Below are 230686 nucleotides of genomic sequence, written 5' to 3' on the forward strand. Positions count from 1 at the left end.
TACGGTATAATATATTTAGACAATCGCATTTTTTACTAAAAAGTGAAAAATGTTAAAAAACTCAAGGAGAATTTACTCATGGCTAACAAGCGTGAATATCCTTTGCTACGTACTCGTAACATCGGAATCATGGCGCACATCGACGCTGGTAAGACAACGACGACAGAGCGTATTTTGTATTACACTGGTAAGATTCATAAGATTGGTGAAACTCATGATGGGGCTTCACAAATGGACTTCATGGATCAAGAGAAGGAACGTGGAATCACGATCCAATCTGCTGCAACGACTGCTGTTTGGCATGGCTTTTATGAGCAATATGCTAAAGAACCATACCGTGTTAACATCATTGACACCCCAGGACACGTGGACTTCACTATCGAAGTTGAGCGTTCATTGCGTGTGCTTGATGGTGCCGTAGCCGTATTGGATGGTGCTGCCGGTGTTGAGCCACAAACTGAAACTGTTTGGCATCAAGCAGAAACTTATCAAGTTCCACGTCTTGTCTTTGTTAACAAGATGGACAAGTTAGGTGCTGACTTTGCTATGTCTGTTGACTCATTGAAGGATCGTTTGGATGCTAATGCTAAGGCTATTCAATGGCCAATTGGTGCCGAAGATAACTTCGAAGGTGTCATTGACTTAATCAAGAAGCGTGCATTGTACCCAACTACTGAACTTGGTGAGGAATGGGAAGAACGTGATATCCCAGCCGACTATGTTGACTTAGTAGAAGAAAAGTATACTGAATTGGTTGAAGCTGTTGCTGATGTCGATGATGAAATCATGGAAAAGTACCTTGAAGGTGAAGAAATTAGTGAAGAAGAGTTGAAGGCTGGAATTCGTCGTGCAACGCTTTCACTACAATTCTACCCAGTACTTGCTGGATCAGCTTACAAGGATAAGGGTGTTCAAATGATGTTGGATGCCGTTGTTGAATACTTGCCATCTCCATTGGATGTTAAGCCATATGTTGCTAATGATCCTGAAACTGGTGAAGAAATCGACTTGGTTGCTAATGATGACGATCCATTCGCCGCTTTGGCATTCAAGGTTATGACTGACCCATTCGTTGGACGTTTGACATTCTTGCGTGTATACACTGGTACTTTGGAATCAGGTTCATACATCATGAATACAACTAAGGGTAAGCGTGAGCGTGTTGGACGTTTGCTACAAATGCACGCAACTGACCGTAAAGAAATCCCTGAGGTATTCTCAGGTGATATCGCTGCTGCCATTGGTTTGAAGGAAACAACTACTGGTGATTCATTGACTTCAGCAGATCGTCAATTGATTTTGGAGTCTATGGAATTCCCTGATCCCGTTATTCAATTGGCTGTTGAGCCTAAGACTAAGGCTGACCAAGCTAAGATGACTGAAGCTTTGCAAAAGCTAGCTGAAGAAGATCCATCATTCCGTGCCGAAACTAACCAAGAGACTGGTGATACACTTATCTCTGGTATGGGTGAGTTGCACTTGGATATCATTGTTGATCGTATGCGTCGTGAGTTCAACGTTGACGTTACTGTTGGTGCTCCTCAAGTTGCTTACCGTGAAGCATTTACGAAGACTGTTCAAGCTCGTGGATTCTTCAAGCGTCAATCAGGTGGTAAAGGACAATATGGTGATGTTTGGATTGAGTTCGCTCCTAACGAAGAGGGTGCTGGATTCGAATTCGAAGATGCCATCGTCGGTGGTGTTGTTCCTCGTGAATACATCCCTTCAGTTGAAGCTGGTTTGAAGGATTCATTGAATAATGGTCCTTTAGCTGGATTCCCATTGGTTGATTTGAAGGCTAAGTTGTATGATGGTTCATACCACGATGTCGACTCATCTGAAGCTGCCTTTAAGATTGCTGCTTCATTAGCTTTGCGTGAAGCTGCTAAGACTGCCGGAGCTGTTATTTTGGAGCCAATCATGAAGGTTGATATCATGGTTCCTGAGGAAAACTTGGGAGATGCTATGGGTCACGTTTCAGCTCGTCGTGGATTACTTGAAGGACAAGAACAACGTGGAAAGCAAATGCTAGTTCACGCTAAGGTTCCATTGTCAGAGATGTTCGGATATGCTACAACTTTGCGTTCATCAACGCAAGGTCGTGGAACATTCCAAATGGTCTTTGATCACTATGAAGCCGTTCCTAAGAACGTACAACAAGATATTATTGCTAAGTACGGTGAATCATCAGCTGAATAAGCTTGATATTTATTGAAATTAAAAAGGACATTGATAATTTTATTATCAATGTCCTTTTTTGTTTGTTATCGACTATTTTTTGAATAATTTGTATAATAAAGCTTATGTAAAGAAAGGTGGTACTAATAGTGGCACAACCAATTATTGAATTTAAACATGTTGCCAAGCAATATGATGATAATGTTGTTTTAAAATCAGTTGATTTAGAAATTGAGGCTGGTAAATTTTATACATTACTGGGTCCTTCTGGATCTGGTAAAACGACAATTTTACGTTTAATTGCCGGATTTTTAGAAGCAACTTCGGGTGATATTTTATTTGAAGGAAAACGAATTAACGATTTACCACCGGAGAAGCGACGCGTTAACACAGTTTTTCAAAATTATGCACTATTTCCAAATATGAACGTCTTTGATAATGTTGCCTTTGGTATGTCGATTAAGGGTAAAGATAAATCTGAGATTAAAACGAAGGTGGCAGAAATGCTCAGTTTGGTTAAACTATCAGGATTAGCTGATCGTGAAATTTTTGAACTATCTGGCGGACAGCAACAAAGAGTTGCGATTGCTCGTGCATTAGCTAATGATCCAGAAGTTTTATTATTAGATGAACCGCTATCAGCTTTGGATTATAAATTAAGAAAAGAAATGCAGTATGAATTACGTGAAATCCAAAAAAGATTGGGGATTACGTTTATTTTTGTGACGCATGACCAAGAAGAAGCTTTAGCTATGTCAGATTGGATTTTTGTGACAAATGATGGTGAAATTGTTCAAAATGGTACACCCGTAGATATTTATGACGCACCAATTAATCATTTCGTGGCTAATTTTATTGGCGAATCAAATATTTTACCAGGTGTTATGCGCCAAGATTATTTGGTGGCTTTTGCGGGTAAAGAATTTGAAAATGTTGACGGTGGTATGCGTCCTAATGAACAGGTTGAAGTTGTGCTCCGACCAGAAGATTTAGATTTGGTCAGTGTTGATGAGGGTAAGCTCGTTGTGACCATTGATCAGCAATCATTCCGTGGTGATTATTATGAAATTACAGCGCATGATGATGATCAAAACGACTGGCAAATTCAGGCAACGAATCCATCAATAATTGGCGAACGGCGCGGTCTATTTTTTGACCCCGAAGATATTCATATTATGCGTCTAAATGAGTCTGAAGAAGATTTTGATGCTCGTATGGAAGAATATGATGACAGTGAGGAGGATTCAATGGATGAATCATAAGCGTTCAATCAGCTATACAATTCCTTACATATTGTGGTTAGGTTTATTTGTGATTGCGCCAGTAATTTTATTGGTTATCCAATCATTTGGCGATTTGAATGGTCATTTTACCCTTGATAATTACACGACATATTTCAGCTCCGGTACATACTTAAGAATGACTTTTAATTCAATCTTTTTTGCTGTACTCGTTACTGCGGTGACGTTATTAATTAGTTATCCAATGGCTTATATTATGAGTCGTTTGAAGCATGCACAATTTTGGTTATTGTTAGTTATTTTACCAACATGGGTTAATTTACTATTGAAAGCCTATGCGTTTATTGGCCTATTTTCTAAGACGGGTAGTGTTAATAACTTTTTGTCGTTGCTGGGATTTGCACCACATCAAATTATGTTTACAAATGTTGCCTTCATCATTGTGGCTGCTTATATTGAAATACCATTTATGATTATGCCGATTTTCAATTCTTTGGTTGAATTAGATCAGAGTTATATCAATGCCGCTCGTGATTTAGGGGCGACACCTTGGCAAACACTAGTGAAAGTGATTTTTCCTAATTCAATTGGTGGTGTCAAAGCTGGTATTCAAGCGGTATTCATACCAACATTGTCATTATTCATGATTACAAGATTAATTGGTGGTAATCGTGTGATTACATTAGGAACGGCAATCGAAGAACATTTCTTGGTGACGCAAAATTGGGGCATGGGCACAACGATTGGTGTTGTTCTGATTATTGCGATGATTTTAACGATGCTGTTAACACGGGATCGGAAAAAGAAGGGAGGACGTCATGGAAAATAAAAATAAAAAATGGGCCAATGTTTATTTAATTTTTGTATTTATTTTAATGTATGCACCTATTTTTTATTTGATTTTTTATTCATTTAATAAGGGTGATTACATGGCTAATTTTTCTGGCTTCTCGTGGCGTCATTATGCTGATATGTTTGCTGATACTAGATTGATGCAAATGCTTGTTAACACGTTTATTGTGGCCTTATTATCGGCATTAATATCAACATTAATTGGTGCCTTTGGTGCGATTGGTATTTATAATACGAAGAAGTCTAGTGTAAAGAATCTTTTGTTGTCATTGAACAACGTCTTGATGGTGTCACCAGATGTTATTATTGGTGCTAGTTTTTTGATTTTCTTTACGATGGTAGGGCTAAAATTAGGTTTTGGTTCGGTCGTGTTAGCACATATTGCCTTTTCAATTCCAATTGTTGTTTTAATGGTGCTACCACGGTTGAATGAAATGAATCCAGCTTTAATCGATGCTGCTCGTGATTTAGGTGCGAATAATACACAAGTCTTATCACGTGTTGTTTTACCATATGCATGGCCAGGTATTTTATCGGGCTTTTTTATGGCAATTACTTATTCATTGGATGATTTTGCGGTCACTTTCTTCGTGACAGGTAATGGCTTTTCAACGCTATCAGTTGAAATTTATTCTCGTGCACGTCAAGGAATTGACTTGTCAATTAATGCCATGTCAGCACTAATGTTTTTGTTGTCATTAATATTGGTAGTTATTTATTATTTTATTTCTAACTATAGTACAACTGATAGTAAGAAGAAAAAAAGTTCTAGAATGGTGGTGCATTAATCATGAAAAGAATCATTTGGTTAACAACCATTATTTTAGCTGCTGTTTTAATGCTATTTGGTGTTAATGAGTTTTTGCAGCATGAAGAAAATAAAGGAACAAAAAATAATGGTCGCCAGGAGTTAACGATTTATAACTGGGGTGATTATATAGATCCTGCATTATTAAAAAAGTTCCAAAAGGAAACAGGTTATAAAGTTGATTATGAAACGTTTGATTCTAATGAAGCAATGTTTACTAAAATTCAACAGGGCGGTACAAATTATGATTTAGCAGTGCCTTCAGACTATATGATTCAAAAAATGAAGGCAGCCAATTTATTAGTGCCATTAGATCATAAGAAATTAACTGGGTTAAATAATTATGATAAACAGTTTATGAATCAAGATTTTGATAAGCATAATAAGTACTCAATTCCTTATTTTTGGGGTACACTAGGTATTGTTTATAACGATAAATATGTCAAGCCAGGGGAAATTAAGACTTGGAATGATTTATGGCGTCCTAAGTATAAGAAGAGTATTATGTTGATCGATTCAGCTCGTGATATTATGGGAATGGCTTTGGCATCAAGTGGTCAATCAGTTAATACAAAAAGTATTCCTGAATTAGCTGCTGCAAAAGGTAAGTTGGATACGTTGATGCCAAATGTTAAAGCAATTGTGGCTGATGAAATAAAAACCTATATGGCACAAGAAGAAGCCTCAGTGGCGGTTGACTATTCTGGGGATGCGGCTGAAATGATTGCCGAAAATAAGCATCTACATTATGTAGTGCCCAATGACGGTGGTAATTTATGGTTTGATAATATTGTCATGCCTAAAACCGTTAAAAATAAAAAAGCAGCATACGCTTTTTTGAATTTTATGAGTAGACCAGAAAATGCGAAGCAAAATGCTATCTATGTTGGTTACGCGACACCAAATAAGCAGGCAATTAAGCAATTACCTAAAGCCATTAAAGATGATCCATCATGGTACCCAGATGACAAAACTTTATCAAAACTCGAAGTCTATAAGGACTTAGGTTCGCAATGGGTTGGTAAATATAACGACTATTTCTTAGAATTTAAGATGACAAATCGCTAATTTGTGCGTTATTTTATCTTTGAGCTAAGTAAAGGGTTATACAATATACACAATTGGTTAAAGTTAATGAAAGATGGGAGTTTACAAGATGAAGAAGGGCAAATCAGAAAAAATTGTTGCAGCAGTTGCAATTGTTTTTGTTGTTGCAGTTCTTGGAATTGCATTCCAGTCGTCAAATTCAGAAAAAAGTGATGCTGGCCAAAAAAGTCAGCAACTTTCCAAGGCTAAATTAGATAAAGTATCTTTGCCACAATTGTCAGGGCAAAGTCAAAATAAAGCAACAGTGGCTGATGTTGAAACAACTGCTGGTAATATTAAAATCAAATTATTTAAAAAGTATGCACCATTAGCTGTAAAGAACTTTGTTAAGCATGCACAAGCAAATTATTATAATGGCACGACATTTCATCGTGTAATTAATGACTTTATGATTCAAGGTGGTGATCCAACTGGTACTGGAACTGGTGGTTCATCAATTTGGAAGAATAAAAATAAAGACATCGATGACGGATCAGGATTTAAAAATGAAATTTCTCCTAATCTATATAATATTCGTGGTGCGCTATCAATGGCTAATTCAGGTGAAGATACCAATGGTTCGCAATTCTTCATTAATCAAAATCATGAGGATGCAACCGCTCAGCTTGATAAAGACAAATATCCTGACAAAATTTTGAAAGCCTATAAGAAGGGTGGAAATCCATCTCTTGATGGTAACTATACCGTCTTTGGTCAAGTGATTAGTGGCATGGATGTTGTTGATAAAATCGCAAGTGGCGAAGTAAAAGACAATGCTGATGGTTCAGAGAAATCAACACCAGTTCATCCCGAAAAAATTGTAGATATTAAGATTGAGAAAAATTCTTAACTAGGTGAACGAAAAAATAGCGTTAGTTGCTTAAAATTGCAACTAACGCTATTTTTATTGTTGTGATTGTGAATAGGCAATAGCCGTATTTTCGACAATTAGTTGGAAATAATTATCGAATCCTGGTTTATCATAACTTCGAATTAAACCAGCTAAATCAGCGGGTGACCAAGCAGAAACACTAATAGCACCATCACGATATTGTAGTGAATGTGCAATTGCTGAAGTGCTTTCAACTAAATAAAAAGTATCATTAACATCTAAATATAGCAGTTGTAATTTAATATTACGATTATCACCAAGTGAAGCTGTCGATGTCAAAAATGGATCATTTAGCCAGTGTTTACTAACGTGGGCGTGTCTGAATTTGTGGATTGTTTCTAGTGTATTACCAATAATCTTCATATTATATCCCCTGTTTACTCATAATTAAAAATATAAAATTATTATAACTTAATTTTAATAAAAGTTCAGCAAATTATATTAAATCAATCTCAATGTTTCATATAAGTAAGCGCAATAAATATTATTTTAAGTCACGTTATATTGAGATAAGACAAAAAAAGACTGGGACACATCCGTCTCAATCTCTTCTCTTATTTTTATTGTACAATCAAAACGTCTGTTTTTGAATTTTGCACTACGAATGATGTTACTGATCCAACTAATAGTCGTTCTAACGTGTTAAGACCAGATTTACCTAGCATAATTAGGCCTGTTTCATGATCACGTGGGAAGTCACGTGCAATGACTGTCTTAGGTGATCCAAAACGAACGTGAATATTGACTTCTTCAGCACCTTTTTCACGAGCGATGTCGGCATATTTTGTTAGTTTTTCTTCTGCATCTTGTACTAATTGGTACACAACATCACCAGAAATTGACATACCAGCTAGGCCAGAGATTGAGTTTGTATCAATAACATACAACAAATCTAGCGCTGTCTTATTACGTAAAGCAACAGCAGCAGCCTTTTCAACTATTACGTTAGAAACTTTTGACCCATCAATAGGAGCCAATATGTTCTTGTATGCAACCTTATCTTCTGCCATGGAAGCCACCATCCTTATAAATAATGAAATTAATCGGAATTAATTTATACTTATATTATATACCTAATAATAGGTAATTGTAAGCGTAATCTTAACTACACGATTAGATTTAATGTGTATAGCATACAATCTTTTTAAATCAATAATGCGTTATTTTATTTATTTGCTTGCTCTTATGAAATGTCTGTGTTAACATTTAGGTTATGCGATGAGTCGAGAGAGATCAATTAAGATCTTTTGTAAGCGGTCCTTGTTAACAGTCGTATTTACTGGAGGATGTAAAGCAAGTTGTGGAACTTGCTTTGCTGCACATGACTACCTTTAGCTTTAGCTATTGGGTGTACGCTGACTGGTGGGTAACCATCACGTGAGCTAGGACGCGTCAATCCTAGCAATGCCAATCAAAACGCGCTATCCGTAATGGGTAGTGCGTTTTTTTATACCAATCTTTATACCAAAATGATTTGGAAATTTATGACGTGATAGCATATTTAATTAGAAATGGTATATAATAAATTATGGGTGAAATATACTTAATAAGATACGGGGGGAAGTGTATCAATGGAAAAATTGATTCAAATTCGTGTTGAAGAAGAGGTACGCAATGCGGCTGATGACGTATTTAAGGAAAATGGGTTAACAACGCAACAAGCAGTTAAAATGTTCTTAACACAGGTTGCACATAGTGGGGAGTCGCCTTTTGACAATCTATTTAGAGCAAAAGAACAATAATTAAAGAGTAAAAAATTTGCTAGGAATGACATTGTTGTTTCTGGTTTTTTTATACATATCATTAAATTACGTGACATTTAGCCAAATATAAGTGTAATTTTGATATACTATTTTTAAGAATAACTGGAGGAATTTTATGAAGACAGTTACTTTTAAGAATTTTTCTTTTTGGCAACGCATTATTATTAATACAATTATGTTATTAGCAATGGCCGGCTTATTTAGAAATGGTCTATATATTAGAAGTATTTGGACAGCAATTTTAGCAGCATTTATTTTGGGGATTTTAAATGCCTTAGTAAAACCGGTGTTACATTTATTAGCTTTACCTTTTACTATTTTGACATTTGGTTTATTTGGTTTAGTTATTAACGGTGTTGTGCTTTGGCTAACATCTTGGGTCATTGGTGATGGATTTAAGTTTGCCAGCTTTGGTTGGGCAGTCTTCATTGCTATTATAATGTCGTTAGTCAACCTGATAATTTCAAATTATTTCAATAAAGATAATCAGCAAGAATAAGATGGGGAATAGAAATGGCTAAAGAAATAACCGTAAAGGATTTATTAGACAATACACGTCTAAAAATTGTGACGGGTGAACAATATTTGGATCGTAAAATTACGACACCGGATATTTCTAGACCAGGTCTAGAAATGACTGGTTATTTCAATTATTATGCACCTGAGCGTATTCAGTTGATGGGAATCACTGAAACGTCATTTGCGCTTCGCATGAACCATGAAGAATTATTATTGATTGCTAGAAGAATGATGCAACCAAATACACCAACATTTGTGGTTTCAACTGGACGCAAATTACCAGATGAATTTATGCAGGCAGCTGAAGAAAAACATATTCCAGTTTTAGCAACAGAATTAACGTCTTCTAAGATACTAGCTAACATGACTTACTATTTAAGTGGTGGTTTAGCAGAACGTGAGTCTGTCCATGGTGTATTAGTTGATATTTTTGGACTAGGTGTATTAATTACTGGTGATTCTGGTGTTGGCAAATCAGAAACAGCGCTAGAATTGGTGCAACGTGGTCATCGCTTAATCGCTGATGATCGTGTTGATGTGTACGCACAAGATGAAGAACGTTTAGTCGGTGAACCACCAGCAATTTTGCGGAACTTAATGGAACTACGTGGTGTTGGTATTATCGATGTGATGAATTTGTTTGGTGCTGGTGCCGTACGTTCTCATGCAACGATTGCTTTTAATTTACATCTTGCAAAATGGCATGATGATCAGGAAGTTGATCGTTTAGGAAATGGCGAAGAAATTATGACTATTCAAGGCGTTGAACTACCACGGTTCGTTTTGCCTGTACAAGCAGGTCGTAACTTAGCCGTGCTAGTTGAAACAGCTACTAAGAATTATCGTGCTAAATTAATGGGATTTGATGCAACTGAAACATTTAATAACAATTTAAATAAGTTAATTGCTGAAAATTCAAAAGAATAATTTTAAGATACACAAATAAAGAATTACTGGGAATAACGTTGCTAAGATAGCAAAATGTGATATTATATATGGTATTCTCAGGGATACACAAGTAACAAGGAGGAATCTCGTGAGTCGCAAAATTATTGCAGTTTTAGGCGCTGGTTCGTGGGGAACCGCATTAGCCAATGTTGCCGCTGAAAATGGCCATGATGTTCGTTTATGGAGTCATCGCGCTGAACAAGTTGATGAAATTAACGAAACGCATCGTAATTCAAAATATCTTGGTGAACATTTAATTAACGAAGGTGTTGTTGCAATGGCTGATATGAAACAAGCTGTTGACAGAGCAAATATCGTTTTGAGTGTCGTACCAACAAATGCAACGCGTGAAGTTGCTCAACAATTGGTTAGCATTTTAAAAGATACTAATCATAAAGTTGTGTTAATGGCGGCTACCAAAGGTCTTGAACCAGGAACCTATAAGCGAATATCAGAAATGCTTGCTGAAGAGATTCCAAGCAAATACTTAGGTGGTTTGGGAATTATTGCTGGCCCTTCACATGCTGAAGGTGTCATTGAGCATGATCCAACATTGGTTACAGCCGTTAGTAGCGATTTAACAGTTGCTAAATATGTGCAAGAAGCATTGAGTAATCAGGTCTTCCGTGTTTATACAAATACGGACGTGGTCGGTTCCGAAATTGGTGCCGCTTTGAAAAATGTTATTGCCATTGGTGCAGGAGCATTAGATACATTAGGTTATGATGCCAATGCCAAAGCAGCCTTGTTTACGCGAGGATTAGCTGAAATCAGCCGACTTGGTCAAGCGTTTGGTGCCAATCCAATCACGTTTATGGGCTTAGCCGGTGTTGGTGATTTGTTTGGAACAGCAACTTCAGTATACTCACGTAATTATCGTGCAGGTATGCAATTAGGTGAGGGGAAAAAACTTGAAGATGTTGTTGCTGATATGGGGATGGTTATTGAAGGAATTTCAACAACCAAAGTTGCGCATGAATTAGCACAAAAGAAACATGTTGAAATGCCAATCACTTCGGCAATGTATCGTGTTATTTATGATAACGAAAATGTTGATAATGTTATGCAGTCATTAATGGGACGTCCAGTCTCACAAGAAGGGAAGTAATTTAATCATGAAACCAGTACGTAAAGCAGTTATTCCAGCAGCCGGATTAGGAACACGTTTTTTGCCAGCTACTAAGGCATTAGCAAAAGAAATGTTGCCAATTGTAGACAAGCCAACAATCCAATTCATCATTGAAGAGGCTTTGGCTTCAGGGATTGAAGATATTGTCATTGTTGATGGTAAGTCAAAGCGTTCAATCGAAGATCACTTTGATTCAAATCCTGAGTTGGAAAACAATTTACGCGAAAAAGGCAAGGATGAATTATTGAAGGTTGTTGAAGAGACAACTGACATTAACTTATACTTCATTCGTCAATCACACCCACGTGGATTAGGTGATGCTGTTTTGACAGCTAAGTCATTTATTGGTGACGAACCTTTCGTTGTTATGTTGGGTGATGACTTGATGCAAGATGAAGAACCTTTGACAAAGCAATTGATTGACCGTTATAACACAACTGGTGAATCAACACTTGCTGTTATGAAGGTTCCTCATGATCAAGTTTCTGAATACGGTGTGATTGCACCTGAAAAGGAAGTTGCTGAAGGTTTGCATCAAGTAAAGAGCTTTGTTGAGAAGCCAAAGCCAGAAGATGCACCATCAGATTTGGCTATTATTGGTCGTTACTTGTTGACACCTGAAATTTTCGAAGAATTAGAAAATACTAAGCCAGGTAAGGGTAATGAAATTCAATTGACTGATGCCATCGATTCATTGAACAAGCGTCAACATGTTTACGCTCATGAATTTACTGGTAACCGTTACGATATTGGTTCAAAGATTGGTTTCTTGACAACTAATATTGAGTTTGGTTTGAAGCACCCACAAACTGCTGATGATTTAAAGGCCTACATTAAAGACTTAGCTAAGAAGTTGGATTAATTTATGAAAAAACTGTAAGTATCGTGAAAATAGTACTTACAGTTTTTATTTACAAAAAGTAAGCAAATCTCTTGCTTTCTAATTAAAAGAATGTAAAATAAAATAGGACGTTAAAAAAGTAAGAAACATAATATTGACAGATGGAGGTGTTGTTATGGTGCAACATTATGACACAATAATTCTCGGGGCAGGACCTGGTGGAATGACCGCAGCAACATATGCATCACGTGCAAATCTTTCTGTATTAATGATTGATCGTGGTATATACGGTGGACAAATGAATAATACAGCTGAGATTGAAAATTATCCAGGTTATAGTAGTATTCTAGGTCCTGATCTTTCTGAAAAGATGTATCAATCTTCAACACAATTTGGTGCCGAATATGCTTTTGGTACTGTGATGCATGTTGAAGCCCAAGAAGATGGCTCATGGCATGTTGTGACTGATATGGATGAATACACTAGTACGTCAGTTATTGTGGCAACTGGTTCAGATTATAAGAAATTAGCGGTTCCTGGCGAAGATAAGTATTCAGGACGTGGTGTTTCTTACTGTGCCGTTTGTGATGGTGCCTTCTTCCGTGGTCAACACGTTGTTGTCGTTGGTGGTGGTGATTCGGCTGTTGAAGAAGCAACTTACTTAGCAGGTTTGGCTGACAAGGTAACTGTTATTCACCGTCGTGATAAGTTAAGAGCGCAACAAATTTTACAAGACCGTGCCTTTGCAAACGATAAAATTGAATTCGTTTGGAATAGTGAAGTTGAAGAAATTTTAGGTGATGACAAAAAGGTCAGTGGTGTCCGAGTACACAACAAGGAGACTGGTGAAACTTATACGATGGATGCAGCCGGTGTATTTATTTATGTTGGTGTATTACCAGTTTCAGATGTTGTGGCTGATTTGGGTGTTACGAATGATCAAGGATGGATTCAAACGAATGAGCGTATGGAGACAGCTCGCCCAGGTATGTATGCCCTTGGTGATGTACGTGAAAAAGAACTTCGCCAAATTACAACTGCAGTAGGTGATGCAGCGATTGCTGGTCAAAATGTATTCTCATATAATGAAGCATTTAAGATGAAACAACAAAAGGTGACGGAAGCATAAGTAATCCGTTTTAAGTGTAATAATGGAGGCTGAGGCATGTGTGTCTTAACCTCTTTTTTTGGCAAGAGGGGGCCAATAGAATGACCAATTTTTATTTCATAAGACATGGACAAACAATGGCAAACGCACAAGGATTAAAACAAGGACAAATTAATTCAGATAATACAGTGCTTAATGAAACGGGGATTAAGCAAGTTAGTCATTTAGCGCAACATTTAAAGATTGATTTTGCCCAACAATTAATTGCTAGCCCATTAAATCGAACCCAACAAACTGCAACAATATTAAATACAACGGCGCAATTACCCTTGCAAACAGATGAACGTTTGTTAGAAATTTCATATGGCCAGTGGGATGGTCAACTTAATCAACAATTAATGCGTGAATATCCATCTGTATTTGATGATATTTTGCATGATGTATTACCCGAATATATAAAATATGCAACCAATGGGGAATCATTTGAGGCAGTGGTTAAGCGAGTCCGATCATTTTTGAATGATATGACACAGCAATATCCATCAGACAATATTATTGTTGTGACCCATGGCTTTACGATTAAAGCAGCCATGATGGCAGTTTTTGGCATTACTGATACAACAGTTCGATTGCCAGAACCAATGAATGCGAGTGTGACGAAAATTACACAAACAGTTACTAGCCAAAAATATTTGTATTTTTTTAATCAACAATATTCATAAAAAGACATTTTTTATTCAAATATTAATGTTTTTTTTGGTTTGCACACGTATAATAACGTGTATCAGTATTTAGGAGGAAAGTAAGGCATGGCGCAGGGCGTAAAAATAGTTGCATCATCTCATTATGTACCTAAAGATATTGTAACCAATGATGATTTGGCAGCAATTATGGATACTAATGATGAATGGATTCAAACACATACAGGGATTAAAACTAGGCATGTATCACTGCAAGGTGAGAACACTTCAGATTTAGCAACTAAGGCAGCTCAGCAAGCGCTTGATCAGACATCACTTACACCAGATGATATTGATTTAATTATCGTGACCACTTTTACGGCAGATGGCTTTGCACCTTCAACGGCGGCATTGGTACAAAGGAATTTACAAGCAACTAATGCGTGGGCCTACGATATTTCAACGGCTTGTGCAGGTTTTATATTTGGGCTAAGTACCGCTGATAAATTTTTGAAATCAGGTGTCGCTAGACATGCTTTGGTTATTTCGGCTGAAGTTAATTCTAAAATGATGGATTTTCATGACCGCACGTCATCGGTGTTTTTTGGGGATGGTGCTGGCGCATTTATTTTAGAAGCATCAGAGGAAGCGTTAATCCTTGCTGAGGACATGCATACGATTGGTAACGCAGAAGTTGTGCATTCTGGTGTGATTCAACCGTTGCATGAATTATCAGCTGATAATTATCCGAAAACCACTGCTTTTCATCAAGAAGGACGACAAGTTTTTAGTGAGGTAGAACGACTAATTCCAGGCCACATTAGTACTTTGCTACAAAAGAATGATTTAACACCAGATGATATTGATTATTTCATTCCCCATCAAGCTAACTTACGAATTATTGAAATGATTGCCCAAAAGTTGGCTCAACCGATGGACAAATTTATTACAAATGTTATTAAATATGGTAATACATCTTCAGCTGGCATCGCGATGGGCTTAGATGAATTAAGGCAACAAGAATCATTGCAAGACAAGAAAGTCTTATTGACTGGTTTTGGCGCAGGATTTACTTACGGAAGTATCTTGTGCCAATTCTAGAAATAACGGTATAATATATCCAGGAGGTCAAATGGATTACAATCAAATGTTAGATCAACTTAGATTAGGTAATTTAGATAAATTCGTTGTCACTTCAAAAGATTTTTCAGATTTCTATAATGTTTGGCGTGATTATCCATATCAAAACGATATTAAAGGTACTGCTGAACGTGGAGGTATCATTACGTATACAGCAAAATCTGACGAAGCATCATAGAATTAAATTTATTGCTGAACATAACTCAATAAATTTTTATGAAAAAAATATGTAAGCGCTTGCGATTATACTTAATACCTGATAGAATGTTTGGTAGAGGTTAGTTGAGACAGATTGTTGAAAGCATGAAGTATCTAAACTCAATTATATTGACGATATTTAAATTTAGAGGAGATTATCACCATGGAATCACGCGAATTTCACATTGTAGCCGAAACAGGTATCCACGCTCGTCCAGCAACTTTGTTGGTACAAGCAGCTTCAAAGTTTTCATCAAACGTTACCTTGTCATACCAAGGTAAGGACGTAAACTTGAAGTCAATTATGGGTGTTATGTCATTGGGTGTTGGTCAAAATGCTGATGTTAAGATTTCAGCTGAAGGTGATGACGAGGCAGATGCCTTGGCAGCCATCGCTGAAACGATGTCAACTGAAGGTTTGACTGACTAATTTTATAACTAATTAATACAGATTCTAAGGGACAAAGTAATGACAAAAAAAATTACAGGTATTGCTGCATCTAACGGTGTTGCAATTGCAAAAGCATATAAGCTTGTTGACCCGGATCTGTCTTTTGAGACTCGCACAATCGACGATGCTCAAGGTGAGAAAGACCGCGTCAACGCGGCCTTTTTAGCATCCAAGGCAGATTTGGAAACAATTCGTACAAAAGCAGAAGAATCAATGGGAGCAGATGAAGCTGAAGTTTTCACTGCGCACATTATGGTATTGGAAGATCCAGAACTTCTAAGTGGTATTAACGATAAAATTGATAGTGATAAGACAAATGCTGAAGCAGCTCTAAAAGCTGTAACAGATATGTATATCAGTATGTTTGAGTCAATGGCAGACGATAATCCATATATGGCAGAGCGTGCTGCAGATATTCGTGATGTTACGAAGCGTGTTATGAGTCATTTACTTGGCAAAGATTTGCCAAACCCTGCTTTGATTAATGAAGAAGTTGTTATCGTTGCGCACGATATGACACCTTCAGATACAGCTCAACTTGACCGCCGTTTTGTAAAGGGATTTATTACTGATGTTGGTGGCCGTACCGCCCACGCAGCAATTATGGCACGTACGCTAGAAATTCCTGCAATTGTCGGTTCTGATGTTGCTACAAAGGATATTGACGAAAATGATATGGTAGTTTTGGACGGTTTAGATGGGGATGCATTGATTAATCCATCTGACAATGAAATTGCTGAATATCAACAAAAAGGTCGTGAATATGCTGATAAAAAGGTAGAATGGGCTAAGTTGAAGAACGAAAAGTCTGTTTCTGCTGATGGCAAGGAATTTGTTATTGGTGCTAATATCGGTACCCCTAAGGACCTTGATGGTGTGATTGATAACGGTGCTGAAGGTGTTGGCCTTTACCGTACTGAATTTTTGTACATGGATTCTTCAGAATTGCCAACTGAAGAAGAGCAATTTGAATCATACAAGAAAGTTATTGAAAGCATGGATGGTAAGCCTGTAACGGTTCGTACGATGGATATCGGTGGTGATAAGCACTTACCATACTTGCCATTACCAGAAGAAGATAATCCATTTATGGGTTACCGTGCTATTCGTATTTCCTTGGATCGTGACGATATTTTCCGTACACAATTACGTGCGCTATTACGTGCATCAGTTTACGGTCAATTGTGGATTATGTTCCCAATGGTGGCAACGTTACCTGAATTCCGTGCCGCTCGTGATATCTTTAATGAAGAAAAAGCTAAGTTAGTGGCTGAAGGTACCGAAGTTTCAGATGATATCAAGTTAGGTATCATGATTGAAATTCCAGCTGCAGCTGTTTTGGCTGATAAGTTTGCCCAAGAAGTTGATTTCTTCTCAATCGGAACTAATGACTTGATTGGTTATTCAATGGCCGCAGATCGTGGTAATGACCGTGTGTCATACTTGTATCAACCATACAATCCATCAATCTTACGCTTGGTAAAGAATGTTATTGATTCTGCACACAAGTATGGTAAATTTGCTGCAATGTGTGGTGAGATGGCTGGTGACCCAGTTGCTTTGCCTATTCTTGTTGGTATGGGATTGGATGAATTCTCAATGTCAGCCACATCAATTTTGCAAGCACGTTCTTTGATGAAGAAGTTAGATACTAAGGAAATGGCTGAATTAGCTGATAAAGCAGTTGATTCTGAAACTAATGATGAAGTCATTGAGTTAGTAAAGAAAAATGTATCAGCTGATTAGTTGCTGATAGAGGCCGGAACAGTTGTGTTCCGGCCTTTTTTTGTGTCGTTACGGTTTAGATTGTCAGTAATATATTTTGTTAAGCGTGGTATAATTAGTTTCAGTATAATGAGGGGTGGTATTAAAAAATGTTACGACGACCAATTGTCATTGCGAATTGGAAAATGAATAAATTACCAAGTGAAGTGGATCAATATATTCAGGAAGTAGCGCCTAAACTGTCAGAATACCCCAATGTTGATACTGTGTTAGCCGGCCAAGATGTACTGCTAAATACTATGGTAATGGCTGCCAAGGGAACATCAATTGAAATTGGTGCAGAAAATATGTATTGGCAAGATAAAGGTGCCTACACAGGTGAGACAAGTCCGCGTGCTTTGGCTGATTTAGGTATCACTAAAGTTATTATTGGACATTCTGAACGTCGTAATTATTTTCGTGAAACCGACGAGATGGTTAATTTAAAAACTTTAGCAGCCCTACGTAACGGTGTATCACCAATTATTGCGATTGATGAAGCAGTGCAACTGTCTTCTTTAAACGATCATGCGCATTGGATTGTTAATCAAGTTATCGAGTCACTTAAAGGTGTCCAAGAACAAGAAATGAATCGTATTCTGATAGCATATGAACCGACAGCTGCTATTGGTTCTGGACAAGCAATGAGTCCGGAAGACGCCCAAAAGAGTTTAAGAATTATTCGCGAAACGATTGCCGATATGTTTGATCAAGATATTGCTAATCGTGTTCGTATCTTATATGGTGGTTCAGTTAAACCAGCTAATGCCTACGATTTACTAAAGCAACCTGATATTGATGGCGTGCTGGTAGGGGATGCTGCTTTAGATGCCACGACATTTTTGGAGTTAGTTAGCTTGGCTGAGCAGGCTAAAAAGACACGTCTATAGAAAAATCGGTTGTAAACCTAATGGGAATTCCCATGTTAGGTTTACAACCGATTTTTAATTTATCTAATTGATGAAATAGCTGTATCAGGTACTGATGAAGATATCTCTGGTGGTACATCGCTTGATGTTACTTGTGACTCATCAGTATCACTAGTTGTTGATGAGTGACTAGAAGAATCATTAGCATGGCTGTCAGAAGTTGTGCTATCAGGTGCTGATTCACTAGAAGTTGATTCATTAGAAGAACTTACTGAACTACTATCAGAAGAGCTGATATCATGACTTGAACTAGAACTGGTTGTCGTCGTTGCACTATTTTGTGATGAACTTGCAGAACTGCTACTAGTTGTAGGAACGCTACTTGTTACAGCATGGCTAGAAGAAGCCGAAGTGGTTGTTGAACTTTCATGGCTACTTGAGCTAGCTGCTGGTTTGCTTTGCGCTTCAGTACTTTGTGAAGCACTAGCTTGTACTTTAGGTGAACTCGATTGTCGCGATGTTTCTGATTTTTGACTCGTTACACTTTCTGCCGTCCGTGATGAGGGCTTCAAACTAGTAACCACCTTGATATGATCATCAGATTTAACAGTTTGTTTTTCGGATTTTGCTAACGACACACCGCCATCAATTAATTCAGAACTAAATCTAGAAGAATCTGATTTTGAGGCAGCGCGTGACTGCTTTTGTGCTTGTAAATTTGAGGCTTCCTCTTTAGGATTAGTTAACCAACCGGAAAACGCTTGGGAAGTGCTTAAAAAAGCAATCGGAATAATAACTAGCAAGCTAATTAAGAATAGTATTTTAAACACTGCTTGTTTCATAAGTTTCCCCCCCAATCTAATTGATAAATATAGTTTAACGTGGTTAACAATTACATGACAGTCAGAAGTATGACAAATTGGCAACAAAATACTTGCAAATTAGTGTCTGGTGTAAAAGTGCACAAGAAATAGATATTATGCAGTTAGAGTACTTCAAAATGAGAAAATTATCAAACATAAAATACGTCATTATTAGCATATACTGTGAATTATGTTACAATAGTTTTCGAGGGATAATCCCATAATAACTATACTTTCAAGAATAAGTAAGGAGAAGACAACATGTCTGCAATTACTGATATTTACGCACGCGAAGTCTTAGACTCACGTGGAAATCCTACTGTTGAAGTTGAAGTTTACACTGAATTGGGTGGATTCGGTCGTGGAATCGTACCATCAGGTGCTTCAACTGGTGTTAACGAAGCTGTCGAACTACGCGATGGTGACAAGAGCCGTTTCCTAGGTAAGGGAACTTTGAAGGCTGTTGAAAATGTTAACAAGGTTATCAAGGATAAGTTGATTGGTATGGATGTTACTGATCAAGTATTGTTGGATCGTACAATGATCGCTTTGGATGGTACACCAAATAAGGGTAAGCTTGGTGCTAACGCTATTTTGGGTGTTTCAATCGCTGCTGCTCGTGCAGCTGCTGATGAATTAGGTACACCATTGTACAACTACCTTGGTGGATTTAACTCAAAGGTTTTGCCTACACCAATGATGAACGTTGTTAATGGTGGTGCTCACGCCGACAACTCTGTAGACTTCCAAGAGTTCATGATTATGCCTGTTGGTGCTAAGTCAGTCGCTGAAGCTGTTCGTATGGGTTCAGAAACTTTCCACGCATTGCAAGCTTTGTTGAAGGAATCAGGTCACTCAACTGCTGTTGGTGACGAAGGTGGATTTGCACCTAACTTCACTTCAAATGAGGAACCATTCCAATACTTGTTGCAAGCCATTGAACGTGCTGGTTACAAGCCTGGTAAGGATGTTGCAATTGCCTTTGATGTTGCTTCATCAGAATTCTATGATCATGATAAGAAGATTTACACATTAGCTGGTGAGCCTGATAAGAAGGAATACACAACTGATGAGTTCATCGATTACCTAGAAAACTTGATTGACAAGTACCCTGTTGTTTCTGTTGAGGATCCTTTGGCTGAAGCTGAAGACTTGAATGATGAAGAGCAATGGGATAACTGGGCTAAGTTAACTGATCGTTTGGGTAACAAAGTACAAATCGTTGGTGATGACTTCTTTGTTACAAACACTAACTACTTGGCAAAGGGTATTTCAAAGGGCGCAGCAAACGCTATTTTGATCAAGGTTAACCAAATTGGTACTTTGACTGAAACTGTTGAAGCTATTGAAATGGCTAAGGAAGCTGGTTATACAGCAATTGTTTCACACCGTTCAGGTGAAACTGAAGATACTACAATTGCTGACTTGGTTGTGGCAACAAATGCTGGCCAAATTAAGACTGGTTCAATGTCACGTACTGATCGTATTGCTAAGTACAACCAATTGATGCGTATCGAAGATTTGTTAACTGAAGATGTTGCTGAATACAAGGGTATCAACAGCTTCTACAACATTGACAAGTCTGCACGTGATGCAATTGTTAACTACGAAGCAAAATAATTAAAATTAATATTAGTGAGACTAACAGTTTATTGCTAGTCTCACTTTTTTTATTGAGACAAAGTTGCACCTATGTTATGCTATATAAGTATATATAGACTATAAAATAAAGAAGAAAGAGGAGGCACCAAAATATGTACGACATATTACTAACGGCAATGATTATCGATGGTGCGCTAATTATAATTGCAGTTATGATGCAACCATCAAAACAACAGGATGCTTTGTCAGCATTATCAGGTGGCGGTGGTGGTGACTTGTTTGCTACCCAAAAGGCACGTGGATTCGTTGCAGTTATGCAACGTATTACGGCTGTTCTTGCAGCAATCTGGTTTATTTTGGGATTGGCGCTAGTTTACCTTTCTTCACATTAATAATAACCAGTACCTAAGACCCTTCGTGACAATTATTGCGAGGGGTCTTTCATTTTAAGAATAGTGAGAAATCAATGGAATCACAAAACTTACAAGACCAATTATTTGGTTTTTTAAAAGGGAATCCAACCCAAGCTTATCCAGCTCAAACACTAACGGATGGCTTGCGATTAGATGATGCAAATGCATTTAAGTCGGTTGTTCAAGCTTTAGCTGCCTTAGAACGTAGTGGTAAAGTAAAAGTGAACGATGCCGGTGCATTTCAATATAATGCTGAACACGAAGGTGTTATTGGCACATTCAAAGCTAATGATAAAGGATTTGGTTTCGTTCATTACGATGAAACTGCACCGGATGTGTTTGTTAACCCAGATAATACGGCTTTTGCAACTCAAGGCGACGAAGTCCGGGTTAAATTGTTAAATAAAGGCGATGAAAAACGTGGTCCTGAAGGAAAAATTGTTGAAATTATCAAGCGTGGTCGCGAACAAGTTGTTGGTGAATTCACATTAGGCAGCCCTTATGCTGGCTATATTGGTAGTATTCGCTTAACAGATAAAAAGTTTGCGTCATTTGAATTCTTGGTCAAAGAAGGCGGTGTATCGGCAACGGATGGGGAAGTGGTTGTTGCTTCAATTGCCACATATCCATCAGCTGATATGCCTAAGCATTTTACGGGATTAATTATTGATAAAATCGGTTACAAAGATGAACCAGGGGTTGATATCCTGGGAATTGTTTATAACCACGATGTACCACATGTGTTCCCTAAGGATGCATTAAATCAAGCCGACAAAATACCTGATGAAGTCCAAGATAGTGAACGTGAAGGTCGCGAAGATATCACTGATCAACCATTAGTCACAATTGATGCTATCGAGTCAAAAGACTTGGATGATGCTGTCGTTGTATGGAAGTTACCAAATGGTAATTTCCATTTGGGTGTTCATATTGCCGACGTTTCACATTACGCTGTTGAAGGAACGCCACTAGATGAAGAAGCTTATAACCGTGGTACTTCAGTTTATTTGACTGACCGAGTTATTCCAATGTTGCCACGTAAAATTTCTAATGGAATTGCTTCTTTGAATCCAGGTGTTGACCGTTTAGCAATGTCTGCTGAAATGGAGTTTAATCCTAAGGGTGATTTGGTTAAGCATCGTTTGCATACATCGGTTATGCGTTCACATGCACGAATGACTTACAAAGCCGTTAATGCTATTTTAGATGGTGACGAGGAGACTCGTGATGAATATGCAGAGTTAGTCCCAATGTTTGAAGAAATGGCTGAATTGCATGAAATTCTAGCAGCTAAGCGTACGGCACGTGGAGCGATTGAATTTGATGCACCAGAAGCTAAAATTATTGTGGATGATCAAGGCAAGCCAACGGATATTGAATTACGTGAACGTGGTTTGTCTGAGCGCATCATTGAGTCATTTATGTTGGCAGCTAATGAAACGGTTGCCATGCATTTTGATTTAGCAAAAGTACCATTCTTATACCGTGTCCACGAATCTCCAGATGCTGATCGTGTTCAGAAATTTGTTGATTTTGTTAAAGCATTAGGGGCACCGGTTAAGATTGATTCTGAAAATGTTAAATCAACTGATCTACAAAGTATTCATAATTACTTTATTGACCGTCCTGAGGAACAAATGGTGTCAACGATGATGCTCCGGACAATGAAGCAAGCCAAGTATTCAAATGATCCATTGGGTCACTTTGGTATTGGTGCTGAATACTATACACACTTTACATCACCAATTCGTCGTTATCCTGACTTAACAGTTCATCGTTTGATTAAATGGTATGCTGAAAATGGGTTAGGTGAAGAAGCGCAAGCTAAGTATGCTGATAAGCTTGCGCAAATTGGTGAGGAAACGTCCGTTAAGGAACGCCGTGCCGTCGACACTGAACGTGATACTGATGCGATGAAGAAAGCTGAGTATATGCTTGATAAAGTCGGCCAGGAATTTGATGGTGTGGTTAATGGTGTTTTGAAGTTTGGTATGTTTATTTCACTAGAAAATACCGTTGAAGGGTTAATTCACGTTTCTAACTTTACCGATGATCAATATATTTATGATGAAGACCACATGGCTTTGATTGGTCGTCGCCTTCACCATATTTACCAAATTGGCCAGCCAGTTCGTGTGCGGGTAGTTCGAGTTGATAAAGAACAATCATCAATTGACTTCGTGCTGGTAAATCCAGATGAAGCCCCAATTACGGATATTAAGGTACCAGAAGATAATCGAGGTGCCTTTGGTAAGAACCGTCATGATCGTCGTCGTGATGATAAGCGTAATCGTTCTTCTAAGGGAAATAAAACCCATAACGATGGTAAGTCTTTTGGTGCTTATCATAACAAGCGTAAACCAGAGGCTAAACATCAAACAACTAACCGTAAAGGACGGCATTAATAATTATAGGGGGATGTTATGGCTAAAAAAAAGCGTAAAACCAATGATGCATTGGCAACAAATAATAAAGCGCGCTATAATTATGCCATCGCTGAAACGTATGAAGCCGGCATGGAACTAACGGGTACCGAAATTAAATCGGTACGTGCTAGTAAGATAACGATTGGAGATGGCTTCATCCAGATCCGCAATGGTGAAGCTTGGTTAGATAATGTACACATTAGTCCCTTTGAACAGGGAAACCAATTTAATCATGATCCTTTGCGTAGTCGTCGCTTATTGTTGCATAAAAAACAAATTAAAGCGTTGCAGGTTGCTGTTGCACAACAAGGGAAAACGATTGTCCCTTTGCGTGTCTATTTAAAGCATGGCTTTGCAAAAGTTTTAATTGGCGTTGCGACTGGAAAGCACAATTACGATAAACGTGAAACCATTAAAAAGCGTGATCAAGATCGTGATTTGCATCGGACAATGAAAAAAAGATATTGATGTTAAAAGTGCGGCACATGTTTCCACTCATAATGTAAAAATCAATAATAATCAAGTAATTGAGGTCAGGAATTTATGTCTTGACCTCTTTTTATGTTAGGAAAGGTGACATTCTTCATCAATTTATTTATAATATAGCGTACAATAAATTGGAATGAGAAAAATATTCTTGGAGGAATAAAAAATGCGCAAGTGGTTAGTTAGTTTAATAACGTTGGCTGCTGTAGCAGTTGGAATTGTCGTTAGTTCGCCAGCGGTTCATGCAGCAACGCCAGACTATACCATTACAACTGATACAACTTTCCCACCGTTTGAATTTCAAACAGATAAGGGAGATTATCGTGGTATCGATATGGATATGTTGAAAGAAATTTCAAAACGTGAGAATTTTACCTATAAATTAAAGCCGATGAGCTTTAATGCTGGTGTTCAGTCAGTTCAAGCTGGACAAGTTGATGCAATTATTGCGGGAATGTCAATTACAAATGAACGTAAAAAGACATTTGATTTTGGAACACCTTACTATAAGAGTGGTATTGTCATGGCTACCACTGATAAATCAGGTATTAAAGGATTATCTGATTTAAAAGGTAAGACGATTGCTGCCAAAACAGGTAGTGCCGGGGCAGATTATGCTCGTGAAATGGCTAAAAAATATGATTTTAAAATAACTTATTTTAACGATTCAAATACGATGTATAATGATGTTATGGTAGGTAACACGGTTGCGGCCTTTGAAGATCAACCCGTTATGGCTTATGCCATTAAACAAGGAACGAAATTAAAGATTGTGACTAATCCTGCTAAGGGTAATTGGTACGGATTTGGTGTCAAAAAGGGTGCCAATGCTGAATTGTTGGAGAAATTCAATGCTGGTTACAAGTCGATTGTTAAAGATGGTACCTACGATAAGATTGTTAACCGTTACTTAGGTAAGGGCGGCTTTAATTACAAGAAAAATGCAGCTGATAATAAATCAGAAAGTAAAGAGAATACAATTTGGAGCTTATTTAGCGAAAATAAGAGTGCTTTGTTCGATGGATTAGTTAAGACACTTGAGCTAACGTTGGTAGGTATTGTGTTAGCTGGTATCTGGGGAATCTTTTTGGGAATTCTTGGTGTAATGCCAAGTAAGCTTGCTCGTGGCTTCTCAACGACGATTATCTATATTTTCCGTGGATTACCAATGATTGTGTTAGCTTTCTTTATCTACATTGGAATTCCTAATTTGACAGGTTCAAAGATTCCAGCATTTACAGCTGGTGTGATAACGTTGATTTTGAACGAAGGAGCCTATATTGGAGCCTTTGTTCGTGGTGGTTTCAATTCTGTTGATTCCGGACAATTAGAAGCAGCGCGTTCACTGGGAATGCCATATGGTAAAGCTATGCGTAAGGTTGTGATGCCACAAGGAATTCGCTTGATAATTCCAAGTTTCGTCAACCAATTTATTATTACGTTAAAGGATACGTCAATTCTATCAGCTATTGGAATTATCGAATTAACACAAACGGGAACATTAATTATTGCACGTAACTTACAAGGATTCCGTGTTTGGTTAATGATTGCCGTACTATATCTAATTGTTATTACGTTGCTAACTTGGTTATCAAATTGGGTAGAAAAGAGGATCAAATAATGACGGCAATTATTGAAGCGCAGAATGTTCATAAAAGTTTTGGGAAAAATGAAGTACTAAAAGGCTTAAGCCTATCTGTTGAAGAAGGTGAAGTTGTTGTTATGATTGGTCCTTCTGGTTCCGGTAAGTCTACGTTTTTACGATCATTGAATAAGTTAGAAGAAATTAACGAAGGTGACATTAGTATTGATGGTGAAAACATCAATGGGCCCAAAGTTAACATTGATAAGATTCGTGAAAAGGTAGGGATGGTGTTCCAACACTTTAATCTTTTCCCACATTTAACAGTTATGGAAAACATGACTTTGGCGCCAATACAATTAGGCAAAATGTCAAAAGATGAAGCCATTAAAAATGCGCAGAAGTTACTAGAGAGAGTTGGTTTGTCTGAAAAAGCTGACGTGAAACCAGATACCCTTTCTGGTGGTCAAAAGCAACGTGTAGCAATTGCGCGTGCTTTAGCTATGAATCCTGAAATTATGCTGTTTGACGAGCCAACATCCGCACTTGATCCAGAGATGGTTGGGGATGTATTGGACGTTATGAAGGAGCTTGCTAAGGAAGGGATGACGATGATTGTCGTAACCCATGAAATGGGCTTTGCTAAGCAAGTGGCTGATCGTGTTGTATTTTTCGCAGACGGTTACATTAAAGAAGAAGGTAAACCAACCGAAATCTTTAATAACCCACAAAATGAACGAACACGTGATTTCTTGAATAAAGTTTTGAATGCTTAATTAACCAATAATGACCGATTGAAGATAAAGTTCTTCAACCGGTCATTTTTTAATTTGATTTGTTTGTAAACGGTGCCAGGACAGGATTAGGATTATTGAAAATACTTGGCCAACTGAGTGGGTGACCTTGTGAAATAAACGCCCAGCGGTCTAAGAACGCCATAATAAGTACGAGTAGTTCTTCTGATTGGTCGTTAATTATTTGAACGTGTAACCGATGATCAGCTAGTGGGGTAGCAGCGGCTAACTGTTTATTAACCTTTGTAATTTGGAAACGGCGTTTTTCCAGACTTCCCAGAACAACCCAGTTTAATGAATTAACAAATAATAATTCATGACGGCGCAATGATAAACCAATTGAACCAACTTGTTTGTTTTCACTGGTCAAAGTAAATCTTGGCAGTAAATTACCCGAAATTTGCATGATAACTGCTAATGGCTCATAGGATTGGTTAAAAATAGTTAGTTGATTATGGCGTTTTCCAATTTGTCCAGAGATATAATATTTAACAGTATTGTTATCATCAGTGACAGTTGTCACGCCAGCACGTTTAACATGCGTTTGTGATAAGAATAAATCATGCATGAAAAATACCCCCTTGTCGTGCTAAACGAAACCTATATTTAATTTATTCTACCATAATTTATGAAAGACTTCGTTATACCCGTTATAATGGACAATAGAAACAATTTGATGAGGAGCAATGAGGTGACAATGACAAAATTACTACCAGCAGATTGGCAAACAGCCTTAGAACCAATATTAGATGATAACTACTTAAAGCAAATCGCAATATTTTTAAATGATGTCTATAGCAAGGGAGAAGTATATCCTAAACGTGAAAATGTATTTGCAGCGTTGGAAGCAACACCCTTGAATCAAGTTAAAGTCGTTATTTTGGGGCAGGACCCGTATCCTAATCCTGGTCAGGCGCAAGGCATGAGTTTTTCGGTGCCAGCCACTATGGCATTACCTAAATCACTGATTAATATTTATAAAGAATTAGCTGATGATTTACAAACGACTGCGCCTCAAGATGGGGATTTACATCGTTGGTCAGTGCAAGGCGTTTTATTGTTGAATACGGTCTTAACAGTACCGGCGCATAATGCTGGCGGCCACGCTGGTCAAATTTGGGAACCGTTGACAGATGCCATTATTCATTTAGTCGCCCAGCAAGACCAACCAACGGTGTTCATATTATGGGGGAAACAAGCGCAAAAGAAGCGTCAATTAATTCAGGGCGAAAATAACTTTATTTTAGAAGCACCCCATCCAAGTCCATTATCGGCTTATCGCGGTTTCTTTGGGTCAAAACCATTTAGTCAAACCAATGCCTTTTTAGAAACGCATCACAGCACACCAATTAAGTGGGCGTAAGGTGGTTTAAGTCTTATAAATTGATTATGACAAAGTGATTTGTTGCATCTCAGAAACAGCCATGTATCAATGGTTAGGCCACTATTATGTTATAATAGATGATGTAATACGATAATAATTAATTTTTTATAGAGACGAGGTTTGTCCATCATGGAGTTGTTTGAACAATTAGCAAATAAGATTAAAGGGCAAAATAAAACCCTAGTATTTCCAGAAGGTGAAGATCAACGTATTCAGGGGGCAGCTGCACGTTTAGCAGCTGACGGATTAATCAAGCCTATTTTGTTAGGTGACAAAACAAGTATTGATGCAACGGCTGAGAAGAATGGCTTTGACTTATCACAAGTTACAGTAATTGATCTTGAATCATATCCAAAAGATAAGATGAATGAAATGGTTCAAGCATTGGTTGAGCGCCGTCATGGTAAAACAGATACGGCTACTGCTAAGAAGTGGTTAAAGGATCCAAATTACTTTGGAACGATGTTAGTTTATATGGAACTAGCTGATGCAATGGTTTCAGGTGCTACTCACCCAACTGGTGATACGGTACGTCCGGCATTGCAAATTATTAAGACAGAACCAGGTACGTCACGTATTTCAGGTGCCTTCGTAATGCAACGTGGTGATGAGCGGTATATTTTTGCTGATGCGGCCATCAATATTGATATTGATGCGCAAACAATGGCTGAAATTGCTGTTCAATCAGCTAAGACAGCTCATGTCTTTGGTATTGATCCACAAGTTGCCTTGCTAAGCTTTTCAACTAAGGGTTCAGCTAAGGCACCACAAGTTGATAAGGTCGCTGAGGCAACCGAGATTGCTAAGAAGTTAGCACCTGAGTTGCCACTAGATGGTGAAATGCAATTCGATGCCGCCTTTGTACCTGAAGTTGGTGAATCAAAGGCACCAGACTCACCAGTTGCAGGTCATGCAAATGTCTTTGTATTCCCTGATTTGCAATCTGGTAATATTGGTTACAAGATTGCACAACGTTTGGGTGGCTTTGAAGCTGTTGGTCCAATTCTACAAGGATTGGCTAAGCCGGTTTCTGATTTGTCACGTGGCGCTAATGAAGAAGATGTTTACAAGGTAGCAATTATTACAGCTGCTCAAGCATTGGATAACTAGACAAACATACTGAGTGTAGCGTAGCATGGTGTCAATAACACATGTTATAGTTACACTTTTTTTAATACGAAAATGAAGCTGAGGGGGGATTAAACGAGATGTGTACAAGTATTTTACAAATCGCTAAAGATGGCGTGCATGTTTTGTCGCGAACAATGGATTGGCCTCGTTTAGAAAATTCACCAATGTTTGTACCAAGAAAATATCACTGGCACTCTTCATTTAATAGACATTTGATTGAAAATAAGTATGCTTTTATTGGTGGTGGTGAGTTGAGTAATAAGCGCACTGATGTTGCGGATGGCGTTAATGAGCATGGCCTTTGTGCCCAAAAGTTAACATTTGGTAATGGTGCTCATTTTGTGGATGAAATTGACAACGATAAAGTGCAATTAGCACCATTTGAGTTTGTCTTTTGGTTATTAGGTAATTTTAAATCAGTCGCTGATATTACCGAGCACATTGATGACGTCCAGTTAATGACTGAAAAAAATAGTGTGATTAAGTATGGTAATCCAGAACTTCACTATGCAGTCACTGATCCAACAGGTGCAATTGTGGTTATTGAACCAACTACATGGCCAATGAAAATTGTGCCTAATCCTCTAGGAGTAGTGACAAACAGTCCTTATTTTGAACGTCAAATTCAACAATTAGAAAAGTATGTTGAATTTAAGCCTGAATTTAAAGATGGCACAATTCCAATCAATGAACCTAAAGTTACGACGGGAAAATTGTCAGGTAAGGCAACACCACCAGGTGCATATTCTCCCGGCGCACGTTTTTTGCGAGCAGCTTATTTGAAAGAACGTGCTGATCAACCAAATGATGAAGATGAAGCTATTATGACGAGTTGGCATTTATTGGATAGCGTGACAGTATCGCAAAACTTAACGCACCAGGATACTTTCTCGGTTTATCGTGCAGCAACAGTGGCAGAAACGCGGAGTTATTATTTTCAGTCATACCATCAAAGTAATATTACCAAATTACAATTAACTGATGATATGTTGGATTCAACAGAAGCAATCGTTTACGATGTACCAGATGAACCTGCCATTAATCAATTGAATTAATCATGATGTGTATCATGCAAAAAGCTCAGTAGATTGAATTTTATTGAGTTTTTTTGATTTGACCAGTTTTTTAATCATTAGGTGTTGCTATGTAATCAAAAAGCGAAAAATGGTATACTTTAAGTTATGAGAATATTAGTTAAAACAGTGGCAGAAACACAAAAATTAGCTACAAAATTAGCTCAAAATATTAAAGCCGGGGATACGATTCTATTATCAGGTGATTTAGGAGCTGGGAAAACGACTTTTACACAAGGCTTTGCAAGAGCGTTAGGAATTAAGCGTCCAGTAAAAAGTCCCACATTTACATTAGTTCGTGAATATAAGACAGACCAGTTTCCTTTGTATCATCTAGATGTTTATCGTCTTGGTGAAGAGGGTAATGCAGAAGATCTAGGATTATCAGAATATTTTGGTGGTGATGGTGTAGCACTAGTTGAATGGGCACAATATATTAAACCAGATTTACCAGCAGATGTTTTAAATATTACATTTGAACGTGTACCGGATCAGGAAACAGCACGTGTGATTATAATGACGGCAACGGGAGAGCGTTCTTCAACTTTGCTATCTGAAATGGAGATATGATGGAAGTTATTATCCGGCCAGCCGAGCGGCATGATGCAATTAATTTAATGCAGTTAATTTTTCAACTACAAGATGAATCAAATACATTTTTAGTAGAGCAAGACCCTAACCAAATTGAAACGCAGGAAGAAGCGGATAATATCGATATTTTGCAGACAACAACTAACAATATTATGTTAGTGGCTGAAAGTGATGAGGGCCAGCTAGTCGGGTTGGCATCAGCATCTGCTATGCCAGGCCAACCTAAAGTTGCCGAAATTGGTGTCGCTGTGTTGCAAGATTTTCAAAATAATGGTTTGGCACAAGAAATGTTAGCTGAATTAATAGATTGGGCACAAACGTTCAGTACTGTCGATAAATTAACATTAACTGTACAAGCAATTAATACTGCGGCAATTCATATTTATGAAAAATTAGGCTTTGAACATGTTTTGGGTTCAGAAACTGAAGTCTTAAATAGTGAACATAACAAAGTGCCAGCTTTTGATATGGCTTGGTTAGTTAAAAAGTAAGGGGAGGTGTCGAGATGAATTTTGTTGCAATGGATTTTGAAACAGCTAGCGCTAAACGTGATAGTGCCGTTTCCTTAGGATTAGCCATTGTACGTGATAATCAATTGGTTGATGAATTTTATACACTGATTAAGCCAGATACATATTTTGACAGACGTAATACACGAATTCATGGCATTACCGAAGCAGATGTTGTTGATGCGCCAGCATTCCCTGAAGTTTGGCAGCAAATTAATCAATTTTATACACCTAATCAATTAGTGATTGCGCATAATGCATCGTTTGATAATAGTGTGTTACGGGCAACCTTAGCACATTATGGTATTAGCCAGCCACATTATTTATCATTAGATACAGTAAAAACATCACGTAAACTTTATCCTGAGTTGGCAAATCATAAGCTGAATACGGTAGCGGCAGCTTTAGCGGTAGATTTGCATCATCATCATAATGCATTGGATGATACGGTAGCAGCTGCTGAAATATTAGTTAAACAGGCGAATGCTTTCGGTGTTGAACCATTAAAACAGTTGGTTAAAGTAATTTAATTAAGGAAGAAAAAATGAAGACGTTGATTGAAAAATTTCCAAATTATAATATACAAGCAAACGTTAGATTAGGGGATTATACAAATACTCGCGTTGGCGGACCAGCTGATTGGTGTTTTTGGCCAAAGAAACAATCCGAATTACAAGAAGTTGTGTATTATGCAAATGAACAAAACATGCCCATCACAGTTTTGGGTAACGCTTCTAATTTAGTCATTACAGATGATGGGTTAGCGGGCTTGGTTATTTTTTTGACAGAAATGAGTCAAATTAAGGTAACTGACAATCATGTTGTTGCCGAAGCAGGTGCTTGGATTATTCATACTTCGCAAATGGCGTATGAGTATGCGTTGACTGGTTTAGAATGGGCAGCCGGTATTCCGGGATCTGTTGGTGGTGCCGTGTTTATGAACGCGGGTGCATATGGTGGTCAGATTGATCAAGTTTTAGAAAGTGCCACTGTGATAACTAGAGAAGGTGTGTTGAAAAATTATTCAGCGCAAGAACTAGCATTTGGTTATCGTCATAGTTTGGTGCAAGATACTGGCGATGTGATTGTGAGTGCAACATTCGTGCTACAACCTGGTAAGCGTACAGCGATTGGGGCCGCAATGGCTGATTTTAATGAACGTCGGGCACAAAAGCAGCCACTAGAATTTCCATCTTGTGGTTCCGTCTTTAAACGACCTACTGGTTATTTTGCAGGTAAGTTAATTATGGATTCTGGCTTGCAGGGCTATCAGGTTGGGGATGCACAGGTATCAACGAAACATGCAGGTTTTATTGTTAATCGTGGTCAAGCAACGGGCAGTGACTATGTTAATTTGATTAAGCATGTGCAAGATGTTGTCTATCAAACATTTGCAGTTCACTTAGAAACAGAAGTACGTATATTAGGTAGAAAATAAAAAGGAGAGGTTTATATGGAGCTACTACAAACCGTTGTTGGCCTGACATTTTTAGTAGTGTTAGGTAATGTATTGGGCTATTTTTTCAAAAAAATACCGGTTAGTCTTTTTCAAATTGGTTTAGGATTATTAGTAGCAATTTTTCTAAATGTTAAAATTGAACTTGATACAGAATGGTTTTTACTATTATTTATTGCGCCATTGCTATATTCTGATGCATGGCGTTTTCCCAAGAAAGAGCTATGGGAATTAAGAGGGCCAATCTTTGGAAATGCCATTTTGTTAGTATTTATTACAACAATTGTTGGTGGATTCTTGATTTACTGGATGGTACCAGAGTTACCACTACCAGTCGCTTTGGCCATTGCAGCTATTTTGTCGCCAACCGATCCGGTGGCAGTTTCTGCGATTGCATCACAAGCTAAATTGCCACCTTCAATCATGCATTTGGTTGCTGGTGAAAGTTTGATTAACGATGCTAGTGGACTGGTTGGTTTTAAGTTTGCTGTTGCAGCTGCAACAGCTGGTACATTTTCATTATGGCAGGCAACTGGTGAATTCTTCTATGTATCGATTATGGGAACGCTAGTTGGTGCTTTGATGGGATTCGTGCTCAACGCCGTTGGTGATTGGTTGTCAGCACATGGTAATAATGATGTATCACTGCGTGTTGTATTACAGTTATTTACCCCATTTTTGGTTTATATTCTAGCTGAAGATATTGAAGCTTCAGGAGTTATTGCCGTTGTTGTTTCAGCGATTATTTTAAATATCCATACTAAGCATGACGTTGACTATACTGGTGAATTGCATGTTATTGGAATTAATACTTGGAATGTGTTTGGTTACTTATTAAATGGGTACATATTTGTTATTTTAGGAATTGAATTACCATTAGCCACACATCTAAGTGAAGCTGTTTCAATACCAATGGCCATTTTATATTCAATCATTACATGGGCAATCATTTTTGGTATTCGTGTCATTTGGACGTATGTCACACAATGGGTTCGTCTAAAAAACCACAAGAATGAAACGGCTTCATGGCGAGTTGCTGTGACATCAGGTTTGACAGGTGTTCGTGGTGCTGTTACTATGGCGGGTGTTTTATCTGTGCCATTGGTAACAGATAGTGGGGCACCATTCCCACAGCGTGCATTAATGTTGTTCATTGCTGCAATTACAATTATTTTGTCATTGCTTATGGCCATCATCTTTTTGCCAATTATTAGTAAAGAGAAGAAGACGCAAGTACCACCTGGTGCTAAGAAACCCCAGGCAAAAGTGGCACAGCATATGTCTGAACCAAGAGCACGTGTTTATGTGTTACAATCAGCTGTACGTGAGATTGAAGCGCGTCGTCGTGAATCTAATCAAACAATTGTCTATGACATTATTCGTCGTTATCAAAGTCAAATTCGCCAATTGCAATTGCAGTTTATGAAAGCTGATAAAATGAGTCCTATTTTAGATGCTGAAATGACATTACGTGAACTTGCTTTGGAAACAGAGCGTAGTACGATTCAAAGATTATTAGTTGAAGAACGAATTTCACCACTAGTATTTGCGAGTGAAGGACGCCGTATTGACCGTGCTGAATCTGAATTGGATGATTTAGTTACTCATGATCGTGGTAAGCGAACTTGGCGACAATTCCGTCGTTTTTACAGTGGGTTCGGTCGTATGATTCGTGTCTGGTTAAGTGATGATTCTTCTGATAAGTTGATGTCAGAATATGAATTAGCGCGTCATGAGGCTGCAAAGGAAGCCATTGCCGCTATTTCAAAATATATTAGTACTGATGAAGCGCAAAATTCGCATCTTGATCAAACAGCAGCGTATAATTTAATTATCATGTATCGTGCGCAAATTGAACGCGAACGACATGGACAAACAGGCACTCAAAAACCTGAAGAAACTAAAATGGCATTAGAACTAGTTGGTTTAAATGCACAACGAGATGCCGTGCAACACTTGACGGAAGCACACTTTATTTCTGGTGCAACGAGTTTGAGTATTCGCCAGAATATTAACTTTACTGAAGCAGGTATGTTAACTAGTTTGGAAGATTAGGAGTTAGTATGGATTTTGATATTGGTACACTGTTTAAAAGTATAAGCATCGTCCGAATTATTGATGTACTTATTGTTTGGTGGGTGTTATATCGATTAATGATGCTAATTCGTGGCACCAAAGCCGTGACCTTGTTACGTGGTGTTGCAATTGTTATCATTGTGAAAATTGTTAGTTGGTACTTTGACTTGACGACAATTTCATGGCTAACCGACCAAATTATTAATTGGGGAGTTATTGCGTTAGTTATCGTGTTCCAACCCGAGATTCGTCGAGGACTAGAACATCTTGGTCGATCTGGTTTGTTTAGACAAAAGCAAGCCTACCAATCAGAGATGCGTTTAGTAAATGAACTGGATGATGCGATTCAATATATGTCAAAGCGACGCATTGGTGCATTAATCTCAATTGAAATGGAAACAGGTTTAGAAGAATATATTGAAACTGGTATTCCAATTGATGCTGAGGTTTCTAGTCAATTGTTAATCAATACGTTTATTCCAAACACGCCACTACATGATGGGGCCGTTATATTAAAGGATAATCGTTTGGCAACCGCTGCAGCATACTTACCATTGTCTGACAGCGCAACGATTCCTAAAGAGTTAGGAACGCGTCACCGTGCTTCAGTTGGAATTTCAGAAGTAACAGATGCTTTAACAATCGTTGTTTCCGAAGAGACTGGGGCTGTTTCAATCACTAGAAATTCTGAATTGATGCAATCATTGTCACGTGAAGATTATCGTAAGTATCTAACACGTCAGTTAGTTACTTCAGATGATGAAACTGATAAATCATGGTGGTCACGGATGCAATCATTTTTCAAGCGAGGAGATAAGTAATATGAAATGGCATACTGATAAAATAGTCTATGGACTTTTGACGTTAGCTGTTGCTATCTTTATGTCCGCTTATGCTGATTCGCAAACATCATCTAATCGACGGGCAAATGATCAAACAGAAGGCATTTCAAAAATTGGTCGCTTTTCATCATCAAAATCAGAAAAAATTATGGTGCCAATTCAGTTTACTGGTATTAACACTGATGATTATTACATTAGTGGTGCGCCAGATAATGTGGAAGTGACAGTTAGTGGACCGGCTGCATTAGTCACGGCCGCAAAAAATACTAAGAATTTTGAAGTAGCTGCTAATTTGAAAAACCTATCTGATGGTTCACATACAGTAACGTTGAAGGTTAATGGCTTGAATAAGGACTTAACTTATAAGCTTAATAAGCCTAAGGTGGACTTGACGATTTATAAACGTACGTCTTCATATTATTCTGTTAAGACGGATTACAACGAAGATGCTATTGCTGATGGATATGATGTTGGTACGGTAACGAGCTCAGTTAATAATGTGCAAATTATGGGCCGACAAAACGCTATTGATTCGGTTGATAGTGTTGTCGCTAATGTTCAATTAAAGCGCGATACAAAGAAGACAACAAAGCAAAAAGTCACACTACAAGCTTTAGATGCTAATGGTAATCCTGTTGATGTGGCTGTTTCGCCACAAGAGACAACGGTCACTATCCCAGTTGAAAAGGGTGTTGGTACCAAAGAAGTACCATTAGATTTAAAAACAAAGAATGGTAATGATTCTGAATTTACGTTATCTGGTTCAGTTAATGAAGTGACAGTTAAGGGTAATGTGGATGTATTAAATAAACTAAAGAGTGTTTCGGCAGTTGTTGATTTGAAAAATATTACAGAAAAGACTGAACAAACGGTAACAATAAATACACCAGATGGGGCTGAAAGTGTAGACCCTAAGACAGTATCGGTGGTTGTTACACCTAAGGAGTAAAAAGATTTATGGTTGAATTACATTATTTTGGAACTGATGGCGTACGTGGAATTGCCAATAAAGAATTGACACCTGAATTAGCGTTCCGCTTGGGACGTATGGGTGGTGCAGTATTAACTCGTCATGCCGTGGATCATCGACCACGTGTACTAGTTGGTCGTGACACGCGAATGTCAGGTCCGATGTTGGAATCGGCGCTAATTGCAGGATTATTATCAGTTGGTATTGAAATCCAACGGTTGGATGTTATTTCAACACCTGGTGTAGCCTATCTTGTGCGTGCGCAAAAGGCAGATGCTGGTGCGCAAATTACAGCATCACATAATCCGGCTGAAGATAATGGTATTAAGTTTTTCGGATCTGATGGTATGAAGCTTTCAGATGAACTGGAAGCCGAAATTGAGGCGTTATTAGACGCACCAGAGGATACATTACCTCGCCCAGCTGCTGAAGGACTTGGTTCAGTATCAGATTTCAAAGAAGGAACTGCTAAGTACTTAGAGTTTTTGCAAACGACGATTCCAAGTAGCTTAGATGGCATGAAGTTGGCAATTGATGCGGCTAATGGGGCAACCTCTGGTTTGGTTGCTAATTTGTTCGCTGATATGGGAGCTGATTTTGATACTATGGGTACGATGCCAGATGGTGTCAACATTAACCAAAATGTTGGTTCAACACATCCTGAAGCTTTGGCTGAATTTGTGGTTGAACATGAAGCTCAAGTTGGATTAGCATTTGATGGTGACGGTGATCGTTTAATTGCAGTCGATGAAAAGGGTCAAATTGTTGATGGTGATCAAATTATGTTCATCGTTGGTAAGTATATGTCTCAACACGGTCGTCTAAAGCAAGATACGATTGTGACAACGGTTATGTCTAATATTGGTATGTATAAGGCAATGGAAGCTAATGACTTACACTCTGTTAAGACAGCAGTTGGTGATCGTTATGTTGTTGAAGAGATGCTTAAGTCTGGTTATAACCTTGGTGGTGAACAATCAGGACACGTTGTTTTCTTGGATTGGGCCACAACTGGGGATGGTATGTTGACGGCTTTGCAATTACTACATGTGATGCAAGAAACTGGCCAACCATTATCTGAATTAGCTGCTGAAATGACAGTTTATCCACAAAAGTTAGTGAACGTTAAAGTTCAAGATAAGAAAGAAGCTTTAGAGAATGAGGCAATCAAGCAAGTTATTGCCGATGTTGAAGCTGATATGAACGGAGATGGTCGTGTGTTGGTACGCCCTTCTGGTACACAAGACTTGTTACGTGTTATGGCAGAAGCACCAACGCAAGAATTAGTTGAAGAATATGTCGATCGTATGGTTGCGGTTGTACAACAAGAGGTTGGTGTTGAATAATGGCAGAAGCCTATCAAACACTGGATATAATTGAAGAAATCACACGTAATGATGGTTCAATGTATAAAGAAATTGGCAATTTACTTCATAATGGTCAAGCTGAATATGCAGTTGAAGAAGGCATGATTAAAAAAGTGCGCATTTTGAAGATTAATATTCCACATTCAGCTAATGTTGCAAAGTATGAAGCATATGTGAATGAAAACTTTGATATTCCAACTAATGTGGCCATTAGTGAGTATACTGAATGGCAACGGACACCTGAAATGGATAAAGTTGTTGAAAAGATTTTAGCTGAAAATAAAGTTAGTTAATTATAATTTGGGAGTTAGAAATAATTTTGATGTCTGGATTAAACAGATAATCATGATGATTTTTAGCTCCTTTTTTGTGGTTTTTATTGTTTAAATTTACCGTTCTAAATAGAATTTTGGTATCATATAAAGAATAAGCTATTTAGTGAAAGGCTGGTTGGTCATGAATATTGGGTTATTTACAGATACGTATGCACCACAAGTGTCAGGCGTGGTGACATCTATTCAGACATTGCGGCAGCAATTAATTGCACGGGGACATCGTGTATATATCTTTACATCAACTGATCCCAATGTGCCAAAAGATGTTTTAGAACCAGATGTTTATCGTTTTCCAAGCTTTGCTTTTATTGGTTTTAAAGATCGTCGCTTATCATATCGTGGTGGTATTCAGGCAGTCCAATTAGCAAAGAAATTAGAATTAGATATTGTCCACACACAAACTGAGTTTTCGCTTGGTTTAATTGGTAAATTAGTTGCTCGCCAGTTAAAAATTCCAGCTGTGCATACATTTCATACAAATTATGAAGATTATTTACATTACGTGGCAAACGGTAAAATCATTCGACCTGCTAACGTTGCAGTAATTGCCCGTGGTTTTATGGCGGGGATGACCGGTGTAATTGCACCGTCAAAACAAACGTATGATACATTGAATAAATATAAAGTTGCCGCACCAATTGAGATTATTCCTACGGGTGTCAATATCAAGCATGATGTGACCGAGGACAATAGTGCACAATTACGAGAGAAACTCGGTTTGGCTGCCGATACACCAGTTGTTTTATCTTTGGGTCGTGTTGCCTTTGAAAAAGATATCGACACTGCATTGTCAGTATTTGCTGAAGTGTTGGAGACAATCCCAGATGCAATCTTTTTGATTGTAGGGGGTGGACCTGCAATGCAGGCGCTAAAAGATCATGTTCGTTCATTAGAAATTCAAGATAATGTTATTTTCACAGGTGAAGTTAATCATAGTGACGTTTATGGTTATTATCGATTAGCAGATGTCTTTTTGTCTGCTTCAGTGTCAGAAACACAAGGATTAACATTTATTGAAGCAATGACAGCTGAAACGCCGGTTGTTGCAATGCGTAGTCCATATTTAGAAACCGTTGTTATTGATGAAAATATTGGTGCTTTAGCTGATGATAGTTACGAGTTATTAGAACCAGTGATTAAATACTTAATGGCTAAAAAAAATCATCAAGTGATTGGACAACCAGCTTTACGTAAAAAAGTATTGCATGATATTGATGCCGAAACATTTGGTCAACGTGTACTAGATTGTTATTCTGAGGCATTGGTTGTATACCATGAAGAGGAGGATATGGCAGAGGCTGATAGTAACGATTTGGAATATGCTAAGTCGTTTTTATCTAGAACCGCGTTCCATAAAGGGAAAAAATGATTCGAATTACAATGTTTTCAGCAGCAGAAACAGTGCCTGGTCAAGGTGTTGGCTCTGCGTATAGAGAGCTCGTTAATCTATTAACTGACAAGTTCCCTGATAAATTTGACTTGAAATATAATAGTCTGGCAAAAACAGATATAAGTCATTATCACACCATTAATTTTGGCTTTTTTCTAAATACATTTTTGCCTGGACGTGGTAAAAAAGTTGGCTACGTTCACTTTATTCCTGAGACTTTAGAAGACTCAATCAACTTGTGGTGGCCTTTTAAAAAAATCTTTTATTGGTATGTGATGACTTTTTATAAACGAATGGATGAAATTGTTGTTGTTAATCCAGTCTTTATCGATAAATTAGTGGCGTTAGGTGTTAAGCGAGATAAAATAACTTTTATTCCTAATTTCGTTTCTAAAAAAGAATTCTTTCCGAAACCAGTCGCACAAAAAAATAATATTTGTGAAAAATTATCATTACCGATAGATAAATTTATTGTGTTGGGGGTTGGTCAAGTCCAAGTACGTAAAGGTGTCTTAGATTTCATTGAATTGGCCAAAGCTAACCCAAACTGGACATTTGTGTGGGTAGGTGGCTTTTCATTTGGTGCTATTACAGCTGGCTATGATCAATTAAAAAAAGTGGTTGATAATCCACCTGAAAATTTAATTTTTCCAGGAATTGTTGCGCGCGATTTAATGAATGATTATTATAATGCAGCAGATGTCTTTTTGTTGCCTAGTTATACAGAGTTGTTCCCAATGTCTGCATTAGAAGCGTTCAGTACGGGTACACCAACAGTGTTGCGTGATTTAGACTTATATCGCGCAGTGATTGATGGCTACTACTTACCAGCTACTGATCGGCAAGCCATGCAATATCAATTGGATCGGTTAGCGTCAGATAATGTATTACGTGATAAGGTTGGTAAACAAGCCTTGGCAGCATCTGACTATTATTCTGCTGAACGCGTTGCAGATATATGGGAAAAGTATTATACCAGTCAGGTAAATCATAAAGATGATGAGGTAAAATAATGACGAGGCGTAATGGCATTGTATTCGTATTGATGATGATACTGGGCCTAGGTATTTTCTACTGGTCATTTCGTAGCATCAGTATGCATCAATTAATGCATGATCTTGGCAATGCTAATTGGTGGTGGTTATTGGTAGCCGTTCTAGCAATGGTTATTTATTTACTAATAGAAGCAGTTGTCGTTAAAATATTTGTAGATGATTCCCACGAAAAATTATCTTGGTTTGACGCTATTCGTGTGCCATTGGTTGAACAGTTTGGGAATGGGATAACACCATTTGCTGCTGGTGGTCAGCCAATGCAATTGATAACTTTAATTAAAGCAGGGGTTGATCCCGGCCGTGCAGGCTCAATTCTTTTAATGAAATTTGTGGTTTATCAAGCCATGATTGTCGTGAACTTTTTTCTAGCTATGGTGATTGGCTATCAATTTATCGCTGACAAGCTAAAGGCGTGGGCATGGTTTTTAGTCTTAGGCTTTTTAATTCATTTTATTGTAATTGTTGTGTTATTGTTAGTAATGTATTGGCCAGGGTTAACAAGAACTTTGGCCAACCTTGTCTTTAAGCCATTATCTTGGTTTAAACCACAAAAGGTAGCCGAATGGCAATCAATGGTTGATGATAAAATCAATAACTTTCACCAAGAAAGTATCCGTATGAGTCATGACTGGTCGACTTTGCTAAAAGCAATCTGTCTGACTTTAGTACAATTATTGGTTTATTATTTGATTCCATATTTCATTTTGCTAGCGTTAGGTGCGCAACATGTTAATGTTATTTTGGTAATGTCATTGCACGTCTTAATTGTTATGGTTATTTCTTTATTCCCTATACCAGGTGGTACTGGTGGGGCCGAAATTGGTTTTTCGATGATTTTTTCTGAGTTTTTACCAAGTGCAGCGTTGTTGGTTTGCGCGATGGCTTTATGGCGCCTTATCACATATTATCTAGGAATGTTTGCAGGAATCATTGCATTTAATATAGAATCAAAACAGTGAGGTAAAAATGCCAGTAGAAAATGATTTAAATAAAATAGTTCAACGAATCTATGCAATGATGAAAGATCAAAAGAATCCTTTGCAACAGCGTGATTTTAGCGTCTTTGGCGTGCCGGTTGTGACGGTGTTGTACGATTCTGTATCTGGGATGTTTGCATTAGAAACAAATCAAGAACGACATGAACGTTTTGCCTTTGATGATGTTGATTTATTGGCAATTGATGTTTATGAAGCACTATCAGACTTTAAAGCGGTTTTTTAAACTTAGAGTACTTTTATGGTGTTTTTAATATGACACCTGTTTAATAACTAAGTTAGATACTAATTATTCAATTAGAAAATCGATTTACAGTTAAAAAATATTTGGAGAGAATATAATGCAACGAGTTATGTTAGCCATTAAGAAAAAATGGCCAGATTTTAATGGAACCGTTGGCTTTTTCTTGTTATCTGTATTTTTAGTATGGATTAAAACGTATTGGGCCTATAAAACGAGTTTTTCTTTAGGTGTTAAAGGACCCCTACAAGAATTCATTTTGGTATTGAATCCATTACCAACAGCAATTATTTTATTGAGTATTGCTTTATACTTTAGAGGTAAAGTTGCTTATTGGTTAATGGTTTTAATCAATTTAATACAATCAATTTGGCTATTTGCCAATATGTTGTACTATCGTGAGTTTTCCGACTTTCTTTCTTTAAACATTATTAATTCTGGTGGGTCAGTAGATAATAATTTAGGAAAATCAATTGCACAAATCATTAGTCCATTTGATTTTCTAGTTTTCTTAGACATTATTATTCTGGTGTTACTACTACTATTTAAAAAGATTAAGTATGATAAGGCAGTTGTTCAAAAGCGATTCGCTGCCTTAACGACATTATTCGGTGTTGTTTTGATGTTGGTCGGTTATGGTATTTCAAGCAAGGACCGTTCAGGGCTACTAACGCGTACATTTGATAATAATTATATTGTTAAGTACTTAGGACTGAATGAATATGCTGCTTATAACGTCTTCAAGACTAAGCAAACTGCTGACGTTAAGAAGGATGCTAAGGCTAAAGACTTAAACAAGATTAAAAACTATGTCAAAAATAATCAAACTTTGAAGAATGCTACTTACTTCGGTAAGGAAAATGGTAAGAATGTTATCATGTTCCATTTGGAATCTTTCCAACAATTTTTGATTGATTATAAGGTTGATGGTGTTGAAGTCACACCTAATTTGAACAAGTTCTATCATGATCAGAGCACGCTTTCTTTTGATAATTTCTACAATGAAGTTGGACAAGGAAAAACTGCTGATGCCGAAATGATGTTAGAAAATGGTCTGTTCGGTACGGCTTCAGGTTCGGCTATGGTTAATTATGGTACGTCTAATACTTACCAAGCTGTGCCAGCTATTCTAGATCAAAAGGGTTATACAACTGCAGCAATGCACGGGGATGTTGCTTCTTTCTGGAATCGTGATAACACGTACAAGTCATGGGGCTATGATTATTTCTTTAGTAAACCTTATTTCAAGAATGCTAATAACGCAGATTACAATATTGGTTATGGTATGAAGGATAAAATCTTCTTGAAGGATTCAGCTAAGTACTTAGAGCAATTGCCACAGCCATTCTATTCAAAGGCTATTACGGTTACTAATCATTATCCTTATGACTTGGACAAGCAAAATACTTCAATTGCTAAGACCAAGACTAAGGACAAGACGGTTGATGGTTATGTGCAAACAGCACGTTATTTGGATCAATCATTTGCTGAGTTTTTGAATTGGATGAAAAAGTCTGGTTTGTATGATAACTCAATGATTGTTTTGTATGGTGATCATTATGGTATTTCTGAGAACCACAAAGCAGCGATCGCAAAATTGAATGGAAAGAAGAATACATCTAATTTTGATTTAGCTAATTGGCAAAAGGTACCATTCATGATTCATGCGCCTGGTTTGAAGGGTGGTATTAATCATACTTATGGTGGTGAAATCGATGTTATGCCAACAATTTTGCATTTGTTGGGCTCATCAACTGATAAAAACATTCAATTTGGTCAAGATTTACTAGCACCAAACCGACGTCAGGTAGTGCCTTTTAGAAATGGTGACTGGGTATCTTCTGAATATATCAAATATGGTGGCGATTATTATGTCACGACAACCGGGACAAAGATTAAGCCAAAGGAAGATCCACGTGCTAAGGAAATTATTGATCAAACCCAAAATTATGTTGATAAAATGTTAACTTACTCTGATGATGTGCAGACGGGAGATTTGCTTCGTTTCTATAAGTTAGATGGCTTTGATAAGGTTAAGCCTAAAGATTATTCTTACCAGAAGGCTAAGGGTATGAGTCTCTTAAAGAAGATGAACAAGGATAATGACACATCACTAAAGGCTAAGCATGATAATAAAACAACGGTTAAAGACTATATAACCGATGCACCAGAATTGGGTGGAAAGCCACAAACTATTCAAGAAGCATCTTCGTCATCTGACGATAATAATACGGCTGATAAGAATGCCGATGATGGTAATGGGACTGATACAAATACAACTGATGCAAATAATGATGGTCAATAATTCGTTTGTATTTTAAAACTTTATAATGCGAAAATGAAAAGCTCATTGGACGGTTACTTGAAAAATTAGTGACTGATCTAAGGAGCTTTTTTATTATGGAAATAAATTTGAATAGTAAAAAATGTTCGTTAAAAATAAAGCAAAACAAGTAGTTGACGAACGTTTATATCTACGGTATATTATATAAGCAGTCAAAATGGTATTGCATATTATATAAAATATTTATTTAAAGAAGTTGTTGACTTTTTAAATCAGTTCTGTATAATAGATTAAGTTGTCAGCGAGACAATAAATGTTGATCATTGAAAACTGAATATCGTTTCGATAGAACAAATGTGTAGGGTCATCAAGCAATTTGCTTGATACAAAAAACATTTGCGAAGTCAATTCGCTAATAAATTCGTTTAACTTCTGTTAAACAAATAACAAATATTGAGTTATACTCAAACTTTTAAAATGAGAGTTTGATCCTGGCTCAGGATGAACGCTGGCGGCGTGCCTAATACATGCAAGTCGAACGCTTTGTGCAAATTGATATGACGAGCTTGCTCTGATTTGATTTTTGATTTCAAAGAGTGGCGAACGGGTGAGTAACACGTGGGTAACCTACCTCTTAGCAGGGGATAACATTTGGAAACAAGTGCTAATACCGTATAATACCAACAACCGCATGGTTGTTGGTTGAAAGATGGTTCTGCTATCACTAAGAGATGGACCCGCGGTGCATTAGCTAGTTGGTAAGGTAATGGCTTACCAAGGCGATGATGCGTAGCCGAGTTGAGAGACTGATCGGCCACAATGGGACTGAGACACGGCCCATACTCCTACGGGAGGCAGCAGTAGGGAATCTTCCACAATGGGCGCAAGCCTGATGGAGCAACGCCGCGTGTGTGATGAAGGGTTTCGGCTCGTAAAACACTGTTATAAGAGAAGAACGGCACTGAGAGTAACTGTTCAGTGTGTGACGGTATCTTACCAGAAAGGAACGGCTAAATACGTGCCAGCAGCCGCGGTAATACGTATGTTCCAAGCGTTATCCGGATTTATTGGGCGTAAAGCGAGCGCAGACGGTTATTTAAGTCTGAAGTGAAAGCCCTCAGCTCAACTGAGGAGTTGCTTTGGAAACTGGATAACTTGAGTGCAGTAGAGGAAAGTGGAACTCCATGTGTAGCGGTGAAATGCGTAGATATATGGAAGAACACCAGTGGCGAAGGCGGCTTTCTGGACTGTAACTGACGTTGAGGCTCGAAAGTGTGGGTAGCAAACAGGATTAGATACCCTGGTAGTCCACACCGTAAACGATGAGTGCTAGATGTTCGAGGGTTTCCGCCCTTGAGTGTCGCAGCTAACGCATTAAGCACTCCGCCTGGGGAGTACGACCGCAAGGTTGAAACTCAAAGGAATTGACGGGGACCCGCACAAGCGGTGGAGCATGTGGTTTAATTCGAAGCAACGCGAAGAACCTTACCAGGTCTTGACATCCCTTGCAAACACTAGAAATAGTGTGTTCCCTTCGGGGACAAGGTGACAGGTGGTGCATGGTTGTCGTCAGCTCGTGTCGTGAGATGTTGGGTTAAGTCCCGCAACGAGCGCAACCCTTATTATTAGTTGCCAGCATTTAGTTGGGCACTCTAGTGAGACTGCCGGTGACAAACCGGAGGAAGGTGGGGATGACGCCAAATCATCATGCCCCTTATGACCTGGGCTACACACGTGCTACAATGGCATATACAACGAGCCGCTAACCCGCGAGGGTACGCTAATCTCTTAAAGTATGTCTCAGTTCGGATTGTAGGCTGCAACTCGCCTACATGAAGTCGGAATCGCTAGTAATCGCGGATCAGCACGCCGCGGTGAATACGTTCCCGGGTCTTGTACACACCGCCCGTCACACCATGAGAGTTTGTAACACCCAAAGCCGGTGGGGTAACCTTTTAGGAGCCAGCCGTCTAAGGTGGGACAGATGATTAGGGTGAAGTCGTAACAAGGTAGCCGTAAGAGAACCTGCGGCTGGATCACCTCCTTTCTAAGGAAAATCGGAACCTACACATTCTATACGAAACGATATTTAGTTTTGAGTGGTTAACACTCAACATTAGTTCTTTGAAAACTGAATCATAATTGTAAATTTTTAAATTCATTTATATTGATAGTATCAATAAAATTGAGCCGAAAAAATACACCGCGTAATTTTTTGAGTTTTTTAAATAAGTTTAAAATCGCTTGTGACCATTGAATCACAATACTCAAACGAAATCATCAACGAAAGTTGATCGGTTAAGTTATTAAGGGCGCATGGTGAATGCCTTGGCACTAGAAGCCGATGAAGGACGGGACTAACACCGATATGCCTCGGGGAGCTGTAAGTAAGCTTTGATCCGGGGATTTCCGAATGGGGGAACCCAGCTTGTTATGCAAGTTATCGTTTAGTCAATACATAGCTAAACGAAGGTAGACGTTGTGAACTGAAACATCTCATTAGCAATAGGAGCAGAAAGAAAAATCGATTCCGTCAGTAGCGGCGAGCGAACGCGGAGTAGCCCAAACCAGAGTGCTTGCACTCTGGGGTTGTAGGACTACCGTTGTGGAGTTACAAATTTGTTTATTAACAGAATCAGTTGGGAAACTGAGCGAGACAGGGTGATAGCCCCGTATGTGAAAGTAAGCAAACTCCCGTGTAGGATCCTGAGTACGGCCGGACACGTGAAATCCGGTCGGAAACTGCGAGGACCATCTCGTAAGGCTAAATACTCTCTAGTGACCGATAGTGAACCAGTACCGTGAGGGAAAGGTGAAAAGCACCCCGGAAGGGGAGTGAAAAAGTTCCTGAAACCATGTGCCTACAACAAGTTAGAGCCCGTTAATGGGTGATAGCGTGCCTTTTGTAGAATGAACCGGCGAGTTACGATACCATGCGAGGTTAAGGTGGAAAGACCGGAGCCGTAGCGAAAGCGAGTCTGAAATGGGCGCTTAAGTATGTTGTTGTAGACCCGAAACCAGGTGACCTACCCATGTCCAGGGTGAAGGTGTGGTAAAACGCACTGGAGGCCCGAACCCGTACATGTTGAAAAATGTTGGGATGAGGTGTGGGTAGCGGTGAAATTCCAATCGAACTTGGAGATAGCTGGTTCTCTCCGAAATAGCTTTAGGGCTAGCCTCGGAAGATAGCGTGTTGGAGGTAGAGCACTGTTTTGATGCGGGGCCCATCTCGGGTTACTAAATTAAGATAAACTCCGAATGCCAATCACGTATGTCCGGGAGTCAGACAGTGAGTGATAAGATCCATTGTCGAAAGGGGAACAGCCCAGATCGTCAGTTAAGGTCCCTAAGTGTGTGTTAAGTGGAAAAGGATGTGAAGTTGCATAGACAACTAGGATGTTGGCTCAGAAGCAGCCACCATTTAAAGAGTGCGTAATAGCTCACTAGTCGAGTGATTCTGCGCCGAAAATGTACCGGGGCTAAACACACCACCGAAACTACGGGTGCCACGTAAGTGGCGCGATAGGAGAGCGTTCTAAGGGCAGTGAAGTCAGACCGTGAGGACTGGTGGAGCGCTTAGAAGTGAGAATGCCGGTATGAGTAGCGAAAGACAGGTGAGAATCCTGTCCACCGTATGACTAAGGTTTCCTGGGGAAGGCTCGTCCTCCCAGGGTTAGTCGGGACCTAAGGCGAGGCCGAAAGGCGTAGTCGATGGCTAACAGGTTGAGATTCCTGTACCAGGTGAACATGTTTGAACAATGGAGGGACGCAGAAGGCTAACAGATCCCAGCGATTGGAAATGCTGGGTCAAGCAATAAGTCTTGAGGTGAGTTAAATGCTTGCTTCTTATAGGACAAGTTGTGATGAGGACCGAAATAAAGTAGGGAAGTCTGTGATGTCACGCTGCCGAGAAAAGCTTCTAGTTAGTGTTTACCTGCCCGTACCGCAAACCGACACAGGTAGTCGAGGAGAGCATCCTAAGGTGAGCGAGTGAACTCTCGTTAAGGAACTCGGCAAAATGACCCCGTAACTTCGGGAGAAGGGGTGCTCAGCGCAAGCTGAGCCGCAGTGAATAGGCCCAGGCGACTGTTTATCAAAAACACAGGTTTCTGCAAAATCGTAAGATGACGTATAGGGGCTGACGCCTGCCCGGTGCTGGAAGGTTAAAAGGAGTGCTTAGCTTCGGCGAAGGTACGAATTGAAGCCCCAGTAAACGGCGGCCGTAACTATAACGGTCCTAAGGTAGCGAAATTCCTTGTCGGGTAAGTTCCGACCCGCACGAAAGGCGTAACGATCTGGGCGCTGTCTCAACGAGAGACTCGGTGAAATTTAAAGACCCGTGAAGATGCGGGTTACCCGCGACAGGACGGAAAGACCCCATGGAGCTTTACTGTAGCTTGATATTGAGTGTTTGTGCAGCTTGTACAGCATAGGTAGGAGCCGTAGAAATCGGGACGCTAGTTTCGATGGAGGCACACGTGGGATACTACCCTCGTTGTATGAACACTCTAACTCACACCACTAAGCGTGGTGGAAGACAGTGTCTGGCAGGCAGTTTGACTGGGGCGGTCGCCTCCCAAAGAGTAACGGAGGCGCCCAAAGGTTCCCTCAGAATGGTTGGAAATCATTCGCAGAGTGTAAAGGCACAAGGGAGCTTGACTGTGAGACTTACCAGTCGAGCAGGTACGAAAGTAGGGCTTAGTGATCCGGTGGTTCCGCATGGAAGGGCCATCGCTCAACGGACAAAAGCTACCCTGGGGATAACAGGCTTATCTCCCCCAAGAGTCCACATCGACGGGGAGGTTTGGCACCTCGATGTCGGCTCATCGCATCCTGGGGCTGTAGTCGGTCCCAAGGGTTGGGCTGTTCGCCCATTAAAGCGGTACGCGAGCTGGGTTCAGAACGTCGTGAGACAGTTCGGTCCCTATCCGTCGCGGGCGTAGGAAATTTGAGAGGAGCTGCCCTTAGTACGAGAGGACCGGGGTGGACGTACCACTGGTGTATCAGTTGTTCCGCCAGGAGCATCGCTGAGTAGCTATGTACGGATGAGATAAACGCTGAAAGCATCTAAGTGTGAAACTCGCCTCGAGATGAGATTTCCCATTCAGTAATGAAGTAAGACCCCTTATAGATGATAAGGTAGATAGGCTAGAAGTGGCAGTACGGTGACGTATGGAGCGGACTAGTACTAATGGTTCGAGGACTTAACCAAGTAGCAAGTGGTGTAAGGCAAGAAAATTTAATTATGATTCAGTTTTGAGAGAACTAAGTTCACTCAATAAATACGTGTCGTGATGATGGCACTGAGGTCACACCTGTTCCCATACCGAACACAGCAGTTAAGCTCAGTAGCGCCAAAAGTAGTTGGAGGATCGCCTCCTGCGAGGATAGGACGTCGCGATGCAACATGGACGTTTAGCTCAGCTGGGAGAGCACCTGCCTTACAAGCAGGGGGTCACAGGTTCGATCCCTGTAACGTCCATTGGTCGCATGGTCTAGTTGGTTATGACGTTCGCCTGTCACGCGAAAGATCACGGGTTCGAATCCCGTTGTGACCGTACAATTAAGTATTACATTATTGTTATAGGGGTATAGTTTAGCGGTAGAACAACGGTCTCCAAAACCGTCGGCGGGGGTTCGATTCCCTCTACCCCTGCCATGGCGGTAGTGGTGAAGTGGTTAACACACCGGTTTGTGGTTCCGGCACGCGTGGGTTCGATCCCCATCTACCGCCCTTGTTAATGTAGTACTTAATATAATGCCGTTGTGGCGGAATTGGCAGACGCGCTGGACTCAAAATCCAGTTCCCGCAAGGGAGTATGGGTTCGACCCCCATCGACGGCATTTTTTAAAGTCTCAAGGCCTTTATTTAAGGTTTTGGGACTTTTTATTTTGTGTTTATAACGTGCTAAAATTATCGAAGTAAAATGTGTTGGTAGAACAATTAAGATTAATATAGGAGATATTATGGCGATTTATACTACAGTAGTAATTGTTTTACTATTAATGACCATTTTTTTGTATTGGTTTAGAAAATTATTTTGGAGTCTGATTATAGCTAATGTATTACTATATGTTTTAGCCTTTTCATTTATTGACTTAGTAAATAATGCAAATATTAGTAATGAAATTATTAGCTTTTCAATTTTAGTGGTCCTCTATGTGATTTTACCTATTATGTTTGTAACTGGTTGTATTTTCTTAGTTCGAAATACAAAGATTATGTATGATAAAGAGGGTAGAAGTTTAGTCGCAAAGCTTTCGGCTATGTTTGGGATAAATGCTTTAATAATCGTAATCGTCCTATTATGTATTATGATATTTGATTCACTATTAAAGAATGTTTACTTGATGATAATGCTTGAATCATTTGTTGTGAGTGATCTTTTCTTTATGACTTTGTTTATTTGTTATTTAATATATTCAATAATTAATCAAATGATGCCTTATCATAAAAAGGTTGATTATATTATTGTTTTAGGTGCAGGCATTCGTTCAGAAGAAGTGACGCCATTATTGAAGAGTCGTTTGGATAAAGGTATTATGTACTTTGAAAAGTATCCACAAGCTAAATTTGTGGTGAGTGGTGGGCAAGGACCTGATGAGCCAGTAAGTGAAGCATTTGCAATGGCAAAATATTTACGTTCACAAAATATTCCAGATAGTCAAATTATTATGGAGAATCAATCTACAAATACGTATGAAAATATGAAGTATTCTAAAGTTAAAATCATGGCTGATTGGTCCATTGCAGACGATAAGCCAAATGTATTGTTTACAACGAATAATTACCATGTTTTGCATTACCATGTTTTGCGTAGTATGATATATGCTAATAAAGCAAAATTAAAAGCACATGGGGTTGGGGCACCAACTTCTTATTATTTTCTACCTTCCGCAGTGTTACGTGAATACGTTGCCTTGTTGGTTCAAAATAAATTTAGTGTGCTTTTAATAATTTTACTTATTATAACGTTTATTGTAAGAACTTTTTGGCCCATCTTTTAGTATAAATAGAATTAGGAGATAAAATAATGGCAAAAGATCCAATTACTGGTGATAATCATCAACAGTTAATGCAAAATTTTAATGAAGAAGGACCACAAGTTGGTGAAAAAAATATTACTTTACCAGCTGGCTTTTTGGTTCGTGATGAATCAGACGATGAAAAGGCTTATGACCATTGGGAAGTATTGCGTCGCGCTGATGAAACTTATTGGTCACCATTAGATGGTGATCGTAAAACGTTATACGATATTACAAACTTTAAAATTAAAAACAATCAAAATGATGAATGGCTAACAATTGCCGAGTGGTTTAAATTAGATAAATTTTAAAACATACAAAAAAACTTCCTTGAATTGAAATTCAGGGAAGTTTTTTTGTTACAAGAGACTAACGATACACATTATTACTAGAATAACGATGGCTAACAAACAAATATATTTTGCTAACTTTATACCAGGTGTGCTGTAAGTTAATGTAATTTTGTTTTGTCCGGCCTCAAGTGGGATACCGATAAATCCATTATTTAATTTAATTAGCTGATGCTGTCCATCACCTTGCCAACCATGACTATAAGGAATAGTTGTAGCCATTATTTGTTTTTTATTAACTTTTATACGAGTTTTAATTTGGTTGTCTTTTAAAGTGTAGGCAGGAGCCCGTCGTTTAATATTTTTGGCAACTTTATCAAATCGTTTATCAGTTGGAATAGCTTTAATCTGAACATCAAAACTATAACTACCCGGTTTACTAAATGTAATCGGAATAAATGTTTCTTTTGTAACGTTGGTTGCTTGACCGAGGTTAAGCGTTACTTGTTTTTGTGGGTTATAAAATGACAAATTAGTTTTGCCAGTTTGGGTAAATGAGCTAGTGTAATCATTATAAGTTGCCGTTAAAGTATAACCGCTGATTTCTTTACCAGCAGAACTAATGTGCTTTTTATACCAGTTCCACGTATAAGCATTCTCATTGTATTGTCGATCAATTAAGTTCTGTGGATTTTGTTTGTCTTGCGCATAATTATACTTGTATTTATCTAAAGCAGCTTGTTGTTGTTGCTTTAGATTAAAAGGCTTGTAATGGATATTAGATAGTTCTAAATGTAATTCAGTGCCTTTCAATTGCTTAGATGGGCTTAGATATATACCATCAGGCAAAAACTCTGGATTAGTTGTATAAGTTATATGCTTTGATTGACGAGGTTCCTTTGTTAAATTAGTACGAATATCAGTTGTTTTCACTGATTTTGCAAATTTAGACTTTTGCTTTGATTGTCCTTTTCTAGTGACAATACTATCAGCCAAAGTTGCTTCTTTTTCTGTTGGTGATAGGTGCTGATAGGCACGTTTATTAATATTATTTTTTACCAAATATAACAATGGATAGGCGTCTTCAGAATGAGTAGGCGTTTGGCCGTTAATAATTTGATTATTATCAGCCAGGTAAGAATTTGGCGTAAGTGCATCTGGGTTTTCAAAACGATCAGCAACACCTAGAACATTACTGATAACATTACGTGAATCTAAATTACCAGTAATATCATTCGGATTTGAAGTACTAACATCTAAATCAGCAAGCCCACGGCCAACATCACCATTCTGTAGTGACCAGTAACTCTCAACATTATTCAGTGAACCAGTAATTGGCAAGTTTGTGGCAGGCGCAATACCAGTTGCGTCATTTAGTTGATTATCAACATAAGCTCTGGTGAGCGCTTTGTCCTTGTTTTTAGGATATTCCTTTTGTTGTTTAATTAATTGTTGAACAGTGTTATTTGGTAGTAAATCAGTTTTCGATGGATCCGTATTGCTGGTGTGATTTCTAACAGTAATAAAGAATATATTGATGATAACTACAATAATTAACCAGACGGGTTTGAAAGACGGCATCGTTTGTGTAAACCATAATACGGCTAGTGTCGCAAAATAGAGGGCAATTATCATACCATAACGACTATTCAGATTAAAATTACTGATAATGAATAGTGAAACTGAAGCGACAACACCGATAATAAAGAACCAAACATAATCACGTTTTGTTAACTCTAATAAATGATTAAGCATCTGGAAGAGCATGATACAAATAGGAAGTGACACCATAAATATCCAACGATTAGATGGTGAAGAGCCACCATTTAATAGTGCTGCAAAAACAGGTGTGCTGACGCCAATAATGGTGATTATCCATAGAATATTAAACGACAAGTATTGTTTCCAACGGCGCAAAGAAAAAATAATTGCCATAATGCTAATCGCACTAAACCCACCAGTTAACCAGAACGAGGGGGTGTTAAGATTGGCAATTAAATTACCAGGTAGTGCTAAATAGTAGTAAAGCGGATAAACAGTCAAGCCATTGGCGATGGTAGCATTAGAGCGTGCTGAATTCAAAACAGCATCAATACTAGGTAATAATATGGGAGCTGCTAACATTGCTCCAAGTAGCCCAGAACCTATTATATTTAGATGACTCTGCCAATGTGACCAAGTTTTATGGTAAAACTGGTAGCCTACCCAAAAGAGACCCACACCAATTATCATCATGAATGCAAAATAAAAATTATTCCAAATTGTCCAAAAGACCATGAAAATGAGTGGCAAAAATTTATGATGCGTTAGTGCATGATGCATTGCCAACAATAATAATGGGAAAATAATTAATGGATTAAGGAAAAATGGATGTTCAAATGCTGAAAAGGCTGTATAACCTGCAAAAATATAAGAAAAAATGGCGATTTGATAATGCCAATTAGGTGCTATTTGAAAATAATGTTTTAGTACTGCTAAACAAGCAATCCCTGCCAAATATAACCTGACAATAATCATGACATTATAATAAGTTAATAAATGACCCTTAGAGATAAATGCAGCACCATAAGTAAAGATATCGCCTAAAGTATAATATGAAAAAGTTTGATAGTAATCAGCACCAAGGCCAAGTTTCCAAGACCAATTTGTGGGTAAAGTGTGGTGAAAAATAATGTTTTTAAGATCAGATTGCCATTGTACTAATGCTGGGTAATGTTGTGCAATACCATCTGATTGCCAAACTAATGATGTGTTGGTTAAGTAATAGGGGGCAAAAATAAGAATTACTAAAACCAAAAATAAAAATGAATAAGTCAAAAAAATTTTAGATGACTGTTTAAACTGCCTAGGCATGATGCTTTCTACCTCCGAAAGAGTATCAAAATATTATATCATTTTCGGTGATAAGCGATACTTAAAAATTTTATCTTGTGAAAAAAGCAATAAATTTATAAGTATTGACGTAGAATGGGAAAATGTGATAATTGCAATCGTTTACAGCCTATAAAACATAGGCTATAATAAGTAAGTACAAACTTGTTTGCACAAGGGAGAGAACAATTATTATATAAGGAGCGTGGCAATCATGGTAAATTTCATTATTGCTAGTCATGGTGAATTTGCTGCTGGTATCCGACAGTCTGGTCAAATGATCTTTGGAGAACAGGAGAATGTTCAAGTTGTAACATTCATGCCTAATGAAGGACCTGAAGATTTGATGAAGAAGTTTGAGGACGCACTGGCAACTTTTGAACCTGAGGGACAAGTTTTGTTCCTCATTGATTTATGGGGAGGGTCACCATTTAACGCCGCATCTCGTATTCAGGCTTTGCATGAAGATCGTATGGCAATTATTACTGGGCTAAACTTACCAATGTTAGTAGAAGCTTACGGGGCTCGTTTCACAATGGAAACAGCTGCTGATATTGCAAGTTATCTAATGCCAGTCGCACGAGATGGTGTTAAAACATTACCCGAAACTGAAGAAGCAACAGTGGAAAATGGCGATAGTGATGACGAATCTGGTGAACCAGTTGTTGAAGCTGGGGATGTCAATAAAGTTATTCATACCGGTTCAGCAACAATGGATGTACGTCTAGCACGTATCGATTCACGTTTGTTGCACGGACAAGTTGCAACAGCTTGGACGAAGTCAGTTTCACCTAACCGTATCATCGTTGTTTCAGATGGTGTGTCAAAGGATGAATTGCGTAAGACTTTGCTAGTACAAGCTGCACCAGTAGGGGTTAAGGTTAATGTTGTCCCTATTCAAAAGTTGGTTGACGTTTGGGATGACCCTCGTTTTTCAACTGTTAAGGCTTTGCTTTTGTTTGAAACACCACAAGATGTTGCAAAGGCAGTTGAAGGTGGCGTTAAATTAGACGAAGTTAATATTGGATCAATGTCTCATTCAGAAGGTAAGCGTATGTTAACAAATGCGGTTGCTGTTGATGATGACGATGTTAAGACTTTAGAATACTTGCGTGATAACGGTGTTAAATTCGATGTTCGAAAAGTACCTGCTGATCAAAGTAAGGATGTTTTTGAATTATTGAAGAAGTCATAATTTTATTTATATAGAAAATATTCGGGAGGATAACGCATGATTTCAGCGTTTTTCGTAGTTCTATTTGCATTCCTAGCTGGAATGGATGGAATTTTAGATCAATTTCAGTTCCATCAACCACTAGTTGCGGCTACATTAATTGGGCTAGCTAATGGTCATTTAACTGAAGGAATTATTCTTGGTGGAACTTTGCAAATGCTTGCTCTAGGTTGGATGAATATCGGAGCCGCTGTCGCACCGGATGCTGCTTTAGCATCAGCTGTTTCGGCATATTTGGTAACAGGTCCAGCACAAGTTAGTGTTGATACTGGTATGGCGATTGCTATTCCTTTGGCCGTAGCCGGACAAGTTTTGACAATCGGTGTTCGTACAATTACAGTTGCTTTGGCTCACATGGTCGACAAGCAAGCCGAAAAAGGAAACTTACGTGGTGTTGAAGCATTACATTGGACAGCCCTAAGTTTGCAAGGTTTGCGTATTGCCATTCCAGTAGGTATTGTTATGGTTGTTGGTGCCGGCCCTGTTAACGATGCTTTGAATGCTATTCCTGATGTTATTACTAAGGGATTGGCTGTTGCCGGTGGATTTATTGTTGTTGTTGGATACGCAATGGTTATCAACATGATGGCTACTGCTGAACTTTGGCCATTCTTCTTCTTGGGATTTGCACTTTCTGCAGTTTCAGAGTTGAACTTGATTGCTATGGGTATGATTGGTCTTGTATTGGCCTTGATTTACCTACAACTATCACCACGCTTTAACGGTGGTTCAGGTAATGGCGGTTCAGGTAACGGTGGTTCAAATGGTGGCGATCCAATTGATACCATTCTAAATAATTATTAAGCTTGAAGGAGAGTACATCATGAGTGAAGAAACAAAAAATGAAGTTCACTTGACTAAAGGTGATCTTGTTAATACTTGGTGGCGTTCTACTTTCTTGCAAGCTGCATGGAACTACGAACGTATGCAAAACGTTGGTTGGGCATTCTCAATGATTCCTGGTATCCGACGTTTGTACAAATCAAAAGAAGATCGAGCTGCCGCATTAAAGCGTCACTTGGAATTCTTTAATACACATCCTTACGTCGCTTCACCTATTTTGGGTGTTCAGTTGGCTATGGAAGAGCAACGTGCTAATGGTGCACCAATTAATGACGAAGCAATTAACGGTGTTAAGGTTGGAATGATGGGACCTTTGGCCGGTGTTGGTGACCCAATTTTCTGGGGAACGATGCGACCAGTTCTAGGAGCTTTCGCTGCAGGTATGGCACAAACTGGTTCAATCATGGGACCAATTATTTTCTTCGTTGTATGGAATCTAATTCGTATGTTGTTTCTATGGTATACCCAAGCACTTGGATATAAAGAAGGAACTAATATCACTCAAGATTTGGGTGGTGGTGCGATGCAAAAGATTACCACTGGTGCTTCAATCTTAGGAATGTTCATCATGGGTGTTCTGGTACCACGTTGGACAACCATGAACTTCCCAATGGTAATGTCAAAGGTCAAGGTGCAAAGTGATGCAACGGCTGGTGTGCCAGGATTGGCTAAGGCAATCAACAATGGCGATGTTTCGGCTTCACAAATTGCTGATGTTGTCTCAAAGATTCAAGATGGTCAATCATTGACGGCCTACAAGGTTACGACATTGCAAGATACATTGGATGATTTGTTGCCAGGTTTGGCACCACTATTGTTGATGTTTGTTGTATTGTGGTTGCTACGTAAGCGTGTATCAGCGATTACAATTATCTTCGGATTGTTCATTGTCGGTATCTTGGCATACGCCTTTGGTATTATGGCATAGAACATTTTAGAACAAAATTTGTTAAAATACAGATGAAACGGTAAACATAACTGTTTCATCTTTTTTTATATCAGCTAGGAGAAACAAGATGGTACAAGCATTAAATACAAAAATAATATTAGCAGGTAGTGCTAACGCGATGATGTCACCAGTTAACATTCAACAAGGTCGAATGTTTTATGGTGATCGCGGCATGGAATTTCGCGCTAATACTGGTGGTGGCTATATTCAAATTCCTTGGCGAAATGTCGAGTCGGTTAGTATGGAAATTATTTTAAAGTTTTATTATCGTGGTTTCTTCGTAAAGACAACAGATGGCAAAACTTTTGAATTTGTTGGGGGCAAAGCCAGAAAAGCAGTTGCTGTTTTTCAAGAAAATTTGCAAGCAAATCAAATTTTGCGCCGTAAAGGTATTCTGGAACGTAAACGTAAATAGTTTAAATTAAGGAGTGGGGAGTCATGAAAACATTACATTTATATGTAGTCCGTCATGGGAAGACGTATTTTAACCGTTACAATAAATTGCAAGGTTGGGGAAATTCACCATTAATGGCATCTGGTATTCAAGATGCGCATACTGCAGCTCAAAAGTTATCGAATATAAAGTTCAAGGCGGCTTATAGTTCTGATACAACACGGGCAATGGATACGGCTAAAATTATCATTCGTGCTAATCGACAAAATCCCGAGTTGCAATTGATTACGGCACCAAACTTTCGTGAAGAATTTTATGGTAGTTTTGAAGGGTCAAATATGGACGTTGCCTGGACTAATGCGGGGGCACCAGTTGGTCTAAAAACGTATGCAGAAATTGTTGATGAATATGGTGTTGATAAGACGAAAGATTTATTGAAGGCTGCTGACCCATGGCATGATGCAGAAGATAGCCAAGAATATTGGGAACGCGTTGATGCAGGGCTACAACGTATTTTGGATAATCCGATTTTAGATGATGGTGATAATGTCTTGTTAATTAGTCACGGTAACACATTGATTTCTTTGGCTGATCGTTTTGGTGAAGGCAAAATTCAAGTGCATGAGCGTCCAGCCAATGGTTCAATTGCGCGTATGGAGTTATCTAAAGACGGCTTAACAATTTTGACTTATAACAATAAATCAGTACAAGATTAAAAGATTTTTATTATGAATAACAGAATAACTTTTTATGACGTGATATACTAATTCAAGTTATAAAAAGGAGATTCGTATGAAACGTAAAAAAAAGCAACGCACAAAGACAATATCTATTAGTACAATAATAGTCATTATTGGGATTGCTATTTTACAGCAAACGGGTGTTATTTCTGATGTTGATGATAAGGTCCAATCTTTGGGTAGTGAATCTTCTTCAAGTAGTAGTACTAAGATAAAGCAACCAACCGTTAATACACAAGATGGTGTTAACTATGGATCAGTTGATGATGATTTACCTAGTGAATCATTGACAAAAACAGTGTTAACTAAGGAAGTTTCTGATCAATTAAAAGCTAATAAAGTGACTTTTAATAACACTGGTTCGTATATTGTTAATGATAATAAAACGGATTTAAATGCAAATGTTAGGGTTGCACCTTATGTACAATTGGCCCAACAAGATGCGCAAGGAAGACCTCAAGTTGCGAATGCTTTTTTGAATAAAAGTAGCCGCCAATATCGTTCACGCTCTGAAACTGGTAATGCTAAGACAATTGATCCAGTTGGCTGGCAACAATCGACAATTGGTGGCCGTTACCAAACGCTATATAATCGTGGTCACTTAATTGGTTATGCGTTGGCTGGCAGCATAAAGTCATTTGATCCTTCAGAAGCCAATCCACAAAATATTGCGACGCAAACAGCGTGGGCTAATCAAGCTTCAAATGGTAATGATGATAACACTGGGCAAAACTATTATGAAACACAAGTGCGGCGTGCTTTAGATCAAAATGAAAGTGTGCGATATCGTGTAACACCGATTTATGTTGGTAATAATTTGGTGCCTTCTGGTAATCATATGGAAGCTAAATCTAATGACGGTCAATTAGAGTTTAATGTCTTTGTGCCAAACGTTCAGCCAGGTGTTAAGATTGATTATGCAAGTGGCGCAAGCACAGTTGTAAAATAGTTATTAATAAATTAACGAGATTGGTTTTTAAGGGATCAATCTCGTTTTTAGTCAGTTGGATGAGTTTATTTATGAAGGAGAAGTTATGACTAAGAAAGTTGGCATAATCGTTGGTAGTACCAGAAGCTCGCGCATTAGTATCGAAATTGCTAAGTGGGTAAATGAACAATTACATGGTACAAATTTTACAAGTGATTTAATTGATTTGGCAGAAATTAATTTACCAATGTTTGATGAACCAGAAGTACCAGCAAGAGGTACACATCATTATGAACACACGAAACAGTGGAGTCAGCTAGTTAAACAGTATGATGGTTTTATTGTCGTGTTTCCGCAATACAATTGGGGCTATCCGAGTGCTTTAAAAAATGCTTTTGATTACTTGTATGATGAGTGGCAAGGCAAACCAATTAGCCTAATGCCATACGGCTCACATGGTGGCTTGCAAGCAATGATAGCTTTTCAGTTAGTTGTCCAAGGATTAAAGATGAAACAACTAGCTGTTAATCCTATGATAACCATTAAAGCTGAAATGTTAGATGAGCATGAAAAATTTATAGATGTTGAAACTGCGTTAAAGGATCAAAATATTCAAATTAATTTATTGTCTCAAGAGTTAGATAATGAGTTTGCCAAATAGAAAGTTGTAAACTTATATTGTAAGAGGGGGTTATGGGATGAAGAAATTTATTTTAACCGTTAGTATGATAATAAGTGGTTTCGTGTTAATTGGCTTTAGCAATGATGCTATGGCAAAAGATGGGGAGCATCATAATGATTATGTTGCGGTTTATAATCAGCATGACAAAAAAGTCAGGACAATAACAAATAAAAAGTCTGTTAATTACATTGCGGATTTAACAGGGGATGTTGGTGGTAACGAAAAAGGTATTCATAAGAAAATACCTAAGCATAAAAAAGTAATGTATCGTTATGTGTTGCATAATGGTAAGAAACGCACTAAATCACATGCTAAAGTTAATTTATATGTGTATCAAGATATTAAAAAAGTGCGTATTACTGGTTTACCAGTTATTTCCAATGCAACAACACATGTTTCAAATAAGCAGTATCATAAGTTGATAAATCCAGATGATTTTTAATTCAATATTGAGATAACATTAGCGCTGATTAGTCTTTACGACTTATCAGCGTTTTTGTTTAGGCATTTGAGATTTTAAACATAGAAATATTATAATTAAATCTCTTTTAGCTTTTTATATTGTAAATTTATTTAGTACAATATCATCTGTAAAAAATCAGGTAAAAGAAACGAAAAGTAGTCATAGAATTAAAGAAACATCTGAGAATAGTTCAGTAGTTACACAATCAGATTCAAGTATAGATAACTCTGCACAAGATGAGACAACTGTGGCCGACCAAATAACTGATCATAAAAAAGATATGTATTTCAGACGTTTAATAGTAGTTATGGCAGTTGATAAGTTTATGTATAAAGTTGAAGGGAGACAATTACCTATGTTTGATTATCTAACTGAAATTCTCAAAGGGTTTACAGTGCATTACGATAATGGAGACACTTATAATGTACGTGATACTGGGTTTCAAAGTAATTTAGCGTCTGAATATAATTTTGGAGAAAACCATGGATGGGAGATTTACTATAATAATAAGCCTAGTGTTATGTTAGAAGTACCTCAAAATGTAGCTGGCGCTAATACAATTACTGTTGCAGATCTAAATCAGATGGCAATTAGATGAGACGCTTGCCTTGAATAGGTAATAAAAAGCAGTTTATATTTTTAACGTAGAAAAGAAGTGGAGTTTATTAATGTGGCTTAGTTTATTCATCATTTTAATGATAATCATAGTGTTGATTTTATTGCTATCAATTCCATATAAAGATGGTTATCAAAGAGCATACCAAGAACTTATTGATACAGGAATGCATAAAAAGAAAGCAAAAATTATTTCATCACTTATAGCTTTCTTGTATATTTTTTAAAGTAATAACGAATGATTTGGTTAAGCCTTTTTTTGCGTATAGTAATGAATAATTACGCTTTAATTTGTAAATATTGGTTATTTTTTTGCTTTAACTAGGAATAAACTGTGTTAATATATAAAAAATGGATTTATTTAAAAATGAGGATGAGATTATGGCGAAATATAAATTATTAAAACAATATATTTACACAGTTGATGATAAATCCTTACCTAAAAATATAATTGCAGAACAAGAGTATGAGCGTCGTATCAATGGATACTCTACAATAGTTACACAAATGAGGCCAAAGATAATGAATGGTGAAGAGGCCTTTGATACGTCATACCCGATATTTTTTGTTGAGACTGTACGAATCAACGAATTAATTTCAAAAATTTATCGTAACTCAAAACAAATTATTCTGTTAGAAGACATATTGCCAGGAGTTGCTAAAGATAGTTTTATAAACACGTTGCTAATTAATGAGATTCATTATACCAATGAAATTGAGGGGATTAATACAAGTCGTGAAGAAATAGGAATGATAATTGGAAATAGTAAAAAAAATATGAAAACAAAAAGATTAGCTTCTACCGTTAATCTTTATATTGATACTATAAATAAAAAATCAAAGAAAATTTTACAATTAAAAGACTTTAGGAATATATATGATGAACTTTTGAAAGGTGAAATAACTGATAAAGAAAAACCGGATGGGAAATATTTTAGAAATGGTTTTGTACGTATCGGTAATACGCTCGAAACAGTGCATATCCCGCCTATTAGAGAAGAAGACATATTTACGCCGCTAACTAGTTTAATTGATTTCATGAATTCACATGAAATAGATCCAATTTTAAAAGCAATGGTCACTCATTTTATGTTTGAAAATACGCATCCGTTTTATGATGGAAATGGTAGAATGGGACGTTATTTACTATCTTCATATATTTCTTCCAAAGTAGACATATTTTCAGGACTGTCTATTGCAACAGCTATAAGAAAGCATAATAACAAATATTATCGTACTTTTAAGCAAGCTGATGATATGTTTAATCGGGCAGATTTAACAATATTTTTAGAAGATATGCTTAGTATCTTAACTTCTGGTCAAGAGGACGTTATCCAAGATTTAAGAGGTAATAAAGAAAAATTAGATGTAATAAAGAAAAATATTTCTCAACATGAACAATTATCAGATTTAGACAAAGGTATATTATATATTATTGCTCAATCACAATTGTTCAATATCGTTGATTCAACATCAATCAAAGATAATGAGATAGTTAAAATTATGAATAAAGAAAAAGTGGCTGTAAATAAGATAAAAAGTGAAATTAAAGATTTAACTAATAATGGTATATTAATTGAAACTTTGAAAAATCCATTAAAGCATATTATTAATAAGAATATTTGGGATAAATTGCTCAATTAAATAAGTTAAACCCCACCGGTCGTAATAACCAGTGGGGCTTTTAATGTATTTGGCATTATCATTAATTAAAATGCAATTATATCAACAATTATAGCTATATATGGGCCTGGGGGGAATCGAACCCTCATCTCCGGAACCGGAATCCAACGTGATATCCATTACACTACAAGCCCGTAACAAATAATAATTATAAACTAATAGATTAGTATTAGCAATAGAATCACGTTGCTGACAGATTAGTTAGGTTAAACCTTGCGATTCATTAAGTTTACCTTTATAATAAACCTATAATTACTATAAAAAATAGAAAAGGTGAAAATAATGGCATCATCAGAAGGAAAGGCCACGATGGGCCGTAACATTAAACGATATATTAAACAAAATGAAATTACCGCAGCCCATTTAGCAGAAATTATTGGTGTATCAACAGCAACTATTTCAGATTGGTCTAATGGGAAGACTTATCCGCGTATTGATAAAATTGAGGCAATGGCGGACTATTTTAAAATTTCTAAATCAGATCTTGTCGAAGAACCAAATCAAGTTTCAAATACAGATGTCACCGATGAACCTGTACTAATGGCAGCACATTGGGGATTAGATATTTCAGGATTACCAGATGAAGAACGTTCACGAGTAATTGATCGTGCAAAATCGTACATCGAAGGTTTAATTGCTGATTATGAGGATCGGAATGGGAACAGATAAGTATGAAAACTTATTAATAAGGGTCGAAAACGATTTAAGTGCTTTGGGGATGGAACCAGTTATTTTGGATACGATGCCACTAAAGGAAAATTCAGGTTTAGATGGTGTTGCTTATTTAAAAGGCAATAAGGCATATATATTTATTGATAAAAATTTAACAATTTTTGAAAAGGCACGCACGTTAGTGGAAGAATATCATCATGCTATCTCTGATATTGGTAATCATTTAGATTATGATGCAAATTTAGCACATAATGATGAGGTTGTTGCGCGCGAAGCAGTGATTAAATATATGACAAGCGAGAATATGATGTTGCAAATCGCGCATGAATATGAGGGACAACCATTCGAAGCTTGGATGTTGTGTGAGTATTTAGGCTATCCGCTAGACTTTGCGCAAGAGACAGTGAATTTTTACCGAGATAACGGGTTTTTAAATTAAACCTAATTTCACTGTTGATTTAAACTTATTTACGATATATAATTAATTTTGTCCTAACATGTTCAGTGCTAGGACTTTAATTAACAATTTAGATTAAGTTTAAACTAACAGGAGGAGTAGTTATGAGTAATGCAATGATTGCGTTTTTAATTATGTTAGCAATTTTTTTAGTTTTGTGGTTTGCAACATTAGCAGTAGTAACAATGATTGAAAACCTGTTTATTGGAAAGACAAAACGATACATTAGGGGCATTATTTTATTGATTCGTTATGGATTAATGAGGCTAGGTGGTGCTAATGATAAGGAAGCACACCGGATTGTGCTTGAAAAGTAGCCATAATAAAATTAAGTGAAAGATTGAGCATGATATATAACAAATTTATTTGCTTGGCTTGAATAGTGTTTATGGTATCTTTTAGAATTCTTATTGAAGTGGTTTTGTATATACTAAGATGGCTTAAAACGACTACTTTGTTTGCGAAAATATAAACAAAGTCGTATAATAAATCATGTAGAAACGTAACAAAAAGAATTTTTTGGGAGGGATCTTAATAATATGACTGTTAAGATTGGTATCAATGGTTTTGGCCGTATTGGTCGTTTAGCATTCCGTCGCATCCTTGAATTAAAGGATACTGCAGATGACATCGAAGTTGTTGCAATTAATGATTTGACTAACCCTGCAATGTTGGCATACTTGTTGAAGTATGACTCAACTCATGGTACTTTGAACGCTGAAGTTTCAGCTGACGAAGATGGTATCATCGTTAATGGTAAGAAGATTCGTGTTTACGCAGAGCGTAACGCAGCTGACTTGAAGTGGGTTGCTAATGATGGTGTTGAAATTGTATTGGAGTCAACTGGATTCTATACTTCAGCAGAAAAGTCACAAGCTCACTTGGATGCTGGTGCTAAGAAGGTTTTGATCTCAGCACCTGCTGGAAATATTCCAACGGTTGTTTATGGTGTTAACCAAGATACATTGACTGCAGATGACAACATTGTTTCTGCTGGTTCATGTACTACACAATCACTTGCTCCATTGGCAAATGCTTTGGACAAGGAATTCGGTATTGAACTTGGTTTGATGACCACTGTTCACGCATTCACTGGTACACAAATGCTTTTGGATGGTCCTAAGGCTAAGAAGATGCGTTCAAACCGTGCTGCATCTGTAAACACTATTCCTCACTCAACTGGTGCTGCTAAGGCTATCGGTTTGGTAGTTCCTTCAGTTGCTGGTAAGTTGGATGGTCACGCACAACGTGTTGGTGTTGTTGATGGTTCAGTTACTGAGTTGACTGCAGAATTGTCAAAGACGGTTTCTGCTGAAGAAGTTAACGAAGCTGTTAAGAAGTACGAGAATGATTCATTTGGATACAATGATGATGAAATTGTTTCATCAGATATCATTGGCGACACACACGGTGCCGTATACGATCCAACTTTGACTAAGGTTATCACTGTTGGTGATAAGCAATTAGTTCAAACTGCTGCTTGGTATGATAACGAGTATGGTTTCACTTCAAACATGATCCGTACTTTGTTGCACTTGGCAACACTTTAATAGTTAGATAACTATTATTGAAAACGGGTGGTTTAGTAATAGTCTGAACCGCCCGTTTTTTCTATTAAACTCTTAACGAATTAAAATAAGGAAAGAGGGATTCCATGGCAAAATTAACTGTTGATGACCTAGAATTAAAAGGTAAGAAAGTATTGATGCGTGTTGACTTTAACGTGCCACTAAAAGAAGTGGACGGTCAACAAGAAGTTGCTAATGATAACCGTATTGTTGCAGCTTTGCCAACAATTAAGCATGTATTGAACGAGGGTGGACGTGCTATCTTGTTCTCACACTTGGGTCGTATTAAGAGTGAAGATGATAAGCCTGGACTATCAATGAAGCCAGTTGCACAACGTTTGGCTGATTTGTTAGGTCAACCTGTTACATTCGTTCCTGCAATTGAAGGCCCTGAACTTGAAGATGCTATTAACCATCTTGAAGATGGCCAAGTATTAATCTTTGAGAACACACGTTATGCTGACGTTGTAGATGGCGAGCAAGTAAAGCGCGAGTCAAAGAACGATCCTGAGTTAGGTGCTTACTGGGCATCATTGGGTGATGTATTTGTAAACGATGCCTTTGGAACTGCTCACCGTTCACACGCTTCAAATGCTGGAATTGCAGCTAACATTGCACAAACAGCTGCAGGTTACTTGATGGAAAAGGAAATCAAGTTCTTGGGTGGAGCTGTTGAAAACCCAGAGCGTCCATTCGTTGCAATCATCGGTGGTGCTAAGGTTTCAGATAAGATTACGATTATCCAAAACCTACTAGCAAAGGCTGATAAGGTTATTGTTGGTGGTGGAATGGCATATACATTTGCTGCTGCTAAGGGTCAAAAGATTGGTGATTCATTATACGAAGCTGACAAGGTTGAATTGGCTAAGCAATTAATTGCTGATGCTGGTGATAAGTTGGTATTGCCTGTTGATGCCGTTGCAGCTGACAAGTTTGCTAACGATGCAGAATCATATGTTGCTGAAGGTGACATCAAGGATGGCTACATGGGTCTAGATATTGGTCCTAAGTCTGTTGAACTATTTAAGTCAGTGCTTGCTGATGCAAAGACAGTTGTTTGGAATGGTCCTATGGGCGTATTCGAAATGGAAAACTTTGCTAAGGGAACTTTGGCTATTGGTCAAGAACTTGTTAAGGTTACTGAGAACGGTGCAACAACAATTGTTGGTGGTGGTGATTCAACTGCTGCCGTACAACAATTAGGTGTCGCTGACCAATTGAGTCATATTTCAACTGGTGGTGGTGCTTCATTGGAGTACCTAGAAGGAAAGACTTTGCCAGGAATTGCAGCAATTTCTGAAAAGTAATCCTAGATTGATGAAGGTCGAGTGTTATTGCTCGGCTTTTTTTGTTGCTTGAAATATTCTAATAAGGACTTATTTATGGTAAACTATTCCAAATGGTAATATTTAAGGAAGCTTATTATGGATATTAATAAATTTAATGTGTTTTTAGATTTAGCACAAACTGGTAATTATTCTGAAACGGCAGAGCATTTATATACAACGCAGGGTAATATTTCTAAACAAATTTTATCTTTAGAAAAAGAATTAAAGACAAAATTATTTATTCGTGAGCATCGGCGTATTACATTGACTGAATCTGGTCGCATTACCGAAATGTATGCTAAAAAGATTACTCATGAATATCGGGCTTTGCAGCAAACATTAACGCAACACGGTGTTGAATCTGATAATGTGTTAACGATCCATACGATGCCAACGTTTTCCAATTATCGGGGCTTTTCTTTAGTGAGTGCTTTCCATCAAAATTATCCAGAGATTACCTTACATTTCTCAGAAACACAGGATGATAAATTAGTTGATTCGTTACTAGAGAATCAAGCTGATATTATCTTTGGTCATTACACACCTAATTTAAACAGTAAACTTGAAACTTTGTTAACAGATCAGGATAATCTGGTTGCGATATTACCAGCAAACCATCCACTTTCAGCTAAAAAAATGCTGACTTTAAATGATATGATTCAAGAAGACATCTTGTTACTAGAAGGTGAAGAAACCATGATTTTTAATAAATTTGGAATTATGGCGGAAAAACAACAATTGAAGAAAGCCGTTACTTACCAGGGAGAGCGAATCGATATTATTTTAAATATGGTTTCAAATGGTATGGGAATGGCGCTCGTTATGGATAAGCGTGTGGATGTGTCTCATGATGAGCAGCTTATCAAACGGCGAATTGGTTTAAATACGACTAGTAATTTTGGCTTTATGCGGTTAAAGCAACTTCATGAATCTAATGCTAGTGAAGTTTTTTGGAAATATATGACTCAAATTACTAATCATGATCTTAATTAATCAGTTTTTTAATGATTAATATGATATGATAGTTTTTATAGAAGAATATTTATCACAAAGGGGAGCCATTATCGGCTGAGAAGGAGTTTTACTCTAGACCCTCCGTACCTGTTTTAGTTATTTAAGCGTAGGAATTGTGAAAGTACTATTATTAGCATTGTATATAATAGCCTCTTTGTGATTTTTAATTACAAAGAGGCTTTTTTATTTTAATTTATTGGAGTTTAGGAGAATGGGTATGAATTCAAGTACTAGAAAAATTACGTATTTGGCTATGATGATTGCATTGGATGTTGTTTTATCACCAATTTTACGTATTGAGGGTATGGCACCAATGTCTAGTGTCGTTAATGTATTAGCAGGCGTTCTGATGGGACCTTTGTATGCAACGATTATGGCAACTTGCTGTGGTATTATTCGTATGATGATGATGGGAATTCCGCCATTGGCATTAACTGGCGCAGTTTTTGGCGCTTTATTAGCAGGATTGGGCGCTCGCTTGATGCATAATGTTTATGGGTCAATTATTGGTGAAATTATTGGTACAGGAGTTATTGGATCATTATTATCATATCCAGTTATGGTATTATTTACCGGTACTAAAACAGACTTGTATTGGTTACTTTATACACCAAGATTCTTAGGAGCTGCAGTCATGGGCTCAGTCGCAGCTTGGGTAATTTGGCAACAGGCTAAGAAAATGTCATTGTTTAAAGATATGATGCGTGTATTTAATGGGAAATTGGAGATACACTGATGGAAAAAATCATGATGCCACTAACTCAAACACCATTGGTTCATTGCATTACGAACACGATTTCAGTTGAAACAGTGGCCAATGCTATATTATATGTTGGTGCTAAGCCAATTATGACTGAAGATACGCGTGCTTTTGAGGATTTAGCAAAGCAAACGGATAGTTTATTGTTGAATTTAGGTAGTTTGTCGGTCAAAAAAGAAGAAAGCTTATTAGCTGCAACCAAGTTAGCCCACGGTCATAAACCATTTGTGCTAGATGTTGTGGGCGTTGCCAGTGCACGTACCGCTATGGCAATTGCTAAAAAACTTATGACTTACGAACCAACTATCGTACGCGGTAATATTTCTGAGATGCGTGCGGTAGCTGGTTTAACGACAACAAATCGAGGCGTTGATAGTAGTGCTTTAGATCAGACAAAGGACGCTGTCAATGAGTTAATCGTTGCATTACAAGCATTGCCAACTGCCTCAATATATGTTGCCACGGGTGCGCAAGATGTTGTGGTGGCCGGCGATAACGTGTGGGTTTTAGAAAATGGTGTACCTGAATTAGATCGATTTACAGGTTCAGGAGATTTATTGGGCGGTTTGTTGGCAGCATTGTTGGGTGTGCAAGCAACACCTGAAGTTGCTGCAGTACATGCAATTAGTTACTTAAATATTGCCGGTGAACAAGCTAAACAAAGGGCTACAACAAAAGGACTGGCAGATTTTCGGCAACAGTTTTTAAATGAATTATCATTGTTAGGTACTGACAATCCTGATTGGTTAGCACAAATAAAGGGGACAAAAAATGGCAAAAGAATTATATTTAGTGACAGCACGTTATGGGGAAAGTGAAAAAGAATTTTTAGATAAGGTTGCGCTAGCATGTGCGAGTGGAGTTACTTTAGTACAATTACGCGAAAAAGATTTATCAACCCGTGCTTATTATGAGTTAGCCGTAAAAGTTAAGCAGATAACGGATCAATATGACTTATCTTTGATTATTGATGATCGCATTGATATTTGTTTAGCCGTTGACGCAGCGGGCGTTCATATTGGGGATGACGAGTTACCAGTGAACATTGCTCGTAAGCTATTAGGACCTAATAAAATGTTAGGTGTATCAGCCAAAACAGTTGAACGAGCTGTTGAAGCGGAAACGCAAGGGGCAGATTACTTAGGTACTGGTGCAATGTTCCCAACGACCACTAAGGTTATTACAAAACAGACAAGTAAAGCGACTTTGACAGATATTGTTAAGGCAGTTAATATTCCGGTCGTTGCAATCGGTGGTATCAAAGAAAATAATATTGCAACGTTAGCAGACACTGGTGTTGTTGGTGTTGCTGTTGTAAGTGAAATTATGAAGGCTGATGACATTGCTGATAAAGTTAAAAAATTAAACAAACAAATTGATTTATTATAAGTAAAATAAGACTGGGGGTTTAGCTCAACCAGTCTTTTTTATATACTTATATTATTGGAAAAGTAACAGGCCAATTTAAATTATATAAAAAGAAGGACGTGTTAATATGATTGCATTTGAAAATGTTGTTAAAACATATCAAAATAAGCAAGTTGTTAATAAATTAAATCTAACCATCGCTTCTGGTGAATTTTTTGTTTTGGTTGGTCCCAGTGGTAGTGGGAAAACCACGATTTTAAAAATGATTAATCGTTTAACTAACCAGAGTCAGGGTAAAATTATCATTGATGATCAAAATGTTGAGAATGTTAATAAGACGACGTTACGTCAGGATATTGGCTATGTTTTACAAAATATCGCCCTTTTCCCGAATTTAACAATTAGTCAAAATGCTGGCATCTTATTAGAAGCGCGAGGTATTAAACGCGAGCAAAGGCAAGAAATTGTCAAAACATTGTTGGATAAAGTTGGATTATCTTATGACCAATATGGTTCACGAATGCCTAATGAATTATCAGGTGGTGAACAACAACGGGTAGGGATTGTCCGTGCATTGACAACGCAACCTAAAATTATTTTAATGGATGAGCCATTTAGTGCCCTAGATCCGTTATCACGTAAACAATTACAAGACTTAATTTTGTCGTTGTATCAAGAACTAAAACCAACGATTGTGTTTGTTACCCATGATATGCAAGAGGCCTTACGGTTAGGAACGCAAATTGGTGTATTGGTGAATGGCGAACTACAACAAGTAGGGGCACCGCAAACGATTATTAATCAACCAGCTAATCAAGTTGTGTCATCACTATTTAACAATCAACGAATCACTTTGATTGCTAATCTTTTGGCAGCTAATCTTGGTGAAACCGTTGCTAATAAGCAAGTAATGGATACTGTCCATTTATCTAGTATTCAAACAATTCAGGAACTAGCTGCTGCGTTGTATCAGCATGATTATGTCATTGTTGATGAGCAATATATCATCAATCAGAATGATTTACTAATGTATATTAGTAAGAATTAAGGAGAACAATATGTTAAATGATTTGATACATTTAGTCACAACTCAATCAAGTGACATTATTGTTGCTCTGGAAGAACATGTTTTGCTTTCTTTAGCAGCAATTTTAATTGCTTCAATTATTGCCATCCCACTAGCGATTTCGCTGATGAATCATCGGCGTTTAGGTGAAGGGGTATTACAAGTTGCGGGAGTTATTCAAACAATTCCTAGTTTAGCAATTTTGGGTGTTTTAATTCCGTTTGTGGGAATTGGAACAGCGCCAGCTATTATTGCCTTGGTCCTATATGCCATTATGCCAATTTTTCAAAATACGTATGCTGGTTTAACTGAAATTAATCCCGACTTATTAGAAGCTGCTGAAGCATTTGGCTTTTCAAAATGGTTTAAATTATTTAAAATTCAATTACCATTAGCCATGCCGATGATTTTATCAGGATTGAGAATTGCGATGGTATTAGTTATTGGAACGGCGACATTAGCTGCCCTAATTGGTGGTGGTGGCCTTGGTACATTCATTATGATTGGTATCCAAACAAATGATAATGCGCAGTTATTGCTAGGTGCTATTTTATCAGCGGTGTTAGCATTGGTCTTTTCATGGATTATTAAAGTACTTGGTAAACTATCTTTGAAAAAATTGGGAATTGTTGTCACTGTGCTGATTATCTTGTTAGGTGGTTATTTTGGTGGTAGAGCCTTATTGCAACCTAGTGGCCGGATTATAGTGGCCGGCAAATTAGGTGGTGAACCTGAGATTTTAATTAATATGTATAAGGAACTAATTGAAGAAGATAATCCACGATTAGACGTACAGATTAAACCCAATTTTGGTGGCACAACGTTTATTTATAAGGCCCTTAAAAGTGGGGATGTTGATATTTATCCAGAGTTTACCGGAACGGTCTTGCAGAATTTGGTTAAGGGTAAAAAGGTTAGTCATCAACCAAAAGAAGCGTATCAAGATGCTAAACAAGCGCTTGATGAGCAAGATAATTTGGCTTACTTGCCACGTATGAAGTATCAAAATACGTATGCATTGGCAGTACGTCAAGCAGATGCGAAAAAATATCATTTGCAAACAACTAGCGATTTAGCAAAACTGTCACCACAATTATCGGCTGGTTTTGATCATGATTTCTATGAATTAAAAGATTCATATCCAGGAATGAAGAAGGCATACAACTTACAATTTAAAAATGTTAAGAGTATGTCATCAAGTTTGCGTTATAAAGCTTTAGCAAATAAGCAAATTGACGTAACTGATGCTTATACAACTGATCCACAGTTAAAGGCTGATAAGCTAGTAACATTGAAAGATGATAAGCATTATTTCCCAGCCTTTCAAGGTGCTCCTTTGGTAAGAAAAGAAATTATAACCAAGTATCCTAGTGTTAAGAAGAGTTTATTACGATTAAAGGATCAAATCACTAATCAAGATATGATTGACATGAATTATAAAGTGACGGTTGAGCATAAATCTGCTAAGAAAGTAGCGCACCAGTATTTAGTAAAGCATGATTTGTTAAAATAATCATTAATTAATATTAATTTGATATAATGCTGTGACATAAAACTGGTAAAATTAGAACTATTATTCAGAAGGAGAGTAGTTATGGCTGAACATTGGTTAGTAATACTAATTGAAGTAATCTTTATTATTAATACGTTGGCCGCAATTTTAACAGTTTTTAGAGATCGTTATCGGGATATTACCGCTATTTGGGCATGGATGTTGGTGCTATTATTGTTCCCAATAGTTGGCTTTCTAATTTATTTCTTATTCGGTAGAAAATTATCAGATAACCATATCTTTAACATGCAAACGCAACAAGTGTTAGGGATTGATAAAATTGCTGAAAATCAACAAAAAGAGGTTATTGAATTAGCTGACCCTGAGAGCTATGTAGAAGAACAGGCTTTTGTCCGTTTATTCTTGCAAAGTGAACAAGCAATTTTTACAAATCAGAATGAAGTTCAAATCTTTACAGATGGACATGAAAAGTTTAAAAAATTGTATGAGGATATTCGTGGTGCAAAGCATCATATTAATGTTGAATATTATACGATTTATGATGACAGGATAGGAAATGACTTTGTTGATTTGTTAACAGAAAAGGCTAAAGAAGGTGTTCGCGTCCGGGTTATCTATGATAGCTGGGGCTCAGGCGGTAAAAACAATAAATTGTATAAACGTTTACGTGAAGCTGGTGGCCATGTAGAAGCTTTCTTAATGCCAAAGTGGCAGTATATATCATTGCATGTTAATAACCATGATCACCGAAAGTTAGTGATTATTGATGGTGATATTGGCTATATTGGTGGTTTCAATGTTGGTGATCAATATTTAGGACGTTTGAAAAAATTTGGTTATTGGCGTGATACACATCTACGAGTTGTTGGGGATGCAGTATTAGCGATGCAAAGCCGTTTCTTTACTGATTGGAATGCGACAACGAAGCATGAAAAGTTAGAATTCGGCGAACAATATTTTCCATCACATGATACAGATGGGGATGTGCCAATGCAAATTGTTTCGTCAGGACCAGATACTGATGTTAAGCAGATTTATCAAGGTTATCTGCGCATGATTTCAATGGCACATGATAGTATTACGATTCAATCGCCTTATTTCATTCCAAACCAAGCGATTATGGACAGTCTTATAATTGCTTCTAAAGCCGGTGTTCATGTCCGAATTATGATTCCATCAAAGCCTGACCATATGTTTGTTTATCGTGCTACCGAGTATTATGCAAATGTTTTAGCGAATGAAGGTATTGAAATTTATGCCTATAATAAGGGCTTTTTACATTCGAAGACTTTAGTCATTGATAATCGTATCGTATCAGTTGGTAGTGCTAACATGGATATTCGCTCATTCTCACTTAACTTTGAAGTGAATGCTTTCTTATACAGTGAACACGTAGCACTTGAAATGGAAGCAATCTTTGAAAAAGATTTGGAAGACTCAACCCTTTTGACGCCGGAGTATTTTGAAGCACAGTCATCATGGAAGAGATTTAAGCAATTTTTCTCAAGACTATTAACACCAATTCTATAATTATTTGTTAATAGTAAAAAAGCAGCCTCATTTGAGACTGCTTTTTGTATATAATGATTTATTTTTTGCTTAAATCATTTGTGCGACTAAAGAAACTAACAAGTAAGAAGTATATTCCTAATAGGTCAGTGTAGATACCTAAGATAATTTGCATATCGTGGGTTGAGTAATCGGTAAATAGAACCAAGAACAAACCTAAGCAAAGGCCAACGGCACCAATTAGTAGACCGACTAAACGTTGCCAACCAATTAGTAATTCAGGTACCCAAGTTTGTGCTAAATTACTTGTAGCGTTAAATAGAATCCAAAAACCAAAGACGATACCAATGAAATCTTGCGTAAAGTCTTGGCGGAATAATAGAACGAGCCCCATGACAGCACTGAGTAAAGCACTCATCAAATGTGATCCACGCAGATAAACACTGTTTTTGAATAACATTAAGTCGATAAAAGCAACAAAAATTGAAAATAGCCCAAAAATGATTGAAACAGCTAGTAACCATTTAGGGTTGAAAACGAAAGCAAAGATACCTAAAATAATTGAAATAACACCAGCTGTTGCTAGTAACTTACGTGATAGGTATGAAATAACTGGTTTCTGTGGTTGTTGGTCTGTGCGTCGTGGTGTCACGACTTCATCTTTTTGACCATCAGCCTCACTTTTGACTTCTGGCAAATTTGCCATGATGATGCCTCCCTTAATAAGTTGTTTAAGATGAGTGTAATGGAAAATGATGTAAAATACAATTGAAGTCTTATTTAAAATAAAAAATATTAATTATTTACAAAAAGGAGATAGAAAAATGCTTAAATGGATAATTATCATAATTTTATTAGTGCTTTTTATTTATACGCAAAGCCGTCAAAAACAATTTGATAAATCAGTTGAAAAAAAGGCTAAAGAAATGACGGACGAATTAGATAAAAAAGAATGAAATAATGGGTACTACCATGATATTAAGAATACTTGTATAATAATAGGGACAAAATAAATACAGTATAGGAGCGCAAAAAATGAATATAGAAGAAATGCAGGCGCGCCAAAGTCATATACGTAATTTTAGTATTGTGGCTCACATTGATCACGGTAAGTCAACAATATCAGATCGTATTTTAGAAGCAACACATACGGTAACTGAGCGTGAAATGCAGGATCAATTATTAGATACCATGGATTTGGAACGCGAACGTGGTATTACGATTAAGATGAATGCGGTTGAGGTTCACTATACAGCAGCCGATGGTGAAAATTATATTTTCCACCTAGTTGATACACCAGGGCATGTAGATTTTTCATATGAAGTCTCACGTTCTTTGGCTGCAGCTGATGGAGCCATTTTGGTAGTGGATGCGGCTCAAGGAGTTGAAGCTCAAACATTAGCGAATGTATATCTAGCTATCGAAAATGATCTAGAAATTTTGCCAGTTATCAATAAGATTGATTTACCAGCAGCGAACCCAGAAGGTGTGCGCACTGAAATTGAAGACGTTATTGGTATTGATGCGTCTGATGCCGTATTAGCTTCAGCTAAGAAGGGCATTGGTATCCCTGAGTTGTTGGAAAAGATTGTGACGGATATTCCAGCACCTGAGGGTGATTTAGAAGCACCATTGCAAGCACTTATCTTTGATTCAGCATACGATTCATATAAAGGTGTTATTTTAACTGTGCGGATTAAATCTGGTGTGCTAAAGCCAGGTGAAAAAATTAAATTCATGAATTCTGGTGCTGAATATGAAGTGACAGAAGTTGGCGTTAATTCACCGTCACCAATTAAGCGCGAGTTCTTAATGGCAGGTGATATTGGCTATGTGGCTGCCTCAATTAAAAACATTCGTGATGCTCGCCCAGGTGATACGGTGACACATACAGATCGACCAGCTGCGGAACCATTACCAGGTTACCAACCAATGACGCCAATGGTGTACTCAGGACTATATCCAACGGATAATGCAAAATATAATGATTTACGTGATGCATTGGAGAAGCTACAATTGAATGATGCTTCTTTGGAATTCGAACCAGAAACATCACAAGCACTTGGTTTTGGTTTCCGAACTGGTTTCTTAGGCTTGTTACATATGGATGTTATTCAAGAACGTCTGGAACGTGAATTCGATTTGGATTTGATTACAACGGCACCATCGGTTACGTATCATGCTTATACAACAGATGATGAAATGGTTGAGGTTGCTAATCCATCCGAATTACCAGATGTTTCAGAAATTAAAACAATTGAAGAACCATTTGTGCATGCGCAAATTATGGTGCCGAATGACTATGTTGGTGCGGTCATGGAATTGGCGCAAGCAAAACGTGGTGAATTTGATACGATGGATTACTTGGACACTAATCGTGTCAACGTTAAGTACTATATGCCATTGTCAGAAATTATTTTTGATTTCTTTGATAAGTTAAAGTCAAGTACACGTGGTTATGCTTCGTTGGATTATGAAATATCAGGTTATCGTCAATCTGATTTGGTAAAGATTGATATTTTGTTGAATGGGGATAAAGTTGATGCGTTGAGCTTCATTGTTCACCGTGACTTTGCCCAAGAGCGTTCTCGGGTTATTACTAAGAAATTAAAGGAAATTATTCCACGTCGTAATTTCGAAATTCCTGTGCAGGCTGCAGTCGGTTCTAAGATTGTTGCTCGTTCAACAATTAAAGCTTATCGTAAAGATGTGACGTCACGTATTCACACAGGTGATCCTGACCGTCGTGCCAAGTTGTTAGATAAGCAAAAACGTGGTAAGAAACGTATGAAAGCCGTTGGAACGGTTGAAGTGCCACAAGAAGCCTTTATGGCAGTGTTAAAGGCTGATGAAGACTAAAATTTTCAAAATCGTTTTCGTTGAACACCTATCATTTTGTAATGATTTATGTTACTATAATTTAGTTAAATAAACTGACTCTGTTTTTTATAAGATCAGGGCGATAAGGAGAATATAATGAAGGCTGAAATTCATCCAGATTACCACAAAGTGGTTTTCGTTGACTCAACTACTGGTTACAAGTTCTTGTCAGGTTCTACACGTACTTCTGATGAGACTATCGAATTTGAGGGTGCTACTTACCCAATGATCCGTGTTGAAATTACTTCAGATTCACACCCATTCTACACAGGTAAGCAAAAGTTTACTACTGCAGATGGTGCTGTTGATAAGTTCAACAAAAAATATGGACTTGCTTAATTACAAATCCTTACAAAAGCCGTTGTATAGCGCTAATTGCGTATACAACGGCTTTTTTGTTTATAAAGTTAGTATATAAAGTTACGTACACTAATGTTTGGTTGCAAGAGTGTTTTTATCATGATAGTTATCTATTAATTATTTAAATCTAATGATATATCATACTCGTGGTTTGAATTTTCATCATCATAGTCATCAGTTTCGTAATCCCCATCAAATCTAAATCTTAAATTATTGATTGAATTAGAAGTATTTAATGAACTAACTGGAATGGTAATATTTCCGGTTTTTTGGGCATTAGCCGATATTTCACCGTCCCAGCTTTCATCAGAATCAGCTTCGTGTTGTTCACCGTTATCAAGTACTAAAGTACCTTGTGTTGGATAAATATCAATGTCTCTTGTTGGTGCAACTGTCATATTGATTCTAACGAAACCATTAGTATCGAAGTTACCATCATTTGCTGAATCATATTTATATGTCTTAGCTAACTTATAAACAGTTACAGAGTTAACTGTTACATTAGTTCCTGCCCAGCTATCATCTGTGTAGGCCACTTTGTAAGTTTTTGAATCTTTAATATTATATTTTTCGTAATTAACAGTAATAGACTCTTTTTTGTTGTCATCATCAGAATTAGATGACTTAGTAGAAGAAGCTTTAGCGCTTGAAGCGGGTTCAGCTTGTGGTGCTTCAGTTGCCTTGTCAATAGCGTTTGAATACATAGATTGTGTAGCTATTACAATTACTAATGCGAACACTGAAAGGGCAGAACCAATCCATGATAATAGTTTTTTGTGCTTTCTGTTTGAAAATAACCCAACAATTCCAAATACAAAACCAATAACTGCGACAATTGCAGCAAAATTATTTATAAATGGTATCCATGACAAAACCAGTGCAATAACACTGATAATAATTGAAATAATACCCAAAACTTTTCTCTCTGGTAACTTTTCCATGAGAAACAACTCCTTAAACAGCTTTTAACGTGGATCATTATTGCACGTATAAAAAGTTAAATTGATGAATTTTTGGCCCATACGATTATTAATCAATTTTTAATATTTATTTTGTAATATAAGGTGGTTCATGACTCACCTATAATTGATTATATATCTTTTAAGACTTAAAATATATTAAAAATATTCCAAGAAAATGTAGGCAATCAATTTCATTCTAAACATTCCATAAAAAATCCCCACAAATTGAACCTTACTTCAATTCGTGGGGAATATTATTTATTTAAAACATGACATGTTTATAATCAATTTAGCTGACGTCTAAGCTGCTTTCAATTTTGAAAATTGTACTTGTACTATATAAAGTATTTGGATCTTGCTCTAAGTAGAAGTAGTCACTATTGTGAAGGTAATTAACTAAATCAGGCGCTAAACCTAATTTGTTATCATAATCGCCAAATTCAACGGGGCCAAAACTATGTACTTCTTCAGGGACAAATGGTTCTGCATCTGCGGATTCAGACTCTACTGTATAGAATGGACCCACAAAGTAAACCATACTGTGTTCGCTGAGTGTTAATTTCTCACCATTTACAAAGGTAATCGTAGTAACTGGCATTATTATGTACTTCCTTTCATCATTGTCGAGAGCGTCAAGCGAGTTTACAACACCCGCCTATTAAAATAGTATCACAAATTGACAAAAGAAGGTTGTAAGAGGGGACAAAGTTACATCATAATAAGTTGTTGACAGTCCCGTTTTTGATGCGTACAATGGCCTTTATGAGTAGAACATTTCATTGTATGTCAGAGAAGCTACGGTAGCTGTGAGTAGCGCAGGTGGAATGATTGAATTATTTAAACATCATAAATATTTTAAAGAGAGTTAGTTTTTGCGTACTAACTAATTTTTGGGTGGTACCGCGGAAGCTTTTCGTCCCAGTGATGAGTCAAATGATTTGTCACTGGGACTTTTTTATTGTCGAAAGGAGTAAAACATTGGGGTATTAGAGCAAATAAATCATACTGGTGGTCTTAGCCGATATCTTCTTTCCTATTCTAATGACACATTGTTAATTATTAAGGAGAAGAAAAATGAATAAATCAGTAACATTTAAGCAAAGTATGATTGTATTAATCATGGTCATTATCGTTTTTAGTGGCGGTATTTTAGGCTTTGGTTTGTCACCAAATGTACCATTAGTTGTCAGCATTATTTTAGTTATGCTATACGCGAAACTACGGCATACAACATGGCAAACGATTCAAAGTCAATTACTAAAAGGAATTGAAAAAGCTTTAGCACCATTATTTTTGTTTTTACTAATTGGAATGCTAATTGGCCTTTGGATGGAAACAAATACTATTCCAACATTATTGTGGGCTGGATTACGTTTAGCAAACGTTGAATGGTTTTTACCTAGTGCTGTTTTGATTATGGCTATTATGGGAACTATGATTGGGTCCGCATTTACAACACTAGCAACGGTTGGTGTTGCTTTAATGGGCGTTGGTACAGCAATTGGTTTTGATCCCGGTGTTGTCGCTGGTGCGTTATTGTCAGGGGCTATTTTTGGTGATAAGAGTTCACCATTATCTGATTCAACGAATTTAGCATCATCGATTGCTGGAACCGATTTGTTCGCTCATATTAAAAATTTGATGTGGACCACAATTCCAGCTTTGTTAGGGTCATTGTTAATTTTTATATTTTTAAGTCAAAAAATGTCAGCTACCAGCAATGTTAATGAATTACAACATTTAGCATCTTTGTTATCACCAAACTGGTGGTCAATTTTACCATTAATCTTATTGTTCATTATGGCTTGGCGCCACGTCCCAGCGATTCCAACATTACTTGTCAATATTGCTTTTACTGGCATTATGTTTATGTTTAACCATTCTGTGCAACAATTTTCTGATGTTATTTTGAATGGTTCAACCACAAATATTAAAAATGAAATGTTAGCGAATTTATTGAATCGTGGTGGCATGTTATCAATGATGCCGACAGTTATCATTATTATGCTGGCCTTAGCATTAGGTGGATTACTCACTGAGCAAGGTATTTTAAATGCCTTTATGACGCCCTTAGTTAGACGAATTAAAACTCGTGCAGGAGTCATAACTGGTACCATTATTACCGGAATTTCAGCGAACTTTTTAATTGGCGAACAATACTTATCAACAATTTTGCCCGGTCAATTATGGCAAGAAAGTTTTAAACGTTTAAAAATTAGTCCCTTAACACTCGGCCGTTCATTAGAAGATTCTGGAACAGTGATTAATTACTTAGTACCATGGGGTGTTGCCGGTAGTTTTGCTGCCCAGACACTTGGTGTGTCAGTAACAACCTTTGCACCATTTACATTTTTTGCTTTGTTATCACCAGTATGTTCATTAATTAGTGCTTGGACCGGTATTGGTCAAATTAAGCATGATGAATAGCTTGCCATGCTAATTGATGAGCACCATTATTTTGCTTTTCAGGCAGCCAATTGGCGATGAATAATTGATAACGATCCTGGTAGGTTAGTAACTGGGTTATTTGCTCACTGAAATGCTTAGCATAACGTTTTTTGATGCTATCAATCACGATTTTTGAGTCTGAATAATACATGACGGTATCGGTGGGTTTGGCAATGTTTGCCAATTCTTTAAAAGCCCAGATGGCAGCAGCAAATTCTGCTTCATGATTTGACATGATACCTAGGTACTGATGTTTTTGAATTTGTTGACCATTATATAGGATAACTAAGCCGGCTCCGCTACGGCCAGGGTTACCTTGAGTGGCTGCATCAGAATATATTTTGATTAACATGACAAGTACCTCCAAGTTTATTATACTAAAAGGCAGAGACATTCTGAGATGATTTGGTCATATTAAACAAATCAGAAAGGATTTAAGAATGAAAGGCTATTATCAACCAGCCGGATTATTAGGTTGGGTTAACTGGATTTGGATTCTAATGATTGCAATGTTTGCAATTGTGATGCAATTAGAAATAACCCATTTAAATATTTGGACAATTGTCGCAGCAATTATTTTTTTTGTGGTTGCTTTATTAACTTATTTTAGACGCCGGGTCATGTTAGAAAATGATGCCCTTTGGATTATGCCAATGTTTGGTGTGCATACTGATAAAATTCGGTTTAATGAAATGCAACATGTGCAATTTACAAAGCGTACGATTATGTTTAGCTATGAGGGCGAACGCTACAGTTATTGGATGAATAAAAAGTTTTTAAACCAAATACAAAAGGAAATTAAAGGTAAGTAAATGACTGAAGAAACATTGATGATTGATGAACAAACCGGTCGTTTAGATAAAGTGGTAGCGGATGAATTTACCGATTACACACGAACACAAATCTCTAAATGGATTGATGAAGGTGTTCTCCAAGTTAATGGTGCAATCAAGAAAGCCAAATATAAAGTGCACGAAGGGGATGTTATCACCTTTACTGTGCCAGAACCCGTTGTGTTGGATGTTAAACCAGAAAATATTCCGTTAGATATTATCTATGAAGATGATGATTTATTGGTTGTGAACAAGCCGCAGGGGATGGTCGTTCATCCAGCTGCAGGACATCCAGACGGTACATTAGTGAATGCCTTGATGTATCATACTAAATTATCAACAATTAATGGTGTGATTCGGCCAGGGATTGTGCATCGTATTGATAAAGATACTTCAGGACTTTTAATGGTCGCTAAAAATGATTATGCACATGAGGCATTATCAGCTGATTTAAAAGCTAAAAAGAATTTACGTCAGTATTATGCATTGGTGCATGGTGAATTTACTGAAAACAAAGGGACGATTAATGCACCGCTTGGTCGTTCAAAATCAGATCGTAAAAAGCAAGCAGTTATTGCTGGTGGCCGTGATGCAGTGACCCACTTTGAAGTGGTACGACGCTATGTTGGTTATACATTATTACGAGTAACGTTAGAGACTGGTCGAACGCACCAAATTCGTGTGCACATGGCTTATATTGGTCATCCAGTTGCTGGTGATCCATTATATGGACCAAAGAAAACATTGTCTGGTAATGGTCAGTATTTACATGCAGCTACATTAGGTTTAACGCAACCAACAACACATGAAGACTTACAATTTGAGGCACCTTTGCCTGAATATTTTGAACAAATGCTGGCTCAATTACAGCCATATGCTGAATAGTTAAGTAGAATGTTCGCAAATATTTTTGAACATGATAAAATAAACAATATAATAATTGAATTCTTAAGGTAATTCTGTGAGATTACTAGAAGGCAACGTATAATAAAGCGAACGAGACGTTACCCTTTTATATTAAGAGAGTAGGGTCTCCTTTTTTATAGGACGTAAATTAAAAGAGAAAAAGGGATAGATTATGGCAAAAGAAATTGTTGATGCAATGGCAATGCAACGTGCACTTACAAGAATTACTTATGAAATTATCGAAAAAAACAAAGGTGTCGCTAATTTAGCAATTGTTGGTATTAAAACGCGTGGTGTGTTTATCGCTGAACGTATTGCCCAACGTTTACACCAGTTGGAAAATGCAACAATTCCAGTAATTCCATTGGATATTACGCATTATCGTGATGATGGTAGCCAAGAATCTGGTGAAAAAATTACCTTCAACGAAAATATTGATAACAAACGGATTATCTTAGTTGATGATGTTTTGTTTACGGGTCGTACAATTCGCGCCGCCTTAGATGCCATTATGGAAAATGGCCGTCCAGCTAGTGTTAATTTGGCAGTCCTAGTTGACCGTGGTCATCGTGAGTTACCAATTAGAGCAGATTTTGTTGGCAAAAATATTCCAACAGCAACTTCTGAAAGTATTCGAGTAAAAATGAAGGAATTTGACGGTGCCGATGGGATTGAAATCCAGTAGTTTGTGATCGTCAATTGGGAAGGAGGAATTGTTTAGTGCTAATTTGTGCTAAATGATACCAACGTCATGACAACACGTTATTTAATTTTACAAGATGGTACTGTGTATGCTGGTGAGGCTTTTGGGGCGCCAGCAACTACTTTTGGGGAATTAGTATTTAATACAGCTATGACCGGGTATCAAGAAATCATTACAAATCCCATTTATTATAACCAAATCGTCATGTTTACGACGCCTACAATTGGTGCTGCTGGTATTAATCATTATGCTGATGAAGCCATCGTGCCAACCGTAAAAGGGGTCGTCGTTCGTGAAATAGCTGAAATATCAACGAATCGTTTGCGAACACTTAGTTTAAACGATTATTTAAAACGACATAATGTGCCAGGAATTTCACAAATCGATACACGTGCTTTAACTCGGCATTTACGTGAAACTGGTATTCAAAAAGCTTCAATTGTTGATGAACCTGATGATCATGCCTTTGATCAGTTACGGGCAATGGTTTTGACGAATCAACAAGTTGCCCAGATTTCAACGCCTAAAGCGTATGCTAATCCTGGTCGTGGTGCCAATGTTGTGGTCATTGATTTTGGCTTGAAGAGTGGTATTTTACGTATGTTAAGTGATTTTGATGCTAACGTAACGGTGCTACCATATTCAGCAACGATTGAAGAAGTGACTAATTTAGATCCAGATGGGATTGTCATTTCATCAGGACCAGGTGATCCAAATCAGGTACCTGATACCGCCTTAGAAATTATTCGTGAGTTTGAAAAGCGGGTGCCTTTGTTTGGTATCGGCTTAGGTCATGAATTATTTGCACTGGCGAATGGTGCCCAAGTGATTGAATTATCATCTGCTCATCATGGGATGAATCATCCCATCCGTGAGCAAATTACGAAAGACATTATATTTGCTACTCAGGGTCAAGCATATTATGTTGATCAGGCATCCATTAAAGACACACCTTTGTTTATCACGCATATTGATATTACAGATAATCAAATTCAAGGGTTACGTCACCGTGATTACCCGGCATTTAGTGTGCAATTTTTCCCGGATGCGGCACCAGGTCCTTTAGAAGAAACACAAGCATTTGAAGAATTTATGGAAATGGTGATGGCACGACGAGGAGGTGGCAAGCTATGACTGAACGAGTCTTAATTATTGGTGGTTCCGCTAACGATTTCGGCCGTGAGACTGAAGGTGATGTGGCAGCTTATCAAGTTGCCGATGTCATTAAAAAATACGGTCATGAAGTTGTTGTTGTGGATGATAATCCATACGCATTTACGAATAGCCGTCATGATATCCAAGTGATTGAAAAGTCATTAACCGTTGATAATTTAATGAAGGTGATTGATCAAGAGCACATTACAGCTATGGTGACGTCAGTTGGTGGTTCCACCGCAACGCGCTTAGGTGCAGATATTTTGAAATTAATGGGAAATGGTGCGCCCAGGGTCTTGGGGCTGTCATTACCAGTCATGCAAGCCACGCAAAACACAAAATATTTGCATGAACGGCTAATGCAATTAGATATTCCAACTGTTCAATCACGGTTAGCAAGTAATATTAGTGAGGCATTCGATGCGGTTAGAGACTTTGAATTGCCTATTGTGATTCGACCAGTAGCACCAATGGGTCAAACATTGCGTCTACAAGTAACTGACATGGATGATGTTGAAGATAACGTCCAAACGGCACTTAATCGTTCAATTACTCATCAAGTTAATATCGATAAAAGTATTCGTGGTTATCAAGAAATTTCAATGCTGGTTCTTCGTGATAAGCGGGATACAGCTATTCTAATTGGTGGTGTTGAAGACTTGGATCCAGTCGGTATTCATTCTGCTGATTCAATCGCGGTCACACCAATTCAGACTTTGCCTGATCCGGTATATCAAAAATTACGTGCCACAGCTTTTAAAGTCATTCGTGGTTTTGATGTGGTTGGGATGTTAGAAGTCCGTTTTGCGGTGGATCCTAAAGAAGATGACTTTGTGATTACACGAGTCACACCTTACTTTGATCGTACGGCTGCTTTGTTAGTGGCGGCAACGGGTTATCCATTAGTGCCAGTTGCGACGCGCTTACTTTTGGGTGAAAATCTTGAAGACGTGCAAACACCAGTTATCGGTGCTAATCATACAGCGTTATTAGAACCAACCATGGATCACATTGTGATTCGTTTTCCTATTTTTTCTTTCGGTGAGTTTGAATCTAACGGTGTTAAAACTGAACACCGGTTAAACACTGTCCAAAAGTCTGTTGGTACGACAATTGGAGTGGGACGTAGTGTTGAAGAAGCGCTGGAAAAGGCGATTCGTGCTGCTCACTTTAATAATCGTAATTTTTCACCAACTATTATGAGCGCTTTGACTGATAATGAAATTATTGAGCAACTTATTCATCCCCGTGACAACCGTATTTTTGTGCTCTTAGAAGCATTAAGACGTGGTTACACAGTTGATGAATTAGCCGAAATGACTAAAATAAATGCTTTTTATTTCTATAAATTAAAGCAGATTAATAAACTGGAAGAAACGGTTAAAACAACGCCTTGGCAAATGCCAGTCGTTAAATTGGCGAAATATTATGGTCTTTCTGATGGGCTAATTGCCCGTTTGTGGGATTCAAAATATGAAGAAGTTCGTCGTTATCGCTGGGATAATGGTATTTTGCCAACTTATAAGGCATTTGAACCGTCAGCTGGTGAATTTGAAGAATCAGCTAATCAATATTATTCGACTTTTGAATCAGAAAATGAAAGTACACGTTTGGGTACGCATACGGCGCTCGTGATTGGTGCTGGTGGCTTCCGTCTTGGGGATGGTGCTGCAGCTTCCTATGTAATGGCAATGGTCGTTGCTGAGTTACAAGCGCAAGGTATTCCAACTGTGTTAATGAATAATAGTCCAACTGACTTGATGTTTATGCCTAAATTAGGAAACAAAAAGTATTATGAGCCATTAGAGATATCTGATGTGATGAATGTCATTGAAATTGAGCAACCAACGCAGGTCTTTGTGCCGGGTAATCGTATTAAGTTAATCAACAGTTTGCGTCGTAATGGCATCAACGTACAAGTGATTGCAAAAGAAAAGTATTTACCAAGTAGTATTTCTGATGATGGCTCACATACGATTGTGAATTACTTTTATGATGGCCAAACAATTTATTTGATTGGCATTAGTAATCAAAGTAATGAAGGCATTACGCTAGATCAATCTGAGATGATTGAAGAACGTTGGAACCAAATTCCACGTCCTCAAATGAATTCAGAAACGCCTGGGTTGTACCAAATGATTATCAAAAAAGAGGGTAGTTCCGATGATAGTCTTAATGAAACGCCATTAATGGTTGTTCGGCCAATGCCGTTTACAATGGTTGCTTTTTTGGATAAAGTGACGGGGATTGACTGGATGCGTTTGGTTGTGCGTTATATGTTAAATCGACAAACACATGCCGAACAACAATTCTTAGCGCAATTACAATCATTCAAGTGGCGGATGCCCAAAGCACAATTAACTTATTGGCATGCAGATTTCGAAGAACATATGGAAATTTATCAAACATTAGACAATGGCCGCTATGCAATTGGGGCTACTTATCATTTAATTTAAGTATCTAATGTATTTATATGATAAACTAGACAAGTTGTATTATTAAATTTAAGAAAGAAGGCACTATCCCATGTGGAAAAAAGTAGTAGGTGTGTTAGTCGTAATTGCTGTGGCAGTTGGACTAGCAGCCTGGGGAATTGGTCCCAAGGCACTTGTGACGACCAATTCAGGTAATGTTTCACAAGCTGATTACTATAAAAATCTAAAGAAGTCACCAGCAGGGCAACAAGAATTAGCCAATATGATTATTCAAAAAGTTTTGGATGATAAGTATGGTGACAAGGTTTCTAAGAAGACAATTGATAGCCAATACAAAGATGCTAAAAAGCAATATGGTGCACAATTCTCACAAGCTTTGCAACAAAATGGTATGGATGAAGACAGCTTCAGACAATCATTGGAAATCCAAGCATTGGAGAAGCAAGCTGTGATTGCTGATAAGAATTATTCAAATAAGCAATTACGTGATGCTTATAAGGATTACGAGCCTAAGACGAATGTTTCTGTTATCTTAACGCAATCAGAAGACGATGCTAAGAAGGTTATCTCTGATTTGGATAAGGGTGGCGATTTTGCAAAGATTGCTAAGGACAAGTCAATTGATACGAACACCAAGAAAAATGGTGGTAAGATGAAGGCCTTTGATTCAACTGATGCTAACTTGGAAGATGATTTCAAGACAGCAGCCTTTAAGTTGAAGAAGGGTGAATACACTAAGACACCAGTTCAATCACAATCATCACAAGGTTACTTCATTATCAAGAAGGATTCACAAGACAAGAAGAAGCCATTCAAGTCAATGAAGCCAAAGATGAAGAGTATCTTGGTTGAACAAACAATGTCTGATACTAATGAAGTACAAGCTATTGTTGGTGAAGAACTAGGTAAGGCTGACGTTAATATTAAGGATTCAACATTGCAAAATGTTTTGTCAACATATACGCAAGCAGCCGCAACTGCTAAGACAGCTAAGAGCTCATCTACTGAACCTGAATCATCAAGTTCTAAGGAATCAAGTTCTGAAAAGTCAAGCTCAAGTGAGTCATCAAGCTCAGATGAGTCATCATCAAGTGATAATGGTTCATCAAGTAGCGAAAGCACATCAGAAGATAAGTAGTTAATAGTAAATGAGGTTGGAACATCTTTGTTCCAACCTCATTTTTTTGGTTAATCACCAAAGCGTCTTTGCTCGCGCTCTGTTTTTATTTGTCAAAATGGCTGAAAATACTTCGCATTTACGATACAATAGTTGATATATGTAACAATTTGTTCGTATTTTCGAAAGATGATAAGGGGATATAAATAAGATGATTGATCGTTATACACGTCCAGAAATGGGACGTATTTGGTCGCTTGAAAATCAATACCAATCATGGTTAGATGTTGAAATTGCCGCAACTGCAGGTTGGGTTGCTGTAGGTCATGTACCAGCTGAAGATTTAGTCGCTATTCGTAAGAATGCTAAATTTGATGTTGATCGCATTGCTGAGATTGAAAAATCGACGCGCCATGATGTGGTTGCCTTTACACGTAACGTTTCTGAGTCATTAGGGGACGAACGTAAGTGGATTCATTATGGCCTAACATCAACCGATGTTGTTGATACTGCCCAAGCATTACGTTTACGTCAAGCAAATCAAGTTATTAAAGAAGATTTGCAAACATTAAAGCAAACTTTAGCTGATTTAGCTTTAAAGTATAAAGATACGGTTATGATGGGTCGTACACATGGTGTTCACGCCGAGCCAACGACTTTCGGGCTAAAAATGGCCCGCTTCTATCAAGCAACTGTGCGTAATATTGAACGATTTGATCATGTCGCAGATGCAATTGAAACTGGTAAGCTATCAGGTGCGGTTGGAACTTTTGCTAATATTCCACCAAAAGTTGAAGAAGTTGCTATGAAAGAATTAGGCTTAACAGCTCAACCAATTGGTTCACAAATTTTGCCACGTGATTTGCATGCTGATTATATGACGACCATTGCTATTATTGGTTCAAATCTAGAAGAAATCGCAACTGAAATTCGTAGTTTGCAACGTTCTGAAATTCATGAAGTTGAAGAAGGATTCCGTGGTGGCCAAAAGGGATCATCAGCAATGCCTCACAAACGTAATCCAATTGGATCAGAAAATATTGTTGGCTTGTCACGTGTATTGCGTGGTTACTCAGTAACAGCGTTGGAAGATGTGACATTATGGCATGAACGTGATATTTCACATTCCAGTGCTGAACGAATTACTTTAGTGGATGGCACAACGGTTGTTGATTATATGTTGCATCGGATGACAAATATCTTGAGTAACTTGCAAGTCTTCCCAGAAACCATGAAGCGTAATATGACGCGAACATATGGTTTGATTTATTCACAACGCTTATTGCTTAAGTTAGTGGATGCTGGTTTATCACGTGAAGCAGCTTATGATACAGTGCAACCATTAACAGCCCAGTCATGGGATAAGCAATTGCAATTCCGTGATTTAGTTGATGCAGACGAAACAATTACATCTAAGCTATCTAAGGCTGAAATTGATGATGCTTTTGATTATCATTGGCACTTAAAGCATGTTGATGATATTTATAAGCGGTTAGGATTGCTTTAATGACGGTCAATGAGAGCAAGTTTTTCTGAGTCTGATTTTTGTTTTTAAAATATTTAAAAAGTGTTGAATTTTTTGAAATATGCTATAGTGTAAATAAATTACAAGAATAAGTAGGAGAACCTATGGACAGGAAAGACTTTCTGGCTAATATTTCCCAAGATTTTTATATTTCTCAGTTAAGTCTTGCTGAAATATCCGAGAAGTATAATATTAGCCGTTATTTAGTGAATAAATCGTTAGCAGATGCACGTGAGAGCGGCATTGTCAAAATAGAAATTAATATGCCAACAACACGTAATGTCGAGTTGGAACAAGAAATAAAAAAAGCCTTCGACATTAAGAATGTTTACGTCATTCGATTTGCTGAAAATCCTAATGACACGATTCAAAATACAATTAATTTTGCAGCAGAACATATTCAATCATTAATTCACAATAATGATATTGTCGGTACGACTTGGGGTGGTACCATTTATGAAGTCATATCAAAATTTCAAAGTAAGGTTTTGGAAAATGTGACTTTCACACAATTTATTGGTGAAAATATGAAGTATGATTCTTCAGCTGGTACGACACGGATGGTTGAACGTGCTGCATATAAGTTTGCGGCAAATTATTTAACCATGGTTGGTCCACTATATATTGTTAATGATGAAGTGCGTCAAGGATTAGCAAATGAGATTTCGGTGCGTAAAACTTTTTCGGCTGGGCAACGCATGAACCTCATTTTTACGGGTTTAGGTACATTGGCTTCCATTAATTCAATTCCAGCATGGCACCAGGGAATTAATGAAATATTCCCAGGTGTCAATATTGATGAAATTGTTGGTATGTTATATGGTCGACCTTATGATATCAATGGCCGTTTCTTGAATATTGAAGCAGACAAAACATTTGGTGTTGGTTTAGCTGATATTTTAGCGACACCACGACGGGTTGCAATTGTTAAAAGTAAATTTAAAACCAATGCGACGTTAGGAGCGTTACGTGGTGGGTTAATTACTGATTTAATTACAACAGAATCAGTCGCTAATCGTATTTTAGCAGATCAAGATAATCACAAATAATGAGTTAAGTATGGGGGAGCGAGAACAAAAGCGGGTTCAGCTTTTGTGAACGCGTTTATGCCATAAAAATTACAGGCTCATAATTCAAATAATTTTAACAATCAGAGGTTGGAACATTTTCATTTGTCTCAACCTCTTTTTTTATATCAAAAAAGTAAGTAGCGTAGCATATTAGTTTAAAAATTTAAAAATTAACGGCACTATATTTTAATTATTTAAAATATAGTGTTTTATTTTTTAAAATTTAGGGTTACAATTATAAATGTTAACAAATGAACATGCGCACGTTCGAATTTTAGGTTTTATAAATTGAATTATTAGAGGTGTAAATCGTGGTTGATATGAATAAGGTGCTCAAATTGCACGAAAAACATACCGGTGTCTTAGGCATTGATTCAGCCTTCGATGTTACTAATCGAGCTGAACTTGGCGAGGCGTATACACCAGGTGTTGCAGATTTGGCAAAACTAATCGAGAAAGATGAAGCCCAAAAAAATAAATATACGATGAGTGGTAAATTGGTTGCCATTATAACTGATGGCTCAGCTGTACTAGGACTTGGCAATGTTGGACCATCAGCTGGGTTACCGATTATTGAAGGGAAGGCTTTATTGTACAAAGACTTTGCTGATGTTAATGCAATTCCATTGGCTTTAGATCAGGTGCCTATTGATGACTTTGTTGAGACGGTGAAAAATATGTCGAAGTCGTTTGCTGGTATCCATTTGGAAGACATTGCAGCACCTCGTGTATTTGAGATTGAAGAAAAGTTAGCCAATTCATTAGATATTCCCGTCTATCATGATGATCAAACCGGAACGGCGATTGTTGTGATGGCTGGCTTAATTAATGCAGCTAAATATGTTGGCAAGTCATTGAAAGATCTAAAAATTGTTATTAACGGTGTTGGTGCTTCAGGAGTTGCTACAGCAAAGATTTTACTAACTGCAGGTATTAAACAACTTACATTAGTAGATATTAATGGGGTGGTTCACAACGATGACGAACGTTGTAACAAGTATCAACGTGAGTTAGCCACACGAGTCATACAAAGTCCTGGCAGTACACTTGATGATGTTATTGATGGGCAAGATGTTTTTATCGGGCTATCTGATGCTAACGTATTGTCAGCTAATCAAGTGAAGCGTATGGCTACAAAGCCAATTGTCTTTGCTTTAGCAAATCCTGTACCAGAAATTGATCCAGATATTGCTAAACAAGCGGGGGCGGTCGTGGCAACTGGATCATCACAATGGCCAAACCAAGTTAATAATATTTTAGCTTTTCCAGGGTTATTTAAAGGTTTGCTAGCTAGTGGTTTGAAGAAAGTAGATATGCCATTGCAAATTAAAGTAGCTGAAGGACTAGCAAATATGATCAAAGAGCCAACCGCCGAAAGTATCATTCCAGGTGTCTTCGATGATGGGGTTGTCGAATCGGTCACAAATGCCGTTTTAGCTTATGCAAAAGATTAAAACGGTCAGTAAATGAATTAAATATTTAAAGTAGAAGGTGAAAATAGCATGGGAGTATTTTGGAATTCTATTCAATCAGTATTAGCAATTATTTTACTGATGGCGGTTGGATATTTTGCACAAGGTAAAGGATATTTTTCAGAGGGATTTTCAGATTCATTATCAAAGTTAATTATGAAGATTGCTTTACCAGTTTCGATTTTCAATGCAATGTTAGAGCGATTTAATCCTTCGCAACTATCAAAATTAGCTGCCGGATTAATTTATGTTATTTTGTCAATTTTAATTGGTTATGTTGTAACGTCTTATGTCGTTAAATTCTTGAAAGTACCACGTGGACGTCGTGGCTTGATGGTCCAAGCTATTAATGGTGCTAATACCGTATTTATTGGGATGCCATTGAACACAGCACTATTTGGACAAACTTCAGTGCCATATCTATTGGTCTACTATATTATTAATACAATTATTGTCTGGACACTTGGTGTTTGGGTGATTGCTCAAGATGATCCAACAAATGGTGCTGATGGTCAAAAAGTCAAGTTTGATTTATCTCATCTATTACCAGTGCCATTGTATGGATTTATCGCAGCATTACCATTTGTTTATATCGAGCCATTAAAGCATGCGTATGAATCATTAACCTTTTTAAGTCAGACTTTTGTGCCAGAACTAGGTAGTTTAGTAACACCATTATCATTGATTTACATTGGTATTATGCTACGTAACTTTGGCTTGAAGAATATGAAGTTCGATAGCCATGTCATCTTGAGTTTGGGTGGTCGTTTCATTTTGTCACCTATCATTATGGTTGTTTTGATTTTGTTGGGTGGCCATTTATTTGGCATTCAACTTAATACAGTTTTCCAACAAACTTTGATTATTCAATCAGCAACCCCAACGTTGGCTGTATTACCAATTATGGCTAATGAATATCATGGAGATGTTAAGTTTGCAACCAATATTGTGGTTTCATCATCGGTCTTATTCATTATTGTTGTACCAATAATTATGATGTTACAAACACTTTTATAAAAGGTTAGTCTAGGAGGCAATTTGATGCAGGTTCAAGATTTATATTTAGCAAATCCGACGGTCAAGAAAAAATGGCAAACCTTTTTAATTGATCGTGGCATAACGGGATTTAGTGATAATGAAACTGCAACCATTGATGAAACAATTGGTATTTACGATGGTGATAAATTGGTTGCCACTGGATCAATTGCTGGTCACATCATTAAGTATGTTGCCGTGTGTGATAAAGGTGCGACTGGTGGTGCTAGATTTAATGCAATTTTAACTGAGTTAACTAATCGGTTAGCCCAACGTGGCATTTATCATATGCTAGTTTTTACAAAGCCTCATTATCAAATAAGTTTTGAATATGTTGGTTTTAAAAAGCTAGTTGGTACTAACCAAGGCGTGTTATTAGAAAAGGGACGGCCAAATATTTCAGACTACTTATCTAATATACCGATTATGACGGATTTGGCTGATAAAAAAGTGGCTGGCATTGTGATGAATGCTAATCCATTTACGTTAGGACATCGATATTTGATTGAAAAAGCTGCTAAAGAAAATGACTATGTGTATGTCTTCGTTGTCAATCAAGACGCATCATTATTCACAACAACTGAACGGCTGAAATTAGTTTCTGAAGGCGTTGCTGATTTATTGAATGTCATTGTGGTGAGTGGGGGGGATTATATGGTTAGTTATGCGACTTTTCCAGCCTACTTTATTAAATCGGATGATGACATTATTAATTATCAAACAACCTTAGATGCACGCTTGTTTAAAAATCATATAGCACCTCATTTCAATATCACACGCCGCTATCTAGGGAGCGAACCATTGTCGCATACGACAAATATTTATAATCACACATTACAACGTGAACTAGATGGTGAAATAGTGGTGAATATTGTACCTCGAAAACAGGGGCAAGATGGGAAAGTCATTTCAGCAACAGCTGTTCGAGCAGCAATCGAGACTAATCAGATACAAAGTATTGCTGATAAGGTGCCTGATACAACGTTTGATTTTATTAAAGAGCACGTGGCCTTACTACAAGACCGTATAAAGGAAGGACGAAAAATTCATGGAAATTAAAAAGACGGCAGTTGCCGGAACATTGGAATCATCTGATGTTCAAATCATGATATCTAAAGGTGATTCTGGGATTCAATTTGAAGTTGAATCAGATGTTGAAAAGCAATTTGGTGATCAAATTCGTCAAACTGTTGTTGATGTGTTGCATAAATATGATGTTGAAAATGCAGATGTCAAAATTGTTGATAAAGGTGCCCTTGATATGGTCATCAAGGCACGAGCAATTGCGGCTATCCAACGTGCATTAGACATTGTTGATTCACCGGCATGGGAGGTACTCTAATGGCACAAGAAGCAGAACGTTTGCGTCGTACGATGATGTTCGTACCAGGAAATAACCCAGCAATGGTTAAAGATGCGGGTATTTACGGTGCTGATTCAATTATGTTTGATTTGGAAGATGCTGTATCAATGAGCGAAAAGGATGCTGCGCGTTATCTAGTGTATGAAGCCTTGCAAACGGTTGATTATGGGGATGCGGAATTAGTTGTCCGTATCAATGGTTTGGATACACCATATTATGAAAATGATATTAAAGCCATGGTTAAAGCTGGTATTGATGTTATTCGATTACCTAAAGTTGAGTCAGCTAATATGATGCTACAACTTGAGGCAATGGTAGCTGATGCTGAAAAAGAGTTTGGTCGTGAAGTTGGTTCAACTAATTTGATGGCTGCAATTGAGTCAGCTAAAGGTGTTTTGAATGCGCCTGAAATTGCAGAAAGTTCAAAGCGGATGATTGGGATTGCACTATCAGCAGAAGATTATACGACTGATATGAAAACCCACCGTTATCCTGATGGACAAGAGTTACTATTTGCGCGCAATATGATTATCCATGCTGCACGCGCTGCAGGGATTGCAGCATTTGATACCGTCTTTACAGATATGGATGATGAAGAAGGCTTCTATCGTGAAACTGAGTTGATTCATCAACTTGGTTTTGACGGTAAGTCGTTGGTAAATCCTCGTCAAATTGAAATGGTTAATAAAGTTTATCAGCCAACCCAAAAAGAAATTGAAAATGCCCAAAATGTAGTTGCAGCAATTGCTGAAGCTCATGCTAAAGGGTCAGGTGTTATTTCAATGAATGGTCAAATGGTAGATCGACCTGTTGTATTGCGTGCAGAACGTGTGATGAAGTTAGCCAAAGCAGCACACCTTGTAGATGAGGAGGGAAATAACATTGAAGAATAGTGTAAATCGTGAGTTGCCAGATGCATTAATGAGCGACTTGAATTATAAGCCTTTTGAAACAACAGATTTTGGTAATCCAGACATTCAACGTGTTGCACCAAAAGTTCATGCAACGGCAACTGAAAGTAAAGTTGTTGATTCACTAGAACAAGTTGTTAAGCAAACTGTTAAGAACGGGATGACGATTTCATTCCATCACCACTTCCGTGAAGGTGATTATGTTTTTAACAAAGTGATGCGGATCATTATCGATAATGGTTATCAAGATTTAACTTTGGCACCTTCATCTTTGACGAATGTGATGAATGATATCGTCGTCGAAGCAATTGAAAAGGGCGTTGTCACGAACATTACATCATCTGGAATGCGTGGCTCTCTTGGGGATGCCGTTTCACATGGTGCTTTAAAGAATCCAGTTATTTTCCGTTCACATGGTAATCGTGCCCGAGCAATTGAATCTGGCGAAATTAAGATTGATGTTGCCTTTTTGGGTGTACCAAATGCTGATGAAATGGGAAATGCAAATGGTATGGATGGTGAAACGGCTTTTGGTTCACTAGGATACGCTTTGATGGATGCTCAGTATGCGGACAAGGTTGTTTTAATTACAGACAATTTGAAGGATTATCCGAATACACCAGCTGCTATTAAGCAAACACAAGTTGACTATGTTGTAAATATTGATGCAGTAGGAAATGCAGACAAGATTGGTTCAGGTGCTACTCGTTTCACAAAGGACCCGAAAGAGCTTAAAATTGCAAAAACTGTTAATCAAGTCATTACGCATTCTGAATATTTCAAGGATGGTTTTTCATTCCAAACTGGATCAGGAGGTGCTGCCTTAGCTGTTACCCGTTTCTTACGACAAGCAATGATTGATAATAAAATCAGAGCTTCCTTTGCTTTGGGTGGGATTACTAAGCCAACAGTTGATTTGCTTGAAGAAGGTTTAGTTGATCGCGTAATGGATGTGCAGGATTTCGATAAAGGTGCCGCTTCATCAATGCATTTAAATAAGAATCAACAAGAAATTGATGCTTCTTGGTATGCTGATCCAGCCAATAAGGGTGCTATGGTCGATAAGTTAGATGTTGTTATTTTATCAGCATTAGAAATTGATACTAAGTTTAATGTTAATGTTATGTCTGGATCTGATGGTGTCATTCGTGGTGCGATTGGTGGTCATCAAGATGCCGCAAAAGCAAAGTTAACGATTATTTCAGCACCATTAGTTCGGGGTCGGATTGCAACTGTCGTGCCTGATGTCACAACGGTTGTGACACCCGAAGATTCAATTGATGTTCTTGTAACTGAAGTAGGGATTGCAATTAATCCTAAGCGTCAAGATTTGATGCAATCATTAGGTAATATTCCAGGTGTACCCGTTTATACAATTGAGGAATTGCAAGCAAAGGCTGAACAAATTGTTGGTAAGCCAAAACCATTAGAATTTACTGATCGTGTTGTCGCTATGATTGAATATCGTGATGGTTCCTTGATTGATGTCGTTAAAGAAGTGAAAGATTAATAGTAGAAAATTGTTTTAATTAGTGTGGTTGAGGTGCTGTCTGGTGCCTCAACTTTCTAATACATATATTTTTTTAGTTAGATAGGAGGTTAACAGTATGATTGATATTTTTAATACGGGTATGCCAGTAACATTGTTGGACGTATTAGATAATAAAGAATGGCGTGCTGATCAACAGCATAGGTTAATAGCCAAGTACCCTAATAAAATTATTCTGGCAGTTAAATTAAATATGCCAGGTAACATAAAGAATAATGAGAAAATTTTTGAACTATTTAAAGCAGGTTGGCAAAAAATAATGCACTATTATGTTGAGCAAACGATACTCGTTGATATGTTATATGTTGACCGTCCCACTGGCCCAGAGGGGTTTATTGTCGTGAATGATGATATCAATGTCGTAAAGCGTCAAGCAATTAAGTTTGAAACGGATTTTGTGGCTGGTCGTTTGTTTGATGTTGATGTGATGGGTGGTAATTATAAAGTTCGCCAGTTTTCACGCACTGAGCTAGGATTTGAAGCACGACAATGTTTTGTCTGTAATCAACCAGCAAAAGTTTGCGCACGATCACAAAAGCATGACCTTGAAACTATGAAAAGGGCAATTAATGCATTATGTGATGAATGTTTTGAGGAAAATGAGTATGTATAAGCAGCAAGTTATTAATGTCGCCTTGCGGTCATTACTATATGAAGTATCCGTTACACCTAAGCCAGGATTAGTTGATCCAGCAAGTGTTGGATCCCATTCAGATATGGATGTTTTTACTTTTATTGATAGTGCCATGGCCTTACCAAATTATTTTAATACGGTTTATATGGCAGCAATTAATTTTGTTGGTGATGATTTTTCGGAATTATTTAATCAAATCCGCCCCCTTGGCATTGAAGCCGAAACGCAAATGTTTAAAGCAACCAACAATGTAAATACCCATAAGGGGGCGATATTTTCGTTAGGTGTTTTGGTAGCAGCTACTGGTGTTTTGGCACGTGACAAGTTGGTATATGATACAAATAAATTAATGGCAGTCGTTACCAATATGTTGTCACATTTGCTAAGTGATGATTTTAAAAATTTAACAACTAAAAAGCAGTTAACGGCTGGTGAAAAGCAATTTTTACGTTATGGTAAAGGTGGCATTAGATCAGAAGCCGCAGCGGGCTATCCGACGATTACCAATGTTGCATTACCTTATTTACGTCGTAGTACTGGGACTCGCAATCAAAGGTTATTAAACACGCTAATGGTTATTGTTAAGAACTCTGAGGATTCTAATTTAATTAAGCGAGCTGGTAGTGTAGAAGTATTACCTTGGGTACAGGAAAAAGTTGATTTTTTCTTTTCACTTGGTGGCAGTCAAACAGAAGCTGGGAAATTGTATTTAGAACAACTAGATAGTTTATTTATAGAAAAAAATCTGAGTCTAGGTGGTTCCGCCGATTTACTGATTTTAACGATTTATTGTGCGTTACTAGAAGGTATTTTATAATGAAATTTAAAACAAATGATGATATTAGTCTTGTTTATACTGACAGTGGCGGGAATGGTCAGCCCATTATATTTTTAGCTGGGTATTCAGGTGTGAAAGAAGAATGGTGCAACCAAAAAACATTTTTTGAAGCAAGCGGGTACCGAGTGATTACAATGGATCATCGTAATCACGGCGCTTCAGCGCAGACATTTAAAGGCTTACGAATCGCCCGCTTAGGACAAGATTTAGCTAATTTAATGACCTATTTAAAGTTGGAAAATGTTATCTTAGTTGGTCACTCGATGGGTGCTAGTGTCATTTGGGCATATTTATCTTTATGGGGCAGTCGGTCTGTGTCACATGTTGTTACCGTAGACCAATCTCCACAAGCGCTTAATACATCAAATTGGCCTTTTGGTGCTTTGGATTTAGATTGGCAAAATCTATCAATTAAGGCATCAGCAGTGACAGAAGTACAAATGACTAAAAAGATAGTCAATCCAGTGATTCGGCAAAATATAACCGATGCGCATAAAGTGCATCAATTCGATTTTGAACGAAATTTACCTTTATTAATTGATCATTTATCACAAAATTGGTGTGACGTTTTGATGAGCATTAATAAACCACAATTATTTTTAACTGGGTCACAGTCACCAATGTGGTCATCAGAACATGGTCATCGTTGTGTATCATTAACAAATGGTCATTATGGGACAACTTATGAATTCAAAGACGTTGGCCATATGCCCCACATTGAATCACCTGATGAATTTAATAGCGTCTTACTAGAATTTATTAAATAATTTGAAAGTATTGTCATTGAAGTTTCTTTAATATTAATTTTTAAAATGATACCTATCATTTGCATTGCAAGTTAATATTCGTTACTATTGGGGTAATTTAAAAAGGGGGATGAATTTATGGCAATTGAAGATGACGTAAAAGGTAAAGTAGATGAAGCTGAAGGTAAAGCAAAGAAGGTTGCTGGTGCAGCAACTGATAATGAAAAGCTAGAAGCTGAAGGTAAGGCACAAGGTGTAGCTGGTAAGGCTCGTGGTGCCTTTGGTGATGCTAAGGACAAGGCTAAAGAAACAGCTGATGACTTAAAAGACAAGGCAGAAGATGCTGTTGATGATTTGAAATCAAAGTTCGACAAGTAATATTAGTAGATATTATTGGGAGTTAGAGCATTAGATGTTCTGGCTCTTTTTATGTGTAATTATAAAATTTTAAGCTGATTTATTAGATAGGCAAGGGGGTAAGTGTCTAATAAGTTGACATTTAGTTCAAAAAGCAATAAGATTTGAATATCGAATATTTCGATGTTCGAAATAAATTTTGGAAGGAGCATAACTGTGGCAGTTCTATCTACGACAGAAATTATGGATTTAATTCCAAATCGTTATCCTATTTTATATATGGATTACGTTGATGAAATGACCCCTGGGGAATCATTGATTGCAACTAAAAACGTGACAATCAATGAACAATTTTTCCAAGGACACTTCCCAGGTAATCCGGTAATGCCAGGTGTCTTGATCATTGAATCATTGGCACAAGCTGCTTCAATTTTGATTTTATCATCACCACAATTTGTTGGTAAGACAGCTTACATGACTGGAATTGATAATGCAAAGTTCAAGCACATGGTTACACCAGGTGATGTCTTGAAGTTGCACGTTGAGTTTGGTAACTTACGTGAAAATATGGGAACAGTAAAAGTTAAAGCAGTTGTCGATGATAAGTTGGCTACAAGTGCTGAACTAATGTTTGTCGTTTCACCTGAGCAAAAGCCAGCTAGTGACACGGAGAAATAAAGTATGACTGCACATGAGGAAGATTCTTTTGAACAAATGAATGAAACATTAGTAGATGTGTTCAATAACGTTATGTGGATTGAAGAAGCTTCTCTTCGCAAGTCTCGTTTTAAAGACATTTCTATTAAAGACATGCATACGATTGTCGCAATTACTATGTATGATACACGTACTGCTTCTCAGTTATCACAGACGATGCATTTGACGCCTAGCGCCATGACGAGTGTGATTGATAAGTTAGAAAAGAAGGGGTACGTCGTACGCAATCGTGATACGAAAGACCGCCGGGTTGTTCGGATTGGTTTAACGCATAAGGGACGTACGGTATATCGTGCACATGAAGCGTTTCATCGTGGCATGACCCATTCATTGTTTGATTCATTAGATAAAGGCGATGCTCCGGTAGTTGAAAAGGCTATTACGAACTTGCAAGAATATCTTCATGAGCTAATACAATTTTAATTGAGGACGTTATGGAACAATTTACAATTGTTGAGTCTGCCCACGTGGTGCCAGATCGCATCGTGACGAATGATGAATTAGCCACGTTTATGGATACATCTGATGATTGGATTTATCCACGTACAGGTATTCACCAACGACATATTGTAACCAATGAAAATACAAGTGACTTGGCAACAAGTGTCGCGCGTAAATTGTTGGCACAAGCTAATGTAACGGCAGAACAACTTGATTTTATTATTGTTGGTACCATGTCACCAGATAATTTGACACCAAGTGTTGCCCAACAAGTGCAAGGTAATATTTCGGCAACCAATGCGTTTGCCTGGGATTTATCAGCTGCATGTTCAGGATTTGTTTATACATTAAGTATGGCAAGTTCTTTGTTAGCAACCAAGTATCAACGGGGTCTCGTGATTGGTGCTGAGGTACTCAGCAAGTTAGTTGATTGGGAGGATCGATCAACAGCAATTTTGTTTGGCGACGGTGCGTCAGGGGTTTTGCTAGAAAAAACAACTGATCAAGTTGGTTTATTGGCGGAATCATTAAAGACGTATGGTTCTCAATCAGAATTTCTAACGGCTGGTCATCAACGTAATAGTAATTATTTTACTGGTGATTTATCACAAGCCGATCCTTATTTTCATATGAACGGTCGTGAAGTTTATAACTTTGCGACACGTCAAGTACCAGTAGTTCTAACTGAAGCTTTAGAAAAAGCACAATTAACTGCTGATGACATTGATGTTTATTTATTACATCAAGCAAATGCACGCATTATTGCAAGCATTGCAAAAAGATTTGGGCAACCAATCGAAAAGTTTCCGATTAATGTGGTTAACTATGGTAACACGAGTGCAGCAAGTATTGGTATTTTGTTAAATGAGCTACGTCAACAAGGCGTTGTGTATGCTGGACAAAAAATTGCTCTTGCTGGCTTTGGTGGTGGGCTAACAGCTGGCGCATTAATCATACAATTATAATTTATAACAAAAAATTAATATCATAAAAAAGAGGAAAATAACATGACTGAAACAGAAATTTTTAACAAAGTAAGCGAAATCTTGGTTGACCAATTTGATTTGGAAGATGATGAAATTAAGTTAACTACTAACATGAGTGAAGACATCGATGCAGATTCATTGGACTTGTTTGAAGTTTTGAACCGTGTTGAAGACGAATTTGATATCAAGTTGGCTGTTGCTGAAGAAATTCAAACTGTTCAAGATTTGGTAAACAAGGTATCAGAACAAGTAAATGCCTAATTAGGCAAAAGTAGTTAGAAGGGACGATATTATGAGCTTTAAGCTAAATAATCCACTTTTTGAAAAGTTGGGCATGAAATATCCTATTATCCAAGGCGGTATGGCTTGGGCAGGAACAGGTCATTTGGCTGGGTCTGTTTCTGAAGCAGGTGGATTAGGTATTATCGGAACTGGATATTGGAAAGCAGACAAAGTACGTGAAGAAATCCATCGTGCTCGTGAAGTAACGGATAAGCCTTTCGGGGTTAACGTTATGTTATTGTCACGCCATATCCGTGAAGTTTTTGATGTTGTAATCGAAGAAGGTGTTAAGGTCGTTGCCACAGGTGCTGGTGATCCATCACCATTTATCGATGAATTACACAGTCACGGTATCTTGGTTATCCCTGTAGTTCCATCAGTTGGACTTGCTCGGATGATGGAGAAAAAGGGTGTTGACGCCGTTGTTGCCGAAGGAATGGAATCTGGTGGTCACATCGGAAGTTTGACAACAATGACTTTGATTCCACAAGTTGTTGATGCTGTAAATATTCCAGTTATCGCTGCAGGTGGTATTGGAGATGGCCGCGGTGTTGCGGCTGCCTTTATGTTGGGTGCCTCAGGTGTCCAAATGGGAACACGTTTCCTAGCATCTGAAGAATCTGAAGTTCATCCAGACTTTAAGAATGCCGTTATAAAGGCTAAGGACATTGATACATTGGTTACTGGTGAAATTATGGGTAATCGTGCACGTGTTCTAAAGACAAAGATGTCAAAGAACTTCGTAAAACAAGAACGTATTGAAATTCAAAAGCCAAAGCCTGATGCAGATGCTATTGAGGACTTGGAAAACGGATCACTACGTCGTGCTGTGCTTGACGGTGATAAGACAAACGGTGCTTTCATGGCTGGTCAAATTTCAGGATTAATTACTGAATTAAAGCCAGTTTCTGAAATCCTGGAAGATACCTGGTCACAAGCACAGGACCTTTTGAATTAATTTTTTGGAGGATGTATGAAACTTGGAATTTTAATGAGCGGGCAAGGCGCTCAAAAAGTTGGCATGGGTGCTGATTTATATGAGCAAATTCCAGCTTATAAAGAAACCATTGATGAAGCCAGCAAGGTATTAGGTTATGACATTATGTCAACCATTGTTAATGATGAAGAAAATGTTAAGCAAACAAAGTATACCCAACCAGCTATCCTAGCTATGAGTACGGCAATTTATCGGTCATTGGCTGATGTAATGCCAACACCACAAGCAACATTAGGACTTAGTTTAGGTGAGTATAGTGCGTTAGTTGCAGCAGGCGTTTTGGATTTTGATCAAGCAATGCGTATCATTCAAGATCGTGGTGCTTATATGCAAAAAGCAGGTGATGAAAACCCAGGTAAAATGGTTGCTGTTATGACAGATGATCAAGATCTTGTTATTAACACAATTAATAAATTGCAAGCTGATGGTAAAAAAGTATATCCAGCTAACTACAACACATTCAACCAATTAGTAATTGGTGGTGTTGAAGCAGATGTTAATGAAGCCATGGCTGCTTTAACAGATGCTGGCATTGCTCGCATGGTAGAATTACCAGTTTCTGGACCTTTCCACACACCATTAATGGCATCAGCAGCTGATAAGTTGACTGAACGTTTAGCAGATGAATCTTTTGCACCAATGGCATTTGATGTTTATTCAAATACAACTGGTAAAAAATTTACTGACGTGAAGGCAACATTATTAGACCAAATTGTGTCACCAACTTATTTTGCACAAGCATTACAAGCAATGGTAGATGATGGTGTTGATACGTTAATTGAATTTGGACCAAGCGATACTTTGTATAAATTTGCACGCAAGATTGTGGGTAAAGATATTAAGCGTTATAAAGTCACGAACTTTAAAACGTATCAAGAAGTACGTGAGATGTTAGCCACAGCAGAATAGGAGACGAAGTAATGAATCTCGAAGGAAAAACAGTGTTGGTAACGGGTTCTACTCGTGGTATTGGCTTGGCAATTGCACATGCTTTTGATGCAGCCGGTGCAAATGTTATTTTGCATGGTCGGTCAGCACCCAAGGCTGAAGTTTTAGCTGAATTTAGTGAAAATACAATGGCTATTACAGCTGATATTGCTGATGATGCAAGTGTTCAAGAAGCATTAGATGGCTTATTTGCTGAAATCAAAGGTATTGATATTTTAGTTAATAATGCTGGAATTGTTAATGACAAACTAGCTATGGGTATGAAACCAGCCGATTTCGCGCAGGTTGTTAACACTAATTTGAATGGAACATTTAATGTCACACAACCAATCTTTAAGAAGATGTTACGCGCACGGACCGGTCAAATTATCAACATTGCCTCTGTTGTTGGTCTAATGGGAAATGTTGGTCAAGCTAACTATGCTGCTTCAAAGGCAGGGATTGTCGGTTTGACAAAGACATTAGCAAAAGAAGGTGCAATGCGTGGCATTCGTGTTAACGCAATTGCACCAGGTATGATTGTATCTGATATGACAAATGCTTTATCTGATAAGGTAAGAGATCAAGTATTAGAAGCAGTACCATTGAAACGTTTTGGTGAAGCAACTGAAATTGCAAATACAGCTGTTTTCTTGGCTCAAAACGATTACATTACTGGCCAGACAATTACGGTCGATGGTGGTTTATATATTTAAAGCGACTTATACGTATGTTTTGCACTTATTTATTGAATTACTTTTTTCATACGTATAGCGATGCTAACGAATAAAGGAGAACAAGATGACACGAGTTGTTATTACAGGTTTAGGGGCTGTTACCCCTGTTGGAAATAGTACTGAAGATTTTTGGAACGGTATTTTTAACAGTGAAGTTGGAATTGCACCAATTACAAAGTTTGATGCAAGTGAAACAGGTATTACTGTCGCAGGTGAGGTTAAGGATTTTGATCCTGCTGCCCGTGTTGGTAAGCGTGAGTCACGTAAGATGGATTTGTTCTCACAATATGCCGTTCATGCTGCCGGTGAAGCTTTGGAGCAAGCTGGCTTAGAAGATGGTGTTGATAACCCTGACCGTTTCGGTGTCATTATGGGTACTGGAATTGGTGGTTTAACAACTATCGAGCAACAAGTTATCAAGATGCACGACAAGGGACCACAACGTGTTAGCCCAATGTTCGTGCCTGATGCTATTCCAAACATGGTTTCAGGAAACGTTTCAATGCGTTATGGTGCAAAGGGAATTAACTACACAGTTTCTACCGCTTGTGCCAGTGCTACTAATGCGATTGGTGAAGCTTTCTGGCGTATCCAATCAGGTAAGATGGATGTCATGATTACTGGTGGTGCTGAAGCATCAGTCAATGAAATGGGAATTTCAGGATTCGCTGCTTTGACTGCTTTGTCAAGCGAACCAGATCCACTAAAGGCATCAACACCATTTGACGTTAACCGTCATGGTTTCGTTATGGGTGAGGGTTCTGGTGTCCTTATTTTAGAATCACTAGAACATGCTCAAGCCCGTGGAGCTAACATTATTGCTGAAGTTGTTGGTTATGGTTCAAACGCCGATGCTTACCACTTGACGAGTCCTACTCCAGATGGTTCAGGTCCTGCCGGATCAGTGAAGTTAGCACTTGAAGACGCTGGTATTCAAGCTAGTGATATTGATTACGTTAACGCTCACGGTACTGCTACAGGTGCTAACGATGCAGCTGAATCAAAGGCTATGGAATCAGTCTTTGGTAAGAATGGTGTCTTGGTTTCATCAACTAAGGGTATGACGGGTCACTTGCTAGGTGCCGCTGGTGCCATTGAAGCAATTGCTGCTATTGGTGCAATTGTTCGTGAGCAATTGCCAGTTAACGTTGGTTTAACTGAACAAGACCCTGAAACAATGGGTGTAACCTTAGTTAATGATGAAAATAAGCATGTGGCACCAAATTATGTCCTATCAGCTAATTATGGATTTGGTGGTCATAATGCCGTTGTTATTTTTAAGAAGTGGAGCGAGAAGTAATGGATTTACAATTAGATGAAATTCGGACTTTGATGCAAGATTTAGAGAATAGTTCATTACGTGAATTTTCACTACAATCAGATGAGTTTAATTTACATTTAAGTAAAAATGAAATGTCACAACCAACTGTTGTTGCACCACAAGCAAGTGTTGCAGCACCTGCTAATGTGGCAACTGAAACGAAGCTAGCAGAAGGTACTGCTGATTTAGGTACTGATAACAGTGTCTTGATTGAAGCACCACTAGTTGGAACAGTTTACTTGAAGCCAAAGCCAGACGCAGCAGCCTTCAAAGAGGTTGGTGATCATGTCAGTGTTGGTGAACAAGTTGCTATCATTGAAGCAATGAAGTTGATGACACCTGTTAAGAGTGAAGTCGCAGGAACAATTAAGGAAATCTTGGTTGAAGAAGAAGATGTTGTTGATTATGGACATGCTTTGTTCCGCATCCAACCAGATGCCTAAGGAGGTCTTTGAATGTCAGTATTAAATACACAACAAATTCAAGAGATTTTGCCTCACCGTTACCCAATGTTGATGGTGGATACGGTTGAGGAACTTGTACCTGGTGAGAGTGCTGTTGCTATTAAGAATGTCTCAGTGAATGAAGAAATCTTCCAAGGACATTTTCCTGGCGATCCAACATTCCCAGGTAATTTAACAATTGAAGCTTTAGCACAAACTGGTGCGGTTATTTTACTTTCAATGCCTGAATACAAAGGTAAGACAGCTTACTTTGGTGGTATTAAGAAGGCTCGCTTCCGTAAGATGGTCCGTCCTGGTGACCAATTACGTTTAGAAGTAAAGTTGACCCGTTTGCGTGGCCCAATTGGAGAAGGTAAAGGAACGGCTTATGTCAATGGCAAGCGTGCCACGACGGCCGACCTAACGTTTATAGTTGGAGATTAAGTATGTTCAAAAAAGTTTTAGTGGCGAACCGTGGTGAAATTGCGGTCCGTATCATTCGAACACTGAAGGAGATGGGCATTGAATCTGTCGCTATTTATTCTTCAGCGGATGCAGATAGTCTGCATGTGCGATTAGCTGATGAAGCAATTGCTGTTGGTGGTCCTCGTTCAAAAGACAGTTACTTGAATATGAAAAATATTTTGAGTGCTGCTCTTTTGACTGGAGCTGAAGCAATTCATCCTGGTTATGGTTTCTTGTCAGAAAATGAAGCCTTTGCTGAGATGGTTGGTGCAGTTGGATTAAAGTGGATTGGTCCAAGTCCTAAGGTTTTGGAACTAATGGGTAATAAGGCAAATGCGCGTGAGTCAATGCGTGCTGCTGGTGTTCCTGTTATTCCTGGATCTGAAGGTTTTATCCACAATGCTAGTGATGCCAAGAAAATTGCTGAGCGCATTGGTTATCCATTGTTGCTAAAAGCTGCTGCCGGTGGTGGTGGTAAAGGAATGCGTTTCGTTTATTCTGAAGATGAATTAGCAGATAAATTTGATGATGCACAACATGAAGCCAAGGCTGCTTTCGGTGATGGTCACATGTATGTTGAAAAAGTTATGACTAACGTTCGGCATATTGAGATGCAAATCATCCGAGATCAACAAGGTAATGTGTTGTATTTCCCAGAACGCAACTGTTCATTACAACGTAATAACCAAAAAGTAATGGAAGAAAGTCCTGCTGTTGGTGTTACACAAGCAATGCGTGATGAATTAGGTGCAATTGCCACTAGAGCTGTTAATGCTTTGGATTATGAGAATACTGGAACGCTTGAGTTCTTGGAAGATCATGATGGTAATTTCTATTTCATGGAAATGAACACGCGTATTCAAGTTGAACATCCCGTAACTGAACTAGTAGCGGGCGTTGATTTGATTAAGATGCAAATTCAAGTTGCAGCTGGGGAAACTTTGACGATGAAACAATCAGAAGTTAAAGTCGATGGTCATGCAATCGAAGTGCGTTTGAACGCTGAGCAACCAGAACGTAACTTTGCACCAAGTGCTGGTAAGGTTGACTTTGTCTTCCTACCAACTGGTGGACCTGGTATCCGGATTGATACAGCTGTTTATTCAGGTGATATTGTGCAACCATTCTATGATTCAATGATTGGAAAGTTATTAGTTCACGGTACAACACGTGATGAAGCCGTGACTAAGATGAAGCGTGTCTTGGATGAGTTAGTAATTGATGGTGTTAATACTAATGCTAACTTCCAAGAAGCTTTGTTAAGTGATGCAGGTGTTGCCGAAGGGCTATTTACCACGCAATATCTAGAACATGACTTTCTACCTGCATGGCAAGAAAGCTTAGCAAACGATAAGTAGGAGGCAAGAGATGGATTTATTTAATCAAACACATGTCAAACTACCTAAGATTAAGAAAGATGCCCATGTTGATGCACAAATACCAGATGGCTTGTTTTTAGCATGTCCATATTGTGGTGCCCAATTGTATTCTAAGCAATTAGGGGATGAGCGGGTGTGCCCAAATTGCGGTTATGGTTTCCGTTTGCAAGCTTACGAGCGTGTCGGTTTGATGACTGATTCTTTTGAAGAATGGGATAAAGATTTAGAATTGCCAGAACCTGATTTTCCAGGTTATGCAGATAAATTAGCGCGTGCTAAGTCACAAACTAATTTGAAAGAATCTGTCTTAACAGGAAAGGCAAAGTTAGATGATGCTACTGTTGCCCTTGGTATTATGGATTCATACTTTATGATGGGTTCATTAGGAACCGTAACTGGTGAGAAGCTTACGCGTTTGTTTGATAAAGCAACGGCGCAAAAGTTGCCAGTTGTTTTGTTTACGGCTTCTGGTGGTGCTCGTATGCAAGAAGGTATTAATTCATTAATGCAAATGGCAAAGGTATCAGCTGCAGTTGCTGCTCATCAAGAAGCAGGCTTGCCATATTTTGTGGTATTGACTGATCCAACCACGGGTGGTGTCACAGCATCATTCGCGATGCAAGGGGATGTCACATTGGCTGAACCACACTCATTAGTTGGTTTTGCTGGTAAGCGTGTTATCGAGCAAACGATTCATGAAAAAGTACCAAAAGATTTTCAACGTGCAGAAACAGTTTTGGAAAACGGCTTTATTGATGCCGTTGTGCAACGTAAAGAATTAACACATGTGCTCGCACAACTTGTTAAATTCCATCAACCACAAGGAGGTCGTTAATCATGGTGAGATTATTTAGACGTGAATTAACCCCCGTCCAAATTGTGAAGCGTTCACGTGAAGATCGTTTTATGGCGCGTGAAATCATCAATGGTATTTTCAAAGATTTCTTTGAATTACATGGTGATCGCTATGCTGGCGACGATGAGAGTGTTGTTGGTGGTCTAGCAACGTTAAATGGGCGTCCGGTAACAGTTATTGCGATTGATAAAGGGTCAGATATTAAAGACAAATTAAATAAGCGTAATGGTTCACCAGAGCCTTACGGTTATCGTAAAGCGCTTCGTTTAATGAAGCAGGCAGCAAAATTTGGCCGTCCAATTATCACATTCATCAACACACCGGGTGCTTTTCCAGGTAAAACTGCTGAAGACCAAGGTCAAGGGGATGCGATTGCTCAAAGTATTCTTGAAAGTTTGAAATTACCAGTTCCAATGATTGCCATTATCTATGGTGAAGGTGGTTCTGGTGGTGCGCTAGCTTTGGCTACGACTGATCAAGTTTGGATGTTCCAAAACGCAACGTATTCAGTGCTTTCTCCTGAAGGTTTTGCATCAATCCTTTGGAAGGATGCTAAGCGTCATGATGAAGCGGCTGCTGTCATGGGACTAACACCTAATGATTTGTTAGCTGAAAATGTTATTGAATACATTATTCCTGAAAGTCGTTCACATTCACGCGTATTTTCATTAATTCGTGCGAAATTGGATGAGGAAATTACAAAATTGGCAGTGATGCCAGCTGATAAATTGATTGCGCAACGTCGTGATCGATTTAGAAAGTTCTAAATAATAAAGATTTTATCAAAAAAGTTGAGATGTGATGTCTCAACTTTTTTTGTGCTCTCAAGCACCAAATGACATCAGAAATGGTTACTTATTTGCAAACTATCTTTTTAAACGGATTACCTATAAAATAAAAGGTATCAGGGGATGATTAGGAGAATAAGACAATGTCAGAGAAAAAAACATTGTATAAAAAACAAGCTGGTGAATATGCGGCAACTTTAATTGAAGATAAAATGGTTGTTGGTTTGGGAACTGGTTCAACTGTGCGCTTTTTTATTGAAGCATTAGCTAATCGCATTAATAATGAAGGCTTGGAAATTGTTGGGGTAACGACTTCATCAAAGACGTCATCATTAGCTAAATCATTAGGCATTAAATTAGCATCCGTTGATGAGGTCCCAGCTATCGATTTGACTATTGATGGTGCTGATGAGGTTGATCATTGCTTTAATGGTATTAAAGGTGGGGGAGCAGCACTCTTATTTGAAAAGATTGTTGCTTTAAATGCTAAAGAAAATATTTGGATTATTGATGAATCGAAGTATCACGACGTTATTGGTCAATTTCCGTTACCCGTTGAAGTTGTGCCGTATGGTAGTCATCATTTATTAAAGCGATTTGCAGAAGCGGATATGCAACCAAAATTTCGTCGAGCAGCGACTGGTGAGCGGTTAACAACTGATGCTGATAATTATATTATTGATTTAACATTAGACTGCATTGAACATCCAGAAAGCTTAGCTTATTTCTTGGAACAGACCATCGGTGTTGTGGAGCATGGATTGTTTTTAAATGTCGTTGATAAAGTGATTATTGGTGGTGAGCAATTAAACATTATTACGAGACCTAAATAATAAATGCAATAATCGTATGGTACAATAAAAGATAGCTATGTTGGGGAATATGATAGTAATAAAGGAGAATAATAACATGACTTGGCAAGATAATTATCAAGTATGGGCAGAACAAACTGATTTGCCCGACTACTTACAGACTGAAATGGCAACGTTGGCTAATGATGATCAAAAAGCAGAAGATGCTTTTTATCAGCCTTTGTCATTCGGAACTGCAGGTATGCGTGGTGTATTAGGTGCTGGTATTAACCGTATGAATATTTACACAGTGCGACAAGCAACTGAAGGATTAGCCCGCTTAATGGATTCATTAGCTGGGGATGTTAAGCAACGCGGTGTGGCAATTTCATATGATTCTCGTCATTTTTCACAAGAATTTGCTTTTGAATCAGCGAAAGTATTGGGTGCACACGGCATTAAGGCATATGTCTTTGAATCATTGCGTCCAACACCAGAGTTATCATATACGGTTCGTCATCTAAATACGTATGCTGGTATTATGATTACTGCATCACATAATCCTAAAGAATATAACGGCTACAAAATTTATGGTGAAGATGGTGGTCAAATGCCACCTAAGGAATCAGATATTATTACTGATTCAATTCGTAAGGCTGATATGTTTGCAGTGCCGGTTAAATCACAAGCGGAGCTAGAAGCTGACGGCTTGTTGGTACAAATTGGTACGGATGTCGATGATGATTATTTGGCAGAAGTTAGAACAGTGACCGTTGATCAAAAGTTGGTCGATGAAGTTGGTCGTGACATGAAGTTGGTTTACTCACCATTGCATGGAACGGGGGCTTTGATTGCTGGTCAAGCTTTGGATAATGCTGGCTTTAAAAATGTAACCATTGTCCCTGAACAAGCAGAGCCAAATGGTGATTTTCCAACAGTCAAATTACCAAACCCCGAAGATCCAGCTGCTTTAGCTATGGGAATTGATTTAGCTAAGCAACAAGGCGCTGATGTTGTAATTGGTGTTGATCCCGATGCTGATCGTATGGGAACAGCTGTCCGCCTACCATCAGGAGACTACCAACTACTAACTGGTAATCAAATTGGTGCGCTATTATTAAATTACCTATTAACAGCTAAGAAAGCGGCCGGTACTTTACCAGCCAACGGTGTGCTAGTAAAGTCAATTGTTTCTTCTGAATTTGCGGCAGATGTTGCCAAGAGCTTTGGTATTGAAACAATTAATGTGTTGACTGGTTTCAAGTATATTGCTGAGCAAATTCAAAACTATGAAGAAACACATGAGCATACTTTCTTATTTGGCTTTGAAGAATCATATGGTTACTTGGTAAAGCCATTTGCACGTGATAAAGATTCTGTGCAAGCAACCGTTTTGCTAGCTGAAGTTGCAGCTTACTACAAGTCACTAGGTAAGACTTTGTATGATGGTTTGCAAGATTTGTTCAAAGAGTATGGTTACTTTGTTGAAAACACACAATCATTAACCTTTAAGGGAATTGATGGTTCAGAAAAGATTGCTGCCTTAATGGCTAAATTCCGTGCTGAACAACTAACAAGTTTAGGTGATATTGAAGTTATCAAGGTTGCAGATTTCACTGAACAAGTTGAAACTGATACCAAGACGGGTATTGAGACGGCATTAACTTTGCCAAAGGCCAATGTACTAAAGTACTGGTTAGCAGATGGTTCATGGGTTGCTGTGCGTCCATCAGGTACTGAACCAAAGATTAAGTTGTATGTCGGTACTAAGGGTGAAAGTGAAGCTGCTGCTAATGATAAATTAACAGCCATTCAGGCTTCACTTGCTGAATATGTTGATTAAATAAAATAAATTGAAAAAGCCAGGATGATTGTTGTGTCCTGGCTTTTTGGTACGCACTCTTTTATATCGGATAAATTTAAAGTCATGAATACTTTTCAAGCATGTTACAATATAATTAAATAAATTGTGACAGTAAATTAATTTATTCAGATAGGAGAAAGCGATGATTGGATGGATTATTTTCGGTATAGTAGTTGTATTAATTCTATTATGGGTTGGTATCTATAACGGACTAGTACAAGCACGTATGCGAACGCAGGAATCATGGAGTCAAATTGACGTACAGCTAAAGCGACGTAATGACTTAATTCCAAATTTGGTAGAAACGGTTAAAGGATCAGCTAAATTTGAGCAAAGTACTTTAGAAAAGGTAGTTGGTTTACGTAATGCAATCGCACAAGCACCAGCAGATGATCATCAACAAAAAATGGAGCTGTCTGATCAATTGACTAGCGGTTTAAAGTCAATTTTTGCCGTTGCTGAGGCATATCCTGATTTGAAATCTTCAAATCAATATAATAAATTGATGGAAGAGTTAAGTAATACTGAAAATAAAATTGCTTACTCACGTCAGTTATTTAATACAACAACTGCTAATTACAATACAAAGTTACAGTCATTCCCAACTAATTTGATTGCTAAGTTACATAGCTTCAAGCCAAGTGAATTCTTAGAAACACCAGATGAAGAACGTGATGTCGTCAACGTATCATTTGATGACAAAGGGCTATAATGAGGTAATTAACAATGTTATTTGAACAAATTGCAAAAAATAAGCGCAAGACAGTTGTGTTATTTGTTGGTTTCTTTTTGTTCATGGGAATTGTTGGTGCAGCGTTAGGTTATTATTTATTGAATACCTGGGTCGCTGGTGTCGTCATTGCATTGGTTACAGGAATTGTTTACGCAACATATATGTTTAGTCAATCGACTGACGTGGTTATGAATATGAATCACGCCCAAGAGATTACAAATTCAGATCAAGCACCTGATTTATGGCATATTGTTGAAGACATGGCTTTAGTTGCCAATGTACCAATGCCAAGGGTTTTTATCATTGATGATCCAAGTCCAAATGCTTTTGCGACTGGTAATGATCCAGAACATGCAGCTGTGGCAGCAACAACAGGCATTTTATCAGTGCTGACACGTGAGGAATTAGAAGGGGTGATGGCCCATGAAATGACTCACGTGCGTAATTACGATATTCGTTTGCAAACACTTGCCGTGGCAATGACTTCAGCAATTGCCATGTTGGCTAATTTTGGCACACACTTTTGGTACTTTGGTGGTAATCGGCGTGATAATGATAAAGAAGGTAATGTCATTGCGATGATTGCATCCGTGTTGGTGTTAGTTTTAGCACCAATTGCCGCAAGTTTGGTGCAATTAGCAATTTCTCGTAATCGTGAATTTTTGGCTGATGCTGGGGCAGTGGAATTAACACGTAACCCACAAGGTTTAATTAGTGCATTAACGAAAATTTCAAAGAGTGAACCAATGTCAGATGAAAATGTGTCGCCAGAAAGTGCAGCCTTGTACATTTCCAACCCATTACAAACAAAGAAATTAACAAATTTATTTTCAACGCATCCACCCATGGAAGAACGGATTGCAGCATTAGAAAAGATGTAAAACAGTAAACACTTAGCTATATGAATAGTTAAGTGTTTTTTGTTTGCGCCTGTGTATGGTTATGGTACAATGAAAAGGTTTGTTGGTCGTCGCAAAGGCCAAAGAAGGAGAAAATAATGAAGAAGAAAGCCCCAGTGGTTAAAAATCAAGAATTTGATGCTGACGTTGTTGATTTAACATACCAAGGTAATGGTGTGGTTAAATTTAATGATTTCCCAGTGTTTGTTAATAATGCCGTACCTGGCGAAAAAATCCGTGTTGGGATTACCAAGGTAACAACTAATTATGCATTTGGTCGTGTAGTTAAGACGCTTAAAACGTCACCAAACCGTAATCACAATGCAAATAGTGCTGCTTTGACAGCTGGTATCGCACCATTAGCCAACCTTAACTATGATGCACAATTAAAGTTTAAGCAAAATCAAATTATTGAATTGTTCCGTAAGCAACACGTCGATGTGAATGTGGCACCAACGATTGGTATGGAAAACCCAACGGGATACCGTAATAAGGCGCAAATTCCAGCCCGTCAAATTAAAGGTCAACTAACGACTGGATTCTTCCGTCGTGGTTCACACCGTTTGATGCCAATTGAAGACTTTTATATTCAAGATCCAGAAATTGATAAGGCCATCGTTATTATCCGTGATATTTTGCGGAAGTTCCACGTAGCTGCATATGATGAAGTGCACAACAAGGGTGTTATCCGTAATATCATGGTTCGTCGTGGTTATTATTCACACGAAATGATGGTTGTGTTGGTAACACGTTCAAAGCGTATTCCTGGTGCTAATGTGATTATCCCAGAAATCCAACAAGCTTTGCCTGAAGTTACCTCAATTATTCAAAATGTTAATCAAGACAAGACCAATGTTATCTTGGGTAATGTTAACCATGTTCTATGGGGAAACAAAGTTATCAAGGATACTTTGTTTGATAAGACATTCGCTATTGGTCCAAATTCATTCTATCAAGTTAACCCACAAACGACGGAAGTTTTGTACAAGTTAGCTGCTGATAAGGCTGAATTGAGTGGGGATGAGACGGTTATTGATGCTTATTCAGGTATTGGAACGATTTCATTAACCATCGCTGATCGTGTTAAGTCAGTTCTTGGTGTTGAAGTAGTACCTAGTGCTATTGATGATGCTAAGCGTAATGCCGACATCAACAATATTCACAACGTTAAGTTTGAACTAGGTAAGGCCGAAGAGAAGATGGTTGCTTGGCAACAAGAAGGTCTTCAACCGGATGTCATCTTCGTTGATCCACCACGTAAGGGATTGACACCTGAATTAATTGATGCCGCTACTGAAATGTCACCTAAGAAGATTGTTTATATCAGCTGTAACCCAGCAACATTGGTACGTGATATTGTGCAATTTGAGGAAGATGGTTATGAAATTAAGGGTGATGTACAACCTGTTGACCAATTCCCACAAACAACACATATTGAATCGGTGACTGTGTTGGAGCGTAAAAACTAAATTTTAAAAGATAGTCAGCTTTTTGCTGGCTATTTTTTGTATATTCATGGTAATAAATCATGGTACAATCATATCAGGAGGGTGACAAGACATATGACAAAAGCACTACTGATAATTGATTATACGAATGACTTTGTGGCACCAGCAGGTTCACTAACTTGTGGTGAGCCAGGACAAGCTTTAGAGTCTTATATTGTTAAGGAAGCGCAAGCATTTCTTGATAATGGTGATTATGTTATTTTACCAACTGATGCACATTACGAGGATGATATTTATCACCCTGAGCATAAACTTTTTCCACCACATAATATTGTTGGAACGTGGGGCCAGGAGCTTTATGGTCAACTACAAGACTGGTATGAATCAAACCAAACGAATGAAAAAGTTTATCATTTTAACAAGAACCGATATTCAGCATTTCAAAACACTAATTTAGATAATTTTTTGCGTGAGCGAAAGATTGATGATTTGTGGTTGGTTGGGGTTTGTACCGATATTTGTGTGTTGCATACAGCTGTTTATGGCTATAACTTAAATTATAAGTTAACGATTCCAAAAGCTGGGGTTGCGACGTTTACAGAACATGGCCAGGAATGGGCATTGGATCATTTTAAAAATAGTTTAGGCGCAACTGTTATTTAAAGAAGTTTAGCTGTCTTTTGTTATTTAATATGACGAAAGGCAGCTTTTTAAATGGTATAATTGGTATTACAAAATCAGCAAAATGATTAGGAGGAACTGGATTATGGTATACAAATTAGGGGTTATTGGTACAAATTGGATTACAGAACAATTTGTATCAGCCGCTCATATTACGAAACAATATGAATTAACTGCTATCTATTCACGTCATGAAACAACTGGGCTAAGTTTCGGTCAAAAGTTTAATGTTGCGACTGTTTATACTGATTTAGAAGCTTTTTATAATAGCGGGATTGACGTGGTGTATATCGCTTCTCCAAACAGCGTGCACTTCAGCCAAGTCAAGGCAGCTATTGCCCATGATATTCACGTTATTGTTGAAAAATCAGCGTTTTCAAATCCACAAGAATACGCACAAATCATGCAACTACTAGATGAACATTCAGCTGTGCGTATGTTTGAGGCTGCGCGTCATATTCAACAACCTAACTTCAAAATTATTGAAAAACAAGTAGCTAAAATGCCTAAGATTTCTGGAGCTACTTTTGTTTACGAAAAGTACTCATCACGTTTTGATGATTATTTAGCTGGTAAAGAACCCAATGTTTTAACGCGTGAATTTAGTGCGGGCGCATTGACTGATCTTGGTATTTATCCAATCTATGCCGTTATTAAGCTATTTGGTAAGCCACAATCAAGCCATTATTTCGCAACATCATTGCGTAATGGGGCAGATGGTCGTGGAATTGCGATTTTGCGTTATGCTGATTTTGATGTGACTGTAGAATTTGGTAAAGGTTCAAATAGTCATTTGGATTCTGAAATTTTGGGCTTACGTGATACTTTGGTTATTGGTGATATTGCTGAAGTATTGGATATTACGTATTATGACGCAGATAAAGTAGCCCATCCACTGAGTCAAGCACCAGCAGATAACCCAATGATTGCTGAAGCGGATTTGTTTGCTGATATGATGACACGTCCGGCAGAAACAGCTGCTGATTATCAATCATTATTAGCATTAAGCCAAACGGTTAATCAAGTGTTATTTGATTTGCGTCAAGATGCCGGGATTGTTTTCCCAGCAGATAAATAATAATTGCTAGATATTAAGGAGAAAACATGGATCACCGTTTTGAAGAACGTTTAACAAGTGTTGGCTTTACGAGCCTAACACCCATTCAAGAAGCTGTTGCCGAACCATTAGCAGCTGGCCAATCAATTGACGCATTGGCACCAACTGGAACTGGTAAGACATTAGCGTTTACTTGGCCTTTGTTGCCTCAGTTAGTTGCAGATGATGGTGAACAACTATTAATTTTGGCACCATCACAAGAATTAGCCATGCAAACTACCCGTGTCGTACGTGAGTGGGCCAGTGTATTGTCATTAAAGGTACTAGCATTGACTGGGGGCGCCAATGTTAAGCACCAATTAGATCGTCTAAAAAAACATCCTGAAATTTTGATTGGAACGCCAGGTCGCGTTAGTGAATTAGTTGGTAATGGTAAATTAAAACTAAAGCGTTTGCGCACATTGATTCTTGATGAAGCCGATGAGCTATTGCGTGATGATACCGCTAACCAAATTGATCAGATTTGGGATGCTATTGAAGATGACGATGTGCAAGTGGCTTTGTTTGGTGCGACTGAAGTTGATATACCAACAGCTAGTGGTTTATTTGACCGCGACTTTTTGCGTATCGACCAACGTCAGGTTGAAATTCCAACTGCAATCACGCATGAATTTTGGCCAACTGCTCGTGATCAAAGACAAAAGCGCTTGCGTCAATTAGCAACGCAAAAACATTTTCAAGCCATAGTATTTTTTAATACCACAAAGCAACTAAAAATTACGGCCAGCTTTTTGGCTCATGAACATGTGGCGATGGCAACCTTGGTACGTGGTGATTCAAGTACCACGCGTGCAAAATCTCTTGCTAATTTCCGTAAAGGAACTGCTAAATTCTTGTTAACCACTGATGTTGCGGCCCGTGGACTAGATATTCCTGATTTACCAGCCGTCATTAATTTTGATTTGCCTCGTGATGGTGAAACTTATACGCACCGTGCTGGTCGTACCGGCCGTATTGGTAAACCAGGGTTGGTAATTTCATTTGGTAACGATCATGATCAACGTGATTTAAAGAAGTTAGTTGCAGTTGATATTAAGACGGTGACAGGTGTTAAAAATGTCACATCTTATCATGAACAAACTTCAGTTGCTGATAAAAAAGTTCACGAGAAAACTGAAGAACCTGCAAAGAAAGTGGCTAATCAGAAGCAGCAATCTGGTAGTCAACCACGCAAGCAACGTCATAAGCAAATTAATGCCGTACGACCAACAACTATGTCACGTCAAGAGCGTTTGGCTAAGGAAAAGCATGCTAAGCGTAAGCACCGTAAGAATAAAGGAAAGCCTAAGCATTCGTAAAATAGGTAAGGGCTTTCAAAAAAACGCATCTTTGTGAATTCTTAATTGTTAGTTTATTCACGAAACGCACGACCTATGGTATCATGTTAGTTAGTATAAGATTCACAATATGTTTTTTGACTTGTGAAACTAGTTAATTTTTGAAAACGAGGTCGAACGAAATGGTTGAACATGATATTCCTAGAGCAACGGCAAAACGATTGCCAATTTATTATCGTTATTTGAAGTTGTTGCTTGATTCTGGAACTGTCCGCGTTTCATCAAACGAATTATCAGATGCCGTAAAATTTGATGCTGCAACAATTCGTCGTGATTTTTCTTATTTTGGTGCGCTTGGTAAGCGAGGCTATGGTTATGACGTTAAAGCATTAATGCAATTTTTTGGTGAAATTTTAAACCAAGATACTTTAGCATCAGTAGCATTAGTTGGAGTTGGAAATCTTGGTCAAGCCTTGTTAAACTTCAATTTCCACCAAAGTTCAAATGCGCGCATTGCAGCAGCATTTGATATTAATCCTGAAATTGTGAATACCATTCAATCAGGTATTCCAGTTTATAGTTTGGATGATTTGGAAAAGCAAATTATGGATCAACGAATTGATGTTGCCATCGTTACGGTGCCAGCTGACGTTGCGCAGGATGTCGCTAAGCGTTTAGCTAATGCTGGTATCCGCGGTATTTTGAATTTTACACCACTACGGTTGGATGTACCTAGCAATGTTCGTGTTCAAAATGTTGATTTAACCAATGAATTACAGACATTATTGTATTTCATCAATAACTTTAGTGATAAGTAGAAACGACATAATTGACAAAAAGCCATGAGATAGTTAATTTGCTATCTCATGGCTTTTTAGTTACTGATTTTATTGCTAATTAGTCGTTGACATAAATGAAATCGGCCGCATGTTGCGTGACTTGTATTTTAGCGTCATCTGATTCTAATACCAAGGGACCATCAAATGGTAGACGCTCTTTGATGGTCCAAACAGTATTTAGCTTTAGGTTCAATGTTTCCGTATATTGCAACAATTCTAAATCTTCAGTAAAGCTGTTAATGGTAACAGTTTCACCATCTTTGGCTTTACGCAAAGGACGAAATTTTTTAGGTGAATAATTGTGGTTAATATCTGGAATTGCAAGCCCATGTGGACTCAAAGTTGGATAACCTAAATATTTATCAAGGGCGTTAATAAATTGGTCATCTGCATCGTGATCAAGATTATCAGCATTTGAGTGAGCTTCTGAAATTGATAAATCAAGTTTCGTTGCACCAAAAGTTTCAATTAAACGATGTGAACGAATCAAACGCAAAGCCGTTTCACGACCAGTTTTCGTCAAAGTTACGCCATAATATGGGACAACATCAACTTCGCCAGCTTCTTGTAATTTAGCAAGCATGTTTGAAACTGAAGAAGGGGTCACATTTAAATGTTCAGCAATTTGATTGTTCGAAATTTTTGATGATTCGTCACCACCGCTTAATTCTAATATAGTTTGTAAATATTGTGTTTTAGAGATGGATTCGTTCATAATATAAAATTTCCTCGTTTTTTAAAGTAATCGGTACTGACAATTATAGCATAATAATCAGAAAATAGTTTTTGCAACAATTAATAATATTATACACTTGATAAAACAATTATTATTGGTTAATATAAATATGTAGAAATGAATTGGTTGTCATTGTGTTAAAAGTGGAGGGTTAAATGATAGCAGATCAAGAATGTCGGATTGAGCAATTGCCTAAATGTGCACGTATTCGTTACTTATTGCAAGAATGTCGTGATATCCCAGATTATACAGTAAAAGCATTAATTGATGCTTTAGAAGACACTTTGACTTGTCGGGGTGAGGTTTTTGTTGGCCAAGTTTATGATAGTTGTGTTTATCGTATTGGCTGTGGGGATGTTTTTAATGAAACAAAATTAACATTTTCAACACCAAATGTTCGTAATAAATTTGCAAGTTCATTTGAAGTAGCGTGTCGTAAGGTTGGTTTTAATGTTCATCGAAGTTACTAATAATAGGTTAAAATATTATTCTAATTTCTATAATTAGTAATTTTGATGAATAGCTGTTTAAAATTAAAAGATGGCCCCATGATTGTTAAATCAAGAACAATTAGGAGGGCCTTTTGTGACTAAAAAATTTGCCATTGAAAACGTTTTCACACATAATAATATTAACAGGAGGTGTAAGGGATGCTTGAACGAACTGTTGGGATAGTTTGTATTTTAATTAGTTTTTGGCAATTTTATAGTGTAAAAAATGTTTTTGTGCAAACTAAAAATCATGGTACTAAGAATACTTCGAATTTTTTACCGTTAGCCCTTTTAAGTGGTGTTGTATTTGGTATCGCTATGCTTGTTGGTGGTATTGCACTGTTATTTAAACAAATTTAATTCAGAAAAAGACCTACAATCCGGAATGATTGTAGGTCTATCTTTTGAATTTTAGATTTTTTGATGCAACGATTCAATTGTGCGGTTATTAAGTAGAAAATAAAGTAAGATGCTTTGGATTGGCCAAAAGACAATTTGCTTGATAATCCGAATCCATAATAACGACATAATTGTTTCAGCATTATGAATATTACCAATCATTGTGACCCATAATGTATTTAGGACAACATTTACAATTAGCAATACTAAGAAAACAGTTACAATAATCCGTAGCCAAGAAACGGTTTTACGATTATAAAGAGAAAAACCATAGATACCGGCAGCAACGACTGCTGATAAAGTAAAGCCCCAGAAATAACCATAGCCGTTTAACAAGCTGCTAATGACATCGGTGAAAATGGCAACGAGCATCCCCCAGTAGGGACCATACCATTTTGCGATAATGGCAACAATCAAGAAGGTAAAGCCGACTTTGAGCGTTGCAGTACCGAGTGAAAAGCGGCTAATCACGAGCTGTAGGGCCATTAAAATCCCGAGCATGGCGAGTTGCTTGGTACGCAATTGTGGTAATCGATATGATAATGTTTTCATTTGAAAACACCTCCTTTTATTTTGGAGGGTTTCACTTATTACAGTGAATGTGATTAAAATATCGCGGAAATCCTTCGTCTGTGGCCCACATTCCGTTTCCACAGCACTTGACGCATTTTAATCTACCCTGTGTTACTTACAAAGTTAAATTATACTGCAATCACATTTAATGTAAATACTTCGTCTGTATAAAAATCAGGTAAAAAGGTTTTTAATTCATTTAAAAATTGGTAAAATGTTTTAATACATATGTTTTTTAATGCGTTAAGAATTGCCAATGTGGGCAATTGAATTTTTGGAATAGAGGTATTTCAAATGGGAAAAGTTTCAATTAGAGATGTAGCTAGTCTAGCAGGTGTATCGATTGCGACTGTTTCACAAGTTTTAAATGGGAAGGGTAGTCGTTTTTCAGATCAAACGAAAGCTAAGGTGTTTTCAGCCCGTGACGAAATCGGGTATGTACCCAACGCGAGTGCTCGTAGTTTAAAACACGGTGCCCATATGTTAATTGGTGTGGTGGTACCAAGTTTAGGTGTTCAATTTTTTGGGCATATTGTGCAAGAAATGCAAGAAAATTTACCTGAAAATACGTCATTATCAATTATGACTGCCGATGGCGAAGCGGCTGATGCGGCCATTGAAACGTTGGTTAATTTAGGTGTTAGCGGCATTTTGGTGGTTAGCCAATTAAAAAATCCAGCGACAATTGCGAAAAGCTTGAAAAAGCGCGGGGTTGCGATGGTTGTTTTAGAAAATCATGATGAACTAGCCGATGCGGATGCTGTCTATGCTTCAGATAAAGAGGGTGGCCGTTTAGTAGCAGAACATCTATTAGCTTTGGGTCATAAGCACGTGGTGTTACTGGGTAACCAATTACATACTGATAACTTGTTATACCGAACGACATCTTTTAAAGAAACGATGTTGGCGGCAGGTGGTAAAGTTAGTGAGGTCACCACGCGAAGTTTATCAAAGCATGCTGGTCGCGCTGCTGCGATGGCGGTATCAATTACACAAGCAACGGCAGTCTTTGCTTTAAATGATGAATTAGCAGTTGGGTTAATATCAGGTCTCAGCGCTCATGGTATTCGTGTGCCTGAAGATATTTCAGTGGTGGGCTATGATAATACCGACTATGCTGAATTCTTCACGCCTGCCTTGACAACTGTGAAACAACCAGTTGATTTGGTAGCTAAGGCAGCACTGGACACGGTTATGGCACGTATTAAAAATCCTGAGATGACACGTCAAGTCACCGCTTTTGATACACAATTAATTACCCGTGCATCAAGTGCAGCATTGGACGAACAGACATCACGAGAGTAAAATATGGTTAGCTATTCGTAGCGAGGAGGTCATTTTATAATGGCAGGATTGTTTAAACGCACACGAGAATTAATAAAAGCGCCAAAGGGTGTCGACAAACGTCAAAAAACGATGTCAAATGTTTTGTCTACCCAAACAACCCATTTAATAAATGATGGGTGGTTACCTAAACCAATTGCCGCTTATGTGGATACAATCGTTAATGATGAGCAATTAAATGATGAGACGATGCAAGATATTTTATCAACAGCATGGTCTGAAGCACATCGAGTTGGGTCAGAACTTTTTACTAAAATGTTTGTTGCTAATTTTCACCGTGGTGGTACCTCAGCAACTGATCGTTTAGATATGTTATACAAAATATTCGGACTGGCAGTTAGTCCGGAAAATTTTGTGCGGATGACTAAGTTAGGTTATTGGCCAACTCGGTCTGCCAATCAAAATGTTGACTTATATTATTTGCATATTGATAATGTCGATGAAGCCCGGAATTATTTAGAATTTATTAAGCAAGTCGCTTTTATGATGCGTTTAAAACATCATGCTTGGAATGGAATTAATTCTAAGTATGAAACAAGTCATCAATTAGATAAGGTTATTGATAACCAGTTCCGTTATTATCTTAGTAAACCAATGGTAGATTTGATTGTGCGTGAAGGATTGACACAGCATGACATTGAGGATCAAATCGTTAAAGATACTGGCACACCAGTGTTTTACCCTCAAGTTAAGTTTCATAATCGGGGTGTTGCACGAGCTGATAACGTTAAAATGGCTTTGCCAGGTTACCATTTAGAATTAATCTTTGATAATCAAGGACAAATCGTTTCAATGTGGCAAGCTTTAGAAGCCCATCAAACTGTGACTAGTATGGGTACAGTTGTCTTTTCTGAAAATCCAGCTGATTATTCATTTGCAGAATTACAGATGATTGCAAATACGGAATCAACTAATTATGCCAATGCTGGTGGTCAAATTCATCAATCATTGGATGTTAAGCCAGCGAATCGCCATGCTGGCTTGGAATCAGATTTACGTAACTTTGCGAAAAAACAATTTAAGTAAAACGAGAGCGAGACAAAAGTCGCTTTGAAGCCGGAGTGTAACGGTGTTTGGACGTTTTGCGGTCGTCAGACCGTGAAGCGGGCAAATCCGTTACATTGAGGCTTCAGGTTTTTGGAACGCGTTTAAACGAGAGCGAGACAAAAGCGCGTTTACGCTATAAAAATTAAACGTTTGAAATTCAAATATTTAAAAAAACAGGTTGGAACATTTTCTTTTGTTCCAACCTGTTTTTCTATTAAGTATTTAAAATACTGCTTCATAAATCACACGGACAGCCTTTTCCATTTGATCAACAGAAACACCAAGCATGGTTGAAATTTGTGAAGCACCTTGATTGACCATTGGTAAGTTGATATTAGCATCTGCAAGGGCAGTTGTGATTTTACTAAAGATATCTAGATGGGCTTGCATACCTTCACCAACCACCATAATGATGGCATAGTTATCAAGCCATTCCAATTCATCAGGCGCAATTGTTTGGTAGATATCATGACTGATATGAGCCTTAATTTCAGGAGTTAATTGTGACTTATCAAAAATAATCGTCATGTCATCAATTCCAGAAGGCATATGTTCATAACTAACGTTGTATGAGGCCAAAATTTGGAGAATTTTAAGAGTAAAACCAACTTCGCGATTTAGCAAATAACGGTGCAAATATAAAGCTGCAAAGCGATCATCATTAGCAATACCAGTGACTGGATATTCAGGCGTAATGGACTGATTTGGCATAATCATGGTACCAGGGGCCTCGGGGTCATTGGTGTTTTTAACATTGATTGGTATATTTGCTTCAATGACAGGAATAATGGCTTCATCATGGAAGACGGCAAAACCGGCATATGAAAGTTCACGCATCTCACGGTAAGTCATTCGTTCAATCGATTTAGGAGCAGGCACAATATGCGGGTTAACTGTGTAGATAGCAGAAACGTCGGTGAAGTTTTCATACAAACTAGCATGTAAACCACGCGCAACAATCGCACCAGTAATATCAGAACCACCGCGACTGAAAGTAGCGGCATAGCCATCATTGGTATAGGCGATAAAACCAGGAATAATTAAGAGTTCATTATCGTTGTATTCAAAATTATGCATACGTTCATAACTTGTATGATCAAGGCGAGCAGCACGGGGGGAACCAGTGACGGTCATCCCCAAATCAAGGGGTGACACGAACCGCGCATTATAACCAAGTTCTTGTAAAATGAAAGCAATTAATTGGGCATTTAATAATTCACCATGGCCCATGAAAGCAGCGTATAAATGATCAAATGATGGATAATGAACACGGTTTAAATGAATAAGTTGTTGTTTTATTTGAGGAATAATCTTATTTTCTTCTAATTTAAAAAATTGCACGATTTCTTGATAGCGACCCAAAATGGTTAACAAAATATCGGCCGTGTCACCACCAGTGATGGTTTGATCAGCATAAGATTGTAATAAATCAGTGACCTTTGTGTCACCGTCGAAACGCTTTCCAGGTGCTGATACGACAACGATTTTGCGGTCGCTGTCAGCCTTAATAATATTGAAAACTTTCTGTACCTGCGCACCAGTTGCCAGTGACGAACCACCAAATTTTACAACTTTCATTTTCCTGCCTCCAAATAAAATTCTAATTGGCACTAATTAAAAGTGAAAAAAAGATTAATGTCAAGTGTTGACATAATTATAAAATTAATATAACCTAATGTTACATTAATGATTTATAGAGGTTGCAACCAACAAGAGTCACCTGACAGAGTCGACACAGACGGAGAAGTTAAGTAAAAGGGGCGGTTGCCGAAATGATTCAAATGCGTGTGATTTGAATTGTTGGGATGGTAGTGAATAACTATTAGACTGTCGCTGAATAAGCGGGGAGCTATGGTCACAGTCTAAGGAATGTAAGTGGATCCGATTGACGGTGCGATAGTGCCAGTCAATCGGTTTTTTTGTATAGGAATTCAAAGTAAAGAGGCACAACAACATGGTAGTAGCAGTAACAAGACCAACAAGGATTAAAATTTCACAAGCAGCCGTAACGCACAATGTTGCCGTTACCCGTAAGATGAGCGGTGCTAAGTTTATGTTCTTGGCAGTCAAGGCAAATGCGTATGGCTTTGGTTTACAAACAATGGCACAAGCCGCTATCAAGGGCGGTGTTGATGGTCTAGCCGTTGCCGTTTTAGATGAAGCACTGGCCCTCCGCCAGGCAGGTGTCACGGTACCCATTTTGATTTTGGGGATTACGTTACCACAGTATGCAAAATTAATTGCTGATAACGATTTAATTGCAACAATTAGCGATATGCAGTGGTTGCATACAGCCGAAAGTTATCTTGGCCCACAGACAAATAAATTACAAGTTAATTTAGGTGTTGATACAGGAATGGGGCGCATTGGTTTTAGAAATCGAGCTGACTTAGCTGAAGCAATTGCGTATGTCGAGAAACCTGAAACACCATTTATTTATCAAAGCATGATGACGCACTTCGCTGAAGCTGATTCACCAAACAATGATTACTTCAACGAGCAATTAGCAAATTGGCACCAATTAACTGATGGCTTACCAATGCCGCCAATGGTTCATTTAGCTAATTCAGGGGCCGCATTATATCATGCGGATGAAATTCCAACTGATTATATTCGTGCTGGTACGGTTGTCTATGGTATTGAGCCATCACGTGGTTCGGTTATGTCAGATAATTACTTAAAACCAGTGTTAACGTTGGAAACCGAATTAATTTATGTTAAACAAATGCCAGCCAACGCTGCGATTAGTTACGGTCATACTTATCACACTTCAGAAGGTGAGTGGATTGGGACGTTACCAATTGGTTATGCCGATGGGTTGCCTCGTTCAATGAAGGGGTTTGAAGTTTTGGTCAATGGTCAAAAGGCACCGATTGTTGGTAACTTAGCCATGGATCAAATGATGATTTCATTGCCTGAAGAAATGCCAGTTGGTTCAGTTGTAACGATTATTGGTCAACAAGGTGAATATGAAAATACATTGGAAGACGTTGCCCAACATGTTGAATTAGCACCATGGGTTGTTGCAACTGGGTTACAGGAACGCTTAATGCGTATATTAGTAGATTAAAGGGGAATCGCATGTCAGTACCATATCAAGTCAATCAAGCTGGTGAGTTAATAATTGGTGGTGTTACCGCTTCGGCTCTAGCGAAAAAGTATCAAACACCATTATATGTTTATGATGTTAATAGTATTCGTAATCAGATGCGTGCTTTTAAGGAAGTTTTCATTAATCGCCATATTGATTATGCAGTCTCATATGCTTCAAAGGCTTTTGCCACAGTGGCGATGTATGAAGTTGCCGCACAAGAGGGCATCCATCTAGATGTTGTGTCAGGTGGTGAAATCCAAACGGCCCTTGAAGCAAATTATCCGATGGCTAATGTTTCTTTCAATGGTAATAATAAGTCAGTCGAAGAACTAACAATGGCTATTGAAAATGGCTTAGGTACCATCATTTTAGATAATTTCTACGAATTAGATTTATTACATGATTTATTAGCTGAACGTAATCAAACACAAGATGTTTTGTTGCGGATTACACCAGGTGTTGAAGCGCATACACATGATTATATTTCAACCGGTCAAACCGATAGTAAGTTTGGTTTTGATGTGAATAGTGGTCAAGCGCAAAAAGCGTTAGAAAAGGCCTTAGCAGATCCATATCTAAATGTTTTAGGTGTCTCAGCGCATATTGGATCACAAATTTTTGATGTCACTGGTTTCCAAATGGCAGCTACTAAGCTAGTTGATTTGGTTCATGAATGGGGCTTTGATCCACAAGTTATCAATACTGGTGGTGGTTTTGGAATTCGTTACACTGAAGAAGATCAACCATTACCAGCGACTGAATTTGTCGATGCGATTATTGATACGATTGCAGAAAAGACCACTTCATATGGTATGAAGATGCCAACGATTTGGATTGAGCCAGGTCGTGCCATTGTTGGTCCAGCTGGTTATAACCTATATACAATTGGATCAAGAAAAGATGTTCCTGGTATTCGTAGTTACTTATCAGTTGATGGTGGCATGGGTGATAATATTCGACCAGCCTTATATGAAGCAAAGTATGAAGCTGTATTAGCGAATAACCCACAAGCACCAACGGAACAAGTTGTTCGTGTGGCTGGTAAATATTGTGAGTCGGGGGATGTCTTGGTTTGGCAACAAGCCTTGCCACAAACAAAGCCGGGGGATGTACTAGCGGTTTTAGCAACCGGTGCTTACGGTTATTCAATGGCTTCAAATTATAATCGTAACCCACGACCAGCTGTTGTCTTTGTTGAAGATGGTCAGGATCAATTAGTCGTTGAGCGTGAAACGTATGCTGACATGCTTCGTTTAGATAAACATTACCAATAAAATGAATAAAAATTAGGAGATAACATCTTATGAATAACTTAGACGCACAAGAAATTATCAATTACATTGCAACAGCCCCTAAAAAAACACCAGCACGGGTGACGTTAGCCGGTGACTTGGCTGATATTGAATGGCCAGAAACAGTGCAAGCCTTCATTGAAACAAAAACAGGTACAGTTATTGGAGATTATGAAGAAATTCAACCAATCCTTACCGCTGCGGCTGATAAAATTTCTGACTACCATGTTGAATTGTTAGCTCGTAATAGTGGTGTACCATTGTTGAATTATGATAATGTGCCAGCACGAATCGAGCCCGGTGCTATTATTCGTGACCAAGTTGCCATTGGTGAGAATGCCGTTATTATGATGGGAGCAGTGATTAATATTGGTGCTGAAATTGGTGAAGGTACCATGATTGACATGGGGGCTGTCTTAGGTGGCCGTGCAATTGTTGGTGCGCATAGTCACGTTGGTGCCGGCGCTGTTCTGGCCGGTGTTGTTGAACCAGCATCAGCAAAACCCGTTACGATTGGTGATAACGTCTTAATTGGTGCCAATGCGGTTGTTATCGAAGGTGTCCAGGTTGGTGATAACGCAGTTATTGCAGCCGGTGCCATTGTTACTAAAGATGTGCCAGCAAATACAGTTGTTGCTGGTGTGCCGGCCAAAGTGATTAAGGAAATCGATGAAAAGACGCAAGCCAAAACAGCGTTAGTCGATGCTTTGCGTTCATTGTAGTAGAAAAGAGGTCGAAAAATGGCAATTGATGATTTAGATTTAATTGGCATTCGCCGTCATTTACATGCTTATCCAGAGTTGTCGATGGCGGAAGTTGAGACACAAGCCTATATTAAAAAGATGATTTTAGCATGGCAATCGCCTTGGCTAACTATTCGTGAAATTCCAGCATTGCCAACAGCATTACTCGTTCGTTTGGATGGTCGCAATCCGCAAAGAACGATTGGTTATCGAACTGATATTGATGCGTTACCAATTACTGAAGAAACGGGCTTACCTTATGCTTCAGAAAATGCGGGCGTGATGCATGCTTGTGGTCATGATATTCATATGACCGTTGCTTTAGGTGTTTTAGCACATTTTTCAGCGAATCAACCTGAAGATAATATGATTTTTTTGTTCCAGCCAGCTGAAGAAGAACATGCTGGTGGTAAACAGTTGTACGAGTTAGGTGCTTTTGTTGATGAATGGCGACCTGATGAGTTCTACGCATTACATGATCAACCAGCTATGCCGGCTGGGCAAATTGCAACGCGGCAAGGGACGCTCTTTGCAGGGACTACAGAGATTCATTTAACGATTAAAGGGCAAGGTGGTCATGCAGCTTTTCCACATCGTGCTCATGATGTTATCGTTGCAGCCTCATCATTTGTGATGGCGGTGCAAACGATTGTGTCACGTAATGTTGATCCAGTGCATGGTGGCGTCGTAACTATCGGTAAGTTACAAGCTGGTACAATTGGTAATGTAATTCCAAATGAAGCTAAGTTGGCTGGTACCATCCGTGCCTTTCGGCAAACTGATTTGGAGATGATGCAACAGCGAGTGCAAGACATTGCCCAAAGTTTAGCAGCAATGTATGATGTGACGTTTGATTTAGAATTGGTCCAAGGTGGTTATTGGCCAGTTAACAATAATTCTGAAACTACTGATGCATTTATGAAGTTTATGGCAGCTGATGAAACTATTGATTTTGATGTTTCGGAACCAGCCATGACAGGTGAAGACTTCGGCTATTTGATTAATCAGATTCCCGGCACCATGTTTTGGCTTGGTGTTGGTGATCCAGAACATAGTTTACATGACAGCAAGTTGGCACCAGATGAACAGGCCATTGAACCTGGTGTGAGTGCCATAATTAAATTCTTGAATTGGCGTATGAATCAATAGAAAGTGTGAATAAAATGTATGAAGATATTTCTCTAATTACGGCGATTATTACACCGTTTACCCAAGACAACACAATTGATTATCCAGCTTTGGATTCATTAACAGAGCGTTTAATTGCAGAAGGTACGCAAGGTTTCGTAGTGGGTGGTACGACTGGTGAATCACCAACCTTATCGCATGATGAAAAGGTTTCTTTGTATGCTTACTTTGCTGCTAAGGTAGGTGATCAAGGTCCTGTTATTGCCAACGTTGGTGATAACAATACAGCCCACTCAGTTGAGCTAGCTAAAGAAGTTAGTGCTATTGCTGGTGTCGATGCCATTTTGGCAGTGACGCCTTATTACAGTAAGCCTAACCAAAAGGGGATGATTGCCCACTTTACCGCCATTGCTGATGCTTCATCCGTCCCAGTGATGATTTACAATATTCCAGGTCGTACAGTCGTTGGTCTAACTAACGAAAGTGTTTTGACTTTGGCAGAGCATCCTAATATTAATGCGGTTAAACAAGTTACAAGCATTGATGATTTAGCTTATTTGGTTGCTCATGCGCCAAAGGGCTTCAAGGTCTATACAGGTGAGGATTCACAGACCTTGGCCGCTAAGGCCGTTGGTGCTGCCGGAACCATTTCAGTGGCATCACACTTATATAGTAAAGAAATGACTGATTTATTTAGTGCTTTGGCAGCTGGTGATGTTGCTAAGGCTGGTGAGTTACAGCGCTGGTTAACACCACGTATGTTAGCCTTGTTTAGTTACCCATCACCATCCCCAGTTAAGGCTGTTTTGGCACATAAGGGCGAGTTGCAAAATGTCACGAGGCTACCAATTTTGCCACTAACCAAAGCTGAGACCAAAGACGTTTTAGCAAAACTTGAGGGAAAGGGATAGATAACATGACAACTGTATTTTTAGCTGGTGGCTTTGGCAAAATGGGTCGTGCCATCCAACAATTAATTGCTGATGAAAGTGATTTAGAGTTAACTGGTATTCTGGCGCATACACCACATGAGAGTGACGTCCCAGTTTTTACAGCATTGGCTGATATTAACGTGACAGCTGATGTATGGGTTGATGTTACTCAACCTGATGCAGCTTTAGAAAATGGCCAGTATGCATTATCACATGGCTTTAATCTAGTAGTGGGGACTAGTGGTTTACAAGCTGACCAAATTAGCCAGTTGCAAACATTAAGTGAAGAAAATAAGCAATCAGCTTTGATTGTGCCAAACTTTTCATTATCGGGTGTGTTATTGATGCAATTTGCTGCGCAAGCTGCCCAGTATTTACCTGATGCTGAAATTTTGGAAATTCATAATCCCAAAAAAGTTGATGCACCATCAGGAACAGCCCGTGCAACAGCCGAAGCAATCGCCCAAGCGCGTCAGGATAAACCAATTGAAACCAGCCATGCCGATGCGGCACGTGGGGATGAAATTAACGGGGTACCCGTACATGCTATGCGTTTGCCTGGCTACGTTGCTGAAGAAGAAGTTGTTTTTGGTGCCCCAGGCGAAACGCTACGCATTAAGCAGACTTCATTTACACGTGAGTCTTTCATGGGTGGTGTTGCCCTTGCAATTCGTCATGTTAATACGCTTGAAGGATTGCAAACCGGTTTAGACAAGGTATTATAGTAATTAGTAAATAGGCGAAAAAGCCAGGGAGAAGTAAAAATGGTTGAAGTTAGTGAGTCTTTAGCGAGTCAAGTCAACACAAAATTAGCAAATACGGTACCATCACCAATTCGTGTCGTTGATGATCGGTTTTCAAAAATAGATGGCATTTTAAAGTTAACGTTAGGTGAACCAGATTTTTCAGCACCCGAACACATTAAGCAGGCAATTATTGATGATGTGGCTGCTGATGATTCACACTATTCACCATCACAAGGTGTATTGCAACTACGTGAAGCAATCTCAGATTATTTAGTAGAACGCTTTGATACACCTAAGTATGATCCTAAGTCAGAAATTAGTGTCACAGTTGGAGCAGCCGAAGCGATTAATGCAACTTTCAAAGCATTGTTTAATCCTGGTGATGAGTTGATTGTACCAACACCAACTTTCCCGTTGTATGCTTCAGTAGCCGATATGAATGATATTAAGGTTGTTGGTTTGAATACAGCACCTGACTTTATTGTGACGCCTGCTAAATTAGAAGCGACATTAGCAGCACACCCAAATGCTAAGGCAATTTTGCTAAACTATCCATCAAATCCAACTGGTGTAACTTATTCAGAAGCTGAACTAACAGCGTTAGCAGCTATCATACAAGAGCACCAATTGTTGGTGATTTCTGATGAAATATATGCAGAACTCGTTTATGATGCTGACCACACATCAATGGCTAAGTTGTTGCCAGGCCAAACGATTTTAATTAGTGGTTTATCAAAGTCACATGCAATGACGGGTTACCGTATCGGTTATGTGGCCGGACCAGCAGCTTTGATGGCTCAAGTTGGTAAGGCGCATCAAGCTATGGTTGCCACAGCACCCGGTCCAATGATGGCTGGGGCTACTGAAGCACTACGTAATGGTCGTGAAGATCCAGTGGCAATGCGAGCAGTTTATTTGGAACGTCGTGATTTAGTCTTAGCTGGTCTAGCTGAAGCCGGCTTTACGGCTGCTCAACCTGGCGGGGCGTTTTATATCTTCGCTAAAATTCCTGACTTCTTAGATACTGATGATACCAAATTTGTTTATGATTTAGCAGAAACAGTGAAATTAGGTGTTGCACCAGGCTCAATTTTTGGTGCCGGTGGTGAAGGTTACATCCGTCTATCATATGCTGCTTCAACTGAAAAATTGCAAGCAGCGATGACCCGATTGAAGCACTACGTTGAGTTGAAAAAATAAATGATAACCACAAGCACAACTGATTTTTTCAGTGTTGTGCTTTTAGTGGCGCAAAATTTGGTGAAGAACTGATTTAAATGGGGGATTTTTTATTATGAGTGAAGGATATAATGTTGCAATTCTAGGGGCAACCGGGGCAGTTGGTTCACGTATTTTAGCACAGTTAGCGCAGTCAACTGTACCAGTTAAATCATTAAAGTTATTGGCATCGTCACGATCAGCTGGTCAAACTCGTCAATTCCATGATCAGACAATTACGGTTGAAGAAGCTAAGCCAGAATCATTTGATGGTGTTGATTTAGTTTTGGCGTCTGCTGGTGGTAGTTTGGCTGGTGAGTTATTGCCAGAAGCCGTTAAGCGTGGTGCCGTTGCGGTGGATAATTCATCACGTTGGCGTATGGATCCAAATGTGCCATTGGTTGTCCCTGAAGTTAATCCAGAAGCATTAGCTGATCATAAAGGAATCATCGCCAATCCTAATTGTTCAACCATTCAAATGGTTGTGGCGTTAGAACCATTACGTAAAGCATATGGTTTGAAGCAAGTGATTGTTTCAACGTATCAAGCAGCATCAGGTGCTGGTCAACGAGCATGGGACGAATTGTTGCATGAAGCCCAACAACATTTAAATGGTGAAACAGAAACCGCTGAAATTTTGCCAACTAAGGGTGACAAAAAACATTATCCTTTGGCATTTAATTTGTTACCACAAATTGATGTTTTCCAAGATGATGGTTATTCTTATGAAGAGCAAAAGATGATGCAAGAAACGAAGAAAATCATGTATGGAGACCCACAATCTAAGGACATTAAAGTAACAGCAACAGCTGTGCGTGTGCCAGTACCAGTTGGTCATGGTGAGTCAGTTTATGTTTCAGTTGCTGATGAAAGTGCAACTCGTGAGGATGTACAACATTTGTTGGCAAGTGCACCAGGTGTTGTCTTAGAAGATGATCCGGCAAATCAAATTTACCCACAGCCATTAAATGCGGTTGATAAGCGTGAGACATTTGTTGGTCGTGTACGTGCTGATGCTGAAAATCCAGGCAGTTTCAATATGTGGGTTGTTTCTGACAATTTGCTTAAAGGTGCTGCATGGAATACTGTCCAAATCGCAGAAGAATTGGCTAAACGTGATTTGATTCATAGCCAAGTATAATAGCAGCTAATAATAAAAACAGGTTGGAACATTATGTTTAATGTCTCAACCTGTTTTTGCTTTAAATTTTAATAAGCTTTCACCCAAGGGAAGACGGGCTTGGTAGCGCCATATAGGGCATAATCTTGATTCGTTAACTTAGCCCAGTTTTGGTTACCATAATCAAAATGCCACCATTCTTCAGTATAGTTGGTAAAACCAGTTTGTGTCATGATGTGGTATAACAACCGCCGATTAGCGCGTGCAGTATCATATTCACTAGAAGTGTCTTCGGTTTCATAGTAAGTCGTTTTAGCACGCAAACTAATATCATCAAAGGGACTACCCATATCTAATAAGCGCCCTTTTTCATCAACGATTGATAAGTCAACGGAACCACCAGTATTATGTGGTGATGGTTTTTTAGCATCCGTTGAAGGTAGTGCTACAATACGTAACGCAGCTTGTTGTACCTGATCTTCAGAATAATCAGGATGATCACGTTTAACAAATAGTTTCATTTGATCAAATAAGGCTTGTTGCGTTGGAATACTGCGCCACGTGTCAAAGACGACGAATTTATAACCATAAGGTAACTTACGAGCGGCTTCGATTAATTTTTCTTGAACATGGGCGCGTGCATAAAGTTCAGGATATGTGCCTGGTAAATCTTGAATAAAATACTGGGGGCTGACAACCATTTTTTCTGGTAAATAGCTTAGTGAAACTAAAGGTTCATCATTTTCTTGAATTGGTACTTCACGAATTGGTTCCCATTCCCAATTAGTAATTGGTGTTTCAATCGGCGTGTCAGTAAAATCTAACATGAGTTGCCTCCTTAATTTGTTTAATATAAGTAAATTAAAATTTTATAAGTATCCTTTATTAGTATTTTATCATGAATTCCGGATTATAAAATGTTTTTAATAGTTGTATTAGGACAGTAAAAGATAGTAAAATATATAATAAATTTAATGAACATCAAAATATTTGAGACATGCTTCTAATGTTCAACGATGATGCAATATTAAAAAATAAATAGAAATGTGAGTGAATAAAATGAAACAAAATGAATTTATCCAACCATTAAATCCAAAAGTTACAGGTTTAGCTGAAGATGGCTTAACTGGTTTTCAGAAAAAAGTTCGTGATATTCCAGATTTGTTACGCTTAACTTTTGGCGAACCAGGATTTAACGTGGATGATCGCATCAAACAAGCTGTTATCTCATCAATTGAAAATAATAATTCACATTACGCGGATGCCCAGGGGGACCGTGCTTTACGACAAGCAGCCGCAACTTATTTTAGCTCACGTTATAACTTACCATTTGATAAGGAAGATAACGTTATTGTGACGGTTGGGGCGTCCGAAGCAATTAATGTTATTTTCATGACATTGTTGAATGAAGGCGAAGGATTGATTATTCCTGAACCTGCTTATGCACCTTATACTGCATCATTGGATTTGGCTCATGGTAAGAAAATCGCAGTTAACACTCGTCCAACTGGTTTCAAGTTAACACCTGAATTGGTTGAAAAGACGATTGAAGAATCAGATACAACGATTAAGGCTGTGCTATTTAATTATCCATCTAATCCAACTGGGTTGACGTATACTCGTGATGAGTTAGAAGCTTTAGCTGCCGTGTTTGAGAAGTACCATCTATGGGTAATTTCTGATGAAATTTATTCACAATTAACTTATGATCAAGAACATGTTTCTATGGTTAGCTTGTTGCCTAAGCAATCAATCTTGATGACTGGTTTGTCAAAGTCACATGCCATGACTGGTTATCGAATTGGTTTCATTATTGCTGACAAAGCATTCATCGACCAAGCCCAAAAAGTCCATGTTGCCTTAACTTTTGCGTTGCCTAAGTTTATTCAAGATGGGGCAACAGTTGCATTGACTGACGCTGCCGATGCAGCAGCTGGTATGCGTGAAGTATATAAGAAGCGTCGTGATTGGTTAGTGCCACGTCTACAAGAATTTGGCTTTGAAGTTGTACCAGCCCAAGGTGCTTTCTATATTTTTGCTAAGATTCCAGCTGATATGGAGCAAGACAGTGAAGTCTTCGCTATGGACTTGGCAGAAAATGGTCATGTTGCCTTAATTCCAGGATCTGCCTTCTCTGAATATACGAAAGAATATGTTCGTATTTCATATGCAGCATCTGACGAAGATTTACAAGAAGCGGTTAAGCGTATGACTGCATTCTTTGACGCAAAACGTAATAAATAAAATATTAATTATTAAAGGGGGATGTTAGGTGACATCCTCCTTTTAATGTATTTTATTAACAATTTATAGATTTTTGTCTAACAACTTTGTAAAGATTGTTGTATGATAACTAGTGAAACTTTTTATTACAAAAATTAATAACAAATTTGGAGGCATGCGATGCAACCACGTATGAATAAAAGTAGGCAGTTGGTCTTAACTGCGCTATTCATCGGAATTGTTTTGTTACAATCCATTGTTCCTTGGTTGGGAACTTTACCCTTGGGTGCTTTTGCTATTGGAGCAGCCGTTACGATTATCACATATACTGTTGCCATTGGAGGTATGGTTTTAGGTCCTAAAGGCGGTGCTTTGCTAGGCTTTGTTTGGGGTGCATATTCACTATGGCATGCATGGTCAAGCGTACCGAGTGTTGGGGCTTTAATGTTTCGTAATCCGCTTACAGCATTAGTACCTCGAATTATGGTTGGATTTTTGATCGGTTATTTATATCAAAAGTATGTTCAACAACGGACAATGAAAAAGCAACGTGGTTGGCTGAGTTTATTGGGTGCTTTTTCAGCAATTATTAATACTGGTCTTGTTTTAGTCATCACTTGGGTTAGTTTTACAGTGATGGATACTTCATTTACTGGTATTCCACATACAAACTTAGCCCAGTGGTTAGTTGTTTCAATTGCCGGGTTTAATGGAATTTTTGAAATCATTGCAGGAGCTATTTTAGTACCATTAATCGGGATTCCCGTTTTAACTTATTTTAAAAGACAAAATTAAAAAAATGAAAGGAGTTGGCACAAATAAAGCGCTAACTCCTTTTAATATATATGATAGTATTTAAATTGTTTTCCTTAGGTAAACTTCTTACTTTAAATCATGAATTTATTTAGTTTCATAAAGTGTATAATTAGGGCGATGATACAGAGGGAGAAAAGCTTATGAAATCAAATCAAGATTTAGCACAAAGAAATAATGTTATCCGTGCCGCTGTTATGGGGGCAAATGATGGTATTTTATCAGTATCAGGAATTGTCATTGGTGTTGCAGGAGCGACAACCAGTTCATTTGCGATTTTTATTGCCGGTTTTGCGGGGGCGTTAGCCGGGACAGTTTCGATGGCAATGGGTGAGTACGTATCCGTGCATTCAGAAAATGATGCGCAAAAACACGCTGTAGCGGTTCAAAAAGAGGCCTTGGCGCATAATTATGATCAAGAGTTTGACTTTGTGAAAACACGTTACATGGATCAAGGAATTTCTGAAGAGTTGGCAAGTACGGCGACATCGGAATTAATGGCGCAAGATCCGTTAGGTACCACAATTAAAGAGCGGTATGGTTTTACGCAGAATCATGAAATATCAGCATTTTCAGCAGCAATTGCTTCAATGATTTCTTTTCCATTAGGATCCGTATTACCGATGCTTGCAATTACCTTGTTGCCAACAGATATTCGCATTATGGCAACCGGAATAGCCGTGTTAATTGCCTTAGCGATTACTGGATTTGTGGCAGCTCACTTATCAGCAGCAAACCGCCAAAAGGCAACTGTCCGTAATGTCATTGCAGGTATTTTTACGATGATTATTACTTATTTAATTGGTTCATTAATAGGAGCATAAGATTATGGCAGAAAAATCAATCGTTATGTCAGAAAAATTAAATACCATTCGTGCCGGTGTTTTAGGATCAAATGATGGTATTTTAACTGTTGTTGGTGTTTTGTTTTCAGTTGGTGCAGCAACTTCCAACCAATTTACGATTCTGTTAGCTGGGTTAGCAGATTTATTGGCTTGCGCTTTGTCGATGGCGTCAGGTGAATATGCTTCAGTGAGCTCACAGGCTGATGCAGAAAAAGTTGTTGTGATGAATGAAAAAAAGCGGATTAAAAAGCAACCCGAAAGTGTGCAACGCGATATTTTTGAGTTTTACCACCAACAAGGATTAAGCGAGTTAACAGCACATAAAATTGCAACTGAATTAATGGCAAAGGTGCCTTTGGCTACAATTTTAAAAGTAAAATATGATGTGACCTTAAATCATTATGTTAGTCCTTGGTCAGCTGCTTTTTTATCATTATTTAGTGCAGCGCTAGGAGGCTTTCTACCACTAGTTGCGATGTATTTAGCACCGATTCAGTGGCAGTTCTTAGCAACCATTGGTGCAACTGTTTTTGCTGTCGGCTTAACCGGATTTTTAAGTGCCAAGTTAGGTCAAGGATTACCAAAACAAGCGATTATCCGTAATATAATTATTGGCTTAGTTACAATTGCAATTCATTATGGTATTGGAAAGCTCTTCTGATTTTAGTAAACTAAATAGTTGAGAAGCATTTATTGACAGATGATATTGTGTTGATAAAAATTTAAGATTCCCGGAGAAATTAATGACAGATCATTATGGATTAATTGGTTATCCGGTAGAACATTCCAAATCACCAATTATGCACAACCAGGCATTTCAAACAGCACATATTGATGCTGACTACCAACTATTTGAAATTAAGCCCGAAAATTTACCAACACAATTTCCAGAATTAGTGCAACAAGGCATTAAGGGTTTTAATGTGACGATGCCATTTAAACGCGCAATTGTACCTTATATGGATGAAGTTTCAGAACTATCTAACAAATTAGGTGTTGTGAATACCATTACAGTTAAAGATGGTCATTTATTCGGTGACACAACAGATGGTCAAGGATTTTGGACAACCATTACAGAAACACCTAAACATACTTTGATTATTGGGACCGGTGGTGCTGCGCAAGCCATTATTGCAAGTGCGCCGCAAACAACTGACATGCATGTTTTCAATCGGATGACTGATAAATTTAAGGATAAGGCATTAACATTATCATCATTGTTGGCTGAACCATTACACGATTTGGCAACGATTGATGATTATTTGCCTCAGGCGGATTTAATTATCAATGCAACGAGTGTGGGGATGCAAGATGAACAATCAATTTTGATGCCTCAACAATTTGCGTTAACGCCTGCTAATGCGCAAGCAGTGGATATTATCTATAAAAAAGGTAGTACACCATTTGTAAACGCGGCGAAACAAGCACACCGACTTGCAATGGATGGTTTACCAATGTTAGCTGGTCAAGGGGCCTTAAGTTTTGCAGAATGGACAGGTGTTTTACCTGATCAAAAACAGATGCTGGCAATAATTTCAAGAGAAAGTAGTAAATAAAATGATTTTTATAATGAAGGATATCGCAACAGCTAAAAAGGTTTTAGCACAAGTGCAAAATGAAAAATTACCCCACGTGTATCGATTTGAAAATCGGGTAGGTTTTGCTGAGTTAAATGATCGCTCAGCTGTACCATTTATTAATCAAGATGATGTGCAAGAAGTGATTACCGACCATCCAGCAGCAATGCAAGTTAGTCGCGTTTTTCAGCCGACAGATACAATTATTGAGACAAAACATAGTAAAATCGGTGGCACAAACTTTAATTTGATTGCCGGACCAGATGCAATTGAATCGGCTGAACATGTTTTAGCAATGGGGAAAGCTGCTAAGCAAGCAGGTGCAACTATCTTACGTGGTGGTTCATATAAGCCAAGAACGAGCCCCTACAGTTTTCAAGGACTTGGGGAACAAGGACTTAAATGGCATCGGGCAGCAGCTGATGCATTAGATATGGATATGATGACGGAAATCATGAGTCCAGCAGATGTTGATTTAGTGGGCCAATACACGGATATATTCCAAATTGGTACACGCAATATGCAAAATTTTTCTTTGTTAAAAGCCGTTGGTCGACAAAATAAACCCGTTTTGTTAAAGCGTGGGATGAGTGCAACTGTTGATGAATGGTTAAGTGCTGCCGAATATATTGCTTCAGAAGGTAATTGTAAAATTATCTTAATGGAGCGTGGTATTCGTAGCTTTGATCAAAAATACTTGCGTAACACCATGGATGTTAGCGTTATCCCCGTGGTGCAAGCATTGACACATTTACCAGTATTGGCTGATCCGTCACACGCAGCTGGCGTTACAGAACATGTGATGCCAACTGGGTTAGCAGCCGTTGCTGCTGGTGCGCAAGGCTTGATGATTGAAATTCATGATCAACCTGATCAAGCTTGGGTTGATGGCAAACAAGCATTGACACCAGCGCAAATGGATGAGTTATTTACTAAAGCGCAAGCAATTCATGATATTGTGAGGTAAATAATGGTAACAGTAACTTTACCTAATAAAACATATCAAGTTAAAATAGCAACTGGGCTAAGACAGGCAATTGGTAAGCAAGTTAAGACGGTCTGGTCACAGCGCCAAATTCTCGTGATTAGTGATGAAAAAGTTGCGAGTTATTATTTGTCTGAGACAGTTACACAATTAACCGAAGCGGGTTATCAAGTCACAACTTTGGTGTTGCCAGGTGGTGAAAAAACCAAAACTTTAACCTACTTAGAGAAAGCCATTACTTTGTTAGCGTCACAACATTTTACGCGTGATGATGGCGTGATTGCGTTAGGTGGTGGGGTCATTGGTGACTTAGCTGGTTTAGTTGCAGCAACTTATATGCGCGGGATTGGCTTTATTCAAATTGCCACATCGTTGACCGCCCAAGTGGATTCGAGTGTTGGTGGGAAAACAGCAATTAACTTAGGGCAAACTAAGAATATTATGGGAACATTTTATCAACCTGACTTGGTATTAATTGATTCAGATTACCTTAAAACTCTTGCACCACGTGATTTAGTTGAAGGTTACGGTGAAGTTGTTAAAACTAGCGCGTTAGTTGGTGGCGAATTTTGGCAATTAACCGGTCAGATACACAATGTTGACGATATTCTTGCTCATGCTATGCAATTAATTGAAGACTCTGTCGCATACAAAGCCAAAATTGTGATGCAAGATGAGCAAGAAGGTGGGATACGTAAATACCTTAATTTTGGTCATACCATTGGTCATGCGATTGAGTTATTAGCGAATGGTGATTTAAGACATGGTGAAGCTGTTGCAATCGGGATGGTTGCAATTACGCAACATTTTGTACGTGATGGTATTAGTAGTGATGAATTTTTGCAAGGATTAATAAAAAGATTAGTGAATGTTGGGTTACCAACGACTTCAGCCTTAGTAGCTGAACCCAAGATGCTCGATCAATTGGTGCATGACAAAAAGAATCGCGCTGGTGTTTTGCAGTTAGTCGCTGTCATGCAACCAGGTCATCCAACGATTATTCCTAAGCAATTAAGTGATATGAAAGAATTTATTGAAGGAGCGTGATGTGGAATGCGTTATACAACAGCTGGTGAGAGTCACGGACCAGAAGAAGTGGCGATTATTGAAGGTATTCCAGCAGGGCTAACAATTACTGCTGAGGATATTAATACGCAATTAGCTCGACGCCAACATGGTTATGGTCGTGGTCAACGTCAAGTTATTGAAACAGATACCGTCACTATTATGGCAGGTGTGCGTCACCAAGTTACGTTGGGATCACCAATTGCCTTAAATGTGCATAATGATGATCATAATCACTGGACAAAAATTATGGATCCTAATATTCCGGCAACTGTTGAGAATAGTATGCGTAAGGTTATGCGTCCACGTCCGGGTCATGCTGATTTAGTTGGTGGTATGAAATATCGCCATCAAGCTGATTTGCGAAATGTTTTGGAACGTTCATCAGCTCGTGAAACTGTTATGCGCGTAGCGGTTGGTGCAGTGGCTAAGAAATTGTTGGCAGCTTTGGATATTGATGTCCATGGGTTTGTGGCTAACATTGGTCCAGTTAAAACTGACATGGCACAACTGACTAAATATCAAAGTTTAGATGAAATCCGGCAAGTAACGGAAAACTTTGCGACACGTTCATTAACGGCTGAAGATGATCAAGCAATGCAAGCCATCATTGATGAAACAAAGCGTAATCGTGATACAGTTGGTGGTACCGTTCAAGTTATGGCAACGGGTGTTCCGGCAGGATTAGGCTCTTATGTGTCAGCAGATGAAAAATTAGACGCTAAAATTGCGCGGGCGATTGTCGGCATTAACGCATTTAAAGGTGTTGAATTTGGCGGTGGTTTTGATAACGCTGATAAATATGGTAGTCAGTTAATGGATGAAATTTACTGGTCAGCCGATCGTGGTTTTTATCGTGGGGCTAATCATTTAGGTGGCTTTGAAGGTGGGATGACCACCGGTGAAATGATTGTTGTGCGCGGGGTTGTTAAACCAATTCCAACGCTATATCAACCTATGCAAAGTGTTGATATAGATACACATGAGGATCACCGTGCTTCAACCGAACGCTCTGATACAACAGCCGTAACTGCAGCTGCCGTGATTGCTGAAGCAATGGTGGCAATTGAATTAGCGAGAGCTATTTTAGATAAGTTTGATACTGATAGTTTGTCACGTTTACAAGAACAAGTGGCAGCTTATCGTGAGGAAATTAAAAATTTTTAGTTGAAGAAGAATTGTAGGTTAAATAATGGGCAATCTAAAGTTACAAACAGAGGGGAAACATTTGCGGGGAACATTAACCATGCCTGGTGACAAAAGCATTTCGCATCGTGCCGTTATGCTAGGAAGTATTGCATCAGGAGATACGCGAGTACAACATTTGTTGGATTCAGAAGACGTTAATAGTACAATTACAGCAATGTCCAAACTGGGGGTAACCTTTGATCAAGACGGTCAGGATTTAATCATACATGGTAAGTCATTGGCGACATTGCATGAACCTAATCAAATGTTAGATATGGGTAATTCTGGTACCTCAGCACGTTTATTGATGGGTCTTTTAGCTAAACAACCATTTACTTTAACTTTTCGTGGTGATAGTAGTTTATCAAAACGCCCATTTGCACGAGTTATCAAACCTTTAATGGCTATGGGTGTTAGTTATGTGACTAAAAATGATCGTTTGCCAGTAACTAAGTTAGCAACGAAATATCTACATGGCATTACATATGAATTACCAGTTGCTTCAGCACAAGTAAAAAGTGCCATTATTTTAGCTGCTTTGCAGGCTGATTCAATGACCACAATTATTGAACCAATTGCGACTCGTGATCACACTGAAAGAATGTTGGCTGCGTTTGGTGTGCCAGTGCAACGTGAAGGTCATCGAATTATGGTGCAACCGCAAGCGCAATTGACAGCCACAAATATTCAAGTGCCAGGTGATATTTCATCAGCAGCTTATTGGTTAGTAGCAGCTTTATTGGTTCCTGATAGCGATTTGACTTTAAAGCAAGTTGGTGTGAATCCAACGCGGACAGGAATTATTAATATTTTGTCACGTATGGGCGCATCATTTGCATTATCTGGTGAAAAAGTAATTGGTGAGCCGATTGCTGATATCCACGTGCAATCACAAAAATTACATGGTACAACAGTGACTGCAACGGATGTGCCAACTGTAATCGATGAAATGCCGCTAGTTGTACTAGCAGCAACCCAAGCGACAGGTGATACAATTATTACAGGTGCTAGTGAATTACATGTTAAAGAATCTGATCGAATTGCGACGGTGACGACACAGCTTAATAAGCTTGGTGCGCACATCGAAGCAAAAGAAGATGGCTTTTACGTGCATGGTCATACACCATTACATGTTGATCAACCAACCGTTATTGATTCGTGCGGTGATCACCGTGTGGGGATGATGTTAACAATTGCAGCTTTGATGACGTCAGGTGAGGTAACCTTGGCTGGTGCGGATGCAGTAAATATTTCATACCCACAATTTTTTAAAGATTTAAATGAGGTGTTAGCATAAAATGAAAATGATTTTGGTCGGCTTTATGGGTGCAGGTAAAACGACTGTTGGTCAGCTACTAGCAGATAAATTAGCACAACCATTATTAGATACAGATGAATTGATTACGACCAGAACCAAGCAGACACCCGGTGAAATTTTTGCGACGATTGGCGAAGCTGGTTTTCGAGATTTAGAGCATACCGTTTTGGTAGAATCAATTGATCAGCCCGGGGTTATTGCAACTGGTGGGGGCATTATCGAATTAGCAAAAAACAGTCAATTGTTGTCACAGGTGACGATGCCGGTGATTTATTTGACAGGTTCGTTTGGTCAAACTATGGAACGATTGGTGAAAGATAATTCACGCCCAATTGTGCGTAATAAATCATTGCTTGAGTTAGCTGATCTTTGGAAAGCACGGTTACCTAAATATGCAGCCATTGCAACGAAAACGATTCATACTGATAATAAAAGTGCCAATCAAGTTGCGGATGAAATTGTTGCCTATATGAAGGGAATCGATGATGAAACAGTTACAGTTGGGTAATGTAGCAGCCACGCGTGACCGCCCACTGATTGCGGTACCAATTACGGCAGTTTCGTGGCAACAAGCGGTATTAGACGCAAAAAAAATTAGTCATAGCATGGCGGATGTCGTGGAATGGCGCATTGATTATCTAGCTGAAATTGATAATTTGTCGATTGAAGACATTGCTGATTTTTGCAGGATTGTTGATAAGCCAGTAATTTTTACATGGCGGACAAGTGTTGAAGGTGGTCAAAAAGACTATGATTCGGCATTGTACGAACAAGTATATTTAAAGGCAGTTGCGGCTGGTATTGCGGCATTGGATGTTGAAATTACTCATTTGTCTGATCAAGTGTCCTTATTGCATCAGATGCCTAATCAAGTGCAAGTTATTGGTTCTAAACATTATTTTGATAAGACACCGGTTGATTTAGAACACCAGTTAATCCAAATGGCTGGTCTACCCATTGATGTTGTTAAACTTGCGGTCATGCCTGAAAATGTGCATGATGTTACGAGATTGTTAATGGCAACTAAGCAAGTGGCGCACGAAATAGCAAAACCGTTGATTACAATGGCAATGGGGATGGTAGGTCAACCATCACGTGTTATCGGTTATGAATACGGTTCGCAATTGACGTTTGCAACAGTTGCTGGTAATTCGGCACCTGGTCAGTTAACTGTATCAACTTTGTTGAAGGGATGGGGCATAAATGACATACAATAGTCGTTTTTTTGAAGATGAACGTCAAGCATTATTAGATAGAATTCCAGGCACACTAGGGTATACGTTAGTAACCTTTCATGGAATCGGTGATGACATTCAGATGGATGATATCAAATTACGTTTAGATTGGCGTGCACCAGACCTATTTCGGCAGCATTTAAATGAAGCACTGGCTGAAGATCCGACATTTGATCGAATCGGCTATGTAACCCGAACAGAAATGTTATTAGGGCAAGCAATGTTTGATTATAATGGTAATTTTACATTACCCGTTAAAAACTTAATGGCATCTATTAAAAATTTTAGTCAGGAGTCCATGCAACTACAAGAAGTTGCAGCCGATATGATTTTGCCAGTCGGCTTAACTGATTTACGCCATGTGGTTCATCTAACAAAATGGCAGCATGAAAATCATATCCTATATCATTTAGTTGCTGGTTTACCAGCTTTGGAACAAAAAGTCGATAATTTACGTAATGCGGGTGTCTTTAAAAATAAAGGACCTGTCTTTATTCATGAAAGTGAAATTGATCGACAAGCGTTATTATTATTTGTCATTGATTTGATTCAAGATTATTTTGGTGTTGAACATGGCAAAATACGCTTAACTAGAGCGGCTTTTGGTAAAGCTGATGCGACCCAAACAACCGTTAGCAATCGGATTTTAATTGCTGACTTTGAAAATTAATTCATACAAAAATGAGGTTGAGACACAAAATATGTCCAACCTCATTTTTATTTTATTAATAATATTTGGCTCAATTGCAAATAGCGTGAAAATCATGAAATTGTCTAATTGAGTTTGTGAAATTGGCTCGTAAATTTGATGTTAACTACATCGGATTTATGGGCCTTTTGCTTATTAATAAGCAATTAAAAGTATTTTGTAATGCATGGTGATTAAATAGTTCAAAGCGAATTCTTAAAGCGTAAGCTTTAAAACTATGAAAGCCATAAGATGTACGATTAATTTGCTTAATACGACGATTGATGCCTTCCATACGACCATTTGAGTAGTTGTTTAGGAAGGCATTTTTAATGCCTTTTAAATTCTTTTTGTAACTACTAATAACTGAATCCATTGCGGAATGGTTAAATTGATAGTTTTCTAAAATTGTTTGAAAGTCTTCAAAGGCACGATGACGTTGGGAATTTAAAACAGCTTGATAGACTTCATAAGTCTGTTTGAAGTTGGGAGAAATATCAAATACTAATCGTAATGCATCTTGTGGGTACATAAATTCGTTAATACCTCTAAACCAGCGTGCCTGTTGGAAGTTTAAACGATTTTCATCTGTAATAAAGAAACGCCAGTTTGCTTTGAGCAGTTTATAGATACGACTTTTATGGTTATCTAAACTACGTTGTAAATTAATACGTGTACTTTGAACAGCTTTTAAAGCCAGTTGAATAATGTGAAAACGATCAATAATCAATTGAGCATTGGGAAACATTGTCCGTAAAGGTGTTTGATAGTTTGCATTCATGTCGGTGATAACAAATTGAACATTCTCTCGATTAGCTAGGGCGTAATTGGAAAGGTTCTTTTTAATTTTAGGACCAGTTCGTTTGGAAAATAGTTCAATTAAATCACTGGTCTGGCCATCAATCATTTCAAAACTAAATTGGTTTTTAGCGTAACGAATTTCATCAACACAAATGACACTAGGCAAAGCACGCTCGTAGTTAGTTTGATAGGCTTCAGCAGCATTATTCATTAAGCGATTAATTTTACTAGTAGATAAATGTAAGATGTGTGCAATTTCCTTTTCAGAAATATCACGTTTAGCCAAATCGATAATTTGATAAAGTAATGGACGTGTAATCTTAGAACGTGGCATAAAATCACATGATTGAGCGATTAAACTTTTAAGGCAATTACGACATTGATAACGCTGTTTTTTAACGGATAGTACTTGTTCAAAACCATTAGCTGTGGGTAATTGATAATCGGCTGTATCTTTACCATTTAAATAAACGTTATCTAACAAGGGACAACCACAGCTAGGGCAACGTTCAGGCAGTGTATTTAAACTTGCACGATAGCGCAATACTAAGTGATGATCATGTCCTTTAGGAACCACCTCATTAAAAGTACCGTCATTAGAAATTAAAAAATTGATATTTTTATCTGTCAAACCAACTGAATTTAAGATAGAATCATTTATAGACATCGATAAATACCTCGTTTCTTATTGTGTGGACAACTATATTTTACGCCGGTATTTTTATTGGTGTCTTTTTAATTGTGAAAAAGAGCAAAATAAAAGCGTGAAATTTTTACTTTCACGCTAAAAAGTATAGAGCCTAATATTTCATTACCAAGGCTTAATCATGATCGCAACAACTAAATAAAGCACGATTAGAATTAAGGCTAGGCCCCATTGCCATTTCGGCAGGGTCGTCTTAACAGATTGTGTACGTGGAAATCCTTCTGAAAAGCCATGCGAGGTCATAGCGATTGCTAAATCATCTGACCAATGAAGGGCACTGAGGATTGCTTTGAAATAGATTTGTGGTTGCCACAAATGATAAGTAACCCCGCGCAAAGCACCGGCGTAGCGGATAATCTGCACTTGGCGACGCACACGGGGGACTAGATTAAACGCAGCTAGTAAGCCGTATGTGAAAGTACTTGATAACTTAGCGTGTTGATTTAAGCTAAATAATAAATCTTTGACTGGCACGGTTAATGTCACAGCTGAACCTAAGAAAAGATAGGCGTATAAACGTGTTGCATATACTAAGGCAAGATGATGAGTATCACCAGTACCAAAAGCAATAAATGACCACCAAGTACCAAAGGCGACAGGAATTGAAATTAAAATCATTAAACCAACAATTTTCAAATTTGGTCGTTGCATTAGGAGATAAATACCACTAATTAAGACAACAACACCATTTAAAATAATTGAGCGCACAAAAGAGGTTTCAATACCAATTCCTAACATAATGACAACTAAAATAGTTGGATTTAGTTTAAACATGTGGTGCCTCCCCAACAGGTGTTAATGTTTGATCTTTAAAGATTAATTCGTAATCAATGAAAGCAGCTAAACCATTTCGTTGATGAGAAATCATTAAAACACTCTGTTCAGTAGCTTGAATGCTATCTTTGATGAGCGTCATCACAACTTGAACGGAATCACTATCTAAACCAGCTAATGGTTCGTCAAGTAATAGTACCGGTTGTCCCATGATTAACATTGTTAAGACTTGCAACTTTTTTTGTTGACCACCAGATAATTGATACACAACATGGTCTAACAAATGATCTAAGTGAAGTTTTGTTAATGACGATTTGATACGTTCGTCTGTCCAATAGTCAGCTGCTAAACTGTGTTGTTGTGATAATTTGAGCTCCTCAGTAACTGTCATGGACACAAATTGATCGTTGGCAGATTGAAAGATTAAAGCAACTTGTTTTGACCAATTCTTTAGCTTTGTTTTGGCTGTATCTTGGTCATCCCACATAACTTGACCAGAATATTTCATTTGATGTCCTAATGCTTTAAATAGGGTTGATTTACCAATCCCATTTGCACCAGAAAGTAAACCAATTTGACCATTAGGTAGACTAAATGAGTTATTAGCTAACAAAACACGATCTTTACCAACCGTTAAAGTTAACTGTTGCCAAGCTAGTCGGCCATTTGGCTTAGGTACACCATAAAATGGGGTAATCGGTGGCAAATTCGTTAACTTAGTTAATGGTTGGGGTGCTAATGTACCTGTTTTAGTATCGATTTCGTATAAATAGTTAACCAAGTTTTCATAGCCCGATAAATCATGATCAGAAATGATAATCGTTTTATGTTGTTCAACTTGGAGCTTTTTCAAATCATCTAATAAGGTTAGTCGGGCACTTGGATCAACGCTAGCAAATGGTTCATCCAACAAAATAATATCGCTATCCATAGCTAAAACAATGGCTAACGCAACGCGTTGCTTTTCACCACCTGACAAGGTTAATAAACTTTGGTCGGCAATGTCATTTAAATGTAAAGCATCAAGAGCTACAGGCACACGTTGTTGAATTGTTTCGACCGGCAACTGTAAATTTTCGAGAGCAAATACTAATTGTAGCCGTGCTGTGCGCATGGCAAATTGTCGATCTGGATTTTGGAATAACATCGCAATTCGCTTAGCACGCTCAAATGGCACAATTGGTTGAATTTTTTCATCATTTAATAGAATTTGGCCACCAGTAATAACACCACCAAATTTTGGTAATAAACCAGCCATGGCTTTTAACAGAGTAGACTTTCCCGAACCAGAAGGGCCAATTAATAAATTAAATGAACCTGCTTCAGGTATCCAGTTAATGTTGTTTAAAACGTTTTGCTGATTTTCATCATATGCGAAACTGAAATTGTCGACTTGTAATTTTGTCATAAGCTTAATGTTTTAGAATGCCTGACTTGGCAACTAACTTTTGAATATAATAAACTAATACACCACCAAAGAATCCTGCTGAAATTAAACGAATGATAAATAGAGTAATCATCAAACTTGGCTTGTAATCAGCATATCCACTATTAAATAGATCCCAAATGAAGGTAACGATTGTTGTTGTGATAACAGACAATGTAATACCAAGCTTGCCCCAGTTCTTGTAACCAGTTGCGGCGAAACCAATTTCAGTACCAATTCCTTGTACGAAACCAGAAATTAAGTTAGCAGCTCCCCAGCTTGAGAAAAGTAACATTTCAACGGCGGCAGCTAAAATTTCACCAAGAACAGAACTACCAACTTTTTGTAGGACAGCACCTGCCAATGGACCGGCCATTAGCCAAACACCTAATGTTAGGTCATTGGCGTATGGCTTTAATGGGGTAGCAGCAACCGCATAGTAGGCAGCACTCCATAACTCAAAGATAACCCCGAAAAAGATAGCAATGATCGCCAAAAAGATGACATCTCTAAGAGACCACTTGGCTTTTGATTCGTTAACTGTTTGCATGATAATTGCAAACCTCCTTAAAATAATATGATCGAATCGCCGAAGCTTTGGTAACAAAAAAAGACCCCAGAACTACTCAGGCAGATGCCTGCGTGTACTGGGGTTTGTTTACTGTTTGATAATAAACAAGAAGCTCCCTAGCAAAATTACTTTGCTCAGGTTCTATGGGTATTTTCTCAGCCAGCTCTTGGCACCCCAGCTTATTTGATTCGCTTGTATAAGTATAGGTGGAAATGCTGTAATTTGCAAATAAAAAGCCAATCTATTTTAAATACGGGACATATTATAAAGAGAAAACATATCGTAAAAGGCTTTATTTTGGTAAAATAAAAGGGACGAATAGTAGTTATGAGAAATGGAGGCATTCGTTCGTGGAATCTAAAATAACATTGTTAGGGTTAAGTGCTAATCCAACTCTAGCAAAAGCTGTGTCTGAAGAGCTAAACATACCATTGACACCCGTTGATATTCAACGATTTGCAGATGGTGAAATTTATGAACGGATTCAAGAGAGTATTCGTGGTGATGATGTTTATGTTATCGCACCAATTGCTGAAGAAGTGAACGATGCTTTTATGGAAATTATGATTATTGTTGATGCATTGCGACGTTCATCAGCAGGACAAATTACTTTAGTTATTCCATATATGGGTTACGCACGACAAGACCGTAAGGCAAAATCGCGCGAGCCAATAACCGCTAAAATGGTTGCATCATTAATGGAAATGAACGGGATTAATCGCGTTGTTTCAATCGACCTACATGCTGAACAACTACAAGGGTTCTTTGATATTCCAGTAGATCATTTAAAGGCAGCACCATTACTAACAGATTATTTCTACAGCCGTAATATCACTGATAATCTAGTTGTTGTTTCACCAGACCACACTGGTGCTGGTCGTGCGCGTAAGTTTGCGGATATTTTGCGTGCACCATGGGGTGTTGTTAATGATAATGTTGCCATGACCAAACCAGAATCACCAGATGCAATCGTGGGTGATGTTAAGGGTCGTACGGCAGTAATTGTTGATGATATTGTGGACACTGGTTATCGTGTTCAGATGACGGCGCGTGCGTTATTAGCTAATGGGGCAACTAGTGTTTATGTTGCCGCAACTCATCCAGTGTTGTCAGGGAATGCTGCCCAAAATTTGGCAGACGATGACAATATTGAACGGATTATCTTCACGAATACAATTACAATTCCAGAATCTAAGCAAAGCCCTAAGTTTACGACTTTGTCAGTGGCACCTTTACTTGCCGAAGCAATTCAACGTATTCATGATAATGAACGCATAGATGTGTTGTTGCGTTCAAAGAATAATCCGGATGTTAAGATCTTTTAATTAGTTTTATAAAAAATTTGGAGGTACAAGAATGGTTTATGCAGCAGCTGATAATCGTTATGATATTATGCCATATCGACGAATTTCAGATTCAGGGTTAATTTTACCAGCACTATCATTTGGTCTTTGGCGTAATTTAGGTGATCAAAAACCACTTGCTAATTCACGTGAGGTCATTTTAAAAGCTTTTGATAATGGTATTTTTTCATTTGATAATGCTTCTAATTATGGACCATCAAATGGAACTGCTGAAGAAACATTTGGTGCTGTTTACGAAAAAGACTTAAAGCCTTATCGTAATGAGTTGGTGATTACCACTAAAGCTGGTTATCATATGTGGCCAGGTCCTTTGGGTCAATTCTCAGGTAAAAAGACCTTAACAGCAGCTCTTGATTTATCATTACAACGTATGCATTTAGATTATGTGGATATTTTCTACGCTCACCGCTGGGATCCAAATACTAATTTACGTGAAACAGCTGAAGCGCTTGATTTATTAGTTCGTCAAGGAAAAGCCTTGTACGTTGGTGTATCAAATTACACAACTGAACAAGTTGCTGAAATTGCTAAGATTTTTGATGAATTACATACACCATTCATTGGTAATCAAATGTCATATAATATGTTTAATCGTGAAGCAGAAGAAGATAACATGTTATCAACATTAGATGCACATCATGCTGGGTTAATTGCATATGGACCGTTGGCTGAAGGATTACTAACTGATCGTTATTTAGATGGTATTCCAGCTGATATGCCTTTGCATCGAACAAATGCCTTTATTCAAGAAGACCCAGAAGGAGCAGTTGCTAAGTTGAATGCATTAAATAGCATTGCTGCTGATCGTGGTCAAACATTAGCTCAGTTAGCGATGGCATGGTTATTACGTGATAAGCGAGTACCATCAATTGTGATTGGTGCTTCTTCAGTAGACCATTTGTTAGACAATGTTAAAGTTGCTGATAATATGACATTATCAGCAGAAGAACTTGCCAAAATTGATCAAATCCTTAAGGGATAAAATGAAATAGAATTGTTTATTTTCTAGTTAAGCTATTAGTAAAATAAACAATTTTTTATTATGACAGTAAATAAATGAAGGAAGTTAAGTAAATTATATGCACAACAACGATATTGTTCGCCGAATACAGTATATTTTTAATATTAATAGTAAAGATATGATGACTATTTTTAAATTGGGCGGGTTGGAACTTAGTAAAAATGACTTTTTGAAAATTATTGCAAAGCCAACACAGGATAGTCCGCGTGACGCTCAGTTATCTCGTCATGATTTAGAAAAGTTTATGAATGGCTTAATTGTTTCACAACGTGGGCATAAAAAGAATGCTGATGGTTCAATTGCGCCGGCAGATTATAGTATGCAACGTGATAATGATATTAATAATGTTGTGATTAAAAAATTAAAAATTGCGATGTCATATACGACTGAAGACTTATTAGCATTTTGGCAAGCCGCTGATTTTACAGTTACTAAAGGTGAAGTGGGCGCAATGTTGCGACGTAAATCGCATCCTAAATATTTGGTTGCTGGTGACCAATTTATGCGTAAGCTATTGATTGGTATGGCTGAAACATTAAGATAGTAGTAAATTAAATAAACGTTAGTAAATGATAATCCGAAAGTTTTTTATACTTTCGGATTTTTTTACAATGAATGAATAGTTTTAGTTAAACTGCTCTTGATAATTAGTTTGTTTACAGAAAAATTATAATTAATTATTAGATGAACTTTTTAATGATAATGTATAAAAAAAGTAAATATAAAGAAAATAAATAGTTGCATTTTGTATGTTTTACGAGTAGACTGTTTGTTGCGGGTGGGGGCACCCTAGTTAAGTGAAAGTCATAAGCTTTCAACAACCAAGTTGGACGAAAATCTTTATGAATTTTATTTAGCACTATGAACAAAAAAGTAAATAGTAAACTGGGGTAACCTCGCAACGGTATTAAATACATCTTAGGAGGTTTGTCATGTCTGAAAAAGAAGTGACAGAAAAGAAGGGCCTTGTTCAAAGCGCAGCTGATGATGATAGTCTTGGCGACGTGAATGGATCGGTAGCAATACCTAAAGGTGGTTCATTTTGGCGTAAACTATGGGCATTTTCTGGACCAGGAGCATTAGTTGCTGTTGGTTACATGGATCCAGGTAACTGGGTAACATCAGTTACTGGTGGAGCTACTTATAGTTATACCTTACTATCAGTTGTTTTAATTTCATCATTGATTGCAATGATGTTGCAATATATGGCTGGTAAGTTGGGAATGGTTAAGCATGAAGACTTAGCACAAGCAACAAGAAAAAGAACTAACAAAACTGGTGGTATCATTTTATGGATTATCAGTGAGTTGGCCTTAATGGCAACTGATATTGCCGAAGTAATTGGTGGTGCAATTGCGCTACACTTGCTATTCGGTTGGTCAATGATTGCATCAGTTTTGACAACAGCATTAGATGTTGTTTTGCTACTATTGTTGATGAAGTTTGGTTTCCGAAAGATTGAAGCAATTGTTGTTACACTCATTCTAACTATTTTAGTAATTTTTGGTTATCTAGTTATTTCATCAAATCCTAACATTGTGGAGTTGTTTGGTGGTTATTTACCACAACTACAAGCAGTAAGTCCACATGGTATTCACGGTGCTGATTCACCACTTGTTATGACCTTGGGAATTGTTGGTGCAACGGTTATGCCACACAATTTGTACTTGCATTCTTCAATTTCACAAACACGTAAAGTTAATCGTGAAAACAAAGCAGAACTTAAAGAAGGCGTTCGCTTTATGGCTTGGGATTCAAATATCCAATTGTCATTAGCTTTCGTTATCAACTCATTCTTGTTGATTTTGGGAGCATCATTGTTCTTTGGTCATGGTGATTCTGTTGGAACTTTCGGACAGATGTACAATGCTTTGAGTGATAGCTCAATTGCTGGTGCGATTGCATCGCCAGTATTATCAACTTTGTTTGCCGTTGCTTTGTTGGCATCAGGTCAAAATTCAACGATTACTGGAACTCTAACTGGTGAAGTTATCATGGGTGGATTCCTTCGTTTGAAGGTACCAATGTGGCTACGTCGTGTGATTACACGTGGTTTGGCTTTGGTTCCCGTTGTTGCCTTTACCTTAATTTATGGTGGTGATGAAGGTAAGCTTGATCAATTACTTGTTTATTCACAAGTATTCTTATCAGTTGCTTTGCCATTCGCTATGGCACCATTAATTTACTTTACATCTTCAAAGAAGATTATGGGTGAAGATTTCGCTAATTCAAAGTGGATGACTTGGGTAGCTTGGATTGTCTTTACTGTCTTGACGGTCTTGAATATTCAATTAATCTTCCAAACAATTGGCATGATGTTTTAATTAATATTGGTCATAAAATACTCGTAAGTATGTTGCGTACTTGCGAGTATTTTTTTGTCAAAAAAGGACAAATTATTATTGACACACCATTATATGTCATATAATATAATGGTATATGAAATATAACATGTAAAAACAAGGAGCGTAGCCATGAATATACAGGTACCGACAGTGGTGCTAGATGGCTCAGTTTTGTCAGTATTAACAAAAGAGGATACATATGGGTACATTATTACTAAAGCTATGCAAGAGTTGCTAGGGGTGAGTGAATCAACCATGTATCCGGTTCTTAGACGGTTAAAAAGGGATGGTTATTTAGAAACGTATGATAAGCCATTCGAGGGACGTAATCGTCGTTATTACCATATAACTGATTTGGGCCGTAGGCATTTAACAGAAATTAGTGAAGCATGGGCATCGTTTAGGGAGGCCGTTGATTCATTGTTGGAGGAGAAGGATGATTAAAGAGTATCTAGATAAGGTTAGATCATATTTGAAAGATTTACCATCTGATGAACGTGAAGAACTTTTGCAATTTTATGAAGAGCAAATGTTAGATGCTGGTTATACGATGGATGAAGTAGAACAAAAATATGGTACGCCGAAACAATTTGCCCGATCGCTAAAGATTGAATACTTTATTGAAAGCGACGAAACAGCGGATGACAACATTACACCAGGAACACGTACTAAAAATAGAGTGAACTTGGTTTGGTTAATTATCTTAGGATTATTTGCTTCACCAATATTAATACCAGTTGCCTTGATGTTAATTTGCATTTTATTGGGTGCATTTTTGGGCTTTTTAGGTATTTTATTTGGTATTTATGTTGGTATCGTCGGTGTGCTTGCCGGAGGACTCTTAGCATTTGTTAATGGTGCGATTTTATTAGTTCAGTCGGTATCAACTGGTGTCTTTTATATGGGAATTGGCTTGTTAATGACTGGCCTGGTTATTTTCTTTGCTCCAATTGTTTGGCGTTTGACCCGTTGGTTATTTGAAATGTTAGTGAAGTTTGTCAAGTGGATAGGTAACCGTTACCTAAGCAAAAATAATGCTAAGGAGGCACGCTAAAATGGGATTAAAAACATATTTAATTACAGGTGGTAGTGTCATGGTTGTCGGTGGCGTGATGATTGTGGTTGGTCTATCTACAGGTGCCAAAACTTCAGTAACATGGGATGATGGTCCCAAGATTGTTAAAGTTCATAAATTTAATCAAACTTTGGCTGATCATGAATACAAGCAATTAACCATTAATGGTGGTAGTAATAGCTTGGTTAAGTTAAAACAGGGTGATAGTGACAGTTGGCGTGTTTCTGGTCAGCGAACAAATATTCAGAGCTTTAATATTAATACAAATAATGATGAATTAAAGTTTTCATTGCATGATCGCAAACGACCAATGATTGGTATTGATACAGCGAATCAGAACATCACGATAACAGTGCCTAAGTCGGTTAAATTAGATAAGCTATCAATTAGAACTGATGGTAGTGGTGTGATTAATAATGGGGTTACTGCAAAGGATGCAAATGTTACAAATTATTATGGCGGTGTTCGTCTAAATAATATCGCAACTGAGTCACTTAAATTTAGTGGTGAATCAGGTAACTATCGTTTAAAAAATGTCACCGCAAAGCAATTGCATATGAATGATGATGATGGTTATTTTAGAGCTAACCAATTAACTTTACAAGAAGCAAGCCATATCGACAGTAATAATACTGAAATTAGGTTGCAAGATAGCCATGTACCAGGCCTTAAGGTCACTAATCATAACACTGATATTAACATCAATGGTAAAGATTCAGGTGATATCGATTATGTGACCGGTGACCAGAAGAAGGCTTTGCAGATTACTGGTAAAAATTCAACGGTTGTTATTAGAGATTCAAAGCAAAATTAATTAAAGAGAGCGAGAAAAAAGACGTTTTGGATTCGGTGTGTAATGTTGTTGAGACCAATTGTGGCCGGAGCAACGCGCAGGACATAATTGGAGCCAATGACGTTATATTGAAGGTTCAGCTTTTGAGAACGCGTTTAAAGAGAGCGAGAACAAAAGCGGGTTGAAGCTGACTTATAATTCAAATAATTTTAGCTATAGAGGTTGGAACATTTTCGTTTGTTCCAATCTCTTTTTGTATTTAAAAAAGTATTATTTCAACTGCATAGTAGATAAAGTCATTCTCATTGTGTTTTAATGTTTGTTATAATGTAAGCATTGAAATGGAGACATGTATATGAAAATAAATCAATTTGGGGTAATTGAAACAACTTTTGAAAAAAAACTAGCAGAATTAACTACAATTGGCTTTTATAATGAGCAAATTAAAACAGCTGCTGAGCAAGGACCAGTTGCTTTATTTAAAGCATTATTAATGCAAGCTGCAACAACGACGGCAGTATCAAATAAGTTTGATGATTATATGGTTAATGATCAGCAAGATTTGGCTGAATTTTTAGAGGATAGCAAGCAATTAACGATGTCAGAATTTGATGCGATTGCTTTGCAATTATTAGAGTTTACGGAAGAAGTGGATTATCAGTTAGCTGATCCAGTTCAAGCTGTGCAAACAATTGGCTTACCATTGGCTGACATAGCTGGTAATTGGTCATCTGATGATTTACTAAGCGCTTGGTATCAGTTATTAACAACGCACACCAAGAACGGTTTGCAATTTATTGATTTGTTGGCTAGTCATGGTTACTTTGCGGCAACTAATGAGTCACTTTTCTTTAATGGTAAAGCGATGGTGACATTTGATACCAAACAATTAAAAAAGGAAGCGGTCTATGTTGAGACAGATTTAGATACCGATGATGATGGCGTGAAGGATTTAGTGCGTGTTGATATTATTCGACCAACAACGGATCAAAAAGTGCCCGTATTATTTACCGCATCCCCATACTACCAAGGTACAAATGATGTCTTGAGTGATAAAAAAATGCACAATGTGAATGTGCCTTTGGAACGTAAGAAGCCTAATCATTTAACCTATGAAGATATTGCTTATCAACCTGAATCAGGTAAAGATTTGCAAGCTCATGATCAAAAAGGTGAAGCAAGCGAAGCAACTGAAACGTTTTATCCAACGTCACATGTTGATTTAAATAATTACTTTTTGTCGCGTGGTTTTGCGGTTGCATACTCATCAGGGGTTGGAACGCGTTATTCTGATGGTCTACAAGATACAGGTTCACCTGAACAAGTTAAGAGTATGGCTGCCGTGGTTGAGTGGTTAGCCGGTAATCGTAGGGCTTTTACTGACCGTACTAGTGGTATGATTATTAAAGCTAGTTGGTCCAATGGCAAAGTTGCCATGACTGGTAAGTCATATTTAGGAACCCTAGCAACAGCAGTCGCAACAACTGGTGTCACTGGTTTGGAGACGGTTATTTCAGAGGCAGCCATTTCTGATTTCTATCAATATTATCGTGATAATGGATTGACCATCGCACCTGGTGGTTTTCCTGGTGAAGATATGGATGTGCTTGCCGAATTAGTTTACTCACGAATGCAAGATGCTGGTGATTGGCACCGAACCAAGGCGCAATGGACGGCTAAGCAAGCACAAACCTTGCAAGATATGGATCGTACTGGTGGTAGTTATAACACATACTGGGATGCTCGTAATTACTTAAAGGATGTACCTAATATTAAAGCCGATGTGGTGATGGTGCATGGTTTGAATGATTGGAATGTTAAACCGCGTCAGGTATTCCGTTTCTATCAAAAATTACAAGAATTAGATGTTGTTAAGAAATTGTATTTGCATCAAGGTCAACATATTTATATTAATAATAACCGTTCATTAGATTTCAGTGATCAGATGAATTTATGGTTAAGCTATAAGTTATATGATATAAAAAATAATGCCAGTGAGCAGCTACCTGATATTACTTGGCAAAATAACCAACAGCCTGATACTTGGCAATCTGTCACAAGTTGGGGTCAAGTCGTGCCAACACCAATTTCGTTGGCAAATGTTCCAACACCAGTTAGTTATACTGATCAACAAACAAAGCAAGCACAAACTGCGTTCAGTAAAGATTATCAAACTTGGCGTTCATTGATGATGAATCGTGATAAACATGATTTAGATCATGCTCGTGTGATGTTTTTACAACCACAACAAAAGCATGATTTGTTAATTGATGGCGAAGTTTCATTACAATTACGCATTAAATCTTCAGCAAATGTTGGTTTAGTAAGTGCAATGTTAGTTGATTATGGTGACGGACGGCGCCTAACGACCAAGCCAGTGCCTCAAGGTAGCCAAATTGATCGTGGCCAAAATTGGCAGCCGACATCATTAGTCGAATTTGAATTGGCGAAAGCAACGCCATTTAAGATGATTACGATTGGTCATATTAATATGCAAAATCGTGAAAATGCTTGGCGGGTTAATGACCTACAAGCCAATGAATATGTTGATTTGACCTTAACCTTACAACCAACGTTATATCAATTAACAGCAGGTCACCAATTAGGTGTGGTGATTTATGGTACTGATTTTGAAATGACCGTCCGTGGTAATCAGAATATTACCTATGCAATTGACACGAAACACAGTCAGTTGTTAGTACCGGTTGTACAAGTTACGAATGAAAATAATAAATAAGGAACGGTGATAATGGGACGTAAATTAATCGGTATTGATTTGGATAATACGACTTTAAATGATGCAGGTCAGATTGCGCCAGCAACTAAACAAATGATTCAAAAAATGCAACAGGCTGGTCATATTGTGGCTATTGTAACGGGACGTCCCGTTCGGTTATCAATGGATATTTACCAACAGCTTGGCCTTAAATCACCAATGATTAATTTTAATGGGGCTTTGGGTGAGATTCCTAACACAAAATGGTCTCATGAATATTCATATAATATTGATCGTGAAATTGCGTTTGATTTACTGGAAAATGCTACTGATATGGCGATTAAATCAGTTGTAGCTGAAAATCGTTCTGAAGTTTGGACGAATAGTTTAGTTGCGCCAGAAAATAAGAAAGAGGCTTTTTTCTTTCCACAGGGGGATGCCACAACGCAAATGTTAAATCGTTTGAATTTAACTAAAAACATTAATTCAATCTTAATTGAAGCGCAAAACGATGCGTATCAAGATAAGATTCAGCAATATGTGACGAATCGTTATGGTGCTGATCGGGTGACTGTCAAAACCTGGGGTGCAACGTCACCCGTTTTGGAAGTGGTACCAGCTGGGATAGCGAAAGATACCGGCTTACAGATTTTACAACGTGCTTTTGATATTAGTCACGATGATGTTTATGCGTTTGGTGATGAAATGAATGATTATGAAATGATTCAGTACGCAACGCATGGCATTGTGATGAAAAATGGTAATCCTGAGTTAAAAGCGGTAGCAGATGACATTACCGAGTATACAAACGAAGAAGATGGTTTGGCTAAATATTTAGCTAAAATTATATAAACCCGTTTATACTGACGGAATACTTTTTTAAGCTTATAAAAACGTGTAGAATGAAGCTATTATATTGAATTAGGAGTTTATTAAATGGCGGAGTTTCCAAAAGACTACCAGGATAAATATGAAAGGTTGATGGGCGATGAGGCGAGTGACTTTTTTGCTGCCTTTGATCAACCAGTTGTTAAGGCTTTTCGTGTGAATCCCTTAAAGGCCAATCAAAGCTTATATGATACACAAGCAAGCAAACGTGTTCCATGGGGACAGTGGGGTTATTACGGAACTGCTAAGGGCCATTCTGTAGACCATACAACCGGTGTGATTTACTCGCAAGAACCGTCAGCACAATTAGTTGGTGAGTTAACGCATCCTCAACCAGGGGAACGTGTCCTTGATTTATCGGCCGCGCCAGGTGGTAAGACAACTCATTTGGCATCGTTTATGAACCAACAAGGTTTATTAGTTTCTAATGAAATTTTTCGTAAGCGTGCGCAAATTTTAAGTGAAAACGTTGAACGTTTCGGTATTCAAAATGCATTGGTAACGAACCATTCACCGCAAGAGTTGTCGAAACAATTACCGCAGTATTTTGACAAAATTGTCGTTGATGCGCCTTGTTCAGGCGAGGGGATGTTTCGTAAGGATCCAGATGCTATGCAATATTGGCATAAAGATTATCCAGCTGAAAATGCCAAACGCCAGCGTGAAATCCTAGTGGAAGTTATGAAGATGTTAAAGTCAGGTGGTACCTTGGTTTATTCAACTTGTACTTTTGCACCAGAGGAAGATGAGCAAATTATTGCTTGGTTATTGGAAAATTACCCAGCGCTTCAGTTAGTCGATGTGCCAAAACATGATGGCATGGCAGATGGTCGTCCAGAATGGGCTGATAATAATCCAGAATTAACAAAAACGGTCCGTTTGTTCCCACAGTTTGTTGCAGGTGAAGGTCATTTTATGGCCAAATTGATTTATCAACCAGATGAGGTTGAAACAGTAAAAGAGAAAAAATTGGCTAAAACGAATTTAACGGCTGAACAACACGAGTATTGGGAAAAATTTCAAACCCAAATGTTGCCTACCTATCAGCCAGGCGTTTTAGTAACATTTGGTGATCAACTATATGCTTTACCAGATGGAACACCTGATTTAAAAGGTTTACAAGTGTTGCGAGCCGGATTACATCTCGGAACTTTTAAAAAGAAACGCTTTGAACCAAGCTTAGCCTTGGCATTAGCATTGCATCCTGATGCCTTTACCAATCGGTACGTTTTGACAGATGATGAATGGCGCCAATATGTGCATGGTGATACATTTATGTTGCCACAAAACGCAACTGATTTAGTAAATGGTTGGTATTTATTAGAATTGAATGGTAATGGCGTTGGGTTTGGTAAATTGGTCAATCGACAAATGAAAAACTTTTATCCAAAGGGCTTACGGTTTATTGTCCATAATAATCCTGTAAATTTGTCAGATGACATATACTAAATATAAAATCTTTTGGTAAAATAGCTATATCAAAGCATGAAAGGAATTAACATGGCAAACGAGCAAATTACGCGTGAAGAAGTTGAACATGTGGCTAACTTAGCAAAGTTAGCTTTAACAGATTCAGAAGCTGACATGTTTACAGATCATTTAGGTAAAATTTTTGATTTGGTGACAACGTTAGCTGAGGTAGATACAGAAAATGTGAAGCCAACATACTCAGTTACTGAGATGCATACAGTATTACGAGATGATGTAGCTAAGAATGCTCATCAATCGCAAGAATTGTTACATAACGCACCAGAGCACCAAGACACTTTGATTAAAGTGCCTGCAATTCTTGATGGAGGAGCAGAAGGCTAATGGATTTTTTGCATACAGATATTGAAAAGTTACATGAACAGCTTGTTAACAAAGAAATTACAGCTGTTGATTTAGTAAAAGCAACCTTAGCAAACATCGAACAAACAGATGGCACGTATGACGCTTTTTTGACAACGATGGCCGACAAGGCATTGGCTGAAGCTGCAGCAATTGACGAAACTGGTATTGATCCTGATAATGTTTTGTCAGGAATCCCATATGGTATCAAAGATAATTTGATGACCAAGGATGTCACAACGACGGCTGCTTCAAAAATCTTGGACGGTTTTACACCAATTTATGATGCAACGGTCGTTTCACGTTTGCGTGATCACGGTGCCGTTGGGGTTGGAAAGCTGAACATGGACGAATTTGCCATGGGTTCAACAACTGAAACTTCATATTATAAGCAAACTAAGAATGCTTGGGACCAAACGAAGGTTCCTGGTGGTTCTTCAGGTGGTTCTGCTGTTTCAGTTGCAGCTGGTGAAGTACCATTTGCTTTAGGAACTGATACGGGTGGTTCAATTCGTCAACCAGCAGCCTTTAATGGTATTGTTGGGATGAAGCCAACGTATGGTCGTGTATCACGTTTTGGTGTAATTGCCTTTGCATCTTCACTTGATCAAGTGGGTGTATTCACACGCCAAGTTAAAGATAATGCGAGTGTCTTAGCAGCAATGGCCGGCCAAGATGCCAACGATCAAACATCATCTGATAAAGAAGTTCCAGACTTCACTGCTCATTTAGATGGTGATATTAAAGGAATGAAGATTGCGGTACCAACAGAATACTTTGCTGGTGGGGTTGATGAGAATATTAAAACCACTGTGCGTGCCGGTATCGACAAGCTACGTGAGTTAGGTGCAACAGTTGATGAAGTATCATTACCACATACCGAATATGGGGTTGCTGCATATTACATTCTAGCTTCTGCTGAGGCTTCATCAAACTTGCAACGTTTTGATGGTATCCGTTATGGTTTCCGTCCTGAAAATGTAAAGAATCTAGATGATTTGTATGTTCAAACGCGTACACAAGGATTCGGTGATGAGGTTAAGCGTCGTATCATGCTTGGAACATATTCGCTATCAGCTGGTTCTTATGATGCATTCTTTAAGAAGGCCGCTCAAGTACGTACTTTGATGAATGATGATTTCCAAAAGGTCTTTGCTGACTACGATTTGATTGTGGCACCAACCACACCAAATGTTGCTTACGACTTTGGTGCTAACCAAGATGATCCTGAAGTAACGTACATGAATGACGTTTTGACGATTCCAGTTAACATGGCTGGTTTGCCGGGTATGTCAGTACCAGCTGGTTTTGTTGATGGTTTGCCAGTCGGTATGCAATTAATTGCTAACCGTTATCAAGAAGAAACCATTTATCGTGCCGCTTATGCTTATGAGCAAGCAACACGTTCATTCGAAAAAGTACCAGGAGGTAAGGACTAATGGCAGTGCCAAATTTTGAAACGACAATTGGACTTGAAGTCCATGTTGAGTTAAAGACAAACTCTAAGGCGATGTCACCTTCTCCCGTACAATATGGGGCCGAACCTAACGCCAATACCAATGTTATCGATTGGGGTTATCCTGGTGTGCTACCACAAGCTAACAAGGGTGCCTTGGAATACGGTATGATGGCATCACTTGCATTGAACGCTGATATTACGCGTGATTTGCACTGGGATCGTAAGAATTACTTCTATCCAGATAATCCTAAAGCTTACCAAATTACGCAACAACAAGAGCCAATTGGGCGTAACGGTTGGTTAGAGATTGAATTCGAAGGTCAAAAGAAGCGTATTGGAATTACTGAATTACATGTTGAAGAAGACGCTGGTAAAAATACGCACGGTACTGATGGCTATTCATACGTTGACTTGAACCGTCAAGGAACACCATTGATCGAAATTGTTGGTGCGCCTGATATTTCATCACCTGACGAAGCATATGCCTATCTAGAGGCTTTGCGTCAAGCTATCCAATTTACGGGTATCTCTGATGTTAAGATGCAAGAAGGATCAATGCGTGTTGATGCCAACATTTCAATTCGTCCAGTTGGATCTAAGGAATATGGAACTAAGGTTGAGTTGAAGAACTTGAATTCTTTCAACTATGTTCGTAAAGCATTAGCCTTTGAAGAAAACCGTCATGCTAAGATTTACATGTCTGGTGGTACCATCAAGCAACAAACACGTCGTTTCGATGAAGCAACGGGTGAAACTGTTTTGATGCGTGTGAAGGAGACGGCTGATGATTACCGTTACTTCCCAGAACCAGATTTGACTCCAATTCATGTCACTGATGACTGGATTGAAGAAGTTCGTGAGAAGTTGCCAGAAGCCGCCAAAGATCGTAAGGCACGTTATGTTGATGAACTTGGTCTAGAAGTTTATGACTCTGAAGTTTTGACACAAACCTTAGCAATGTCTGATTTCTTCGATGCAACGGTTGCTGAAGGTGCTGATCCTAAGCGTGCAGCTAATTACTTGATGGGTGACGTTAATGCCTTCTTGAATGAGCAACAAGCTGATTTGGAAGCAACACCATTAACACCAAAGCATTTGGCTAATATGATCAAGCTAATTGATGATGGTACGATTTCAACAAAGATGGCTAAGAAAGTCTTCAAGGCTATCACTAAGGGTGATGATCCGGTTGAATTCGTTGAAAAGAATGGTTTGAAGCAACTATCTGATCCAGCTGTTTTGACACCAATGATTGATGAAGTTTTGGATAATAATGAACAATCAATTATTGATTTCCACAATGGAAAAGATCGTGCAGTTGGCTTCTTAGTTGGTCAAATTATGAAGCAAACTAAGGGAAGTGCTAACCCATCAGTTGTTAATAAGTTATTGATGGCTGGATTACAAGCACGTAAACCAGAATAATAGTGGTTAAATAATGGAGATCGGGATGTCTGCGTCCCGTCTCATACATATTTTTTATAGGAGCATATTACAATGAAACGAGCACGAATTATCTATAATCCAACTTCTGGTCGTGAAGCAATTCGCCGTGATTTAGTTGATATCTTAGATGTTTATGAACAAGCCGGGTATGAAACAAGTGCGTTTGCAACAACACCTGAACCCAATTCAGCAATGAATGAAGCGACGCGTGCTGCTAAAGATGGCTTTGACTTAGTCATTGCAGCAGGTGGGGATGGTACGATTAATGAAGTTGTTAATGGAATTGCCCCATTAGACAAGCGCCCAATGATGGCCGTTATTCCGGCTGGAACAACCAATGACTATGCTCGTGCGTTGCATATTCCGCGTGAAGATCCGTTAGCTGCTGCTCGTGTTATTTTAAAGGGGCATGCTGCCAAAATGGATATTGGTCAAGCAAATGATTCGTACTTTGTGAATATTGCAGCGGGTGGTTCTTTATCAGAATTAACGTATTCAGTTCCTTCAAAGTTAAAGTCAATGTATGGTTATTTGGCTTACCTCGTTAAGGGTGCTGAAATGTTGACAAGTATCAAGCCAATTGATATTCATGTGAAGTATGATGATGGTGAATTCAATGGTAAGTCAGCCATGTTCTTCTTGGCACTAACTAATTCAGTGGGTGGTTTTGAACAAATTGTCCCTGATGCTAAATTAGATGATGGTAAGTTTACCCTTTTGATTGTTAAAACAACTAAGTTTGCTGAAATCCTAAACTTGGTTACTGAAGTGTTGAAAGGGAAGCATGTTAACAATCCTAATTTGATTTACGCTAAGTCTAACCGTGTTGAAGTTTCATCATTGAAGAATGATAAGATTATGATCAATCTTGATGGTGAGTATGGTGGGGATGCGCCAGTAACGTTCATTAACCATCAACAACATATTCAAATTGTTGCTAATCTTGATGAAAATTCAAGTGGTATGTTAGTTGATGCACCAATTGATATAAATGTAAAAAAATAATTGATTAAGTCATAGAGGCTGGAACATAAATGTTCTGGTCTTTTTTTGTCTGGTAATAACTTGCTTTGAAATTTTATTTGCCATTATTATAAAATATTTTTATTTGCTATTTGTAATTTAATTATATGCTTTTTAACTTTAATTAGATTGATAACTTTTAAGATATAATTATTCATTTTTGATAATGATTGTTTCTAAACAAAAGACCTAAACTAGTCATAAAAGAATTTTTTAGGGGGAAATTAGTTAAATGGACAATGTCAAAGAACATTATAAGATGTATAAAGATGGGAAAAAGTGGGTATTTGCGAGTATATCAGTTATGACGGTGCTGATAACATTGGGTTTGGCAACTGACGACGCTCATGCAGATGTCGCTAATACAGATGCTGGCGTGGACAGTAGCATTAATACTAGTAATGCGAACGATGTTGCACAATCACAAGTTACATTAGAAAATAAGCAAGCAGTACCAAGTTCAGCAGTATCAGTAAATGATGGCAATAGTACCGCTAATTCAGCAGCTAGTATGCGAGAAAGTACAAGCAGTTCTGATGCTCAGCAAAATGATTCACAAACTAATTTAACTAGTGCATCAAGTCATGCAAGTGAGGCTGTTAGTAGTGCCACATCGAGTTCACAAGTAACTAGTGTCGCATCATCAACTGCAACATCAAGTCAGCCCGTTACGCAAAGCAGTGTTGCGACAAGTAGTTCGGCTTCGTCAGCACAACCTGTAAGTAACGCTAACTCAGCTACTAGCGCATCAGAAAATAGTGTTAGTCAAACATCTAATTCAGCTGCGCAGATACATAATACCTTTGCTGATACACCTAGTTCAGCAGTACGTGCCCCAAGTAGCACGGCTGCTACAACTAGCTCATCAGCCAATAATGCATCACCTAATTCAGGCAATCATAAGCAAAACAATGTCGCAAGTAGTTCAACGACAGCTACAAAAGCTACTGTGACAGCCCAAGCAGATGCGCAAGCAACATCAAGTGTGCATGTTTCAAATTGGAATGATTATGTGAATGCGTTAGGAAACAAGGCAATCAATGAAATCATTATCGATAAGAATATTTTAGCAACAGCCAGTGGAGCAATAACGATTGCCGATAGGGCTAACAATACCCTATTGATTCGGTCAAATGATGGTGGACGTTATGCGATTGATTACCGATCTGCTTATCCCAAAGGCCAACTTAATTTAACTTATGAAAACTTAGATTTGTATGGAAATTCATACTATGGTGTTGTTGATACGTATAACCTATTTACAACTAATCAAGCAAATATTACATTTAGAAATACCAGTTATAGCGGTGCACAATTAGTTTATGCCGCTTCTAATACAACGATTATTTTTCAAGGTAAAAATACAATGAAGACAGTTGATAGTTATGTTAGTCCAATTGACGGCACGACTGTCAGCGTTGGTGCATCATCACAACAAGTGTTGGAATTTACTGGAACCAATGATCATATCATTTTTGATACAGATTCAACTTTTGATGGCTCATCATATCGGGATACCGTTATTCGTATGACAGGTGATAGTAGTGGTATAACCATAAAAAAGGGAGCTAATGTTACTTTAACACCTCATGATAATGGTGGTGGTTGGTATGGTTCAGCTGAGTGGAGCTATAAGGCTAGTGGTATTTATATGTCAGGTAAGGGCGTCCTAACCGTTGAAAACGGCGCCGTGTTAAATATCAATGCTGGCCAAGATTCTGCGCAAGGTGTGACGGCAATTAATATTACTGACAGTAATACGATCGTTAACATTAACGCTGGTGCAAAGGTCAATGTTAATGTGACTGGTAATATTAGTAGTTATGGGGATGGTGTCCAAGTTGGTAATACAGCTGTTTACATCAATGGCCAATTAAATGTTGGTCGTGGCGCAACCTTTCAAGTTAATGGTTATGATATGGGTTCGTTTGCAGGTACTTTAGTTAAAATTTCTGGTAATGCTAGATTAAATAATAGTATTTTTAAGATTTCATTAGACGATAAAACTGGTGGTACAGGTAATATTATTTTGCTAGATACTGGTGGTAATGTTTCTATACAGGATCCTAAGGATTTTATGCTGCATACGGGAAATAATACCAATGCGCAATGGGTAAAAAATGGTAACTTTTCTTTGACACAAGCACGTTTAAAGACTAATTCGACAACAACAGGTCCCTTTAAGACGATTAGTTTTACTGCCAATGGTGGGAAAATTTCAGTTACAGCTGATAATAGTAAAAATATTATCGGATTAACCCAGGCAGATGAAAATAATTTAATTTCATTATTGAACCAAATTGGTAGTGATCCGACGGTTACAACACTGGAATTTGTACAAAACAATGATCCAGTTAATATTGTTGATAATCAAGTAACAGTTACAACAAATTCTGATGGTTCAAAAACAATCACTGGCTATACAGATATACCGGGCGCATTTATTCATGCTGCGGTCAATGGTAAGGAAATTGCGGGTAATAAATTAACAAGTCCATATTGGCGCGAAAACGGTAGCGATAATGCTGTCATTTATGCTGCACAAGCTGCAACGACCAAGGATTCGAATGGTAAAGGGTATAAATTTACTTTTACTATTCCTGTAGACGATGTTAATCAAATGTCTCCTGGTGCAACTATTGATACTTACGCAACACTTAATTTTGTTAATAGTAATTCAGTAAATGGTGATTTGGGTATTCTAAGTGTGTCACAACTGACTGATAACATTAATAACAATCGTGAAACAGCAAAAACTCATATTAATCAACTAGGTAATTTAACGAGTGATCAAAAAACGAAATTGAGTAATATGATTGACGCCAATGCCAATACTGCTATTAATAATTTAAAAAATACTGGTAACACTGCAAATACCGACAATAATCAAGTTTACCAAAACCTATTAAATCAACTTCAAAGTATTATTAACTTAGGAGATGGTCAGGATGCAGCAATCAGTAAATTGCAAGCAATGGCCAATACGGTGATTAATAGTATTAGTAATAATGATAAGTTAACTAGCGGTCAAATTAGTGGGTACAAAGGTGAAATAAGTCAGATGCTTAGTGAGGCTATCAGTAATATTGAAAATAGTTCAACGACTGCTGCTGCTACAATTGCTGAACAAAATGGTGAAAAACTTATAAATGCTATTAATACTGATGCACAATTACAAGTGATTAAAAACAATGCGGTTAACGAAATTAATCAAGTTGCAACAAGTGCCAGTGATGTTATTGATAATAATACTAGCTTAACAAATGAGCAAAAAACAACGTATAAAGGGCAATTAGTTGATGCGACTACAAAGGCAAAAAATGCTGTTGATAAAGCAACTAATGTCACTATGGTCAGTGACGCGCAAACAACTGGGGCTAACAATATTGCAACTATCAGTGAGGCAGCCAAATTACAAGCGGCAAAGAATGATGGTATTGCTAAATTAGATGCAGCTAAGTTATCAGTAATTGATAAAATTTCTCAATCAGGGTTAAGTACAAACCGTCAAAATGAGCTGGTTACAAATGTTAATCAAGCCTATGAAGATGCCGTGGGTAAAATCAATTTAGATACAGTAATTACAACCATTAATAGTGATACTGATGACGGTGTAACGGCAATTAATAAGATTGCTGAAACGGTTACTTTAGAGGTCAACGCTTTACATGATGCGCAAACTACAAGTGAGACAACAATTGATCAAGTAGCCAAAACAGCTAGTGATGCGATTGACGCTAATGCAAGCTTAACTGATGACCAGAAAACAGCGTTTAAAGAACAAATCACGACAGCTGCTTCAACAGCTAAAGAAGCTGTTAGTAAAGCAACAAATACCAATGATGTTAAAACAGAACAAACGACTGGTATTACTAACATCACGACTATCAGTGATGCGGCAAAGTTGCAAAGCACTAAGAATGATGCCCTTCAATAAATTAGTAATGATGCAATAAAAGCAAATGATGCAATCGATAAAAATAGCAGTTTAACTAATGACCAAAAGACAGCATATAAGGAACAAATTGCAACGATTGTTTCAAGTGCCCAAGGAACTATTAGTAATGCAACAAGTGTTGCCGATGTTAATACAGCTAAAAATGATGGTGAAACTGATGTTGCCTTAGTTAATAACGCAGCTAAGTTACAAGCTGCCAAGAACAAGGGTATTGCTAAATTAGATACGGTTAAGACGACAACAATCGATCAAATTCATCAATCTGGTTTAAACACAAATCGTCAAAACCAGTTAATCACAAATGTCAATCAAGCATATGCTGATGCGACAGGTAAGATAACGCAGGACACCACGATTGCAGCTGTTAACCAGGATACTAGTGATGGTGTGACGGCAATTAATAGTATTTCGGGAACAACAATTACAGAAAGTAATGCGCTGCATGATGCCCAAAGTACGGCCGAAAATACGGTTAATCAAGCAGCACAAGATGCGATTGCTGTAATTAACCAAAATAACAGTTTGACTGATCAGGAAAAGCAAGACTTGATTACTGAAGTCAATCAAGCGGCAACTAATACTAATAATCAGTTAGCTAATGCCACAACATCAACAGAAGTCAATCAGATTTCACAAGCTGGTCAAAATGAAATCAAGCAAGTTCTTGATGCAGCGAAGCTACAAGCCGCTAAGAACGATGCGGTTTCAGAAGTAGACCAAGCAGCTAAAATTGCTAGTGATGCAATAGATAACAATATCAGCTTAACTGATGAACAAAAGACAACGTTCAAAGAACAGGTTGCAACAGCTGTAACAACGGCTGAGGGAGCAATCAATAATGCAGCCAATGTTGATGCGGTTAATTCAGCACAGAATGATGGTGATACAAATATTGCATCTATTAGTGATGCAGCGAAGCTGCAGGCTGCCAAAAACGATGGTATTGCCAAGTTAGACACTGCCAAGACGACAACGATTGACCAAATTCATCAATCGGGGTTGAGTACAGATCGTCAAAACCAGTTAATCACAAATGTCAATCAAGCTTACGCTGATGCGACAGATAAGGTAGAGCATGATACTACGATTGTGACTGTTAACCAGGATACTAGTGATGGTGTGACAGCAATTAATAGTATTTCAGGAACGGTAACTGACGAAAGTAATGCGCTGCATGATGTCCAAAGTACAGCTGAAAATACGGTCAATCAAGCCGCACAAAATGCAATTGATGCAATTAACCAAAATAACAGTTTGACTAATCAAGAAAAGCAAGATTTGATTACTGAAGTCAATCAAGTAGCAACTGATACTAATAATCAATTAACCAATGCCACAACATCAACAGAAGTCAATCAGATTTCACAAGCTGGTCAAAATGAGATCAATCAAGTTCTTGATGCAGCGAAGCTGCAAGCCGCTAAGAACGCTGCGGTTTCAGAAGTAAACCAAGCAGCTAAAACTGCTAGTGATGCAATAGATAACAATATCAGCTTAACTGATGAACAAAAGACAACGTTCAAAGAACAGGTTGCAACAGCTGTAACAACGGCTGAGGGAGCAATCAATAATGCAGCCAATGTTGATGCGGTTAATTCAGCACAGAATGATGGTGATACAAATATTGCATCTATTAGTGATGCAGCGAAGCTGCAGGCTGCCAAAAACGATGGTATTGCCAAGTTAGACACTGCCAAGACGACAACGATTGACCAAATTCATCAATCGGGCTTGAGTACAGATCGTCAAAACCAGTTAATCACAAATGTCAATCAAGCTTACGCTGATGCGACAGATAAGGTAGAGCATAATACTACGATTGTGGCTGTTAACCAGGATACTAGTGATGGTGTGACAGCGATTAACGGTATTTCGGGAACGGTAACTGACGAAAGTAATGCGCTGCATGATGCCCAAAGTACAGCTGAAAATACGGTCAATCAAGCCGCACAAAATGCAATTGATGCAATTAACCAAAATAACAGTTTGACTAATCAGGAAAAGCAAGATTTGATTACTGAAGTCAATCAAGTAGCAACTGATACAAATAATCAATTAACCAATGCCACAACATCAACAGAAGTCAATCAGATTTCACAAGCTGGTCAAAATGAGATCAATCAAGTTCTTGATGCAGCGAAGCTGCAAGCCGCTAAGAACGCTGCGGTTTCAGAAGTAAACCAAGCAGCTAAAACTGCTAGTGATGCAATAGATAACAATATCAGCTTAACTGATGAACAAAAGACAACGTTCAAAGAACAGGTTGCAACAGCTGTAACAACGGCTGAGGGAGCAATCAATAATGCAGCCAATGTTGATGCGGTTAATTCAGCACAGAATGATGGTGATACAAATATTGCATCTATTAGTGATGCAGCGAAGCTGCAGGCTGCCAAAAACGATGGTATTGCCAAGTTAGACACTGCCAAGACGACAACGATTGACCAAATTCATCAATCGGGCTTGAGTACAGATCGTCAAAACCAGTTAATCACAAATGTCAATCAAGCTTACGCTGATGCGACAGATAAGGTAGAGCATAATACTACGATTGTGGCTGTTAACCAGGATACTAGTGATGGTGTGACAGCGATTAACGGTATTTCGGGAACGGTAACTGACGAAAGTAATGCGCTGCATGATGCCCAAAGTACAGCTGAAAATACGGTCAATCAAGCCGCACAAAATGCAATTGATGCAATTAACCAAAATAACAGTTTGACTAATCAGGAAAAGCAAGATTTGATTACTGAAGTCAATCAAGTAGCAACTGATACAAATAATCAATTAACCAATGCCACAACATCAACAGAAGTCAATCAGATTTCACAAGCTGGTCAAAATGAGATCAATCAAGTTCTTGATGCAGCGAAGCTGCAAGCCGCTAAGAACGCTGCGGTTTCAGAAGTAAACCAAGCAGCTAAAACTGCTAGTGATGCAATAGATAACAATATCAGCTTAACTGATGAACAAAAGACAACGTTCAAAGAACAGGTTGCAACAGCTGTAACAACGGCTGAGGGAGCAATCAATAATGCAGCCAATGTTGATGCGGTTAATTCAGCACAGAATGATGGTGATACAAATATTGCATCTATTAGTGATGCAGCGAAGCTGCAGGCTGCCAAAAACGATGGTATTGCCAAGTTAGACACTGCCAAGACGACAACGATTGACCAAATTCATCAATCGGGCTTGAGTACAGATCGTCAAAACCAGTTAATCACAAATGTCAATCAAGCTTACGCTGATGCGACAGATAAGGTAGAGCATAATACTACGATTGTGGCTGTTAACCAGGATACTAGTGATGGTGTGACAGCGATTAACGGTATTTCGGGAACGGTAACTGACGAAAGTAATGCGCTGCATGATGCCCAAAGTACAGCTGAAAATACGGTCAATCAAGCCGCACAAAATGCAATTGATGCAATTAACCAAAATAACAGTTTGACTAATCAGGAAAAGCAAGATTTGATTACTGAAGTCAATCAAGTAGCAACTGATACAAATAATCAATTAATCAATGCCACAACATCAACAGAAGTCAATCAGATTTCACAAGCTGGTCAAAATGAAATCAAGCAAGTTCTTGATGCAGCGAAGCTGCAGGCTGCCAAAAATGATGGTATTGCTAAGTTAGACACTGCTAAAACGACAACAATCAATCAAATTCATCAATCTGGCTTGAGTACAGACCGTCAAAACGAGTTAGTTGTTAATGTCAATCAAGCTTACGCTGATGCGACAGATAAGGTAGAGCATGATACTACGATTGTGACTGTTAACCAGGATACTAGTGATGGTGTGACAGCAATTAATAGTATTTCAGGAACGGTAACTGACGAAAGTAATGCGCTGCATGATACCCAAAGTACAGCTGAAAATACGGTCAATCAAGCCGCACAAAATGCAATTGATGCAATTAACCAAAATAACAGTTTGACTGATCAGGAAAAGCAAGACTTGATTACTGAAGTCAATCAAGTGGCAACTAATACTAATAATCAGTTAACTAATGCCATAACACCAGTAGAAGTGGATCAGATTGTGCAAAGCGGGCAGAATATAATTAACAACATTTTAAATGGCGCAAAGTTGCAGGCTGCTAAAAATGTCGCATTGGCTAAGTTGAACAATGCAAGAATTAATGCTGTAAACAAAATTCATCGTTCTAAGTTGAATATTAATCGTCAAAAAGCGTTAATTAATAGCGTTCAAAAAGCTTATGCTGATGCTGTGAACAAGGTAAATCAAGATATATCAATGAGTTTGGTTAATCAAGATGCAGACAATGGTATAAGTGCAATCAATAATATCTTAAATATTATGTCAGATGAAATGACAACCTTGCATAATGGTCAAACAGCAGCTGTAGCGCATATTAATCAAATTGCCAATAACATGATTAATGCAATTAACCATAATGCGCATCTAACAGATAAACAAAAGAACAACTTTATCGGTCAAATTATATCCGTAATAAACGTTGCAAAGGGTAGGATTGAACATGCAACTGAATTGCATGAAGTTGACACTATTGTGAATACAACACAGGTTGCTTTAGATAAAATAAATCACGCCATAAACTTGCAAGCAGCGAAAAATAACGCAATTGCTAAATTAAATACTGCTAAAAACAATGCAATTCATAAGATTAATCCATCAAGTATGAGTATTAATAAGCAAAAGGCACTTGTTCATGATATAAATACTGCATATAACTGGACAGTTAATAAAATTAATGATGAACAAAGTATTGCACAAGTAATCAAGGCTATAAATGATGGTATCAATACAATTAATAATGTTTTGTTAAATGGTGGAGCTGAGTTTTCACATGACGATAGTTCAGTTGTTACTGAATTACCTAATACACATGTTAATAATATAAAGCAAACAACTTTAAATGATTTATTGGTTGAACTACTAGGACTATTTAGTTTGTTATCATTAGGAGGAAAATTAAAAAAAGATAAAAAATGTGATAAAAAATAAGATATAAAGCATCGTCATAATTTTTTATAGTGCTTATATGTTGTTATTTTCAGAATTTAAAAAGTGTTAAAATGAGAAATTTGACTCATTTTAATGCTTTTTTTATGTTGCTAAGCAATAAATGTTCTCTAATAAAGAATTTGTGTCACTTTTTAATGTAATCAATCACTTTCAATAATGATTGGTCCTGAATCAATAATATACAATGCTTATAAATTATGAGGTTTAGGAGATTAAGTAATGTTTAGAAATGATAACCATAAGGCGTTAGTTAGTATGTCAATTGTAACGCTAACGTTAACAAGTGCCGTTAGTATTATGCCGGTTTATGCAGATGTAAAACCTGATATTGCATCGGCAACAAGTGTTAATAAGATTAACGGAATAGAAAATAAGGCAGCTAGTTCTGAGAATCAATCTTCAGTGTCAACAACGCCAACGTACAAAAGAGATTTAGTTGGTAGTACTTTGGGAGATGGTCTTCCTAGTTATTCAAATAATGCGACTGTAAAGTACGCTTTATCTAACTTAGGGATAACGCAGCAAACTGTTAATGATGATACGCATCGATTTAATAATGATTCTATGCAAATGACATATCGAGTTGGACTAAATAGTAATTATAACTATTCGCAATTAAAAGTTGTGCCCGAAGAAGATCTTGTTAAGGATGCACCTTTACGCGTATTAGCGGCTGCATATGTTTCTGGTGATACAGTGACGTCATTGCCTTTTGTTAGAAACGCTGATGGCACAACTTCGATTAATTTAAGCAATATCTCTGAAATAGGACCAAACGCATACGTTATTTACGCAATACAACCTTTGAATTCATCGGATAATGGTACACATATGTTTTTACATAGTTCAAGTACTAGTGACTTTGAAATTTATGGGTCAGATAAATCAAATGGTGAGCAATATGTAAACGGTTCACAATATGTCGCACAACATCCTGAATGGGGAACTTTATGGGGTGTTTTTAATAATCAAACTAGAATAAACGTGAAAAGTCATGCTGAAATTGCTCGTGGTACCAACCAATCTTTACAAGATTTTGTGAATGATTATGATAGTAATTCTGGTGGTACATTTGATGTCATAGATAGTGATGGTAAGGTAATTTCAACTACTAAAAACAATTTTACTTTCACAAATGATGGCACATATTACGTAAAATACTATAAAAAATTGAGTAATGGAGACTATATTTGGAATACAACTGTGGTCACTGTGGCGCCACATAAGGGTGCAGATGTAGTAGCTAACTATGTGGATGAAACCGGCAAAGAAATTGCAGATTCAGAAACAGTTAGTGGCAATATTGGTGATACGTATGAAACGCAGCAAAAGAAGATTGATGGTTATACCTTTAAAAACGTCGAGGGGAATCCAACCGGACAGTTAACCGATAAAGCTCAAATGGTTACCTACGTTTATACCAAGAACCCGGACAAAGCAGCAGATGTAACTGTTAACTATGTGGATGAAACCGGCAAAGAAATTGCGGATTCAGAAACAGTTAGTGGCAATATCGGCGATGCATATGAAACACAGCAAAAGAAGATTGATGGTTATACCTTTAAAAACGTCGAGGGAAATGCAACTGGACAATTAACCGACAAAGCTCAGACGGTTACTTACATTTATACCAAGAACCCAGATAAAGATCCTGATGTAACAACGAACCCTACGCATAAACCAGATGCGTCTACACATAAACCAAATGCATCTACGCATAAACCAGATACGTCTACACATGAACCTGACAATGCTACACATAAACCCAACGCGGGTATGAATGATTCAAAACCAGTTGATTTAAATCAACCTGATAACACAGGCCAAACGATAGCAGGTTCAAATAGTATCGATTCAAATAATAACAGTCTAGTTCCAAACACAGGTCAAAATAATAAATTAAATCAGCATAATGATAGTAATATGACGCCATTAAAAAATACTGAAAATGCAACGATAAGTAATAATCAACATTTAATTAATAAGTTGCCAGCCAAAGATAACATGTATTTGCCTAACACAGCGGCCAAACGGAAAGCTAGTTACGGGTTGATTGGCATTATTACTTTAGTGATAGGGATATTAGTTTATCTTAAGAGGCGTCGGTAGTGAGATATTAATTGTTTAAAAAATGAAACTGGTGTGAGAAATAGTTGATTAAATAAGATAAGGAAGTTTGTGATAAACTTCTTAATCTCATGCATTTATTGCAAATTTTAAAATTAATGAAGCGTTATGATGAGCAGTTTGAACTCATTTTAACGCTTCTTTTTATGAAAAATTATCATGTGAATTTTAAAGTAAATTTATGCTTAAAAAATATAATTAATTAAGCTTTGGTTCTAATAAAACACTTTTTTGATTGAAATAATACAAAAAATGGCTTTTTGCGGGATTACGTAAAATTATAGAATAGTGTAATTTGAAATTTTTGAATCATCGGCATGTAACTTTTGTGATTTAAATATTTATCATTGTTACTTTCAATGATTGTTGACAATCTGAATCAATAAAAAAGCGCAGGGATAAGTTCATGGATACATTATGTAATTTAAAGTTTTTAGGACAATTGTTGGAAATGAATATTGATTATTATCAAAAAAATGTTCATAAAACAATACAAGGTAATCTTATTAGTCGGTCTTCAAATAGAATTTATAATATTTTGGATGTATGTTCTGATAAATCATTTAACTTAGTGCGAGACGCAGATAGTTATTATCTAGTTATCAATTTTGGTAATCAGGAATATTTAGTGATGCAACCTGAATTATCAGCACCTCTATATTCAAGTAAGAATTTGGCATTGTTTACACTTACGCCACAGATAAAACCGATTTTACAGTTTGCTTATCAATTATTTAAAGAAGAGAGTGCACCTGATTGGTCACTTTATTCATTTTATTTGGATGATGCCTTGGTTAAAGATAATCGGCCAAGTGAGTTTGATCCAATTAAAGAAAAAGAAATGCATGAAAATCTGGTGAAGTTATTAGATGCATTCAATAATCAAGATGAAGAACGGCTGGTTAAATACTTGCGTTCTGAATTACGAATGAAAGAATATGGCGCAATGTTTGGAAAGAAGCATTACTTGCGCGGGCAAAAAGACACATTGATTGCTTATATATCAATATTAAATGAATCTGCTATTCGGCATAATTACTCGGTTGAAAATGCTTATTATATTTATAATCGAATTCTAGCAAAAATTGAAATGCAAGAAACTGAGATTTCGTTTAATCTCTGGTTAGAAAACATTACTTTGTATTACTTTAATGAAATGAAGCGGTATTTTACAGTAAATAATCTGTCGTTACCGGAAAAGATTAAAGGCTATATTAAAGAACACATTACGTCGAAGTTAACATTACAAGAATTAAGTGAATATTTCGGTTATTCAGAAAGATATTTGAATAAAAAATTTAAAGAAAAGTACAGTACAACGATTAAGCAGTATGTCTTAAAGAAGAAAATTGAAGTTGCGAAGAAGATGTTATTAACTACCAATTTCAGTATAAAATATATTGCTGCAAGGTTGAATTTTGCGACGACTAGTCATTTTGTTCAAGTATTTAAAACAATGTTAGATGTAACGCCTAAAGAGTATCGGAAACGGGTTTCATTAGAAAAAGAGCAGGAATTTTTAGATGAAGAGGATCCTTCATTTAAAGTTACTTAATTAAAAAAGTGTATTTTCCAGATATACCTCGAAAGTAAAAGTAACTTTCGAGGTTTTCTTGTGATAAAATGATTTCTTAGAAAAGTATACAAAAAAGGACCGGTTAGGCTGATGGGGACGGTGGAAACATATCGACAACTTGAGTCACGTTTAGGTGATGATTGGCAAATATCACCAAGTAAACATAGTCGTGTAGGCATGTTAAAAGAAATTTTATCGTGGATTGGGCATCCTGACCGACGATTGTCAGTTATTCATATCGTTGGCTCAAATGGTAAAGGGTCAACTGGTGTCATGATGAGTAAAATTCTTAAAACGGCTGGCTATCGGGTAGGTCATTTTTCAACACCGGCTATTCTGTCAGATCGTGAAGTGATTACAGTTAATGGGGAAATGATTAGTGAAAAAGACGTCATGTACCATTACAAACAGATTATGACTGAAATTAAGAATCATGGTGGCGATGAAAAAACATTAACCAAGTTTGAAATGTGGACCCTAATTGCACTCTATTATTTTGCTAAAAAAGAAGTGCAATTTGCCATTTTAGAAGCTGGTTTAGGTGGTACTGGGGATGCAACGAATGTCATTGAGTCACCATTAGTTGTGGCCATTACTAAAATTTCTGATGATCATTCAACCTTTTTAGGACATAATCTGTTAAAAATTGCTGAAAATGTCGCTGGTGCTATTAAACCAGGCAGTTTAGTTGTTAATTACCCTGGTCAGGATGTTGAAGTTTTTAAAATTTTACATGATAAGGCTGCAGAAGTTGGCGCGGTATGGAATCCATATGAAAAGCCTAAGATTACGTTGGTACGTTCATCACCAGAAGGTTTATTATTAAATGTAGATCAATTAGAAGGATTAAAACTTTCGTTGACTGGTGCTTATCAGGCCAATAATTTGAGTACGGTTTTACAGATTGTTACCATTTTAAAGAACAAGCGGATTACATTATCTGACACCGTTGTTGCTGAAGCTTTAGCCCATGTCAAAATTGCAGGGCGCATGGAATTTGATCGTAAAAATAATATTTTATTCGATGCGGCTCATAATCCTCATGGTATCAGCACATTAGTTGCTTCAATTCGTTCGTGGCATTTACCTTTTAAGCCAGTCGTTATTTTGGGCTTGGTAAAAGGTAAAAATGCTGAAGATATGTTGGATGAATTGTTACCGCATGTTAGTACCGTGATTGCAGTCACGCCGGATTCAAAAAATGCCATGTCGGCAGATGAATTAGCCGCTAATATTGTGATGACAAGTGACGTTGATGTTGAAATTGCAGATGATTCAACAGCAGCAATTTCCTTAGCCCGACAGGTACGTGAATCATCAAAGTCATTGATTGTCGTCACTGGGTCGGTTTACACCTTACGAGCAATTGAAAAGGAGGGCATTTAATTTTGCAACAATTTGTTATTGCTTCAAATAATACACATAAAACGAATGAAATGATTCGATACTTGGCTGTATTAGGCTTAACGGCTGTTAATTATCGTGAACTAATCGATCAAATAGCCTTTCCACCAGAAACAACGGACGATATGGCTACGAATGCATTAGTTAAAGCGCAGACCGTTCATGATTTATTACCAAATGAGTATATTTTAGCTGATGATTCTGCTTTGTTTATTCCAGCTATCCCAGATCATTTTGGTGTGACAACCATGCGTGAATTTAAAGCCCATCAACTAAAAGGTGATGATGAGATTAATCAGTATGTGTTAAGCCAATTACCAGGAAATGCCTCGCGTGATGCTTATTTGTTAGCTGACTTTGTGGTGATTACACCACAGGGAAAGATATATACAACCCAAGGTAAGGGTGGTGTGACCTTGGTCACTGTACCACGAGGCAATCGCAATGGCTTAGATGAACTATTGGAAACGGAAAATGGGTTAACTTTAGCAGAAATTGATATGCCTGATCGGGTACATTATGCGCATCGTGGTCGAGCAGCAATTAAAATGAAAAACCAACTACAACAAGCTGGTGAACTACAAGAAGAAAATGAAAAAGAGGACTAAACGGCATGACACTCACTGCAGATAACATTACAACGTTATTAGCTGATCAAGATTTATTAATATCAGCACCAGATTTTGATGGTGAGATACAACATTTAGCCTATAACTCAAAAGATGTTGTACCAGGCACTTTATTATTTATAAAGGGGAATTTTAAGCCTGAGTATTTAGATGCGGCAATTGCACAGGGAGCAACCGCAATTATTGCACCACAAAATTTTGAACATAATACAAACTTACCAACATGGGTTTCTGATGATGTACCAGCGGCAATGAGTATTGTCGCAATGGCTTATTATAATTACCCACAAAATGATTTATCGTTAATTGGCATTACTGGTACTAAAGGTAAGACTTCAACAGCATATATGGCTTATGAAATTTTACGTGCCTATACCCATGATAAAATTGCTTTATCATCAACATTGCAAGTTATTACAGGTAGGCAACCTGAAAACCATTATCGTGCACACCTAACAACACCTGAATCATTAGATTTATTCCGTTGGATGCGCGAAGCAGTAGATAATGGGATGACACATATGGTTATGGAAGTATCTTCACAAGCCTTTAAAATGCGTCGCGTTTATGGTTTGCATTATGATGTTGGTATCTTTTTGAATATTAGTCCTGATCACATTGGTGAAAATGAGCATCCAACCTTTGAAGATTATTTGGCACATAAGATGATGCTATTTGATCATTCAGAGCAAATTGTGCTTAATGCTGATAGTGATCATTTCGGTACTTTAATCGAGCATGCGGAAATGAATGTGCCACGTGATGGTATCTGGTTGTATGGTCAAGAAGATGCTGATTCACCTAAGGCGGATGTTTATTATGAAGCGGTCGATACAAACTTGCACGGTAGCGTTTTTAAAGTACGTGAAGTTGGTCAACAGGCTGAACATTTGCACATCGCTGGTGAATATAAGCTTGATATGCCAGGTGATTTTAATCAAAGTAATGCGCTAGCTGCGATGATTGCAACTCGTTTGGTAGACGCAGATGCACCGGCAATGGCTGAAGGGCTAGAAATGGTGAAAGTTCCTGGTCGGATGCAAGTTTTGAATACCAAATCACATGGTACAGTTTATGTAGATTATGCTCATAATTATGCATCAATTGCTGCTTTGCTTCATTTTGTTCGCCAAAATGAATCTGTTAATCAATTAACAGTTGTGGTTGGTGCACCTGGTAATAAAGGGGTTTCACGTCGCCCAGGTATTGGTAAAGCAGTGAGTGAAGGAGCTGATATTGTTTATTTAACGAGTGATGATCCACAATATGAAGACCCAGCTAAAATTGCTGATGAAATCCAAGCAGCTATTACCAATCCTGATGTTGAGATTCATCGTGAAATGGATCGTACAGCAGCGATTAAAGCAGCCATTACAGCTGCTGGTCCCGACGATGTGGTTGTACTAGCTGCCAAGGGATTGGATGAATATCAAAAGATTAATGGTGTTGATACTCCTTATGAAAATGATTGGGCTGTCGCACAACGGATAGATTCTGAGTTAGAGTTCTAGTTTTTATGCATAAAATTTGTTATAATTTATAGAATTGTCATAAAAATGGCTTCTTAAATTTGTTAATAAAATAAAAAACGAGCTCAGTTATAAAAGTAAAGGGGATTAGTATGGCTAAAGATCCAGTAGAAAATACATCCGAATTTGATTTAGGTGATTTTGTCGCCGGCAAGAAATTTGCAAACTTTGAACATGATTTCAAAGGAATCGTTGAAAAAATATACGAACATTCATTATTAGTTGAAATTACTGAAAATGATCCTGAAGATGATGCAACGGTTAATGAATATAATCATCGCGCCGTTTTGCGTATGTCAGATACTAAGATTTTAGTAAAGACAGATAATCCAGCACCTCGTCCTGAAAAGGATGATGAAGATGATAAGAAAGATGCTAAAGGAGACAAAGCTTAATGGATTACAAGAATCAAATTGCACAAAAGATTGCGGCAGTTGTTCCTGAATTGGATGACGCAACGATTCTTTCAAAGATTGAAGTACCTAAGGATGCTAGCATGGGAGACTATGCTTTCCCAGCATTTTTACTAGCTAAGTCACGTCGCATGGCACCACAACAAATTGCTGCTAATATTGTGTCTGATATGGATACAGCTGGTTTTAAAGATGTGCAATCAGTCGGTCCTTACGTGAATTTCTTTTTAGATCAAGCTCAATTTGGTGCTGATACATTAGCTGAAGTACTACGTAATACTGAATTTGGTCACAATACTGATGGTGAAGCTGGTCATATTACAATTGATATGTCATCACCTAATATTGCCAAGCCAATGTCAATGGGTCACTTACGTTCAACAGTTATTGGAAATTCATTGGCTGAAATTGCAAAAGCTAATGGTTACCAACCAATCAAGATTAATCACTTGGGTGACTGGGGAACACAATTCGGTAAGCTAATGTCAGCTTACAAGCGTTGGGGTTCTGAAGAAGAAGTCAAGGCTGATCCAATTAATACCTTGGTTAAGTATTATGTTCGTTTCCATAAAGAAGCTGAAACACAACCTGAATTAAATGATGAAGGTCGTGCTTGGTTTAAGAAACTTGAAGATGGTGATGAAGAAGCTCACCAACTTTGGGCATGGTTCCGTGAAGAATCATTGAAAGAATTCATGGAATTATACAATGACTTAGATATTGATTTTGACTCATTTAACGGAGAGGCCTTTTATAACGATAAAATGGACGCCGTTATTGATACATTGAAGGAAAAGAACTTACTTGTTGAGTCACAAGGTGCCCAAGTCGTTGATTTAAGTGATGAAGGCTTAAATGTTGCCATGATTCAACGTACTGATGGCGCAACTTTGTACATGACACGTGATTTAGCAGCTGCTATTTTCCGTAAGAACAATTACAATTTTGTTAAGTCACTATACGTTGTTGGTGGTGAACAACGTGAACACTTCAAGCAATTGAAGGCAGTCTTGAGCAAGATGGGTTATGAATGGGCTGATGATATTGAGCACATTCCATTTGGTATGATTACCGTTGATGGTAAAAAGCTATCAACTCGTTCAGGTCGTATCGTTTTGTTGAAGGATGTTTTGGCTGATTCAGTTAAGTTGGCTACTGAACAAATCAATGAAAAGAATCCAACGCTTGCTAATAAAGAAAAGGTTGCCCACGAAGTTGGAACTGGCGCTGTTGTCTTCCATGATTTGATGAATGAACGTTTGGGAGACTTTGATTTCAAGCTTGAAGAAGTGGTTCGCTTCGAAGGTGATACTGGTCCATATGTGCAATATACAAATGCGCGTGCACAATCAATTTTACACAAAGCTGGTAACCCAGAATTAGATCTTAATAACTTGGTTATTGATGATGAAAATGTCTGGGAGACTGAAAAGTTAGTTGCTAACTTTAGTGATATTGTACGTCGTGCCTGGCGTGACCGTGAACCATCAGTTATTGCAAAATATGCTTTGAATTTAGCACGTACATTTAACAAGTACTATGCTAATTCAAAGATTCTAGTTGAAGACGATCAATTGAATGCTCGTCTAGCGCTAGTATCAGCAGTTTCATATATTTTGACTGAATCATTACGTTTGTTAGGCGTTAAAGCACCTAAGGAAATGTAAAATCAAATTTTAATAATTTTAACAAAGGGACTGAGACAATTTTTGGCTCAGTCCCTTGTTTGTATTTAAACCAACTGGTTACAGTCATATTTAAGCTAAATAGTTGATTATGTTAAAATAAGAAGAGTGAGAATGCCCTGTTGTAGGGAATTAAATAAAAAGGGGAATGAAACATGGCTTTAAAAAAACAAGAACGCCAAGCAAGGATTCTTGAAATTTTGGCACATGACGTGATTGATTCTCAAGATGAGATTTTACAACGATTACAAGATGCAGGTATTGCGGTGACCCAAGCAACTGTATCACGTGATATCAAAGAATTGCGGATTGTCCGCCAGCCCGACGCCGAAGGACGGTCACGTTATCAAGTGATGCCCGACTATGCGCGTGCTAACATTGATACAAGTAATCAAATCATGCAGGGATTTGCTGATATGGCGACTAGTGCTGTGCCAGTTGAATTTATGATTGTGGTAAAAACAACCCAAGGTAATGGTAATCGATTGGCAGCAATGATTGATGATGCAGACATATCAGAAATTGTTGGTACATTAGCTGGACATAATACAATTTATGTCACAACGCAATCGTCAGCGGTAGCAGGAGATGTTGCCGAACAGTTTAATAAGTGGATACAATAATATGAAAGAGTTTTTCAAAAGAATTAAAGCTTGGTTGCAAGACAAGCTAGCACCAATTTGTGCTTGGTTCCGTCGTGTATTTGCGCCATTAATTCGTATACACCAACGTTTTTTTCAACCGATTTATGCCTGGCTTAGAAAAACATTTGGACCATTTTGGCATCGATTTCAAATTAATCGTTGGTTGATCACGTTATTTCTAACATTGATTTTAGTCATTAGTGTGTTGGGAACATTCGAAGCAAAAACAACTGATGTAACTGATTTAAAGAAACGTCTGCAATCAACGACAGAAATTTATGACAATGCTGGCAACAAAGCGGGTAGTTTGTCAGGTCAAAAGGGAACGTATGTGAAGTTTAAAAACATTTCACCGCATGCGGTTAATGCAGTTATTGCGACTGAGGATCGTAACTTTTATAAAGAACATGGTTTCTCAATTAAAGGTATGACACGTGGTGCATTAACAACGATTTGGTATCGTATTCGTGGTAGCAATGTTTCGGTTGGAGGCTCGACTTTGACACAGCAATTGGTTAAAAATGCCTTTTTGAGTCAAGACCAAACTATTAAACGAAAAGTACGCGAATTATTCTTATCAGTTGAGGTAGAAAAGAAGTTTTCAAAGCATGAAATTTTAGCGATGTATCTGAATAATGCTTACTTTGGTCATGGTGTTTGGGGAATTCAAGACGCTGCTAAAAAATACTTTGGCGTTGATGCAGCTGATTTGTCTGTTTCACAGAGTGCCATGTTGATTGGTATGTTGCAATCACCAAATGGATATGACCCATTAACGTATCCAGAAGCGGCTAAAGACCGACGTGATCAAGTGTTAGAAAATATGGTTTCAACCAAATATCTGACACAAGCCCAAGCTAACTATAATGCTGATTTGAAAATTGGTGCTAGTGATCATGATGTTGATAATTCAAATTATAATTATCCATACTATTTCGATTCAGTTATTAACGAAGCAATTAGTAAGTATGATTTGAAAGAACAAGATATTTTAAATAATGGTTACAAAATTTATACAACGCTAAATCAAGATGATCAATCAAACTTGCAGAATGATTATGATAATCCAAATCTAAATCCAATTGGGGAAGGTTCACAGGCGGCTTCGATTGTGATGGATGCTAAAACTGGTGGTGTTCGTGCAGTTGTTGGTGGACGTGGTGATCATGTCTTTAGAGGTTTTAACCGTGCAACACAATCACGACGGTCACCGGGATCAACAATTAAGCCAATTGTTGATTATGGTCCTTCGTTGTCACGCGGTTTCTCGTATGATTCTGATTTAAAGAATAGTGAGATGAGTTTTGGAACGAATGGTTACTCACCTTCTAATTATGGTAATTATACAAGTGAGAAAATACCAATGTATAAAGCTTTGGAAAATTCATATAATATTCCAGCCGTGTGGTTGCTTGATCAAATGGGGGTATCAACTGGTTATGATGCTGCCAAAAAGGCGGGGTTGCCATTAGCAAAGTCTGATAAAAACTTGTCGTTGGCTATTGGTGGGCTAAAGAAGGGTGTTACACCACTTGAAATGACCCAAGCGTACACAAGTTTTGCCAACGGTGGTGAAATGAGTGAAGGCCACTTTATTACTAAGATTACTGATGCTTCAGGTAAGACGATTGCCGAAGATAAGGAGAAGCATACCCGTCTATGGTCAAGAAAAGTAGCCAATGAAATGACTTCAATGATGTTAGGCGTCTATACTCATGGAACCGGTGCCGATGCTGACCCAGCTGGCTTTGATGTTGCTGGTAAAACAGGAACCACCGAAGTATCAGGAACTGATTCAACTAGTGATAATGCAACTGATTCATGGGCAATTGCCTATACACCAGATGTCGTTGTTACCACTTGGTCAGGATATGATGAAACAGATGCTGGTCATACGATTTCAGCATACTTGTCACAGACATCCGGACCATTGATGAAAACAACATTGGAGCAAGTATTACCAAATACAAAGCAAACTAAGTTTAGTGTGCAAAGTGTACGTGATAAGATGTCTGCCAGTGAAAACGGTGAATCAAATTCACGCAGTGGTCTGAAAGATAATCTGTCAGGTATTGGTGATCAAATCAAACAAGGGGCAAGCAGTACTTGGGGCACTGTGAAAGATGGTGCGAAAAAAGCTTGGTCTGGAATACAATCACTCATACCATAGTTTGTTAAAATATGAGATAATAGTTGTATTACAAGAGATGGGAAAAGGATACTTATGATAAATATTTACGATAATGTCAATGCAGTTGCTTCAGATTTGCGTGAAACAGCACAATACAAGACGCTACGTGATGCTATTGCAACAGTTGATGGGGAACCTGAAGCAAAGGCAGTCTTTTCAAAATTCCAAAAGGCACAAGGGGAAATTAACCAAGCTGTCCAAGCTGGTAGCGAACCTGAAGAAAGCCAAATCAAAGAATGGCAAGAAATTGCTAATGAAATGGAAAAGTATGATTCATTAAAGCAAATGCTTGAAGCTGAAAAAGGTTTGAACCAATTGTTAATGCAAATTAACGATATCATCACCAAGCCAATTGCTGAATTATACGGTCAAGACTAAGTTCAGATTTTTGGAACATGGTTGGAACATGTTTAAGACAGAGCGAGACAATGTTGTCTCGCTCTTTTTTTTGGCTCTAAACTCAAATATAATAAGAATAAAACAATAAAAGGGAGATGGATGACATGAAGTTTATTCATGCTGGTGATTTACATCTTGGCAATCCATTTGGTGGGTTATCCATTACACCAAATTGGTTAAAAGAAAAAATACAACAAGCAACCCAAACGGCGCTACATCGATTAGTTGATGATGCCATTATGGCAGCAGTTGATTTTGTTGTGCTTGCCGGTGACTCATTTAATACGACAACTCCAGACGCGCGTGCACAGCTTGACTTAGTGAATGAATTACAACGATTGGCGGATGAAGATATTCCTGTCTTTATGATATTTGGTAATCATGATTTTGTCAGTGACTGGGAACATTTACCAACATTTCCTGATAATGTCACGTTATTTCCAGCAACAGTGACAACTCATCAGATTACAACGGCCGCCCATGAAACTGCGGCTATTACGGGCTTTTCATATACCCAACGGCACATTTCAACGGATCAAGTTGCACAATTTCCAGTAAAGGATACCAGTGTTGATTGGCAGATAGGCATGTATCATGGCGCTGTTGGTGAAGTAGGCACGGGTGATTACGCGCCATTTAGTATGCAGGCTTTACAACAAAAACATTATGATTATTGGGCACTTGGTCATATTCATGTTCGTGAAACATTACAAGAACATCCTTTTATTGGTTATTCGGGTAGTATTCAAGGATTGGATAAAACGGAAACTGGTCCAAAAGGTTACTACATGGTGGAAAGTCAAGGTAATCAGCTAGTCCCAACATTTACTCCAGTGGCCCCGATTACTTGGATAACAGAACATGTGCAAACTGATCGTGATTTGAACACTTTAGTGCAGTATGTGCGTGAACAATTTGCTTTCAAAGATGAATTTGAATTAATTTCATTACAACTTGAAACAAATCAAACAAATGTTTTATCGGCAATCACCAACCAACAACTACTAGCGCAGTTTGTCGCTGCTGCCCAACCGAATGACATGTTTTTCATTTATGAAGTGCAGGGACAACCTAAGCAACAGGAAACTAGTCTGCCAGCAGTAGACGAGCAATACTGGTCAGCGACCGGGGCGAATGTTTTTAATATAGATCAATTACAAAAGCTCGGCTTGAAACAGGTAACGGATGCCGATGTACTCGATTACTTTTTTAATGAAGATACCTTAAAAGAGTTACAAGTGGCTGTTCAAAACCAATTACAAATATCACAGATAGGGGATGAAGACCATGTGGATTAAAAAAGCACATATTGTTGGTTTTGGCCAGTTTAACCAACAAAATTTTGATTTTGTGCAAGGATTGCAGGTTGTCCAAGGTCTCAATGAAGCTGGTAAGACAACGCTTCATCAATTTTTGTTTGATATGTTGTTTGGTTTTCCGCAGGCTAAAGGTCGTAAAATCAATACCTATGAACCGTTAGCCAAAGGACCCTATGGTGGCAGTATTCAATTTGAAGTTGATCACCAGTTATATGAATTAGAACGTTTGGGGCGTACACAAACAGCGACAACACTGACGGCAGTCGCAACAGGACAAGTTTTTGCTGACCCAGAAGCAATGTTAGCAAAATTGTTAGGACCAGTTGATCGTGATTTATATTTAGCGATTTTTAGTTTTGATCAGGAAGCATTGATGGCAATTTTTTCACTGAAACCAGATGATTTTGCAGCCTATCTACGGACATTAGCAACGCCGGGTGCGCAAGATTGGTTAGATGTTGCCAACCAGTGGGAAAAACAAGCAACGTCAAAATTTGGTAGTACCAAAACAGCTCATCGTGAAATTAATCAAGCTTTGGCGCAATTAAAGCAACAACGTCAACAATTGCAGGCAAGTATTCAACAACAACCATCGTTGGATAAATTGCAAACCGAAGCGCAAGGGTTAACCCAACGGCTTGAAACACTGCAACAACGTCAGCGTCAGTTGCAAAATCAAATGACGCATCAACAAGCGCAAGCACATTTGGTGCCAGTGTATCAACGTTGGCAAAAAATTAATCAACAAGTAAAAGCTGCTGGTAAACCATTGGACTTAACAATCGCTGATAAAGCTGAGCGTGTACGACAACAATTGTCATCACTAGACGAGATGATGGTTACAACAGCCATTACGAAACAACAAGTTGAAAATGCAGATGCTGCAATTGAACGGTTAGAAAAATTAGAACAAAAGCAAACTGATTTATCTAATCAGCAAGCACAGATAGGAAAACTACAAAATGATATTTTAACGAAATATCATTGGTCTCAATTACCGCCATTGTTGACAGCTGACCAAAAAGCAAAACTGAATGGTCAATCAGTTAATAGTAAAGGTGGTTTTAACACTAAGACATTAATGCTTAGCGCTGTTATTGGGTTAGTGTTGTTATTAATTGCTGCATTTACACAACACTTAGTAATTGGCGTCGTTTTGTTTGTTATTTCGATTGTAATCGGTGGTTGGCAAGCTTACGCACAGACAAAGCATCCTGTTACAACTGATGAAGAATTTCCTGAAGCTTATCAAAATATGGCAGCAACAGATATTTTGGCGGTTCAAGATGCCATTCAACAGCTAAATGACCAGTTATTAACGGCTAACCAAGACTTTCAAACACAACAAGCCAATTTATCAGATTTAGTGAATGTTAAAGCATCCTTGAATTGGTTAGGTGAAGGGTTAACGGTGGCTGAATATCGTAAACGGTTAATGGACGTTCATGTTCAACAAGAAACAATGGGTCAGCAACAATTACAGCGTGAAAACCTGCAACAAACTTTGCAAGATTTGTATCAGCAACTTGGGGTTAAAGATGCGGCGATGTTACGGCAACGTCGTGATGCACAACGTCAGGTGAATGACTTAAAGCGTGAAGGCATGATGTTGGCAGAACAATTAGGCGATGCTGACTTACACGAACTAGCAGCACAGGCAGCAACAATGACGCAACAAACACAACCGGCGAGTGAAAACCAGGAAGTGCTACAACGTATTCAGCATGAAAAATCACAAGTTAATCAACGGTTGGCAGAAGTAAATGTGCAATTACAAAATTTGCAAACTGATAATACCGTTGAAAATCAACAGCAAATGGTGGCTAATCAAGTAACCTTGGTTAATCAACAACTAAAACAATACTTTGTAGATCGCTTGGGTAGTGAATGGATTCGTCAAGCGCTTAATGCGGCCATTATCGACCGGCTACCAAATTTGTTGCACCAAGCCAGTGATATATTTGCACGTTTAACGAATAATCATTATCAAAAGATTCAACAAACTAAGACGCTCCTTAAAGTTGTGCGTGATGATCGTAAAGTATTAGGGGTTAATCAATTGTCAAAAGGAACGGCTTCGCAATTATATGTTGCCTTGCGGCTAGCATTTGTGATAAATGTGTCAGATACCTTACAGTTACCATTATTAATTGATGATGCGTTTGTTGACTTTGATGATCAGCGTCGTGATGCTATGATGACAGTATTAAATGAATTAGCAAGCAACGAACAACAAATTTTTTATTTTACTGGACGACAAGTGACAAGTGAACATGCGCTTAAGCTGGTGCACCAGCAGTAGGAGGATATTTTGGCAAAAACATTAAAAGAATATCAATTAGATGAACGTGTTGAAACCTTTGCATTATTAAAATCAGTTGATGTACGAATGACGCAGCAAGGTAAGCGTTACATGGCTTTACAATTAGCTGATCGTTCAATGACCATCAAGGGTATGAAGTGGGATGCGACCGAAACGGAAGTTAATCAGTTACAAGCGGGGATGGTTGTGTCTATCCAAGCAGTTCGGCAAGCATACCAAGATAAACCACAATTAAAGGTCTTAACAATTCGGCCAACTCAAATGGGTGAACCACAAGATCCTGCTGATTTCGTGGCTGCTGCGCCAATGAAAAAACAAGATATGGCTGAAGAAGTGTCAGCGATTATTTTTCAAATTACCAATGCCAATTGGCAGCGGATAGTTCGTCATATTTTAGGAAAGTATCAAGATGCGTTCTTACAGTTTCCAGCAGCAAAGTCGAATCATCATGCTTTTGCAGGTGGATTAGCGTTTCATAGTTTATCAATTGTGCATTTAGCCCAAGCAGTTGTGAAACAATATGCAAATATTAATGCTAGTTTGTTATATGCAGCTGCATTATTGCATGACTTAGGCAAAGTCATTGAGCTATCTGGTCCCGTTGCAACACAATACACAAAGGTGGGAACGTTGATTGGTCATATTGTACTCGTTGATGAAGAGATTGTTTTGGCAGCAAATGAATTAAATATTGATTTGTATAGTGAAGATATGTTGGTTTTGCGACATACAGTGCTTGCGCATCATGGCTTATTAGAATATGGGTCACCAGTGCAACCGATGATTAAAGAAGCCAATATCTTACACCAGTTAGATGAACTAGATGCTAGTATTCAAAGTTTTGACAATGCTTTAGATCAAACAAATCCAGGTGAATTTTCACCTCGGCAATGGGCATTAGACAATCGCAGTGTGTATAAGCCAGAAAATAGTAGTTTCAATAATGAAACAGATTAGGCAAAAAACATTGTGAGACCGTTTGCAAAATGCTATATTTTTGCCTAAAATTAAGGGTGAAGTAATATGCAAAATATTAAGATGTGAGAGGATATATTAATGGATTACCTAATTGGTGTTGACTTAGGAACGACGTCAACCAAAGTGGTGTTATTCGATAAGAAGGGGCACGTAATTGCGAGTGCCAACAAGGGTTACAAGCTATACCGTGACGCACCAGACATGGCTGAAGAAGATCTTGATGAAATCTGGGAGGCCTTTACTGACGCGATGGCACAAGTTACGCGTTCTGCAAAGGACGGTAAGATTCTAGGTGTATCATTTAGTTCAGCAATGCACTCTTTGATTGCGTTTGATAAAGACTGGCAACCATTAACTCGTGTGATTACATGGGCTGATGCACGTGCCGTTAAGTATACTGAAGAATTAAAGGCTAATGGTATTGGTGATGAAATTTACAGTAAAACTGGAACACCAATTCACCCAATGGCACCTTTGTCAAAGTTACTTTGGTTAAAGAATGACCATGCTGATATCTATAATAAGGCAGCTCATTACCTAGGAATTAAGGAATACTTGTTCCACCGGTTGTTTGATGCAAACCGCATGGATTATTCAATCGCATCAGGTACTGGTATGTTTAATATCTTTAACCTTGATTGGGATGAACAAGCTTTGTCAGTAACGGGTGTTAAGAAAGAACAAATGCCAGAACCAGTTGATCCATACACGATTGAAACGGGTATGAATAAATTGTACGCTGCTGAAATGGGCTTGGATGTTGACACACCATTTATTTACGGTGCTGGTGATGGCCCATTATCAAACTTGGGTGTTAATGCCATCCAAGAAGGGGTTGCCGCTGTAACCATTGGTACTTCTGGTGCCATTCGTGTTGTAACTGATGCACCTAAAATTGATCCAAAGGGTCGTACCTTTACGTATGCTTTGGATAAGGATCACTGGGTTGTTGGTGGACCTGTTAACAACGGTGGGGATGTCTTCCGTTGGGCCCGCGATAACATGTTTGATTCAGAAAAATCAACTGCTGAACTACTAGGTATTGATTCATATGACCTATTAACTGAAATCGCATCTAAGATTCCAGCTGGTGCTGACGGTCTTTTGTTCCATCCATATCTTGGTGGTGAGCGTGCACCAATTTGGGATGCTAACGCGCGTGGTTCATTCTTTGGCTTGACTCACAATCATACGCGTGCTCACATGGTGCGTGCCGTGCTAGAAGGAATCATCTTTAACATTTACATGGTTTCATTAGCACTTGAAGAAGTTGTTGGTGATTTGAAGGCTATTCAAGCAACGGGTGGTTTTGCTCGTTCACCACTATGGCGTCAAATGGCTGCTGACATTTTTGAGCAACCAGTAACTGTGCCAAAGGCCTTTGAATCAGGTGCGCTAGCTGCCACAGTTATGGCACAAAAGGCGTTGGGACTTGTTGATAATCTAGAAGTTATTGGTGACATGATTGGTGAAGCTAATACTTACCAACCAAATCCTGATAATTACGACGCATATCGTGAATTATCACCAATCTTTATTCGTTTGTCACGTCAGTTGCAAACAGAGTATTCTGCAATTGCCGATTACCAACGTACACATATTAAAAAGTAACGACGTATAAGTCAGCAAGAAGCTAAGGTAGTATACCTTGGCTTTTTTTGTTAGCAAGTTAATCATATACAAATAACTTGAAATTAATATCACTTTCAAGTATCCTAGTGGTCAAATTGGGGGAGTTATGTATATGGAAGAACAATTACCAAGTAATATTAAAAGGGTGTGGTTTTGGCAAGCCGGCATTGACTTATTAATTGCCATAATCGCTGTGGTGATTTTAGTTGTGTTTCATTATATTTGGAATTGGTCATGGTGGATTGTCATTATTGTCGGTATTATTGGACTAATTGATGCAATTGTTGAATTTAGTTTAGTACCGTATCGCTATCAATTTTGGCATTATCATATTGCACCACATAATATTGAAGTGACGAAGGGCTTTTTTGTGCGCAAAACAGTTGCCGTACCAATTCTACGTGTCCAAGACGTGACCTTATCTGCTGGGCCATTATTACAAATGCAAAAGTTGCAAGGTGTGCAAGTTCATACAGCAGCAGCTTCACATGATATTGGCTTTTTCGACGAAGCAACAGCCACCAAACTTAAACAACAAATTATGGCACTAGCCAAAGAGGAAGATGTTTATGATAGCTAAGGGCAAGCATTTACATTGGTTAGCAATCGTTGTGTTCTTAATTGCGGATATTAAATCTTGGTGGTGGTTACTTGTTTTAGTATTATTGAACGGCATCGGTTGGTGGCTAATTTTTGCGGCTGCTATTCTAGAAGTTGTCAGTCTGTGGTTCCAATATGCAACCTTTACTTATGTGTTTGATGAGCACGAAATTATTATTAAACGGGGTTTGTTTAATAAAAAAGAGTCACATTTGCAATATGCTAAAATTCAAACGCTGCAAACAAAACAATGGTTTTTCATGGTCCCATTAAATTTGGTGAGCTTAAAAATTGAAAGTTCAGCGCATGTGACTGACAGGGCGGAAATTAGCATTCCTATCATCAGTATGCATGAAGTCGAACAATTAGAACAGTTACGCCAAACAGCTGAGAATAAACACACTGAAGTTAACCCAGAATCAGTGGTAACAGTAGCGGATTCAGATCAACCGCAGCAACATTATCGGATTAAGTCACGTGATTTAAATTTGTATGCAGCGACCTCATTTACAGTCGCACCAATTTTAGCAGGACTAGGCGTAATATATAATTGGTTGGATGAAATTTTGCCTAAAAATTGGTTAGACGGTGTTGTTGATATATTCGGTAATCAGGATGGTGTATTGCTGATTTCTGAGTTAATTTTTCTATTAATAATATCGGTTATTATTTCATACTTATTGATTGTGCAACGAAATTATCATTTTACAATGACTAAAAAAGCTGAACAATTAAGTATTGAAAAGGGCTTTTTCCAAAATAATAAAGTATCTGTAAAATTAAATCGAATCCAGGGACTTGTTTATGAGCAATCATGGTTACGTCAGTTATTGCATTTAACGACAGTTCAAGCTTTAGTTGCTGCTAATGCTTCAGATGATGAAGATAGTGGTGCTGTGGTGGTGATGCCAGTTGTGCAAAGTAAAGATGTGACATCACAAATTAGCAAGTTTGTTAATTGGGCACCTGAACAAACCGTAGTGTCTGACAATTGGTATCAAACGAATCGTCGCGGGCAGTGGTCATTGATTCGTAATATGGTTGTCGCAACTCTGGTGGTTATTGTACCAGTGAGTGTATTATGGTGGCCGTATGGTTTGCTTACTGCATTGTTATTACCAATTGCGGTCGGCTTGGCAGTTTATGCTGCAAAAGTAAATGGTATCGGTGTTAATACTAACCAGTTATTAGAAGTGCAGATTGGGCATTTATTTACCAAAAAACGTTACATGCTACCATTGAAGAATATTCAATCAATCAAATTATCACAAAGTGTTTTTATGCGTCATTCAAAATTGGTGCACGTCGAAGTACGTGTTCGGAGCGGTAATACAGAAGAACTTATGGAAGTACGCTATTTACCGGTAGACAAGGGTGCGAAAATCTTTGATTGGTTCAAACAAAACAGTCGTTAAAGGTCAGAGCGAGACAAAAGTCGTTTTGAAGCCGGTGTGTAACGGAGTTTGGCCGGTTTGCGGTTACAATATAAAACGGGTATTAATGAATCAAAAAGTAGGTTGAGACAGAAATGTCTCAGCCTACTTTTTTAACTAATCTTTAATCCATTCAAAACGTAAACTACAATACTTGTCAGAGTCCGAATGGTAAAACATGGCACTATTATACTATATTTATATAGAACTTAATGTTTTGTGAATAAATGGTGAAGTGTTAAGGTTAATATATAATTTTATTAGTTGTTTTTAATAATTAAATGGGTGGATATTATGGGGAAATTTAATAAACAATTGTGGCAACATTTTTGGTTTATTTTACCTTTGGCTATAATAACTTTGATGTTTAGTCAGGCGCCAACGATAAAAGCCGATCAAAATGTTGAGAGTATGAAGATTGATGTCGCTTTGAATGATCAGGGAACTGCATCCTTTACTGAAAATTGGGTTGTTGATGCCGATGAAGGTAGTGAAATTTACAAAACAATTAAACGGCAAAAGGGTCAAAAATTGTCAGATTATCATGTTAGTATGGACGGAGAATCGTTCCAGCGTGAAGCAGATTGGGACACGGAAGGTGATCGTGCTTCCAAAGCCTATGCATATGGTCAAAATGGTGATGAACTAAATTGGGGAATCACAAAATATGGTAAGCATCATTACAAGATTAAATACCGCATTAGTAATTTTGTTGAACAGACCAAAACCAAGCAAATGATTGCTTGGCAATTTGTCGATAAAGATGTTGAGATTGCACCACAGGATATTCAAATTAAGATTCATGATCCGAGCCAAAAGTTTGCCGCTAAGAACGGCTATGGTATTTGGGGCTTTGGGTTTGAAGGTAAGACTTCGTTTAACAATGGCCAGATTTTAGTTAAGAATGACAAGCAAATCAAAGATGACAATCGTGTCAAAATCATTATGAAAATACCGCGTCATACATACCCAACAGCCAATACTTCTAAACGTTCGTTTGATTCATATATGAAAGAGGCGTTTAAAGGTAGTGACTTTAATTATGACAAGTATAAGACTGGTGAAACTCAAAAAGATACGTCATATGATTGGCTTTGGAACCTAGGCTATGTTGCTGTATTCTTTGTTGTTTTTTACTTTAGCATGCGTCGTTATGGACGAAACAAGAATTACCATCGTTATTATCCAAAACTTAAAAAGTTGCAAACGGATACCAAAGGTGAGTATGTCCGTGAAATTCCAACGGATAATGATATTTTTGCCGGTTATTCATTTGTGGCCTCGTTGTTTTCGGATTTTGAATTAGCAGAAAATTATTTATCAGTTAGTATCTTGAGCTTGGTTAAAGCCGATTTACTTGAATTACAAGACGACGATGAGCAGTTAACGTTGGTTCTTAAAGCAGATGACGTATCTGATAAAGTACCAAATGGCCTGGCTAAATTATATAGTATGATGCAAGCCGCAGCAGAAGATAATCAAGTGACTGCCACAGATCTATCTTCATATTTTGATAAGAACAAGAAGGATTATTTTAAAATTTGGGCTATCTGTACAATAGACAGTAACGAATATGGTGAGCAACGTGATTTAATTTATCCAAAAGATGAGTATCAAACTAATGATGCCAAAGAAACTAAAGCAAATGCTTATGCACAAAAGCATAACGGTAGTGCTTTGACGAAGGAGGGATTAGCCGTCCGTGCTGATTTTGTCCGTTTGAAGAATTATCTTGAAGATTTTACATTGTTAGAGGAACGGACACCAAAAGAAGTTGGTCTCTGGGATAACTTGATGCTGGCAGCAACAGCTTTGGGAATTGCTGAAGAGGTTGCAAATGCATTAGATGAAGTTTATCCAGAATACCGTGATGAAAGTATTTACTATCAAACGACAGCTTATCCATTCTATAGTACTTATGGTTTTGCGACTGATAGCATGGAGATGTTTATTGACAGTGGTAACGGTGGTTCAACCAGTTCTGGTGGTGGTGGTAGTTTTGGTGGTAGCTCCGGTGGTGGTGGCTTCCGCTAAACGATTTATAAGCAATAGGTTTAAGAGATTTATACAGGAGGTACAACATTATGATTTGGTTAATCATTTTGATTGTCATAATTGTGATTATAGTTGGCTGGGTTATCGCTGTTTATAACGGTTTAGTAAACCAACGTGAGAATGTGCGTAATGCGATGGGTCAAATCGCTGCCCAAGTCGAAAGTCGTTGGGATGCGATTACGAATTTAATGCAAGCAACACAAAACTATCAATCGTATGAGCAAGAAACATTGGAAAAGATTGTCCAAGAACGTAAAACGGTTACTGATCAAGCTTCGGTGGCTGATATTGATGAGGATCAGCAAAAATTTGCAAGTGTCCTGGGCGTTGTTAATGCATTAGCTGAGCAATATCCAGATTTGAAGACTAATACGGTGTATCAACAAACAATGACGGCTGTTAGTGAATTTGAGAATAAAGTCCGTCTTTCACGTATGGTTTATAACGATACAGTTACAAAGTTAAATCGGAAAATTCAAATCTTTCCTAACTTTATGATTGCTGGTGCAATGGGTTTCAATAAAGAAACTTATTTCCAAAATACCGAAGGAAAACAGGAGATGCCACAATGGGAAAAATCAGAGTAAAATCACTCTGGTTGACGTTGCTGACATGTTTAGCAACCATTTTTATTGTCGGCAACACCCAGAGTATTCAGGCTGACCAAACTGTTAATCAGATGGACATTAATGTTTCTTTAGATGACCAAGGAACCGCTTATATCACTGAAGATTGGTCGGTGACAGCAGATGAAGGTAGTGAGATATATAAAGTTGTTAAATTGGTTGGTCCACAAAAGCTTTCAGATTACCAAGTTAGTATGGATGGACAAGCTTTTCAACGAAAAAATAATTGGAACACCAAAGCTAATCGGCAACAAAAGGCCAATCGATACGGCCAAAATGGGGATGAGTTAAATTGGGGAATTACTAAATACGGTACCCATCAATATCGCATTCAGTATCAAATTAGTAATTTTGTTGAACAAACCAAAACAAAACAAATGATTGCCTGGCAATTCTTGGATAGTGATGTGGCAATTGCACCAAAGCAAATGAAGGTCACTATCCAGGATCCTAATCGTCAATTTTCGGTAAATAACGGCTACGGTGTTTGGGGATTTGGTTTTGAAGGTAAAACTGCTTTTAAAAATGACAAATTAACGATGCAAAGTACCAGTGCTATTTTGGAAGATGATTACGTCAAAATGATTGTACAAATTCCAAAGGGGACTTATGCTACTAATTATCATTCTAATCGAACCTTTGATGCGTATATTAAAGATGCGTTCAAAGGTAGTGATTATGATTATCACGATTATAAAAATGGTCAGACCGTTACTAATGACCGCGCTGTGCGGATAGTCATTTGGGTCATGGTTGCCATCGGCGTGGTCTTTATTGCCATCACTATTTGGATTATTCAAAAGTATCGTAACTATCGGAAATATTATCCAAAGATGAAAAAGTTACAAGCACAAACCAAAGGTGAGTACCGGCGTGAAGTGCCAACGGGTAGTATTTATAATACATATCTGTTCTTCAGTGATATGTATTCGCTAACAGATACTTTAGATAACTTTTTGACGGTTGGCTTATTACAATTGGTTAAAGATGGCCAGATTACGATGGAGGAAGAGCCAAGTACATTTGGTAAGCCTAAAGCGAAGTTTGTCTTAACTGATAAACCAGTTGCCGATGACGCACCGGCGCCAATTAAGCGCTATTATAAAATTATGACCGCAGCAGCCCATGATGGCGTTGTGACGCAAAAGGGGTTGTCTAAGTATCTAAATGGTAGTAGCTCACGTCATAAGAAGTTGACAATGGATTACCGTACTTATAGTCGTGAGTACCTTGAAGGTCATGATTTGATGTATCCTAAGGACGCCAAGAAAATTCGCACCGGTGATAAGAAACTTGATTCAGCTAATCGAATTGCCGGTTGGATTGCATCATGTCGTACAAAACCAGCTGGCTTTGAAGTTAAACAAGACCTTGCCCGGTTAAAGAACTATTTGGAAGAATTTACATTATTAGATGAACGTGCACCGCAAGAAGTTGGCCTCTGGGATGACTTAATGATTGCAGCTGCTGCGTTTGGTATTTTGGAAGAAGTTGCTGATGAACTAGCAAAAGTATATCCAAATTATCAACAAGATAGCGTTTATTATTATAGTTCAAGGTATCCATTCCGTTTGGTCAACCATTTCAGTACTAGTGTTGCCACACAAACACGCTCATCCGGTGGTGGTGGTTCAACCAGTTCCGGCGGCGGTGGTAGCCACGGCGGTAGCTCTGGTGGTGGTGGTTTCCGCTAAAATTATAATTTTGAAAATGATGGTTTATTTAATAAAATAAGTCATCATTTTTTCATGAAATCATTGTTTTTAATTAGTGAAAGGTTGTACAATATAAAAGTTGAGCAATCGCTTACAATTTCATGTGAGCGAAATTTTTTGATTGTAGAGGTTAGTGTACATGCTTACTATGCTAGCGGGATTATCTATTGATAAAGCGACAGGGTTATATCAGTGGGTTATGAATGGCTTAAACGTTTGGCCATTCATAATTTTGATATTAGGAATTGCCGTTTTGCTATTTTTCATCCTAAAGTTAAATGTTAACACCTTCGTGGCGTTAATTATTACATCTATTTTAGTTGCCCTTGGTTTGGGAATGAATCCAGCTGGAATTGCGGATGCCTTAAAGGATGGTATCGGCGGTACCATGGGGGAGCTAATTATTGTCTTTGGATTCGGATCGATGATTGGTCGTCTGGTTTCGGATTCAGGTGGTTCATATCGAATTGCGACAACTTTGATTAACAAATTTGGTAAGAAACGATTGCAATGGGCCGTTGCCGGTGCATCATTTATTATCGGAATTTCTTTGCTATTCGAAGTTGGTTTGGTTGTTTTGATTCCGATTGTCTTCACAATCGCGCTTGAAGCTGAAGTGCCTTTGCTTTATTTGGGTATTCCTATGGCTGCTGCTTTGTCAGCTGCGCAAGGATTTTTGCCACCACAGCCATCACCAACAGCCGTCACAAATATTTTGGGTGCTAATATTGGTATCGTTTTGATGTACGGTATCTTAGTTGCGATTGTGGCCATGTTAGTGGCTGGTCCATTGTTCACACGTGTGATTCAAAAGATTGAGCCAAAGGCTTTCAAAATTACCAAGAAGCTAGATGCAATTGGTGAAGTTAAGACTTTTAAGCTAGAAGATACGCCATCATTTGGTTTGTCAATTTTGACATCATTGATGCCTGTATTCTTTATGTTGATTTCAACTATTTACACATTAACAGTTAATGGTGGAAAGCAAGTATATGCCGGTAAAATTGGTGATGCTGGTTGGAAAGCCATGACGCATGCCGCTCAAAGTGGTTACATTGTGGATCCAACGACATTAGACAAGATTATCGCTATGTTTGGAAATCCAGTAGTTGCAATGGTTATTGCCATGGCCTTTGCTATTTGGTCAATGGGACCAAAGCAAGGTCGTACCATGGGTCAAGTTGGTGATTCAATGAGTGATGCGCTAAAGTCAATTGCTAATTTGTTGATGGTTATTGCTGGTGGAGCTGCCTTCAAGGGTATCCTAACTGCTGGTGGTATTTCAGATGCTATTGCATCAGCTTTCTCAAACACATCATTGTCACCAATCATCTTTGCATGGTTGATTGCCTTGATTCTACGTGTGTCAGTCGGTTCAGCAACGGTTGCTGGTTTGACGACTGCCGGAATCGTGGCACCATTGGTTGCTAGTCAAAGCGCTGTTAATCCAGCCTTTGTTGTACTAGCTATCGGTGCTGGTTCAGTTGGTCTATCACACGTTAACGATGCTGGTTTCTGGATGTTTAAGGAATTCTTTGACTTAGACGTTACGCAAACTTTGAAGATTTGGACAGTGCTAGAAACACTCATATCAATTGTTGGTTTGATTGTTGTCCTAATATTGTCAGCTATCTTCTCTTAAAATTTAATTTAAAACAGGGATTGAGCGTACTCAATCTCTTTTTTTATACCTTAATTTTCAATAAGGTTTTTTTAATACGTAAATGAAAAGCTGGCAACAAGTAGTTCGTAAGTTTATACTTGGAAGCGATTGCTTTTCTATATAGCAGTAGATAATTTAAATGAAAGCGAAAATACAAATCAGGTGTTTTCATTAGAGTAGGTACCGTTGTGTTTACAAAAGAAATTCAAAATGGGGTCTTTGTGCATGTGTTGCCAACCAAACAATTTGCGACAACCCATATTGCCGTTAATTTTACGCAACAATTACAAGCAGCAACCTTAGATGCCCGGGTGCTCGCTAGCAATATGCTAGAAACAGCATCTAAAAAATATGACTCACAAACCAAACTCGCTAAAGCTTTAGATGAAATGATGGGGGCAGCGTTTGGGACAGAAGTCTTTAAAATTGGTCAGCTACATACTGTACGTTTACAACTAAATTTAGTGCACGATAGTTTTGTGACTGATGGGCAGTCATTGTTGAATCACGGTTTTGACTATTTAAATGAAGTCATTAATAACCCAATGGGGGATGATGAGCAAGGTTTTTCTCCAGTGATGTTTAATCGCCAACGTGAGGTTTCATTAGATGAAATTGCTGGGTTGAAGGATGACAAACCCTTTTATGCATTGCGCCAAGCATTAAATACGTATTATGGTACGAGTATCCAAGCCTCACCAGCATTTGGAACGCCGCAGGGGATAGCCGCAGTAACACCCCAGACGGCTTGGCAAGTTTGGCAAGACAGTGTTGCGCAAGATCGCGTTGATATTGTGGTTGTGGGGGATGTCGACACTGCAACTGTGATTGATTTAGCGCAAGAGATTCACTTTGCACCACGAACGACGCAATTAAATGCGCATTATCATCAAACTTTATGGCCAGCGGTCAAAAAAATTCAACAGTCAGATGATGTTGTCCAAGCACGTTTGGTATTAGGATATGCGCTGACAGTTACCGAAGATGAGCATTATGCAGCCACGGTATTTAATGGTATCTTTGGTGGTTTGGCAAATTCACGTTTACTATCAAATGTGCGCGAGAAGCTTGGTTTGGTTTACGGTATTTCATCTGATTACAATCCTTATACAGATTTATTGTTGGTTGAAGCCGGTGTGGATGCTGATAATTTGCCCTTGACGGTGACAAAAGTTAATGAAGAACTCAAAAGTCTACAAGAAACTTTAGTCTCAGATGAAGCGTTAAACATTGCTAAGCAATTAATTAAAAATGCCTATACGATGACACTAGACCAACAATTATATGTTGCTGACCGTTGTTATAATCAGTGTTTATTGCAACGTGTCGTCAGCGATGAAGATTATTTAAATAAAATTGATGCCGTAACTGCTGAACAGGTACGTGATATTGCAAATAAAGTTACTTGGCAATTACATTATGAGATGATTGGAGGAACGTCAAATGGTGAATAGTACGCAAAATTTTCTACCATCTGAACATCATGTGGTGCTGGATAATGGCTTACATGTTCATTTATTGCCACGTCCTGGTTTTCATCAAATTGTTGGTGTAGTGGGCGTTGATTATGGTGCGCGCGACAATACTTTTATCGAGAATGGACAAGTTGTCCAACAACCAGCTGGGATTGCGCATTTTGTTGAACATCGTTTGTTTGCCCAACCTGATTATGACGCTTTTGCACGTTTGAGTGATTTAGGCGCAATGGCAAATGCTTTTACGACCCAGTCACGGACAAGTTATTATGTTGCCACGGCGGTTGATAATTGGGCGCCTTTGCAGGAACTATTTACTTTTACACAGGAGCCTTATTTTGATGCACCGTCAGTCCAACGTGAACAAGAAATTATTACGCAAGAAATTGATATGTACGAAGATGATATTAATTCACGAGTATTTCGTTTAATTTTGGCACGTTTGTATCCACAAGATCCATTAGGAACGGACATTGCGGGGACCGCTGAATCGGTACATCAAATTACACCGGCTCAGTTGACCGCAGCTTATGAAGCTTTTTATCAACCACAGAATATGGATGTGGTGATTACTGGAGCATTTGATGAACAAGAAATGTTGGCTTTTATTAAACAATCGCCAGCTGGTCAACGTCAAAGTACGCAAATTGTTGAAAAAATAACGCCAACGTTACAACCAATTGACACACAGACCTTGGAATTATCATTACCAGTGGCTCGCAATAAAGTTGTTTTAGGTCAGCGTTGGGAGTTAGACTTTGCGACGATGAACCGGCGTGATATATTAAAAGTGGCAATTGTTGGTAGCTTGGCGCTTGATTTGGTGTTTGGCGAGTTTTCACCAGCTTATATGGATTGGTATAATGATGGTCTAATCGATGATAATTTTAGTGCTGAGTTCGATACGGAACGTCAATTTGCTTATTTGACAGTTGTTGCTGAGACTGCTGAACCCGAAGAAGTGCTTGAAAAAGTTAAGCACATGCTAGATGATTTATCTGAAGCCGTTGTAGCTTTGCAAGATAGTTTTGCATTAATTAAAAATGGCTTATTAAGTCGCTTAATTAATAAGTTAAATGAATTAGAGGAAATTGCCATTCGTTTTGAAGGACAGACTTTTGACGAGGCGACATTGCAGGATGAAATTGCAACACTGCAAAGTTTATCGTATGAAGAAATGTTAACAATTTTAACAACAACAACATTTAGTCCCATCGCAAGTATAATCATTCGTTCTGATGTAACAGAATTATGTTAAAATAAATAAGAATGCAATTATAATTATTATGCTAAATTGAAAAGTTAGGATGAGAGATGTATGAATGAAGAACGCAAAAGCGCTATTGGACAAGAGCTTCAGCAAGCTCGTCTTGATAAAGGCTTATCATTAGATGATATTCAACAATCAACAAAAATTCAAAAGCGTTATTTAGCAGCAATTGAAAGCGGGCAGTTTGATCAATTGCCAGGTGCATTTTATGAGCGTGCTTTTGTGCGGCAATATGCAACTGCTGTTGGTTTAGATGCGGCTGCTTTCATGGAGAAATATGAAGACGAAGACGACAAACCAGCCGAGCCTGACTTGAGTGCTGCGCGTGTAGATGCTGACAATGTCACCCGTGCCGGTATGCATCAGCCAGAAGAAACTGTTGCTGACAAGACTCGCAATATGATGCCAAAAATCATTATTGGGGTTGTGGTCATTGCCATTATTGCCATTATCTGGGTAGTGGTTTCTTCATTTGCAGGTTCTGCTAAGGAAGAATCTAACGAAAAATCAAATGTTTCAGTGACAACGTCAAAGGTTGTTGATAAATCTTCATCAAAGAAGTCTGAAACAAAGGCTTCATCAACCAAGGATGAATCAAGTTCATCATCAAAGGCATCATCAGCTAAGTCATCTTCAGAAAAGAAGACACCTAAAGCTGATAAGGTTGAGTTAGGTGAGGGTGAAGTTAACGGTTCTGCTATTAATTACGGTTCTGTTAAAGCACCAAACAAGCCAATGAAGATGCAACTAAAGGCAGTTGATGGTTCATCATGGATGCAAGTTAGCGATGCTAATGGTAAGGTTATTTGGAACGGTACTGTTGAAGATAAAGATACACAAGAAATTGAAATTCCTGAAACTGCAACGGGGGTTGTTGTTTCAATTGGAAATGCGTTAGCAACTCAAGTATCATTAAATAATCAAAAAATTGATTTGCAATCACAAAATGCTAGTGTATGGCGTTTGGGTATGAACTTTACGCGATAGAATGTAGGAGTAAATAAGAGAAATGAATTTACCTAATAAATTAACTGTTTTTCGCATTATACTGATTCCAGTATTTATGCTATTGCTATCTTTGCCACTTGATTGGGGAACATTGAGCTTTCTTGGCGCAACGTTACCAGTGACGCATTTGATTGCAGCCATTGTATTTATCGTCGCTTCATTGACTGACTTGGCCGATGGTAAAATTGCACGTAAGCATCATTTGGTAACCAATTTTGGTAAGTTTGCTGATCCATTAGCTGATAAGCTATTGGTTATGACAGCATTGATTTACTTTGTTCAATTTGATTGGGTACCAGCATGGATGGTTGCCATTATCATTATTCGTGAGTTGGCAATTACTGGTTTGCGTACTTTGATTGTTGAAAACAATGGTAAGGTCTTAGCTGCAGCAATGCCTGGAAAGATTAAGACGATGTCACAAATGATTTCAATTGCTTTCTTCTTGTTGCACGATATGATCTTCGCAGCAGTTAATATTCCATTTGCTATGATCATGATGTGGATTGCTTTGATTGCAACCATTTACTCAGGAATCGACTACTTCTACAAGAATCGTGAAGTATTCGCTGATGGTTTTAAGTAAAGCTGATTAAATAAATTGAGGTTGAGACTTTTGCGAGTCTTAGCCTCATTTTTGTTATACTAAATAAAAGACATTTTTACGATTATTGCATCTTTATTAGGTGAAAGGAGACTAATCATGCAACAACAATTAGTCGGTAAGCTACTAATCGATAAGCAACAAACTATTACTTCAGCAGAATCATTGACAGCAGGGCTATTTGTCGCCACGTTAGCAGAAGTTAGCGGCATTTCCGCCGTGTTACCTGGTGCTTTTGTGACTTATGCACCAGCGGCTAAAACACAGTTGGTTGATGTACCAAAAGATATGATCGCAACGTATGGGGTTGTATCAAGTGAGGTTGCTCAAGCAATGGCGGCAGGTGCCCAAAATAAATTACAAACGGATTGGGCAGTTAGCTTTACGGGTGTCGCGGGTCCGGATGCTTTGGAAGGTCACCCAGCAGGAACAGTTTATATTGGCATTGCAAAGCCAAATGGGGAAACGCTCGCACAGGTTTACCATTTCCAAGGTGAGCGTCAAGAAGTTCGCGAAAGTAGTGTAAATGCTGGTTTTGATTGGTTAGCAGAATTACTGACTGACGCCTGATTAATAGATGGATAAAGATTGAAAAAACGTACATATTAGTTTATACTATAAATGCGTTAAGTTAAAACTAACAAACGGAGGCCTAAAAAACATGGCAACAGGAAAAAATATTAATCCAAGTAAGAAACTAGAAGGTAAAATTACTGATCCAAAGGAGCGTCAAACGGCTTTAAATGATGCTTTGAAGAAGATTGAAAAATCATTTGGTAAGGGTTCTGTGATGAAGCTTGGTGATAGTAAGTTTACAAAAGTTGAATCAACACCAACTGGTTCACTAAAGCTGGATGTTGCTTTGGGAATTGGTGGCTATCCTAAGGGACGTGTTGTCGAAATATACGGACCAGAATCTTCAGGTAAGACGACGTTGGCCTTGCACGCCGTTGCTGAATCGCAAAAGAACGGTGGTATCGTTGCTTATATCGATGCTGAAAATGCAATGGATGTTACCTATGCAAAGGCATTGGGTGTTGATGTTGATGAATTACTATTGTCACAACCAGACACTGGTGAGCAAGGATTGGCAATCGCTGATGCGTTGATTGCATCAGGAGCAATTGATATGGTCGTTATTGATTCCGTTGCTGCTTTGACACCTAAGGCAGAGATTGATGGTGAGATTGGTGATTCATCAGTTGGTTTGCAAGCACGTATGATGTCACAAGCTTTGCGTAAGATGTCAGGAGCTATCTTAAAGACTGGTACTACAGCAATTTTCATTAACCAATTGCGTGAAAAGATTGGAGTGATGTTTGGTAACCCTGAAACAACACCAGGTGGACGTGCGTTGAAGTTTTACTCAACAGTCCGTTTGGACGTTCGTCGTAAAGGTGGGATTGATGCAACCAAAGCCGATGGTGACAATGTGAAGTCAGTTGGTAACCTAACTCGTATCAAGGTTGTTAAAAATAAGGTTGCCGCACCATTCCGTGAAGTTGAAGTTGAAATTCTCTTCGGTAAAGGAATTTCAAAGACGGGTGAAATGATTGATTTGGCTGCTGACAAAGATATTATTGTAAAGTCTGGTTCATGGTTCTCTTACAAGGGTGAAAAGATTGGTCAAGGTAAGGTCAATGTGATTCGCTGGTTAGAAGCGCCAGAACACAAAGAAATTTATGATGAGATTTATGATCAAGTCCGTTTGGCTTACATTGGTGGCCAAGATGGTTCAGCTGATGCCCCAGATGCAGCAAAAGATGATGCTGCTGACGACAATGCAACAGAAGATGAAATTCCATTGGATATTGATGAAAAATAATAAGTCGTAATAAATGATGACATATAAGGCTGGGATACTGAGGTATTCCGGCCTTTATTACGTCAAGTATTAATTGTTTTACATTGTAAGCTTAAATGACTTTTGTTACACTCTCTCACAAATAACTAGCTAAACGAGCCAAAGTGGTGTAACATAGAATCACTAATTTTTATCGGGGGAAGTTGCCATGATGCCGTACGAGGCAGAACAAAAACGCTTAGATTTTGTATTAGAGAAGATTCAAGATGCTAAAGCGGAAAATAAATTACAGCAAACGAATGCTGCTACTAAAAAGGCCGATGTAGATGATGGTTGGAAGGATGTTCGTTTCAAATCATCAACCTATAGTAGTTTATTTGAAACAGCGATGTCAGTTCGCCAACAACAGCAAATGTTACAAGAACGTGAGTTGGCCATGAATTCAGCTGAACATCAAGCTGTTGTTCTGGACCGTTTACAAGAACGGCCTTATTTTGCGCGCATTGATGTGCAAGAAAAGGGGATGGATAAGGTTGATCAAATTTATATCGGTTTGTCATCATTTTCTGATGGTCCCGATAACTTTTTGATTTATGACTGGCGTGCACCAATTTCTTCAATTTACTATGATGGTGGTTTGGGTAATGTGACTTATGCAACACCAGATGGTAAGCAAGATGCGTATGTATCATTGAAGCGTCAATTCCAAATTGAAGATGGTACGATTGTGACCATTTTTGATACTGATGAGGCTGTAGGTGATCAAATGTTGTTGAATGCCGTGTCAGGTGAATCAACGACTAAAATGAAGTCAATCGTTACGACCATTCAAAAAGAACAAAACAAAATTATTCGTGATACAGCTTCTGAACTATTATTTGTGCAAGGAGCAGCGGGTTCAGGAAAGACGTCAGCTGTTTTGCAACGTGTTGCCTATCTATTGTATCGTTATCGTGGTCATTTGACTTCTGGCCAAGTGGTGCTATTCTCACCTAATCAGTTGTTTAATGATTATATTGATCAAGTGTTGCCTGAACTTGGTGAGCAAAATATGATTCAAATGACTTTCTATCAATATGCATCACGTCGTTTGCCAAAATTACAACTGGAAACACTACAAGAACGTTTCGAAGCGCAACCAGCAGGCGTGACGAAGCAGATTATTGATTTGAAGGGGACGAGTGCTTACTTTAAAGCTATGCAACGTTATGCGAAGGGATTAAACCAACAACATATTAAGTTGCGGGTAATTAAATTCCGCGGTAAGGAAGTAATTAGTAAAGACCGGATTGCCGAAATTTATTATTCATTTAATGAAAACTACAATTTAGGAAATCGTCTTCAAGCAACTAAAGAACAACTTATGAAAATCCTACAAGGCAAGGCAAGTAATGAAGTGCATGCTGATTGGGTTGAAGAGGAAGTTCAAAATCTAAGTAAAGAACAATATGATACGATGTTGCGTGACAAGCCACGTGAATTTGAGTCTGACGATGATGAATATAAGTTTATTGCCAAGCAAATTGTGATGAGGGCTTTTAAACCAGTTATTCGTGGTGTTAATCGTAATCACTTCATTAATATCAATGAACAATTTGTGCATTTCTTAAAGTCAGTGCCCAACTTTATTGATTTGGCAGCGTATAATATAAGTAGGAATGATTGGCAAGACGGTGTTAAGCGCACGATTGAACAGATGCGCCAAGGTGCTTTGCCAATGGCCGACATGACACCATATATGATGTTGTTTGACCTAATTAAGGGTAGTCGTGGTGAACGTGATATTCGGTTTGTGTTTATTGATGAAATTCAAGATTACACACCATTCCAATTGGCCTTTTTGAAGTTCAGTTTCCCAAAGGCACGCTTCACAATGCTGGGTGATTTAAATCAAGCTATTTTTACCAAAGAAAATGCGGTGAGTTTACAAGATGAATTGGCGCAATTATTTGATCCAGAAAAGTCAGAATATGTTGAATTAACGCAAACTTATCGTTCAACGCAACAAATTACTGATTTTTCAAAGGATATTTTGTTAGATGGTGCGCAAATCGATGCCTTTGAACGTGCGGGTACTTTACCAGTTATTTCAGTGGTTGATTCAGTCACTGAAATGATAGCTGGGGTGAAAGACCAATTAGCAGCTAACCTTGCTGCTAAGGAAACGACAGCCATTATTACGAAGACATTGGCAGATGCCGAAGAAGCGTATACAGCTTTACGTAATCAAGTAGATGTGACGGTCATTCGGACAGAGAACCAACGTTTAGTACCTGGTACAATTATCGTGCCAGCTTATTTGGCAAAAGGTCTGGAATTTGATGCGGTTATCATGTGGGATGCTTCTGCGGATGTTTACCATGGTGATGATGAGCGTCAGTTAGTTTATACAATCGCTTCACGTGCTATGCATCAATTGACCATATTTGCGGTACAAGAATTAACACCGTTATTAGCGGGTGTGGCGGATGACTTATACGAGAAGAGGTAGGATGTGATGGCGACAGCACCGTTAAATTTTGCTGTTTTTAGTAGGGACGATTGGCAACAATTAGCCAGTCATTATGTGGCACCAGAAAAATTACAAATGACGCCACAGTTATTGCAAAACATTAAAGCTTATAATGATAGGATTTCAGTATCAGACGTTTTTGATATTTATGGACCACTCGTCAGCTATATCAAATTGCGTTATGATCAATATCATCGCGATTTGTCTGAGCGTGCTGAATTTTTGGGCCGTCCAGCAGCACCAGGACCATTTGTGATTGGTATTGCTGGTTCAGTTGCCGTTGGTAAATCAACAACCGCCCGTTTGCTTCAGTATTTATTACAAGAAGCTTTTCCACAAAAGCAAATTGCTTTAACAACGACAGATGGTTTTTTAATGTCTAATGCAACGCTTAAGGAGCAAGGACTTTTTGACCGTAAAGGTTTTCCAGAGTCATATGATATGCCAGCTTTATTATCATTTATGGATGATTTAAAAGATGGTAAACCACAAGTTTCATCACCTAAGTATTCACATGAGCAATCAGATGTGTTGGTGGGTGAGTATGAAATATTTGAGAACCCTGATATTTTTATCATTGAAGGAATTAATACATTACAAGCATCAAAAGATACACCTGTTTATATTTCAGATTTCTTTGATTTATCAATTTACGTTGATGCGCAGACTGAATTAATTGAAGAGTGGTATATTGATCGGTTTAAGTCATTGTTGTCAGCTGCCCGAGAAAGTGGGGATGCTGAAAACTTTTTTGCAGCATACGATGCCTTAACATTAGATGAAGCCGTGGTCGAAGCGACCAAAGTTTGGCAACAAGTTAATTTACCTAACTTAAATGAGTACATTTTACCGACACGCGAACGTGCTGACTTAGTATTACATAAGCAAGCAAACCATGAAATTGATACGATTTGGTTACGAAAGTTCTGAAAAAATTACTTATCAAAATGACAAAAATGTAACAAATAATAGCAAAGACCGAAAATTTAAAAGTTTTCGGTCTTTCTTTTACAAAAAATTGTTAAAAAAGAGTAATGATTAACTGGTTAATGAATTTAAATAAAAGTATAAAAACGTTGATTTTATAAGGCTAGCAGCTGCTTTGTTACAAAAACATTACTTAAAATAATCGTAAGAAATAGCTAGTGAAACTTCGCGTAATGTTTACGAAACATTTATGCCGATGAGATTGGTAAACTAATAATTGTCGTTGAGTGCTAGAGGCACACAACTCGTACCCGAGAGTCACGGGTTATAAATACTAAAAAAGATAATTTAAGTTTCCAAAACAGGAGTATATTAATTTTATGAGTAAAGTTAAACAAACAGCTTTAGCAGTTGCCGGTGTTGCATCAGTCTTCGTTGCTGGTTCATCAATCGTAGATGCCGCTTCAACATATACAGTTAAGCAAGGTGATTCTTTGTCAGCACTTGCTGATAAGTTTAATATGACAGTTGATGACTTGGTTAAGTCAAACAACTTGAAAGATGCCAACATGATTTTTGTTGACCAAAAAATTCAAGTACCAGATGCAGAAGATTTGGCTGCTTCTGATGTCCAATCATCAGCAACTGATGCTGCTAGCGATGCTGCATCACAAGCAATGTCACAAGCTGCATCATCAGCTGCTGCAAGTTCAGCTGCCGCTGCATCATCAGCCGCATCAGCTAGCTCAGCTGCTGCATCACAAGCTGCCGCAGAAAAGGCTGCTGCTAGTGAAGCTGCCCAACAAGAAGCTGCTCCTGCACAAACACAAGAAGCTGCACAACCAGCCCAACAAGAAGCTGCTCCTGCACAACAAGCACCAACTCAACCACAACAACAATCAGCTACACCAGCAGCTGGTGGTTCAACTAAGGCACAATTCTTAGCTGCCGGTGGTACTGAAGCATTGTGGAACAGTGTTGTTATGCCTGAGTCAGGTGGAAATCCTAATGCCGTTTCACCAAATGGTTACCACGGACTTGGTCAAACCAAAGAAGGTTGGGGATCAGGATCTGTTGCTGACCAAACTAAAGGTATGGTAAACTACGCTACTTCACGTTATGGTTCAGTTCAAAATGCAACTGCATTCCGTGCTGCTAACGGTTGGTGGTAAGATTAACTCAAATTAATATTCAAAAAGATTGAGCGTTTCTCGTTCAGTCTTTTTTTATGCCTTTAACAAATATTTAAATAAAAATTTGATGAAATTGTGAAATAATCACAAACGGGTGCTACTAAAATCTATAATTACTGTAAGGGATTTCAATATGGTGCCAATTATATGTATAGTGAATACTTAAATGTAACTAAAAATTAGTAAGTGATTTCAATGTGACCAAAATCACAAACTTTGTTAAATTACTTGACAAAAGCCCTTGAAAAATTGTGATTGGCGATTTAGAATTAGTCATTGTGATTATAAATAAAAAACTATGGAGGAAAAAATGGCAAATATGAAACAACCAACCCTTGACATGAACGGTAAGCCTTTTAACCGTACAGCCATGGTTGCTGTCTTGTTGATTGGTACATTCGCTGGTGTGCTAATGCAAACGTCATTGGGTACGGCAATTCCAACCCTAATGCACGACTTTGATATTTCATTCTCAACAGCACAACAAGCAACAACATGGTTCTTGTTAGCAAACGGGGTAATGATGCCTGTTTCGGCATTTTTGTCTACGCGTATTAATACGAAAACACTTTATAACTTAGCATATGCTTTGTTGACGATAGGAATGGCAATGACTGCATTTGCGCCAGCACAAGCAAATATGTGGTGGGTTTTCTTAGCAGGACGTGTTATCACGGCGATTGCTGTTGGAGTTACCATGCCACTTATGCAAGTTGTTATGATTAACATTTACCCAATTGAGGAACGTGGTGCTGCCATGGGACTTAATGGTATTGTTATCGGGTTAGCACCTGCTATTGGACCTAGTCTATCAGGTTGGATTCTTGAAAAGGATCACGTCTTCTTAGGTTTGACAATTTCAGATTCATGGCGAACAATTTTTATTTTGCCTTTAATCGTTATCGCAATTGCATTTATTCTTTCATTCTTCTTTGTTAAGAATGTTTTGCCAACTAAGAAGATGAAGCTTGATGTACTATCATTTATTCTTTCTGTTGTCGGATTTGGTGTCTTCATTTGGGGATTTACCAACGTATCAACAGATGGTTGGGGCGATATGGATACAGTTATTGCACCTATTATTGCTGGTATTATCATCATCGCGCTCTTCGTTTGGCGTCAACTTAAGATGGATGTCCCATTTATGGATATTCGTGTCTTCAAGAACAAGCAATTCACTTTGACAACCATTGCCGTTATGATGACGATGATGGCTATGATGGGTGTGCAAATGATGCTACCTACTTATCTACAAAATGTTCACGGTATGTCAACACTAGACTCAGGACTAGTATTGTTACCAGGAGCATTGCTAATGGGGGTAATGGCACCAATTTCTGGTCGTACGTATGACCGTATCGGTGCAAAGCGTCTTGCAATTGTTGGTTTCGCAATTCTTGCATTAGGAACTTTCCCATTCATGTTCATCACAACTTCAACACCTGGTGCCTTTATTACAACTTTGTACGCACTACGTATGTTCGGTGTTGCCATGGCTATGATGCCATTGACTACGATGTCAATGTCAGTTTTGCCACCTGATGAAGCTGCCCATGCAACGGCATCTAACAACACGGCACGTCAAGTATCATCTTCAGTTGTCGTTGCTTTGTTGACATCAGTTACACAAAACATCATGACGAATAATCAACCAGGTAAAGCATTGCAAGCAGCTAACCCAATGCAATATGGTGCAGATATGTTAGATGCTTCAATGAAGGGATTCCGTGTTTCATTTGTCATTGGATTTGCATTCTCAATTGTTGGACTTATTTTGGCTTTGTTCTTACGTAAGGGTAAGATTTCACCATACGGCTCAACTAATGGCGTTTCAGTCAACGATGAAAAGGAGGACTAAGCTACATGATAATTATTGTATTAATTGTATTGTCAATTTTGACTTTCATATCATGGATGAATATTAATAATCGCACAACGCGTCTTGTAGCTGGTGTTATTTCATTTGCATTGTTGGCCGCAACAGTGTTCTTATTGACTGCTAATATGAATTCTCATTATGGTATGAAGAAGGTAACCACAACGTCTGAAAAGACAATTTATTCAGCCGGCGGATCAAAGTCACCAGCTGGTATGTTGATTACCCAACAACTTGGAACAAAATCTGGTAATTATGTGATGGTTTATGCAAATCATGAAGGTGATAAGGCAAAGCCTCACTATGTCCCAGATAAGGACAACATGACAGAAGCTGTTCATAAGCATGCAACTTACAAGACAGCTGATGTTAAGGAAGCTAAAGCTAAGACAGTTACAACTCGTTGGGAGTGGCAAAATGACTTCTTTAAGTGGATGCTAGACTTCGGTGGTGAAGGTCATTCACTTGTTAACCAAAAGACAACCGTTACAGTGCCTGAAAAGACATGGGTTGTTTTGAGTGCTAAACAAGCAAAGCAACTTACTGCTAAGCAAAAGGCTGCTGGTCAAGATAAAGCTGCTGCCGCTGCACAACAAAAGCAAATGCGTGATGCTGTGCAAGCCAAGGTTGCCGCTTATATGAAGGATAATCCAAAGGCTAGTGCTAACGATGTTGCCATGTATACCAAGGAAGCTACTGCTGAAATGACAGCAACTGCTATGAAGCAACTTCTAAAATAGTTAATTAATCAAACATTCACTGAAATTTGACCTTTGCGTTAATATTTAGTGAATGTTTTTTTATATAATCGGATATGATTTATTAACGATAAATATGTATGACAAAAACAAGTATCATTCATTAGAAACTCGTGTTATACTTAGACCATAGTTTGAAAGATTTTGTTTTATGTTTCTCGGAAATAAGGGCATCTTCGTTTTGGATTATTAATTTTTATGGCAAGATGCCAGGAGGTTTCAGACATGGAACAAGGAACAGTAAAGTGGTTTAACGCAGACAAGGGTTACGGATTTATCTCACGCGAATCAGGCGATGATGTATTCGTACACTTCTCAGCAATCCAAGCTGATGGCTTCAAGTCATTAGATGAAGGTCAAGCTGTATCATTTGAGGTACAAGAAGGTGACCGTGGTTTGCAAGCAGCTAACGTTACTAAGTTGTAATTAGCGCGCTTTAACCGATAAGAAGTCTGGGAGAATTTCTTCCAGACTTTTTTGTTTGTAATTTTGGAGATAGTCAATGACAACATCTTGGACAAAAACAATTATTTTACCAATAGATCAGCCCGCAATTTCAATTAAAGAGCAGTTAATTACTTGGCAAGTGCCAAAGCGGGTGCGTGGTAATTTTCGAATGGAGCAACGCTTACTTTTAAATGGTCGGTATCAGCCCACATCAACGGTTTTAAAGCCTGGGGATGAATTGACACTGACATGGTTGCCCCATGATTTTGTGACGCCAATTTCTGATTACGTACCAGATGATAGCCAGTCGCTGTCAGTGTTATTTGAAAATGATGATTTTATGGTGGTTAATAAGCCAAAGGGTGTTAAATCCCATCCAAATTCTCCTGGTGAGGATGGGACAATGATGAATTTTGCCCAAGCATATTTGCTACCACAACACAAACACGCGTATATGGTACATCGTTTGGACGGCCAAACCACCGGTGCCTTGATTATTGCTAAAGTGCCATATGTCGTGCCCATGTTAAATCAAATGCTACGTGATAAAACAATTAAGCGGACGTATTTAGCTTGGGTAGATGGTGTTTTAACTGAACAACAGGATGTTGTGAACTTGCCGATTGGTGATCATCCAACTAATAAACGACTACGTCAAATTAATGGTGCACATGCAAGGAATGCGGTTACCCATTGGACCAAAGTCAAAACGGTTTATCAACATACGCTAGTACGTCTAGCCTTAGAAACAGGTCGGACTCATCAAATTAGGCTTCATATGGCAGCCATTGGTCATCCGTTAGTGGGGGATGACCTTTATAATCCGCAAACAACTTATGCAGATGGTCTATTATTACATTCAGCATCGGTACAAATTTCGGTGCCATTTACCAATAAAATAAAATTAATTGGGGCGCCACTACCGCCTGATTTCCCAATAAATCTTAAGTAATTGTCTGTATTCCTTAAGAATTGTAAAAATTTTCTTTCGAATTGTAATGATTTTGTTAAGAATCTTTGTTACTATTAAAGAACGTTGAAAAAAATAAAGAAAATTAAAAACACATAAACGTGTTAAAAGTATCAAAGGGGAAACTTTATCAATGGAAACTAAGTCACACAAGAAAATGTATAAGGCAGGAAAGCAATGGGTTGCAGTTGCAGTAGCAACTACGGCAGCAGGTGTTGCTTTTGTAAGTAATAATGAGTCTGCTTCTGCAGATGTATGGCAAGCAAACTCTGTTGATCAAGTTGCATCACAGGTTTCAAATAATGGTGGTGTTAATAATTACCAAATCCAATCAGGTGATACGGTTTGGGCATTGGCCATGGCTACTAATGATACCGTTGATAATTTTGCAGCCGTAAATGGTATTGCTAATCCAGATTTGATTGTTTCTGGACAACACTTTAATGGTACAAACGCAGCTGCTGTACCAGCTGCTCAAGTAGCACCAGCTCAATCACAACAAGCACCAGCTCAACCACAACAGGCTCAACCAACGCAAACAGCATATTCAGCTGCACCATCTGCTGATGAAATTGCTGCCTCAGAAGCTGCCGCATCACAAGCTGCTGCTAACGAAGCTGTCGCTGCCTCACAAGCCGCTGCCAGTGAAGCTGCTGCATCATCTGCTGCCGCAAGTGAAGCATACGCTGCTAGTGTTGCTGAATCACAAGCACAAGCTGCATCAATGGCCGCTGCTGAATCAGACGCAACTGCTGCCAGTGAAGCTGCTGCTAAGGCTGCTCAATCAGAAGCCATTGCTGCAACGGCAAAGGCTAACGCTGCTGCACAATCAGCGCAATCAGCTTCAGCTGCTAATAACACCGCATCAGCTAATGCACAAGCTGCTGCTTCACAACAACAACAAACGCAATCATCACAAGCCACAGCTGCTACTGCTGGTAACACTGATAACTCAACGTTTGATGCTTTGAAGTCTAAGCGTAGTGGTATGACAACTGAATGGTCATCAGATTTGGCCGCACAAGCACAAGCACGTGCTCAACAAATTGCTAACGCTGGTGGTTCAATTCCAAACGAACACTGGAGTAACCCAAATGAAGTTATTTCAATTGGCTTCGGTTCAGGTTCACCAGTTGTTGATGCTTGGTATAATGAAACAAACATGGCAACTGCATCAGGTACTGGTCACCGTGACTGGGAGATGCGTGCCGGCTCAACACACTTTGGTTTTGCCCAAGTTGGTGACGTTATCGTCGGTGTTTCACGTTAATCATTAAAGTATAAAAAACAGGTTAAATTCTTAAATGAGTTTAACCTGTTTTTATGTTGTTATGCAATTTTAAGCCCAGTTACCATCTCTAAACACTGGCACAATTTGACCGTCTTGGGTTACACCATCGATATTCATATCAGCTGAACCAATCATAAAGTCGACGTGCACAAGTGAGTCGTTTTGGCCTTTGCTTTGGCGTTCAGCCAGTGACATTTGCGTACCGTTTTTAACATTAGAAGGGTAAGCGGCCCCTAATGCCAAATGATCAGATGCATTTTCATCTATTAAAGTAGTGTAGAAAACAATATTTGAGTTTGAAATTGGTGAATCATGTGGTACAAGTGATACTTCACCAAGTGATGATGCGCCTTTGTCAGTGTTAAGCAATTGTTCAAGAACATCTTGACCATTGGTTGCCTCAGCAACAACGACATGGCCGTCTTTAAAGGTTAGTTTGATATCAGTAATCAAAACGCCCGCATATGAAAGGGGTTTTGTTGATTGAACAATCCCGTCAATATGACGATAATCAGGTGACGTGAATACTTCTTCGGTTGGCATATTAGGCACAAAGCGATTACCAGCTTTATTGAATGATTCCGCTGCTTCCCAAACGTGATCTTCAGCTAAGCCAATCGTTAGGTTCGTTTTAGCTGATTTATATCGTAATTCTTTAAAGTTTTGGTTGTCTAACCAAGCAGCTTTTTCGTTAAGCGTTTCAATATGATGTTCCCAATCGGCGATAACATCATTATCTAAGCTGATGCGATTGATATTAAAGATTTCTTGCCATAACTTATCTTGGGCATCATCAGCAGACAAGTCAGGGAAGACTTTTTGCGCCCATTCCTTACCAGCAGCTGACACGACTAGCCAGGCAACGTCATTATTCATAGTTGCTTCACGAACGGCCCGATTAGCACGTTGGTACGCTTGTTCATATAATGAAACACGATCACTAGGAACATCACTTAAACCATCAGGATCAGCTGAAACAATTGAAATACGTGAGGTATGGTTAGCCATCAATGATTCGGCGCGAACCGAAAACCATGCGGGAAGATTTGATAAGGTTGCTTGGTCAGCGTGTTTTAAAAATTCACGTTGTAACACCGTGTCTTTCCATTCGACAAGTACTTGGTTAGCACCTAATGCATAGGCAGCATCCATAATACGATGAACTAATTCGGCTTGGTCAATTTCGGCATAAATAATAATGTCTTGGCCATGTTTAACATTAATTCCAACTTGCGCAATTAACTTAGCGTACTTGTTCAATAATTGGTCAAAATTTTTAATTGTCATTGTTTTTTCTCCAATTTTTAAGATAGCTATCATTTTACAGTAAATAGGAAAATGAATAAACCGTTACAATTAGTTTAAGTCATGATTAAGGATATTGACTATTTGAATTGTTGCTTAAATATAAAAATGGTATAATACGACAATTACCTAACGAAGGAGCGTGTTATGAGTCGTAAAAAGATAATCATTTCTGTCATTGGCTTGGTAATAGTAATTGTTGCTGGATATGCAGCGATGATTTGGATTAGTGATGATCAAACCTATAATAGAGAATTGAATAAAGCCCGTGATGCAGTAGCTGTACAAGATTGGGAAACAGCTAGGGACCATTATAAGGCGTCACGGAAAGTTCACGTGTCAGTTGAAAACCGTACGGCTAATGAACAATTAAAGTATTTGGAACGGGCAGATGATGCCGTTAAAAAGCAAAATTGGTCATCCGCGGATAGTTTGTATCAACGTGCCATTGATACTGATGGTGGTGTACCATTGTTGAAGAAAGCTGCTAAAAGTAATCAACGAATTGTAACAGCCAAGCAAGATACTGATAAGTACAAAGCATCAGCATCGTCATTGCAAAAGTCAGTTGATAAGAAAGATAAAGATATTAAGGCTTTAAAGAAGCAAGTTAGTGACAACACAGCTTCTACGAAGGCTATGCAAGATTCAGCTGATAAAGCAGTGGCTGATGCCAATGCAGCGGCTGACAAAGCCAATGCCACGGCTGATTCAGCAAATAAGCAAGCGGCAGCTGCCAAGAGTAGCAGTGAAAAAGCATCGTCAGAAGATGAACATAAAGACGATGAACACAAGGATGACCAAAAGGACGATGATAAGTAATTTAAGCCAACCGTGGTATCCTATAGTAAAAAGGGGGCGTATAAAATGACAATGCAAACAGCAATTTTTGCAGGTGGTTGTTTCTGGTGTATGGTTGAACCATTCGAAACACTACCGGGGATTGAAAAGGTTCGTTCAGGTTATACTGGCGGTACTGTTGCTAACCCAAGTTATGAACAAGTGGCTTCTCATAGTACAGGTCATACCGAAGCAGTTAAGATTTGGTTTGATGATGAGGTTGTGTCATATAAATCATTAGTTGATTTATATTGGCAGCTAGCTGATCCAACTGACGCAATGGGTCAATTTGCGGACCGTGGTGATACGTATCGACCAGTTATCTTTGTCAAAGATGACGAACAACGTCAAATTGCCGAATCGTCAAAGTCAGCTTTGGATGCTTCAGGTCGTTTTGACAAACCAATTGTGACAAGTATTGAAGATGCAAAACCATTTTATGATGCTGAAGAAGAGCATCAACAGTTTTATAAGAAAAATCCATTACGTGAAATGATGATGATGATGCCACGTAAGAAGTATCAAAAGCAGTATTGGTCAGATAAGGAGGCACATTAAGATGACAAAACCAACTGAAGCAGAGTTACGTGCTAAATTAACGCCAGAAGAATATGCAGTAACCCAAGAAGCGGCCACTGAAGCACCATTTAATAATAAATATGATGCTTGGTTTGACGAAGGCATTTATGTCGATTTAGTCAGTGGTGAGCCTTTGTTTAGCTCATTAGACAAGTATGATGCTGGCTGTGGTTGGCCAGCGTTTACTAAGCCGATTGAAAAGAAGGCTGTGAAGCGTCATTTAGATACATCACATGGTATGTATCGAACTGAAGTTACGTCACAAGATGCTGATTCACATTTAGGTCATGTTTTTACTGATGGACCAACTGATAAAGGTGGTTTGCGGTATTGCATTAATTCAGCAGCCATGAAGTTTGTGCCGGTAGCCGAGTTAAAAAAGCAAGGCTACGATGAATATGCTGAATTATTTAAAACAGAATAATCATTTATTTAAACAGTTACGTTGCTAACTGTGAAACCCACTTTTATGGTTTTAGCTGTAAAGGTGGGTTTTGTCGGATTAGCATTATTTTTTAATCAATGTAAAAAAATTAGCGAATGTACTGACAACGTTATAGGTATCATAGTGCTATGACTAATAAAAAGTAGAGAGCAGACACATGAACTGGTTACTTTCCAAAAAAGATGAAGAACGACTAATTCTACACCGTTATTTAATGACTCATCACAGTCAGACCTTTTTAATTAAGGATCTGATGACGTCACTGAATTGGTCACGTTATCGTATTTTACAAGCGATTCAGCAATTAAATATCGACTATCAATTGATGACAAAGTCTAAACAGACATTTATTACAGTATCTGATGCTAATCGAACGGTTGCATTAACCAATATTCAAATGATTAGCACCGCATCGTTGAAGGGTTTTTATTTACGGCAATCTTTGAAATTCGAATTATTACTAGATGTCTTTTTAGAAGATATTCATTCTAATGAAGCAATTGCCTTTCGCCACTCTTCAAGTACAACAGTTGTCCGGATGACCAAAGAAGCCATGCGAGTAGAATTAAAAAAGCAAGCAATTGACATTTCAGATCATTATCAATTAATTGGGGATGAACAGCAAATTCGGACGATGATGATTGAATTGATTTATCTAGCTTATGCGGATCAAGAGCTGCCGTTTTTGAAAACAACTAATCGCGCTATTGAGCAGGTACAAAAAAATTTGGTACCTTTATTAACACAACGATTAACAACCCAACGTATTTTAGCCGTTGTGTTTGGTGTCTGGTATACGCGCATACAAAATGGGCATATCTTGGAAGAAAGTGATGATCAATTGCTACAGTCAACTGAAAAATTACAAGCCGATGTGCAGACGTTATATAATCAGTTAATGCCCTATATAGAATCATATTTCAGTGAAAATCAGCGTGGTTTAGATGTAGAATTACGTTATGGTTTGGTTGTGTGCTATGTATTAGGTATTCGACAAACTGAAAATTATCGTGATAATCTAACAGTGAAGCAACGAGCTAAAATTGATATGTTATTTGATGATATTGCGGTGTCATATCAAGCGTTTTTCAACCAAGATATGAGCACTAAGCAACGTCAGACAATGATGATGTTATTAATGCCGTTGCTGATTCGGCTAACTTATTTTGAACCGCAAGATAGTCATGTGCCGGTTGATATGGATTTTCAAATTGATAATTATCCAATCCATGCCGACTTTACGCGTATGGTGATTCAGAATCTCGCAGAGGATTACCAATATGATGAAACGCGACTACTGGAAATGATGTTTAACCCATTGTTAAATACTTTAATTGAAACAATGCCAGTTACCGAAGTGTTGCCATCAATTACAATTACAATTGATTTGATTGGTATGCCAGCATTGGAAAATTATTTAACGCAAATGGTACAACAATGGCATTCATTAAATATTATCGTGACTAATGAGTTTACCAATGAGACCGACATTTATCTATCGAATGTTATTTTGAGTCAAGATGTGCCTGGCTTTGCATGGTATGCTATACCAGAGTGGTCAGAAAGATTAGCTTTACGCCAATTAATCGTTGATTTAACTTTGCAACGTTTTTAAAGAACAGGGGGATATTATGTCAGAGAGAGTTTTAATTACCACAACCGAAAACATTGCCGGTTATCATGTTGTTGAGACTTATGGTGAAGTTTTTGGGTTAACAACACGTTCACGTAACGTGATTTCATCATTTGGACAATCTGTTAAAACACTGGTCGGTGGTGAAATTAAAGGTTATACCAAGTTACAAGATACAGCTCGTGATGAAGCGATTGATCGCTTAAAGACAGCGGCAGCTAAACATGGTGCTAATGCTGTCATCATGATGCGTTTTGATTCGTCATCAGGTACCATTGGTGACTCTGTAGCAGCATACGGAACAGCTGTTAAAATTGCTAAAAACTAAGAATAGATTGATAAGAGATTGAAACTACAATAGTTTCAATCTTTTTTTGTATACTAAAAGTGTTTGAATAGCGCCACAATCAATATTATTCGCAAGTTGCTTATCGTCCTAATTTGATATAAAATTGAAATGTTAGTAATCGTTTTTTGTCAAATTAGTATGATACATTGAGAAAAACGGAATGAAAGTTAAGATATTGTTCTTAATATAAATTTGAGTAGAGGTTGGGGTAATTAAATGGCGCAACAATTAAAATATTTAACTGTACCAGAAGTACAGCAAATTATGTTAGCCATTTTGAAGGACGTTGTGAAATATTTTGAAGCACATAATTATCATTATGTGTTGACTGGTGGTAGTGCCCTGGGCGCTGTCCGTCATCAGGGTTTTATTCCATGGGATGATGATGCCGATGTGGCTTTGCCACGGGATGAATATGAACGATTTATTCGTGAATATCAACCTTATAATTCACAATATGAATTGTTAACACCATTAAATACTGAGAATTGGTTATACGCCTATGCACGTATTGGTGATACCAAAACACAGGCTGACGGCAAGTGGGCGACTGTCAATAATGGGGTGTATGTTGATATATTTCCAATTGATGCTATACCACAATCGGAGACAGGGCAAAAATGGGCGTATTATCATATGAAGTATCTTGATGTGATGCGTAATTCAACACGTCGTTTAGCGATTTCAAAGAAGGAACCTGCTTGGTGGTTAAAGCCAGTGTTGATAAAGTTTGCAAAACGTCATCAAACAAATTGGTGGGTCAACAAAATGGATCGTTTGGCTAGAAAGACCAACCAACATCAACAAAGAAAATCAAATATTTATAGTTTGTATATCGTGCAAGGATTGAATAAAACGAAAGAGAATTTTCCGTTAACAATTTACCAAGAACGTGTTCGAGCTAAATTTGAAGATTTGGATGTATACATACCCGCAAATCATCAACGTTATTTAACGCAGATGTATGGCAATTGGCATGCTTTACCACCGAAAAATAAGCGTAAAACACATGCCCGTTTTTATTATAAAGGAGTAGACGTACATGATTAGTTTATACATACTACTCATTGCAATTGTGGCCGCCATTTTTGGTTTAGTTGTCACGATATTTTCACATGTTAAAAAGGTCGATCGTTCAAAGCGCATGGGTCATTTTTTCTTGTTCTTTGGTATTCTGGTTGCTTTAATAGCTGGCTTCTCAATGAATCAAGAGCGAAAAGCACATGATGCCGCTGTTACACATCGCAAGCAACTTCGTTCACAACAAATGTATGATGCGGGATTGATTCATTTGAGTAGTAAGAAAGCTCAGATTAAAGATGGTCAAGCAAAAATTACAGTACATGTTTCAAAAAATACAGCTGTTAAAATTACGAGTAATCATAAGCAATTACAGCCTTTAACTTATAAGCCAAATAAGACAAAAAAGGATATTGAAATTACTTTCGTGATGCCTGGTAAGTATACCGTTACGGCCACTCGAGGTGAAAATAAAGTGGTTAAACACATGCAGGTTATGAAGGACACGCATAAGCATACGAAGGCTTCTTCAAGTAGCCAATCCGAGTCATCTAGTGAGGAAGTTGTTGAACCAGCAAGTAGTGAAAAACCAATTGTTGAAGAGCCTTCATCAGAAGCTCCTCAAGAATCAGTGAGTGAAGAACAACCAACTTCCGAAGTAGTTGATGAGGCGCCAGCTGCAGATACCGGCGTTGCTTCGGCACCAGCTGAACAACCGGCAACACCGCCTGCTGCTCCTTCATATCAACCGGTTTGGACACCAACGCCAGCAACTAGTGGTGCAGATGCCGGTGTTGGTCAGAGTAGCGATGCTGGTGAGACCGGCAGTGCAAGTGAAACAGTTGAAGAGTCAGCACCAACCGATGCTGAAGCGCAAGGCGAAGCACAATAAGATAGGTTAGAAAAATGGCTGGAGAAAAAGTAACCGTTGCAGCAAATCATGTTACGAAACGATTTGATTTAGCTGAACGACAATCAGATAAAGTAAAAGCTGTCTTTAAGTTCTGGGGTAAAGGTATTCCAAATTTTTGGGCAGTCAAAGGTGTTTCTTTTGAAGCGCACGCTGGGGAGACAATTGGGGTCATTGGTACCAATGGATCAGGTAAATCAACCTTATTGGAAATAGTTGCCGGGTTAACCCAACCGACTAGTGGTCATATGACGATTAATGGGTCAACGTCAATTATTGCAATTGGTGCTGGTATGCGACCTCAGTTAACAGGACGTGCTAATATCCGTTTGAAATCCTTGATGCAGGGGATGACTGAAGAAAAAATTGATGCCAAAATGGACGATATCATTGAATTTTCCGAATTAGGCGATTTTATTGATCAACCCGTTAAGTCATATTCATCTGGTATGAAATCAAAGTTAGGTTTTGCAATTTCTGTTTATTCAGACGCGGATATTGTGATTATTGACGAAGCCTTGTCAGTTGGTGATCCAACTTTTACGCAAAAATCAATGGAGCGTACGAAACGCTTTAAAGAAGAGGGTAAAACAATTTTCTTCGTATCACATTCAGCTAAACAAATGCGTCAAATGGCTGATCGCGTTATTTGGATGCACTACGGTGATATCCGGATGGATGGACCAATTGATGAAGTTATGCCTGAATATGAAAACTTCTTAAAACGGTTTAATCGTTTTTCAGAAAATGAACGTTTGGCTTATCAGCAACGATATAAAAATGCGCAAAAGGGTTTTACTCTGGAGCACTTGGAACAGTTGGAGCATAATCGTGAAATGTTACGTGATCCAGCGAATGCGTTGCAGCGTCAACGAGACAATAAGCCCTCATTTACTGAAGGTGATGAGAAGATGGGGTGGTTTACTCGCATCTTTTTGGTATTAATGTGTGTGGTAACAATTGGTTTAATAAATAAACAGTTATTGAATATGTCTTGGGAAAATGTTAAAGAAAATCCGACACATTTAATTACTAATTTTGCACCTTCGAAGTTAGCTTACTTAGATAAAAAACATGGACGTAACGGTGAAGAAAAAGACAAAAAACCGCAAAAAGTTTATACAGCTACGCAGAATACGTATACGGTTAAAGATGGTGAAACATTAGCAAGTATTGCATCGAATGCTAATATTTCAGTTGAAGCAATTGTGCAAGCAAATCATTTAACCAGCGAAAATGTTACACCTGGTCAAAAGTTAATTTTGCCAGTTGAGAGGTAGTTACTGTGAAAGATATTTTGAAAATTATAAGAGAGCTTTGGCATAGTTGGCCAGTTGTAAAACGAATTGCTCGTTATAATAATGATCAAACTTACAAGCAAAATTATTTAGGTGATTTTTGGCATTTTGCTGATCCAGCTTTGCAAATTGGAATCATGATATTAATGTTTGCTATACGTAATGGTGAATCTAAAGGTAATCCACATGCGACTGGTTTGTCTGGTTATATTGCTTGGATTGCTTTGGGAATGGTTACATATTTCTTTATGCAAGCAGCAATGCGTAAATCGGCAAAAAGTATTCAATCACAGATTAGTATGCTAGCGCGCATGAAGTTTTCACTGGCCGCTATTCCGCTAACAGAAATAGTGACTGAATTACGACGTTACTTTGTGATGCTGGGTATTGCCTTTTTTGCTATTTTGTTTATGAATGTAAAGCCATCGTTGTATTGGTTGCAGTTTTTTTACTATTTTATAGCAATGTTGGTATTTTTATATGCTTTATCGTTGGTAACATCGACGATTACAGTATTGATACCTGATTTTTATAATGCGTATACAGCTGTTTTGCGTGTTGGTATGTGGATATCGGGTGTTATTATTCCGGTCGATAGTCCAAGTTTTCCACTCATATTGTCAAACATTTTGAAACTAAACCCAATGTACTATATTATTCAAGGTTTTCGCCAAACCTTACTAGAAAATCCAGTTTGGTTTTGGCAGAATATAACGGCAAATCTAATTTTTTGGGGTATCGTAATTATTTTGTTAGTGTTTGGAGCTCATATTCATATGCGTTTCCGTAACCGCTTTATGGACTTTATATAAGGATAGAAAAAATGAAAAAGAAATTAGGGATTATTCAAGTATTAGCAATTTTGATTGTTGGTATTATGTTGGGAGCATTTGCTGAACGTGGTCATGTATTTGGCTATGCTGATAATACGTCAATTATTCCAAGTGGTAAATATAAAACGACTAACCCGAATTGGAAGAAAATTGAAATTAAAGATTTTAGATTTCAAGATAAAAAAGGACATGATTTTGTGATTATTGATAATCGTTTTACAAATAGAAAGAATGGACGATTGGTATTGGCAAGTAAGCATGGTGGTAATCGTTCTTGGTCGTATTACGTTTCAAAGACTAAAGAAGGCTGGCAACTTAATCCGGTTATTAACGGAAAGTCTAATGATAAATACAAATTTATCGTTTATGCCAATTAGCTTTAAATTTCCAGGGAAGGCCTTGGATACATATAAAAAATTAAACGAGGGATAGCACATGGGCAAGCAGGTGAAAATAATTATTGATAAATTGGATACACATGAAGTTGCAGCAATAAAGAAATATGTAACTAATCTTAGTCAATTAGTTAATGATAATTTGCAGGTAACGATTCTAGATCCACGCTACAAAGGTGATTATAATGCACTTATCCATGAGTATGATCAGGTATCTAATGAACTGCCTGATGTTCAAATTAATAGTTTTTACTTATCTCAATATTTAAAGAGTGATATGCGCGACAATGTCAATAAATTTACTAAAGATTATATTGGGAATCAGAAAATGACTGTTGAAAAGAAACCAGATGGTCAACGTTTATTTATGCAAAACGGTGAAATTCGCATTGCCATTATTACCAATAAAGCTGGTAGAGTCATGGCAGTTGATTTTGCAAAACCAGGTCAAAAACGACCACATCAACGTGTTTCAGTAAATAGTTCAGGCAATATCCAAGTTGTTCGTCATTTTGATGATGAGACTCATTTGCCAACAGTGGATGAGTATGTTGATACAGAATTGAATAACCAAATGACAGTTCGTTTTGATGAACGTGGCTTACGGTCTGAATATCAATTAACGACCTTAGAGACCCCAGTGGTTTATAGTGAGATTGATTTATATGAACAATGGTTTGATAAAATAATCCAACCTGAGGACTACGTCATTAATTTTAACCGTCATTATGATGTGCTTTTTGAAAACAAGCATGATGTGAATAAAGTATTTCTAATGTAAGATTTGGTGGTCGATAGCATGGATTTAAAGAAAAAAGGCAAACGCTTAGCACACATAACTGAAGTTGCTATGACGTATAAGTATTCTGATTTAAAAAAGACACGTGAATATTATATTCGCCATTATGATCAGTCAAAGATTGATGACAGAGTCGTGCTTTATGAAGTGCGTGATGGACAATCAATGACCGATTCACCATTGGCGATTTTTCGTTATTTAGCAACCCATCAGGATTATCGTAATTTACAACATGTGTGGGTTGTCACTGACGATAGTCAAGATAATCTTGCGCGGATTGTAGCCAACATTCCAGCAGCTTTGCAAGAACAGATTACATGGGTGAAACGTAATACAACTGAGTATGCGAAGTGGTTGTTAAAAGCAAAATACTTAATTACAAATTCAACCTTTCAATCTTTTTGGCATAAAAAACCAGCACAAGTTTATATTAATACCTGGCATGGGACGCCTTTGAAATATATGGGCTATGATATTCCAGGCTCAAAAACATCTTTGAAAAATGTGCAGCGTAATTTATTAATGGCCGATTATATTTTGTCACCGAATGCGCACACATCCTATGTTTTCTTGGATCGTTATAAGTTAAATGGCTTATATCAAGGTGAAGTTTTAGAAGGTGGCTATCCACGCATTGATTTAACTTACGCAAATGATCAAGCACAAACATTAGCTTATTTGAAGCAACAACACGTGACGATTGATGAGTGTAAACCAATTGTGATGTACACACCAACATGGAAGGGAACTTCAATTTCTAATCCATCAGGTAGTATTAATCAGATTTATGAAGAAATTAAAGTCTTGCAACGACTAAACCCGGATAAGAATATTTTGGTAAAGGTTCATCCATATGCCTATCAATTAGCTAGTCGTCATCAAAAATTAAAGCAATACTTAGTACCAGATGAAATGGATGCCAATCTTATTTTGGGGATTACCGACATTTTAATTACTGATTATTCAAGTATTTTCTTTGACTTTATGGTTACGGATAAACCAATTATTTTTTATGCTTGGGATCATGAACTTTACAGTCATTATCGAGGTATGTACTTTGATGATGATGAGTTACCAGGACCAATTTTGGATGATATTGAAGCAGTTGGTAAAAGTTTGCAAGATATTGCCAAGGTACAGAATGAGTACCAGTCAAAATATCAGGCATTAAAACAAAAAGTTGTGCCATATGATGATGGGTATGTCACGGCTCGCATTGTAGCCACGATATTTAATCAGGAAAAAGTGGCAAATGTTAGACGTCGTCAAGCAACTAATTTAGATAAAACGAAGATTTTAATTTATCCGGGTGGTATGGGCAATAATGGTATTACGACTAGTGCGATTAACCTAAGTCGTAATCTTGATTACGATAAGTACGATGTGACATATTTACTTTGGGATAATAATCAAGATGAGATTGTTAATAATGTTACCCAATTAGATGATCGGGTGCGTTTGATTTATCGTTTTGGTGTGACTGCCTTAACCCGTCCTGAGCACAGACAAGATCGTTATGTCAGTGCTTATGGGATTAATGGATGGTCGGATAGTCATATTCCAAAGCAAGGATATCGACGTGAAACTGATCGTTTAT

Annotated in this window: 213 protein-coding genes, 6 tRNA genes, 3 rRNA genes, 1 pseudogene and 3 riboswitches (1 of these 226 cut by a window edge); of the genes and pseudogenes, 204 read left to right on the top strand and 19 right to left on the bottom strand. The window is 38.0% G+C overall.

Translation table 11 applies throughout. From position 1 onward, the window contains the following. The first annotated feature begins 78 nt into the window (after window positions 1–78). The 6 genes from fusA to ACSYSF_RS01350 all read left to right on the top strand — a co-directional run bounded on the left by fusA (window position 79) and on the right by ACSYSF_RS01350 (window position 7015). Window positions 79–2199 carry an elongation factor G gene (fusA, locus tag ACSYSF_RS01325; protein WP_489867935.1) on the top strand — a complete coding sequence of 707 codons (2121 nt, stop codon included), beginning with the start codon at window positions 79–81 and terminating at the stop codon, window positions 2197–2199. Window positions 2200–2327: 128 nt separating this feature from the next. Further along, window positions 2328–3440, top strand: coding sequence for an ABC transporter ATP-binding protein (locus tag ACSYSF_RS01330; protein WP_489867936.1), 1113 nt, complete (start codon window positions 2328–2330; stop codon window positions 3438–3440). Beyond that, the gene (locus ACSYSF_RS01335) at window positions 3430–4248 is read left to right on the top strand and encodes an ABC transporter permease (RefSeq protein WP_489867937.1); all 819 of its coding nucleotides are present in this window, start codon (window positions 3430–3432) and stop codon (window positions 4246–4248) included. Before ACSYSF_RS01330 ends, ACSYSF_RS01335 begins: the two co-directional genes overlap by 11 nt. Further along, the gene (locus ACSYSF_RS01340; protein WP_489867938.1) at window positions 4238–5059 is read left to right on the top strand and encodes an ABC transporter permease; all 822 of its coding nucleotides are present in this window, start codon (window positions 4238–4240) and stop codon (window positions 5057–5059) included. Before ACSYSF_RS01335 ends, ACSYSF_RS01340 begins: the two co-directional genes overlap by 11 nt. A gap of 2 nt (window positions 5060–5061) precedes the next feature. Next, complete coding sequence (locus tag ACSYSF_RS01345) at window positions 5062–6147, top strand: ABC transporter substrate-binding protein (protein WP_489867939.1); 1086 nt, start codon at window positions 5062–5064, stop codon at window positions 6145–6147. Window positions 6148–6235: 88 nt separating this feature from the next. Beyond that, a complete protein-coding gene (locus ACSYSF_RS01350; protein ID WP_489867940.1) occupies window positions 6236–7015 on the top strand; it encodes a peptidylprolyl isomerase in 780 nt (259 codons plus the stop codon). 54 nt (window positions 7016–7069) lie between these two features. Here ACSYSF_RS01350 and ACSYSF_RS01355 read toward each other — a convergent pair whose 3' ends face one another. Both ACSYSF_RS01355 and ACSYSF_RS01360 read right to left on the bottom strand, forming a co-directional pair. Next, window positions 7070–7420, bottom strand: coding sequence for a hypothetical protein (locus ACSYSF_RS01355; protein WP_489867941.1), 351 nt, complete (start codon window positions 7418–7420; stop codon window positions 7070–7072). 197 nt (window positions 7421–7617) lie between these two features. Next, entirely contained in the window at window positions 7618–8067 is a 450-nt protein-coding gene (locus tag ACSYSF_RS01360; RefSeq protein ID WP_489867942.1) for a universal stress protein, read from the bottom strand. Window positions 8068–8628: 561 nt separating this feature from the next. Between ACSYSF_RS01360 and ACSYSF_RS01365 the strand changes: the two genes are divergently transcribed. The 12 genes from ACSYSF_RS01365 (at window position 8629) to tpiA (ending at window position 18488) form a co-directional block, all read left to right on the top strand. Continuing rightward, the gene (locus ACSYSF_RS01365) at window positions 8629–8799 is read left to right on the top strand and encodes a type II toxin-antitoxin system RelB/DinJ family antitoxin (protein WP_489867943.1); all 171 of its coding nucleotides are present in this window, start codon (window positions 8629–8631) and stop codon (window positions 8797–8799) included. 136 nt (window positions 8800–8935) lie between these two features. Further along, a complete protein-coding gene (locus tag ACSYSF_RS01370) occupies window positions 8936–9319 on the top strand; it encodes a phage holin family protein (protein WP_489867944.1) in 384 nt (127 codons plus the stop codon). Between the two features lie 14 nt (window positions 9320–9333). Continuing rightward, complete coding sequence (hprK, locus tag ACSYSF_RS01375) at window positions 9334–10266, top strand: HPr(Ser) kinase/phosphatase (protein WP_489867945.1); 933 nt, start codon at window positions 9334–9336, stop codon at window positions 10264–10266. A gap of 109 nt (window positions 10267–10375) precedes the next feature. Continuing rightward, complete coding sequence (locus ACSYSF_RS01380; RefSeq protein WP_489867946.1) at window positions 10376–11395, top strand: NAD(P)H-dependent glycerol-3-phosphate dehydrogenase; 1020 nt, start codon at window positions 10376–10378, stop codon at window positions 11393–11395. A 7-nt stretch (window positions 11396–11402) separates the two neighbouring features. Then, the gene (gene galU, locus ACSYSF_RS01385) at window positions 11403–12278 is read left to right on the top strand and encodes a UTP--glucose-1-phosphate uridylyltransferase GalU (RefSeq protein ID WP_489867947.1); all 876 of its coding nucleotides are present in this window, start codon (window positions 11403–11405) and stop codon (window positions 12276–12278) included. A gap of 154 nt (window positions 12279–12432) precedes the next feature. After that, a complete protein-coding gene (gene trxB / locus ACSYSF_RS01390; protein ID WP_489867948.1) occupies window positions 12433–13386 on the top strand; it encodes a thioredoxin-disulfide reductase in 954 nt (317 codons plus the stop codon). Window positions 13387–13466: 80 nt separating this feature from the next. Further along, a complete protein-coding gene (locus ACSYSF_RS01395; RefSeq protein WP_489867949.1) occupies window positions 13467–14087 on the top strand; it encodes a histidine phosphatase family protein in 621 nt (206 codons plus the stop codon). Between the two features lie 87 nt (window positions 14088–14174). After that, window positions 14175–15146, top strand: a complete 972-nt coding sequence (locus ACSYSF_RS01400; RefSeq protein WP_489867950.1) for a beta-ketoacyl-ACP synthase III — start codon at window positions 14175–14177, stop codon at window positions 15144–15146. Window positions 15147–15177: 31 nt separating this feature from the next. Continuing rightward, window positions 15178–15363 (top strand): protein YkzS, encoded by a 186-nt coding sequence (gene ykzS, locus ACSYSF_RS01405; RefSeq protein WP_489867951.1) that lies wholly within the window; start codon window positions 15178–15180, stop codon window positions 15361–15363. Between the two features lie 183 nt (window positions 15364–15546). Beyond that, the gene (locus ACSYSF_RS01410; RefSeq protein ID WP_042493719.1) at window positions 15547–15813 is read left to right on the top strand and encodes a phosphocarrier protein HPr; all 267 of its coding nucleotides are present in this window, start codon (window positions 15547–15549) and stop codon (window positions 15811–15813) included. 39 nt (window positions 15814–15852) lie between these two features. Beyond that, window positions 15853–17580: a phosphoenolpyruvate--protein phosphotransferase gene (gene ptsP, locus ACSYSF_RS01415; RefSeq protein WP_489867952.1), complete on the top strand. Its 1728-nt coding sequence runs from the start codon at window positions 15853–15855 to the stop codon at window positions 17578–17580. 128 nt (window positions 17581–17708) lie between these two features. Continuing rightward, on the top strand, window positions 17709–18488 hold the full coding sequence (gene tpiA, locus ACSYSF_RS01420) for a triose-phosphate isomerase (RefSeq protein ID WP_489867953.1): 780 nt from the start codon (window positions 17709–17711) through the stop codon (window positions 18486–18488). 59 nt (window positions 18489–18547) lie between these two features. On the opposite strand, the gene ACSYSF_RS01425 is transcribed toward tpiA, so the two are convergent. Continuing rightward, window positions 18548–19309 (bottom strand): hypothetical protein, encoded by a 762-nt coding sequence (locus tag ACSYSF_RS01425; protein ID WP_489867954.1) that lies wholly within the window; start codon window positions 19307–19309, stop codon window positions 18548–18550. Window positions 19310–19591: 282 nt separating this feature from the next. Between ACSYSF_RS01425 and eno the strand changes: the two genes are divergently transcribed. The 6 genes from eno to ACSYSF_RS01455 all read left to right on the top strand — a co-directional run bounded on the left by eno (window position 19592) and on the right by ACSYSF_RS01455 (window position 26615). Then, window positions 19592–20950 (top strand): phosphopyruvate hydratase, encoded by a 1359-nt coding sequence (eno, locus tag ACSYSF_RS01430; protein ID WP_489867955.1) that lies wholly within the window; start codon window positions 19592–19594, stop codon window positions 20948–20950. A gap of 134 nt (window positions 20951–21084) precedes the next feature. After that, a complete protein-coding gene (gene secG, locus ACSYSF_RS01435; protein ID WP_489867956.1) occupies window positions 21085–21324 on the top strand; it encodes a preprotein translocase subunit SecG in 240 nt (79 codons plus the stop codon). 74 nt (window positions 21325–21398) lie between these two features. Beyond that, window positions 21399–23750 (top strand): ribonuclease R, encoded by a 2352-nt coding sequence (rnr, locus tag ACSYSF_RS01440; protein WP_489867957.1) that lies wholly within the window; start codon window positions 21399–21401, stop codon window positions 23748–23750. A gap of 18 nt (window positions 23751–23768) precedes the next feature. Next, entirely contained in the window at window positions 23769–24239 is a 471-nt protein-coding gene (smpB, locus tag ACSYSF_RS01445; RefSeq protein WP_489867958.1) for an SsrA-binding protein SmpB, read from the top strand. A 184-nt stretch (window positions 24240–24423) separates the two neighbouring features. Then, window positions 24424–25878: an amino acid ABC transporter substrate-binding protein/permease gene (locus tag ACSYSF_RS01450; protein ID WP_489867959.1), complete on the top strand. Its 1455-nt coding sequence runs from the start codon at window positions 24424–24426 to the stop codon at window positions 25876–25878. Then, complete coding sequence (locus ACSYSF_RS01455) at window positions 25878–26615, top strand: amino acid ABC transporter ATP-binding protein (RefSeq protein ID WP_489867960.1); 738 nt, start codon at window positions 25878–25880, stop codon at window positions 26613–26615. The genes ACSYSF_RS01450 and ACSYSF_RS01455 overlap by 1 nt, the downstream gene beginning before the upstream one ends. Before the next feature lie 49 nt (window positions 26616–26664). Here ACSYSF_RS01455 and ACSYSF_RS01460 read toward each other — a convergent pair whose 3' ends face one another. Further along, window positions 26665–27201: an LURP-one-related/scramblase family protein gene (locus ACSYSF_RS01460; protein ID WP_489867961.1), complete on the bottom strand. Its 537-nt coding sequence runs from the start codon at window positions 27199–27201 to the stop codon at window positions 26665–26667. Window positions 27202–27330: 129 nt separating this feature from the next. On the opposite strand from ACSYSF_RS01460, the gene ACSYSF_RS01465 reads away from it, so the two are divergent. From ACSYSF_RS01465 to ACSYSF_RS01595, 27 genes are all read left to right on the top strand, one after another. Further along, complete coding sequence (locus ACSYSF_RS01465) at window positions 27331–27996, top strand: uracil-DNA glycosylase (protein WP_489867962.1); 666 nt, start codon at window positions 27331–27333, stop codon at window positions 27994–27996. A 150-nt stretch (window positions 27997–28146) separates the two neighbouring features. Next, a complete protein-coding gene (gene pta / locus ACSYSF_RS01470; RefSeq protein WP_489867963.1) occupies window positions 28147–29127 on the top strand; it encodes a phosphate acetyltransferase in 981 nt (326 codons plus the stop codon). Window positions 29128–29225: 98 nt separating this feature from the next. Then, window positions 29226–30203 (top strand): linear amide C-N hydrolase, encoded by a 978-nt coding sequence (locus ACSYSF_RS01475; RefSeq protein ID WP_489867964.1) that lies wholly within the window; start codon window positions 29226–29228, stop codon window positions 30201–30203. 126 nt (window positions 30204–30329) lie between these two features. After that, window positions 30330–30791 (top strand): tRNA (adenosine(37)-N6)-threonylcarbamoyltransferase complex ATPase subunit type 1 TsaE, encoded by a 462-nt coding sequence (gene tsaE / locus ACSYSF_RS01480; protein WP_489867965.1) that lies wholly within the window; start codon window positions 30330–30332, stop codon window positions 30789–30791. Next, entirely contained in the window at window positions 30788–31303 is a 516-nt protein-coding gene (locus ACSYSF_RS01485) for a GNAT family N-acetyltransferase (RefSeq protein ID WP_489867966.1), read from the top strand. Before tsaE ends, ACSYSF_RS01485 begins: the two co-directional genes overlap by 4 nt. A gap of 14 nt (window positions 31304–31317) precedes the next feature. After that, the gene (locus ACSYSF_RS01490; protein WP_489867967.1) at window positions 31318–31851 is read left to right on the top strand and encodes a 3'-5' exonuclease; all 534 of its coding nucleotides are present in this window, start codon (window positions 31318–31320) and stop codon (window positions 31849–31851) included. 14 nt (window positions 31852–31865) lie between these two features. Further along, a complete protein-coding gene (murB, locus tag ACSYSF_RS01495; RefSeq protein WP_489867968.1) occupies window positions 31866–32759 on the top strand; it encodes a UDP-N-acetylmuramate dehydrogenase in 894 nt (297 codons plus the stop codon). 15 nt (window positions 32760–32774) lie between these two features. Next, a complete protein-coding gene (locus ACSYSF_RS01500; RefSeq protein WP_489867969.1) occupies window positions 32775–34832 on the top strand; it encodes a Na+/H+ antiporter in 2058 nt (685 codons plus the stop codon). Window positions 34833–34840: 8 nt separating this feature from the next. Next, window positions 34841–35674, top strand: a complete 834-nt coding sequence (gene cdaA, locus ACSYSF_RS01505; protein ID WP_489867970.1) for a diadenylate cyclase CdaA — start codon at window positions 34841–34843, stop codon at window positions 35672–35674. Between the two features lies 1 nt (window position 35675). Further along, window positions 35676–36644 (top strand): CdaR family protein, encoded by a 969-nt coding sequence (locus ACSYSF_RS01510; protein WP_489867971.1) that lies wholly within the window; start codon window positions 35676–35678, stop codon window positions 36642–36644. A gap of 8 nt (window positions 36645–36652) precedes the next feature. After that, window positions 36653–38011, top strand: a complete 1359-nt coding sequence (gene glmM, locus ACSYSF_RS01515) for a phosphoglucosamine mutase (RefSeq protein ID WP_489867972.1) — start codon at window positions 36653–36655, stop codon at window positions 38009–38011. Continuing rightward, window positions 38011–38325 (top strand): hypothetical protein, encoded by a 315-nt coding sequence (locus tag ACSYSF_RS01520; protein ID WP_489867973.1) that lies wholly within the window; start codon window positions 38011–38013, stop codon window positions 38323–38325. Before glmM ends, ACSYSF_RS01520 begins: the two co-directional genes overlap by 1 nt. A gap of 163 nt (window positions 38326–38488) precedes the next feature. Beyond that, window positions 38489–39736 (top strand): glycosyltransferase, encoded by a 1248-nt coding sequence (locus tag ACSYSF_RS01525; RefSeq protein ID WP_489867974.1) that lies wholly within the window; start codon window positions 38489–38491, stop codon window positions 39734–39736. Next, window positions 39733–40770, top strand: coding sequence for a glycosyltransferase family 4 protein (locus ACSYSF_RS01530; protein WP_489867975.1), 1038 nt, complete (start codon window positions 39733–39735; stop codon window positions 40768–40770). Before ACSYSF_RS01525 ends, ACSYSF_RS01530 begins: the two co-directional genes overlap by 4 nt. Continuing rightward, window positions 40770–41771 (top strand): lysylphosphatidylglycerol synthase transmembrane domain-containing protein, encoded by a 1002-nt coding sequence (locus ACSYSF_RS01535; RefSeq protein WP_489867976.1) that lies wholly within the window; start codon window positions 40770–40772, stop codon window positions 41769–41771. Before ACSYSF_RS01530 ends, ACSYSF_RS01535 begins: the two co-directional genes overlap by 1 nt. Before the next feature lie 7 nt (window positions 41772–41778). Beyond that, window positions 41779–42033: a DUF1797 family protein gene (locus ACSYSF_RS01540; protein WP_489867977.1), complete on the top strand. Its 255-nt coding sequence runs from the start codon at window positions 41779–41781 to the stop codon at window positions 42031–42033. A gap of 115 nt (window positions 42034–42148) precedes the next feature. Further along, window positions 42149–44353, top strand: a complete 2205-nt coding sequence (locus ACSYSF_RS01545; RefSeq protein WP_489867978.1) for an LTA synthase family protein — start codon at window positions 42149–42151, stop codon at window positions 44351–44353. A 452-nt stretch (window positions 44354–44805) separates the two neighbouring features. Further along, a 16S ribosomal RNA gene (locus ACSYSF_RS01550) occupies window positions 44806–46379 on the top strand. A 249-nt stretch (window positions 46380–46628) separates the two neighbouring features. Then, a 23S ribosomal RNA gene (locus ACSYSF_RS01555) occupies window positions 46629–49544 on the top strand. Between the two features lie 75 nt (window positions 49545–49619). Further along, window positions 49620–49736: ribosomal RNA gene (gene rrf, locus ACSYSF_RS01560) — 5S ribosomal RNA — on the top strand. The 16S, 23S and 5S rRNA genes sit together here with 5 tRNA genes alongside, the layout of an rRNA operon. Before the next feature lie 5 nt (window positions 49737–49741). Further along, window positions 49742–49814 (top strand) — tRNA-Val (locus ACSYSF_RS01565). Window positions 49815–49816: 2 nt separating this feature from the next. Beyond that, window positions 49817–49890 (top strand) — tRNA-Asp (locus ACSYSF_RS01570). A 27-nt stretch (window positions 49891–49917) separates the two neighbouring features. Then, window positions 49918–49991: transfer RNA gene (locus ACSYSF_RS01575), tRNA-Trp, on the top strand. 2 nt (window positions 49992–49993) lie between these two features. After that, window positions 49994–50066: transfer RNA gene (locus ACSYSF_RS01580), tRNA-His, on the top strand. A gap of 26 nt (window positions 50067–50092) precedes the next feature. After that, window positions 50093–50176 (top strand) — tRNA-Leu (locus ACSYSF_RS01585). A gap of 123 nt (window positions 50177–50299) precedes the next feature. Next, window positions 50300–51340, top strand: a complete 1041-nt coding sequence (locus tag ACSYSF_RS01590) for a YdcF family protein (protein ID WP_489867979.1) — start codon at window positions 50300–50302, stop codon at window positions 51338–51340. Window positions 51341–51366: 26 nt separating this feature from the next. Beyond that, window positions 51367–51669 carry a hypothetical protein gene (locus ACSYSF_RS01595; RefSeq protein WP_489867980.1) on the top strand — a complete coding sequence of 101 codons (303 nt, stop codon included), beginning with the start codon at window positions 51367–51369 and terminating at the stop codon, window positions 51667–51669. A gap of 48 nt (window positions 51670–51717) precedes the next feature. Here ACSYSF_RS01595 and ACSYSF_RS01600 read toward each other — a convergent pair whose 3' ends face one another. Next, on the bottom strand, window positions 51718–54501 hold the full coding sequence (locus tag ACSYSF_RS01600; RefSeq protein WP_489867981.1) for a YfhO family protein: 2784 nt from the start codon (window positions 54499–54501) through the stop codon (window positions 51718–51720). 232 nt (window positions 54502–54733) lie between these two features. Between ACSYSF_RS01600 and ACSYSF_RS01605 the strand changes: the two genes are divergently transcribed. From ACSYSF_RS01605 to ACSYSF_RS01650, 10 genes are all read left to right on the top strand, one after another. Continuing rightward, window positions 54734–55714 carry a mannose/fructose/sorbose PTS transporter subunit IIB gene (locus ACSYSF_RS01605; protein ID WP_489867982.1) on the top strand — a complete coding sequence of 327 codons (981 nt, stop codon included), beginning with the start codon at window positions 54734–54736 and terminating at the stop codon, window positions 55712–55714. Window positions 55715–55750: 36 nt separating this feature from the next. Further along, on the top strand, window positions 55751–56557 hold the full coding sequence (locus ACSYSF_RS01610; RefSeq protein WP_489867983.1) for a PTS mannose/fructose/sorbose transporter subunit IIC: 807 nt from the start codon (window positions 55751–55753) through the stop codon (window positions 56555–56557). A 19-nt stretch (window positions 56558–56576) separates the two neighbouring features. Then, window positions 56577–57524, top strand: coding sequence for a PTS system mannose/fructose/sorbose family transporter subunit IID (locus ACSYSF_RS01615; protein WP_489867984.1), 948 nt, complete (start codon window positions 56577–56579; stop codon window positions 57522–57524). 88 nt (window positions 57525–57612) lie between these two features. Beyond that, window positions 57613–57960 (top strand): DUF956 family protein, encoded by a 348-nt coding sequence (locus ACSYSF_RS01620; RefSeq protein WP_489867985.1) that lies wholly within the window; start codon window positions 57613–57615, stop codon window positions 57958–57960. Between the two features lie 23 nt (window positions 57961–57983). Further along, window positions 57984–58655, top strand: a complete 672-nt coding sequence (locus tag ACSYSF_RS01625) for a histidine phosphatase family protein (protein ID WP_489867986.1) — start codon at window positions 57984–57986, stop codon at window positions 58653–58655. Between the two features lie 76 nt (window positions 58656–58731). Further along, the gene (locus tag ACSYSF_RS01630) at window positions 58732–59628 is read left to right on the top strand and encodes a DNA/RNA non-specific endonuclease (protein WP_489867987.1); all 897 of its coding nucleotides are present in this window, start codon (window positions 58732–58734) and stop codon (window positions 59626–59628) included. Between the two features lie 85 nt (window positions 59629–59713). After that, window positions 59714–60268, top strand: a complete 555-nt coding sequence (locus ACSYSF_RS01635) for an NADPH-dependent FMN reductase (protein ID WP_489867988.1) — start codon at window positions 59714–59716, stop codon at window positions 60266–60268. A gap of 37 nt (window positions 60269–60305) precedes the next feature. Then, complete coding sequence (locus ACSYSF_RS01640; RefSeq protein ID WP_489867989.1) at window positions 60306–60731, top strand: hypothetical protein; 426 nt, start codon at window positions 60306–60308, stop codon at window positions 60729–60731. A 268-nt stretch (window positions 60732–60999) separates the two neighbouring features. After that, a complete protein-coding gene (locus ACSYSF_RS01645; RefSeq protein WP_491737238.1) occupies window positions 61000–61350 on the top strand; it encodes a hypothetical protein in 351 nt (116 codons plus the stop codon). A 398-nt stretch (window positions 61351–61748) separates the two neighbouring features. Beyond that, entirely contained in the window at window positions 61749–63011 is a 1263-nt protein-coding gene (locus ACSYSF_RS01650; RefSeq protein ID WP_489867991.1) for a Fic family protein, read from the top strand. A 101-nt stretch (window positions 63012–63112) separates the two neighbouring features. Here the strand turns inward: ACSYSF_RS01650 and ACSYSF_RS01655 are convergent. Then, window positions 63113–63184: transfer RNA gene (locus ACSYSF_RS01655), tRNA-Arg, on the bottom strand. 148 nt (window positions 63185–63332) lie between these two features. Here ACSYSF_RS01655 and ACSYSF_RS01660 point away from each other — a divergent pair. The 12 genes from ACSYSF_RS01660 (at window position 63333) to cls (ending at window position 74326) form a co-directional block, all read left to right on the top strand. Continuing rightward, on the top strand, window positions 63333–63719 hold the full coding sequence (locus tag ACSYSF_RS01660; RefSeq protein ID WP_489867992.1) for a helix-turn-helix transcriptional regulator: 387 nt from the start codon (window positions 63333–63335) through the stop codon (window positions 63717–63719). Next, window positions 63706–64161: a hypothetical protein gene (locus tag ACSYSF_RS01665; RefSeq protein ID WP_489867993.1), complete on the top strand. Its 456-nt coding sequence runs from the start codon at window positions 63706–63708 to the stop codon at window positions 64159–64161. Before ACSYSF_RS01660 ends, ACSYSF_RS01665 begins: the two co-directional genes overlap by 14 nt. A 122-nt stretch (window positions 64162–64283) precedes the next feature. Further along, the gene (locus tag ACSYSF_RS01670) at window positions 64284–64496 is read left to right on the top strand and encodes a hypothetical protein (protein ID WP_489867994.1); all 213 of its coding nucleotides are present in this window, start codon (window positions 64284–64286) and stop codon (window positions 64494–64496) included. 222 nt (window positions 64497–64718) lie between these two features. Further along, the gene (gene gap, locus ACSYSF_RS01675; protein WP_489867995.1) at window positions 64719–65729 is read left to right on the top strand and encodes a type I glyceraldehyde-3-phosphate dehydrogenase; all 1011 of its coding nucleotides are present in this window, start codon (window positions 64719–64721) and stop codon (window positions 65727–65729) included. Window positions 65730–65833: 104 nt separating this feature from the next. Beyond that, window positions 65834–67054, top strand: a complete 1221-nt coding sequence (locus ACSYSF_RS01680) for a phosphoglycerate kinase (protein WP_489867996.1) — start codon at window positions 65834–65836, stop codon at window positions 67052–67054. A 117-nt stretch (window positions 67055–67171) separates the two neighbouring features. Beyond that, a complete protein-coding gene (locus ACSYSF_RS01685; RefSeq protein WP_489867997.1) occupies window positions 67172–68068 on the top strand; it encodes a LysR family transcriptional regulator in 897 nt (298 codons plus the stop codon). Window positions 68069–68116: 48 nt separating this feature from the next. Beyond that, window positions 68117–68219: riboswitch (TPP riboswitch) on the top strand. An 87-nt stretch (window positions 68220–68306) separates the two neighbouring features. Beyond that, entirely contained in the window at window positions 68307–68825 is a 519-nt protein-coding gene (thiW, locus tag ACSYSF_RS01690; protein ID WP_489867998.1) for an energy coupling factor transporter S component ThiW, read from the top strand. Next, window positions 68825–69667 carry a hydroxyethylthiazole kinase gene (gene thiM / locus ACSYSF_RS01695; RefSeq protein ID WP_489867999.1) on the top strand — a complete coding sequence of 281 codons (843 nt, stop codon included), beginning with the start codon at window positions 68825–68827 and terminating at the stop codon, window positions 69665–69667. The genes thiW and thiM overlap by 1 nt, the downstream gene beginning before the upstream one ends. Then, on the top strand, window positions 69621–70238 hold the full coding sequence (thiE, locus tag ACSYSF_RS01700) for a thiamine phosphate synthase (RefSeq protein WP_489868000.1): 618 nt from the start codon (window positions 69621–69623) through the stop codon (window positions 70236–70238). The genes thiM and thiE overlap by 47 nt, the downstream gene beginning before the upstream one ends. Before the next feature lie 106 nt (window positions 70239–70344). Continuing rightward, on the top strand, window positions 70345–71265 hold the full coding sequence (locus ACSYSF_RS01705; RefSeq protein WP_489868001.1) for an ATP-binding cassette domain-containing protein: 921 nt from the start codon (window positions 70345–70347) through the stop codon (window positions 71263–71265). Window positions 71266–71275: 10 nt separating this feature from the next. After that, a complete protein-coding gene (locus ACSYSF_RS01710; protein ID WP_489868002.1) occupies window positions 71276–72796 on the top strand; it encodes an ABC transporter permease/substrate-binding protein in 1521 nt (506 codons plus the stop codon). Window positions 72797–72877: 81 nt separating this feature from the next. After that, a complete protein-coding gene (gene cls, locus ACSYSF_RS01715; RefSeq protein ID WP_489868003.1) occupies window positions 72878–74326 on the top strand; it encodes a cardiolipin synthase in 1449 nt (482 codons plus the stop codon). Window positions 74327–74384: 58 nt separating this feature from the next. Here the strand turns inward: cls and ACSYSF_RS01720 are convergent, their stop codons facing one another. Continuing rightward, window positions 74385–75011, bottom strand: coding sequence for a DUF308 domain-containing protein (locus ACSYSF_RS01720; protein WP_489868004.1), 627 nt, complete (start codon window positions 75009–75011; stop codon window positions 74385–74387). A gap of 118 nt (window positions 75012–75129) precedes the next feature. Here ACSYSF_RS01720 and ACSYSF_RS01725 point away from each other — a divergent pair, with 118 nt between their 5' ends. The 3 genes from ACSYSF_RS01725 to ACSYSF_RS01735 all read left to right on the top strand — a co-directional run bounded on the left by ACSYSF_RS01725 (window position 75130) and on the right by ACSYSF_RS01735 (window position 77524). Continuing rightward, complete coding sequence (locus tag ACSYSF_RS01725) at window positions 75130–75261, top strand: hypothetical protein (protein ID WP_489868005.1); 132 nt, start codon at window positions 75130–75132, stop codon at window positions 75259–75261. A gap of 79 nt (window positions 75262–75340) precedes the next feature. Then, window positions 75341–77164, top strand: a complete 1824-nt coding sequence (lepA, locus tag ACSYSF_RS01730; protein ID WP_489868006.1) for a translation elongation factor 4 — start codon at window positions 75341–75343, stop codon at window positions 77162–77164. 117 nt (window positions 77165–77281) lie between these two features. Continuing rightward, on the top strand, window positions 77282–77524 hold the full coding sequence (locus tag ACSYSF_RS01735) for a type B 50S ribosomal protein L31 (protein ID WP_489868007.1): 243 nt from the start codon (window positions 77282–77284) through the stop codon (window positions 77522–77524). Window positions 77525–77658: 134 nt separating this feature from the next. Here ACSYSF_RS01735 and ACSYSF_RS01740 read toward each other — a convergent pair whose 3' ends face one another. Both ACSYSF_RS01740 and ACSYSF_RS01745 read right to left on the bottom strand, forming a co-directional pair. Next, window positions 77659–78486, bottom strand: coding sequence for a hypothetical protein (locus ACSYSF_RS01740; protein WP_489868008.1), 828 nt, complete (start codon window positions 78484–78486; stop codon window positions 77659–77661). Between the two features lie 310 nt (window positions 78487–78796). Then, window positions 78797–79105: a hypothetical protein gene (locus ACSYSF_RS01745; RefSeq protein WP_489868009.1), complete on the bottom strand. Its 309-nt coding sequence runs from the start codon at window positions 79103–79105 to the stop codon at window positions 78797–78799. Window positions 79106–79581: 476 nt separating this feature from the next. On the opposite strand from ACSYSF_RS01745, the gene ACSYSF_RS01750 reads away from it, so the two are divergent. Continuing rightward, window positions 79582–80934, top strand: a complete 1353-nt coding sequence (locus ACSYSF_RS01750; RefSeq protein WP_489868010.1) for a Na+/H+ antiporter NhaC family protein — start codon at window positions 79582–79584, stop codon at window positions 80932–80934. Here the strand turns inward: ACSYSF_RS01750 and ACSYSF_RS01755 are convergent. After that, window positions 80918–81307: a ribonuclease HI family protein gene (locus ACSYSF_RS01755; protein ID WP_489868011.1), complete on the bottom strand. Its 390-nt coding sequence runs from the start codon at window positions 81305–81307 to the stop codon at window positions 80918–80920. The genes ACSYSF_RS01750 and ACSYSF_RS01755 overlap by 17 nt on opposite strands. A gap of 88 nt (window positions 81308–81395) precedes the next feature. Here ACSYSF_RS01755 and ACSYSF_RS01760 point away from each other — a divergent pair, with 88 nt between their 5' ends. The 40 genes from ACSYSF_RS01760 (at window position 81396) to ACSYSF_RS01955 (ending at window position 119571) form a co-directional block, all read left to right on the top strand. Next, on the top strand, window positions 81396–81767 hold the full coding sequence (locus ACSYSF_RS01760; protein WP_489868012.1) for an EbsA family protein: 372 nt from the start codon (window positions 81396–81398) through the stop codon (window positions 81765–81767). Beyond that, complete coding sequence (locus tag ACSYSF_RS01765) at window positions 81768–82673, top strand: RluA family pseudouridine synthase (protein ID WP_489868013.1); 906 nt, start codon at window positions 81768–81770, stop codon at window positions 82671–82673. It begins immediately after the preceding gene. Window positions 82674–82866: 193 nt separating this feature from the next. Continuing rightward, on the top strand, window positions 82867–83379 hold the full coding sequence (pyrR, locus tag ACSYSF_RS01770; protein WP_489868014.1) for a bifunctional pyr operon transcriptional regulator/uracil phosphoribosyltransferase PyrR: 513 nt from the start codon (window positions 82867–82869) through the stop codon (window positions 83377–83379). Window positions 83380–83445: 66 nt separating this feature from the next. Beyond that, entirely contained in the window at window positions 83446–84531 is a 1086-nt protein-coding gene (locus tag ACSYSF_RS01775) for a carbamoyl phosphate synthase small subunit (protein ID WP_489868015.1), read from the top strand. Next, window positions 84528–87008 (top strand): ATP-binding protein, encoded by a 2481-nt coding sequence (locus ACSYSF_RS01780; RefSeq protein WP_489868016.1) that lies wholly within the window; start codon window positions 84528–84530, stop codon window positions 87006–87008. The genes ACSYSF_RS01775 and ACSYSF_RS01780 overlap by 4 nt, the downstream gene beginning before the upstream one ends. 70 nt (window positions 87009–87078) lie before the next feature. Continuing rightward, the gene (locus tag ACSYSF_RS01785; protein WP_489868017.1) at window positions 87079–88125 is read left to right on the top strand and encodes a peptidylprolyl isomerase; all 1047 of its coding nucleotides are present in this window, start codon (window positions 87079–87081) and stop codon (window positions 88123–88125) included. A gap of 190 nt (window positions 88126–88315) precedes the next feature. After that, a complete protein-coding gene (gene purB, locus ACSYSF_RS01790; RefSeq protein WP_489868018.1) occupies window positions 88316–89611 on the top strand; it encodes an adenylosuccinate lyase in 1296 nt (431 codons plus the stop codon). A 122-nt stretch (window positions 89612–89733) separates the two neighbouring features. After that, on the top strand, window positions 89734–90678 hold the full coding sequence (locus ACSYSF_RS01795; RefSeq protein WP_489868019.1) for a sugar-binding transcriptional regulator: 945 nt from the start codon (window positions 89734–89736) through the stop codon (window positions 90676–90678). A gap of 341 nt (window positions 90679–91019) precedes the next feature. Then, complete coding sequence (locus ACSYSF_RS01800; protein WP_489868282.1) at window positions 91020–92153, top strand: NAD(P)-dependent malic enzyme; 1134 nt, start codon at window positions 91020–91022, stop codon at window positions 92151–92153. A gap of 48 nt (window positions 92154–92201) precedes the next feature. Further along, entirely contained in the window at window positions 92202–93188 is a 987-nt protein-coding gene (locus ACSYSF_RS01805; RefSeq protein ID WP_489868020.1) for an AEC family transporter, read from the top strand. Window positions 93189–93212: 24 nt separating this feature from the next. Then, window positions 93213–94265 (top strand): [citrate (pro-3S)-lyase] ligase, encoded by a 1053-nt coding sequence (citC, locus tag ACSYSF_RS01810; RefSeq protein ID WP_489868021.1) that lies wholly within the window; start codon window positions 93213–93215, stop codon window positions 94263–94265. Then, the gene (gene citD / locus ACSYSF_RS01815) at window positions 94255–94548 is read left to right on the top strand and encodes a citrate lyase acyl carrier protein (protein ID WP_489868022.1); all 294 of its coding nucleotides are present in this window, start codon (window positions 94255–94257) and stop codon (window positions 94546–94548) included. Before citC ends, citD begins: the two co-directional genes overlap by 11 nt. Next, window positions 94548–95462: a citrate (pro-3S)-lyase subunit beta gene (citE, locus tag ACSYSF_RS01820; RefSeq protein ID WP_489868023.1), complete on the top strand. Its 915-nt coding sequence runs from the start codon at window positions 94548–94550 to the stop codon at window positions 95460–95462. Before citD ends, citE begins: the two co-directional genes overlap by 1 nt. Beyond that, window positions 95452–96990, top strand: a complete 1539-nt coding sequence (gene citF / locus ACSYSF_RS01825; RefSeq protein ID WP_489868024.1) for a citrate lyase subunit alpha — start codon at window positions 95452–95454, stop codon at window positions 96988–96990. The genes citE and citF overlap by 11 nt, the downstream gene beginning before the upstream one ends. Window positions 96991–97087: 97 nt before the next feature. Beyond that, window positions 97088–97642, top strand: coding sequence for a citrate lyase holo-[acyl-carrier protein] synthase (gene citX / locus ACSYSF_RS01830; protein ID WP_489868025.1), 555 nt, complete (start codon window positions 97088–97090; stop codon window positions 97640–97642). Further along, complete coding sequence (citG, locus tag ACSYSF_RS01835; protein ID WP_489868283.1) at window positions 97635–98480, top strand: triphosphoribosyl-dephospho-CoA synthase CitG; 846 nt, start codon at window positions 97635–97637, stop codon at window positions 98478–98480. Before citX ends, citG begins: the two co-directional genes overlap by 8 nt. Beyond that, complete coding sequence (locus tag ACSYSF_RS01840) at window positions 98480–99268, top strand: alpha/beta fold hydrolase (RefSeq protein ID WP_489868026.1); 789 nt, start codon at window positions 98480–98482, stop codon at window positions 99266–99268. The genes citG and ACSYSF_RS01840 overlap by 1 nt, the downstream gene beginning before the upstream one ends. Window positions 99269–99385: 117 nt before the next feature. Then, entirely contained in the window at window positions 99386–99625 is a 240-nt protein-coding gene (locus ACSYSF_RS01845) for a CsbD family protein (RefSeq protein WP_489868027.1), read from the top strand. A 195-nt stretch (window positions 99626–99820) separates the two neighbouring features. After that, the gene (fabZ, locus tag ACSYSF_RS01850; protein ID WP_489868028.1) at window positions 99821–100282 is read left to right on the top strand and encodes a 3-hydroxyacyl-ACP dehydratase FabZ; all 462 of its coding nucleotides are present in this window, start codon (window positions 99821–99823) and stop codon (window positions 100280–100282) included. 3 nt (window positions 100283–100285) lie between these two features. Then, window positions 100286–100744, top strand: coding sequence for a MarR family winged helix-turn-helix transcriptional regulator (locus tag ACSYSF_RS01855; RefSeq protein ID WP_489868029.1), 459 nt, complete (start codon window positions 100286–100288; stop codon window positions 100742–100744). Between the two features lie 11 nt (window positions 100745–100755). Continuing rightward, window positions 100756–101727, top strand: coding sequence for a beta-ketoacyl-ACP synthase III (locus ACSYSF_RS01860; RefSeq protein WP_489868030.1), 972 nt, complete (start codon window positions 100756–100758; stop codon window positions 101725–101727). Window positions 101728–101769: 42 nt separating this feature from the next. Beyond that, window positions 101770–102009 (top strand): acyl carrier protein, encoded by a 240-nt coding sequence (locus ACSYSF_RS01865; protein ID WP_489868031.1) that lies wholly within the window; start codon window positions 101770–101772, stop codon window positions 102007–102009. Between the two features lie 31 nt (window positions 102010–102040). After that, complete coding sequence (locus ACSYSF_RS01870; RefSeq protein ID WP_489868032.1) at window positions 102041–102988, top strand: DUF561 domain-containing protein; 948 nt, start codon at window positions 102041–102043, stop codon at window positions 102986–102988. Between the two features lie 15 nt (window positions 102989–103003). Further along, a complete protein-coding gene (locus ACSYSF_RS01875; RefSeq protein ID WP_489868033.1) occupies window positions 103004–103936 on the top strand; it encodes an ACP S-malonyltransferase in 933 nt (310 codons plus the stop codon). A gap of 11 nt (window positions 103937–103947) precedes the next feature. Further along, window positions 103948–104670 carry a 3-oxoacyl-ACP reductase family protein gene (locus ACSYSF_RS01880; protein WP_489868034.1) on the top strand — a complete coding sequence of 241 codons (723 nt, stop codon included), beginning with the start codon at window positions 103948–103950 and terminating at the stop codon, window positions 104668–104670. 85 nt (window positions 104671–104755) lie between these two features. Then, window positions 104756–105991 (top strand): beta-ketoacyl-ACP synthase II, encoded by a 1236-nt coding sequence (fabF, locus tag ACSYSF_RS01885; RefSeq protein ID WP_489868035.1) that lies wholly within the window; start codon window positions 104756–104758, stop codon window positions 105989–105991. After that, window positions 105991–106455: an acetyl-CoA carboxylase biotin carboxyl carrier protein gene (gene accB, locus ACSYSF_RS01890; protein WP_489868036.1), complete on the top strand. Its 465-nt coding sequence runs from the start codon at window positions 105991–105993 to the stop codon at window positions 106453–106455. The genes fabF and accB overlap by 1 nt, the downstream gene beginning before the upstream one ends. Before the next feature lie 12 nt (window positions 106456–106467). Beyond that, entirely contained in the window at window positions 106468–106899 is a 432-nt protein-coding gene (gene fabZ, locus ACSYSF_RS01895) for a 3-hydroxyacyl-ACP dehydratase FabZ (protein WP_489868037.1), read from the top strand. Window positions 106900–106901: 2 nt separating this feature from the next. Then, window positions 106902–108278 carry an acetyl-CoA carboxylase biotin carboxylase subunit gene (gene accC / locus ACSYSF_RS01900; RefSeq protein WP_489868038.1) on the top strand — a complete coding sequence of 459 codons (1377 nt, stop codon included), beginning with the start codon at window positions 106902–106904 and terminating at the stop codon, window positions 108276–108278. 10 nt (window positions 108279–108288) lie between these two features. After that, window positions 108289–109134 carry an acetyl-CoA carboxylase, carboxyltransferase subunit beta gene (accD, locus tag ACSYSF_RS01905; protein WP_489868039.1) on the top strand — a complete coding sequence of 282 codons (846 nt, stop codon included), beginning with the start codon at window positions 108289–108291 and terminating at the stop codon, window positions 109132–109134. Between the two features lie 2 nt (window positions 109135–109136). Continuing rightward, complete coding sequence (gene accA / locus ACSYSF_RS01910) at window positions 109137–109922, top strand: carboxyltransferase subunit alpha (protein WP_489868040.1); 786 nt, start codon at window positions 109137–109139, stop codon at window positions 109920–109922. A 164-nt stretch (window positions 109923–110086) separates the two neighbouring features. Beyond that, window positions 110087–110776 (top strand): ribose-5-phosphate isomerase RpiA, encoded by a 690-nt coding sequence (gene rpiA / locus ACSYSF_RS01915; protein WP_489868041.1) that lies wholly within the window; start codon window positions 110087–110089, stop codon window positions 110774–110776. Between the two features lie 76 nt (window positions 110777–110852). Then, window positions 110853–112577, top strand: a complete 1725-nt coding sequence (locus ACSYSF_RS01920; protein ID WP_489868042.1) for a phospho-sugar mutase — start codon at window positions 110853–110855, stop codon at window positions 112575–112577. A 163-nt stretch (window positions 112578–112740) separates the two neighbouring features. After that, entirely contained in the window at window positions 112741–113310 is a 570-nt protein-coding gene (locus tag ACSYSF_RS01925; protein WP_489868043.1) for a LemA family protein, read from the top strand. Between the two features lie 14 nt (window positions 113311–113324). Next, on the top strand, window positions 113325–114212 hold the full coding sequence (gene htpX / locus ACSYSF_RS01930; protein WP_489868044.1) for a zinc metalloprotease HtpX: 888 nt from the start codon (window positions 113325–113327) through the stop codon (window positions 114210–114212). Between the two features lie 116 nt (window positions 114213–114328). Beyond that, on the top strand, window positions 114329–115699 hold the full coding sequence (gene rlmD / locus ACSYSF_RS01935; protein ID WP_489868045.1) for a 23S rRNA (uracil(1939)-C(5))-methyltransferase RlmD: 1371 nt from the start codon (window positions 114329–114331) through the stop codon (window positions 115697–115699). A 93-nt stretch (window positions 115700–115792) separates the two neighbouring features. Then, complete coding sequence (locus ACSYSF_RS01940; RefSeq protein ID WP_489868046.1) at window positions 115793–116341, top strand: cysteine hydrolase family protein; 549 nt, start codon at window positions 115793–115795, stop codon at window positions 116339–116341. A gap of 103 nt (window positions 116342–116444) precedes the next feature. Beyond that, window positions 116445–117437, top strand: coding sequence for a Gfo/Idh/MocA family protein (locus ACSYSF_RS01945; RefSeq protein ID WP_489868047.1), 993 nt, complete (start codon window positions 116445–116447; stop codon window positions 117435–117437). Window positions 117438–117463: 26 nt separating this feature from the next. Beyond that, the gene (locus ACSYSF_RS01950) at window positions 117464–118774 is read left to right on the top strand and encodes a DEAD/DEAH box helicase (protein WP_489868048.1); all 1311 of its coding nucleotides are present in this window, start codon (window positions 117464–117466) and stop codon (window positions 118772–118774) included. A 161-nt stretch (window positions 118775–118935) separates the two neighbouring features. Further along, window positions 118936–119571 carry a redox-sensing transcriptional repressor Rex gene (locus ACSYSF_RS01955; RefSeq protein ID WP_489868049.1) on the top strand — a complete coding sequence of 212 codons (636 nt, stop codon included), beginning with the start codon at window positions 118936–118938 and terminating at the stop codon, window positions 119569–119571. A gap of 79 nt (window positions 119572–119650) precedes the next feature. On the opposite strand, the gene ACSYSF_RS01960 is transcribed toward ACSYSF_RS01955, so the two are convergent. Continuing rightward, window positions 119651–120307 (bottom strand): metal-dependent transcriptional regulator, encoded by a 657-nt coding sequence (locus tag ACSYSF_RS01960; protein WP_489868050.1) that lies wholly within the window; start codon window positions 120305–120307, stop codon window positions 119651–119653. 176 nt (window positions 120308–120483) lie between these two features. On the opposite strand from ACSYSF_RS01960, the gene ACSYSF_RS01965 reads away from it, so the two are divergent. Together ACSYSF_RS01965 and ACSYSF_RS01970 are read left to right on the top strand one after the other, a co-directional pair. Continuing rightward, a complete protein-coding gene (locus ACSYSF_RS01965) occupies window positions 120484–120798 on the top strand; it encodes a hypothetical protein (RefSeq protein ID WP_489868051.1) in 315 nt (104 codons plus the stop codon). A 180-nt stretch (window positions 120799–120978) separates the two neighbouring features. Beyond that, window positions 120979–121179 (top strand): immunity protein, encoded by a 201-nt coding sequence (locus ACSYSF_RS01970; RefSeq protein WP_489868052.1) that lies wholly within the window; start codon window positions 120979–120981, stop codon window positions 121177–121179. A 51-nt stretch (window positions 121180–121230) separates the two neighbouring features. On the opposite strand, the gene ACSYSF_RS01975 is transcribed toward ACSYSF_RS01970, so the two are convergent. Then, window positions 121231–121770: a folate family ECF transporter S component gene (locus ACSYSF_RS01975; RefSeq protein WP_489868053.1), complete on the bottom strand. Its 540-nt coding sequence runs from the start codon at window positions 121768–121770 to the stop codon at window positions 121231–121233. A gap of 39 nt (window positions 121771–121809) precedes the next feature. Then, window positions 121810–121902: riboswitch (THF riboswitch) on the bottom strand. A 183-nt stretch (window positions 121903–122085) separates the two neighbouring features. On the opposite strand from ACSYSF_RS01975, the gene ACSYSF_RS01980 reads away from it, so the two are divergent. Both ACSYSF_RS01980 and ACSYSF_RS01985 read left to right on the top strand, forming a co-directional pair. Next, complete coding sequence (locus tag ACSYSF_RS01980; RefSeq protein WP_489868054.1) at window positions 122086–123096, top strand: LacI family DNA-binding transcriptional regulator; 1011 nt, start codon at window positions 122086–122088, stop codon at window positions 123094–123096. Between the two features lie 39 nt (window positions 123097–123135). Continuing rightward, window positions 123136–124161, top strand: coding sequence for a DUF3114 domain-containing protein (locus ACSYSF_RS01985; protein ID WP_489868055.1), 1026 nt, complete (start codon window positions 123136–123138; stop codon window positions 124159–124161). A 243-nt stretch (window positions 124162–124404) separates the two neighbouring features. Here the strand turns inward: ACSYSF_RS01985 and ACSYSF_RS01990 are convergent, their stop codons facing one another. Beyond that, window positions 124405–125760 carry an aspartate kinase gene (locus tag ACSYSF_RS01990; protein WP_489868056.1) on the bottom strand — a complete coding sequence of 452 codons (1356 nt, stop codon included), beginning with the start codon at window positions 125758–125760 and terminating at the stop codon, window positions 124405–124407. 108 nt (window positions 125761–125868) lie between these two features. Next, window positions 125869–126042, top strand: a riboswitch (Lysine riboswitch). A 94-nt stretch (window positions 126043–126136) separates the two neighbouring features. Here ACSYSF_RS01990 and alr point away from each other — a divergent pair. From alr to ACSYSF_RS02030, 8 genes are all read left to right on the top strand, one after another. Beyond that, complete coding sequence (alr, locus tag ACSYSF_RS01995) at window positions 126137–127252, top strand: alanine racemase (RefSeq protein WP_489868057.1); 1116 nt, start codon at window positions 126137–126139, stop codon at window positions 127250–127252. An 11-nt stretch (window positions 127253–127263) separates the two neighbouring features. Continuing rightward, complete coding sequence (lysA, locus tag ACSYSF_RS02000) at window positions 127264–128550, top strand: diaminopimelate decarboxylase (RefSeq protein WP_489868058.1); 1287 nt, start codon at window positions 127264–127266, stop codon at window positions 128548–128550. A 29-nt stretch (window positions 128551–128579) separates the two neighbouring features. Then, the gene (dapD, locus tag ACSYSF_RS02005; RefSeq protein ID WP_489868059.1) at window positions 128580–129290 is read left to right on the top strand and encodes a 2,3,4,5-tetrahydropyridine-2,6-dicarboxylate N-acetyltransferase; all 711 of its coding nucleotides are present in this window, start codon (window positions 128580–128582) and stop codon (window positions 129288–129290) included. Between the two features lie 24 nt (window positions 129291–129314). Further along, window positions 129315–130460 (top strand): N-acetyldiaminopimelate deacetylase, encoded by a 1146-nt coding sequence (locus tag ACSYSF_RS02010; RefSeq protein ID WP_489868284.1) that lies wholly within the window; start codon window positions 129315–129317, stop codon window positions 130458–130460. Between the two features lie 14 nt (window positions 130461–130474). Then, window positions 130475–131350 (top strand): 4-hydroxy-tetrahydrodipicolinate synthase, encoded by an 876-nt coding sequence (gene dapA / locus ACSYSF_RS02015; protein WP_489868285.1) that lies wholly within the window; start codon window positions 130475–130477, stop codon window positions 131348–131350. Window positions 131351–131355: 5 nt separating this feature from the next. Then, window positions 131356–132096 (top strand): 4-hydroxy-tetrahydrodipicolinate reductase, encoded by a 741-nt coding sequence (dapB, locus tag ACSYSF_RS02020; RefSeq protein ID WP_489868060.1) that lies wholly within the window; start codon window positions 131356–131358, stop codon window positions 132094–132096. A gap of 39 nt (window positions 132097–132135) precedes the next feature. Further along, entirely contained in the window at window positions 132136–133317 is a 1182-nt protein-coding gene (locus ACSYSF_RS02025) for an aminotransferase class I/II-fold pyridoxal phosphate-dependent enzyme (protein ID WP_489868061.1), read from the top strand. A gap of 94 nt (window positions 133318–133411) precedes the next feature. Continuing rightward, entirely contained in the window at window positions 133412–134476 is a 1065-nt protein-coding gene (locus ACSYSF_RS02030; protein WP_489868062.1) for an aspartate-semialdehyde dehydrogenase, read from the top strand. A gap of 68 nt (window positions 134477–134544) precedes the next feature. Here ACSYSF_RS02030 and ACSYSF_RS02035 read toward each other — a convergent pair whose 3' ends face one another. Beyond that, window positions 134545–135282 (bottom strand): M15 family metallopeptidase, encoded by a 738-nt coding sequence (locus ACSYSF_RS02035; protein ID WP_489868063.1) that lies wholly within the window; start codon window positions 135280–135282, stop codon window positions 134545–134547. Window positions 135283–135514: 232 nt separating this feature from the next. Between ACSYSF_RS02035 and ACSYSF_RS02040 the strand changes: the two genes are divergently transcribed. From ACSYSF_RS02040 to ACSYSF_RS02095, 12 genes are all read left to right on the top strand, one after another. After that, window positions 135515–136699 carry an aminotransferase class I/II-fold pyridoxal phosphate-dependent enzyme gene (locus ACSYSF_RS02040; RefSeq protein WP_489868064.1) on the top strand — a complete coding sequence of 395 codons (1185 nt, stop codon included), beginning with the start codon at window positions 135515–135517 and terminating at the stop codon, window positions 136697–136699. A gap of 159 nt (window positions 136700–136858) precedes the next feature. Beyond that, the gene (locus ACSYSF_RS02045; protein WP_489868065.1) at window positions 136859–137473 is read left to right on the top strand and encodes an ECF transporter S component; all 615 of its coding nucleotides are present in this window, start codon (window positions 136859–136861) and stop codon (window positions 137471–137473) included. A 161-nt stretch (window positions 137474–137634) separates the two neighbouring features. Beyond that, window positions 137635–138315 carry a VIT1/CCC1 transporter family protein gene (locus tag ACSYSF_RS02050; protein WP_489868066.1) on the top strand — a complete coding sequence of 227 codons (681 nt, stop codon included), beginning with the start codon at window positions 137635–137637 and terminating at the stop codon, window positions 138313–138315. Window positions 138316–138319: 4 nt separating this feature from the next. Then, the gene (locus ACSYSF_RS02055; protein ID WP_489868067.1) at window positions 138320–138997 is read left to right on the top strand and encodes a VIT1/CCC1 transporter family protein; all 678 of its coding nucleotides are present in this window, start codon (window positions 138320–138322) and stop codon (window positions 138995–138997) included. A gap of 82 nt (window positions 138998–139079) precedes the next feature. Then, entirely contained in the window at window positions 139080–139892 is an 813-nt protein-coding gene (gene aroE, locus ACSYSF_RS02060; protein WP_489868068.1) for a shikimate dehydrogenase, read from the top strand. 1 nt (window position 139893) lies between these two features. Next, window positions 139894–140880: a 3-deoxy-7-phosphoheptulonate synthase gene (aroF, locus tag ACSYSF_RS02065; RefSeq protein ID WP_489868069.1), complete on the top strand. Its 987-nt coding sequence runs from the start codon at window positions 139894–139896 to the stop codon at window positions 140878–140880. A 3-nt stretch (window positions 140881–140883) separates the two neighbouring features. Continuing rightward, window positions 140884–141945 (top strand): 3-dehydroquinate synthase, encoded by a 1062-nt coding sequence (gene aroB, locus ACSYSF_RS02070; protein ID WP_489868070.1) that lies wholly within the window; start codon window positions 140884–140886, stop codon window positions 141943–141945. A gap of 6 nt (window positions 141946–141951) precedes the next feature. Next, window positions 141952–143130: a chorismate synthase gene (gene aroC / locus ACSYSF_RS02075; protein ID WP_489868071.1), complete on the top strand. Its 1179-nt coding sequence runs from the start codon at window positions 141952–141954 to the stop codon at window positions 143128–143130. Between the two features lie 25 nt (window positions 143131–143155). After that, window positions 143156–144448 (top strand): 3-phosphoshikimate 1-carboxyvinyltransferase, encoded by a 1293-nt coding sequence (gene aroA / locus ACSYSF_RS02080; protein WP_489868072.1) that lies wholly within the window; start codon window positions 143156–143158, stop codon window positions 144446–144448. 1 nt (window position 144449) lies between these two features. Further along, window positions 144450–144977 (top strand): shikimate kinase, encoded by a 528-nt coding sequence (locus tag ACSYSF_RS02085; protein ID WP_489868073.1) that lies wholly within the window; start codon window positions 144450–144452, stop codon window positions 144975–144977. Then, a complete protein-coding gene (gene aroD, locus ACSYSF_RS02090) occupies window positions 144952–145686 on the top strand; it encodes a type I 3-dehydroquinate dehydratase (protein WP_489868074.1) in 735 nt (244 codons plus the stop codon). The genes ACSYSF_RS02085 and aroD overlap by 26 nt, the downstream gene beginning before the upstream one ends. Beyond that, window positions 145673–146374, top strand: a complete 702-nt coding sequence (locus tag ACSYSF_RS02095; RefSeq protein ID WP_489868075.1) for a hypothetical protein — start codon at window positions 145673–145675, stop codon at window positions 146372–146374. Before aroD ends, ACSYSF_RS02095 begins: the two co-directional genes overlap by 14 nt. A gap of 145 nt (window positions 146375–146519) precedes the next feature. On the opposite strand, the gene ACSYSF_RS02100 is transcribed toward ACSYSF_RS02095, so the two are convergent. The 4 genes from ACSYSF_RS02100 to ACSYSF_RS02115 form a co-directional block, all read right to left on the bottom strand. Continuing rightward, complete coding sequence (locus ACSYSF_RS02100) at window positions 146520–147860, bottom strand: ISL3 family transposase (RefSeq protein ID WP_489867045.1); 1341 nt, start codon at window positions 147858–147860, stop codon at window positions 146520–146522. 144 nt (window positions 147861–148004) lie between these two features. Further along, window positions 148005–148673: an energy-coupling factor transporter transmembrane component T family protein gene (locus ACSYSF_RS02105; RefSeq protein WP_489868076.1), complete on the bottom strand. Its 669-nt coding sequence runs from the start codon at window positions 148671–148673 to the stop codon at window positions 148005–148007. Continuing rightward, a complete protein-coding gene (locus ACSYSF_RS02110; RefSeq protein ID WP_489868077.1) occupies window positions 148666–150081 on the bottom strand; it encodes an ATP-binding cassette domain-containing protein in 1416 nt (471 codons plus the stop codon). Before ACSYSF_RS02110 ends, ACSYSF_RS02105 begins: the two co-directional genes overlap by 8 nt. Before the next feature lie 4 nt (window positions 150082–150085). Continuing rightward, a complete protein-coding gene (locus tag ACSYSF_RS02115) occupies window positions 150086–150649 on the bottom strand; it encodes an ECF transporter S component (RefSeq protein ID WP_489868078.1) in 564 nt (187 codons plus the stop codon). Window positions 150650–151020: 371 nt separating this feature from the next. Here ACSYSF_RS02115 and ACSYSF_RS02120 point away from each other — a divergent pair, with 371 nt between their 5' ends. The 51 genes and pseudogenes from ACSYSF_RS02120 (at window position 151021) to ACSYSF_RS02370 (ending at window position 218662) form a co-directional block, all read left to right on the top strand. After that, the gene (locus ACSYSF_RS02120; RefSeq protein WP_489868079.1) at window positions 151021–151995 is read left to right on the top strand and encodes a ribose-phosphate diphosphokinase; all 975 of its coding nucleotides are present in this window, start codon (window positions 151021–151023) and stop codon (window positions 151993–151995) included. A 31-nt stretch (window positions 151996–152026) separates the two neighbouring features. Beyond that, window positions 152027–153016: an aldo/keto reductase gene (locus ACSYSF_RS02125; RefSeq protein ID WP_489868080.1), complete on the top strand. Its 990-nt coding sequence runs from the start codon at window positions 152027–152029 to the stop codon at window positions 153014–153016. A 97-nt stretch (window positions 153017–153113) separates the two neighbouring features. Next, on the top strand, window positions 153114–153599 hold the full coding sequence (locus ACSYSF_RS02130; RefSeq protein ID WP_489868081.1) for a YehS family protein: 486 nt from the start codon (window positions 153114–153116) through the stop codon (window positions 153597–153599). A gap of 388 nt (window positions 153600–153987) precedes the next feature. After that, entirely contained in the window at window positions 153988–155379 is a 1392-nt protein-coding gene (locus ACSYSF_RS02135) for an Nramp family divalent metal transporter (RefSeq protein WP_489868082.1), read from the top strand. 150 nt (window positions 155380–155529) lie between these two features. Next, the gene (locus ACSYSF_RS02140) at window positions 155530–155844 is read left to right on the top strand and encodes a PadR family transcriptional regulator (RefSeq protein WP_489868083.1); all 315 of its coding nucleotides are present in this window, start codon (window positions 155530–155532) and stop codon (window positions 155842–155844) included. Further along, entirely contained in the window at window positions 155837–156454 is a 618-nt protein-coding gene (locus ACSYSF_RS02145) for a DUF1700 domain-containing protein (protein ID WP_489868084.1), read from the top strand. The genes ACSYSF_RS02140 and ACSYSF_RS02145 overlap by 8 nt, the downstream gene beginning before the upstream one ends. A gap of 1 nt (window position 156455) precedes the next feature. Beyond that, a complete protein-coding gene (locus tag ACSYSF_RS02150) occupies window positions 156456–157289 on the top strand; it encodes a DUF4097 family beta strand repeat-containing protein (protein WP_489868085.1) in 834 nt (277 codons plus the stop codon). A 334-nt stretch (window positions 157290–157623) separates the two neighbouring features. Beyond that, a complete protein-coding gene (locus ACSYSF_RS02155) occupies window positions 157624–160005 on the top strand; it encodes a Xaa-Pro dipeptidyl-peptidase (protein WP_489868086.1) in 2382 nt (793 codons plus the stop codon). 12 nt (window positions 160006–160017) lie between these two features. Further along, entirely contained in the window at window positions 160018–160836 is an 819-nt protein-coding gene (locus tag ACSYSF_RS02160; RefSeq protein WP_489868087.1) for a Cof-type HAD-IIB family hydrolase, read from the top strand. A gap of 84 nt (window positions 160837–160920) precedes the next feature. Further along, window positions 160921–162321, top strand: coding sequence for an RsmF rRNA methyltransferase first C-terminal domain-containing protein (locus tag ACSYSF_RS02165; RefSeq protein ID WP_489868088.1), 1401 nt, complete (start codon window positions 160921–160923; stop codon window positions 162319–162321). A gap of 51 nt (window positions 162322–162372) precedes the next feature. Next, the gene (gene gatC, locus ACSYSF_RS02170) at window positions 162373–162684 is read left to right on the top strand and encodes an Asp-tRNA(Asn)/Glu-tRNA(Gln) amidotransferase subunit GatC (RefSeq protein WP_489839839.1); all 312 of its coding nucleotides are present in this window, start codon (window positions 162373–162375) and stop codon (window positions 162682–162684) included. Continuing rightward, complete coding sequence (gatA, locus tag ACSYSF_RS02175) at window positions 162684–164141, top strand: Asp-tRNA(Asn)/Glu-tRNA(Gln) amidotransferase subunit GatA (RefSeq protein ID WP_489868089.1); 1458 nt, start codon at window positions 162684–162686, stop codon at window positions 164139–164141. The genes gatC and gatA overlap by 1 nt, the downstream gene beginning before the upstream one ends. Then, window positions 164141–165586, top strand: coding sequence for an Asp-tRNA(Asn)/Glu-tRNA(Gln) amidotransferase subunit GatB (gene gatB / locus ACSYSF_RS02180; protein WP_489868090.1), 1446 nt, complete (start codon window positions 164141–164143; stop codon window positions 165584–165586). Before gatA ends, gatB begins: the two co-directional genes overlap by 1 nt. Before the next feature lie 72 nt (window positions 165587–165658). Continuing rightward, on the top strand, window positions 165659–166612 hold the full coding sequence (locus ACSYSF_RS02185) for a diacylglycerol kinase (RefSeq protein WP_489868091.1): 954 nt from the start codon (window positions 165659–165661) through the stop codon (window positions 166610–166612). Between the two features lie 250 nt (window positions 166613–166862). Further along, window positions 166863–170567, top strand: coding sequence for a DUF1542 domain-containing protein (locus tag ACSYSF_RS02190; protein ID WP_489868092.1), 3705 nt, complete (start codon window positions 166863–166865; stop codon window positions 170565–170567). A 33-nt stretch (window positions 170568–170600) separates the two neighbouring features. Then, a pseudogene (locus ACSYSF_RS02195) lies at window positions 170601–170696 on the top strand (hypothetical protein); the annotation flags it as partial. 279 nt (window positions 170697–170975) lie between these two features. Continuing rightward, entirely contained in the window at window positions 170976–175586 is a 4611-nt protein-coding gene (locus ACSYSF_RS02200) for a beta strand repeat-containing protein (protein WP_489868093.1), read from the top strand. A 240-nt stretch (window positions 175587–175826) separates the two neighbouring features. Beyond that, complete coding sequence (locus ACSYSF_RS02205) at window positions 175827–177716, top strand: MucBP domain-containing protein (protein WP_489868094.1); 1890 nt, start codon at window positions 175827–175829, stop codon at window positions 177714–177716. A gap of 424 nt (window positions 177717–178140) precedes the next feature. After that, window positions 178141–179289 carry a helix-turn-helix domain-containing protein gene (locus ACSYSF_RS02210; protein WP_489868095.1) on the top strand — a complete coding sequence of 383 codons (1149 nt, stop codon included), beginning with the start codon at window positions 178141–178143 and terminating at the stop codon, window positions 179287–179289. A gap of 111 nt (window positions 179290–179400) precedes the next feature. Further along, window positions 179401–180696 carry a bifunctional folylpolyglutamate synthase/dihydrofolate synthase gene (locus ACSYSF_RS02215; RefSeq protein WP_489868096.1) on the top strand — a complete coding sequence of 432 codons (1296 nt, stop codon included), beginning with the start codon at window positions 179401–179403 and terminating at the stop codon, window positions 180694–180696. Between the two features lie 2 nt (window positions 180697–180698). Beyond that, window positions 180699–181322 carry a non-canonical purine NTP pyrophosphatase gene (locus tag ACSYSF_RS02220; protein WP_489868097.1) on the top strand — a complete coding sequence of 208 codons (624 nt, stop codon included), beginning with the start codon at window positions 180699–180701 and terminating at the stop codon, window positions 181320–181322. 5 nt (window positions 181323–181327) lie between these two features. After that, on the top strand, window positions 181328–182854 hold the full coding sequence (locus ACSYSF_RS02225) for a UDP-N-acetylmuramoyl-L-alanyl-D-glutamate--2,6-diaminopimelate ligase (protein ID WP_489868098.1): 1527 nt from the start codon (window positions 181328–181330) through the stop codon (window positions 182852–182854). 110 nt (window positions 182855–182964) lie between these two features. Further along, a complete protein-coding gene (locus ACSYSF_RS02230; RefSeq protein WP_489868099.1) occupies window positions 182965–183267 on the top strand; it encodes a hypothetical protein in 303 nt (100 codons plus the stop codon). Next, window positions 183267–184952, top strand: coding sequence for an arginine--tRNA ligase (gene argS / locus ACSYSF_RS02235; protein ID WP_489868100.1), 1686 nt, complete (start codon window positions 183267–183269; stop codon window positions 184950–184952). Before ACSYSF_RS02230 ends, argS begins: the two co-directional genes overlap by 1 nt. 173 nt (window positions 184953–185125) lie before the next feature. Beyond that, window positions 185126–185593 carry an arginine repressor gene (locus ACSYSF_RS02240; protein WP_489868101.1) on the top strand — a complete coding sequence of 156 codons (468 nt, stop codon included), beginning with the start codon at window positions 185126–185128 and terminating at the stop codon, window positions 185591–185593. Window position 185594: 1 nt separating this feature from the next. Further along, window positions 185595–187784 (top strand): transglycosylase domain-containing protein, encoded by a 2190-nt coding sequence (locus ACSYSF_RS02245; protein ID WP_489868102.1) that lies wholly within the window; start codon window positions 185595–185597, stop codon window positions 187782–187784. A gap of 54 nt (window positions 187785–187838) precedes the next feature. Beyond that, entirely contained in the window at window positions 187839–188183 is a 345-nt protein-coding gene (locus ACSYSF_RS02250) for a YlbF family regulator (RefSeq protein WP_489868103.1), read from the top strand. A gap of 125 nt (window positions 188184–188308) precedes the next feature. Then, window positions 188309–189502 carry a metallophosphoesterase family protein gene (locus ACSYSF_RS02255; RefSeq protein ID WP_489868104.1) on the top strand — a complete coding sequence of 398 codons (1194 nt, stop codon included), beginning with the start codon at window positions 188309–188311 and terminating at the stop codon, window positions 189500–189502. Beyond that, complete coding sequence (locus ACSYSF_RS02260; protein WP_489868105.1) at window positions 189492–191825, top strand: ATP-binding protein; 2334 nt, start codon at window positions 189492–189494, stop codon at window positions 191823–191825. Before ACSYSF_RS02255 ends, ACSYSF_RS02260 begins: the two co-directional genes overlap by 11 nt. 9 nt (window positions 191826–191834) lie before the next feature. After that, window positions 191835–192803: a 3'-5' exoribonuclease YhaM family protein gene (locus ACSYSF_RS02265; RefSeq protein WP_489868106.1), complete on the top strand. Its 969-nt coding sequence runs from the start codon at window positions 191835–191837 to the stop codon at window positions 192801–192803. Between the two features lie 99 nt (window positions 192804–192902). After that, window positions 192903–194435: a gluconokinase gene (gntK, locus tag ACSYSF_RS02270; protein WP_489868107.1), complete on the top strand. Its 1533-nt coding sequence runs from the start codon at window positions 192903–192905 to the stop codon at window positions 194433–194435. 133 nt (window positions 194436–194568) lie between these two features. Then, window positions 194569–195036: a PH domain-containing protein gene (locus ACSYSF_RS02275; RefSeq protein ID WP_489868108.1), complete on the top strand. Its 468-nt coding sequence runs from the start codon at window positions 194569–194571 to the stop codon at window positions 195034–195036. Then, entirely contained in the window at window positions 195026–196471 is a 1446-nt protein-coding gene (locus tag ACSYSF_RS02280; RefSeq protein ID WP_489868109.1) for a PH domain-containing protein, read from the top strand. The genes ACSYSF_RS02275 and ACSYSF_RS02280 overlap by 11 nt, the downstream gene beginning before the upstream one ends. A 312-nt stretch (window positions 196472–196783) precedes the next feature. After that, the gene (locus tag ACSYSF_RS02285; RefSeq protein ID WP_489868110.1) at window positions 196784–198523 is read left to right on the top strand and encodes a DUF2207 family protein; all 1740 of its coding nucleotides are present in this window, start codon (window positions 196784–196786) and stop codon (window positions 198521–198523) included. 50 nt (window positions 198524–198573) lie between these two features. Beyond that, entirely contained in the window at window positions 198574–199131 is a 558-nt protein-coding gene (locus ACSYSF_RS02290; protein WP_489868111.1) for a LemA family protein, read from the top strand. Then, window positions 199113–200864, top strand: a complete 1752-nt coding sequence (locus tag ACSYSF_RS02295) for a DUF2207 family protein (RefSeq protein WP_489868112.1) — start codon at window positions 199113–199115, stop codon at window positions 200862–200864. The genes ACSYSF_RS02290 and ACSYSF_RS02295 overlap by 19 nt, the downstream gene beginning before the upstream one ends. A 160-nt stretch (window positions 200865–201024) precedes the next feature. Next, a complete protein-coding gene (locus tag ACSYSF_RS02300; RefSeq protein WP_489868113.1) occupies window positions 201025–202527 on the top strand; it encodes a gluconate:H+ symporter in 1503 nt (500 codons plus the stop codon). A 209-nt stretch (window positions 202528–202736) separates the two neighbouring features. Beyond that, window positions 202737–204002, top strand: coding sequence for an EF-P 5-aminopentanol modification-associated protein YfmF (gene yfmF / locus ACSYSF_RS02305; RefSeq protein WP_489868114.1), 1266 nt, complete (start codon window positions 202737–202739; stop codon window positions 204000–204002). Next, entirely contained in the window at window positions 203992–205281 is a 1290-nt protein-coding gene (yfmH, locus tag ACSYSF_RS02310; RefSeq protein WP_489868115.1) for an EF-P 5-aminopentanol modification-associated protein YfmH, read from the top strand. Before yfmF ends, yfmH begins: the two co-directional genes overlap by 11 nt. Window positions 205282–205341: 60 nt before the next feature. Then, window positions 205342–206280, top strand: a complete 939-nt coding sequence (locus ACSYSF_RS02315) for a helix-turn-helix domain-containing protein (protein WP_489868116.1) — start codon at window positions 205342–205344, stop codon at window positions 206278–206280. Window positions 206281–206302: 22 nt separating this feature from the next. Further along, window positions 206303–206887, top strand: coding sequence for a CDP-diacylglycerol--glycerol-3-phosphate 3-phosphatidyltransferase (pgsA, locus tag ACSYSF_RS02320; protein ID WP_489868117.1), 585 nt, complete (start codon window positions 206303–206305; stop codon window positions 206885–206887). A gap of 117 nt (window positions 206888–207004) precedes the next feature. Beyond that, window positions 207005–207475, top strand: coding sequence for a nicotinamide-nucleotide amidohydrolase family protein (locus ACSYSF_RS02325; RefSeq protein ID WP_489868118.1), 471 nt, complete (start codon window positions 207005–207007; stop codon window positions 207473–207475). Window positions 207476–207566: 91 nt separating this feature from the next. Next, window positions 207567–208730, top strand: a complete 1164-nt coding sequence (recA, locus tag ACSYSF_RS02330; protein WP_489868119.1) for a recombinase RecA — start codon at window positions 207567–207569, stop codon at window positions 208728–208730. A gap of 187 nt (window positions 208731–208917) precedes the next feature. After that, window positions 208918–211200, top strand: coding sequence for an RNA polymerase recycling motor HelD (helD, locus tag ACSYSF_RS02335; protein ID WP_489868120.1), 2283 nt, complete (start codon window positions 208918–208920; stop codon window positions 211198–211200). A 6-nt stretch (window positions 211201–211206) separates the two neighbouring features. Beyond that, the gene (gene coaA, locus ACSYSF_RS02340) at window positions 211207–212151 is read left to right on the top strand and encodes a type I pantothenate kinase (RefSeq protein ID WP_489868121.1); all 945 of its coding nucleotides are present in this window, start codon (window positions 211207–211209) and stop codon (window positions 212149–212151) included. Window positions 212152–212528: 377 nt separating this feature from the next. Then, a complete protein-coding gene (locus ACSYSF_RS02345) occupies window positions 212529–213320 on the top strand; it encodes a LysM peptidoglycan-binding domain-containing protein (RefSeq protein WP_489868122.1) in 792 nt (263 codons plus the stop codon). Window positions 213321–213660: 340 nt separating this feature from the next. Continuing rightward, window positions 213661–215199: an MDR family MFS transporter gene (locus ACSYSF_RS02350; RefSeq protein ID WP_489868286.1), complete on the top strand. Its 1539-nt coding sequence runs from the start codon at window positions 213661–213663 to the stop codon at window positions 215197–215199. 5 nt (window positions 215200–215204) lie between these two features. Then, window positions 215205–215957, top strand: a complete 753-nt coding sequence (locus ACSYSF_RS02355) for a DUF4811 domain-containing protein (protein WP_489868123.1) — start codon at window positions 215205–215207, stop codon at window positions 215955–215957. Between the two features lie 243 nt (window positions 215958–216200). Beyond that, window positions 216201–216401: a cold-shock protein gene (locus ACSYSF_RS02360; protein ID WP_489868124.1), complete on the top strand. Its 201-nt coding sequence runs from the start codon at window positions 216201–216203 to the stop codon at window positions 216399–216401. Between the two features lie 76 nt (window positions 216402–216477). Beyond that, a complete protein-coding gene (locus ACSYSF_RS02365; protein WP_489868125.1) occupies window positions 216478–217374 on the top strand; it encodes an RluA family pseudouridine synthase in 897 nt (298 codons plus the stop codon). Window positions 217375–217525: 151 nt separating this feature from the next. Further along, window positions 217526–218662: a LysM peptidoglycan-binding domain-containing protein gene (locus ACSYSF_RS02370; protein ID WP_489868126.1), complete on the top strand. Its 1137-nt coding sequence runs from the start codon at window positions 217526–217528 to the stop codon at window positions 218660–218662. Window positions 218663–218731: 69 nt separating this feature from the next. Here the strand turns inward: ACSYSF_RS02370 and ACSYSF_RS02375 are convergent, their stop codons facing one another. Further along, on the bottom strand, window positions 218732–219970 hold the full coding sequence (locus tag ACSYSF_RS02375; RefSeq protein WP_489868127.1) for an aminopeptidase: 1239 nt from the start codon (window positions 219968–219970) through the stop codon (window positions 218732–218734). Between the two features lie 165 nt (window positions 219971–220135). On the opposite strand from ACSYSF_RS02375, the gene ACSYSF_RS02380 reads away from it, so the two are divergent. The 12 genes from ACSYSF_RS02380 to ACSYSF_RS02435 form a co-directional block, all read left to right on the top strand. Then, window positions 220136–220810: a hypothetical protein gene (locus ACSYSF_RS02380; RefSeq protein ID WP_489868128.1), complete on the top strand. Its 675-nt coding sequence runs from the start codon at window positions 220136–220138 to the stop codon at window positions 220808–220810. Window positions 220811–220855: 45 nt separating this feature from the next. Next, window positions 220856–221386 carry a peptide-methionine (S)-S-oxide reductase MsrA gene (gene msrA, locus ACSYSF_RS02385; protein WP_489868129.1) on the top strand — a complete coding sequence of 177 codons (531 nt, stop codon included), beginning with the start codon at window positions 220856–220858 and terminating at the stop codon, window positions 221384–221386. Between the two features lies 1 nt (window position 221387). Further along, window positions 221388–221831: a peptide-methionine (R)-S-oxide reductase MsrB gene (gene msrB / locus ACSYSF_RS02390; RefSeq protein WP_489868130.1), complete on the top strand. Its 444-nt coding sequence runs from the start codon at window positions 221388–221390 to the stop codon at window positions 221829–221831. 178 nt (window positions 221832–222009) lie between these two features. After that, entirely contained in the window at window positions 222010–223467 is a 1458-nt protein-coding gene (locus tag ACSYSF_RS02395) for a helix-turn-helix domain-containing protein (RefSeq protein WP_489868131.1), read from the top strand. A 16-nt stretch (window positions 223468–223483) separates the two neighbouring features. Next, entirely contained in the window at window positions 223484–223813 is a 330-nt protein-coding gene (locus ACSYSF_RS02400) for a heavy metal-binding domain-containing protein (protein WP_489868132.1), read from the top strand. A 237-nt stretch (window positions 223814–224050) separates the two neighbouring features. Continuing rightward, the gene (locus ACSYSF_RS02405) at window positions 224051–224884 is read left to right on the top strand and encodes a LicD family protein (RefSeq protein WP_489868133.1); all 834 of its coding nucleotides are present in this window, start codon (window positions 224051–224053) and stop codon (window positions 224882–224884) included. Then, window positions 224877–225746 (top strand): hypothetical protein, encoded by an 870-nt coding sequence (locus tag ACSYSF_RS02410; RefSeq protein ID WP_489868134.1) that lies wholly within the window; start codon window positions 224877–224879, stop codon window positions 225744–225746. Before ACSYSF_RS02405 ends, ACSYSF_RS02410 begins: the two co-directional genes overlap by 8 nt. 14 nt (window positions 225747–225760) lie before the next feature. Continuing rightward, on the top strand, window positions 225761–227044 hold the full coding sequence (locus ACSYSF_RS02415) for an ATP-binding cassette domain-containing protein (RefSeq protein ID WP_489868135.1): 1284 nt from the start codon (window positions 225761–225763) through the stop codon (window positions 227042–227044). A 5-nt stretch (window positions 227045–227049) separates the two neighbouring features. After that, window positions 227050–227874, top strand: a complete 825-nt coding sequence (locus ACSYSF_RS02420; RefSeq protein ID WP_489868136.1) for an ABC transporter permease — start codon at window positions 227050–227052, stop codon at window positions 227872–227874. Between the two features lie 11 nt (window positions 227875–227885). Beyond that, complete coding sequence (locus tag ACSYSF_RS02425) at window positions 227886–228272, top strand: hypothetical protein (protein ID WP_489868137.1); 387 nt, start codon at window positions 227886–227888, stop codon at window positions 228270–228272. Between the two features lie 58 nt (window positions 228273–228330). Beyond that, on the top strand, window positions 228331–229071 hold the full coding sequence (locus ACSYSF_RS02430) for a hypothetical protein (protein ID WP_489868138.1): 741 nt from the start codon (window positions 228331–228333) through the stop codon (window positions 229069–229071). Window positions 229072–229089: 18 nt separating this feature from the next. Continuing rightward, on the top strand, window positions 229090–230686 hold the start of the coding sequence (locus ACSYSF_RS02435) for a CDP-glycerol glycerophosphotransferase family protein (protein ID WP_489868139.1). Its footprint extends 2384 nt past the window's final position; 1597 of the gene's 3981 nt are visible here — the first part of the coding sequence; its start codon is at window positions 229090–229092; its stop codon lies beyond the right edge, outside the window.

The sequence above is a fragment of the Weissella sp. ESL1139 genome (assembly GCF_058506735.1).

Bases quoted from the DNA above. Each gene is read 5' to 3' on its own strand.
- fusA (WP_489867935.1), top strand. From the start codon at position 79: ATGGCTAACAAGCGTGAATATCCTTTGCTACGTACTCGTAACATCGGA.
- ACSYSF_RS01335 (WP_489867937.1), top strand. From the start codon at position 3,430: ATGAATCATAAGCGTTCAATCAGCTATACAATTCCTTACATATTGTGG.
- ACSYSF_RS01340 (WP_489867938.1), top strand. From the start codon at position 4,238: ATGGAAAATAAAAATAAAAAATGGGCCAATGTTTATTTAATTTTTGTA.
- ACSYSF_RS01345 (WP_489867939.1), top strand. From the start codon at position 5,062: ATGAAAAGAATCATTTGGTTAACAACCATTATTTTAGCTGCTGTTTTA.
- ACSYSF_RS01350 (WP_489867940.1), top strand. From the start codon at position 6,236: ATGAAGAAGGGCAAATCAGAAAAAATTGTTGCAGCAGTTGCAATTGTT.
- ACSYSF_RS01355 (WP_489867941.1), bottom strand. From the start codon at position 7,420: ATGAAGATTATTGGTAATACACTAGAAACAATCCACAAATTCAGACAC.
- ACSYSF_RS01360 (WP_489867942.1), bottom strand. From the start codon at position 8,067: ATGGCAGAAGATAAGGTTGCATACAAGAACATATTGGCTCCTATTGAT.
- ACSYSF_RS01365 (WP_489867943.1), top strand. From the start codon at position 8,629: ATGGAAAAATTGATTCAAATTCGTGTTGAAGAAGAGGTACGCAATGCG.
- ACSYSF_RS01370 (WP_489867944.1), top strand. From the start codon at position 8,936: ATGAAGACAGTTACTTTTAAGAATTTTTCTTTTTGGCAACGCATTATT.
- hprK (WP_489867945.1), top strand. From the start codon at position 9,334: ATGGCTAAAGAAATAACCGTAAAGGATTTATTAGACAATACACGTCTA.
- galU (WP_489867947.1), top strand. From the start codon at position 11,403: ATGAAACCAGTACGTAAAGCAGTTATTCCAGCAGCCGGATTAGGAACA.
- trxB (WP_489867948.1), top strand. From the start codon at position 12,433: ATGGTGCAACATTATGACACAATAATTCTCGGGGCAGGACCTGGTGGA.
- ACSYSF_RS01395 (WP_489867949.1), top strand. From the start codon at position 13,467: ATGACCAATTTTTATTTCATAAGACATGGACAAACAATGGCAAACGCA.
- ACSYSF_RS01400 (WP_489867950.1), top strand. From the start codon at position 14,175: ATGGCGCAGGGCGTAAAAATAGTTGCATCATCTCATTATGTACCTAAA.
- ykzS (WP_489867951.1), top strand. From the start codon at position 15,178: ATGGATTACAATCAAATGTTAGATCAACTTAGATTAGGTAATTTAGAT.
- ACSYSF_RS01410 (WP_042493719.1), top strand. From the start codon at position 15,547: ATGGAATCACGCGAATTTCACATTGTAGCCGAAACAGGTATCCACGCT.
- ptsP (WP_489867952.1), top strand. From the start codon at position 15,853: ATGACAAAAAAAATTACAGGTATTGCTGCATCTAACGGTGTTGCAATT.
- tpiA (WP_489867953.1), top strand. From the start codon at position 17,709: ATGTTACGACGACCAATTGTCATTGCGAATTGGAAAATGAATAAATTA.
- ACSYSF_RS01425 (WP_489867954.1), bottom strand. From the start codon at position 19,309: ATGAAACAAGCAGTGTTTAAAATACTATTCTTAATTAGCTTGCTAGTT.
- eno (WP_489867955.1), top strand. From the start codon at position 19,592: ATGTCTGCAATTACTGATATTTACGCACGCGAAGTCTTAGACTCACGT.
- secG (WP_489867956.1), top strand. From the start codon at position 21,085: ATGTACGACATATTACTAACGGCAATGATTATCGATGGTGCGCTAATT.
- rnr (WP_489867957.1), top strand. From the start codon at position 21,399: ATGGAATCACAAAACTTACAAGACCAATTATTTGGTTTTTTAAAAGGG.
- smpB (WP_489867958.1), top strand. From the start codon at position 23,769: ATGGCTAAAAAAAAGCGTAAAACCAATGATGCATTGGCAACAAATAAT.
- ACSYSF_RS01450 (WP_489867959.1), top strand. From the start codon at position 24,424: ATGCGCAAGTGGTTAGTTAGTTTAATAACGTTGGCTGCTGTAGCAGTT.
- ACSYSF_RS01455 (WP_489867960.1), top strand. From the start codon at position 25,878: ATGACGGCAATTATTGAAGCGCAGAATGTTCATAAAAGTTTTGGGAAA.
- ACSYSF_RS01460 (WP_489867961.1), bottom strand. From the start codon at position 27,201: ATGCATGATTTATTCTTATCACAAACGCATGTTAAACGTGCTGGCGTG.
- ACSYSF_RS01465 (WP_489867962.1), top strand. From the start codon at position 27,331: ATGACAAAATTACTACCAGCAGATTGGCAAACAGCCTTAGAACCAATA.
- pta (WP_489867963.1), top strand. From the start codon at position 28,147: ATGGAGTTGTTTGAACAATTAGCAAATAAGATTAAAGGGCAAAATAAA.
- ACSYSF_RS01475 (WP_489867964.1), top strand. From the start codon at position 29,226: ATGTGTACAAGTATTTTACAAATCGCTAAAGATGGCGTGCATGTTTTG.
- tsaE (WP_489867965.1), top strand. From the start codon at position 30,330: ATGAGAATATTAGTTAAAACAGTGGCAGAAACACAAAAATTAGCTACA.
- ACSYSF_RS01485 (WP_489867966.1), top strand. From the start codon at position 30,788: ATGATGGAAGTTATTATCCGGCCAGCCGAGCGGCATGATGCAATTAAT.
- ACSYSF_RS01490 (WP_489867967.1), top strand. From the start codon at position 31,318: ATGAATTTTGTTGCAATGGATTTTGAAACAGCTAGCGCTAAACGTGAT.
- murB (WP_489867968.1), top strand. From the start codon at position 31,866: ATGAAGACGTTGATTGAAAAATTTCCAAATTATAATATACAAGCAAAC.
- ACSYSF_RS01500 (WP_489867969.1), top strand. From the start codon at position 32,775: ATGGAGCTACTACAAACCGTTGTTGGCCTGACATTTTTAGTAGTGTTA.
- cdaA (WP_489867970.1), top strand. From the start codon at position 34,841: ATGGATTTTGATATTGGTACACTGTTTAAAAGTATAAGCATCGTCCGA.
- ACSYSF_RS01510 (WP_489867971.1), top strand. From the start codon at position 35,676: ATGAAATGGCATACTGATAAAATAGTCTATGGACTTTTGACGTTAGCT.
- glmM (WP_489867972.1), top strand. From the start codon at position 36,653: ATGGTTGAATTACATTATTTTGGAACTGATGGCGTACGTGGAATTGCC.
- ACSYSF_RS01520 (WP_489867973.1), top strand. From the start codon at position 38,011: ATGGCAGAAGCCTATCAAACACTGGATATAATTGAAGAAATCACACGT.
- ACSYSF_RS01525 (WP_489867974.1), top strand. From the start codon at position 38,489: ATGAATATTGGGTTATTTACAGATACGTATGCACCACAAGTGTCAGGC.
- ACSYSF_RS01530 (WP_489867975.1), top strand. From the start codon at position 39,733: ATGATTCGAATTACAATGTTTTCAGCAGCAGAAACAGTGCCTGGTCAA.
- ACSYSF_RS01535 (WP_489867976.1), top strand. From the start codon at position 40,770: ATGACGAGGCGTAATGGCATTGTATTCGTATTGATGATGATACTGGGC.
- ACSYSF_RS01540 (WP_489867977.1), top strand. From the start codon at position 41,779: ATGCCAGTAGAAAATGATTTAAATAAAATAGTTCAACGAATCTATGCA.
- ACSYSF_RS01545 (WP_489867978.1), top strand. From the start codon at position 42,149: ATGCAACGAGTTATGTTAGCCATTAAGAAAAAATGGCCAGATTTTAAT.
- ACSYSF_RS01590 (WP_489867979.1), top strand. From the start codon at position 50,300: ATGGCGATTTATACTACAGTAGTAATTGTTTTACTATTAATGACCATT.
- ACSYSF_RS01595 (WP_489867980.1), top strand. From the start codon at position 51,367: ATGGCAAAAGATCCAATTACTGGTGATAATCATCAACAGTTAATGCAA.
- ACSYSF_RS01600 (WP_489867981.1), bottom strand. From the start codon at position 54,501: ATGCCTAGGCAGTTTAAACAGTCATCTAAAATTTTTTTGACTTATTCA.
- ACSYSF_RS01605 (WP_489867982.1), top strand. From the start codon at position 54,734: ATGGTAAATTTCATTATTGCTAGTCATGGTGAATTTGCTGCTGGTATC.
- ACSYSF_RS01610 (WP_489867983.1), top strand. From the start codon at position 55,751: ATGATTTCAGCGTTTTTCGTAGTTCTATTTGCATTCCTAGCTGGAATG.
- ACSYSF_RS01615 (WP_489867984.1), top strand. From the start codon at position 56,577: ATGAGTGAAGAAACAAAAAATGAAGTTCACTTGACTAAAGGTGATCTT.
- ACSYSF_RS01620 (WP_489867985.1), top strand. From the start codon at position 57,613: ATGGTACAAGCATTAAATACAAAAATAATATTAGCAGGTAGTGCTAAC.
- ACSYSF_RS01625 (WP_489867986.1), top strand. From the start codon at position 57,984: ATGAAAACATTACATTTATATGTAGTCCGTCATGGGAAGACGTATTTT.
- ACSYSF_RS01630 (WP_489867987.1), top strand. From the start codon at position 58,732: ATGAAACGTAAAAAAAAGCAACGCACAAAGACAATATCTATTAGTACA.
- ACSYSF_RS01635 (WP_489867988.1), top strand. From the start codon at position 59,714: ATGACTAAGAAAGTTGGCATAATCGTTGGTAGTACCAGAAGCTCGCGC.
- ACSYSF_RS01640 (WP_489867989.1), top strand. From the start codon at position 60,306: ATGAAGAAATTTATTTTAACCGTTAGTATGATAATAAGTGGTTTCGTG.
- ACSYSF_RS01650 (WP_489867991.1), top strand. From the start codon at position 61,749: ATGGCGAAATATAAATTATTAAAACAATATATTTACACAGTTGATGAT.
- ACSYSF_RS01660 (WP_489867992.1), top strand. From the start codon at position 63,333: ATGGCATCATCAGAAGGAAAGGCCACGATGGGCCGTAACATTAAACGA.
- ACSYSF_RS01665 (WP_489867993.1), top strand. From the start codon at position 63,706: ATGGGAACAGATAAGTATGAAAACTTATTAATAAGGGTCGAAAACGAT.
- ACSYSF_RS01670 (WP_489867994.1), top strand. From the start codon at position 64,284: ATGAGTAATGCAATGATTGCGTTTTTAATTATGTTAGCAATTTTTTTA.
- gap (WP_489867995.1), top strand. From the start codon at position 64,719: ATGACTGTTAAGATTGGTATCAATGGTTTTGGCCGTATTGGTCGTTTA.
- ACSYSF_RS01680 (WP_489867996.1), top strand. From the start codon at position 65,834: ATGGCAAAATTAACTGTTGATGACCTAGAATTAAAAGGTAAGAAAGTA.
- ACSYSF_RS01685 (WP_489867997.1), top strand. From the start codon at position 67,172: ATGGATATTAATAAATTTAATGTGTTTTTAGATTTAGCACAAACTGGT.
- thiW (WP_489867998.1), top strand. From the start codon at position 68,307: ATGAATTCAAGTACTAGAAAAATTACGTATTTGGCTATGATGATTGCA.
- thiM (WP_489867999.1), top strand. From the start codon at position 68,825: ATGGAAAAAATCATGATGCCACTAACTCAAACACCATTGGTTCATTGC.
- thiE (WP_489868000.1), top strand. From the start codon at position 69,621: ATGGCAAAAGAATTATATTTAGTGACAGCACGTTATGGGGAAAGTGAA.
- ACSYSF_RS01705 (WP_489868001.1), top strand. From the start codon at position 70,345: ATGATTGCATTTGAAAATGTTGTTAAAACATATCAAAATAAGCAAGTT.
- ACSYSF_RS01710 (WP_489868002.1), top strand. From the start codon at position 71,276: ATGTTAAATGATTTGATACATTTAGTCACAACTCAATCAAGTGACATT.
- cls (WP_489868003.1), top strand. From the start codon at position 72,878: ATGGCTGAACATTGGTTAGTAATACTAATTGAAGTAATCTTTATTATT.
- ACSYSF_RS01720 (WP_489868004.1), bottom strand. From the start codon at position 75,011: ATGGCAAATTTGCCAGAAGTCAAAAGTGAGGCTGATGGTCAAAAAGAT.
- ACSYSF_RS01725 (WP_489868005.1), top strand. From the start codon at position 75,130: ATGCTTAAATGGATAATTATCATAATTTTATTAGTGCTTTTTATTTAT.
- lepA (WP_489868006.1), top strand. From the start codon at position 75,341: ATGAATATAGAAGAAATGCAGGCGCGCCAAAGTCATATACGTAATTTT.
- ACSYSF_RS01735 (WP_489868007.1), top strand. From the start codon at position 77,282: ATGAAGGCTGAAATTCATCCAGATTACCACAAAGTGGTTTTCGTTGAC.
- ACSYSF_RS01740 (WP_489868008.1), bottom strand. From the start codon at position 78,486: ATGGAAAAGTTACCAGAGAGAAAAGTTTTGGGTATTATTTCAATTATT.
- ACSYSF_RS01745 (WP_489868009.1), bottom strand. From the start codon at position 79,105: ATGCCAGTTACTACGATTACCTTTGTAAATGGTGAGAAATTAACACTC.
- ACSYSF_RS01750 (WP_489868010.1), top strand. From the start codon at position 79,582: ATGAATAAATCAGTAACATTTAAGCAAAGTATGATTGTATTAATCATG.
- ACSYSF_RS01755 (WP_489868011.1), bottom strand. From the start codon at position 81,307: ATGTTAATCAAAATATATTCTGATGCAGCCACTCAAGGTAACCCTGGC.
- ACSYSF_RS01760 (WP_489868012.1), top strand. From the start codon at position 81,396: ATGAAAGGCTATTATCAACCAGCCGGATTATTAGGTTGGGTTAACTGG.
- ACSYSF_RS01765 (WP_489868013.1), top strand. From the start codon at position 81,768: ATGACTGAAGAAACATTGATGATTGATGAACAAACCGGTCGTTTAGAT.
- pyrR (WP_489868014.1), top strand. From the start codon at position 82,867: ATGGCAAAAGAAATTGTTGATGCAATGGCAATGCAACGTGCACTTACA.
- ACSYSF_RS01775 (WP_489868015.1), top strand. From the start codon at position 83,446: ATGACAACACGTTATTTAATTTTACAAGATGGTACTGTGTATGCTGGT.
- ACSYSF_RS01780 (WP_489868016.1), top strand. From the start codon at position 84,528: ATGACTGAACGAGTCTTAATTATTGGTGGTTCCGCTAACGATTTCGGC.
- ACSYSF_RS01785 (WP_489868017.1), top strand. From the start codon at position 87,079: ATGTGGAAAAAAGTAGTAGGTGTGTTAGTCGTAATTGCTGTGGCAGTT.
- purB (WP_489868018.1), top strand. From the start codon at position 88,316: ATGATTGATCGTTATACACGTCCAGAAATGGGACGTATTTGGTCGCTT.
- ACSYSF_RS01795 (WP_489868019.1), top strand. From the start codon at position 89,734: ATGGACAGGAAAGACTTTCTGGCTAATATTTCCCAAGATTTTTATATT.
- ACSYSF_RS01800 (WP_489868282.1), top strand. From the start codon at position 91,020: ATGAATAAGGTGCTCAAATTGCACGAAAAACATACCGGTGTCTTAGGC.
- ACSYSF_RS01805 (WP_489868020.1), top strand. From the start codon at position 92,202: ATGGGAGTATTTTGGAATTCTATTCAATCAGTATTAGCAATTATTTTA.
- citC (WP_489868021.1), top strand. From the start codon at position 93,213: ATGCAGGTTCAAGATTTATATTTAGCAAATCCGACGGTCAAGAAAAAA.
- citD (WP_489868022.1), top strand. From the start codon at position 94,255: ATGGAAATTAAAAAGACGGCAGTTGCCGGAACATTGGAATCATCTGAT.
- citE (WP_489868023.1), top strand. From the start codon at position 94,548: ATGGCACAAGAAGCAGAACGTTTGCGTCGTACGATGATGTTCGTACCA.
- citX (WP_489868025.1), top strand. From the start codon at position 97,088: ATGATTGATATTTTTAATACGGGTATGCCAGTAACATTGTTGGACGTA.
- citG (WP_489868283.1), top strand. From the start codon at position 97,635: ATGTATAAGCAGCAAGTTATTAATGTCGCCTTGCGGTCATTACTATAT.
- ACSYSF_RS01840 (WP_489868026.1), top strand. From the start codon at position 98,480: ATGAAATTTAAAACAAATGATGATATTAGTCTTGTTTATACTGACAGT.
- ACSYSF_RS01845 (WP_489868027.1), top strand. From the start codon at position 99,386: ATGGCAATTGAAGATGACGTAAAAGGTAAAGTAGATGAAGCTGAAGGT.
- ACSYSF_RS01855 (WP_489868029.1), top strand. From the start codon at position 100,286: ATGACTGCACATGAGGAAGATTCTTTTGAACAAATGAATGAAACATTA.
- ACSYSF_RS01860 (WP_489868030.1), top strand. From the start codon at position 100,756: ATGGAACAATTTACAATTGTTGAGTCTGCCCACGTGGTGCCAGATCGC.
- ACSYSF_RS01865 (WP_489868031.1), top strand. From the start codon at position 101,770: ATGACTGAAACAGAAATTTTTAACAAAGTAAGCGAAATCTTGGTTGAC.
- ACSYSF_RS01870 (WP_489868032.1), top strand. From the start codon at position 102,041: ATGAGCTTTAAGCTAAATAATCCACTTTTTGAAAAGTTGGGCATGAAA.
- ACSYSF_RS01875 (WP_489868033.1), top strand. From the start codon at position 103,004: ATGAAACTTGGAATTTTAATGAGCGGGCAAGGCGCTCAAAAAGTTGGC.
- ACSYSF_RS01880 (WP_489868034.1), top strand. From the start codon at position 103,948: ATGAATCTCGAAGGAAAAACAGTGTTGGTAACGGGTTCTACTCGTGGT.
- fabF (WP_489868035.1), top strand. From the start codon at position 104,756: ATGACACGAGTTGTTATTACAGGTTTAGGGGCTGTTACCCCTGTTGGA.
- accB (WP_489868036.1), top strand. From the start codon at position 105,991: ATGGATTTACAATTAGATGAAATTCGGACTTTGATGCAAGATTTAGAG.
- fabZ (WP_489868037.1), top strand. From the start codon at position 106,468: ATGTCAGTATTAAATACACAACAAATTCAAGAGATTTTGCCTCACCGT.
- accC (WP_489868038.1), top strand. From the start codon at position 106,902: ATGTTCAAAAAAGTTTTAGTGGCGAACCGTGGTGAAATTGCGGTCCGT.
- accD (WP_489868039.1), top strand. From the start codon at position 108,289: ATGGATTTATTTAATCAAACACATGTCAAACTACCTAAGATTAAGAAA.
- accA (WP_489868040.1), top strand. From the start codon at position 109,137: ATGGTGAGATTATTTAGACGTGAATTAACCCCCGTCCAAATTGTGAAG.
- rpiA (WP_489868041.1), top strand. From the start codon at position 110,087: ATGTCAGAGAAAAAAACATTGTATAAAAAACAAGCTGGTGAATATGCG.
- ACSYSF_RS01920 (WP_489868042.1), top strand. From the start codon at position 110,853: ATGACTTGGCAAGATAATTATCAAGTATGGGCAGAACAAACTGATTTG.
- ACSYSF_RS01925 (WP_489868043.1), top strand. From the start codon at position 112,741: ATGATTGGATGGATTATTTTCGGTATAGTAGTTGTATTAATTCTATTA.
- htpX (WP_489868044.1), top strand. From the start codon at position 113,325: ATGTTATTTGAACAAATTGCAAAAAATAAGCGCAAGACAGTTGTGTTA.
- rlmD (WP_489868045.1), top strand. From the start codon at position 114,329: ATGAAGAAGAAAGCCCCAGTGGTTAAAAATCAAGAATTTGATGCTGAC.
- ACSYSF_RS01940 (WP_489868046.1), top strand. From the start codon at position 115,793: ATGACAAAAGCACTACTGATAATTGATTATACGAATGACTTTGTGGCA.
- ACSYSF_RS01945 (WP_489868047.1), top strand. From the start codon at position 116,445: ATGGTATACAAATTAGGGGTTATTGGTACAAATTGGATTACAGAACAA.
- ACSYSF_RS01950 (WP_489868048.1), top strand. From the start codon at position 117,464: ATGGATCACCGTTTTGAAGAACGTTTAACAAGTGTTGGCTTTACGAGC.
- ACSYSF_RS01955 (WP_489868049.1), top strand. From the start codon at position 118,936: ATGGTTGAACATGATATTCCTAGAGCAACGGCAAAACGATTGCCAATT.
- ACSYSF_RS01960 (WP_489868050.1), bottom strand. From the start codon at position 120,307: ATGAACGAATCCATCTCTAAAACACAATATTTACAAACTATATTAGAA.
- ACSYSF_RS01965 (WP_489868051.1), top strand. From the start codon at position 120,484: ATGATAGCAGATCAAGAATGTCGGATTGAGCAATTGCCTAAATGTGCA.
- ACSYSF_RS01970 (WP_489868052.1), top strand. From the start codon at position 120,979: ATGCTTGAACGAACTGTTGGGATAGTTTGTATTTTAATTAGTTTTTGG.
- ACSYSF_RS01975 (WP_489868053.1), bottom strand. From the start codon at position 121,770: ATGAAAACATTATCATATCGATTACCACAATTGCGTACCAAGCAACTC.
- ACSYSF_RS01980 (WP_489868054.1), top strand. From the start codon at position 122,086: ATGGGAAAAGTTTCAATTAGAGATGTAGCTAGTCTAGCAGGTGTATCG.
- ACSYSF_RS01985 (WP_489868055.1), top strand. From the start codon at position 123,136: ATGGCAGGATTGTTTAAACGCACACGAGAATTAATAAAAGCGCCAAAG.
- ACSYSF_RS01990 (WP_489868056.1), bottom strand. From the start codon at position 125,760: ATGAAAGTTGTAAAATTTGGTGGTTCGTCACTGGCAACTGGTGCGCAG.
- alr (WP_489868057.1), top strand. From the start codon at position 126,137: ATGGTAGTAGCAGTAACAAGACCAACAAGGATTAAAATTTCACAAGCA.
- lysA (WP_489868058.1), top strand. From the start codon at position 127,264: ATGTCAGTACCATATCAAGTCAATCAAGCTGGTGAGTTAATAATTGGT.
- dapD (WP_489868059.1), top strand. From the start codon at position 128,580: ATGAATAACTTAGACGCACAAGAAATTATCAATTACATTGCAACAGCC.
- dapA (WP_489868285.1), top strand. From the start codon at position 130,475: ATGTATGAAGATATTTCTCTAATTACGGCGATTATTACACCGTTTACC.
- dapB (WP_489868060.1), top strand. From the start codon at position 131,356: ATGACAACTGTATTTTTAGCTGGTGGCTTTGGCAAAATGGGTCGTGCC.
- ACSYSF_RS02025 (WP_489868061.1), top strand. From the start codon at position 132,136: ATGGTTGAAGTTAGTGAGTCTTTAGCGAGTCAAGTCAACACAAAATTA.
- ACSYSF_RS02030 (WP_489868062.1), top strand. From the start codon at position 133,412: ATGAGTGAAGGATATAATGTTGCAATTCTAGGGGCAACCGGGGCAGTT.
- ACSYSF_RS02035 (WP_489868063.1), bottom strand. From the start codon at position 135,282: ATGTTAGATTTTACTGACACGCCGATTGAAACACCAATTACTAATTGG.
- ACSYSF_RS02040 (WP_489868064.1), top strand. From the start codon at position 135,515: ATGAAACAAAATGAATTTATCCAACCATTAAATCCAAAAGTTACAGGT.
- ACSYSF_RS02045 (WP_489868065.1), top strand. From the start codon at position 136,859: ATGCAACCACGTATGAATAAAAGTAGGCAGTTGGTCTTAACTGCGCTA.
- ACSYSF_RS02050 (WP_489868066.1), top strand. From the start codon at position 137,635: ATGAAATCAAATCAAGATTTAGCACAAAGAAATAATGTTATCCGTGCC.
- ACSYSF_RS02055 (WP_489868067.1), top strand. From the start codon at position 138,320: ATGGCAGAAAAATCAATCGTTATGTCAGAAAAATTAAATACCATTCGT.
- aroE (WP_489868068.1), top strand. From the start codon at position 139,080: ATGACAGATCATTATGGATTAATTGGTTATCCGGTAGAACATTCCAAA.
- aroF (WP_489868069.1), top strand. From the start codon at position 139,894: ATGATTTTTATAATGAAGGATATCGCAACAGCTAAAAAGGTTTTAGCA.
- aroB (WP_489868070.1), top strand. From the start codon at position 140,884: ATGGTAACAGTAACTTTACCTAATAAAACATATCAAGTTAAAATAGCA.
- aroC (WP_489868071.1), top strand. From the start codon at position 141,952: ATGCGTTATACAACAGCTGGTGAGAGTCACGGACCAGAAGAAGTGGCG.
- aroA (WP_489868072.1), top strand. From the start codon at position 143,156: ATGGGCAATCTAAAGTTACAAACAGAGGGGAAACATTTGCGGGGAACA.
- ACSYSF_RS02085 (WP_489868073.1), top strand. From the start codon at position 144,450: ATGAAAATGATTTTGGTCGGCTTTATGGGTGCAGGTAAAACGACTGTT.
- aroD (WP_489868074.1), top strand. From the start codon at position 144,952: ATGATGAAACAGTTACAGTTGGGTAATGTAGCAGCCACGCGTGACCGC.
- ACSYSF_RS02095 (WP_489868075.1), top strand. From the start codon at position 145,673: ATGACATACAATAGTCGTTTTTTTGAAGATGAACGTCAAGCATTATTA.
- ACSYSF_RS02100 (WP_489867045.1), bottom strand. From the start codon at position 147,860: ATGTCTATAAATGATTCTATCTTAAATTCAGTTGGTTTGACAGATAAA.
- ACSYSF_RS02105 (WP_489868076.1), bottom strand. From the start codon at position 148,673: ATGTTTAAACTAAATCCAACTATTTTAGTTGTCATTATGTTAGGAATT.
- ACSYSF_RS02110 (WP_489868077.1), bottom strand. From the start codon at position 150,081: ATGACAAAATTACAAGTCGACAATTTCAGTTTCGCATATGATGAAAAT.
- ACSYSF_RS02115 (WP_489868078.1), bottom strand. From the start codon at position 150,649: ATGCAAACAGTTAACGAATCAAAAGCCAAGTGGTCTCTTAGAGATGTC.
- ACSYSF_RS02125 (WP_489868080.1), top strand. From the start codon at position 152,027: ATGGTTTATGCAGCAGCTGATAATCGTTATGATATTATGCCATATCGA.
- ACSYSF_RS02130 (WP_489868081.1), top strand. From the start codon at position 153,114: ATGCACAACAACGATATTGTTCGCCGAATACAGTATATTTTTAATATT.
- ACSYSF_RS02135 (WP_489868082.1), top strand. From the start codon at position 153,988: ATGTCTGAAAAAGAAGTGACAGAAAAGAAGGGCCTTGTTCAAAGCGCA.
- ACSYSF_RS02140 (WP_489868083.1), top strand. From the start codon at position 155,530: ATGAATATACAGGTACCGACAGTGGTGCTAGATGGCTCAGTTTTGTCA.
- ACSYSF_RS02145 (WP_489868084.1), top strand. From the start codon at position 155,837: ATGATTAAAGAGTATCTAGATAAGGTTAGATCATATTTGAAAGATTTA.
- ACSYSF_RS02150 (WP_489868085.1), top strand. From the start codon at position 156,456: ATGGGATTAAAAACATATTTAATTACAGGTGGTAGTGTCATGGTTGTC.
- ACSYSF_RS02155 (WP_489868086.1), top strand. From the start codon at position 157,624: ATGAAAATAAATCAATTTGGGGTAATTGAAACAACTTTTGAAAAAAAA.
- ACSYSF_RS02160 (WP_489868087.1), top strand. From the start codon at position 160,018: ATGGGACGTAAATTAATCGGTATTGATTTGGATAATACGACTTTAAAT.
- ACSYSF_RS02165 (WP_489868088.1), top strand. From the start codon at position 160,921: ATGGCGGAGTTTCCAAAAGACTACCAGGATAAATATGAAAGGTTGATG.
- gatC (WP_489839839.1), top strand. From the start codon at position 162,373: ATGGCAAACGAGCAAATTACGCGTGAAGAAGTTGAACATGTGGCTAAC.
- gatA (WP_489868089.1), top strand. From the start codon at position 162,684: ATGGATTTTTTGCATACAGATATTGAAAAGTTACATGAACAGCTTGTT.
- gatB (WP_489868090.1), top strand. From the start codon at position 164,141: ATGGCAGTGCCAAATTTTGAAACGACAATTGGACTTGAAGTCCATGTT.
- ACSYSF_RS02185 (WP_489868091.1), top strand. From the start codon at position 165,659: ATGAAACGAGCACGAATTATCTATAATCCAACTTCTGGTCGTGAAGCA.
- ACSYSF_RS02190 (WP_489868092.1), top strand. From the start codon at position 166,863: ATGGACAATGTCAAAGAACATTATAAGATGTATAAAGATGGGAAAAAG.
- ACSYSF_RS02205 (WP_489868094.1), top strand. From the start codon at position 175,827: ATGTTTAGAAATGATAACCATAAGGCGTTAGTTAGTATGTCAATTGTA.
- ACSYSF_RS02210 (WP_489868095.1), top strand. From the start codon at position 178,141: ATGGATACATTATGTAATTTAAAGTTTTTAGGACAATTGTTGGAAATG.
- ACSYSF_RS02215 (WP_489868096.1), top strand. From the start codon at position 179,401: ATGGGGACGGTGGAAACATATCGACAACTTGAGTCACGTTTAGGTGAT.
- ACSYSF_RS02225 (WP_489868098.1), top strand. From the start codon at position 181,328: ATGACACTCACTGCAGATAACATTACAACGTTATTAGCTGATCAAGAT.
- ACSYSF_RS02230 (WP_489868099.1), top strand. From the start codon at position 182,965: ATGGCTAAAGATCCAGTAGAAAATACATCCGAATTTGATTTAGGTGAT.
- argS (WP_489868100.1), top strand. From the start codon at position 183,267: ATGGATTACAAGAATCAAATTGCACAAAAGATTGCGGCAGTTGTTCCT.
- ACSYSF_RS02240 (WP_489868101.1), top strand. From the start codon at position 185,126: ATGGCTTTAAAAAAACAAGAACGCCAAGCAAGGATTCTTGAAATTTTG.
- ACSYSF_RS02245 (WP_489868102.1), top strand. From the start codon at position 185,595: ATGAAAGAGTTTTTCAAAAGAATTAAAGCTTGGTTGCAAGACAAGCTA.
- ACSYSF_RS02250 (WP_489868103.1), top strand. From the start codon at position 187,839: ATGATAAATATTTACGATAATGTCAATGCAGTTGCTTCAGATTTGCGT.
- ACSYSF_RS02255 (WP_489868104.1), top strand. From the start codon at position 188,309: ATGAAGTTTATTCATGCTGGTGATTTACATCTTGGCAATCCATTTGGT.
- ACSYSF_RS02260 (WP_489868105.1), top strand. From the start codon at position 189,492: ATGTGGATTAAAAAAGCACATATTGTTGGTTTTGGCCAGTTTAACCAA.
- gntK (WP_489868107.1), top strand. From the start codon at position 192,903: ATGGATTACCTAATTGGTGTTGACTTAGGAACGACGTCAACCAAAGTG.
- ACSYSF_RS02275 (WP_489868108.1), top strand. From the start codon at position 194,569: ATGGAAGAACAATTACCAAGTAATATTAAAAGGGTGTGGTTTTGGCAA.
- ACSYSF_RS02280 (WP_489868109.1), top strand. From the start codon at position 195,026: ATGATAGCTAAGGGCAAGCATTTACATTGGTTAGCAATCGTTGTGTTC.
- ACSYSF_RS02285 (WP_489868110.1), top strand. From the start codon at position 196,784: ATGGGGAAATTTAATAAACAATTGTGGCAACATTTTTGGTTTATTTTA.
- ACSYSF_RS02290 (WP_489868111.1), top strand. From the start codon at position 198,574: ATGATTTGGTTAATCATTTTGATTGTCATAATTGTGATTATAGTTGGC.
- ACSYSF_RS02295 (WP_489868112.1), top strand. From the start codon at position 199,113: ATGGGAAAAATCAGAGTAAAATCACTCTGGTTGACGTTGCTGACATGT.
- ACSYSF_RS02300 (WP_489868113.1), top strand. From the start codon at position 201,025: ATGCTTACTATGCTAGCGGGATTATCTATTGATAAAGCGACAGGGTTA.
- yfmH (WP_489868115.1), top strand. From the start codon at position 203,992: ATGGTGAATAGTACGCAAAATTTTCTACCATCTGAACATCATGTGGTG.
- ACSYSF_RS02315 (WP_489868116.1), top strand. From the start codon at position 205,342: ATGAATGAAGAACGCAAAAGCGCTATTGGACAAGAGCTTCAGCAAGCT.
- pgsA (WP_489868117.1), top strand. From the start codon at position 206,303: ATGAATTTACCTAATAAATTAACTGTTTTTCGCATTATACTGATTCCA.
- ACSYSF_RS02325 (WP_489868118.1), top strand. From the start codon at position 207,005: ATGCAACAACAATTAGTCGGTAAGCTACTAATCGATAAGCAACAAACT.
- recA (WP_489868119.1), top strand. From the start codon at position 207,567: ATGGCAACAGGAAAAAATATTAATCCAAGTAAGAAACTAGAAGGTAAA.
- helD (WP_489868120.1), top strand. From the start codon at position 208,918: ATGATGCCGTACGAGGCAGAACAAAAACGCTTAGATTTTGTATTAGAG.
- coaA (WP_489868121.1), top strand. From the start codon at position 211,207: ATGGCGACAGCACCGTTAAATTTTGCTGTTTTTAGTAGGGACGATTGG.
- ACSYSF_RS02345 (WP_489868122.1), top strand. From the start codon at position 212,529: ATGAGTAAAGTTAAACAAACAGCTTTAGCAGTTGCCGGTGTTGCATCA.
- ACSYSF_RS02350 (WP_489868286.1), top strand. From the start codon at position 213,661: ATGAAACAACCAACCCTTGACATGAACGGTAAGCCTTTTAACCGTACA.
- ACSYSF_RS02355 (WP_489868123.1), top strand. From the start codon at position 215,205: ATGATAATTATTGTATTAATTGTATTGTCAATTTTGACTTTCATATCA.
- ACSYSF_RS02360 (WP_489868124.1), top strand. From the start codon at position 216,201: ATGGAACAAGGAACAGTAAAGTGGTTTAACGCAGACAAGGGTTACGGA.
- ACSYSF_RS02365 (WP_489868125.1), top strand. From the start codon at position 216,478: ATGACAACATCTTGGACAAAAACAATTATTTTACCAATAGATCAGCCC.
- ACSYSF_RS02370 (WP_489868126.1), top strand. From the start codon at position 217,526: ATGGAAACTAAGTCACACAAGAAAATGTATAAGGCAGGAAAGCAATGG.
- ACSYSF_RS02375 (WP_489868127.1), bottom strand. From the start codon at position 219,970: ATGACAATTAAAAATTTTGACCAATTATTGAACAAGTACGCTAAGTTA.
- ACSYSF_RS02380 (WP_489868128.1), top strand. From the start codon at position 220,136: ATGAGTCGTAAAAAGATAATCATTTCTGTCATTGGCTTGGTAATAGTA.
- msrA (WP_489868129.1), top strand. From the start codon at position 220,856: ATGACAATGCAAACAGCAATTTTTGCAGGTGGTTGTTTCTGGTGTATG.
- msrB (WP_489868130.1), top strand. From the start codon at position 221,388: ATGACAAAACCAACTGAAGCAGAGTTACGTGCTAAATTAACGCCAGAA.
- ACSYSF_RS02395 (WP_489868131.1), top strand. From the start codon at position 222,010: ATGAACTGGTTACTTTCCAAAAAAGATGAAGAACGACTAATTCTACAC.
- ACSYSF_RS02400 (WP_489868132.1), top strand. From the start codon at position 223,484: ATGTCAGAGAGAGTTTTAATTACCACAACCGAAAACATTGCCGGTTAT.
- ACSYSF_RS02405 (WP_489868133.1), top strand. From the start codon at position 224,051: ATGGCGCAACAATTAAAATATTTAACTGTACCAGAAGTACAGCAAATT.
- ACSYSF_RS02410 (WP_489868134.1), top strand. From the start codon at position 224,877: ATGATTAGTTTATACATACTACTCATTGCAATTGTGGCCGCCATTTTT.
- ACSYSF_RS02415 (WP_489868135.1), top strand. From the start codon at position 225,761: ATGGCTGGAGAAAAAGTAACCGTTGCAGCAAATCATGTTACGAAACGA.
- ACSYSF_RS02425 (WP_489868137.1), top strand. From the start codon at position 227,886: ATGAAAAAGAAATTAGGGATTATTCAAGTATTAGCAATTTTGATTGTT.
- ACSYSF_RS02430 (WP_489868138.1), top strand. From the start codon at position 228,331: ATGGGCAAGCAGGTGAAAATAATTATTGATAAATTGGATACACATGAA.